The 196,523-nt window shown below is 41.0% G+C and carries 181 protein-coding genes, 5 tRNA genes and 1 pseudogene; 120 read left to right on the forward strand and 67 right to left on the reverse strand.

Annotated elements, in window-relative coordinates; all coding sequences use genetic code 11:
- Window positions 1-99 precede the first annotated feature (99 nt).
- The 6 genes from AAEZ18_RS02785 to AAEZ18_RS02810 form a co-directional block, all read right to left on the reverse strand.
- Window positions 100-1,455, reverse strand: a complete 1,356-nt coding sequence (locus AAEZ18_RS02785) for a sodium-dependent transporter (RefSeq protein WP_011327552.1) — start codon at window positions 1,453-1,455, stop codon at window positions 100-102.
- A gap of 199 nt (window positions 1,456-1,654) precedes the next feature.
- On the reverse strand, window positions 1,655-2,953 hold the full coding sequence (locus tag AAEZ18_RS02790) for an ATP-binding protein (RefSeq protein ID WP_350593873.1): 1,299 nt from the start codon (window positions 2,951-2,953) through the stop codon (window positions 1,655-1,657).
- Between the two features lie 6 nt (window positions 2,954-2,959).
- Window positions 2,960-3,664, reverse strand: coding sequence for a response regulator (locus AAEZ18_RS02795; RefSeq protein WP_350593870.1), 705 nt, complete (start codon window positions 3,662-3,664; stop codon window positions 2,960-2,962).
- A gap of 12 nt (window positions 3,665-3,676) precedes the next feature.
- Complete coding sequence (locus tag AAEZ18_RS02800; RefSeq protein ID WP_041454364.1) at window positions 3,677-4,063, reverse strand: DUF3019 domain-containing protein; 387 nt, start codon at window positions 4,061-4,063, stop codon at window positions 3,677-3,679.
- Window positions 4,053-4,910, reverse strand: coding sequence for a MipA/OmpV family protein (locus tag AAEZ18_RS02805; RefSeq protein WP_086993499.1), 858 nt, complete (start codon window positions 4,908-4,910; stop codon window positions 4,053-4,055). Before AAEZ18_RS02805 ends, AAEZ18_RS02800 begins: the two co-directional genes overlap by 11 nt.
- Before the next feature lie 91 nt (window positions 4,911-5,001).
- A complete protein-coding gene (locus tag AAEZ18_RS02810; protein WP_011327557.1) occupies window positions 5,002-5,820 on the reverse strand; it encodes a hypothetical protein in 819 nt (272 codons plus the stop codon).
- A 114-nt stretch (window positions 5,821-5,934) separates the two neighbouring features.
- Here AAEZ18_RS02810 and AAEZ18_RS02815 point away from each other — a divergent pair, with 114 nt between their 5' ends.
- Together AAEZ18_RS02815 and AAEZ18_RS02820 are read left to right on the forward strand one after the other, a co-directional pair.
- Window positions 5,935-7,080 (forward strand): serine hydrolase domain-containing protein, encoded by a 1,146-nt coding sequence (locus AAEZ18_RS02815; RefSeq protein ID WP_350550241.1) that lies wholly within the window; start codon window positions 5,935-5,937, stop codon window positions 7,078-7,080.
- Window positions 7,081-7,085: 5 nt separating this feature from the next.
- Window positions 7,086-7,607, forward strand: coding sequence for a SixA phosphatase family protein (locus AAEZ18_RS02820; protein ID WP_350593868.1), 522 nt, complete (start codon window positions 7,086-7,088; stop codon window positions 7,605-7,607).
- Window positions 7,608-7,683: 76 nt separating this feature from the next.
- On the opposite strand, the gene yhbY is transcribed toward AAEZ18_RS02820, so the two are convergent.
- On the reverse strand, window positions 7,684-7,980 hold the full coding sequence (gene yhbY / locus AAEZ18_RS02825) for a ribosome assembly RNA-binding protein YhbY (protein ID WP_011327561.1): 297 nt from the start codon (window positions 7,978-7,980) through the stop codon (window positions 7,684-7,686).
- Between the two features lie 88 nt (window positions 7,981-8,068).
- On the opposite strand from yhbY, the gene rlmE reads away from it, so the two are divergent.
- From rlmE to AAEZ18_RS02865, 8 genes are all read left to right on the forward strand, one after another.
- Entirely contained in the window at window positions 8,069-8,698 is a 630-nt protein-coding gene (gene rlmE / locus AAEZ18_RS02830) for a 23S rRNA (uridine(2552)-2'-O)-methyltransferase RlmE (protein WP_011327562.1), read from the forward strand.
- A gap of 57 nt (window positions 8,699-8,755) precedes the next feature.
- Window positions 8,756-10,702, forward strand: coding sequence for an ATP-dependent zinc metalloprotease FtsH (gene ftsH, locus AAEZ18_RS02835; RefSeq protein ID WP_172459236.1), 1,947 nt, complete (start codon window positions 8,756-8,758; stop codon window positions 10,700-10,702).
- Between the two features lie 97 nt (window positions 10,703-10,799).
- Window positions 10,800-11,645: a dihydropteroate synthase gene (folP, locus tag AAEZ18_RS02840; protein ID WP_089367902.1), complete on the forward strand. Its 846-nt coding sequence runs from the start codon at window positions 10,800-10,802 to the stop codon at window positions 11,643-11,645.
- Window positions 11,646-12,995, forward strand: coding sequence for a phosphoglucosamine mutase (glmM, locus tag AAEZ18_RS02845; protein WP_011327565.1), 1,350 nt, complete (start codon window positions 11,646-11,648; stop codon window positions 12,993-12,995).
- A 72-nt stretch (window positions 12,996-13,067) separates the two neighbouring features.
- Window positions 13,068-13,817, forward strand: a complete 750-nt coding sequence (gene tpiA / locus AAEZ18_RS02850; protein ID WP_011327566.1) for a triose-phosphate isomerase — start codon at window positions 13,068-13,070, stop codon at window positions 13,815-13,817.
- Complete coding sequence (gene secG, locus AAEZ18_RS02855) at window positions 13,818-14,171, forward strand: preprotein translocase subunit SecG (protein WP_011327567.1); 354 nt, start codon at window positions 13,818-13,820, stop codon at window positions 14,169-14,171.
- An 85-nt stretch (window positions 14,172-14,256) separates the two neighbouring features.
- Window positions 14,257-14,341 (forward strand) — tRNA-Leu (locus tag AAEZ18_RS02860).
- Between the two features lie 245 nt (window positions 14,342-14,586).
- Window positions 14,587-15,384 carry an SDR family NAD(P)-dependent oxidoreductase gene (locus tag AAEZ18_RS02865; protein ID WP_350593865.1) on the forward strand — a complete coding sequence of 266 codons (798 nt, stop codon included), beginning with the start codon at window positions 14,587-14,589 and terminating at the stop codon, window positions 15,382-15,384.
- Window positions 15,385-15,614: 230 nt separating this feature from the next.
- On the opposite strand, the gene AAEZ18_RS02870 is transcribed toward AAEZ18_RS02865, so the two are convergent.
- Together AAEZ18_RS02870 and AAEZ18_RS02875 are read right to left on the reverse strand one after the other, a co-directional pair.
- The gene (locus tag AAEZ18_RS02870) at window positions 15,615-17,672 is read right to left on the reverse strand and encodes a TonB-dependent receptor (RefSeq protein ID WP_350593863.1); all 2,058 of its coding nucleotides are present in this window, start codon (window positions 17,670-17,672) and stop codon (window positions 15,615-15,617) included.
- On the reverse strand, window positions 17,618-17,959 hold the full coding sequence (locus AAEZ18_RS02875) for a hypothetical protein (RefSeq protein WP_350593862.1): 342 nt from the start codon (window positions 17,957-17,959) through the stop codon (window positions 17,618-17,620). Before AAEZ18_RS02875 ends, AAEZ18_RS02870 begins: the two co-directional genes overlap by 55 nt.
- Before the next feature lie 528 nt (window positions 17,960-18,487).
- On the opposite strand from AAEZ18_RS02875, the gene AAEZ18_RS02880 reads away from it, so the two are divergent.
- From AAEZ18_RS02880 to AAEZ18_RS02900, 5 genes are all read left to right on the forward strand, one after another.
- Complete coding sequence (locus tag AAEZ18_RS02880) at window positions 18,488-19,708, forward strand: acyl-CoA dehydrogenase family protein (RefSeq protein WP_011327570.1); 1,221 nt, start codon at window positions 18,488-18,490, stop codon at window positions 19,706-19,708.
- Window positions 19,709-19,722: 14 nt separating this feature from the next.
- Window positions 19,723-20,793, forward strand: coding sequence for a ferredoxin--NADP reductase (locus AAEZ18_RS02885; protein WP_089367905.1), 1,071 nt, complete (start codon window positions 19,723-19,725; stop codon window positions 20,791-20,793).
- Between the two features lie 90 nt (window positions 20,794-20,883).
- Window positions 20,884-21,654 (forward strand): SDR family NAD(P)-dependent oxidoreductase, encoded by a 771-nt coding sequence (locus tag AAEZ18_RS02890; protein WP_352254943.1) that lies wholly within the window; start codon window positions 20,884-20,886, stop codon window positions 21,652-21,654.
- A 9-nt stretch (window positions 21,655-21,663) separates the two neighbouring features.
- Window positions 21,664-22,731, forward strand: coding sequence for an alkene reductase (locus tag AAEZ18_RS02895; RefSeq protein WP_350593857.1), 1,068 nt, complete (start codon window positions 21,664-21,666; stop codon window positions 22,729-22,731).
- A 287-nt stretch (window positions 22,732-23,018) separates the two neighbouring features.
- Window positions 23,019-24,179 (forward strand): helix-turn-helix transcriptional regulator, encoded by a 1,161-nt coding sequence (locus tag AAEZ18_RS02900; protein WP_011327574.1) that lies wholly within the window; start codon window positions 23,019-23,021, stop codon window positions 24,177-24,179.
- A 126-nt stretch (window positions 24,180-24,305) separates the two neighbouring features.
- On the opposite strand, the gene AAEZ18_RS02905 is transcribed toward AAEZ18_RS02900, so the two are convergent.
- Window positions 24,306-25,091 carry an enoyl-CoA hydratase gene (locus tag AAEZ18_RS02905; protein WP_011327575.1) on the reverse strand — a complete coding sequence of 262 codons (786 nt, stop codon included), beginning with the start codon at window positions 25,089-25,091 and terminating at the stop codon, window positions 24,306-24,308.
- 161 nt (window positions 25,092-25,252) lie between these two features.
- On the opposite strand from AAEZ18_RS02905, the gene AAEZ18_RS02910 reads away from it, so the two are divergent.
- The 8 genes from AAEZ18_RS02910 to AAEZ18_RS02945 are packed head-to-tail and all read left to right on the forward strand — an operon-like array spanning window position 25,253 to window position 33,299.
- Window positions 25,253-26,035, forward strand: a complete 783-nt coding sequence (locus AAEZ18_RS02910; RefSeq protein ID WP_011327576.1) for an SDR family oxidoreductase — start codon at window positions 25,253-25,255, stop codon at window positions 26,033-26,035.
- Window positions 26,036-26,090: 55 nt separating this feature from the next.
- On the forward strand, window positions 26,091-27,077 hold the full coding sequence (locus tag AAEZ18_RS02915; RefSeq protein WP_041454365.1) for an OB-fold domain-containing protein: 987 nt from the start codon (window positions 26,091-26,093) through the stop codon (window positions 27,075-27,077).
- Window positions 27,077-28,210: an acyl-CoA dehydrogenase family protein gene (locus AAEZ18_RS02920; RefSeq protein ID WP_350593855.1), complete on the forward strand. Its 1,134-nt coding sequence runs from the start codon at window positions 27,077-27,079 to the stop codon at window positions 28,208-28,210. The genes AAEZ18_RS02915 and AAEZ18_RS02920 overlap by 1 nt, the downstream gene beginning before the upstream one ends.
- Entirely contained in the window at window positions 28,191-28,601 is a 411-nt protein-coding gene (locus tag AAEZ18_RS02925; RefSeq protein WP_231617931.1) for a MaoC family dehydratase, read from the forward strand. Before AAEZ18_RS02920 ends, AAEZ18_RS02925 begins: the two co-directional genes overlap by 20 nt.
- A 17-nt stretch (window positions 28,602-28,618) precedes the next feature.
- A complete protein-coding gene (locus AAEZ18_RS02930) occupies window positions 28,619-29,794 on the forward strand; it encodes a lipid-transfer protein (protein WP_011327580.1) in 1,176 nt (391 codons plus the stop codon).
- Window positions 29,795-29,803: 9 nt separating this feature from the next.
- Window positions 29,804-30,973 carry an acyl-CoA dehydrogenase family protein gene (locus AAEZ18_RS02935; RefSeq protein WP_350593853.1) on the forward strand — a complete coding sequence of 390 codons (1,170 nt, stop codon included), beginning with the start codon at window positions 29,804-29,806 and terminating at the stop codon, window positions 30,971-30,973.
- Between the two features lie 14 nt (window positions 30,974-30,987).
- Window positions 30,988-32,187, forward strand: a complete 1,200-nt coding sequence (locus AAEZ18_RS02940) for an acyl-CoA dehydrogenase family protein (protein ID WP_350593851.1) — start codon at window positions 30,988-30,990, stop codon at window positions 32,185-32,187.
- Window positions 32,187-33,299 carry an acyl-CoA dehydrogenase family protein gene (locus AAEZ18_RS02945; RefSeq protein WP_197107685.1) on the forward strand — a complete coding sequence of 371 codons (1,113 nt, stop codon included), beginning with the start codon at window positions 32,187-32,189 and terminating at the stop codon, window positions 33,297-33,299. The genes AAEZ18_RS02940 and AAEZ18_RS02945 overlap by 1 nt, the downstream gene beginning before the upstream one ends.
- Window positions 33,300-33,403: 104 nt before the next feature.
- Here the strand turns inward: AAEZ18_RS02945 and AAEZ18_RS02950 are convergent, their stop codons facing one another.
- The 3 genes from AAEZ18_RS02950 to AAEZ18_RS02960 all read right to left on the reverse strand — a co-directional run bounded on the left by AAEZ18_RS02950 (window position 33,404) and on the right by AAEZ18_RS02960 (window position 37,351).
- Window positions 33,404-34,192, reverse strand: coding sequence for an SDR family NAD(P)-dependent oxidoreductase (locus AAEZ18_RS02950; protein ID WP_011327584.1), 789 nt, complete (start codon window positions 34,190-34,192; stop codon window positions 33,404-33,406).
- 141 nt (window positions 34,193-34,333) lie between these two features.
- Complete coding sequence (locus tag AAEZ18_RS02955; protein WP_350593848.1) at window positions 34,334-36,454, reverse strand: NAD(P)/FAD-dependent oxidoreductase; 2,121 nt, start codon at window positions 36,452-36,454, stop codon at window positions 34,334-34,336.
- A 42-nt stretch (window positions 36,455-36,496) separates the two neighbouring features.
- A complete protein-coding gene (locus AAEZ18_RS02960) occupies window positions 36,497-37,351 on the reverse strand; it encodes an alpha/beta fold hydrolase (RefSeq protein WP_041454366.1) in 855 nt (284 codons plus the stop codon).
- Between the two features lie 270 nt (window positions 37,352-37,621).
- Between AAEZ18_RS02960 and AAEZ18_RS02965 the strand changes: the two genes are divergently transcribed.
- The 16 genes from AAEZ18_RS02965 (at window position 37,622) to AAEZ18_RS03040 (ending at window position 54,437) form a co-directional block, all read left to right on the forward strand.
- The gene (locus AAEZ18_RS02965; RefSeq protein ID WP_011327587.1) at window positions 37,622-38,365 is read left to right on the forward strand and encodes an SDR family NAD(P)-dependent oxidoreductase; all 744 of its coding nucleotides are present in this window, start codon (window positions 37,622-37,624) and stop codon (window positions 38,363-38,365) included.
- 8 nt (window positions 38,366-38,373) lie between these two features.
- Window positions 38,374-39,009, forward strand: coding sequence for a nuclear transport factor 2 family protein (locus AAEZ18_RS02970; protein WP_011327588.1), 636 nt, complete (start codon window positions 38,374-38,376; stop codon window positions 39,007-39,009).
- Between the two features lie 20 nt (window positions 39,010-39,029).
- Window positions 39,030-40,898, forward strand: coding sequence for a long-chain-acyl-CoA synthetase (locus AAEZ18_RS02975; protein ID WP_309216948.1), 1,869 nt, complete (start codon window positions 39,030-39,032; stop codon window positions 40,896-40,898).
- On the forward strand, window positions 40,898-42,109 hold the full coding sequence (locus AAEZ18_RS02980; protein ID WP_011327590.1) for a thiolase family protein: 1,212 nt from the start codon (window positions 40,898-40,900) through the stop codon (window positions 42,107-42,109). The genes AAEZ18_RS02975 and AAEZ18_RS02980 overlap by 1 nt, the downstream gene beginning before the upstream one ends.
- A 1-nt stretch (window position 42,110) precedes the next feature.
- A complete protein-coding gene (locus tag AAEZ18_RS02985; RefSeq protein WP_011327591.1) occupies window positions 42,111-43,046 on the forward strand; it encodes a bifunctional OB-fold nucleic acid binding domain-containing protein/MaoC family dehydratase in 936 nt (311 codons plus the stop codon).
- A gap of 192 nt (window positions 43,047-43,238) precedes the next feature.
- Window positions 43,239-44,129, forward strand: coding sequence for a VOC family protein (locus AAEZ18_RS02990; protein ID WP_011327592.1), 891 nt, complete (start codon window positions 43,239-43,241; stop codon window positions 44,127-44,129).
- On the forward strand, window positions 44,129-45,004 hold the full coding sequence (locus AAEZ18_RS02995; RefSeq protein ID WP_011327593.1) for a CoA transferase subunit A: 876 nt from the start codon (window positions 44,129-44,131) through the stop codon (window positions 45,002-45,004). Before AAEZ18_RS02990 ends, AAEZ18_RS02995 begins: the two co-directional genes overlap by 1 nt.
- Window positions 45,005-45,018: 14 nt before the next feature.
- Window positions 45,019-45,825 (forward strand): CoA-transferase subunit beta, encoded by an 807-nt coding sequence (locus AAEZ18_RS03000; RefSeq protein ID WP_011327594.1) that lies wholly within the window; start codon window positions 45,019-45,021, stop codon window positions 45,823-45,825.
- Window positions 45,825-46,694, forward strand: coding sequence for an enoyl-CoA hydratase (locus tag AAEZ18_RS03005; RefSeq protein ID WP_011327595.1), 870 nt, complete (start codon window positions 45,825-45,827; stop codon window positions 46,692-46,694). Before AAEZ18_RS03000 ends, AAEZ18_RS03005 begins: the two co-directional genes overlap by 1 nt.
- Before the next feature lie 2 nt (window positions 46,695-46,696).
- Complete coding sequence (locus tag AAEZ18_RS03010) at window positions 46,697-47,812, forward strand: NAD(P)H-dependent flavin oxidoreductase (protein ID WP_350593845.1); 1,116 nt, start codon at window positions 46,697-46,699, stop codon at window positions 47,810-47,812.
- 3 nt (window positions 47,813-47,815) lie between these two features.
- On the forward strand, window positions 47,816-48,568 hold the full coding sequence (locus AAEZ18_RS03015; protein WP_089367916.1) for an enoyl-CoA hydratase family protein: 753 nt from the start codon (window positions 47,816-47,818) through the stop codon (window positions 48,566-48,568).
- Between the two features lie 8 nt (window positions 48,569-48,576).
- The gene (locus tag AAEZ18_RS03020) at window positions 48,577-49,740 is read left to right on the forward strand and encodes an acyl-CoA dehydrogenase family protein (RefSeq protein WP_011327598.1); all 1,164 of its coding nucleotides are present in this window, start codon (window positions 48,577-48,579) and stop codon (window positions 49,738-49,740) included.
- 11 nt (window positions 49,741-49,751) lie between these two features.
- Window positions 49,752-50,816: an acyl-CoA dehydrogenase family protein gene (locus AAEZ18_RS03025; RefSeq protein WP_350593842.1), complete on the forward strand. Its 1,065-nt coding sequence runs from the start codon at window positions 49,752-49,754 to the stop codon at window positions 50,814-50,816.
- The gene (locus AAEZ18_RS03030) at window positions 50,813-51,964 is read left to right on the forward strand and encodes an acetyl-CoA C-acetyltransferase (RefSeq protein WP_306287362.1); all 1,152 of its coding nucleotides are present in this window, start codon (window positions 50,813-50,815) and stop codon (window positions 51,962-51,964) included. Before AAEZ18_RS03025 ends, AAEZ18_RS03030 begins: the two co-directional genes overlap by 4 nt.
- A gap of 14 nt (window positions 51,965-51,978) precedes the next feature.
- Window positions 51,979-52,860 (forward strand): SDR family oxidoreductase, encoded by an 882-nt coding sequence (locus AAEZ18_RS03035; protein WP_350544301.1) that lies wholly within the window; start codon window positions 51,979-51,981, stop codon window positions 52,858-52,860.
- Window positions 52,860-54,437 (forward strand): amidase, encoded by a 1,578-nt coding sequence (locus AAEZ18_RS03040; protein ID WP_306287360.1) that lies wholly within the window; start codon window positions 52,860-52,862, stop codon window positions 54,435-54,437. The genes AAEZ18_RS03035 and AAEZ18_RS03040 overlap by 1 nt, the downstream gene beginning before the upstream one ends.
- A 202-nt stretch (window positions 54,438-54,639) precedes the next feature.
- Here the strand turns inward: AAEZ18_RS03040 and AAEZ18_RS03045 are convergent, their stop codons facing one another.
- Both AAEZ18_RS03045 and AAEZ18_RS03050 read right to left on the reverse strand, forming a co-directional pair.
- Window positions 54,640-54,885: a hypothetical protein gene (locus AAEZ18_RS03045; RefSeq protein ID WP_350593840.1), complete on the reverse strand. Its 246-nt coding sequence runs from the start codon at window positions 54,883-54,885 to the stop codon at window positions 54,640-54,642.
- A 106-nt stretch (window positions 54,886-54,991) separates the two neighbouring features.
- Window positions 54,992-55,435: a hypothetical protein gene (locus AAEZ18_RS03050; protein WP_182683967.1), complete on the reverse strand. Its 444-nt coding sequence runs from the start codon at window positions 55,433-55,435 to the stop codon at window positions 54,992-54,994.
- 104 nt (window positions 55,436-55,539) lie between these two features.
- On the opposite strand from AAEZ18_RS03050, the gene AAEZ18_RS03055 reads away from it, so the two are divergent.
- Window positions 55,540-55,923: a response regulator gene (locus AAEZ18_RS03055; RefSeq protein WP_350593838.1), complete on the forward strand. Its 384-nt coding sequence runs from the start codon at window positions 55,540-55,542 to the stop codon at window positions 55,921-55,923.
- A gap of 174 nt (window positions 55,924-56,097) precedes the next feature.
- On the opposite strand, the gene rpsT is transcribed toward AAEZ18_RS03055, so the two are convergent.
- Window positions 56,098-56,358 carry a 30S ribosomal protein S20 gene (gene rpsT, locus AAEZ18_RS03060; RefSeq protein ID WP_002958225.1) on the reverse strand — a complete coding sequence of 87 codons (261 nt, stop codon included), beginning with the start codon at window positions 56,356-56,358 and terminating at the stop codon, window positions 56,098-56,100.
- A 295-nt stretch (window positions 56,359-56,653) separates the two neighbouring features.
- Here rpsT and murJ point away from each other — a divergent pair, with 295 nt between their 5' ends.
- The 13 genes from murJ (at window position 56,654) to AAEZ18_RS03125 (ending at window position 71,773) form a co-directional block, all read left to right on the forward strand.
- The gene (gene murJ / locus AAEZ18_RS03065; protein WP_011327606.1) at window positions 56,654-58,192 is read left to right on the forward strand and encodes a murein biosynthesis integral membrane protein MurJ; all 1,539 of its coding nucleotides are present in this window, start codon (window positions 56,654-56,656) and stop codon (window positions 58,190-58,192) included.
- Between the two features lie 85 nt (window positions 58,193-58,277).
- Complete coding sequence (gene ribF, locus AAEZ18_RS03070) at window positions 58,278-59,204, forward strand: bifunctional riboflavin kinase/FAD synthetase (RefSeq protein WP_350593834.1); 927 nt, start codon at window positions 58,278-58,280, stop codon at window positions 59,202-59,204.
- 29 nt (window positions 59,205-59,233) lie between these two features.
- Window positions 59,234-62,062 carry an isoleucine--tRNA ligase gene (ileS, locus tag AAEZ18_RS03075; RefSeq protein ID WP_089367921.1) on the forward strand — a complete coding sequence of 943 codons (2,829 nt, stop codon included), beginning with the start codon at window positions 59,234-59,236 and terminating at the stop codon, window positions 62,060-62,062.
- A gap of 10 nt (window positions 62,063-62,072) precedes the next feature.
- A complete protein-coding gene (gene lspA / locus AAEZ18_RS03080; protein ID WP_011327609.1) occupies window positions 62,073-62,573 on the forward strand; it encodes a signal peptidase II in 501 nt (166 codons plus the stop codon).
- A complete protein-coding gene (gene fkpB, locus AAEZ18_RS03085) occupies window positions 62,570-63,010 on the forward strand; it encodes an FKBP-type peptidyl-prolyl cis-trans isomerase (RefSeq protein WP_011327610.1) in 441 nt (146 codons plus the stop codon). The genes lspA and fkpB overlap by 4 nt, the downstream gene beginning before the upstream one ends.
- On the forward strand, window positions 63,010-63,939 hold the full coding sequence (ispH, locus tag AAEZ18_RS03090) for a 4-hydroxy-3-methylbut-2-enyl diphosphate reductase (protein WP_182678540.1): 930 nt from the start codon (window positions 63,010-63,012) through the stop codon (window positions 63,937-63,939). The genes fkpB and ispH overlap by 1 nt, the downstream gene beginning before the upstream one ends.
- A 47-nt stretch (window positions 63,940-63,986) precedes the next feature.
- Complete coding sequence (locus tag AAEZ18_RS03095) at window positions 63,987-65,021, forward strand: sensor histidine kinase (protein ID WP_350593831.1); 1,035 nt, start codon at window positions 63,987-63,989, stop codon at window positions 65,019-65,021.
- Complete coding sequence (locus AAEZ18_RS03100) at window positions 65,018-65,719, forward strand: LytR/AlgR family response regulator transcription factor (protein WP_182678537.1); 702 nt, start codon at window positions 65,018-65,020, stop codon at window positions 65,717-65,719. The genes AAEZ18_RS03095 and AAEZ18_RS03100 overlap by 4 nt, the downstream gene beginning before the upstream one ends.
- 142 nt (window positions 65,720-65,861) lie before the next feature.
- Window positions 65,862-66,446: a type IV pilus modification protein PilV gene (gene pilV, locus AAEZ18_RS03105; RefSeq protein WP_350593830.1), complete on the forward strand. Its 585-nt coding sequence runs from the start codon at window positions 65,862-65,864 to the stop codon at window positions 66,444-66,446.
- 1 nt (window position 66,447) lies between these two features.
- Entirely contained in the window at window positions 66,448-67,461 is a 1,014-nt protein-coding gene (locus AAEZ18_RS03110; RefSeq protein ID WP_350593829.1) for a PilW family protein, read from the forward strand.
- Window positions 67,449-68,000, forward strand: coding sequence for a pilus assembly PilX family protein (locus tag AAEZ18_RS03115; protein WP_350593826.1), 552 nt, complete (start codon window positions 67,449-67,451; stop codon window positions 67,998-68,000). Before AAEZ18_RS03110 ends, AAEZ18_RS03115 begins: the two co-directional genes overlap by 13 nt.
- Before the next feature lies 1 nt (window position 68,001).
- Window positions 68,002-71,334, forward strand: coding sequence for a pilin biogenesis protein (locus tag AAEZ18_RS03120; RefSeq protein WP_350593824.1), 3,333 nt, complete (start codon window positions 68,002-68,004; stop codon window positions 71,332-71,334).
- Between the two features lie 19 nt (window positions 71,335-71,353).
- Window positions 71,354-71,773, forward strand: a complete 420-nt coding sequence (locus AAEZ18_RS03125; protein ID WP_350593822.1) for a type IV pilin protein — start codon at window positions 71,354-71,356, stop codon at window positions 71,771-71,773.
- Here the strand turns inward: AAEZ18_RS03125 and AAEZ18_RS03130 are convergent.
- Window positions 71,755-72,292: pseudogene (locus AAEZ18_RS03130) on the reverse strand (GspH/FimT family pseudopilin). The gene AAEZ18_RS03125 and the pseudogene AAEZ18_RS03130 overlap by 19 nt on opposite strands.
- A gap of 68 nt (window positions 72,293-72,360) precedes the next feature.
- Window positions 72,361-72,924 (reverse strand): GspH/FimT family pseudopilin, encoded by a 564-nt coding sequence (locus AAEZ18_RS03135; RefSeq protein WP_208834228.1) that lies wholly within the window; start codon window positions 72,922-72,924, stop codon window positions 72,361-72,363.
- Between the two features lie 160 nt (window positions 72,925-73,084).
- On the opposite strand from AAEZ18_RS03135, the gene glnB reads away from it, so the two are divergent.
- Complete coding sequence (gene glnB, locus AAEZ18_RS03140; RefSeq protein ID WP_011327621.1) at window positions 73,085-73,423, forward strand: nitrogen regulatory protein P-II; 339 nt, start codon at window positions 73,085-73,087, stop codon at window positions 73,421-73,423.
- A 64-nt stretch (window positions 73,424-73,487) separates the two neighbouring features.
- On the opposite strand, the gene AAEZ18_RS03145 is transcribed toward glnB, so the two are convergent.
- Window positions 73,488-74,252 (reverse strand): outer membrane protein assembly factor BamD, encoded by a 765-nt coding sequence (locus tag AAEZ18_RS03145; RefSeq protein ID WP_350593820.1) that lies wholly within the window; start codon window positions 74,250-74,252, stop codon window positions 73,488-73,490.
- Window positions 74,253-74,393: 141 nt separating this feature from the next.
- Here AAEZ18_RS03145 and rluD point away from each other — a divergent pair, with 141 nt between their 5' ends.
- The 3 genes from rluD to clpB all read left to right on the forward strand — a co-directional run bounded on the left by rluD (window position 74,394) and on the right by clpB (window position 78,779).
- Complete coding sequence (gene rluD / locus AAEZ18_RS03150; protein ID WP_350593818.1) at window positions 74,394-75,371, forward strand: 23S rRNA pseudouridine(1911/1915/1917) synthase RluD; 978 nt, start codon at window positions 74,394-74,396, stop codon at window positions 75,369-75,371.
- Window positions 75,371-76,105 carry a peptidoglycan editing factor PgeF gene (gene pgeF / locus AAEZ18_RS03155; RefSeq protein ID WP_350593816.1) on the forward strand — a complete coding sequence of 245 codons (735 nt, stop codon included), beginning with the start codon at window positions 75,371-75,373 and terminating at the stop codon, window positions 76,103-76,105. The genes rluD and pgeF overlap by 1 nt, the downstream gene beginning before the upstream one ends.
- A gap of 97 nt (window positions 76,106-76,202) precedes the next feature.
- The gene (gene clpB / locus AAEZ18_RS03160; RefSeq protein WP_182678524.1) at window positions 76,203-78,779 is read left to right on the forward strand and encodes an ATP-dependent chaperone ClpB; all 2,577 of its coding nucleotides are present in this window, start codon (window positions 76,203-76,205) and stop codon (window positions 78,777-78,779) included.
- A gap of 61 nt (window positions 78,780-78,840) precedes the next feature.
- Here clpB and AAEZ18_RS03165 read toward each other — a convergent pair whose 3' ends face one another.
- Window positions 78,841-80,388, reverse strand: a complete 1,548-nt coding sequence (locus tag AAEZ18_RS03165) for a methyl-accepting chemotaxis protein (protein ID WP_350593814.1) — start codon at window positions 80,386-80,388, stop codon at window positions 78,841-78,843.
- Window positions 80,389-80,815: 427 nt separating this feature from the next.
- Between AAEZ18_RS03165 and gshA the strand changes: the two genes are divergently transcribed.
- A complete protein-coding gene (gshA, locus tag AAEZ18_RS03170) occupies window positions 80,816-82,393 on the forward strand; it encodes a glutamate--cysteine ligase (protein ID WP_350593812.1) in 1,578 nt (525 codons plus the stop codon).
- A 133-nt stretch (window positions 82,394-82,526) separates the two neighbouring features.
- Window positions 82,527-83,138 carry a transglycosylase SLT domain-containing protein gene (locus AAEZ18_RS03175; RefSeq protein ID WP_058372888.1) on the forward strand — a complete coding sequence of 204 codons (612 nt, stop codon included), beginning with the start codon at window positions 82,527-82,529 and terminating at the stop codon, window positions 83,136-83,138.
- A gap of 59 nt (window positions 83,139-83,197) precedes the next feature.
- Here the strand turns inward: AAEZ18_RS03175 and AAEZ18_RS03180 are convergent, their stop codons facing one another.
- Window positions 83,198-84,466, reverse strand: coding sequence for an HlyC/CorC family transporter (locus tag AAEZ18_RS03180; protein WP_140391177.1), 1,269 nt, complete (start codon window positions 84,464-84,466; stop codon window positions 83,198-83,200).
- Between the two features lie 61 nt (window positions 84,467-84,527).
- Window positions 84,528-85,334, reverse strand: a complete 807-nt coding sequence (locus AAEZ18_RS03185; RefSeq protein WP_011327630.1) for a cytochrome C assembly family protein — start codon at window positions 85,332-85,334, stop codon at window positions 84,528-84,530.
- Between the two features lie 252 nt (window positions 85,335-85,586).
- Here AAEZ18_RS03185 and ffh point away from each other — a divergent pair, with 252 nt between their 5' ends.
- The 5 genes from ffh (at window position 85,587) to rplS (ending at window position 89,190) form a co-directional block, all read left to right on the forward strand.
- On the forward strand, window positions 85,587-86,966 hold the full coding sequence (gene ffh / locus AAEZ18_RS03190) for a signal recognition particle protein (RefSeq protein ID WP_011327632.1): 1,380 nt from the start codon (window positions 85,587-85,589) through the stop codon (window positions 86,964-86,966).
- Window positions 86,967-87,227: 261 nt separating this feature from the next.
- Window positions 87,228-87,476 carry a 30S ribosomal protein S16 gene (rpsP, locus tag AAEZ18_RS03195; protein WP_011327633.1) on the forward strand — a complete coding sequence of 83 codons (249 nt, stop codon included), beginning with the start codon at window positions 87,228-87,230 and terminating at the stop codon, window positions 87,474-87,476.
- 17 nt (window positions 87,477-87,493) lie between these two features.
- Window positions 87,494-88,030 (forward strand): ribosome maturation factor RimM, encoded by a 537-nt coding sequence (gene rimM / locus AAEZ18_RS03200; RefSeq protein WP_011327634.1) that lies wholly within the window; start codon window positions 87,494-87,496, stop codon window positions 88,028-88,030.
- Window positions 88,030-88,797 carry a tRNA (guanosine(37)-N1)-methyltransferase TrmD gene (gene trmD / locus AAEZ18_RS03205; protein WP_011327635.1) on the forward strand — a complete coding sequence of 256 codons (768 nt, stop codon included), beginning with the start codon at window positions 88,030-88,032 and terminating at the stop codon, window positions 88,795-88,797. The genes rimM and trmD overlap by 1 nt, the downstream gene beginning before the upstream one ends.
- A 33-nt stretch (window positions 88,798-88,830) precedes the next feature.
- A complete protein-coding gene (gene rplS / locus AAEZ18_RS03210; protein ID WP_011327636.1) occupies window positions 88,831-89,190 on the forward strand; it encodes a 50S ribosomal protein L19 in 360 nt (119 codons plus the stop codon).
- Window positions 89,191-89,738: 548 nt separating this feature from the next.
- Here rplS and AAEZ18_RS03215 read toward each other — a convergent pair.
- Window positions 89,739-90,572 (reverse strand): mechanosensitive ion channel family protein, encoded by an 834-nt coding sequence (locus AAEZ18_RS03215; RefSeq protein ID WP_086995304.1) that lies wholly within the window; start codon window positions 90,570-90,572, stop codon window positions 89,739-89,741.
- Window positions 90,573-90,878: 306 nt separating this feature from the next.
- Here AAEZ18_RS03215 and tyrA point away from each other — a divergent pair, with 306 nt between their 5' ends.
- A complete protein-coding gene (tyrA, locus tag AAEZ18_RS03220; protein ID WP_089368941.1) occupies window positions 90,879-92,012 on the forward strand; it encodes a bifunctional chorismate mutase/prephenate dehydrogenase in 1,134 nt (377 codons plus the stop codon).
- Window positions 92,013-92,067: 55 nt separating this feature from the next.
- Here the strand turns inward: tyrA and AAEZ18_RS03225 are convergent, their stop codons facing one another.
- Complete coding sequence (locus AAEZ18_RS03225; protein WP_086997942.1) at window positions 92,068-93,228, reverse strand: chorismate mutase; 1,161 nt, start codon at window positions 93,226-93,228, stop codon at window positions 92,068-92,070.
- A 439-nt stretch (window positions 93,229-93,667) separates the two neighbouring features.
- Between AAEZ18_RS03225 and AAEZ18_RS03230 the strand changes: the two genes are divergently transcribed.
- The gene (locus tag AAEZ18_RS03230; RefSeq protein WP_089367933.1) at window positions 93,668-96,676 is read left to right on the forward strand and encodes a bifunctional diguanylate cyclase/phosphodiesterase; all 3,009 of its coding nucleotides are present in this window, start codon (window positions 93,668-93,670) and stop codon (window positions 96,674-96,676) included.
- 15 nt (window positions 96,677-96,691) lie between these two features.
- On the opposite strand, the gene AAEZ18_RS03235 is transcribed toward AAEZ18_RS03230, so the two are convergent.
- Window positions 96,692-97,021: an SUI1 family translation initiation factor gene (locus tag AAEZ18_RS03235; protein WP_089367934.1), complete on the reverse strand. Its 330-nt coding sequence runs from the start codon at window positions 97,019-97,021 to the stop codon at window positions 96,692-96,694.
- A 130-nt stretch (window positions 97,022-97,151) separates the two neighbouring features.
- Between AAEZ18_RS03235 and AAEZ18_RS03240 the strand changes: the two genes are divergently transcribed.
- From AAEZ18_RS03240 to AAEZ18_RS03255, 4 genes are all read left to right on the forward strand, one after another.
- The gene (locus AAEZ18_RS03240) at window positions 97,152-97,457 is read left to right on the forward strand and encodes an STAS domain-containing protein (protein ID WP_011327642.1); all 306 of its coding nucleotides are present in this window, start codon (window positions 97,152-97,154) and stop codon (window positions 97,455-97,457) included.
- Window positions 97,458-97,721: 264 nt separating this feature from the next.
- Window positions 97,722-99,371, forward strand: a complete 1,650-nt coding sequence (locus tag AAEZ18_RS03245) for a fused response regulator/phosphatase (protein ID WP_089367936.1) — start codon at window positions 97,722-97,724, stop codon at window positions 99,369-99,371.
- A gap of 55 nt (window positions 99,372-99,426) precedes the next feature.
- Window positions 99,427-100,086, forward strand: a complete 660-nt coding sequence (locus AAEZ18_RS03250; RefSeq protein ID WP_089368942.1) for a GAF domain-containing protein — start codon at window positions 99,427-99,429, stop codon at window positions 100,084-100,086.
- A 189-nt stretch (window positions 100,087-100,275) separates the two neighbouring features.
- Window positions 100,276-101,469 carry an amino acid aminotransferase gene (locus AAEZ18_RS03255; protein ID WP_011327645.1) on the forward strand — a complete coding sequence of 398 codons (1,194 nt, stop codon included), beginning with the start codon at window positions 100,276-100,278 and terminating at the stop codon, window positions 101,467-101,469.
- Between the two features lie 272 nt (window positions 101,470-101,741).
- Here AAEZ18_RS03255 and AAEZ18_RS03260 read toward each other — a convergent pair whose 3' ends face one another.
- The 9 genes from AAEZ18_RS03260 to AAEZ18_RS03300 form a co-directional block, all read right to left on the reverse strand.
- Complete coding sequence (locus AAEZ18_RS03260; protein ID WP_089367937.1) at window positions 101,742-102,593, reverse strand: Tim44 domain-containing protein; 852 nt, start codon at window positions 102,591-102,593, stop codon at window positions 101,742-101,744.
- 159 nt (window positions 102,594-102,752) lie between these two features.
- Window positions 102,753-103,508: a DUF3379 domain-containing protein gene (locus AAEZ18_RS03265; protein WP_011327647.1), complete on the reverse strand. Its 756-nt coding sequence runs from the start codon at window positions 103,506-103,508 to the stop codon at window positions 102,753-102,755.
- Window positions 103,508-104,023, reverse strand: coding sequence for a sigma-70 family RNA polymerase sigma factor (locus AAEZ18_RS03270; protein ID WP_231613562.1), 516 nt, complete (start codon window positions 104,021-104,023; stop codon window positions 103,508-103,510). Before AAEZ18_RS03270 ends, AAEZ18_RS03265 begins: the two co-directional genes overlap by 1 nt.
- Window positions 104,024-104,124: 101 nt before the next feature.
- The gene (locus AAEZ18_RS03275) at window positions 104,125-105,771 is read right to left on the reverse strand and encodes a BatD family protein (RefSeq protein WP_192532361.1); all 1,647 of its coding nucleotides are present in this window, start codon (window positions 105,769-105,771) and stop codon (window positions 104,125-104,127) included.
- Window positions 105,765-107,642, reverse strand: a complete 1,878-nt coding sequence (locus tag AAEZ18_RS03280) for a vWA domain-containing protein (protein WP_182684495.1) — start codon at window positions 107,640-107,642, stop codon at window positions 105,765-105,767. The genes AAEZ18_RS03275 and AAEZ18_RS03280 overlap by 7 nt, the downstream gene beginning before the upstream one ends.
- On the reverse strand, window positions 107,642-108,628 hold the full coding sequence (locus AAEZ18_RS03285; protein WP_011327651.1) for a vWA domain-containing protein: 987 nt from the start codon (window positions 108,626-108,628) through the stop codon (window positions 107,642-107,644). The genes AAEZ18_RS03280 and AAEZ18_RS03285 overlap by 1 nt, the downstream gene beginning before the upstream one ends.
- On the reverse strand, window positions 108,621-109,055 hold the full coding sequence (locus AAEZ18_RS03290) for a DUF4381 domain-containing protein (protein WP_011327652.1): 435 nt from the start codon (window positions 109,053-109,055) through the stop codon (window positions 108,621-108,623). Before AAEZ18_RS03290 ends, AAEZ18_RS03285 begins: the two co-directional genes overlap by 8 nt.
- Window positions 109,056-109,057: 2 nt before the next feature.
- Complete coding sequence (locus tag AAEZ18_RS03295; protein ID WP_086998270.1) at window positions 109,058-110,002, reverse strand: DUF58 domain-containing protein; 945 nt, start codon at window positions 110,000-110,002, stop codon at window positions 109,058-109,060.
- A 3-nt stretch (window positions 110,003-110,005) separates the two neighbouring features.
- A complete protein-coding gene (locus tag AAEZ18_RS03300) occupies window positions 110,006-110,962 on the reverse strand; it encodes an AAA family ATPase (protein ID WP_089367942.1) in 957 nt (318 codons plus the stop codon).
- A 328-nt stretch (window positions 110,963-111,290) separates the two neighbouring features.
- Here AAEZ18_RS03300 and fadI point away from each other — a divergent pair, with 328 nt between their 5' ends.
- Both fadI and fadJ read left to right on the forward strand, forming a co-directional pair.
- A complete protein-coding gene (gene fadI / locus AAEZ18_RS03305) occupies window positions 111,291-112,601 on the forward strand; it encodes an acetyl-CoA C-acyltransferase FadI (protein ID WP_339685624.1) in 1,311 nt (436 codons plus the stop codon).
- Window positions 112,601-114,790, forward strand: a complete 2,190-nt coding sequence (fadJ, locus tag AAEZ18_RS03310) for a fatty acid oxidation complex subunit alpha FadJ (protein ID WP_339685623.1) — start codon at window positions 112,601-112,603, stop codon at window positions 114,788-114,790. The genes fadI and fadJ overlap by 1 nt, the downstream gene beginning before the upstream one ends.
- Before the next feature lie 343 nt (window positions 114,791-115,133).
- Here fadJ and AAEZ18_RS03315 read toward each other — a convergent pair whose 3' ends face one another.
- Window positions 115,134-115,520 carry an MmcQ/YjbR family DNA-binding protein gene (locus AAEZ18_RS03315; RefSeq protein ID WP_011327657.1) on the reverse strand — a complete coding sequence of 129 codons (387 nt, stop codon included), beginning with the start codon at window positions 115,518-115,520 and terminating at the stop codon, window positions 115,134-115,136.
- A gap of 192 nt (window positions 115,521-115,712) precedes the next feature.
- Between AAEZ18_RS03315 and efpL the strand changes: the two genes are divergently transcribed.
- The gene (gene efpL / locus AAEZ18_RS03320) at window positions 115,713-116,285 is read left to right on the forward strand and encodes an elongation factor P-like protein EfpL (protein ID WP_011327658.1); all 573 of its coding nucleotides are present in this window, start codon (window positions 115,713-115,715) and stop codon (window positions 116,283-116,285) included.
- A 139-nt stretch (window positions 116,286-116,424) separates the two neighbouring features.
- Window positions 116,425-116,619 (forward strand): hypothetical protein, encoded by a 195-nt coding sequence (locus AAEZ18_RS03325; RefSeq protein ID WP_011327659.1) that lies wholly within the window; start codon window positions 116,425-116,427, stop codon window positions 116,617-116,619.
- Window positions 116,620-116,642: 23 nt separating this feature from the next.
- Here the strand turns inward: AAEZ18_RS03325 and AAEZ18_RS03330 are convergent, their stop codons facing one another.
- Window positions 116,643-118,898 carry a sensor domain-containing protein gene (locus AAEZ18_RS03330; protein ID WP_089367946.1) on the reverse strand — a complete coding sequence of 752 codons (2,256 nt, stop codon included), beginning with the start codon at window positions 118,896-118,898 and terminating at the stop codon, window positions 116,643-116,645.
- A 64-nt stretch (window positions 118,899-118,962) separates the two neighbouring features.
- Complete coding sequence (locus AAEZ18_RS03335; RefSeq protein WP_339685618.1) at window positions 118,963-121,686, reverse strand: insulinase family protein; 2,724 nt, start codon at window positions 121,684-121,686, stop codon at window positions 118,963-118,965.
- A gap of 192 nt (window positions 121,687-121,878) precedes the next feature.
- Between AAEZ18_RS03335 and sixA the strand changes: the two genes are divergently transcribed.
- Entirely contained in the window at window positions 121,879-122,349 is a 471-nt protein-coding gene (sixA, locus tag AAEZ18_RS03340; RefSeq protein WP_086998294.1) for a phosphohistidine phosphatase SixA, read from the forward strand.
- Between the two features lie 33 nt (window positions 122,350-122,382).
- Here sixA and AAEZ18_RS03345 read toward each other — a convergent pair whose 3' ends face one another.
- Window positions 122,383-123,306 (reverse strand): AEC family transporter, encoded by a 924-nt coding sequence (locus tag AAEZ18_RS03345; RefSeq protein ID WP_339685615.1) that lies wholly within the window; start codon window positions 123,304-123,306, stop codon window positions 122,383-122,385.
- A gap of 41 nt (window positions 123,307-123,347) precedes the next feature.
- Window positions 123,348-123,905 carry an endonuclease SmrB gene (smrB, locus tag AAEZ18_RS03350; RefSeq protein WP_041454372.1) on the reverse strand — a complete coding sequence of 186 codons (558 nt, stop codon included), beginning with the start codon at window positions 123,903-123,905 and terminating at the stop codon, window positions 123,348-123,350.
- 123 nt (window positions 123,906-124,028) lie between these two features.
- Between smrB and prmB the strand changes: the two genes are divergently transcribed.
- From prmB to AAEZ18_RS03365, 3 genes are all read left to right on the forward strand, one after another.
- The gene (gene prmB, locus AAEZ18_RS03355) at window positions 124,029-124,964 is read left to right on the forward strand and encodes a 50S ribosomal protein L3 N(5)-glutamine methyltransferase (protein WP_011327671.1); all 936 of its coding nucleotides are present in this window, start codon (window positions 124,029-124,031) and stop codon (window positions 124,962-124,964) included.
- Window positions 124,965-125,069: 105 nt separating this feature from the next.
- Window positions 125,070-126,167, forward strand: coding sequence for a chorismate synthase (gene aroC, locus AAEZ18_RS03360; RefSeq protein ID WP_086998304.1), 1,098 nt, complete (start codon window positions 125,070-125,072; stop codon window positions 126,165-126,167).
- Window positions 126,168-126,292: 125 nt separating this feature from the next.
- Window positions 126,293-126,652, forward strand: a complete 360-nt coding sequence (locus AAEZ18_RS03365; protein WP_182679218.1) for a DUF4112 domain-containing protein — start codon at window positions 126,293-126,295, stop codon at window positions 126,650-126,652.
- A gap of 9 nt (window positions 126,653-126,661) precedes the next feature.
- On the opposite strand, the gene AAEZ18_RS03370 is transcribed toward AAEZ18_RS03365, so the two are convergent.
- A complete protein-coding gene (locus tag AAEZ18_RS03370) occupies window positions 126,662-127,354 on the reverse strand; it encodes a 2'-5' RNA ligase family protein (RefSeq protein WP_350593806.1) in 693 nt (230 codons plus the stop codon).
- A 303-nt stretch (window positions 127,355-127,657) separates the two neighbouring features.
- Between AAEZ18_RS03370 and AAEZ18_RS03375 the strand changes: the two genes are divergently transcribed.
- The 4 genes from AAEZ18_RS03375 (at window position 127,658) to AAEZ18_RS03390 (ending at window position 131,341) form a co-directional block, all read left to right on the forward strand.
- Window positions 127,658-128,212: an elongation factor P hydroxylase gene (locus AAEZ18_RS03375; protein ID WP_309216975.1), complete on the forward strand. Its 555-nt coding sequence runs from the start codon at window positions 127,658-127,660 to the stop codon at window positions 128,210-128,212.
- Window positions 128,202-129,317 carry an ATP-NAD kinase family protein gene (locus AAEZ18_RS03380; protein ID WP_182684501.1) on the forward strand — a complete coding sequence of 372 codons (1,116 nt, stop codon included), beginning with the start codon at window positions 128,202-128,204 and terminating at the stop codon, window positions 129,315-129,317. The genes AAEZ18_RS03375 and AAEZ18_RS03380 overlap by 11 nt, the downstream gene beginning before the upstream one ends.
- 30 nt (window positions 129,318-129,347) lie before the next feature.
- Window positions 129,348-129,623: a YfcL family protein gene (locus AAEZ18_RS03385; RefSeq protein ID WP_011327677.1), complete on the forward strand. Its 276-nt coding sequence runs from the start codon at window positions 129,348-129,350 to the stop codon at window positions 129,621-129,623.
- 161 nt (window positions 129,624-129,784) lie between these two features.
- Window positions 129,785-131,341, forward strand: coding sequence for an AbgT family transporter (locus AAEZ18_RS03390; RefSeq protein WP_011327678.1), 1,557 nt, complete (start codon window positions 129,785-129,787; stop codon window positions 131,339-131,341).
- Between the two features lie 460 nt (window positions 131,342-131,801).
- On the opposite strand, the gene AAEZ18_RS03395 is transcribed toward AAEZ18_RS03390, so the two are convergent.
- Both AAEZ18_RS03395 and AAEZ18_RS03400 read right to left on the reverse strand, forming a co-directional pair.
- On the reverse strand, window positions 131,802-133,652 hold the full coding sequence (locus AAEZ18_RS03395) for a DEAD/DEAH box helicase (RefSeq protein ID WP_011327679.1): 1,851 nt from the start codon (window positions 133,650-133,652) through the stop codon (window positions 131,802-131,804).
- 160 nt (window positions 133,653-133,812) lie between these two features.
- Window positions 133,813-134,076, reverse strand: a complete 264-nt coding sequence (locus AAEZ18_RS03400; protein WP_011327680.1) for a GrxA family glutaredoxin — start codon at window positions 134,074-134,076, stop codon at window positions 133,813-133,815.
- A gap of 349 nt (window positions 134,077-134,425) precedes the next feature.
- Between AAEZ18_RS03400 and AAEZ18_RS03405 the strand changes: the two genes are divergently transcribed.
- The 3 genes from AAEZ18_RS03405 to AAEZ18_RS03415 all read left to right on the forward strand — a co-directional run bounded on the left by AAEZ18_RS03405 (window position 134,426) and on the right by AAEZ18_RS03415 (window position 136,346).
- The gene (locus AAEZ18_RS03405; protein ID WP_011327681.1) at window positions 134,426-134,872 is read left to right on the forward strand and encodes an Hsp20 family protein; all 447 of its coding nucleotides are present in this window, start codon (window positions 134,426-134,428) and stop codon (window positions 134,870-134,872) included.
- 290 nt (window positions 134,873-135,162) lie between these two features.
- Entirely contained in the window at window positions 135,163-135,609 is a 447-nt protein-coding gene (locus AAEZ18_RS03410) for an Hsp20 family protein (RefSeq protein WP_350593803.1), read from the forward strand.
- Window positions 135,610-135,899: 290 nt separating this feature from the next.
- Window positions 135,900-136,346, forward strand: coding sequence for an Hsp20 family protein (locus AAEZ18_RS03415; RefSeq protein WP_011327682.1), 447 nt, complete (start codon window positions 135,900-135,902; stop codon window positions 136,344-136,346).
- Window positions 136,347-136,426: 80 nt separating this feature from the next.
- On the opposite strand, the gene AAEZ18_RS03420 is transcribed toward AAEZ18_RS03415, so the two are convergent.
- A complete protein-coding gene (locus AAEZ18_RS03420) occupies window positions 136,427-137,980 on the reverse strand; it encodes a cryptochrome/photolyase family protein (RefSeq protein WP_192532699.1) in 1,554 nt (517 codons plus the stop codon).
- 290 nt (window positions 137,981-138,270) lie between these two features.
- Between AAEZ18_RS03420 and AAEZ18_RS03425 the strand changes: the two genes are divergently transcribed.
- The 23 genes from AAEZ18_RS03425 (at window position 138,271) to AAEZ18_RS03535 (ending at window position 161,077) form a co-directional block, all read left to right on the forward strand.
- Window positions 138,271-138,347, forward strand: a tRNA-Met gene (locus AAEZ18_RS03425).
- Window positions 138,348-138,626: 279 nt separating this feature from the next.
- Window positions 138,627-139,082 carry a ribosome maturation factor RimP gene (rimP, locus tag AAEZ18_RS03430; RefSeq protein ID WP_041454374.1) on the forward strand — a complete coding sequence of 152 codons (456 nt, stop codon included), beginning with the start codon at window positions 138,627-138,629 and terminating at the stop codon, window positions 139,080-139,082.
- A 38-nt stretch (window positions 139,083-139,120) separates the two neighbouring features.
- Window positions 139,121-140,620 (forward strand): transcription termination factor NusA, encoded by a 1,500-nt coding sequence (gene nusA / locus AAEZ18_RS03435; RefSeq protein ID WP_011327685.1) that lies wholly within the window; start codon window positions 139,121-139,123, stop codon window positions 140,618-140,620.
- 25 nt (window positions 140,621-140,645) lie between these two features.
- Window positions 140,646-143,306 (forward strand): translation initiation factor IF-2, encoded by a 2,661-nt coding sequence (infB, locus tag AAEZ18_RS03440; RefSeq protein ID WP_011327686.1) that lies wholly within the window; start codon window positions 140,646-140,648, stop codon window positions 143,304-143,306.
- 109 nt (window positions 143,307-143,415) lie between these two features.
- A complete protein-coding gene (gene rbfA / locus AAEZ18_RS03445) occupies window positions 143,416-143,916 on the forward strand; it encodes a 30S ribosome-binding factor RbfA (RefSeq protein WP_011327687.1) in 501 nt (166 codons plus the stop codon).
- Window positions 143,900-144,859, forward strand: a complete 960-nt coding sequence (gene truB / locus AAEZ18_RS03450; protein ID WP_350550975.1) for a tRNA pseudouridine(55) synthase TruB — start codon at window positions 143,900-143,902, stop codon at window positions 144,857-144,859. The genes rbfA and truB overlap by 17 nt, the downstream gene beginning before the upstream one ends.
- A 154-nt stretch (window positions 144,860-145,013) precedes the next feature.
- Window positions 145,014-145,283 carry a 30S ribosomal protein S15 gene (gene rpsO / locus AAEZ18_RS03455; protein WP_011327689.1) on the forward strand — a complete coding sequence of 90 codons (270 nt, stop codon included), beginning with the start codon at window positions 145,014-145,016 and terminating at the stop codon, window positions 145,281-145,283.
- A 350-nt stretch (window positions 145,284-145,633) separates the two neighbouring features.
- Window positions 145,634-147,760: a polyribonucleotide nucleotidyltransferase gene (gene pnp / locus AAEZ18_RS03460; protein WP_011327690.1), complete on the forward strand. Its 2,127-nt coding sequence runs from the start codon at window positions 145,634-145,636 to the stop codon at window positions 147,758-147,760.
- A 254-nt stretch (window positions 147,761-148,014) separates the two neighbouring features.
- Window positions 148,015-148,893: a lipoprotein NlpI gene (gene nlpI / locus AAEZ18_RS03465; RefSeq protein WP_011327691.1), complete on the forward strand. Its 879-nt coding sequence runs from the start codon at window positions 148,015-148,017 to the stop codon at window positions 148,891-148,893.
- On the forward strand, window positions 148,877-150,052 hold the full coding sequence (locus AAEZ18_RS03470) for a hypothetical protein (protein ID WP_192532066.1): 1,176 nt from the start codon (window positions 148,877-148,879) through the stop codon (window positions 150,050-150,052). The genes nlpI and AAEZ18_RS03470 overlap by 17 nt, the downstream gene beginning before the upstream one ends.
- A gap of 256 nt (window positions 150,053-150,308) precedes the next feature.
- Window positions 150,309-153,101, forward strand: coding sequence for a monovalent cation/H+ antiporter subunit A (locus tag AAEZ18_RS03475; protein WP_011327693.1), 2,793 nt, complete (start codon window positions 150,309-150,311; stop codon window positions 153,099-153,101).
- Complete coding sequence (locus AAEZ18_RS03480; RefSeq protein WP_011327694.1) at window positions 153,101-153,448, forward strand: Na+/H+ antiporter subunit C; 348 nt, start codon at window positions 153,101-153,103, stop codon at window positions 153,446-153,448. The genes AAEZ18_RS03475 and AAEZ18_RS03480 overlap by 1 nt, the downstream gene beginning before the upstream one ends.
- Window positions 153,445-154,962 (forward strand): monovalent cation/H+ antiporter subunit D, encoded by a 1,518-nt coding sequence (locus tag AAEZ18_RS03485; protein WP_011327695.1) that lies wholly within the window; start codon window positions 153,445-153,447, stop codon window positions 154,960-154,962. Before AAEZ18_RS03480 ends, AAEZ18_RS03485 begins: the two co-directional genes overlap by 4 nt.
- The gene (locus AAEZ18_RS03490; protein WP_011327696.1) at window positions 154,962-155,498 is read left to right on the forward strand and encodes a Na+/H+ antiporter subunit E; all 537 of its coding nucleotides are present in this window, start codon (window positions 154,962-154,964) and stop codon (window positions 155,496-155,498) included. The genes AAEZ18_RS03485 and AAEZ18_RS03490 overlap by 1 nt, the downstream gene beginning before the upstream one ends.
- Window positions 155,492-155,761 carry a K+/H+ antiporter subunit F gene (locus tag AAEZ18_RS03495; RefSeq protein WP_011327697.1) on the forward strand — a complete coding sequence of 90 codons (270 nt, stop codon included), beginning with the start codon at window positions 155,492-155,494 and terminating at the stop codon, window positions 155,759-155,761. The genes AAEZ18_RS03490 and AAEZ18_RS03495 overlap by 7 nt, the downstream gene beginning before the upstream one ends.
- A gap of 9 nt (window positions 155,762-155,770) precedes the next feature.
- A complete protein-coding gene (locus tag AAEZ18_RS03500) occupies window positions 155,771-156,100 on the forward strand; it encodes a Na+/H+ antiporter subunit G (protein ID WP_011327698.1) in 330 nt (109 codons plus the stop codon).
- A gap of 184 nt (window positions 156,101-156,284) precedes the next feature.
- Entirely contained in the window at window positions 156,285-156,719 is a 435-nt protein-coding gene (locus AAEZ18_RS03505) for a MerR family transcriptional regulator (protein ID WP_179808057.1), read from the forward strand.
- Window positions 156,719-158,965, forward strand: coding sequence for a heavy metal translocating P-type ATPase (locus tag AAEZ18_RS03510; RefSeq protein WP_086998339.1), 2,247 nt, complete (start codon window positions 156,719-156,721; stop codon window positions 158,963-158,965). Before AAEZ18_RS03505 ends, AAEZ18_RS03510 begins: the two co-directional genes overlap by 1 nt.
- 30 nt (window positions 158,966-158,995) lie before the next feature.
- Window positions 158,996-159,349 carry a cupredoxin domain-containing protein gene (locus AAEZ18_RS03515; protein ID WP_011327701.1) on the forward strand — a complete coding sequence of 118 codons (354 nt, stop codon included), beginning with the start codon at window positions 158,996-158,998 and terminating at the stop codon, window positions 159,347-159,349.
- A 72-nt stretch (window positions 159,350-159,421) separates the two neighbouring features.
- On the forward strand, window positions 159,422-159,637 hold the full coding sequence (locus AAEZ18_RS03520) for a TIGR02450 family Trp-rich protein (protein ID WP_011327702.1): 216 nt from the start codon (window positions 159,422-159,424) through the stop codon (window positions 159,635-159,637).
- 554 nt (window positions 159,638-160,191) lie between these two features.
- Window positions 160,192-160,404, forward strand: coding sequence for an EF-hand domain-containing protein (locus AAEZ18_RS03525; protein WP_011327703.1), 213 nt, complete (start codon window positions 160,192-160,194; stop codon window positions 160,402-160,404).
- A 149-nt stretch (window positions 160,405-160,553) separates the two neighbouring features.
- The gene (locus AAEZ18_RS03530) at window positions 160,554-160,766 is read left to right on the forward strand and encodes an EF-hand domain-containing protein (protein ID WP_011327704.1); all 213 of its coding nucleotides are present in this window, start codon (window positions 160,554-160,556) and stop codon (window positions 160,764-160,766) included.
- A gap of 95 nt (window positions 160,767-160,861) precedes the next feature.
- Window positions 160,862-161,077 carry an EF-hand domain-containing protein gene (locus tag AAEZ18_RS03535; protein WP_011327705.1) on the forward strand — a complete coding sequence of 72 codons (216 nt, stop codon included), beginning with the start codon at window positions 160,862-160,864 and terminating at the stop codon, window positions 161,075-161,077.
- A gap of 87 nt (window positions 161,078-161,164) precedes the next feature.
- Here AAEZ18_RS03535 and AAEZ18_RS03540 read toward each other — a convergent pair whose 3' ends face one another.
- Window positions 161,165-162,778: a M28 family metallopeptidase gene (locus tag AAEZ18_RS03540; RefSeq protein ID WP_350593800.1), complete on the reverse strand. Its 1,614-nt coding sequence runs from the start codon at window positions 162,776-162,778 to the stop codon at window positions 161,165-161,167.
- A 291-nt stretch (window positions 162,779-163,069) separates the two neighbouring features.
- Window positions 163,070-163,309: an RNA recognition motif domain-containing protein gene (locus tag AAEZ18_RS03545; protein WP_011327707.1), complete on the reverse strand. Its 240-nt coding sequence runs from the start codon at window positions 163,307-163,309 to the stop codon at window positions 163,070-163,072.
- A gap of 267 nt (window positions 163,310-163,576) precedes the next feature.
- Here AAEZ18_RS03545 and AAEZ18_RS03550 point away from each other — a divergent pair, with 267 nt between their 5' ends.
- Both AAEZ18_RS03550 and AAEZ18_RS03555 read left to right on the forward strand, forming a co-directional pair.
- On the forward strand, window positions 163,577-163,888 hold the full coding sequence (locus tag AAEZ18_RS03550) for a YdcF family protein (protein WP_157696001.1): 312 nt from the start codon (window positions 163,577-163,579) through the stop codon (window positions 163,886-163,888).
- 134 nt (window positions 163,889-164,022) lie between these two features.
- Complete coding sequence (locus AAEZ18_RS03555) at window positions 164,023-164,742, forward strand: hypothetical protein (RefSeq protein WP_086998357.1); 720 nt, start codon at window positions 164,023-164,025, stop codon at window positions 164,740-164,742.
- A 101-nt stretch (window positions 164,743-164,843) separates the two neighbouring features.
- Here AAEZ18_RS03555 and lipA read toward each other — a convergent pair whose 3' ends face one another.
- The 13 genes from lipA to leuS form a co-directional block, all read right to left on the reverse strand.
- Window positions 164,844-165,809, reverse strand: coding sequence for a lipoyl synthase (gene lipA / locus AAEZ18_RS03560; protein ID WP_011327708.1), 966 nt, complete (start codon window positions 165,807-165,809; stop codon window positions 164,844-164,846).
- A complete protein-coding gene (gene lipB, locus AAEZ18_RS03565; protein ID WP_011327709.1) occupies window positions 165,806-166,459 on the reverse strand; it encodes a lipoyl(octanoyl) transferase LipB in 654 nt (217 codons plus the stop codon). The genes lipA and lipB overlap by 4 nt, the downstream gene beginning before the upstream one ends.
- Before the next feature lie 19 nt (window positions 166,460-166,478).
- Window positions 166,479-166,757 carry a DUF493 family protein YbeD gene (ybeD, locus tag AAEZ18_RS03570; RefSeq protein WP_011327710.1) on the reverse strand — a complete coding sequence of 93 codons (279 nt, stop codon included), beginning with the start codon at window positions 166,755-166,757 and terminating at the stop codon, window positions 166,479-166,481.
- A gap of 218 nt (window positions 166,758-166,975) precedes the next feature.
- Entirely contained in the window at window positions 166,976-168,139 is a 1,164-nt protein-coding gene (locus tag AAEZ18_RS03575) for a serine hydrolase (protein WP_011327711.1), read from the reverse strand.
- A 314-nt stretch (window positions 168,140-168,453) separates the two neighbouring features.
- Window positions 168,454-169,227 carry a septal ring lytic transglycosylase RlpA family protein gene (locus AAEZ18_RS03580; RefSeq protein ID WP_041454376.1) on the reverse strand — a complete coding sequence of 258 codons (774 nt, stop codon included), beginning with the start codon at window positions 169,225-169,227 and terminating at the stop codon, window positions 168,454-168,456.
- A complete protein-coding gene (gene rodA, locus AAEZ18_RS03585; RefSeq protein ID WP_011327713.1) occupies window positions 169,227-170,333 on the reverse strand; it encodes a rod shape-determining protein RodA in 1,107 nt (368 codons plus the stop codon). Before rodA ends, AAEZ18_RS03580 begins: the two co-directional genes overlap by 1 nt.
- Window positions 170,330-172,198 carry a penicillin-binding protein 2 gene (gene mrdA / locus AAEZ18_RS03590; RefSeq protein WP_011327714.1) on the reverse strand — a complete coding sequence of 623 codons (1,869 nt, stop codon included), beginning with the start codon at window positions 172,196-172,198 and terminating at the stop codon, window positions 170,330-170,332. The genes rodA and mrdA overlap by 4 nt, the downstream gene beginning before the upstream one ends.
- An 8-nt stretch (window positions 172,199-172,206) precedes the next feature.
- The gene (gene rlmH, locus AAEZ18_RS03595) at window positions 172,207-172,677 is read right to left on the reverse strand and encodes a 23S rRNA (pseudouridine(1915)-N(3))-methyltransferase RlmH (protein ID WP_058372938.1); all 471 of its coding nucleotides are present in this window, start codon (window positions 172,675-172,677) and stop codon (window positions 172,207-172,209) included.
- Between the two features lie 42 nt (window positions 172,678-172,719).
- A complete protein-coding gene (gene rsfS / locus AAEZ18_RS03600; RefSeq protein ID WP_011327716.1) occupies window positions 172,720-173,037 on the reverse strand; it encodes a ribosome silencing factor in 318 nt (105 codons plus the stop codon).
- Between the two features lie 92 nt (window positions 173,038-173,129).
- Complete coding sequence (gene nadD / locus AAEZ18_RS03605) at window positions 173,130-173,774, reverse strand: nicotinate-nucleotide adenylyltransferase (RefSeq protein WP_041454377.1); 645 nt, start codon at window positions 173,772-173,774, stop codon at window positions 173,130-173,132.
- A gap of 15 nt (window positions 173,775-173,789) precedes the next feature.
- Entirely contained in the window at window positions 173,790-174,827 is a 1,038-nt protein-coding gene (gene holA / locus AAEZ18_RS03610) for a DNA polymerase III subunit delta (RefSeq protein ID WP_011327718.1), read from the reverse strand.
- A complete protein-coding gene (locus AAEZ18_RS03615) occupies window positions 174,827-175,318 on the reverse strand; it encodes an LPS-assembly lipoprotein LptE (protein ID WP_011327719.1) in 492 nt (163 codons plus the stop codon). The genes holA and AAEZ18_RS03615 overlap by 1 nt, the downstream gene beginning before the upstream one ends.
- A 1-nt stretch (window position 175,319) precedes the next feature.
- Window positions 175,320-177,908, reverse strand: coding sequence for a leucine--tRNA ligase (leuS, locus tag AAEZ18_RS03620; protein WP_179808053.1), 2,589 nt, complete (start codon window positions 177,906-177,908; stop codon window positions 175,320-175,322).
- A 232-nt stretch (window positions 177,909-178,140) separates the two neighbouring features.
- Here leuS and AAEZ18_RS03625 point away from each other — a divergent pair, with 232 nt between their 5' ends.
- The 5 genes from AAEZ18_RS03625 (at window position 178,141) to AAEZ18_RS03645 (ending at window position 183,167) form a co-directional block, all read left to right on the forward strand.
- Complete coding sequence (locus tag AAEZ18_RS03625; protein ID WP_179808054.1) at window positions 178,141-178,599, forward strand: zinc ribbon-containing protein; 459 nt, start codon at window positions 178,141-178,143, stop codon at window positions 178,597-178,599.
- 76 nt (window positions 178,600-178,675) lie between these two features.
- On the forward strand, window positions 178,676-181,099 hold the full coding sequence (locus AAEZ18_RS03630) for a Lon protease family protein (RefSeq protein ID WP_011327722.1): 2,424 nt from the start codon (window positions 178,676-178,678) through the stop codon (window positions 181,097-181,099).
- 2 nt (window positions 181,100-181,101) lie between these two features.
- On the forward strand, window positions 181,102-181,578 hold the full coding sequence (gene bamJ, locus AAEZ18_RS03635) for a BamJ family beta-barrel-assembly machinery protein (protein WP_011327723.1): 477 nt from the start codon (window positions 181,102-181,104) through the stop codon (window positions 181,576-181,578).
- A 143-nt stretch (window positions 181,579-181,721) separates the two neighbouring features.
- Complete coding sequence (locus AAEZ18_RS03640; protein ID WP_089367971.1) at window positions 181,722-182,237, forward strand: hypothetical protein; 516 nt, start codon at window positions 181,722-181,724, stop codon at window positions 182,235-182,237.
- 141 nt (window positions 182,238-182,378) lie between these two features.
- The gene (locus tag AAEZ18_RS03645; protein WP_011327725.1) at window positions 182,379-183,167 is read left to right on the forward strand and encodes a bestrophin-like domain; all 789 of its coding nucleotides are present in this window, start codon (window positions 182,379-182,381) and stop codon (window positions 183,165-183,167) included.
- 113 nt (window positions 183,168-183,280) lie between these two features.
- Here AAEZ18_RS03645 and AAEZ18_RS03650 read toward each other — a convergent pair whose 3' ends face one another.
- Complete coding sequence (locus tag AAEZ18_RS03650) at window positions 183,281-183,877, reverse strand: hypothetical protein (RefSeq protein WP_011327726.1); 597 nt, start codon at window positions 183,875-183,877, stop codon at window positions 183,281-183,283.
- A gap of 398 nt (window positions 183,878-184,275) precedes the next feature.
- On the opposite strand from AAEZ18_RS03650, the gene AAEZ18_RS03655 reads away from it, so the two are divergent.
- From AAEZ18_RS03655 to AAEZ18_RS03670, 4 genes are all read left to right on the forward strand, one after another.
- On the forward strand, window positions 184,276-187,458 hold the full coding sequence (locus AAEZ18_RS03655; RefSeq protein WP_370446744.1) for a S41 family peptidase: 3,183 nt from the start codon (window positions 184,276-184,278) through the stop codon (window positions 187,456-187,458).
- A 126-nt stretch (window positions 187,459-187,584) separates the two neighbouring features.
- Window positions 187,585-187,896, forward strand: coding sequence for a monooxygenase (locus tag AAEZ18_RS03660; RefSeq protein ID WP_011327728.1), 312 nt, complete (start codon window positions 187,585-187,587; stop codon window positions 187,894-187,896).
- A gap of 457 nt (window positions 187,897-188,353) precedes the next feature.
- Window positions 188,354-188,635, forward strand: a complete 282-nt coding sequence (locus tag AAEZ18_RS03665; RefSeq protein WP_011327729.1) for a type II toxin-antitoxin system Phd/YefM family antitoxin — start codon at window positions 188,354-188,356, stop codon at window positions 188,633-188,635.
- Complete coding sequence (locus AAEZ18_RS03670) at window positions 188,632-188,922, forward strand: type II toxin-antitoxin system RelE/ParE family toxin (protein WP_089367973.1); 291 nt, start codon at window positions 188,632-188,634, stop codon at window positions 188,920-188,922. Before AAEZ18_RS03665 ends, AAEZ18_RS03670 begins: the two co-directional genes overlap by 4 nt.
- A gap of 86 nt (window positions 188,923-189,008) precedes the next feature.
- On the opposite strand, the gene lnt is transcribed toward AAEZ18_RS03670, so the two are convergent.
- The 5 genes from lnt to miaB are packed head-to-tail and all read right to left on the reverse strand — an operon-like array spanning window position 189,009 to window position 194,467.
- On the reverse strand, window positions 189,009-190,559 hold the full coding sequence (lnt, locus tag AAEZ18_RS03675) for an apolipoprotein N-acyltransferase (protein ID WP_172459234.1): 1,551 nt from the start codon (window positions 190,557-190,559) through the stop codon (window positions 189,009-189,011).
- Entirely contained in the window at window positions 190,540-191,424 is an 885-nt protein-coding gene (gene corC / locus AAEZ18_RS03680; RefSeq protein WP_011327732.1) for a CNNM family magnesium/cobalt transport protein CorC, read from the reverse strand. Before corC ends, lnt begins: the two co-directional genes overlap by 20 nt.
- 22 nt (window positions 191,425-191,446) lie before the next feature.
- Window positions 191,447-191,905, reverse strand: coding sequence for an rRNA maturation RNase YbeY (ybeY, locus tag AAEZ18_RS03685; RefSeq protein ID WP_011327733.1), 459 nt, complete (start codon window positions 191,903-191,905; stop codon window positions 191,447-191,449).
- Between the two features lie 4 nt (window positions 191,906-191,909).
- Window positions 191,910-192,968 carry a PhoH family protein gene (locus AAEZ18_RS03690; protein ID WP_011327734.1) on the reverse strand — a complete coding sequence of 353 codons (1,059 nt, stop codon included), beginning with the start codon at window positions 192,966-192,968 and terminating at the stop codon, window positions 191,910-191,912.
- A 50-nt stretch (window positions 192,969-193,018) separates the two neighbouring features.
- Window positions 193,019-194,467, reverse strand: a complete 1,449-nt coding sequence (miaB, locus tag AAEZ18_RS03695; RefSeq protein WP_086994706.1) for a tRNA (N6-isopentenyl adenosine(37)-C2)-methylthiotransferase MiaB — start codon at window positions 194,465-194,467, stop codon at window positions 193,019-193,021.
- 264 nt (window positions 194,468-194,731) lie between these two features.
- Between miaB and AAEZ18_RS03700 the strand changes: the two genes are divergently transcribed.
- On the forward strand, window positions 194,732-195,901 hold the full coding sequence (locus AAEZ18_RS03700) for an FAD-dependent monooxygenase (RefSeq protein WP_089367975.1): 1,170 nt from the start codon (window positions 194,732-194,734) through the stop codon (window positions 195,899-195,901).
- 273 nt (window positions 195,902-196,174) lie between these two features.
- Here AAEZ18_RS03700 and AAEZ18_RS03705 read toward each other — a convergent pair.
- The 3 genes from AAEZ18_RS03705 to AAEZ18_RS03715 form a co-directional block, all read right to left on the reverse strand.
- Window positions 196,175-196,249, reverse strand: a tRNA-Gln gene (locus AAEZ18_RS03705).
- 39 nt (window positions 196,250-196,288) lie between these two features.
- Window positions 196,289-196,373, reverse strand: a tRNA-Leu gene (locus AAEZ18_RS03710).
- A 70-nt stretch (window positions 196,374-196,443) separates the two neighbouring features.
- Window positions 196,444-196,518 (reverse strand) — tRNA-Gln (locus AAEZ18_RS03715).
- Window positions 196,519-196,523: the final 5 nt, after the last annotated feature.

Below are 196,523 nucleotides of genomic sequence, written 5' to 3' on the forward strand. Positions count from 1 at the left end.
GGTACAGGAGCCGTATACGAGGTCCGTACGTACGGTTCTGTGAGAGGGATGAGGCATAAGCCTCACCCTACTCGATGTTGTTAAGAGCAGAAACTAACTTTAGCTTAATAATGAATGTAAAAATACCAGGCCTATCGCCAGTGGGCATACAAACTTAGTGTACCAAGGCCATACTTTCCAAAATAAGGTATTGTGTACTTCAGGGTTACCTTCTTGAATGGCCTTTAGTAATGAGCCTCTTGACCAAATCCAGCCTACGTATATACAACACATAAGACCTAATAATGGCTGTGCCACTTTAGTGGTTAAGGTGATCACTAAGCCAAACAGTAACTCTAAGTTACACACTATCGTGATGCTCACTAGAGTGATTAATGCACCAATTACCCAAGTGGCCTGTAAGCGAGACATTGCAAAGCGTTCTACCGTATAAGATACCGGCGCTTCGAGCATTGAAATAGAGGAGGTGAGTGCTGCAATGCTCATTAGCGCAAAAAACGCAAAGCCAACAAATAACCCCATACCACCCATACCATCAAAAAGTGCAGGTAATACTTGAAATACTAATGTATCTTCAGAGAGGAGCTTTCCGGTAGTCGGTGAGAAAATCTCAATCCCTTGTGCTTGTGCTACATACATAGCAGGAATGATTAATAACCCTGCGACAAAAGCAATAAATACATCAATAAGCGTGACATAAGCACCTAACGAAACTAAGTTCTCTTTTTTACTAATATACGAGCCATAAATAATCATCACACTGGTACCTAGTGATAATGAAAAGAATGCTTGCCCTAGTGCACTAACTAACAAGTTAGCATCAAAAATAGATGAGAAATCAGGTACTAAATACGCCTTTAAGCCTTCAATAGCGCCATCTTGGGTCATTACATAAATAATTAACGCAAATAAAATGCTGAGCAAAGCAGGCATTAAACGTTTTGACCATTTTTCGATTCCGTTTTCAACGCCACGACTAATAATAGCAACGGTTAGTACAATAAAGATCATAGTGAAAATGATGTTTCTGCTAAGTGACTGTTCACCTAGCCAAGCAGATGCGGAGTTTGCGCCCACTAATGTTGTAATAGGTTCTACTGTTGCACTTAGCATCCAACCAGCAACAATGGCATAAAAGCTTAAAATAAAGCCAGCACATAAAATACCGCCAAAACCAACCGCAAAAGAAAAATGTTTTTGCCAAGGTTTATTAGATATTTTTCTAAGTGAAGAAACCGCATTTGCTTGGCCATGACGACCAATCATTAGCTCCGCCATTAAAGCAGGATAAGCCAAAAAGAATGCCAGTACTAAATACGCAATTAAAAATGCGGCACCACCATTACTTGCGGTTTGTGTAGGGAAACCCCAAATGTTACCTAAACCTACAGCAGATCCTGCGGCGGCCATTATAAAACCAAAGCGAGAGCTAAACTCGCCTCTTACTGCACTCATATTATTGTACTTCTCTATTTTGTGACGGCGCAGACAATCTACTGGAAATGTAAAAAAATAAAAAGTGCTAATTTGCTGATCTAGCACAATTACTTTATTAAACTCTGTGTTATGAACATAGATTTTAGTTTAGTAACTTAAAACTAAAAATTAACAGCTTGATATTGTTTAATAATTGTTAATTTACAGTGTGTAGCCTTTACTTTACACTAGGGTGTTGTTGAGCTATTTTCAGGGTAAAACAAGCTCCACCTAACTGCTTACTTTTGCCTGCATAAACACGGCCGTGATGCCAGTCAGCTACTTTTTCAACAATTGCTAATCCGAGGCCATAACTTTTATCAGCTCGATTGCGGTGATTGTTTTCGCGAAAAAAAGGGCTAAATACTTTGCTAAAGTTTTCAGCTGCTATGCCTGGGCCATCGTCCTCTACGGTAATAATAATATGTTGCTCATTGACAGTGGCACTTACATAAATATGTTGCAGGGCAAAGTCGCAGGCATTATTAATTAAATTAGTAACGGCTCTGGCAAGCCAATGTAAGTCGGCATAAATAACATCGTTACTGCTATTAAGATGCACACTGAGTTTGTGGGAGTCTAATTTAGGCGATAGCTGCGCTAAAATATCTTCAAAGTAGCTGCGCATATGGGTTGCAGAGTAGGTTAAGCGGTTGGCATTTTGTTCTAGCGTGGCAAAGGCTAGGTAGCTTTTTAGCATAGACTCCATATGGTCTAAGTCATTTTCCATGCGGGTTAAATATTGCTTCACTTTTGGCATGTCATTGCTATCTATTGCAGCATCTAAACCAAATCGCAGGCAAGCTATGGGGGTGCGAATGTCATGGGATAAACTCGAAGCCATTAGCTTATTTTCAGCAACCAGCTTTTCTATTTGACTCGCCATACGGTTAAAGGTGAGCTCTACATCTTTTATATACGTGAAATGAGAGACTTTGATACGAGTTTTAACATCACCCGATGCAAATTTTTTAGCTGCTTCATTTAACACGCTCAAGCGTTTGGCTAAGGGATAAATAATAAAGCCCATAAATACACACAGCCCAGCGTAAAATAATAAGGTTAGAATATTATCGTCGCGTTGCTCTGCTTCAAATGAGTTATCGAGGCGCATAGATAAATGATAAGGGCTTAATGCTTGGTTACTATAAAGCATATGAAAACCCTGTTCGCCCTCTAAAATTAACCCACCATGGGTTTGCATTTGCATAAGTAAGGCAGGGCTAAGCGCTAAAGTGTCGTTTAGCTTATAGGTAAGCGGCAGGCTAAAGTCGTTGGCTAACTTTGTAACATAATTACTGCGCTGTGCAGGGGGGAGAGTAGCAAGCTGTTTGCTAAACCCTGCAATCATTTTACTTTGCATGCTAAATTCGTCTAAAGGGGCGTGTGTATTTTGACTAAAAGCGTCAATAAGCCAGCCTAAAACAATAATCGAAAGCAGTGCGCTGCTAAGCAGTGCAATATAAAACTTTTTCATTTGTAGCTACCAAGCAGTGGCAACGAGTAAATAACCTCGTCCCCAAATTGTTTTAATTTTTTCAGGGTTTTGCGGATCGTCATTAAACTTTTTACGTAGCGCAGAAATAAGCACATCAACACTTCTATCAAGGCCGTCGTACTCGCGTCCTTTGGTTGCTTTAAACACCGCATCGCGTGATACAACTTGCCCTGCGTTACTGGCTAAGTAATGCAGCAATAAATACTCAGCGCTAGATATATTTATATCGATATCGTTAAGTTTAACGCTTCGCGACTCACTATTAATGCTCAAAGCCCCTACATTAATAATACTATGCTGTTTATGAGATTGGCTGCTTTGGGTGGTGAGCCTAAGGGCTGACTTTATTCTTGCTAGTAATGCACGAGGGCGTACCGGTTTCATTATGTAGTCACTGGCACCTACCTCTAAGCCAATCACTTCATCCATTTCGTCATCACGAGCTGTTAGCATAATAATAGGAGCTTGATAAAAGCTACGTAGCTCGCGACAAATGCTTATGCCGTCTAACCCAGGAAGCATAATATCAAGTAGTATTAACTGCGGTTTCAAGGTTTTAACTTGGCCAACAACTTCATCACCGCGATGACAAACATGTACACAATAGCCTTGTTCTGTTAAATATTCAGCCACCCATTGTGCCAAAGAAATATCATCTTCAACGAGTAAAATAGTACCGTAATTATCCATGAGACTTCCTTATTAAAACAATCGCCAACGGCGTTTTTTCTGCCTGTTTTGATAAACCCACTGTAACTTTACTTCAGTGGTGGCTATGACTTTTGCAGTATTACTATCAAATAATTCAAATGATAAGCTCTGCTCAGAGTCAAATGCATAATTAAAAACGCCGTGTTGCTGCTTAAGCCAACATTGCATAATATATTTTGAGGTAGCGTCTCGTAAGCAGTAGTTACCTATTGTGGGCTGCTGCCATGATAAAACCACTTCAGTATAACAGTGGCGGCCTTCACGTAGTGCCACGCAGGTATTAGGTATTGCACTAAGTGCGGTTACCTCTTGGGGCACCTCGGCGAGTAAACTGCCAGGGTAAGCTAATAGTAAATAACACCAGCGTCTAAAATACATAACGCACGCCTAGCTTGGCTTTGTGTTGGTACCCTTGAGAAATAATAGGGCTGTCGTCAATTTCTTTAGAAAATAAAGTCGTTAACCAGCCGGCTAAAAACACCCAGTCTTGGTTAAGCGGGTACTCAGCATGAAACTCAAGCATAATGCTGCTGCTGGCATTGGTTTTATAGGCAGGACGCAGCAAGGTAACTTCACTTTGCTCAATACCAAAATAATAGTTAGTAAAGTCAGCAGAGTAGGCACTAAAGCCTATGCCTGAGCGAAACTCCCAGTTACGCCAAGGTTGTATTTTGCTAAAAAAAGAATTAAATACCCAGCCATTGTGGGCGTTAGAAATGTCATGCAAAAATTCAATAGAAACCTGTGAGCCATCAAATCTGTGGGTAAATCTAAGGCCTGTATTAAAGTCATACTTACGCTTTTTAATGCCGCGTAATTCCTCAACCACACCATTGTTATAAAACCCCAAGCCTTTTTGACCAAACCCAGCTTGGGCGTTAGCACCGATTATATCGAGCTCCCAATTATATTTGTTAATTAGACTGTAGCCTATAACAAGGCCGCCGCTGAGTTGGTTATGGTCATAATCGAGATAAAAATTATCAAAAGAAACCGCAAGGCTGAGATCTAATTCAATACCATCGTCATAGGAGTCCATGCCGATAAGGTAAGAGTCTTCAATATAATAACCAGTACCGGCGCTCCAGTCCCATGCAAAGCCTTGAATAGGCTCTAAGGTGTTATCAGCATAATAGCGGTTACTGGCAGTACTATGGGCACTAAATACACAGGCAAATAATAAGCAGGTGTAACATAAAAAATAGCTAAGTATTGAGTGCTTCATCCTTGGAACCTAAATAAGTAATTGTTATAAAGCGTAGTATATTGTTAAACGTTCCTTTAAACCTGTAAAAAATGTAGTGTTTAACTTACGCTTATATCACTTTAATTTTGTCGATTAATATACTGCTTAAATAAAACTGCATCATTGGTGCTAAAGCACTTATTTCTGTGCGAGTACACGGGCCTTGCACTTTAGTCAGTGTGCTAAGCTTGCTCATTGTATTATATTTAGGAATAGTTACCTTTGTATTTGCTTCGGCGCGTGCTAAACGTGCTTGTTCGGTATTTTGCTGGTGGACAAAGGCGACTACTTCAAGTTCATTAGTGATTTTTTGCTCTTCGGTAAAGCTATAGATCAGTGATTCACGATGAAAGCTAGTGCTATCTAAAGATGATTTTGCAAACCAAACAACATCACCAGAGGCTTTATGCGTTAAGCGCATGCTAACTTGCGCTAAAATAGTTGCACACTGCTGGGTTGGAAATTGCTGTGCAACTTTAGAGTATAGAGCATAAGGTTGTTTGGGCTGATTTAACGTGTATTTACTATCATCGGTAAACGACAGATCAACTTGATGAATAGCAAGTGTGTAATCACTATCGTTTTTAGTAGTTACTTTTAGTTGTTTGTCATTGAGCGCTTGGCTTATTTGCGCCAGTAAAGTGTCGGTTACACTTACTCTGTCGGTAACAATTTTAACCGTTTGGTTTTTCATTACTTTATGAGCTGGTAATTGCACTGACTTTACTTTAGGCGAGGTGTGTTGTGCCTCATACTCCAGTTGGTATGTCTGACTTTTTAACATTGGCTTTAAGGGCATTGCCAATGGCTCAGCAGGCTGATTTGTTGTTGTGGTTATAGCGCAACCCGATGAAAATAATATAAAAAGTGGTACAACTAAAAAACGCATAAATACTTCACACTCAGTAAAAGGCCAATAATCAACATATTGTACGTTAGTCTTGACAAAAGTTCATGATATTATATGCATAGAAGCAATTAAAAAAAGAAAAAACAGCCACCGATGAAGTACCTTAATTACTCGATTTATTACCTGCTCGCCTTTTGTATTTTAATAACCCACTCAGAGGTTGCTGCAAATGTAGATCCAGATTGGCCTGCATTTGTAAAAAAATATGGGCGTTACGCACAAAAAAAGCTTAAACGAAAAGGTATACCTGGCGCGGCTTTATCGATTGTTAATATGCAGTCGAGTGATTATATCCATACCATGGGCTTTACCAAAGTGGGTAGCTCTCAAAGGGTTAATCAACATACACGTTTTAGATTAGCATCGGTGTCTAAAACCTTTGCAGGATCGTTAGCTGCTAAGCTTGCAAGTGAAGGGGAGATAGATTTATACCAGCCTATTAGCGACTATATTCCTGAATTTGCTAACACCGACTACAAAGATAATTTAAAGGTTTATCATATTTTAAGTCACTCTAGTGGCCTAGTTCCCAACGCCTACGATAACCTAATTGAATCACGAATGAGTTATCCAGATATTATTGAAAAGCTACTTACGGTAGCGCCCATATGCGATCCTGGGCAGTGTTATGGCTATCAAAATGTGATGTTTAGTTTAATTGACGATGTAATTTTAAGGAGTACTCATAAAAGTTACTCTCAGTGGCTAAATGACGCTATTTTTACGCCCTTAAAAATGCATGACACTAGTTTAGGCTACGACGCTATGGTGCAAGATAAAAACTACGCATTTCCACATGTAAGAGGGAAAAAACGTTGGTATAGCGCTAAGCTGAAAAAAAATTATTATAAAGTAGCCCCCGCTGCAGGCATAAATGCCAGTGCTGCCGATATGGCAATATGGTTAAAGGCGCAATTAGGTCAGTACCCAAATGTATTATCGCTCGATGCATTAGCGGTACAAACACGTCCCTATACGCATACCAAAAAAGAGCAATACCGACGAGTATGGAAAGGTCATCTTAGTGAGGCTTTTTATGGGCTAGGTTGGCGAGTATATAACTACGATGATGAAACCCTTTATTACCATAGTGGTTGGGTGCAAGGCTATCGCACCGATTTAGTGGTTTTTCCTCATTTAAATGTGGGTTTTAGCTTAATAATAAATGCCGAAACTGGGGTGATAAATGAACTTACAACAGAGTTTATAAATAGAGTGCTTAAATATAAGCGAGGCTAAAAATCATGATTAAAGATAAAAGGCTTTTAATCTTGGCGCTACTGGTTATGGTGTTTAATAGCCAATTTGTATTTGCCGCCCCAGATAAGATTTATTTATTTCGCCACAGTGAAAAACAAGCCGGTAAAAACCCGTCGCTTACAGTGCTTGGCGCACAACGTGCACAGTATTTGGTACAGTTAATAAAACAACATAAAAACGTGCAGCTATTTAGCAGCAATTATAAGCGTACATTACAAACAGCAGCGCCAATGGCTGCTTACTTAAGCACTACAGTAAAAATGTATGATGCAGCTGATTTAGCTTCACTTGAAAGTAAACTACTAAAATTACAGGGTGTTGTAACTGTTGTAGGACACAGTAATACCACGCCTGAACTTACGGCACTGCTTTCAAAAGGTACGGTGAGTGCTATGTCTGAAGATGAGTTTTCGCGCTATTACATACTAGATAAAATACGCGATAAAGCCCCAAAAGATGCACCACAATATAGGGTCAGTGAACTCACTATGGATTTTAATCATTAATTTAAAAGTGACAGATAATAAAAAACCAGCGGGTGCTGGTTTTTTTATATTACCGGGTAAATCCTACAAGTAGTGTTTAGCCACGCGGTAATTTAATTTTTTTCTCTTCACTTTGGCGGTAAAGCACAATAGTGTGACCAATTGATTGTAATTTAGTTGCACCAGTTTCACGCACAATTGCTTCAAAAATGAGCGCTTTAGTTTCGCGATCATCAGTTGGAACCTTCACTTTAATTAATTCGTGAATTTCTAATGCGCTTTGAATTTCTACTACTACGCCTTCGGTTAAACCGTTAGAACCTAGTAAAACTACAGGCTTGAGGCTATGTGCCTGACCTTTTAAAAACTGCTTTTGTTTGTTTGATAATGTCATGTTTATACAAATTTTGCTGAATATGGCTTGAATTAAGGGTATTCTACCGCCATCTAAAGAATATTACTAATTAGTTGCGTGTTAATTTATGACAAATAAAAAACAGTCAGCCAGTTCACAGCGATGGCTGAAAGAACATTTTGATGATAAATATGTTCAAGAGGCGCAAAAAAAAGGTTGGCGTTCTCGAGCTGTTTTTAAATTAGATGAGGTCCAAAGTAGAGACAAGTTACTCCGCCCAGCAATGACTGTTGTTGATTTAGGGGCTGCACCGGGTAGTTGGTCACAATACTTGGCAGAAAAAGTAGGAGATAAAGGACAAGTTATAGCGTGCGATATCCTCCCTATGGATTCATTAGCGGGTGTTGACTTTTTACAAGGCGACTTTCGTGAAGAAGCAGTGTTAAGTGCATTGTTAAAACGTATTGATGGCAAAAATGTTGATGTGGTACTCTCTGACATGGCACCAAATATGAGTGGTAACAATTCAGTTGATCAAGCTGGTAGCATGTATTTGGTCGAGCTTGCACTGGATATGTGTAATCAAGTATTAAAGAAAAATGGTGCATTTATTGTTAAAGTATTCCAAGGTGAAGGCTTTGATCAGTTCTTGCAAGATGTACGTAATAGTTTTAAAACAGTGAAGATACGTAAACCAGATGCCTCGCGCGCCCGTTCACGGGAAGTATATATAGTAGCGACTGGATATAAACTGTAGTACAGTTGTTGGGCGTTTAGTTGAATTTAAATTAATTGGATACAAGAGGTTAACCCCTTGAGCGATATGGCAAAAAATCTAATACTCTGGCTGGTTATTGCAGTTGTGCTGATGTCAGTATTTCAGAGCTTTAATGGCGGCGATCAAGTAGATCGTCAAACAAGTTATAGTCAATTTGTTAAAGATGCCCGCAGTGGCTCTATACAAGAAGTGGCAATTGAAAGTACCAGTGGCACAATTACAGGTACTAAAACCAGTGGCGAACGTTTTCAAACGATTATGCCTATTTACGACAAAGACATTTTAAATGATTTGTTAAAAAGTAACGTCAATGTGAAAGGGGTTAAACCTGAAGAGCAGTCATTTTTAGCAAGTATATTTATTTCTTGGTTCCCAATGATACTGCTTATTGGTGTGTGGATATTTTTCATGCGTCAAATGCAAGGCGGTGGCGGTAAAGGCGCAATGTCGTTTGGTAAGAGCAAAGCGCGCTTAATGAGCGAAGATCAAATTAAAACCACTTTCGCCGATGTTGCTGGCTGTGATGAAGCAAAAGAAGATGTATCAGAATTGGTAGATTTTTTACGCGACCCATCAAAATTCCAAAAATTAGGTGGCAGCATTCCTAAAGGCGTGTTGATGGTTGGTCCTCCTGGTACAGGTAAAACGTTACTTGCTAAAGCCGTTGCTGGTGAAGCAAAAGTGCCGTTCTTTACTATTTCTGGTTCGGACTTTGTTGAAATGTTTGTTGGTGTGGGCGCATCTCGCGTACGAGATATGTTCGAGCAAGCTAAAAAAGCATCACCCTGTATTATCTTTATTGATGAAATAGATGCTGTAGGTCGTAAACGTGGTGCTGGTATGGGCGGCGGTAACGACGAACGTGAGCAAACGCTAAACCAAATGCTAGTAGAAATGGATGGTTTTGGTGGTAACGAAGGTATTATCGTTATTGCTGCAACTAACCGCCCAGACGTATTAGATCCAGCCTTACTTCGTCCGGGTCGTTTTGACCGCCAAGTTGAAGTTGGCTTACCTGATATTCGTGGTCGTGAGCAAATACTTAAAGTACATATGCGTAAAGTGCCATTAGGCGACAACGTTGAAGCAGCTTTAATTGCACGCGGTACACCGGGTTTTTCAGGTGCTGATTTAGCAAACCTAGTAAACGAAGCTGCACTCTATGCGGCACGCGGTAATAAACGTGTTGTTAGTATGGCTGAGTTTGACGCTGCTAAAGATAAAATCATGATGGGCGCTGAGCGCAAAACCATGGTGATGAGCGAGCAAGAAAAAGCCATGACAGCGTACCACGAAGCTGGCCATGCTATTGTTGGTCGTATGGTGCCAGAGCATGATCCTGTTTATAAAGTATCTATAATTCCACGTGGCCGTGCGCTAGGTGTAACTATGTACTTGCCTGAACAAGACCGTGTAAGCCATTCGAAAGAATTGCTAGAGTCGATGATCTCAAGCCTGTATGGCGGACGTATCGCAGAAGCACTTATTTATGGTGCAGATAAAGTAACCACAGGTGCTAGTAACGATATTGAACGTGCGAGTGATATTGCCCGTAAAATGGTAACGCACTGGGGTTTAAGTGAAAAACTTGGACCACTACTTTACGCAGAAGATCAAAACGATATGTACATGGGCGGTGGCCGCTCTATGAGTATATCGGACGAAACAGCTAAAATTATCGATAGCGAAGTACGCTTATTATCAGATCGTAACTATCAGCGAGCAGAAGCGATATTAAAAGAAAATATCGATATTCTACACGCAATGAAAGATGCGCTGATGAAGTACGAAACGATTGATGCTAAGCAAATTGATGATTTAATGGCGCGCCAAGAAGTTCGTGAACCACGCGATGCGCATGACCGCCATGAAAAAAAGCCAGTTAAAGAAGATGTTTCAGCAGAAAAATTAGTTGATGAAGATCAAAAACCAACTGATGAAGCTAAAAAAGATGAAACAAACCTTGATGACAAAGCTGAATAATCGTTAAAATAGCTAAACTAAAAGCCCCGAACCTCGGGGCTTTTTTGTATCAAACGTATAAAATAAACTTCAGCTAATTCAAACAAAAAAGGTCATCATGAATAATTTACTAAACTTGCCTCGCAAACGTACACTAAGTTTGGCAAATCCAGTAATTATGGGAATACTTAATGTTACTCCCGATTCATTTTCAGATGGCGGGAAGTTTATAGACCCTGATATTGCGCTGCAGCGTGCGCTGCAATTGTTAGACGACGGGGCGCAAATTATAGATATTGGCGGAGAGTCGACTCGCCCAGGTGCTCCTGATGTGAGCCTTGAGGATGAATTAGCACGTGTAATACCAGCGATTAAAGCAATTCGTGAAAACAGTGATTGCGTTATATCTATTGATACCAGCAAAGCACAAGTAATGCACCAAGCTATTTTAGCTGGGGCCGATATTGTTAATGACGTACGTGCATTACAAGAAAGCGATGCACTGAACGTAGTGGCGCAGTTTCCTGATGTTGCGGTGTGTTTAATGCATATGCAAGGCCAACCTCGCAGCATGCAGGCAGCGCCGCACTATGATGATTTATTTGCAGATATAAAACAGTTTTTTAGTCAGCGTATTGCTGCGTGTAAAACAGCGGGGATTAAGCAAACACAACTTATTCTTGATCCTGGCTTTGGTTTTGGTAAAACACTCAGTCACAATTACCAACTACTGGCGCAGTTTAATGACTTTAATCAGTTTGGTTTACCGTTGTTAGCGGGATTATCGCGTAAGTCGATGATTGGCAACTTATTAAATAGAAATACAAATGAGCGATTGGCCGGCAGTTTAGCGGGCGCATTAATCGCAGCACAAAATGGTGCGCATATTATTCGTGTACACGACGTAAAAGAAACCGCAGATGTACTTAACGTACTACAAGCCTGCAAACAAGGAGTACTTTAAATGAAAGAAAGAAAATATTTTGGCACCGATGGTGTACGCGGGCTCGTGGGTGAGCATCCTATAAATCCTGAGTTTGCAATGAAACTAGGTTGGGCTGCGGGCCGTGTCCTATCAGAAAACGGCACTAAAAAAGTGATGATAGGTAAAGATACCCGCATTTCAGGCTATATGTTAGAAACCGCATTACAAGCAGGGTTAATTGCAGCAGGAATTGATGTTGTATTACTGGGCCCTATGCCAACCCCTGCGATTGCTTATTTAGCACAAACATTTAGAGCCGAAGCCGGCATAGTGATTAGTGCATCGCACAACCCGTATTACGATAACGGCATAAAGTTTTTTAACTGTCGCGGTTTAAAGCTTGATGACAAAGTAGAGCTTGAAATTGAAGCCATGCTTGATGAACCAATGACTTGTGTTGAGTCTGATAAACTAGGTAAAGCGAGTCGCTTAACTAGCGCTGATGGTCGTTATATCGAATTTTGTAAAAGCCAATTTCCACAAAGCTTGTCGCTTGAAGGATTAAAAATTGTACTCGATTGTGCCAATGGCGCAACTTACCATATTGCACCATCAGTTATGCGCGAACTAGGTGCAAATATAATCACGCATGCGTGTGAGCCCAATGGTGTAAATATTAACCATGAATGCGGCGCTACTCACGTAGATACCCTAAAACGTAAAGTGCTTGAACATAATGCAGATGTGGGCATTGCCTATGATGGCGATGGCGACCGTGTAATGATGGTTGATCATAATGGTCGTGTGTTTGATGGTGATGACTTAGTGTATATTATTGCCTGCCAAGCAGCGCAAGATGATAATTTAGGTGGTGGTGTTGTTGGCACTGTTATGTCAAACATGGGCCTTGAAAATGCATTGAAAGCCAAAGGTATTGAATTTGCACGCAGTAAAGTAGGCGACCGTTATGTAATGGAATTGCTACAACAAAAAGGCTGGACTATTGGCGGCGAAAGCTCGGGCCATGTATTAAACCTTGATTTAATTAGCACCGGCGATGGCATTATTTCAAGCTTGCAAGTACTAGCTGCTATGGTTGCGCAAAATAAAACATTACAAGACTTAGGTACTGGTTTTACTAAGTACCCAATGAAAATGATTAACGTACGTTACACCCCAGGTACAGATCCGACAAAAGCGCCTGCAGTATTAGCTGCAGTAGCAGAGGTTGAGCAAACTTTAGGTGAAAAGGGGCGTGTGTTACTACGTAAATCAGGCACTGAACCTGTTGTACGTGTTATGGTTGAGGCCGAACAAGAGAAGTTAGTAATCGACAGCGCAGAAAAAATAGCCGCGGTTGTTGAATCTATGAGCAAACAAACTGATTGATAACAATAACCTCTTGTAACTTTGGGCGAGTCGAGTTAATATCTCGACCGCTTTCTCATGTGGAGTGGAAAAATGGCAGCACGCAAGGCGATGGTCGCAGGCAATTGGAAAATGAATGGCTCTTTAGAGCTGGTTAAACAAATGTCTGATGCTATTAACAATGTTAAATCAAACGAGATAGACATTGTTTTATTTCCTCCGTTTCCGTTAGTGTCAGCAATGATAGCCAGCGGTGTTTCAACGGGAACTCAAACTGTGTCAGAAAATACCCCCGGTGCATTTACCGGTGAAGTTGATGCACAACTTATTAAAGAGTTGGGCGCCCAATATGTATTAGTAGGTCACTCAGAGCGCCGTAGTATATACAAAGAAAGCAATGATGTCGTAGCTGCAAAATTTGCTCGCGCACAACAAGTTGGTTTAACGCCAATTTTATGTGTTGGAGAGAGCGAAAGTGAGCAAGAAAACGGTAAAACAGAACAAATAGTTGCTGCACAAATTGATGCAGTAATTGAAAAATTAGGTGTAGCAGCACTCAAAGATTCTGTGATAGCATATGAACCCGTTTGGGCCATAGGCACAGGTAAGACTGCATCGCCAGAACAGGCACAAAGCGTTCATAAATTTATCCGTGACAAAATCGCTTCATTAAACAGCGATTTAGCACAAGGGCTAACCATCTTATATGGTGGTAGCGTTAACGAAAAAAATAGCGAATTATTATTTGCACAAACAGATATAGACGGCGGCCTAATTGGTGGCGCAAGTTTAAAAGCAGATTCATTTACTGCTATCTGCAACAGTGCAAAAGGGACCGTATAAATGTACGAAATTTTACTAGTAGTTTATTTAGTTGTAGCTTTAGCGCTTGTTGGAATGGTTTTAATCCAGCAAGGTAAAGGTGCCGATATGGGTTCTTCATTTGGCGCGGGTGCTTCGTCAACTGTTTTCGGATCATCAGGTGCAGGTAACTTTATGACTAAAACAACGACAGTTTTAGCTTCTGTGTTTTTTATATTAAGCATAGTACTGGGCAACCTTACTGCAAGTCATATTAAAAAGACTGATGAATGGGAAAACCTTGAAGCAGCACCAGCTTTAGAAACAGTTATTCCTGTTGAAGAAGATGTGCCAGTTACATCTTCGAAAGAGCAACGCTCTGACGTACCAAATTAATTTAGCGTAAAAGCTAAAACGTTAAACGATTTATACTCCTCAAATAAATCATAAAGTTTAACACCTAAGCGCAAGCTTAAAAAATGCGGATGTGGTGGAATTGGTAGACACGCCACCTTGAGGGGGTGGTGCTTTAGGGCATGGGGGTTCAAGTCCCCCCATCCGCACCAAATTTAAAACCCAGTAACTAACGTTGCTGGGTTTTTTGCTTTTAGCTAACGTTAACCTTTATTACCACAAAATCTCCTCACAAAATCACTTATTTAATCTAACAACAGATGCTTTTAGAACACACATTATTACTTGTGTAATCAGTTATGTAGCATTTTCATATAACAATAAAATCCTTGGTCCATTTAAACTATGCCGCAATGCTAAATTGATGCTAAGTTAAATAAAAAATAGGAGATAATTTGTGTCAAAAGTAGCGTTTATTTCAGGTGCAAGTAGAGGTATTGGTCGTGCAACAGCCATCGCATTTGCAAAAGCAGGCTATCGAGTAGCAATAACAGCTCGTGAATTAGATAGCGAGGTAGCACAGCAAAGTACGCAAGGGAGTTTAAAACAAACAGCCCAAATGATGGATCAATTAGGTTGTGAGGTCATTGCGCTAAAAATGGATTTACTTGATTTTAACTCCGTTGCTAGTGCTCTAAAGCAGGTGTTTGAACACTTTGGTAAAATTGACGTGGTTGTTAATAATGCTATTTATCAGGGGGCTGGCCTTAATGCTTCTTTACTAGATATAACGCAGCAAACGCTTGAAAAAGTTGCTAGAGGTTACATAGGCGCGCCAGTGCAAATAGCACAAGCTGTTTTACCAAGTATGTTAGCGCAACAAAGCGGTTGTATAATAAATATAACCTCGGGAGCGGGTGAAAAAGATCCGCCTATTCCTGCATCTAAAGGGGGCTGGGGTTATGCATACGGTGCAGGTAAGGCTGCAGTGTCGCGACTGTCGGGTATTATTTGCCGTGAACATGGTCATCAAGGTATTCGCGCTTTTACAGTAAACCCAGGAGTTGTTAACACTGAAACGCTAAGAGCGACTATTGGCGATCAGGGTATTAAAGGCTTGCAGCAGGCTGTAGCCGAACCGGATGAAATAGGTAATGTATTGTTATGGATTGCAGATAACTCTGCAGCAGATGAGCTGCAGTACAGTACCATCTCCGCACAAAAGTTAGCGCGCGAGTTAAACCTACCTAAATAATCGAACCTCATATAATCTTGCTGCTTTGTGCTAGGTCAATTAAGCGCAATTACAGCAAGGTTATAATTAATATAACTTTATATCCTACCTACCAAATTATGCGTATTAACCCTATCTCAACGATCATTACTGTGCAAATACAGCTGTATTCGTAGCAACAATAGCAGCACAAATAAAAAGGCCTTAATAAATATTAAGGCCCTTTTTCACTATAATAATTATTTAATTCACTAAAAGATAAATGTCATATCAACGCCATAGCTAGCAGGAGCACCGTAGGTTTGAGTATCAAAGAAGTTCATATTTGTGCCATGCAACAAATAATCTTCATCAGTAATATTTCGACCAAAGGCAGATATTTTAATACTGGAATTATCGCCCACTTTAATATCAGATAAAGTTAAACGTGCGTTAAGTAAACTGTAAGAATCTGCAACTAAACGTGGGTCAATAAGCGTGTACTGAAATTCATCATTCATAGTGTAATCTGCATGCAGGCTTAAGTTACCAAAATTAAACTCTGCTAGAGTCCAACTCATTGCTAATGAGGCTGTATAGCGATTGAGATCAGAAAAGTCCTCATCTGTATATTCAGTATCTCTATATCCATAGCTTGCAGAAAATAGTAAGTTATCAGTTGCAGAAAATTTAGCATCAAATTCCACGCCTAGACTTTTAGATTCACCTGAATTTAGCGAGCGACGTATGCCGTTTACATAAGATGTTACCTGTAAATTTGTATTATCATTATAAAAGACAGCAGTATTAAGCATAATTCTATCATCTAAGAACATTGCTTTTGCACCCACTTCATAAGCTAGGGTATCTTCAGGATCTGCTGGGGTTAATACACCTTCAAAATTTGCTTGTCCTGTACTTAAATAAGCAAAACGGTCAACAGCTCCTGGATTATATGTTCCCGCTGCGTAGCCTTGGGCTAATTTACCATAAACGGTTAGATTTTGATCAACTACATAATTCACAATTAGCGAGCCAACTGTTTTGCTCCACTCTTTTGTCGCAGATAAGTCTTTACTTAGCATGGCGTCATGTTCAGCCACATTCGTTATCGATTTTTTATCTTTAGTATGACGCAACCCTAAAGTCACATTGAGTGAGTCGGTTACATGGTAATTAACTTGTGAAAATAAAGCTTGTGCTTCAGATTCAATATTATAGAACACGCCAAATGGTAATGCGCCAGTAAATAGTGCATTTAACCTCCCACCCGTTGGTGTTGGAATTTGTATCGTCATATCCCAAGGGTTATACTCATCACCTTCTTCTGTAAAGTAATAATACCCTGCTACATACTCAAGTTTTCCATCCATGAAGTCGCCAAGAAACTGAAATTCTTGAGAACTTTGATCTTGGCTTTTGTAGTTAGTAAAGTGAAAAGCGGGTGTTGAAACCATGTTTCCTGTTGGTTGGAACGTAGCATCAAGTTCTGCACCAAAGTATGCGCCACCATCTAAATCAGATTCTGCTAAATTAGAAGAGTAGTCACGATACGATGTAATAGATTTAAAACTGTGGCGGTCTGCATAATCCCATTCAAATGATAGGTTGTGACCAGATATCTCGACATACTCTCTGCCATGGTTGTCTAATTCAAACTCTGTTTGTCGGCCCCCTTTAAATTCGTTAGCGGCCATTTGAGCATATACGTTACCCGCATAAAATGTACCGGTCGCCATATTCATAGTAGGGATACTTGGGTCGATGATATTTGGTCGTACGTTACTAATTTGTACCGGTATTGCTACTGAGCTGCCATCTGTTTTGTCGTAGCTGTAATCCACAGAGAAATCGCTACCTATATACCGTAATGCAATTCGATAAGCTTCTATATCTTTAGCACCTAAATTTTTTTCTTTAGCACCGACATAGGTATTTTTAGCCCAACCGTCTTCTTCGCTAGTCATATACGTTAATTTAGCGGTAAAGTCATTAAATGAGCCAGTATCGACAGAAGTAGTAGAGCTGAATAAACCGTCAGAACCAAATGTCAGCTTTTGCTTGAATTCAAAGTCATCTGATGGCTTTTTGGTGACCATGTTAATAGCGCCGCCTGTGGTATTTTTACCCCATAAAGTACCTTGTGGGCCACGTAATACTTCCATTCGCTCTAAATCAACAATACTAAAGATAGCCCCTGAGTTACGCGCTAAATAAACGCCATCAAGATAAATCCCAACTTTTGGATCTACCGCTAATGAAGGTTCATTAGTACCTAAGCCACGAATATTAACACCCACATTAAAAGGGCTGCCAATAGGAACGACCACATGGTATTTGGTACCATACTACTGATATCGCTAATATCTTCTATGCCTTGGTTTTCTAATGCTTCAGCATTAAATGCAGTAATTGCAATAGGTGTTTCTTGTAATGTGCTAATGCGTTTTTGGGCAGTAACTGATATACGCTCAATGCCTTTGCCCTTTGCCGTTGTATTGTCTACTTCGGTTTGTTCTTGCGCTGCAAATACCTGACCAGATACAGCGCATGCAATAGCAAACGCTAACGGTTTTATAGTGAGATTTGATGCAAACCTATTGTCATTTAAATTCATTACACTTCCTCGATGATTTTTTATATTTATTTCAGCGATAGGCATTCACTAACTACTGCAACCCTCATTGAGTAAAGCTTATCAAAGAGGAAATGCCTAACCGCTATTTTGTTGTACTTTTTTTACACTGCGGTTTGAAAGTAGCGATAAGTGATCTGTTGAGCATCACGCATTTGGACTATGTGTAAATAAGAGGTAAACAAACTGCTGCTTTGGTGTTGTTTTATAAGCGTTATATAAGTTAGTGCCCGTTGCCGTATTTGTTCACTTCAGTTTTACACCCATATTTCAACCCCCCTCCTTTGGTTAAGTCATTGAATTTAAAGTGATATCACTGAGTTGGGAAATATTGTTCTTTATTATGTGAGTTGCTTAATAGCGCTGTTAATTATTGCATGGAATGAGAAGTTTTTTTGCTTAGTCCATATTGACGATGAGAGATAGTGGCTAGTGTGAAAATCTGGTGTTAAGCAAGTTGGTGAGTTTAACCAGTGCAATTGCGCGCTAATTCTATGAAGGATAACAACCATGAGTGTTCCATATAAAATTGATATTACAGGTATCTCAGATGATTTTCTTACACCAGAAGCTAATCGTCTCATCGCAGCGGCAGAGAAGTTGGTTCCTAACTTACTTGAGCGCGCCCAAGCTGCAGAAACTGCTGGTAAAGTACCTGATGAAACAATAAAAGAAATGATTGCAGCAGGTTTGTTCCGTGTTTTACAACCTAAACGCTGGGGCGGATATGAGCTTGACCCTAGAGTATTTTATATTATTCAAATGACGCTAGCGCAAGGTTGTATGTCTACCGCTTGGATTTATGGTGTTATTGGCGTACATAACTGGCAAATTGGCTTGTTTGATGAAAGGGCACAAATAGAAGTACTTGCTGAAAACCCAGAGATATTGATTGCTTCTACTTATATGCCAGTGGGCAAAGTAGAAAAAGTGGAAGGTGGTTTTAACTTTTCAGGCCGTTGGGGTTTTTCAAGCGGTGTAGAGCACTGTGAATGGATATTTTTAGGTGGCTTAGTGCCTAAATCACCAGGCAGTAAAGAGCTTGAACATAGAACATTCTTATTACCTAAATCTGATTTTAAAGTGGTAAAAAACTGGGATGTACTTGGACTACGCGCTTCTGGTAGTCACGATATTGTGGTTGAAGGGGCATTTGTTCCTGAGTATCGCACCCACCAAACTAATGACTACAGCGACGCAGCTTGTAAAGGGCGCGCGATTAATGATAACTGGTTATACCGTATCCCATTTGTGCAGATATTTCAGCGTGCTGTATCTACCGCGTGTATTGGTGCACTGGATGGTGCTGTTACTGAATTTCGTCATCGCTGCGCTGAACATGTGGGTAAACACGGTGGTAAAACTGCAGAAGACGTGAATGCGCAAATGGCAGTAACCGAAGCAATAATGACCAGCGATCAGTTGAAGTTGGTGTTGTTTCGTAATTTTGCAGAAGTGGTAAAGCATACTCAAAATGGCGAAATGATGCCAGTTAATGACCGTTTACTACAGCGCGCGCAATCAGCAGCTGTGCCTAAACAGTGTAGTGAAAGAATTAACGAGATTATGCGCGCTTGTGCAGCGTCGGGAACTTATAAAGGTAATCCGATTGAGCGAATTTTTCGCGATATAAATCAGTCTCGTGGTCATATTGCTAACAATACAGATACTTACATGCGTGCACATGGCACTGTAATGCTAGGTTTACCTAACTCAGATCCTTTTGTATAAGCTAGGGAGTCGCTATGTCTCGTTATCATAATTTAACTATTGCTGAAGTAATACAAGAAACCGCTGATGCGAACTCTATTGTATTTGACGTACCAGCATCGTTAACCGAGCAATTTGACTATCAGCCGGGTCAATTTTTGACCCTTAAACTCCCTTATGAAGGGGCGTTTTTGATGCGTTGTTACTCTATGTCGAGCACGCCAAGCCAAGATACAGGATTACGTGTCACGGTTAAGCGTGTAGCAGACGGGCGAGGTTCAAACTGGATTTGCGATAATCTTAAAGCGGGTAGCAACATAGAAGTGATGCAACCTGCTGGGCTGTTTGTGCCAAAAGATTTAGCGGAAGATCATTTGTTATGTGCAGGGGGCAGTGGTGTTACTCCTGTGCTGTCTATTTTGCGACATGTGTTAATTAATGGCACCGGAAAGGTGCGGGTTATATACGCTAATCGCGATGAAGCCTCGGTTATATTTCAGCAAACATTTAAGGCATTATCGGCGCAGTACCCAGAGCGTCTTGAAGTGATTCATTTATTAGATTCGTTACAAGGCATTCCTTCATTATCACTGTTAACTTCGTTAGCCGATGGTATGCAACAAGGACGTGCTTTTATTTGTGGCCCTGGGCCATTTATGGATGCAATGGAATTGGCCGTTAAAGCCGCTAAATTTCCTGCTAGTCGTATCCATATTGAACGCTTTTCTAGTGCAGTGCCAAAAATCACAACAAAACCGGTACCAGCCAATTCATTAAAAACACCGATTCAAGACAATATCGCAGAACTTGTTGTTGATGAAGCAAATATGCCAGCGGCAACAATACAGCTTGAACTTGATGGCGAACATTATGTTATTGCTTGTGAGAGCGGACAAACCGTGCTTGATGCAGCTGAAAAAATAGGTATTGAATTACCCTACTCTTGTCGCGAGGGCATGTGTGCCTCGTGTATGTGTGAAGTGGTGTCAGGGCAAGTAAAACTTAATAATAATGATGTGCTCGATGAAAAAGATTTAGCAAACAACTTAACGCTAAGTTGCCAAGCAGTGCCTTTAACCAGTGAGCTTAAGCTCAAATATACCTAACACTTAATATTAATATCAGTAACGCAACGCGTTATCACTCATTCACTCAGTGCAACATTGTTTGCACGTTTCCGATATAAGGAATTTCTCATGCAATCTCGTTTTAAAGATAAAGTCGCTTTCGTAACAGGTGGTGGCAGCGGAATTGGTGCAGCTACTGCACAGCGACTTGCACAAGAGGGCGCCACAGTAATTATTTGTGGTCGCAATAAAGCACCATTAGACGAAGTAGTAGCGACTATTCGCCAGCAAGGCGGTAACGCTCATGCAGTACAAGCCGATGTAAGCAACGAGCAAGCATTTGTTACAGCACTTGAGCAAACGGCGGAGCAATATGGCAGCCTCGATATTTTAGTTAATAATGCCATGGCCTTTACGTATGGGGCAATTGAAGATATGAGCACCGAACAGTGGCATAGCAACTTTACAACCTCGGTCGATGGTACATTTTGGGGCACCCGAACGGCAATGCAATTAATGAAAGAAAAAGGCGGTGCTATTGTTAATATTTCATCTATTTGTGGTGAATTAGGTACGCCGATGATGGCCGGATATAGCGCCTCTAAAGCGGCGGTAGTTAATTTTTCACGTGCGGCTGCGGCAGAAGGTGCAGCGCATAACATTCGCGTTAATGTGGTAGTACCCGCAGTAGTAGAAACCCCGGCTACGGCAGGTATGTTAAGTGACGAGGGTATGCTAAATAATACCAACAGGCTTATTCCTATGGGTCGTGTTGGCCGCGCCGATGAGTTAGCCAGTGCAATTGTCTTTTTAGCCAGCGATGACGCATCTTATATAACAGGGGCTTCTTTACCTGTTGATGGTGGCCGCGCAGCAGTATTGGTAACCGCTTTAGATTAAGGACATTGTATGACCACAAATAACCCACTATTAACCCCATGCAAATTGGGTGATATAGAAATAGCAAACCGAGTAATAATGGCGCCAATGACGCGTAATCGCGCTGATGCAGATGGTACACCTAATAGCATAATGCGTGACTATTATACACAGCGAGCAAGTGCTGGGCTGATTGTAGCTGAAGGCTCGTGGCCTGTTGTTACAGGGCAAGCGTACAATCGCCAACCGGGAATAGAAACGCCAAAGCAAATTCAAGCATGGCGCGAGGTAACCGATGCAGTACATCAGGCGGGCGGTAAAATAGTGCTGCAAATTATGCATGCAGGGCGTATTGGCTCGCACCATATTAAAGGTAGTGATGTAGCTACTGTTGCTCCTTCAGCGATAAAAGCTCGTGGCGAAGTGTATACCGACAGTGCGGGTATGCAGCCATTTGATATGCCTGAGGCCTTAACTACAGAGCAAGTGTGGCAAGTAATAGATGAGCATCGCCAAGCTGCCGAAAATGCAAAAGAAGCTGGTTTTGATGGTGTTGAACTGCATTGCACCAGTGGCTACTTACCTATGCAATTTTTGTGTTCTGATTCAAACCAACGCAACGACGAGTTTGGTGGTAGCGCTCAAGCACGCGCTAAATTTGCTAGTGAATGTATACGAGCTATGGCGACGGTATTTGGCGCAGGGCGAGTTGGTTTGCGGATGAATCCGGGAAACCGCTTTAACGATACCAAAGATGAAAACCCAGCAGAAAGTCATTTGGCCTTGCTGCATGCGGTGGCCGATTTAGATCTTGCTTATTTGCATATTATGCGTGCGCCGACAGCCGATATCGACGCCTTTAAAATGGGCAGAGAAGCATTTAAAGGCGCTCTGATCATTAATGATGGCTTTGATGGCGAGTCTGCTGCTGAGGCGGTTACTTCAAACCAAGCAGAAGCGGTTTCATTTGCTCGTCACTATGTTGCTAACCCTGATTTAGTAACTCGTTTTGCAGCGCAATTACCGCTGGCAAAGTTTAAACGTGAAACACTTTATACCCCAGGTGCGGCAGGCTACACCGATTATCCAAACGCATAATAAAGTACTGTTATTGAGTGTTGCAACATAATATGTGCTGCAACACTCAATAGCTTCATTTCATCATTTGTCATAGTTTTCATACAATAAACTTAATCGTTAAAATAGATTAATATTACTTTAATTAGACTAAATGATAATCAAAGAGTCACTTGCAAACCTTGCTAATAACGGTGATAGTGGAGTAAGTGAAATATTAAATAGCAGTATAAATTAATAATATAGCATGCTTATTTTTTTGTTTTATTTTCAAGTTTTAATCAAAAAAAATAACTATAGGTTGAAAAATGGCACAATTAGATATAAGTCTCGATGCATATAATGAATTAATAAATGCATTATACGAAGCGTCGGCAGATACCAGTTCTTCAAGTTGGAATATCCCTCTTAAGCTAATCCAAAGCATACTTCAAGCAAACTATGTCACCTTAATATTAAAAGTTCCCGAGGAAGACGATTTAGGATTAATGATCGCAGTAGGTGAAGGTTTAGAAGAAGGGGACACCGTTCAGCATTTACCCTATCAATATAAATTAACCCCTTTTGCTGATCAACCACTTGATACAGTGTTAACTGTTGCGGATTTTATGGATGAAAACGAATGGAAAAATTCATCATATAGAGAACACTGGTGCGAAAAAAATAACATTTACCATGTACTCACTGCCGATATTAGTACTCCTAATGTTGGTCATTTAAGGTTTAGGGTTACGCGAACCGATGCACAAGAAGATTTTTCTCAAGCTGATAAAGCGTTTGTAGAGTTACTTATCCCGCATTTTAGACGCGCAATTACTACCTTTTTACAACTCAATAGTAGTGCCTCTTTAGGCTCGTTATATTCTCGTGCTATTGGTCGTTTGTCTATTGCTACTATTACTATTGATGAGCATGGCAAAGTACTCGATAAAAACGTATTTGCTAGCCATATACTCGACGCCGAAGACGGGCTTAAAATAATTGGTGGTAAACTAACCGCGCAAGATAACAGTGATAATCGCGAGTTGAAACGCTTAATTAAAGCAACGTTTGCTAATGCTGATGGCAAGCAAACTATGCCAGAGGCAATGTCGATTACTCGTCCATCAGGCGAAATAGCTCTTGGTGTAGTAATTGAAGTTATTCCCTCATTAGGTTGGGCTGAAGGTAAAGGGCAAAACAAGGCCGTAATTTACATTCGCGATGCGGTAGGTAAATCGACCACCAGTATTGAAATATCGAAAAAGCTATTTGGTTTAACGCCGGCAGAAACTGCGCTATCACTGCAGTTAACTAATGGTTTATCGTTAGAAGAAGCTGCTGAAGAGCTAAATATTCGCCGTAACACAGCGCGTGCTCACTTACGTTCTATATTTTCTAAAACCGGTGTACGCAGGCAAACAGAGTTAGTTAGATTGTTTTTAAATAGTGTCGCTGCGCTGGGCTACGACGACAGAAATAGCTTGTAAACTTTATTACAAACGATTCCTGTCTTAACTTAAAGTAAAAACGAGTCGGCAAAAAAAAGCCAGCTAAATGCTGGCTAAAATTAACAAAGGGGAGTGTTAATTAATTTAAATTAATGACTATTACCCTTACTTTCCGCTAAATACAGGATGGCGTTTTTGTAAAAACGCCTCCATACCTTCACGTTGATCTTTTGATGCAAATAATAACGCATTTGCTTTGCGCTCCAGCGCCATAGCACTGGCAAGTGGAGCGTCCATTCCTGCTAAAATAACTTCTTTTATTTGCTCTGCCGCTAGCGGAGGCATACGTGCTATGCGACGACAATTTGCTAGTGCCTGTTTATATACATCGTCATCTTCGCACAGCTCACTTACCAGTCCGCCTACCCAAGCATCGTAAGCACTAATAGGCTTGCCTGTAAGCGCCATTTGCATTGCTTTAGCTTTACCTACTGCACGTACTAAACGCTGCGTGCCACCAATACCTGGCATAATGCCAATGGCTATTTCGGGCTGACAAAAACTTGCGCCTTTACCGGCAATAATAATGTCGGCCAACATGGCCAGTTCACAGCCACCGCCATACGCGTAGCCATTTACTGCAGCAACTACAGGAATTGGGCATTGCTCAATAGGTGCCCATAGGCGTTCTGTATGGCGCTGGTAAATCTCAATTGGGTCTGCATCTATTAAGCTAGTAATGTCGCCGCCTGCAGCAAATACTTTGTCGCCACCGGTTAATAAAATACAGCGAATGTCTTTATTGTTTGCCAGCTCAGTAAAGTACTTAGATAGTAATGTTTGCAGCTCTAAGCTTAATGCATTGGTGGCACTGGGTCGGTTTAACGTTAACTCGGCCACGCCAGGCTCAGGGAAACTTAGTAAAACGCTAGGCTCGTTTGTATCTGTCATTCATTACTCCAAAACATTGCTAGGCAACGCACAGTAAAATTTCTATGTTGTTATTGTCACTTGTTGTCGCTAAACACAGCATCGTCCATTTAGACGAAGCTGGTTATCTAATACTGCCTGTACACTGTTTTTATGGAATTATTTTATGACAAGGCTTAATTATGCATGCGAGTAAAAACTATAAAGATAAAGTGGTACTCATAACCGGCGGTACTAAAGGCATTGGCCTTGGTATAGCACAAGGTTTCTTGTCGGCAGGCGCTAAAGTAGTAGTGTGTGGTCGTGAACAAGTAGAGCAGCTACCACAGGTAATCCTTGATGGAAAAACTCGTCAGGCACACTTTATTCAAGCAGATGTGAAAGATATTGATAGTACTGCAGCCATGTTTAGCACCATAGTAAAAGAATATGGCACGCTTGATGTACTCATTAATAATGCGGGCGGCAGTCCATTTGCTTTGGCCGATAAAGCATCTCCTCGTTTTCATGAGGCTATTCTTAAGCTTAATTTAATTGCACCGTTAAACGTAGCACAGCAAGCAAACGAAATAATGCAAGCAAATAACAGTGGCTGCATTATTTTTATAGGCAGTATTAGTGCCATGCGAGCTTCACCAGGTACGGCGGCTTATGGCGCTGCTAAAGCGGGTATTTTATCTTTAGTAAAATCACTTGCAGTAGAGTGGGCACCTAAAGTGCGTGTTGTGGCGGTAAGCCCAGGGTTAGTACATACCGAAAACTCACACCTACATTACGGTGATGAGGCCGGAATTGCCGCAGTAAGCGCAACAATTCCAGCAGGGCGTATGGCGCAACCAGATGATATTGCTAACGCTTGTTTGTTTTTAGCTTCAGCAGAAGCAAGTTATGCAAGTGGCTGTAATTTACTGCTAAATGGCGGCGGTGAAATGCCCGCTTTTCTTAGTGCTAGCGAAACTAACTAAATAATTAATAATTTTAATTTTTAGAATTTATCTTGATAAATGCAGGAGACGAACATTGGCTAAATATGAATGGTTTGCAGAAATAGAAGCGATGATAGGGCGACAATATGGTCGTATCTATGCGTGGGACAAGGTTAATGAAGCTATGGTACGTCAGTGGTGTGAAATTATGGGGGTAGAAAACCCACTTTACACCGATGCAGACTACGCGGCAACAACCGAGTATGGGCAACTAGTAGCACCACCAGCAATGTTACAAAGTTGGTGTTTAGCGGGCTTTGGTGACAAAATTTTAGCACCAGGTTCAACTACCGAAAACCCGTATGGCGTACTCGAAATACTTGAAAAAAATGGCTACCCAGCGGTCGTGGCAGTTAATTCTAACCTAACGTTTGACCGCTACATTACTATGGGTGAAAAGCTTTATTACACCACAGTACTCGATAGCATCAGTGAAGAAAAAACCACCGCACTGGGCACCGGCTTTTTTGTTACCTTAAAAATGACTTATTTCTCAGAAAAAACCAATGGTGAAGCCGACGAAAAAGTAGGCGACATGATGTTTAGAGTCATTAAGTTTAAACCAGCGCAAAGGCCTGAGCAAACAGCGCCCGCTAAAGAAGCACCAGCTAGAAAGCGTCCTAAGCCTGGGATCAGCGACGATAATCGCTTCTTTTGGGAAGGATTTGGCGAGCAAGAGCTGCGTATTCAACATTGTATAAGCTGCGACAAATTACAACACCCACCAGCACCTGTGTGCATGCATTGCCATTCGTTTGAACTTGATTACCAAGTAGCTAGTGGTAAGGGGGAGCTGTATTCATTTGTGATAATGCACTACCCACATGTAGCCCCATTTGATAGCCCAAATCCTATTGGTTTGATTGAGCTTGAAGAAGGTGTACGTATTCCAGCAGGCTTAATCGGAGTTGAAGAAGGTGTAGCTCCTAAAATTGGCCAAAAAGTGCAAGTCGAATATCACACATTTGATGGTGAGCTGACCTTGCCACAATTTAGACTTGTTCCAACTAAGGAGTCGTAATGGATTTTAATTTAAGCGAAGAGCAATCAGCCATTGCAGAAATGGCCAATAGCTTATTTACCGATACCTGTACCGATGACTTTCTGCGTGACTATGACGAAGCAGGCCAAGGTACCATGACACAGTTATGGTACTCGTGTATAGAAACCGGGCTGCACGGGGTAATTATTCCCGAAGCAATAGGCGGGATTGATTTAGGTATGACCGAACTGAGCTTAGTATTACAGGCGCAAGGCGGGGCGTTAGGGCAAGTTCCTTTGTGGCGGCATCAGCTGGTGGCTACTGCCATTGCAAAGTTTGCGGGTGCAGAGCTGCAAACAGTTGCACAAGCTGCGGCTGAGGGCACAAACCTATTAACGCTGGCATTTAACTTAGTAAATACCCACAGCGAAGCGACGCTCAACGTAGAAAAAACGAATGACGGCTTAAGCATTAATGGCTTAGTGCAGTCGGTGGCAGTTGCAGGACTCGCTGACTTTGTTTTACTACCACTAACCCTTGATGAGCAAATACGCTGGGCACTAGTGGCAACAACAGCGCCAGGTTTAACCCTAGTTAAAGGGCAGATGACCCAAGGCGAAGAAGTTGCAGACTTACAACTAAATAACCTGCTTGTAAGTAATGCAGCGTTACTCGATAGCAAAGCTAATGACTGGTTAGTACCAAGAATATTCGCCTCTTTGGCATCATTACAGTTAGGTGTTAGTGAAGCGCAAATTAAAAAAACCGTTGAATATATTAGTGAACGCCAACAGTTTGGTCGCGCTATAGGCACCTTTCAAGCAGTACAAATGACCATGGCCGATACCAAAATTGCCCTTGAGGCATTACGCAGTAATGTATGGCAGTTGTGTTATCGCCTTGATAATAACTTAGGCTGCGATCACGAAGCGTTAGCAACAGCGTGGCATGCCTGCGAAGCGGGTCATTCTATTGGTCACAAAGCGCAACATGTGCATGGCGGTTTTGGTGTAGATGTTAGTTACGTTATCTACCGATACCTCTATTGGAGCCGGGCTATTAGCCTAAACTTGGGCGGGAGTCCCGCATTATTGGCAAAACTTGGCGATGCCTTAACCGAAAATAATAAGCTGGGGTGGAAATATGACCTTGATGAAAACAATGCAATTTAACGACATAAACGTAGGTGACAAGCTACCTGAAAAAGCGATTCCAATTACTGTGGCACTTATCTCTAATGGGGCTTTAGCAACGCGTGATTTTTTTCCAGGCCATCACGATAAAGATGCCGCTATTGCGCTGGGCTCACCACATATTTTTATGAATATTTTAACCACTAATGGCTTAGTGCAAAGCTATGTAGAAGGCTGGAGCGGCCCACAAAGTCGCTTAAAAAATATTGATATTAAATTAGGTATGCCTAATTACCCAGGCGATGTTATGACCTTTATGGGCGAAGTAACCGCAACCGATGCCACAACCCGCACTGTGGATGTAGGTTTAGCCGGCAAAAATAAATACGGCATGCATGTTACAGGTACCGTGCAATTGGTATTGCCATAAAATTTAGGAGAGACAAGATGAGTGAGTCAATTAGTGGTAAAGCTGCCATTGTAGGTCTGGGGGCCACAGAGTTTTCTAAAAATTCAGGGCGTACTGAATTACGTTTAGCCATGGAGGCAACATTAGCAGCTTTAAAAGATGCGGGAATTGATCCCAGTGAAGTGGATGGCTTTAGTAGTTATTCAGTTGATAAAGTACCAGAGTACGAAATTGCGCGTTTATTAGGCTGTAAAGAAGTTAAGTTTTTTTCACAAATACCTCATGGCGGCGGCGCAGCGTGTGCACCTATAGTGCATGCGGCAATGGCTGTGGCCAGTGGTGTGGCTAAAACCGTAGTGGTGTATCGGGCGATGAACGAGCGTTCTTGGTATCGTTTTGGTACTGGCGATTATGGCTTTTCATCAACCCCTATTTTTGAAAATGTGAATTACGGTTATTACATGCCCCATGGTTTTCATACACCTGCAAGTTGGGTGGGTATGTTTGCACAGCGTTATATGCATGAGTATGGCGCTACATCAGAAGATTTTGGTCTTGTTGCGGTTGCCGCACGTGACTTCGCAGCAACTAACCCTGCGGCATTCTTTTACGAAAAACCAATTACTTTGGCCGATCACCAAGCGTCTAAGTGGATTTGTGAACCGCTACATTTACTTGATTGTTGTCAAGAATCTGATGGTGCGGTGGCAATGATAATTACCAGTGTTGAGCGTGCAAAAACGCTAAAAAATAAACCTGTAGTAATTAAAGCCGGTTCGCAAGGTATTGCCGAAGGTCAGCAAAGTATGACCTCGTATTATCGCGACGACATTACCGGTTTACCCGAAATGGGCATAGTAGCAAAAGAGCTTTATGCACAATCGGGCCTAGGGCCAGATGATTTTCAAACTGCGATTATTTACGATCACTTTACCCCTTTTGTATTGCCACAACTTGAAGAGTTTGGGTTTGTGGAACGTGGTAAAGCAAAAGAGTTTATTCGCGCAGGTCATCATCAACGTGGTGGTAAGTTACCTATTAATACCCACGGAGGACAATTAGGTGAAGCCTATATCCATGGTATGAATGGTGTGGCCGAAGCAGTACGACAAGTGCGTGGTACAGCAGTAAACCAAGTTGATAATGTTGAAAATGTACTCGTTACAGCAGGCACTGGTGTACCCACCAGCGGCTTAATTTTAGGCGCAGAGTAGGAGTGCAAAATGTTCATTGATTTAACACCAGAACAACGGGCGTTACGCCTAGAAGTACGTGATTACTTTTCGCAATTAATGACACCCGAACTGCGTCAAAAGCTAAGAGGCAGTGAAGGCGGCGAAGACTTCCGTAAGGTTGTACGTCAAATGGGTAAAGACGGCTGGTTAGCTGTTGGTTGGCCAAAAGAGCACGGCGGCCAAGGTTATCAAGCCACCGAGCAGCTAATCTTTTTTGAAGAAGCCAATATTGCAGGCGCGCCCCTACCATTTGTTACTATTAGCACAGTAGGTCCTGCGTTAATGGAATACGGTACTGAGTTACAAAAAGAAAAGTTTTTGCCTGGTATTGCTAATGGTGAAATTCATTTTGCCATTGGTTATTCAGAGCCAAATGCGGGCTCTGATCTAGCCACTTTAAAAACCAAAGCCAGCCTAGAGGGCGACAACTTTATTGTTAATGGCAATAAGCTATGGACCTCAGGCGCTGAGTCGGCCGACTATATTTGGTTAGCAGCACGAACCGATCAAGAGCTGGCGCGTCACAAGGGGATTTCTATTATGATTTTAGATACCCAAAGTGATGGCTTTAGCAGCACAGTTATTCCAACGTGTTCAAACCCAACTGCGGCTACTTATTACGACAACGTAAAAGTACCTCAAGAAATGCTGGTGGGTGAATTAAATGGTGGTTGGCGTTTAATTACTTCGCAACTTAACCATGAACGTTTAGGTTTAGGTTCGTGGTCTGATAAAGTGGTTGGCTTATTTCGCCGAGTGTATTTGTGGGCTAACACCGCGGATGAGCAAGGCAAGTCTGCTGCTAATAATCCGTGGGTGCGCGCAGCGTTAGCTGAATGTTACGCTAAGTTAGAAGCCATGCGTTTAATTAACTTTCGCATCGCCGCCGATTTAGAAAAAGGCCATATGGATATTGCTCTGGCGTCAATTACTAAAGTATATGGCTCAGAATGCTCAATTGAAATACTGCGTAAGCTGATTGATATTGTGGGAGTGAATGGCATGGTTCGCGATGATTCTGCCGCGTCATTTTTAATGGGTGAGCTGGAATACGAAGTACGTGCCTCGGTTACCTTAACCTTTGGTGGTGGTGCTAATGAGTTACAACGAGAATTAATAGCCCAATTTGGTATTGGTATGCCACGCGCAGTGCGCTAACAGGAGATAACAGCATGAATGAGTTAACTGAATTTCGCCAGCAGGTTCGCACTTGGCTAGAGGCAAATTGCCCTATGTCGCTGCGTACACCAACGCCTGATGGCGAGCTCATTTGGGGCGGGAGTGAGGTTAACTTCACTTTTGATGATCAACGCCAGTGGTTTAATAGCATGCGCGACAAACATTGGTTTTGTCCTAGTTGGCCAACGCAGTACGGTGGTGGTGGTTTAACTGCGCAGCAAAACAGCGTATTAGAAAGTGAAATGCGCCGTTTAAAGTGTCGCCCGCCACAAATTAATTTAGGTATTTGGATGTTAGGTCCTGTGCTGTTAGAGCACGGAACTGAGCTGCAAAAACAACAGTTTTTAACACCAATGACTCGTGGTGAAGTACGTTGGTGCCAAGGGTTTAGTGAGCCAAACGCCGGCTCTGATTTGGCCAGTATTCGTACCAGCGCAGTTGATCAAGGCGATCATTACTTAGTTAATGGTAGTAAAATTTGGACTTCTTACGGTGACAAATCCGATTGGATGTACGCATTAGTACGCACCGATGCTAAAGCCCCTAAACACCAAGGCATTAGTTTATTACTCCTCGATATGCACAGCCAAGGTGTGCAAGCCAAACCTATTGATTTAATTAGCGGTAAATCTTCTTTTTGTGAAGTGTTTTTCGATAATGTAGTCGTACCCAAAGAAAATCTTGTAGGTGAGCTCAATGGCGGCTGGAAATTGGCTAAAGAATTGCTGCAACACGAACGCAGCGCAATGTCTAAGTTTGGTGAGTTTCAATTACCCACGCACTTTGACTTAATGTCACTAATGAGCGATTACATGCCAGCGCCACACAGCGCAAGTGAAGCCGCGCTTCTAAATAAGGCGGTTGCAGCCAATATGGAAGAGCAGGCATACAACTTAACGGTGCAACGCTTAGGTGCAGAAATGCAAGCGGGGCAAAGCTGTTTTGGTTTAATGTCGATTATGAAGTTAGTGCATACCGAACAAGAAAAAATTAAATTTGAATTATTACTCGATGCAATGGGTTACCGAGGTTTAGGTTGGGAAGATGATAGCTTTAGCGAGCAAGAGCAAGCAATTACTCGCGCTTGGCTAAATAGTTTTTCGCAAACCATAGCTGGCGGATCCTCAGAAGTTCAGCTGAACGTGATAGCAAAGCGTGTATTGCAATTACCTGAAAATAAAGGAGTAAGCTGATGAGTATGGTATATAGCGAAGACGATCGCATGTTGGCAGATACCGCAGAAGAGTTTTTAAGTGCGCAAAGCCCTGTCGCAGCGCAGCGCGCATTACGCGATAAGCCAACCGCAGTTAATTTTGATGAAAAAATTTGGCAACAAATGCTGGAACTAGGTTGGGGAGCAATTACTTTTCCCGAAGAGCTGGGTGGCCTAGATTTTGGTTATAAAGGAATGGGCGCAATATTTGAAGCTATGGGTAAACACCTGAGTGCTTCGCCAATGTTATCGTCGGTAACCCTGTGTGGTTCATTATTACAACAACTAGCCAACGCAGAACAGCAAACCTGGTTAACAGCAATAATGAGTGGTGAAAAACGCTTAGCCTTAGCGGTTGACGAACACGCAAGGCACGATCCCGACAGCATGCAAACAACGGCAACAACAGCGGTAGATGGCTTTGTGTTAAATGGTAAAAAAACCATGGTTATTGATGGTGTCAGCCCCGATGGCTGGATAGTTGCGGCGCAGCATAACGCTGGCTGTAGTGTGTTTATTGTGCCATTTAGTGAGCAAGTAAAGGTTAAGCGCCTTAACCTTATCGATGCACGCAATTACGCCGAGCTTACTTTTAATGACTTAAAACTACCCGCAGAAGCCTTATTAGGCGATGCTGGCAATAGCTTAAAAGCACTGCAACAAGCACTCGATTTAGGTCGTTTATGTTTAAGTGCTGAAATGCTTGGTGCTATTAAAGCGCTGTTTAATATGACTATAGAATACTTAAAGGTACGTGAACAATTTGGTGTAAAAATTGGTACTTTTCAGGCATTACAACATCGTGCGGCACGCTGTTATGTAGAATTAGAATTAGCTCAATCTTGTGTTATAGCCGCACTTTCGGATGCAGATAAGGCTGACGCAAATTTAGCCTCAAGCGCTAGTTTAGCTAAATGGAAACTATCAAAAGTAGCCGATTTAATCAGCGGTGAAGCGGTGCAAATGCATGGCGGCATTGGGGTTACTGATGAGCTAGACATTGGTCTTTACCTAAAGCGCATTCGCGTAGCACAAATGTGCCTTGGTGATGCCGATTACCATCAAGCGCGGTTTGCAGCTTTAGCGCCTTAAAACTCATCTTGAGTTAAACATAAAAAAACCAGCCAACAGTTATTCACTGCTGGCTGGTTTTTTTTACATGCGCTGAGAGCCTTAATGCGCGTTGAAGGTCGCTATTACTGTGCTGGCGCGCCAGGTACACCATAATAATATTGACCAGCCGTTAGGCCGCCATCTACCACCATTTCGGTGCCATTACAGTAAGATGCCTGATCCGAGACTAAAAAGTTAACCATATTGGCTACTTCTTCAGGCTGACAACCACGTTGCTGTGGAATAAATTTATAGCGTGGGTTCAGCTCTTCGCTACTTAGCCCCTGTGGGTTAGTCATGGGGGTATTTACAGCACCAGGATGCACACTATTTACACGTATACCAAACGGGCCTAGCTCAAGCGCTGCGGTGCGAGTTAACCCTCTTACTGCATATTTACTTGCAGCATACGCACCTGTGCCATTGTTAGGTAAAATAGACGAGGCTGATGAAATATTAACAATAGCGCCACTGCCGGCTTTTTTCATGCAGGGGATCACGCTATGTAAGCCTAAAAAGGTGCCGGTAATATTAATATCGATTAATTTACGAAACTGCTGCGGCTCTGTGGTTTCGAGCGTTGCGAACAGTAAAATCCCCGCATTATTAACTAAAATATCTATTTTTTGGTGCTTTTCTAAAGTTGCTGATACGATCGACTGCCATTGTAGCTCATCGGTTACATCGTGTGTCATTGGCGTAACCTTGTCGCCAAGCTCTTGCGCCATTTGGTTAAGCTCTTCAGTTAAAATATCAGTGGCTATAACAGTGGCTCCAGAGTCAACCAGTGCTTGGCATATTGCTCTACCGATACCCCGTGCGGCACCGGTAACTAAGGCGACTTTATTGGTTAAATGTGTAGCGTTTTTCATTGTTAGTTTCTCGCTTTAAAATAGTTGTAAGTATTATTGCTGAGCCATAAAAAGGCAGCAGCTTTAATTATGGTAATAAAATAGGGGCGAGTGCCCCTATGTTAAAAGTGTTAGTAGTTAGTAGTTAGTAATTAGTGGCTATTAGCAGCTTAAGCCAGCTTTATAACCGGCACTAATTGCACCCTCTATATAGGCAACGTTATTACAATCACCAATGTCTTTTACTGTATGGCCAGCTGCAATTAAGCTGTTTGTTAAGCTATTATCAGTGGTAATACCCGTTGCCATTACTACGGTATCGGCAAGGCAGCTGCGGGGTTGCTCGTCCACTTTATAGTGCACAGCGTGGGTATCGATGGCGGTAACGTCTGCCTGAGTAATTAAAGTAACGCCTAATTGCCTAACATGATCAAGTACCCGCCAGCGCCTAACAATACTCAGCTCGATGCCTAAGTTACGTCCGGCTTCTATAACGGTAATTTCGCGGCCACGCTCAGCTAAAAACTCGGCCAGCTCTAAGCCCACTAAGCCACCGCCAACAATAGTGACGCGCTTGCCAAGTGGCATCCATAAATGCGATAAACGTTGTAATTTATCTACGTGTTTTGTTAAGCCAAGGGTGTTGCCCGCTCCTAACATTAAGCGCTGTAGCGCGGTTAGCTTATTGCTAGTGTTAGTACTTACTTCGCCGGTAAGTAACTGTCTAAGTTGTTCGCCAGACCAAACGTGGCTTAACTCACAACCCTGTATGTCGGGCATGCCACGGCTGGCGCCGGTTGCTACAAACACTTCATCGGCATTTAGTGTGCTAATTAATTTCGGAGTCGCTGTGGTATTCAGTTTTACTGTAACCTTAGATTGGGCTAGTTGCCTTAAATGGTAGTCGAGTAACTTGCCATTTTCGGGATAGGCCAGCGCTGCAAAAAATAATGTGCCGCCTAAGCGTTTACTGCGCTCTAACAAGGTTACTTTATGGCCTCGTTCACTGGCGGTTACAGCAGCTTCTATGCCAGCAGGCCCGCCACCAATTACCACAATATGTTTGGGCTTATCGGTCATTATTACTTTTAGTTCAAATTCTTTACCAGTCGCGGCATTAACAGCACATTTAACGCGCTGATTAATAAATACTTGGCTTACGCATACATAGCAATAAATACAGGGACGAATGTCGGCTTCACTATCTGCGGTGAGTTTATTTGGTAGTTCGGGATCGGCTAATAATTTACGTCCCATTGCAATAAAATCACACTTACCGCTGGCAATAGCAGCATCGGCAATATCGGGCTCTAAGCGGCCAACGGCAATTACCGGTATAGACACTTCTTTCTTCACTGCCGCAGCCCAATCTAAAAAGCCTGCTGGTTTATGCACTAGCGGCGCGGCGGTAAATGCAGAGCCTGTGGTTAAGGTGGCATAAGCAGAAATACTAACGGCATTTACACCCGCTTGTTCAACCATTTTGCTCACTGCAATACAGTCCTCAAGGGTAATACCGCCAGGGGTGTTGAGTTCGTGCGCATCTAGGCGTACCCACAATGGAAAATCTTGGCCTACGCGTTCGCGTATTGCCGCTATTACCTCTAGCAGTAAACGTGCGCGGTTTTCAATACTGCCGCCATATTCATCATCACGTTTATTATAATAGCTCGATAAAAAGCCAGCCAAAATATACGAGTGCGCGCTGTGCAGCTCAATAGCATCAAAACCCGCTTGCTGAGCACGTTTTGCCGCTGCGGCAAACCATTCCACCATTTGGACAATATCGTCTTTTTCCATTACTTTTATGGTAATGGGTTTATCTGCTGGAGGTCTAACAAAGGTACTTAATTCTGTTGGTGTTACCGCTTGCATAATATCGCTTTGTGGTGGCGCAGGGGGCAGTGAAGGCACCCAAAGCTCGCGGCCTTCGGCTAAATCGCGTACTGCCGTTTTACCAGCATGCTGTAATTGCACCGCAATTTTTGCACCATGCTTATGCACCCGCTCGGTAAGTGCTTTTAATCCAGGAATAAACTCATCTTTAGAAATACCCACCTGATAAGGTTCGGCAGTTCCTGCGGGAAACGCAATAGCAATAGATCCCATAGTAATAAGGCCCACACCGCCTTTTGCTCTGGCTTCATAAAAAGCTTGAATACGCTCACTACAATGGCCATCAGGGTCAGCATAATTAGAGCCCATTGGCGCCATCATAATGCGGTTACGCAGCGTTAGTCCGCCTACTTTCCCAGGTTTAAGCAAGTGCTGATAATGTGACATAGATTATTACCTCTTATTATTTATGTTTTTTGAGGTGCTGTATTAGCCGTGTTGTAAAAAATCAATACAGCTGCTGTTAAACAGGCGTTGATGTTCTACTTGTACCCAATGACCACAACGATTAAGCATAATAAAGCGCGCTGTTGGTACGTTATCCAAAATTTTATGCATGCCTTGATGTGGATTAAATTTATCGTTAGTGCCCCAAAAGCCAAGCACTGGGCAGTTAAGCTCGCCAAGGCGTTCGGTCATGTTTGGCACCATCATAGTGCTAAATAAATTAGCCGGTTGAGTAACCGCCACTGCAGCGCGCTCTGCTAATATATCATCAGAAAGTACAGCTGAATCAAAAAGTTGTAACGACATCACTTCGCGCATTTGGTTAACACCCATAGGGCCACGGCTGTATACTTCTACCATACGCACTATACCTTCCATTTGAAAATACGTTTCGCGCTCTTCAACACCACCCGGAGCCATTAAAATTAGGCGCTCTACCGTATCGGGATAATCGAGAGCTTGCCCCAGCGCAATAGCACCGCCTAAAGAATTGCCTAATAAAGTCACCTTAGGTAAATCAAGGGCGTTTATAAAACCATTAAGTGCTGTGACAAAAAAAGCTAAATCGTAATTAACGTCATCGGGTTTATCTGAGCGACCAAAACCAGGTAAGTCGAGCACAATATTACGATAGCCCGCATCAGCAAATTCAGGATAATTGCCTTTAAAGTTACTAAAACCACTGGCACCTGGGCCACTACCATGAAGCCAAATAACAATAGGGCCTTGGCCTTGCTCTAAATAATGTAATTTAAGGCCGTTTTCTAGGGTAACAAAGTGTCCCAGTGGTAACGGTAAATCCTGTGCTTTCTCTGGATTAGTTGTTTGCTGATTCAAAACTCTTACTCCTAATTTTGCCTTGCTAACAAGGTAATGAACGCTCACCACCTCTGCTTATTTATATAATTTTCCTACTCAATACTGCGTTGCTCGTTTGCTTAAAACATCGTCCATTTAGACCAGTGTTTTGTTTGTGTTGGTTAGTCTTATTGGACGATGCTGGTTTTTATTACATATCCCAGTATGAATTGGAAAATTAATATTGGTGCGACTGCAAATGTTGCTCTATATACGCCAAATTGGCTTGAGAAAAGCAAGGGGATAAAAATGAAACATCAGGATCAAGTTGTGCTAGTAACAGGTGCAGGGCAAGGCATAGGCCAATCAATAGTAAGTTATTTTGCTACTGCAGGCGCTAATGTCGCCGCGGTAGATATTAACGCCGACACATTAAATGCCAGCGTTAATGAATTAAATGCAAACGTTGCCGGCAATATTGTGGCTATTACTGCCAACATAGCAAAAAGCGACTCAGTACGTGATGCCATTGCCGCTGTAGTGGAAAAATTTGGCCGACTCGATGCCATTATTAATGTGGCTGGTGTGGGCTCTATTGATGCATTTGTTGATACCCCAGATGAGCATTGGGACAAAGTGATTGCAGTTAACTTAACCGGTACTTTTTTATGTTGTCGTGAGGCGGCGAAAGTTATGCAAGCCCAAGGATCGGGTTGCATTATTAATGTTTCCAGCACGGCGGCATTAACCGGCGAAGGCCCAAGTCATTATTGCGCATCAAAAGCGGGTGTTATGGGGCTTACGCGTAGTATGGCACGCGAACTAGCGCCAGTGGGTATTCGGGTAAATACCATAGTACCAGGGCCAACCAATACACCCATGATGGCTGATATTCCAGAGGAGTGGACGCAGCAAATGATCGCGGCTATTCCATTAGCGCGCATGGGCGAAGGTGAAGACATTGCCAAAGTAGCGAGCTTTTTAGCGTGTGATGATTCTGGCTTTATTACCGGCCAAAATATCGCAGTAAATGGCGGCATGGCCTTTATTTAGGAGTGAATATGAGTGACTTAAGTTCAAGCCTTGAACAACGAATTGACCGCTTAGAGTCTATTGAGTCAATTCGTCAGCTCGCGGGTAAATACTCGTTGTCATTAGATATGCGTGACATTGACGCACATGTAGGCTTATTTGCTCCCGATGTACGTGTCGGGGGTGGGAAAAGCGGCCGAGCTCATTTAAAAGCCTGGGTTGACTCAACCTTGCGCGATCAATTCACCGGCACGTCGCATCATTTAGGGCAGCACATTATTGAGTTTGTTGATGAGAACAATGCCATTGGTGTTGTGTACTCTAAAAATGAGCATGAAACCGGGCGTGAATGGGTACTGATGCAAATGCTGTATTGGGATGACTACCAACGCATTGATGGGGTGTGGTACTTCCGCCGTCGTTTGCCATGTTATTGGTACGCCAGCGATATAAATTCAGCGCCAATTGGCGATATGAAAATGCGCTGGCCGGGTCGCGAACCTTACACCGGCACCTTTCATGATTTATTCCCATCATGGCAGTCGTTTTGGCAGCATCGACCTAATTCAGATGAGTTACCCGAAGTGGCAACTCCTGCGCCACTTGAACAGTTTTTACGCACCATGCGGGGTGATACCCCAGCACCTAAAATCCGCGTTCGTTGATTAACACCAAAGGAGATAATATGTTGGACAATAATAAAATTCCTTATGCTGGAAGTCTCGACAACGCGCCAGTATCTAGAGCCGCCACACAACAAAAAATGGATAAGCGCGCACTAGCAGTACGCTCGGTTAGTCCGTCGCAAAAGTACAGCATTGCCGACCGCCTAGAAGCGCAAGCAGTAGCACATGGCGATGCGCCATTTTTGATTTATCAAGGTAAAAGCTACAGCTACAGCGAAGTAGATGCCCAAGCAAGTAAATTTGCTAAAGCGATACAGGCCCGTGGTTTAATGGAAGGTGATGTGTGTGCTATTGCGATTGAAAATCGCCCTGAGTTTTTCTTTGCGTGGTTTGGCTTAACCAAGCTGGGCGTAGTGGTCGCTTTTATTAACACTCAAGTACAAGGCAGCGTGCTTGAACATGCAATTAACACCACAGATGCCAATGTAGTTATTGTTGGTGAAGAATGTGTACAGCGTTTTATTGACACACCAGAGCTGGCAAATAAGTCAATTTGGCTGGTAGGCGATGATGAGGTAGTTGATAAACCGGTACTTCCTCAGTGGATTGATAGCAGCTTTGATAGCGATGTGGCTGCGCGCAGTGGCACAAGTTGTAAGCAGGCACGTGGCTCAACGGTGGGCGAAACCCCAACTTTACTTATTTTTACCTCAGGCACTACCGGGTTACCTAAAGCGGCGATTTACAGCCATATGCGTTGGTTAACCTCGGGTGATGTGATGGTTGAAACCATTGATGCCACACCAAATGACGTATTTTATTGTTGTTTACCTTTATACCACGGCGCTGCAGCCACTTCAGTGACTTCAACTGCGCTAGCGGCGGGGTCAAGCATAGTGGTTAGGCGTAAATTTAGTGTTAGGCAATTTTGGGATGATATTCAAACGCATAACATTACCGTTTGCCAATACATAGGTGAGATTTGCCGCTACCTGCTTAACTACGCCGAGGCCACGGGAATTAAGCCAAAAGATCATCAACTGCGCTGCATGTTAGGCGCCGGTTTAACCGAAACTAGTTGGCATCGTTGGCTTGAGTACTTTGGCGAAATGGACGTGCTAGAAGGGTGGGGATCTACCGAAGCGAATACTAACTTACTTAATTTAGATAACTATATTGGTTCGTGTGGTCGCGTGCCGCGCTGGGATCGCACCAATTTTAGGTTAGTTAAATTTGATACCGAAACCGAAACTCATGTTAAAGATGCTAACGGGCATTATGTTTTATGCCAACCTGGCGAAGTAGGGGAAGGGCTGGGAATGATAATTAACATGCCTGATTTTGGTGGCGGGCGCTTTGAGGGCTATACCTCAAAACAAGGCACTGAGCAGAAAATTTTACGCAATGTGTTTCAGCAAGGTGACGCCTATTGGCGCTCGGGCGATTTACTGCGCTACGATGACAACGGTTATTTTTATTTTGTAGATCGCATTGGTGATACCTATCGCTGGAAAAGTGAAAATGTATCATCGCAAGAAGTGGCTACCGCTTTGGCTGAATACGATGGCGCCGAGCTGGTTAATATTTATGGCGTACAGGTTCCTGAAAATGAGGGACGAGCAGGTATGGCGGCCATTGTTATGCAACCAGGGCGGCAGTTTGATCCACAAGTGTTTTATGCTTTAACCATAGAAAAAGTGCCTAATTACGCCGCCCCTCAGTTTATTAGGGTAAGCAAAGCCGCCGACATGACATCAACCTATAAACTGCGTAAAGTCGACTTACAAAAACAAGGTTATGACCCAGTAGCGTGTAATGAGCCAATTTACATACGTAACGATAAGTTAGGCTGCTACCAGCCATACTGTGAAAGTGCGTTGCAAGCGGCAGGATTTTTACCGTTCTGTAGCAATCAGGAGGAAAAATAATGGGCTTAGCAGGAAACGCCGCGATTGTTGGTGCGGCGCAATATAAACCAGAGAAATACCAAACCGCGCCGCAAATGTTTCATTTAGAACAAGTGGCCGACTTAGCCAATCAAGCATTATTAGATGCTGGGCTACAAAAAAGTGATTTAGATGGTTTGGTTATTAATGGCCCACATTTTCACGAGGCCTCAGTATTTGTGCCGGCAATGGCCGCAGAATATTTAGGAATAGAAGTAAACTTTGCCGAAGTAGTTGATTTAGGCGGCTGTACCGCAGTTGCACAAATTTGGCGTGCAGCGGCAGCGATTGAGCTGGGGTTATGCCAAGCGGTACTGTGTGTTATTCCCGCTCGCATGGCACCAATGGCACCAAATGAAGACCCAGCTTGGATGGCGCAAGCTATGCGTTATGGCGGCCACAGTACGGCATTTGGCGCACCAGAAGCAGAGTTTGATTTGCCCTATGGTCACATGGGGCAAAACACCGGTTATGCAATGATTGCACAGCGTTACGCAGCGCAATATGGCTACGATCAAGCGGCTATGGCTAAAATAGCAGTCGATCAGCGCTTTAATGCGCAATACCACAAAGACGCTATTTTTAAAGGCAAAGAGCTAACTATTGCACAAGTATTAGCTTCTAAAATGGTAGCCGACCCACTGCATGTACTAGAAATAGTCATGCCGGTATCGGGTGGCGCGGCGGTTATTGTGGCCTCTAAAGAAGTGGCTGCAAGAGCGAAAAAACGCCCTGCATTTATTACCGGTTTTGGTGAGCGTTTATCATTTAAATCGCCATCGTATGCGCAAGATATGACAGTGACGCCAGTTGCCGAAGCCGCAAAGCGTGCGTTTACTATGGCCGGGCTGTCGCCTAAAGATATACATGCAGCGCAAATTTATGATTGTTACACCATTACTGTGTTGTTATCACTTGAAGATGCAGGCTTTTGTCCTAAAGGGGAAGGCATGCGCTTTATTAAAGAGCATAACCTCACCTTTAAAGGCGACTTTCCGATGAACACCCACGGCGGGCAACTTAGTTTTGGTCAAGCTGCAGCAGCGGGCGGTTATTCTCAAGTTATTGAGGCTTTCCATCAAATTTCAAACTCTGCCGATCAACGACAGCTAAAAAGGTGTGACAATGTATTTGTTAGTGGCACCGGTGGCGTGATGAGTGAGCAGGGCGCATTGATATTACAAGGAGGCTAGTATGGCAACGTTAAAACCTATGCCAGTCGCAACAAAAATTTCTGCACCATTTTGGCAGGCGCTAAAAGAAAATCAGTTAAAAATTCAGCAATGTAAGCAGTGCGAAGGGTGGGTGTTTTTTCCACGTAATCATTGTAGTCATTGTTTAGCGCACGAGCTGCAGTGGCAACAAGTGAGCGGTGAGGGCACCTTATATTCATACACCCTTACACGTATTCCAACTATGCCAGAATTTAGTGACGAAATGCCGCAAGCATTAGCCGTGGTCGAACTAGCTCAAGGCGTTCGTATCAATACCACGTTAATAGATGTGGCAGAGCAAGACATTAAAATAGGCATGCCTGTTAAAGCGGTGTTTGATAAAGTGAGTAGCGATGGCGATACCTTGCTACGTTTTACCTCTATTAATAATGCCGGTGGTGTGCGTGAATATATTAATCCGCTCAATGGGCTTGAGCGCAACGACAAAGGGCAAGTACAAGTACCGCTAAGTAACCTTGCTGCGCTTTATGCACTGGCCGATAATAAATATACTGACTGGAGTAATGTGGTTGTTGTTGATCAAGACCTGATTAACGCTTTTGCCGATTTATCGGGGGATGATTACTGGTTGCATACCGATCCTGAGCGCGCAAAAACAGATAGCCCGTTTAAAACCACCATTGCCCATGGCTCGTTAGTACAAGTGCTGCAGTCGCGTTTAACGATTGCACTACCATTTGAAATTATCGGCTTTAACAACATGGTTAACTATGGCTCAAACCGTTTACGTTTTCCTGCGCCAGTGCCTGCGGGCGCAACTATTTATGGCCGTAGTAAGGTAAAAGACATTAGCGTGTCGCACAAAGGGGTGCAGTTAACCCTAGAAATGAACATTCATGTGGTTGGCAATGATAAACCAAGTGTGATCAACGATTTGGTGATCCTTTACCGTTAAACACAGTAAATAATTTGGTAAATATAAAGCCGCTGAGCAACTTTATTGCTCAGCGGCTTTTTGTTTTTTTAGTTTTAAGCTTATGACTCTTAATGCTTTTTTTTCGTTTTTTTGGTTAGTCTCAATGGACGATGAAGCATTAGTAATTTGCCCTAATAATGAACCTAATCACAATTTTGTAAGAGAGGGTTCATGGATATTCGCGCATTAGGTTATTTCGTAGCACAGACTGACGCTCCACAAGAGTGGCAACACTACGCAGAGCAAGTATTAGGGATGATGACGGCGCCAACTGACGACGGTGGATTCTACATCAAAATGGATGAGCGCCCATACCGCATGTTGGTTATACCCGGCGCAGACAAGCGCTATTTTGCTTCTGGTTGGGAACTAACAGGTGCAAAAGCTTACAACAACGCTAAACAAACATTACTTGATAAAGGCATTGCCTTTGAAGAGGCTAATAAAGCCTTATGTGAGCAGCGCCGCGTACAAAATATACTCATAGTTAATGACCCAGCTGGTAATCGTCACGAACTGTATTGGGGTCATGTTTCAGACTGCCAACCGTTTACTTCTCCTCAAGGTGTACCCGCTTTTATTACCGGCGATATGGGCCTTGGCCACACCGTACTACCTGCGCCAAATTTTGATGAAACCTTTGCGTTTTTAACCGACGTATTAGGGTTTGAATTATCAGATTTATTTAATTTTAAACCTGCACCAGAGGCCGATCCAATTCGCATTTACTTTATGCATTGTGGCAACGCACGTCACCACAGTTTAGCTATTTGTGAATTTCCGGTACCAAGCGGTTGCGTGCATGCCATGGTCGAAGTTGAAAACATGACAGAAGTAGGCCGCGCTCACGACAGACAACAACAACATCAAGTACAACTGTCGGCCACTTTAGGTCAGCACCTTAACGACAAAATGACCTCATTCTATATGAAAACACCATCAGGCTTCGATTTAGAGTATGGCTTTGGTGGTTTACAAGTTGAAAACTGGGAAGAGCATTGCGCTTTTGAATTTAGCCGAGTGAGCCTGTGGGGCCACGATTTCTCAGTAGGAGAAAAATAATGAATAAAGTAAAAACAACAGCGCAAATGGTGGCTGAGCTAAGTGATGGCATGACAATTGGCATAGGTGGTTGGGGCCCGCGCCGTAAACCTATGGCGCTTATTCGCGAAATTATAAAATCGGATCTTAAAGATCTTACTATTGTGGCGTATGGCGGCGCCGATGTGGGTATGTTATGCGCAGCCGGCAAAGTAAAAAAATTAATCTTTGCGTTTGTATCGCTAGACTTTATTCCACTAGAACCTTTTTTTCGTAAAGCCCGTGAACATGGCGAGCTTGAGCTAATGGAAATTGACGAAGGTATGTTGTTACTTGGCCTTCGTGCTGCGGCGTGGGGCTGTCCTTATATTCCAACTCAAGTTGGTTTAGGCACAGATGTACTTACCCACAACCCAGATATTCAAGTGATTGATAGCCCCTATGACGATAAAGAATGGGTGGCAATGCCAGCGCTTAAACTCGACGCTGCACTGGTACATGTTGATCATGCTGATGAGCGTGGTGTGTGCCAGATTTCAGGTCCAGATCATTACCTAGACGATTGGTTTGTACGCGCAGCAAATAAAAGCTATGTCACCTGCGACAAGCTGGTTAGCAGCGATCATTTTTATGATCGCACAGCGGCAGATAAAGTATTTTGGGAACGCAGCTTAACAACGGCCGTAAGTGAAGTACCTGGGGGCGCGCATCCAAGCAGTTGTCCGCCATTTTACGGCATTGATAATAAACATTTGCTGCAATATAACAAATACGCAAAAGAAGGCGGCTTTAGTGCTTACTTTGATGAGTTTATTAATAATAAATCAGAGCAAGAGTACCAAGCTAAATTAGGCGGCATCGATGCGATCCGTCAAATCCCTAACACAAGTTACTAAGGCAGGACATTAAAATGACAGCAACTCAATACAGCTTGGCAGAATTAATGATTTGTGCCGCAGCAACCGCATTTGATAACGATGGTGAAGTGCTTGCCACCGGCATTGGGGTTATTCCGCGTTTAGCGGCGAGTATTTCTATGAGTACTAACAACCCAGATTTAATGATGACAGACTCAGAAGCCTACTTACTGAGTGAGCCAAATCCGATTGGCGCACGTGGCGATGATTTTGTACAGCGTAACGAAACATGGATGGGTTTTTCACGCATTTTTGACAATGTGTGGAGCCGTAAACGCCACGCCATGATAGGGCCAACGCAAATTGATAAGTACGGGCAAAGTAATATTTCAGCCCTAGGGGGCGACTACGATAAACCTAAAATACAAATGTTAGGCGTACGTGGTTTACCGGGTAACTCAATTAGCCATGCTAACTCGTTTTTTGTGCCAAGCCACAGTAAACGCGTATTTGTAGAGCAAGAATGTGATGTGGTGTGCTCAATTGGTTACAACCCAGCACGTTTGCCAAAAGGTTATCAGCTATCGGATGTCGATATTCGTTTAGTGATCACCGATATTTGTGTGATGGATTGGCAAGGTCCAGAGCATCAATTGCGCTTAGTGAGCGTTCACCCTGGTGTGAGTGTACAAGAAGTAATTGAAAAAACAGGCTTTGAAATTCACGTTGAGGCAAACACTCCAACCACACCAGCGCCTACAGCTGAGCAGTTAGCATTAATTGCTAAATTGGATCCTCACAATATTAGAGCTAAACAGCTAAAAGACAACCCACCGGGTGTACGCCCAGAGGAGTCGTAATGAGTGAAGTTCAAACAATAGATGACGTAGTGTTATACGAAGTGCGCGCTCAAGTGGCGGTTATTACCATGGATCGTCCTGAATATAACAACGCGCAAAACTCGCAAATGACCTACGCGCTAGATAAGGCTTTTCAGCTTGCGTGTAACGACGACGAAGTAAAAGTAATTGTACTTGCCGGTAACGGCAAGCACTTTTCTGCTGGTCATGACATTGGAACCCCTGGGCGCGATGTTGATAAAAGCTTTGATCGTACTAACCTTTTTTACGATCACGCTAATAAGCCCGGCGGTGAGTTTTTATATGCTCGCGAGCACGAAGTGTATTTAGGAATGTGCCGTCGCTGGCGCGATTTGCCTAAGCCAACGATTGCTATGGTACAAGGTGCCTGTGTGGCTGGTGGCTTAATGCTGGCGTGGGTATGTGATTTAATTATTGCCGATGACAAAGCATTTTTCTCTGATCCGGTCGTGCGCATGGGTATTCCTGGGGTTGAGTATTTTGCGCATGTGCACGAGCTTAATCCACGTATTGCCAAAGAGTTTTTATTTACCGGCGATCGTATGTCGGCAGACCGTGCTTATCAAATGGGCATGGTGAATCGCGTAGTGCCAAGGGATAATTTAGAAGAGACGACCTTTACTTTAGCTAATCAGATTGCACAAATGCCACGACTGGGTTTGCAATTAACTAAGCAAGTAATTAATAACGCCGAAGATTTAATGGGTAAACGTTCAACCATGGATATGGCGTTTGGTTTGCATCATTTTGCGCATGCGCATAACGAAACAATATCGGGTGACCGCTTAGGTGGCTTTGACGCGAAAGCGATGGCTCAAGCCAATAAATCAGCAGCCAAGGAAAAATAAATATGAGCACAGAGCACAATAATGCCGATGGCCGCTGGAATACGCCGTTAACAGAGGCACTGGGCTGTCGTTATCCGATTATTCAAACGGCGATGGGCTGGGTCTCTGATGCAAACTTAGTAATAGCAACAACGCGTGCGGGCGGTTTTGGTTTTTTAGCTGGCGCGACGATGAACACTGAAGAAGTGGAAAGTGCCATAAAAAAAGTAATTGCTGCCACAGGGACCAGTAATTTTGGTCTTAATTTTCATATGTTTCAAGAAAACGCGCAGCAATGTCTTGATTTAGCTATTAGTTACAAATTGCGTGCGGTGAGCTACGGACGCGGCCCCGATAAAGCCACTATTGAGCGACTCAAAGCGGCAGGTGTGCTGTGCATTCCCACCGTAGGCGCAGTAAAGCATGCAGTAAAAGCGGTTGCCATGGGCGCCGATATGATCACCATTCAAGGCAGTGAAGGGGGTGGTCATACTGGCAGCGTACCGAGCACTATTTTGTTACCGCAAGTGTTAAATGCGGTGTCGGTACCAGTAATTGCCGCAGGGGGCTTTTCGTGCGGGCGTGGTTTGGCCTCAGTATTAGGCGCAGGCGCTGCAGGTATGGCAATGGGCACGCGCTTTTTGCTGACCTGCGATGCACCCACGCCAAAAGTCACCCAGCAGCGTTATCTTGATACCCAAGACAGTGCTGACATTCGCATTTCTACCGCGGTAGATGGCCTGCGTCACCGGATGATCAACACGCCATTTATTGATGATTTAGAGCGCTCGGGTGGTGTTAAGCGCTTATGGTTGGCACTAAAAAGTGCCCGTCATTGGCAAAAAGAAACCGGCATGACATCGCTGCATATGCTCAAAGTGTTTTTTAATGGCCTGCGTGAAGATCCCAAAGCTGCAGCAACATTGGTAATGTCGGCTAATCAACCGGTGTTAATTCAAAAATCTATGGTTGAAGGTAAACCCGACGAAGGTATTTTACCCAGCGGCCAAGTGGCGGCGGTAATAAATAACTTACCTAGCGTTGAGACACTAATAAACGAAATTATCGCCGAGGCAGACACCTGTCTTGAGCAATTGTTAATCCGCCGGACTAACCGGTCAGTCGAAGAAGAGGCCTAAGCTATGAACCCAGCATTTAAAAGCCATATCGAAAACGGTATCGCCGAAATAATTATAAATAAAGCACCGGTAAATGCACTCGACAGTGCTGAATGGCAAGCGCTCGCCGATCTGATCAACAGTATTGGCCAAAATTTGGCTGCTCGGGTATTAATTATTCGCTCAGAAGGGCGTGGTTTTTGTGCCGGTGTTGATATTAAAGAGTTAGATAAATACCCAGAGCGTATTGTTAGCGTTAACGCCGGTAATTACGAAACGTTTAAAGCGGTACATTTGTGTCCAATACCAGTAATAGTTGCGCTGCATGGTTATGTGCTGGGTGGCGGTATTGGTATTACTGGTGCGGCCGATATTGTGGTGGCGTCAGAATGTACCACTTTTGCGCTACCAGAAGTAGATCGTGGCGCTATGGGCGGCGGCGCGCATTTACAGCGCTTATTTCCGGTGCAAAAAGTACGTTACTTGTTTTTTACTGGCGAAACTATTTCGGTACAAGATGCCGATAGATACGGCTTTATTGAACGCATTGTACCTAAAGAGCAATTACGCGATACCGCGCTGGAAATTGCCAGCAAAATTGCCGCAAAAAGCTCCGATATGATCCGCATTGCTAAAGAAAGCCTAAATGGTATTGAAGACGGTGACCTAGAAGCTAAATACCGTTGGGAGCAAGGGTTTACGCTGCAAGCTTATACCAGCCCAGATTCTGCTGAAACCCGCCGCGCGTTTGTAGACAAACGCGAAGCGAATTTTTGAGGCCGACTATGAAACTAACTTATACAACAGAGCAACAAAATTTCCGTATGGAAGTGCGTCAGTGGCTTGCAGAAAATGTACCTGCAGAAAAGCTGCCCACTTACGACACCAAAGCAGGCTTTGAGCTGCACCGCCAATGGGAGCGCAAGCTACATAAAGCGGGTTTTTCAATGGTTATGTGGCCTAAAGAATATGGCGGCCGCGGGTGTAACTTAATTGACTGGCTTATTTTTGAAGAAGAATACTACGGCGCAGGTGCACCAGGGCGAGTAAATCAAAATGGCCAGCTATTACTTGGCTCTACTTTACTTGAATTTGGTACGGAGCAGCAAAAATCGCATTTTTTACCGCGTATGGCATCAAGTGAAGACATGTGGGCGCAAGCCTGGTCTGAACCTAATGCCGGCTCAGATATGGCCAACATTAGTAGTAAAGCAATTCGCAATGGCGACCATTACATTGTGAATGGCCAAAAAACCTGGTCTACCCGTGCTACTTATGCCGATTGGGCATTTGGCTTGTTTCGCTCAGAAGCGGGTTCGCAGCGCCACCATGGTTTGTCTTTTTTAATGGTACCGCTGGATGCACAGGGCGTAACTATTCGCCCAATTAAAGCGCTGGATGGCGAAGATGCCTTTGCAGAAATATTCTTTGATAACGTCAAAGTACCGGTTGAACACCGCATAGGCGAAGAAGGCAAAGGCTGGCATGTGGCAATGGCAACGGCAGGTTTTGAGCGGGGTTTGTTGCTGCGCTCACCGGCGCGTTTTCAGCAACCTGTGCGCAAACTAGTACAACTGTACCGGGATAACAAAGCGGCTGCCGATCGCGACCCAGCCATTGGTGCTGCGGTGGCTAAATGTTGGGCTGATGCAGAAGCCTATGCGTTGTCTGCTTACAACACTGTAGGACGTATTAGTCATGGCGATAAAATTGGCGCTGAATCGAGCCTAAATAAAGTGTTTTGGTCAGAGCTAGATTTGCTCATTCATCAAACGGCGATGGATATTTTGGGTACTTGTGGTGAGTTACTCTCATCGGCAGCACTTGCCGAGGAGCATGGTTATTGGTTAAACGGCTTTTTATTCTCTCAAGCTGGGCCAATTTATGCGGGTGCCAATGAAATTCAACGAAATATTGTTGCTGAGCGTATGCTTGGCCTACCTAGATAGCGAGTGAAACTATGGATTTTACCTTTACTGAAGACCAATTAATGTTTCGTGAAGCTATCAGCCGCTTTTTAATGACTGAAGCAGCACCAGAAACACTACGCGAAATATGGGAAACCGACGCGGGTCGCTCTCCCGAATTAAGAAATAAAATGGCAGAGCAAGGGTTTACTGCGCTATCGGTGCCAGAGCAGTTTGGTGGTTTGGGAATGGGCGATATAGCGTGGTCATTAATGACCCAAGAGCTAGGTTATTACGCTATTCCTGATTCGCTTGCCGATACGGCTTATGTAGGCAGTGGCGTATTTTCAGCCCTTGATGATAGCGTGGTTTGTAAAGCTGATTACTTAGCTAAAATTTGTGATGGCGAGCTGCGCTTAGCTATTGGCCATCAATGCAGTGAGCTGGTATCGGATGCACATTTAGCGCAAGTACTACTTATGCAACACGCTGATGAAGTGCATTTAGTACCGTGTGAGCAAGTGGATAACGTCGTTAATTTAAGTATTGATTCGTCGCGCCGCTTATCGCAAGTAACTTGGCAGCCAACAGCCGAAACCTGTATTGCACAGGGCGAGGCGGGCAAAAAAATATGGAATGACACGCTTAATCGCGGGGCGCTCTCGGTTGCAGGGCAATTACTCGGCTTAGCGCAGCGCATGCTCGATTTAACCGTTGATTATAGTGTACAGCGTAAACAGTTTGGCAAAGCAATTGGTAGCTTTCAGGCTGTTAAGCACCATTTGGCCGATGTAGCAGGAAAAATTGAAATTGCAAAACCAGTACTGTATCGCGCGGCGTGTTCACTAGAAAATAACCACCCTTTAACTGACGTGCATGTTTCACAAGCGCGTAATTTTTGCAGCGAAGCAGCCGCACTTGCAGCGCGCCACGGGATTCAAATCCACGGTGCTATGGGTTATACCTGGGAAGTAGACCTGCAAATGTTTATGAAACGCAGTTGGGCATTAAACAACACCTGGGGTGACAGTGTTTTTCATCGTGCACGAGTGCAAGATTATGTACTTAACTCTGATGTCGATTTGGCTCCTTCTAAAACTTTTGAGGCGATACTATGACCCATGCATATATTGTAGACGCACTGCGTACACCTACAGGCAGACGCAAAGGGGGCCTTGCCCATGTGCATGCCATAGACTTAGGTGCAGCAGTATTAAAACCTTTGGTTGAGCGCAATAACATACCAGCAGAAGATTACGATGATGTGATTTTTGGCTGTGTAGACACGATAGGCTCGCAAGCAGGAAACATTGCCCGCACCAGTTGGTTAGCGGCGGGACTAGCAATGAATGTACCGGGTACAACGGTTGATAGACAATGTGGCTCATCGCAACAAGCCGTGCATTTTGCTGCGCAAGCGATTATGAGCGGCACGCAAGATGTGATAGCGGTAGGGGGCGTGCAAACAATGACGCAAATTCCTATTTCGTCAGCAATGCTTGCCGGGCAACCACTTGGCTTTAGTACGCCATTTGCAGAGAGTAAATTGTGGCATGCCCGCTTTGGCGATGCGCCGGTAAATCAGTTTTATGCCGCTCAGCGCATTGCTGATCATTGGGGTATAAGCCGCGCCGATATGGAAGTGTTTGCGCTAGAAAGTCATCGCCGTGCATTAGCAGCCGCAGCAGAGGGACGCTTTGATCGCGAAATAGTGGCGATTGAAGGATTAACATTTGATGAAACACCTAGAGAAAGTAGTTTGGCTAAAATGGCAGAACTTGAGCCGGTTGACCCTACTTACCCAAGTATTACCGCAGCGGTTTCGAGCTCAGTGTGCGATGCATCAGCAGCAATGCTTATTGTGTCTGAGCGCGCATTAAAAAAATATAACCTGACCCCAAGAGCGCGTATTCATCATGTTAGTGTGCTGGGAGATGATCCTATTTGGCACCTTAGAGCACCTATTCCAGCTACTATCGCGGCATTAAAAAAAGCGAATCTTACGCTTGATGATATTGATTTAGTAGAAATTAATGAAGCGTTTGCCTCTGTAGTAATGGCATGGCTAAAAGAAACCGGTTACAGCCATGAAAAAACTAATGTTAATGGTGGTGCCATTGCACTGGGCCACCCCCTTGGCGCTACCGGCGTGCGCTTAATGACCGGATTATTACATGAATTAGAGCGTACAGGCGGGCGTTATGGCCTACAAACAATGTGCGAAGGCGGCGGTTTAGCCAATGTCACTATCATTGAACGATTATAATTAAGGAGAAAGGTATGGGTATTTGCCAACAGCGTACAGTTATTATTACCGGAAGTGGCGGTGGATTAGGCCGTGCTTATGCACTTGCCTTTGCCGCAGAAGGCGCCAATGTGGTAGTGAACGACATTCGTCTTGATGCTGCAAAAGCAGTGGTTGATGAAATTATTACTGCCGGCGGTAAAGCAATTGCTAATAGCAGCGATATTACTACCACGGCTACGGCGCAGCAGATAGTAGATGATGCCATTGCCGCTTTTGGCGAAGTGCATGTGCTAGTTAACAATGCCGGCGTACTGCGCGATGGTATGTTTGTTAATTCAGATGAAGACGCCTGGGATATGGTAATGCGGGTGCACCTTAAAGGGCACTTTTGTTTAGCCAATATTTTAAGCCGTCGCTGGCGCGATCAGTCAAAAGCAGGTAACCCAGTAGCTGCACGTATTATAAACACCAGCTCGGGCGCAGGCTTACAAGGCTCGGTAGGGCAAGCAAACTATTCTGCGGCAAAAGGCGGTGTTGCTACGCTTACTTTAGTACAAGCGTCGGAATTGGCGCGTTACGGTATTACTGCTAATGCATTGGCACCGGCAGCACGCACCGCAATGACCGAATCAGCAATGCCTGATCTAGTGAAAAAGCCAGAAGATGATAGCTTTGATGCTTGGGCACCGGAAAATGTAGCGCCGCTGGTTGTTTGGTTAGGCAGTGAGGCATCATCTACCGTAACAGGGCAAATATTTGAAACGCAAGGCGGGCGTATCTCATTATGTGATGGCTGGCGCACTGGGCCTACTATTGATAAAGGCGTACGCTTAAATGTAAATGAAATTGCCGGCGTGATTGATCAATTAAATGCCCAAGCTGTGGCACCACAAAAGGTATGGGGTAGTAAATAATGACTAAGATAGATTTAGATAGACGACGACTTATACAGGCGTGCGGCGCAATTGGTGGTGCGTCTATGCTAGGTTTATCACTTGCAAGCCAAGCATCGGCGGCTGCAACAGTAAACACTCCTAAACAGCCGCTTGGTGACTACGACAGTTGGGATATGTCGACCATGGCGGATTTATTACGCCAAGGCGATATTAGCCCATTAGAATTAACCGACAGTGCAATTGCAAGGTTTGAAACAAATGCTGCGCTTAATATGATAGCCGTTAATCATTTTGAGCAAGCGCGTGAGCAAGCACAAAAGTTAAACCAATTAAGCACTGCACAGCGAACAGCTAAAATGGCCAGCGCGCCGCTGTTGGGAGTGCCGTTTGCGCTTAAAGATTTAGGCGTAACTATGGCCGGTACTATTACCACTAATGGTTGTCGTTTTTTTAAAGATAACCGTGTGGCTGAAAATTCAACCTTAGTTAATCGCTATCAAGCTGCGGGACTAAATATTATGGCTAAGCTTACCAGTCCTGAGTTTGGTCAAACGCCTACAGGTGAGTCGAGCTTACATGGCGACACGCTTAACCCGTGGGATACCCGCTATAGCAGTGGTGGCTCCTCGGCAGGCTCTGCAGTGGCGGTTGCCGCGAGAATTTTACCCGCAGCTCATGGTAGCGATGGTGGCGGCTCTATTCGTATACCTGCATCGCATTGTGGACTATTTGGGCTCAAACCAAGCCGTGGCCGGGTGGCATCTGGCCCCACTAACTTAGAAAGCTCAATGGGGTTATCGGTTCATCATGCGCTTACCCGCAGTGTGCGCGACAGTGCATTGCTGCTGCAGCTAACACAAGGGGCAGAGCCAGGGTCGCGTGTTACCCTGCCCAACGATAATATGTTAGCTGCGGTTAACGCCAAACCAAAGCCTCTTAAAATAGCATTAATGCAAAGCCATCCGTTTGGTTACCCTGTGCATCAAGATTGTAGCGACGCCTTAGATAAAACCGTTAAATTACTGACTAGTTTAGGCCATATTGTTGAAGTAGCACAGCCAACCTTGCCACTTGAGCAAATGTTTAACGGCATGGGCATAGCCACTTCAAGCGGTATGCTTAATGCGGTACAAGCTAGAGAATTAAAACTAGGGCGTGCAGCACGCGAAAACGAATTTGAAGCCATTGTTTGGGGACACCTGCAGCGGGCTAAAGAATTTACAGCTCAGCAAATGCTAGCCGCCCGCAGTGCCTTTGATCAAGGCGGGCAAGCTTTTGACGTGTTTTTTAACGACTACGACTTTATTTTGACGCCAGTGACCACAGCGCCACCACCAAAAATTGGTGAACTTAGTTTAAATCAACCCTACGACTCATTTGTGCAACAGGTATTAAAAGCATCACCCATTGCAGCGTTATTTAATATGACAGGTTTACCAGCAATGTCGGTGCCACTGCATTGGAATAAGAATGGCTTGCCAATTGGTGTGCAGTTTGCCGGTGCGTATGGCAGTGAGGCGCAGTTGCTTACGCTGGCCGCGCAATTAGAGCAAGCCGCTCCGTGGGCAGATAAAAGGCCGCCTATATTAAGCTAAGGCACAAAATATAGAGATGCTAAGCAGCAAAAGAGCCAACTAGGCTCTTTTTTAGTTGTAAAGTAGTAACTATACGGCGTTAATTCAGTTGCAGTTAACTATCGTAATGAGTTAGCAGTAGCTGCAATCAGCTTGGTTGTTAAATATTAGGCAAAAAAAAGCCCAGCTAAGCTGGGCTATAAAATATTCTAAGGAGAAGTGCTTAATTTTGGGTTACAGTAAATTGCCCAAAAGTATAAACTTTAAACAAATAAAATGTATTGATTAACACCAAACTCATATTCGAAACAATACTCGACGACATAAGATCTAAGCTAAATGATAAAAATAGCAAACCACAGGCACTAACCGCGGCAATACGCAGTAATGTGACTTGGTTAATAAAGAATGCACCTAAACCTAGTGCAAGTAATATCGTGTTTAAAAGCCAATCTAGCTCGTTCAGCATGGTAGTTTCAATAGTTCATTTGTTGAAAAAAGGAGCGCCATTATGTTGATCTTTTGCACACCTTTCAACCAAGTAATTTTAAATTTTCAGATTAGTTTTTTTAATGCTAAAAGTAAGCTTTTATTGCCGCAATAATTCCATTATCGGCAATTACTTTATATTTTTGACAGCTTTTTGAGTTAACCGTATCAGTACATAAATAAAGTGCCTTACGCTTACTGTCTAGCTGTGGCTGTAAGTTTGAATCGAGGAGCGTTGCGCCGTAACCAAATACCCCAGGCCAATAAATGCTATTACTCACCATACCTAATTTATGATAACTAAGCAGTGTAGGCTTAGGGATTATAATTATTATAAATAGTAATAGTCCAAGCGTGGCCAGCAAGCTGCTTTTAGACTTTTGCGCTGCTTTATTGTTAGCGCTTGTATTAGCACTTTGTTTAATATTATTAGGCTTTGTAGCCGTACTGCGGTTTTGCTTGTTTTTTGTTGTTTTTGTACTTCTAGGTGCTTTACCTAGTAATGATTGTTTTTTTGTATTTGTAGACATAAAGCAAATCTGGCCTTTTTGGTGTAGTTCTCTATAATAAATAACTGTATTTAAAGCAAATGATAGCATTTGCAAACATTGCTTTTAGCCTATAAGGATCAAATATGAACACACAGCTTGCAATTTTAATCGTTGATGACGTTAGTACTGTGCGCAGCTTTTTAAGCCAAACATTGATGCATTTAGGCATAGAAAACGTAAAAGAAGCATCAACTGCCGCACAATGTATTAATGAGTGTCGTGCTGCAAATTATAACATGATTTTTTTAGATATAGAGTTACCTGATGGCGATGGTAAAGAGTTAATTGAGCAAATTAATCAACTGAACCCAGAAACAAACGTGGTTATGGTGTCGGCGCACTCAGGGGTTGAAAATATAAAAGATGCAATTGATAAAGGGGCTAAAGGTTTTGTGGTAAAGCCTTTCTCTCCTAAAAAAATAGCAGCTATGCTGAAAAAGTTTTATCCTGAGCTAGAAGGGGTTTAATAACTTACGCGCCATTTTATTAAAAGCGCTTATTTAAGCGCAACTGCCCTAAATAAGAATATGTGATGATGGTGCTGTGTGAATTGGCTACATACCTGTTTAATGCTGTAAATATTAAATATAAAGCAAAAAAAAACCGGCCAAGGCCGGTTTTTATATTCTTGCAAAAACAAATTATAGTGCTTTAATTTTAGCAGCTATGCGGCTCTTATGACGAGCAGCTTTGTTTTTGTGAATTAGACCCTTAGTTGCGTAACGGTCTAGGATAGGTGTAGCAACAGAAAAAGCTTGCTGTGCAGCTTCTTTATCACCAGCTTCAATAGCTACGATTACTTTTTTGAAGTAAGTACGCATCATTGAACGACGACTTGCGTTGTGCTGACGGTTTTTTTCGCTTGTAATAGCGCGTTTTTTTGCAGACTTGATGTTAGCCAAGGTTTGCTCCTAACAATCTTAAATAAAGCTTAAATTAAAGGCCGTGGAATATGCCTGTTTTTATCATGAATGTCAATTTAATTTTGACAATCCAAGAAAAACTGCTCCTTATAACGAACATCAATTTGCCGCTCTAGCAGTTAATATCGACATTGTAACAAAGCATGAGGATTCAGCCTAGTGCTTTAAAGCGATTTATAAAAAAGACTATGGCATAATTACTTATCTTAATAATTTTTAGTGTGGGTTTGCGGTGTCAAAAGGTTTATTTCGCTCCGGTATGATTGTTACTTGTATGACAATGATATCGCGTATTTTAGGGTTAGTTCGCGATGCGGTTGTTGCAAACCTCCTGGGAGCCGGTGCTGCGGCCGATGTTTTTTTGTTTGCTAATCGAATTCCTAACTTTTTACGTCGTTTATTTGCAGAAGGTGCGTTTGCTCAAGCATTTGTACCTGTATTAAGCGAAATAAAAGAGCAGCAAGGCGACGACAAGGTTAAACTTTTTGTTGCGCAAGCAGCAGGAACCTTAGGCACTATTTTATTAATAGTGACAATTGTAGGTGTGGTTGCATCTCCGGTTATTGCTGCACTATTTGGCACAGGTTGGTTTATAGATTGGTGGCAAGGTGGCCCTGATGGCGAAAAGTTTGAACTTGCCAGTGCATTATTAAAGCTGACATTTCCGTATTTGTTTTTTGTAAGCCTTGTGGCGCTAAGTGGGGCGGTTATGAATGTATATAACCGCTTTGCTGTGGCTGCGTTTACCCCAGTGTTATTAAATATATCTATTATTTTGTGTGCTATTTTTTTACATGACCAATTTTCGGTAGGTGCTTATGCATTAGCTATCGGTGTATTTATTGGTGGTGTGGTGCAGTTACTGTTTCAGTTACCTTTTTTATATCGGGCAAAAATGTTGGCGCGCCCGCGCTGGGCTTGGCAAGACGAAAATGTAAAAAAAGTACGTAAATTAATGCTGCCTGCTTTGTTTGGGGTCTCTATTAGCCAAATAAACTTATTGCTCGATACCGTTATTGCTTCATTACTCATGACCGGCTCAATTGCTTGGTTGTATTACTCAGACCGTTTAATAGAGTTTCCGCTGGGATTATTTGGTATTGGTATAGCAACGGTTATTTTACCGGCACTGTCAAAATTACACAGTAGTAAAAAAAGCAGTGATTTTCAGCATACCTTAGATTGGGGGGTGCGTTTTGTAATATTTTTGGGCCTGCCTGCTATGATAGGGTTAATGATTATTAGCCCACTTATTATTACTGTGTTGTTTGATCATGGTGCATTTAAAGAAGCGGGGATTGATCATGTTAAAGCGGTGAGCTTAGGGGTAATGGCTTATTCGGTTGGTTTAGTCAGCTTTATGCTAATAAAGGTATTAGCCCCTGGATTTTACGCCCGCCAAGATACTAAAACCCCAGTGCGCATTGGTATTATTACCTTGGTACTTAATATGGTGTTTAATATAATGCTTGCGCCTTTTATTGGCTATTTAGGATTGGCATTAGCTACTTCAATGTCGGCAAGTTGTAATGCATTTTTGCTTTACAGGCAGCTTAAAAAAGAAAATGTGTATCAGTTTTCGTCAATGAGCTTATATTTTACCCTTAAATGCTTTGTTGCAAGTATTGTTATGGGGTTACTGGTTTGGTTTACCAGCGAGCAGTATAGTTGGACGACTTGGCACTTTAGCGAACAGGTTATTTTACTCCTAGTGTTGCTAGCAATTGCAGGGTTAAGTTACTTTACGCTGTTATTTTTGATGGGTGTGCGACTAAATACGATAAAAAGTGTAGCAATTACTGAATCGAACTAAAAAAAAGATTATAATCGGCAACTCTGCAACTTCATTCAATTTTGAGTTGTGAATTAATAACTCGCTTAAAAAGGCATTGGGTGGCATGGAGTTAATTAGAGGTATACACAATATTCGCTCACAACATTTTGGTTGTGTGCTTACTATTGGTAATTTTGATGGTGTTCACTTAGGTCATGCTGAAGTATTAAAAGGCTTACTTATTGATGCTAAAGCAAATAATTTACCTAGTACGGTAATGTTGTTTGAGCCTCAACCACAAGAGTTTTTTGCTAAAAGTAATGCGCCAGCGCGTTTAACTCGCTTACGAGATAAACTGCTACTGCTCAGCGAGTTAGGTATTGAACGAGTTATTTGTATTAGCTTTAATCAGCAATTTGCAAATATGCATGCAGAGCAATTTGTTAGTGATATTTTAATTAAAAAGCTAGGCGTTAAAGCATTAACGGTTGGTGATGATTTTAGATTTGGCAAGCAGCGACAGGGTAATTTTGACTTACTAGTAAGTATGGGCAAACAAGCGAGCATGGATGTTAAAAGCACCGCGAGTTTTCGCCAATTAAATGCTAGAGTAAGCAGTACTTTAATTCGTGAAGCGCTTGCCGCTGGTGATTTAAGCACTGCAAAGGTAATGCTTGGTCACAACTATGCCATTTCGGGGCGTGTTATACATGGTTGGAAACGTGGCCGAGAGCTGGGTTTTAGAACCGCAAATATAGCGCTTAAACGTCAAGTTTGCCCGGTAAATGGGGTGTTTGCTGTGCAAGCAACCGTAGCAGGGAAACAAGTTTATGGGGTTGCCAATATAGGCAATAAGCCCACTTTTAATGGAACTCGTGCCTTATTAGAAGTTCATCTTTTTGATTTTGCACAAGACATTTATGGACAATTTATGCATGTGGAGTTGATTAAAAAACTCCGCGATGAGAAAAAATTCGAGACATTAACACAATTAACGGCGCAAATAGCAACTGACGTTGCCGCCGCTAAACAGTGTTTTGGTTTAAATTAGGTAGCCGATAGATACGGAATGTAGGATTAATGAGCGACTATAAACATACTTTGAACTTACCGGAAACACCGTTTCCAATGCGTGGCAATTTGGCACAACGTGAACCAAAAATGCTAAAAGCATGGTATGAAGACGACCTATATGGTCAAATTCGCAGTGCTAAAAAAGGTAAAAAAACCTTTATTTTGCATGATGGACCTCCGTATGCAAACGGCGATATCCATTTAGGCCATTCAGTAAATAAAATATTAAAAGATATTATTGTTAAGTCTAAAACCTTATCTGACTTTGACTCGCCATTAGTACCTGGTTGGGATTGCCATGGTTTACCAATAGAGTTAATGGTTGAGAAAAAAGTTGGCAAGCCAGGCGTTAAAGTAACCGCGAGCGAGTTTCGCGAAAAGTGCCGTGCATACGCTAAAAAGCAAGTTGAAGGTCAAAAGGTCGACTTTAAACGTTTAGGTGTATTTGCCGATTGGGACAAGCCTTACTTAACCATGAACTTTGATTTTGAAGCGAATGCTATTCGTGTACTTGGTCGTATTATTGAAAAAGGCCATTTACATAAAGGTGCTAAGCCTGTGCATTGGTGTACAGATTGTGGTTCTGCTTTAGCCGAAGCCGAAGTTGAATACCAAGATAAGCAATCACCAGCAATAGACGTACGCTTTATTTTTAACGACCAAGACGCAGTAGTAAGTGCGTTTGATTTAGCCGATGGTCATAAAGGTACAGGTAAAGTTGGTACTGTTATTTGGACTACCACCCCGTGGACGCTGCCTGCTAACCGAGCAGTAGCAGTACATGCAGAATTAGAATATGCACTAGTACAAGTTGAAGATGAAGGTAAGCAGCAACGCTTAATTTTAGGCTCTGAGCTCGTTAAAGATGCAATGGACCGTTTTGGTTTTAATAACTTTCATGTATTAGGTTATGTTAAAGGTGCGGCGCTTGAAAATTTACAAGTAGCACACCCTTTTTATGACTTTAGTGTTCCTGTAATTGTAGCTGAACATGTTACGACCGACTCAGGTACGGGTGTTGTACATACGGCTCCAGGGCATGGTCAAGAAGATTTCGTGGCTGGACTTGAATACAAACTAGAAGTGGCTAACCCGGTTGGCGCAAATGGTGTGTACTTACCAGACACTGAGTTATTTGCCGGTCAGCATGTGTTTAAAGCTAACGCGAGCATTGTTGAAGTGCTTAAAGAGCATGGCGCATTAATGCATCACCATGCTATTACGCATAGTTATCCACATTGCTGGCGTCATAAAACGCCAATTATTTTCCGTGCTACACCACAGTGGTTTATTAGTATGGATCAGGCTAATTTGCGTCAAGATTCATTAAACGAAATTAAAAACACGCAGTGGTTACCAGAGTGGGGCGAAAGCCGCATTGCAAACATGGTTGAGGGCCGTCCAGATTGGTGTATATCACGCCAACGTACTTGGGGTGTACCAATTGCATTGTTTGCTGATAAAGACACCGGTGCTATTCATCCAAATACGCAAGAGTTAATTGAACAAGCAGCACAATTGGTTGAAAAGTCAGGTATTCAAGCATGGTACGATTTAGACCCAGCGACACTGTTAGGTGAAGAAGATGCTAAGCAATACATGAAAGTGCAAGACACTCTCGATGTATGGTTTGACTCGGGCGTATCGCATGCGTGTGTTGTTGATGCGCGTGAAGACTTAACTGGTCCTGCCGATTTATACCTTGAAGGTTCTGATCAGCATCGGGGTTGGTTTATGTCGTCTATGATGACATCGGTCGCTATTAACGGCCATGCACCGTACCGCCAAGTACTTACTCATGGTTTTACCGTTGATGAAAACGGTCGTAAAATGTCTAAGTCGTTAGGTAATGTTATTTCACCACAAAATGTGATGAATAAACTAGGCGCCGATATTTTACGCTTGTGGGTTGCCTCTACCGATTACACTGCAGAAATGACGGTATCGGATGAAATATTTAACCGCTCAGCAGATCGTTATCGCCGAATTCGTAACACTAGTCGTTACTTATTAGCTAACCTAAATGGCTTTGATCCAAAAACAGATCAAGTAGCTGTTAATGATATGGTTGAGCTTGATAAGTGGATTGTTGGCCGTGCAGCACAATTACAAACAGAAATTTTAGCTGCCTACGATAGCTACCAAATGCTGTTAGTAACGCAAAAGCTAATGAACTTTTGTACCGGTGAGCTTGGCTCGTTCTATTTAGACGTAATTAAAGACCGCCAATACACAGCTAAGAGTGACAGCCACGCACGTCGTTCTTGTCAAACAGCGCTGTACCATATTGCTGAAGCAATGACGCGTTGGATGGCACCAATTATGAGCTTTACTGCTCAAGAAATTTGGGAAGCATTACCGGGTGAGCGTAGTGACTACGTATTTACATCAACCTGGTACGAAGGCTTACAAGCTCCTACTAACAGCCAATTTAGTAACGATGATTGGTTAGAAATTCTAACAGTGCGCGATGAAGTAAACCGCCTATTAGAAGCTGCACGTAAAGAAGAAGTGATTGGTGCAACGCTCCAAGCAACTGTTAATTTATATACAGGCAAAGCGCTCGCAGCTAAATTATTAGCACTTGGCGACGAGCTGCGTTTTGTATTTTTAACATCTGCAGTAAACGTAACCGAAGTTGATAGCCAGCCGGCAGATACACAAACTACCGAAATTGATGGTCTTTATATTAGTGTTGCTGCAACCGACGCACAAAAGTGTGAGCGTTGTTGGCATTATAGCGCTGATGTAGGTGTTGAGCCTGCTCACCCTGAAATTTGTGGACGTTGTGTAAGCAATGTTGACGGTGAAGGCGAGCAACGTCAATTCGCTTAGGAGTTAATTAGTGAGCAAACTAGCCCAAAAAAGTGGTTTAGTGTGGCTATGGTTAAGTCTACTGCTGTTAGTAGTAGACTTTGCTAGTAAAACACTTGTTGTAAGTAGTATGGCTTATCAAGAGTCGATTAATTTACTGCCTGTTTTTAGTATTACTTATGTACATAATTACGGTGCAGCTTATAGTTTTTTAAGTGATGCAGGTGGTTGGCAACGTTGGTTTTTAAGTGCTATTGCAATTGCTATTAGTGGATTGCTGGTGTGGTGGTTAAAACGCCTGCCAGCAACTAATAAAGTATTATGCGCTGCCTATTCATTGGTACTTGCCGGTGCAATTGGTAACTTATACGACCGTATTGCATACGGTTATGTAATTGACTTTATACACGTATTTTATAAAAACTCACATTTTCCGGTATTTAATGTTGCAGATTGCGCTATTTGTATTGGTGCAGCATTATTATTATTTGACGCCTTTACAGGCGAAAGTCCGAAGGAGCATAAAGCATGAGCCAAGCTGTAATTGGTGAAAACTCACAGGTTATTTTTCATTTTTCTATTAAGTTAGAAGATGGCTCTGCTGCCGACTCAACTAAAGTGCATAACAAGCCTGCTAAATTAACTATGGGCGATGGTAGCTTAACAGCTAACTTTGAAAAGTGCTTATTAGGCTTAAACGCAGGTGAGAGCAAAACCTTTGAGCTAGAACCAGAAGATGCATTTGGTCAGCCAAATCCAGATAACATTTACTATGTTGATCGCAGTAAATTTGGCCCAGAAACCCCAGCTAAAGTAGGCGCTATAATAGCGTTTACTCAGCCTGATGGTACCGAGCTTCCGGGTTTAGTACGCGAAGTGCAAGGCGAGTCGGTAACGATTGATTTTAATCATCCGTTAGCGGGTCAGCGTTTAACCTTTGAAGTAGATATTATTGAGGTGCAAGGTTAATGGAAATATTACTAGCCAACCCACGAGGCTTTTGCGCAGGGGTTGATCGCGCTATTAGTATTGTTGAGCGCGCTTTAGATATTTTTGAAAAGCCAATTTACGTACGCCACGAAGTGGTGCATAACCGCTATGTGGTTGACGGCTTAAAAAGCCGCGGTGCGGTATTTGTCGAAGAGCTTGATCAGATACCTGACGACAGCATAGTTATATTTAGTGCGCATGGCGTATCGCAAGCGGTACGCACCGAAGCAAAGCGTCGTGACTTAAAAATATTTGATGCGACCTGCCCACTGGTTACTAAAGTACATATGGAAGTAACCCGTGCGAGCCGCAAAGGCATAGAGTGTATTTTAATTGGCCACCAAGGACACCCAGAAGTTGAGGGCACCATGGGGCAGTATGGCAATGACGACGGCGGTATTTACCTGGTAGAAACCGTAGAAGACGTAGCTAAGTTGAATGTAAAAAATGCTGACAACTTATTTTACTGCAGTCAAACAACCCTCTCGGTAGATGATACTGCTGATGTAATTGATGCGCTGCGCGCTAAGTTCCCTGCTATTGATGGGCCGCGCAAAGATGATATTTGTTATGCAACGCAAAATCGTCAAGACGCCGTTCGCGACTTAGCCGACAAAGTAGACGTGTTGTTAGTGGTTGGCGCTAAAAACAGCTCTAACTCAAATCGTTTGCGTGAACTTGCCGATAAAATGGGCACTAAAGCTTATTTAATTGACGATGCCACAAACGTGCAAGAGTCATGGTTTACTGGTATTAATGCTGTTGGGGTAACCGCAGGAGCATCTGCACCTGAAGTGTTAGTGCAACAGGTTATAACCCGCTTAAAAGAACTAGGTGGCAATCAAGTTACTGAAAATCCTGGCGAAGAAGAGAACATTGTATTTGCTGTTCCTATTGAGCTGCGCTAATCTAAATTAAATATATATTTAATTAATTAGCTTAAAAGGGAGCCGTTATGAGCAAATCGCCACAAGTGGATGGGTTGCTTTTTTCGGCTCTTTTTAATGAGCGAGGCGTACTTGCCTCGTTAGTTGTATCGCAAGTTGTTGCTATTGTTCTGGCTTTTGCACCCAATGTAGAAGGTGATATTTGGCTTCGCCTTGGAATAATAAGCTTATTTTTACACTTAATAGTGTTAGTCAGTACCTCTTCTTTATACTTCTGTAGATTTTTCTTACAAAAACGTACTCAAACTTTTCAGTTAAGTTTGTTTTTTGTCTTTTTTTTATTATCTACATGCATTTTTAGTATTTTATTCTCTCATTTTGCTTTTGATATAGATGATACAAATAGCCTAATTTATTTCATACTTCGTAATTGTATTATAGTGGCTTTACTGACTGCTTTATTCGTCCAGTTTTTATTAATTTATTTTGAAAAAGAGCAGCAAACTAAAGCGCTTGCCCGCGCAGAGCTTGATGCATTACAAGCACGTATTCGCCCACACTTTTTATATAACAGTTTAAATACCGCTGCAGAGCTTACCCATCATGATGCAACCGCAGCTGAGCAGGCTATTTTAGCCTTAGCCGCCTTATCGCAAGCGGCAATGCGCTCAGGGCAAAGTGTGCCATTAGAGGACGAAATAACCCTTAGCAAGCAATATGTTGCACTAGAAGCATGGCGTTTTGGTAACCGCTTAAAGCTTGATTGGCAAATACCCAATGAGCTTCCCGCGCTTAATATTCCCTGTTTAACTTTGCAGCCTTTAATTGAAAATGCCGTGTGCCATGGCGTAGAGCCTAGCGAAACAGGCGCTGTCATTAAAGTTGAGCTGCATGTTACAAGTGGCTATTTAACTATTATAGTCACTAACCCAATAGCCGTGGCAACCACTAATATTCGGCCAAGTAACGGCATGGCGCTGGAAAATATTCGCCAACGACTTAATATTTATTACAAGGGTAAAGCGCAGCTCACTATTGCTAATAAAAATGGCGTATTTAGAGTGAAAGTAGTGATCCCTAAACATATTGAGAGTCAATTATGAATGTAATTATTGTTGATGATGAACCCTTAGCTAGAGCGCGTTTAGTACGTTTATTGGCGGCTCAAAATATAGTTGTACAAAATGAAGCGAGCAATGGCACAGAAGCACTTGCGTTAAGTAAAGTAAACCAGCCTGACTTAGTGTTTTTAGATGTTGATATGCCGGGTATTAATGGCTTGGAGGTAGCAAGTGAGCTTAACAAACTTGCAGTTCCACCCGCCATAGTATTTATTACCGCCCACCCTGAGCACGCGCTAGACGCATTGCAATTAAATGCGGCGGGTTATTTGGTAAAGCCTGTATCGGCGCAATCATTACAAAAAGTAGTTGAACAACTTGGGCGCTTAAATAAAGTACATATACAAAAACAACAAACAACAAAAATTACGTATCAGCTCGCGGGCACATTAAAAAGTATAGAAATGGAGTGTATTTATTATTTTGCTGCTGAAGAAAAATATACAAAAATGGTATTTAAAGGGGGCAGTGCGCTTATAGAGCAAAGTTTAAAACAATTAGAAACCCTTTATCCCACACATGTTTTAAGAGTACACCGCAATACGTTAGTAAATAAAAATAAGGTGGTTGCTCTGCACTCATTAAGTAGCGGTAGCCATGCTATTGAACTACAAAATTGCCAAGAGCTGTTAGCGGTTAGTCGCCGCGAGCTAAAAACAGTTAAATCTACCTTGTGTTAACTCATTTACTATAAAGCTATTTTGGCAAAAACAGTGTTTATTAACCGTCTATCAACAAAATCAACCGTTAGTCTTAGTAGTTCTTGAATCTATATTTTATTTGCATACACTTATAATCAGATAATATTTATTTGGTTTTATTATGCATTCACACCCAATTAAGCGACGCAAAGGCTTCACTTTAATAGAAGTACTTATTGCTTTTATCATCCTCAGCTTTGGTTTGTTAGGCGCCGTTGCACTGCAAGCAAAAGCCAAACAAGCCAGTTTTGACTCTATGCAGCGCGCCGCCGCTGTGGCGTTAGGTAACGACATTATTCAGCGTATTCGAGCAAACGATACCATTGCATCAATTAAGCTTTATGGCTCTTATAACGATGAAGATAGAAAATCAATAAAAAGTGATTCTAAACTGTCTATATCATCAGCTTGTTTTAATAGTAGCTGTGGCTCCGAAGGTATAGTGGGTTTGGATGTCGTGCAATGGAAGCGCGCTATTAGCGCACGTAATAATACAGGCTCTTTAGATGATGCCACCATATGTATAAAGTCTACCTCAGAAGATCGCACTGGCGGGAAAGGATTCAATATTGAGGTAATTATATCATGGCAAGGGCGGCAAGAATTTACAGCAAACACAGATACAGGAAAAGTTACCTGTGGTGATGACCCTAACAATAAACGTCGATTAGTGGTATTAACTAGCTATATTTATGTGAGGAGCTAGCATGAAACAAACAGGTTTTACGCTCATAGAAGTAATGATTTCACTATTTATTGGTGGCTTGATCCTCGGCGGTGTTATGTTTACTTTTATTAGTATGAAAGTAACCACAAAAGACACTATGACAATTGGTGAGCTTCAAGAGTCAGGACGTTTAGCAATTAATATAATGCAGCGCGATATTGAGCAAATTGGTTTTTGGGGTACATTTTATGATGACTCGTTCACTGCAGCAAATACAACCGTTTCTGCAACGACTACAGGTGATTGCTCTGAGGGGGCTAATAACGGCAGTTTCCCAGATTTAACCAGTAGTAGCAATTTTAGAACTATATATGCTAAAAAAGCAGAGGGCACTAAAGATCCTAAAGATCCTAAAGAGCTTAAATGCATTGAAGATGCAATTAAAAATACCGATATTTTACAGCTAAAATTTTTACAAGGAAATCAGCTTACGGTAGAGGCAGGGACTAATGAAACACAAATAAATCAAAACTATTTTATTGCCGAACAAGAGCAAGCACAATTTGTACGCGGAGTTGTTGATCAAAGTACATTAAATATAAATACGACAGTGTGGCCCTATAGTCATCATGTATATTACATATCTGAGCAAGAATATGTTGTCAACAATAAAAAATTTAAAGTACCCATTCTAAAACGACAACGTTTGTTGGGTGATAGCATGGAGGAAGAAATAATTATGGAGGGTGTTGAAAACATGCGCTTTGTATTTGGCTTAGACACTACCAATGATAGCCGAGTAGATACTTACCGCAGCATTAAAGACATGAACCCTACTGATTGGGAAAATCGAAAAGGTATTTTAACAGTACAGCTATTTTTATTGATTAGAGCGTTGCAACCCGATCCTGGAGTTAAAATTAAAAATCAAACATATATACTGGGTGAAGGTAGCGATAAACGAGAGCTAACATTTACCGATAACTACAGGCGTACGGTATTTACTACCACTATTCGTTTAAATAATGTGGGGGCTAACTTATGGCGCATTTAAAAAATATACCGAATAAACAGCAGGGCGTGGTGCTTATAACAGCATTAATTATGGTAATAGCCGTAACTGGTATTGCGGTTACCCTCATGAGCAGTAGTACAATTGATATTAAAATTACCAATGCAGCGCAAGAGCGAGAAGTTGCTGAAAATGAGTTAATTGGCGAAGTGCAGCGGATGATTTCGGGCGAAGCAAATAAGGGAGCAGGCAATCAGTTTTTTTTATCGCCAGACGAAGTAACCAGCATTGCATCAGGCGATGAGAGTGGCATGCTAATAGCTAACCATAATGGCATGAAAAGTAAAATGATTAACTTAAATAAAGGGGCGCTCAATTTAGAATGCCCGCGCCGATTTAATTTTACCGCAGGAGTATCCTGCAATATGGTGCAAGTAGCTACCACTATAGACTATGGCCCCAAGATTAAAAATTCATCGGCTAATGAGACGAAAAATTCATCGGCTAATGAGACGAAATATTCACTGACGATTGTTACAGGTATAGCTCAAGAAATGGCTAGCACAGGTAAGGGAATTTAAGATGAAACTTAAACTTTATATAGCACTAGTTTTATTTTTTACATCAGTAATTAATATGCAGGCATACGCTGAGGATATTGAGATTTATGTAAATAAAAACACAGAAATTGACGAAAAACCACGTGTTCTTTTTATTTTCGATACGTCAGGGAGTATGGATACAGAGATTATTTCGTCAAACGAGGGTGTAAGTTGTTTCAAAAAAGTACGAAGGTGGAGTTGGAGGTATGGGTATTATGACGACTACGAACGTCTAGGAGAGTGCTATGCAAGTAAAAGCACTTACAATGAATATTATCAACAATGCTACATAAATGTAGGCAGTAATTCTAACAATAATTATCAACCCAAATGTGTTAATGAGGTTGAAAATGAGACAAGACTTGAAGTTGCGAAAAGTGCTGTAAAAAGTTTAATTGAGGGTAATGAAGATATTGATTTCGGCTTGATGCGTTTTAATTATAACGCAGATGATGAGCCTGGTGGCGGCTACGTACTTGCGAGAGTAGGCACTGATAAAAAGACTTTATTAAATAAAGTTGATGAGCTACCTGCATATGGTTCAACCCCTTTAACTGAAACCTTATGGGAGGCTTATTTATACATTACAGGGAGCAATGTTAAATTTGCACGCAAGGTTAAAGATAGAGATACAAAAGCGGATATAAAGAAAGTTTATAAATCGCCATTTATATCTGATGATAGTGAAAAACTGCGCTGTGACAACTCTATTAACATTATTTTAATGACAGATGGTGAGCCTCAAAATGATGAGGAAGCAGATAATAGCATAGAAAAAACTTATAAAGGTATATTTAAAAGTGAAGCTAGCTCTTTTGGGAGCTATAAAAGTTACTTGGTAGCATTAGCAAAAATATTACATGGTACTGATAATACTTCAGTGGATTTATTTTCGGAGACGCCCGATGTAATTGATACTGCTAGGCTATTTACTATTGGCTTCGGAGGGGGGATGGGTGAAAATGCCCTTAAGCTTTTAGAGGAAGCAGCTGAAGTTGGTGGAGGAGATTATTTCGAAGCAAAAACAGCTGCGACTCTTTCCTCTGCACTTAAAAATACTATTTCACAAATTAGAGAAGAAAACAGTACTTTTATTTCGCCGTCTTTTGCAAGTAATAATGTTGACCAAACTCGTAGCCGAGATTCTATATATTTAGCTATGTTTTATCCCGATAGCAGCACGCGGTGGCGGGGTAATTTAAAAAAGTTGAAAGTGTCTGGTAACGATATTATTGATTCATCATTAAAGCTAGCGCTTAATAGTGATGGGGTGATTTTGAATGATGCAAAAACATTCTGGTCAGTTGATAACTCAGCAGATGGGAGTTCGGTTAAAAGTGGTGGTGTAAATGGCATGCTAGCCGATATGTCTAAAGATAATATTGATGACCGTCAAATATTTACTGATATGGGATATTTTATTCACGATTGCGACGATAGCGACGATAGCGACGATAGCCTTGCATGTCGGTTAGGTATAAAAAAATTGGACGAGGGTGATGATGTACCTTACTTTTCTGATGAAATCAGCAAAGTTGAGGTAGGTGAGTTCGAAGAGCTTATAAATTGGGCTCGTGGTGTAGACGTTGGTAATAGTAATTCACCCTCATCTGTTCGTAACGATATTTTTGGAGACCCATTACATTCAAAACCTGTCGCAATTGATTATGGTAACAACGACATTCGTATTTTAATTGGCACAAACGCTGGTTTTTTACATATGTTTAAAGATGATGATGTGAACAATGAAGTTAAAGAAAGTTGGGCATTTATACCCTCTGCACTTTTTAATATTCTTAAACCACTTCGAGAAAAAGACTCGGGTAAAAAGTACGGCATGGACGGACCAATAAGTGTGTACTCTAAAAATGAAAGCCTAGTTAGCGATGATGGCGATAGTGGAACTGGAATTATTGATGCTAGGAAGAAAGAGAAAGTGTGGGCGTTTGCTGGCATGCGACGTGGTGGTAGAAACTATTACGGCTTTAATATCACTGACCCAGATAATCCTAAACTAAAATGGACGATACAAGGTGGTGAGGGAAAGTTTACTAAGCTTGGCCAAACGTGGTCTAAGCCACAAGTGGCATTTATTAAAGCGTTTGGCGATAAACCAGTATTAGTTTTTGGAGGCGGGTATGATGAAAATAAAGACGCAAGCTCTGGGCCAGATTCTGTTGGTAATAATGTGTATATTGTTGATGCAAATGCTCCAAATGCTCCAAATGCTCCAAATGCTCCAAATGCTCCAAATAATGCAGAAGATAAGAATTTTTGGTCACTATTAGATGACGATGATTTTAAAGGTAAGCATAGTATTGCAGCAGATGTTACGTTATTGGATTCTGATTATGATGGCTATATTGATAGAATATATGCAGCAGATACAGGAGGGAATGTTTGGCGCATTGATATGCCTAGTGATGATATAAATGAATTTAGCCACCATAAAGTGGCTGAGCTAGGAGAGGGAGCAGATAGACGTTTTTTTTACAAGCCAGTAGTAGCCCGAACTATGTTTAGCAAAGTTACAATAAAAGGAGGAGTTACCACTCGTTTAGACTCTCCATATGATGCAGTTGTCATCGGTAGTGGTAAAAGAACAAACCCCAATGACGCTGAAACAGCAGATCAGTTGTTTATGATAAGAGACGAGAATACAGTTACACAATCTTTTACAGATAAAGAGCCTACACCTATAAACCCCGAAAACTTAATGGTGATGAATGATAATAAATTTAGTAGTTCTCTAAATAATGTCGACGGTTTTATTAAATTAGAAGCTGATTTGGCCTTAAAAAAAGGTTGGCGATATGAACTAGCTATAGGGGAAAAGTCATTAGCAGCTGCTACAGTTGTGGGTGGGGTTGCTTATTTTACCTCATTTACACCCGCTTCAGACTCCTCTACAAAAAACCAGTGCTCACTTAGTGGTGGTGGCGGTTCACTCTATGCTTTTCATCTTCATTATGGAACTAAGGTATATGATAAACTTAAGTTTGATACAAGTAATGAAGTACCTGATACTCCACAATTATACTTTGGTTCATCGTGCGCAGATAGTGATGGTAATGGAGTGTGTGATGATAACCCTGAAGAGGAAGTGAAAAGTCAGTTTTATTTAATTGGCCCGGGTATTAAAGGTGAGGATGCAGAAAACCCGCTGCAACCACTTGAAATAACAGGGCCAGGATTAAAAGTTGTTAACGGGAAAATACAACTCGTAAAAGATAAGGCGCTAGGCTTTGGTTTTAAAACCCAGCAAACTTACATTTATAAGCGCGAAGAAAACGACGAAATCAAATCTAATTAAGATGATTAAGGGGGTTTAAATGAATAAAAAGCAACATGGATTTACCTTAATTGAGCTGATGATAGCAGTTGCTATCGTCGGTATACTTGCAGCAATTGCATTGCCTAATTATACAGAGTATGTGAAGCGTGCTTCGCGTGCAGAGGCAGTTGCTGCATTATTAGATGCAGCTAATAAGCAAGAGCAGTACTTTGTAGATAACAGAGAGTATACAGAATTAGCGAGTGATTTAGGGATTCAAAGTAAAACAGAGAATGGGCATTTTGAATTAACGATTAAAGTAGTTGATAAAAGTACTTTTACAATCACAGCAAAACCTATTGCAGGGCCGGTAAAAGGAGATGGTGACTGTACTGAAATGTCCATTACCGACATAGGTTTAAAAGGCGCTAAGGGGACTAAAGGCGGCTCAGATAATGATTATTGCTGGGGTAGGTAAGCGGCTTGTTTTTGCTGGCATTTGTCAGTTGATTTAATGCGTATTCTACCCGTTTGACTTACCGATAAAGCAAGCCCTTCGAGGTTTGCTTTATCGCTATTAGGGCAATAAATAAAGGTGCCGTTTTGAAAACCGTTTAATGAGCCATCGGGCCTAAAGGTAATTGCATCTCGTGGGTACTCTAAGCTATCAAACTCATGGGTGTGTTCAAAGGTGCTTAGCATTAGCTCATCGTTATCGATAAATAACGATATTTGCTCCTCCCAATCACCTTTTTGACATTCATTGTTTTTTAACGCGCATAAAGTAACGTATGTACCGTTTTCTATGGCGTAAAGGCGAGCATAGTTTATATTGCGATGTAATAAGTTAACCTGGTTGTCTGCACGGTTTATCGCTAAAAAAATCAGGAAAAAACCACATAGAAAACTGACTAGTAATAGCCACAATAGCAATTGTTACCATTAGCTCAAGTAAGGTTATACCATTATGCTTAGTTGAATATGCGATTAACTTCATCCCTGAAGCCTTAAATGGAGAGGCGATTATTTTGGTTAGTAAACAATCAAAAAATAACAATGTAAGGTTTATTTTAAAAGGCATTCATGCGTACCATCACCATCACCAAGATAAAAAGCGGTGCCAGATTGCGATACGGTAAGTACTTTATTATTTTTGTTATCGCTATTAGGGCAATATATAAAATCCCCAGGGCTTGTGGTAATGCGGCCACTAGTGTTAAAACTTAGGTTATTGATGTTGCCGGTATAGTTTAACGTGTCATTTGCAGGAATTGCAGCCATCACTCGTAACAGATTATCGGGAAGTTTGCCGTATTCACCGTCGTTATCGATATCTACGAATAAGATAATCATATTAGTGGACCCCCAGTCACTTTGGCATGCTAATTTGTCGTTACTGGTTTTAACTTCGTTATTTGGGGCAGGACATACAACAACTATTTCATCGTTAGTAGCTGCTTGCGAGCGGGCATAACTAATATTACGTTTTAGTTCTAATAGAAAGTTCTCGGCGCGGTTTTCCTCTAGCATGTCGCTACTGTTCCACAATGCAATGGTGGCAATAATGCCTACAATAGCCACAGTCACCATCAGCTCTAGTAAAGTGAATCCGTATTGTATTTTTTTCATATTGATCCCGTAGGTTACTTATTGTTTTAGTATAGCTATTTTTATTAGCATAATCATAGCATGACAGATTGTTTTATCACCGTAATACAGTCACTTTGTTTGCTATGAGCCTTGTGATTGTCTAAAATCGAGGCAACTGTAGCTTTAAAAAGTAATTAATATGAAAAAAATAGAAGCAATCATTAAACCTTTTAAGCTTGATGATGTGCGTGAAGCCCTATCAGAAGTAGGCATTACAGGTATGACAGTAACTGAAGTTAAAGGGTTTGGGCGTCAAAAAGGCCATACCGAGTTGTATCGTGGTGCGGAATACATGGTTGATTTTTTACCTAAAGTTAAATTAGATATTGTACTGGGCGATGATGATGTTGACCGTGCAATTGAGGTAATAATTAAAACGGCACAAACAGGAAAAATTGGTGATGGTAAAATATTTGTCACTGAAGTTGAGCGTGTTGTGCGTATTCGTACCGCTGAGGAAGATGAAGAAGCGATTTAAGCTTTATTACAACAAGTACGCTAAAAAGGCGCTTACTCAAGTTAGTAAGCGCCTTTTTAATTAATTAATTATTTCTGCTGTTAAAAATTCGTGTTTGTTTAGCGTCTTCGCTAAGCTCACTTAAGCCTAGCTTATCGTAGCTTTTTTCCATCATTTCAAGTGCAGAGTTTAAGTAGCTGCTTTGCGAGTAATGTTCTACTACAAACTTACCGCGGTTAGCAGCTGCTAAGTAGGCTTCACGTTCATAATAGTAATTGGCCACTTTTAGCTCATACCTTGCCATACGGTTTAACAACCACACTAAACGACGTTTTGCCTCTGGGGCGTAGTCACTTTGTGGGAAACGCTTAACCAAGGTTGATAAATCGGTAAAGGCCACACGTGTACGGTTAGCATCGCGGTCAGCTCTATCAACACCAAAATATTCTTGGAATGCGTTTTTATCGGCTTTAATGTTAACTAATCCACGCATGTAATACATGTAGTCTAAATCTTTATGATTTGGGTTTAAGCGAATAAAACGGTCGATTGTTGCTAGTGCTTGCTCGGTATTACCCGATTGGTAATGCGCATAGACTAAATCCATTTGTACTTGTTTAGAAAATGGGCCAAACGGGTAGCGAGAGTCAATAGCACTTAAAAGTTCAATTGCGCGTGCATATAAACCAGAATCTAAAGTTTGCTTGGCATCTTCATACAAAGCGTGAGCCGATTTATTAGGTACACGTTGAATGTCTTCTTGGTCAGGAGCCGACGAACAAGCACCTAAACTAAGCACTGAAACTGAAAAAACAATGGCGAATGCACGTTTCCCTATTTTATTTATCATTTTATTTGTTACCTTCGTTGTCTACGGCTAGGCCAAGTCGGTAAAACCGAGTAAACTATGCGTATTATATTATGCTTTTATTAAAAGCGATTCTAACCCAGTCGAGCAAAGCTTGCACTGGTAAATTGGGTAAAATTACTAATGTCAGAGCAAATTTCTCTTCAAGCCGACGTTCCAACCGATTTAGGTGGTAAACGTCTAGACCAAGTATTAGCACAATTGTTCCCTGATTATTCACGATCAAGGATAAAAACGTGGATTTTGGATGATAAAATCACCGTTGATGGCGAAATATTCAACACACCGCGCACTAAACTGCTTGGTGGTGAAGTACTTAATGTTGAAACAACCATTGAAGCACCTCGTGAATACATAGCGCAAGATATCAAATTAGACATTGTTTATGAAGATGATGATATTTTGGTAATTAATAAACCTATGGGCTTGGTAGTTCATCCTGGTGCAGGTAATCCAGATGGCACAGTGCTAAATGCATTGCTACATTACCACCCAGAAATTATTAATGTACCTCGCGCGGGCATTGTACACCGATTAGATAAAGACACTACTGGCCTTATGGTGGTAGCTAAAACTATTCCGGCACAAACGCATTTAGTAACCGCACTGCAAAAACGTGAAAATTTCACGCGAGAATACGAAGCGCTTTGCAATGGCACAATGACCGCTGGTGGCATGGTTGAAAAGCCTATTGGCCGCCATGCAACGCAACGTACGCATATGGATGTACATGAACAGGGTAAGCCAGCCATTACGCATTACCGTGTTGCTGAAAAGTTTCGTGCTCATACACGTTTACGTTTACGCCTTGAAACCGGTCGTACTCACCAAATACGTGTGCATATGGCTTATTTAAATCATCCGCTTATTGGCGATCAGTCTTATGGCGGCCGTCCGCGTCCACCTAAAGGGGCAACGCCTGAGTTATTTGAATTGCTGCGTAGTTTTAAACGCCAAGCATTACATGCGGTTAAATTAAGTATTGCGCACCCAATTACGGGTGAAATGATGACATGGCAAGCACCTATTCCAGATGACATGGTTGCTATGACACTGGCACTGCGTGAAGACACAAAAGCTAATCCTGACATAGTTAGATAATGCAGTTTTTATCAGCAGCATGGCAAGTCCCTATAACAGGTGTGAGTACATTAAGTACCACACGTGTAGGCGGTGTTTCAGAAGCGCCGTTTAAGAGTTTAAATTTAGGGCTGCATGTTGGTGATAATAAACAACAGGTATTAAAAAATCGTGCTTTGTTGGATAAGCATTTGCCAAATAGTGCTGTATGGATAGATCAAGTTCATAGTAGCGATGTACTCATTGTTGATGGGCAATTTAAATTTAACGCTCACCATCAAGGAGATGCACTATATACACAACTCGTTGCTCAGCCTTTGGCAATAATGACCGCCGATTGCTTGCCCATTTTACTTGCCAGTAACGATGGAAAAGAAGTAGCTGCCATACATGCTGGTTGGCGTGGATTAGAGCAAGGTGTAATTAAAAATACGCTAAACTGCTTTAATGCCAAAAAAAGTGAAATAAGTGCCTGGTTAGGTCCCGCAATAGGGGCTGATAAATTTGAGGTAGGTAGCGAGGTGTTTGCATTGTTTAATGCCCAAAACCCTTTGTTTGCCAAAGCGTTTAAAGCGTGTGCAAACCAAAAGTACCTTGCCGATATTTATCACCTTGCACGTATTCAATTGCGTCAATTAGGGATTATAAATATTACCGGTGGTGAGCACTGTACGGTTTCTCAAACTGAACAGTTTTTTTCGTACCGACGCGACGGCCAAACCGGACGCATGGCAAGTTTGATCTGGCGCAACTAATTTATCAATATAATGATTATATTTTCTGCAACACCTTGAACAACCCCCCTAACATACCCATTATTTAAGCAATGAGTTTTATTAATAGGTAACCCCAATGCGTTTAGATAGATTTACCAGTAAATTTCAGTCTGCGCTTTCTGATGCGCAATCTTTAGCCCTTGGCCGCGATCATCAATTTATTGAGCCGGTACACTTAATGTATGCTTTGTTAAAGCAAAGCGGCTCAAGCGTGCGCGCGTTATTAGCACAAGCAGGTGTTAGTGCTGACGAGCTTAATACTAAGCTTTCCCAAGAAATAGAAAAACTATTTAAAGTGGAAGGCGTAGGCGGCGATGTGCAGCTATCGAACAACACTATATCCTTGATCAACTTATGCGATAAGTATGCGCAAAAGCGTAAAGATAAATATATTTCTAGCGAACTGTTTGTATTAGCTGCTTGCGACGATAAAGGCCCGCTGGGTAATATTTTTAAAACCTTAAATATCACCTCCGACAAAATAGAAACGGCCATTAATGCAGTGCGTGGTGGGCAAAAGGTTGATGATCCAAATGCCGAAGAAACACGCCAAGCACTTGAAAAATACACCATAGATTTAACCGAACGTGCAGAGCAAGGTAAGCTTGATCCGGTTATTGGTCGAGATGATGAAATTCGCCGAACAATTCAAGTTTTACAACGCCGAACTAAAAACAACCCAGTATTAATAGGTGAACCCGGTGTAGGTAAAACTGCGATTGCCGAAGGTTTAGCACAGCGTATTATTAATGGTGAAGTACCAGAGGGATTAAAAAACAAGCGGGTACTTTCGCTTGATTTAGGCGCGCTGGTGGCCGGTGCTAAATACCGCGGCGAATTTGAAGAGCGATTAAAATCAGTATTAAATGAACTGGCTAAAGAAGAAGGCCAAGTGATTTTATTTATTGATGAAATACACACAATTGTAGGCGCAGGTAAAAGTGATGGCGCAATGGATGCAGGCAATATGCTAAAACCGGCGCTTGCCCGTGGCGAATTACATTGCGTAGGTGCAACCACTCTTGATGAATATCGTAAATACATTGAAAAAGACGCCGCCCTTGAGCGTCGCTTTCAAAAAGTATTGGTAGAGGAGCCTTCGGTTGAGGATACTATTGCTATATTACGTGGCCTAAAAGAGCGCTATGAGCTGCATCACTCTGTTGAAATTACCGATCCTGCTATCGTTGCTGCTGCGCAATTATCGCATCGTTATATTAGTGACCGTCAATTACCCGATAAAGCAATTGACCTAATAGATGAAGCGGGCTCTTCTATTCGTTTACAAATAGATTCAAAACCAGAGTCATTAGATAAGTTAGAGCGCCGTATTATTCAATTAAAACTTGAAGATAACGCACTCGCCAAAGAAAAAGACGAAGCAAGTTTAAAACGCCGTACTGAAATGCAAGAGCTGATCACCGAGCTTGAAGGAGAGTACAATGAGCTTGATGAGATATGGACTGCCGAAAAAGCATCTTTACAAGGTACTCAAGTTATTAAAGCTGAGCTAGAACAAGCACGACTTGATTTAGATGTAGCTCGAAGAGCCAGCGATTTACAGCGTATGTCGGAGCTACAATATGGCCGCATACCAGAGCTTGAGCGTAAACTTGATTTAGCATCGCAAGCAGAAATGCAAGAAATGACCTTGCTAAAAAACCAAGTGGGCGAAGATGAAATAGCCGAAATACTCTCTCGTTGGACCGGTATTCCAGTATCGCGGATGCTACAAGGTGAGCGAGAAAAACTATTGCAGATGGAAGAAAAGCTACATGAAAAAGTAATCGGACAAGATGAAGCCGTTGTAGCGGTAGCTAATGCTATTCGCCGCTCACGTGCAGGGCTTGCCGATCCTAATCGCCCGATTGGCTCGTTTTTGTTTTTAGGCCCAACCGGGGTCGGTAAAACAGAATTAACCAAAGCACTCGCCGGCTATATGTTCGACACCGAAAGTGCCATGGTGCGTATTGATATGTCTGAGTTTATGGAAAAACATTCAGTAGCACGTTTAGTTGGTGCGCCTCCTGGGTATGTTGGCTACGAAGAGGGCGGGTATTTAACCGAAGCCGTGCGTCGTAAACCTTACTCAGTTATTTTATTGGACGAAATAGAAAAAGCACACCCAGATGTGTTTAATATTTTGCTACAGGTTTTAGATGATGGACGTTTAACCGACGGTCAAGGACGCACGGTTGATTTTAAAAATACCGTTATCATCATGACCTCAAACTTAGGCTCAGATATAATTCAAGAGCAAGCGGGTAATAACGATTACGTTACTTTGAAAGAAAAAGTAATGAATGTATTAATCAATGAGTTTAGACCTGAGTTTATTAACCGTATTGATGAAACCGTTGTTTTCCACCCACTGGCTAACGAGCACATTAAAGAGATTGCTGATATTCAGTTAAGTAAATTACGTGAGCGTTTAACGCAAATGGGTTATTTACTCGAGATAAGCGACGCTGCTTTAGATCGTATTGCCGCAAGTGGTTTTGATCCGGTTTATGGTGCGCGTCCGTTAAAACGAGCTATTCAACAAACGATTGAAAATCCATTAGCACAAAAATTACTCAATGGTGATTATATGCCAGGCAGTGTTGTTGTAATTGATGCAAATGACGACGGTTTAGTGTTTTCAAGCCGTTAAGCGTTATAAAGTAAAAACGAAAAAGCCGCTAACATAGCGGCTTTTTTATTTGTGCTGACAATTAAATTTTAAAAGTAAGCAGTAAGTCGTTGATCTTTCTTGAGCCTTCAACTAACTCAGCAGCGCCCCTGGCAACATTAAAACTTAAGTTTAAATTATCATCACCTAAGTTTTTAATCTGCTCTACATTAGTACCTATGTCGTGGCTCACTACTTGTTGTTCTTCTGCAGCAGCCGAAATACCAGTAGCGAGTTGCGCTATTTCGCTAATTTGAGTGAAAATGCTATCAAGCTCTTGCTGTGTTTGCGTTGTAGTATTTACACAACTGTCGGCTTGTTGCTTCGTGTTTTGCATTATTTTTGACCAGCTAAACAAGGTGTCTTGAATTTCCTTTATTGAGCTGTGAATTTGCGCAGTGGCATTTTGTGTTCTTGATGAAAGCGCTCTTACTTCATCGGCAACTACAGCAAAACCACGGCCATGCTCACCTGCTCTTGCAGCTTCTATGGCAGCATTTAGCGCAAGTAAGTTAGTTTGCTCGGCAATACCTTCAATTTCACTCATTACTTGGCCAATTTTATCGGCTTCTGAAGCTAGGCTGTTAGCGGTTGTTGCTGCTTGCTCTACCTGAACGGCTAAATCAGAAACCATGGCATTATTATCGGCAATGTGTACTTTTATATCGGAGCAACTTTGATAAGTAACACTTACTTTATCGGCAGTGGTGCAGGTGTTACTTGATATTTCACCTATAGTCGAACTCATTTGCGCCATTGCAGATGCTATTTGCTCAAGCTGCGAGCCTTGCGATGAAATGCCTTGCTCTGTGAGCGTTGACTGTTGATCTAAATTTAAAGCAATATCATTAAAGCTTAAGGTAGAGTCTTTCATACGCCCCAGTACAGTGCGTAATTTAGCGCTTAGCATTTGCTCTCTGTAATCACTAATACTGTGAGGGTGTCGGCCACTATAAATATAACGAGATATAGAATCGGCCTGTTGTTTTTGCTGATTCAATATTCTTGGCGTTGTTATTAGCTCATCATAATTTAAAGCAAGTATAACTAAGCAAACCACTAAGCTAATTAGTGCAATAGCAAATGAAGCCCATACAGCAGTTGCAACTAACCAACATAATAAAGCAAATACACTTAAGCTTTGTCTTAAACTTGTGCGTTCGCGCCAATTAAAGAATGACTTTTTAGCATTTACTTTACTGTAAAATAGTTCTGCACGGCGTTTTAACTGTGGGCTTAATTTGGTTCTTACAGATTGATAACCAATTAACTGGCTGTGCTCAAAAATAGGAGTTACAAATGCATCAACCCAGTAATAGCGGCCATCTTTACAACGGTTTTTAACTGCGCCGCGCCAAGAGTGGCCTTGCTTTAATGTTTCCCACATTTCTTTAAATGCAGCTTTTGGCATGTCGGGGTGGCGCACTATATTATGGTTCTTACCCATAAGTTCTGCTATATCATACCCGGCTATAGTACAAAATGCTTGATTAGCGTAAGTGATCACTCCGCGCAAATCAGTTGTTGATACCAGTTCTTGTTGTTCTTCGAAGGTCACTTCTTCATTTATTAAGCTTTGATTACGACGCATATTATTCTTTAATCATCCTTTGTAATACTTACTATTATACTTGCTTATATAAAGCGGTAGTAGGGTAATCCCATTATGAAGGTCACTCAGTTTATTTATTGCCTGTATTTATGATCTTAATCAAGATTAAAGTTATATAAGCTATATATAACATACCAGTATGGGACTAATACGGCTAATAGTTAGCTAATTATTTACTTTAATACGGTTAGTTTTTGTTTTGATAAGATAAATAATAGTGCAAAGCAATTGTATATTTTGTATAGCAATGGCAAGATTATCGTTTATGGCGTTAAATAAAGCGTGTTTAAAGCAAAGCAGATACAATAGAACTATAAATAGTATTTTTTCTTAGTATTTATCTTGAGTATAGGTAATTAGACCCCATAACCTTATGATTAAGCCACTTGGCTCGAGGAAGTATTTTTTGGCAACACATGATCTAACAAACGCGCTTGACGCTCTTTCAGTAACGCAGCATAAACATGCAATTAACGGAATAAAACGTGGTATTGAGCGTGAGTCACTAAGAATTAAAAGTGATGGCGTTATCTCTGCACAAAAACACCCAGAAGGGGTGGGCAGTGCGCTTACCAATGGCCAAATTACGACCGATTTTTCAGAGTCGTTACTTGAATTTATTACCCCAGTTAGTGAATCGTCCACACAAACGCTGCAGCAATTAAAAGACTTACAAAAGTTTACCCTAGAAAAAATGGGTGACGAATTACTTTGGCCTATTAGTATGCCGTGCTTTATTGAACATCAAGACGACATAGTTATTGCGCAATTTGGTAGTTCAAATGTAGGGCAAATGAAAACACTTTACCGTGAAGGGTTAAAAAACCGTTACGGCAGTATGATGCAAGCTATTGCTGGTGTGCATTTTAATATTTCGTTTCCAGATTCATTGTGGCAGTCATTACATACGCTAAAAAATAGCGACCTTAGTTTAGAGAATTTTATATCTGATGGTTACTTAGCGCTTATTCGTAATTTTAAACGTGAATTATGGCTGATCAGTTATTTATTTGGTGCATCACCTGCGTTATGTAGTTCGTTTTTACAGGGTAGAAAAACCGATTTACCATTTAAAAAACTAGGTAAAGGCACCCTGTATTTAGAAGTAGGCACTGCGCTGCGCTTAGGTAACTTAGGTTACACCAATAGCGCACAATCATCACTGCGTGTAATGTATAACTCGTTAGATGAATATGTAGCTGGTTTGAAAAAATCAATTAACACACCTTCAGATATTTACGGCAACCTTGACGATTACACCAGCGAAAATCCAAAACAGTTAAATAAGAATATTCTGCAAATAGAAAACGAATTTTATTCGCCAATTCGCCCTAAACGTAATGCTAAAAACGGTGAAACACCAACAGATGCACTACTTAGAGCCGGTATTGAATATGTCGAAATTCGCGCATTAGATGTTAATCCATTTAGTGAAGTGGGCATAGATATAGAGCAGTTCCACTTTTTAGATGTGTTTTTAACTTATTGTTTATTAAAAAGCTCACCGGCAATGGATTGGGAAGAGCAAACACGCAGCACAGAAAATCTTGATACAGTAGTAAATAAAGGGCGAGAAAAAGGCCTTGAACTTAATTACTTTAATCAACCGCGTACCCTTCAATCTTGGGGTGAAGATATATTTTCGCAATTAAGTGAAGTGGCAAAATACATGGATACTGCCTACGGCGTTAGTTATTATTCAAGTACTATTGAGCGCATGGCAACTTGGATTAATAACCCAGGACTTACATATTCTGGGCGTTATGTAGCTGAGTTAGAAGCTTCAGGGCTAGATAACGGCCATTATGCGCTAGCAATTGCTGAAAAGTATAAGCAAAGCCATCAAGCTGCAGACTATCAAGTGTTTTCAAAGCAATGGTTAGAGGAGCAAGTTACACGCTCTAACGACGCTCAGCGTGCTATTGAGCAAAGTGACTCAGTATCATTTACCGCATTTTTAAATGCTTATTTTGATCCTAAATAAATAGTTAGTTTTAAGCAAAAAAAACGCAGCTCAAGGTAGCTGCGTAATTATTTTAGGGAAGAAACAATGCTGCTCTGCTGCATTGTTAAAATCAGACTACTGATTTTTGCAAAAGTTCAGCGAGATAAACCAAATGAAAAAAAATGTAGTTGTTTTATCATTAGCGCTTAGTTTAGCCGGTTGTGCCACAGCTCCACCAAAGCAGCCTGATGATATTTGTAAAATTTTTGAAGAAAAAAGAAGTTGGTACTTTGGTGCCAAAGATGCTCAAGAAAAATGGGGCGCTCCCAAGCACGTACTTATGAGCATGATGTACCAAGAAAGCTCGTTTAAACATGACGCAGCTCCACCAATGCAGTATTTCTTATGGATTATTCCTACCGGTAGAGCAAGCTCTGCTTATGGCTACTCACAAGCAAAAACGATGACCTGGTCTGATTATATTCGTGAAAGTAAGAATAGTGGCGCCGATAGAGACGACTTTGATGATGCTATCGACTTTATGGGCTGGTTTGCTTATAAAACCCATAAAATAAACGGTGTATCTAAATGGGATGCCTACGGTCAGTATCTTAATTATCACGAAGGGTGGGGCGGTTACAAACGCGGTACTTACAAAAAGAAAAAATGGTTAATGGGTGTGGCTAATAAAGTAAAACACCGTGCGAGCCGTTATGGTGCGCAGTTAAAGCGTTGTGAAGCAGATTTAAATAAAGGGTGGTTAGAGCGTTTGTTTTTTGGCTAATAACATCTGTTGTATTTATTTAGCCTACAAAAAAGGAGCCAATTGGCTCCTTTTTTAGTTTATTTTTTACGTTTTTTCGGCTGTATTTTAACCAGCTTTATCATGTTTTCTTTTACTTCAAGTACTTCAATAGGGTAGCCGGCAATACGCAAACTTAAATTGGCATCAGGAATGTTTTCTAAATACTCAACTATTAAGCCGCTGAGTGTTTTAGGCCCGTCGAGTGGAAACTCCCAGCCCATTTCTTTATTTAAGTCGCGCACGTTAGCACCGCCATCTACAATGCACGAGCCATCGGTTTGTGTGGTTACTTCTTCGCTTGGCGTACGAGTTTGGGTGGTGGTAAAATCGCCTACCACTTCCTCAAGTATATCCTCTAGAGTAACTAAACCTTGAATGTCGCCATACTCATCTACCACCAAGCCAATACGCTCTTTAGATTGCTGAAACTTTAATAGCTGCGTATTTAGTGATGTGCCTTCAGGTATGAAATAAATTTCACGTACAGCGCGTAGCAACGATGGTTTATCAAATTGCTCTTTTGTAAGTAACCTAAGCGCATCACGCGAATGAATAAACCCCACCGCGTCATCTATGTTATCTCTATATAACAATACACGCGTATGTTGTGCATGAGTCAGTTGGCGGCTAATAAGTTTCCATTCATCGTTAATATCTATGGCCACAATTTCGTTACGTGGGATCATAATATCTTCAACGGTTACTTGTTCTAAATCTAAAATTGAGGTCAACATGCTTTGGTGACGCGCAGGAATAAGTGCACCAGACTCATTAAGTACTGATTTTAGCTCTTCTTTACTCATGCTGTGCTCATCTATTTGTGCCGCACTAATACCAAATAACCGCAATATACCGTTGGTTAGCCAGTTAATAACAACGACAAATGGGAAAAGGATTTTTAGTAATCCTTTAAGCACAACAGAACTTGGGAAGGCAACTTTTTCAGGGTAGAGAGCAGCAAGTGTTTTTGGGGTTATTTCTGCAAAAATAAGCACTACTAAGGTTAACGCACCTGTTGCCACAGCAATACCTAAATCACCGTATAAACGAATACCAATAATAGTAGCAACTTGTGCAGCGGCAATATTAACTAAATTATTGCCGATTAAAATTAAACCAATGAGCCTATCCGGACGACTAAGTAATTTACTGACACGTTTAGCAGCGCGATGATTCTCTTTGGTGAGATGTCGCAGGCGTATACGATTGATTGACATAATTCCGGTTTCTGAGCCAGAAAAATAAGCAGAAAAAAGTACCAAAAAACCTAAAATGATAAACAAGGTACTGGTCGATATGGCGTCCAACGATGGATCCTTTTATTATAAACTAGCGTGTATTAGGCTAGAGTGAGTTAGTAGAGTCAAGTTAAAATTTATTTAGAATAACTTCTTGTATAAAACGACTGCCAAAATAAGCCAGTGTAAGAATAAAAGCAGCAACCATAATAGCAATAACCACAGGTTTACCACGCCAGCCTTTTTTCATATGGCCAAGCGCAATCACAGCAAAAATACACCATGCAACAAGCGATAATATCGTTTTATGGATAAATTGAGTAGCGAACATACCATCGAGAAATACAAATCCCGACAATAGTGCCAAAGTGAGTAATATAGTACCTAAGTTAACCAATTGATACAGTTGGCGTTCAACCACCATTAGTGGTGGTAAATGGCTGTGTACAATAGCTAAATCTTTACGCTTTAAGCGCTTATCAATAAAGTAAAATTGTACGCCATATAAAGTAGCAATAATTAAAATACAGTAAGCGAGTAATGATAACGAAATATGGGTTACTAAGCCCACATCAACATCAATACTTTGCAGTAAAATATGGTGTGGTATAAACAAGCTTGCCATAGTTAATAGTGCAGCAAAACCGTACACGACCGGCAATAGTAAGGTAGCCGGAAACTTTAACGATACCGTAGTGACAGAAATCACAATAACCCAGCAAGTTAAAAGCGCCACATTGACAATACTTAAATCTTGTCCGTCTGCTCTAAAAACCGAATTTACTAACAACAGCATGTGCGCCAAAATGGCCACAGTACTCAATATAATAGTTAGCTTTTGGCTAGGGCCTTGTTGATGAAACAACCGTGAGAGCACGTAAGACGTTGCTAACACATAAAATAAACTGGCAATAATAGTTAAGCTAATAATCAGCATTGTGCTTGGGCCACTTAATTTGAGTCAAATAATTAATGATTGTTATATAGCCATTGTATTTTATAGCAAAGCAAATGCATAGACCTTAAAAAAAGAAACTCAACAAGCTGCACTTGAACACTGTATTGTAAGGCACCATTTACGGTATACTGCTTTTAATTGAAATTTAATAATATTAATTCTATTAATATAGCGCACAGAGTTAAAGGCGCTTTAATTGGGTTGGTATAAACGTCTTATCGGAACCGTAATATGTTTGAGAATCTCCAAGAACGATTAGGTAAAACCTTAAAAAACATTAGTGGCCGTGGCCGCCTAACAGAAGAGAATATTAAAGACACTCTTCGTGAAGTGCGCATGGCATTTTTAGAAGCCGATGTGGCGTTGCCCGTTGTTCGCGATTTTGTAAAACAAGTTAAAGAGCGTGCGGTAGGTGTTGAAGTTACAAAAAGCTTAAGTCCAGGCCAAGTATTTGTAAAAATAGTACGTGAAGAACTCGAAAAAGCCATGGGTGAAGCCAACGAAGAGCTAAGCCTAAATGCACAACCCCCTGCTGTTGTTATGATGGCGGGTCTGCAAGGTGCTGGTAAAACCACCAGTGTTGCTAAACTGGCTAAGTTTTTAAAAGAGCGCAAGAAAAAATCAGTACTTGTAGTAAGTGCCGACGTATACCGCCCTGCAGCAATTAAGCAACTAGAAACGCTCGCTGCTGAAGTGGGTGTTGATTTTTTCCCAAGTGATATTTCGCAAAAGCCGGTTGATATAGCAACCGCAGCTATTTCTCATGCGAAAAAGAAATTTATTGATGTGGTATTAGTCGATACTGCAGGTCGATTGCATGTTGATAGCGACATGATGGATGAGATTAAAAATCTTCACAAAGCAATTAACCCAATCGAAACCTTGTTTGTTGTAGATGCAATGACAGGTCAAGATGCGGCAAATACAGCTAAAGCATTTGACGAAGCCCTGCCACTAACTGGTGTTATATTAACTAAAACTGATGGTGATGCACGCGGTGGTGCTGCTTTATCTATTCGTCATATTACCGGTAAGCCAATTAAATTTATGGGTGTGGGTGAGCGCATTGATGCACTTGAGCCTTTCCACCCTGACCGCATAGCGTCACGTATTCTAGGCATGGGTGATGTACTTTCATTGATCGAAGAAGTCGAAATGAAAGTAGATAAAGAGCAAGCTGCCAGAGTCGCTGAAAAAGTATTTAAAGGCGCTGGTTTTACCCTTGATGACTTTGCGGATCAACTTAAGCAAATGAAAAACATGGGCGGCATGATGTCGATGCTAGATAAATTGCCAGGTATGTCTAACTTACCCGATGCTGTTAAAGGCCAAATGGGCGATAAAACCTTCATTCAAATGGAAGCCATTATTAGCTCAATGACAAAAAAAGAGCGCGCCCGTCCAGAAATCATTAAAGGGTCACGTAAAAAACGTATTGCAGCAGGTTCTGGTACGCAAGTACAAGAAATTAATAAACTACTAAAACAGTTTACCCAAATGCAAAAAATGATGAAAAAAATGAAAGGCAAAGGTGGCATGACCAAAATGATGCGCGGCATGAAAGGTATGTTACCGCCGGGAATGATGGGTGGCGGTGGCCCTAAATTTTAAAGTTGAGTTTAACGTTAGCTTAAATGTAACGATATAAAATATATGAAAAGGAGCAAATGGCTCCTTTTTTGTTGAATAAATTATGCGTGCTAAACGCTATTAACGCTAATTTAAAGTTGGGATCACGCTTTAACCTACTAAACTGGCTTTTAGCATCACTTCTTACTTGCATTGTTGCTAAAAACTCGTACAATTCCCCAGCTCCCCATTCTGGGGAGTAAATCTTATTAATGAAAACAGTCAATCTTTATAGAGGACGGTATGGTAACTATTCGTTTGCAACGTGGTGGCGCTAAAAAACGCCCTTTCTATCAAATTGTGGTTGCGGATAGCCGTTTCTCGCGTGACGGTCGCTTCATCGAGAAAGTAGGCTTTTTTAACCCAATTGCTGCAGGTCAAGAAGAAAAAATTCGTTTAGATTTACCACGTGTTGAACACTGGGTAGGTCAGGGCGCGTCTCTTTCAGATCGCGTAGCTAAGTTAGTAAAAGACGCTCGTAAAGCGGCTTAATAGGCGTAAGTGTAACCATGAGTCAAGAGAACACCTCATCAATAATTGTCGTAGGAAAGCTCGGTGCCCCGTATGGTATAAAGGGCTGGCTTAAGGTACATTCATTTACTGATGATCCCGCAGGGATCTTCGATTTCAGCCCGTGGTTGATAGGGCAGCAAGGTAAATGGCAGACCTTAGAAGTGGTCGACTGGCGTCGCCACAACAAAGGCTTTATCGCTAAATTTGCGCAAGTAAACGATCGAGACGAAGCAGTGGCTTATACCCACGCAGAAATCTCAATGGATTCAGCGCAATTACCAGAACTCCCGCAAGGTGAGTTCTATTGGCGAGATCTCATTGGCATGTCGGTTGTAACTGATAAAGGTTACGATTTAGGCATTGTTGATGACCTAATGGAGACAGGGTCAAATGACGTACTGGTTGTTAAAGCAAACAGTAAAGACGCATTTGGTCAAGCAGAGCGTTTAATTCCGTTTTTAACTGATACAGTTATTATCGAAGTTAAACACGACGCAAGAGAAATTACCGTAGACTGGGATCCAGGGTTTTAATGACGCAAACGAGTTCATTATGGGTAGGGGTGATAAGCCTTTTTCCTGACATGTTTGACGCTATTACAGACCAGGGTGTTACCGGTCGCGCAGTAAAAAGTGGCTTAATTGATTTTAACTGCTGGAATCCGCGAGACTACGCTTTAGATAAGCATAGAACCGTGGACGATCGTCCTTACGGGGGCGGACCAGGTATGTTAATGATGGTTGAGCCATTAAAAAAAGCGATTGCCGAGGCTAAAAAAGCTGCAGGTGATGGTGCTAAAGTAATTTATATGTCCCCACAAGGGCGCAAACTAGATCAGCAAGGAGCTAGCGAACTCGCAAGCTCTAAAAAACTGATTTTGATTGCCGGTCGCTATGAAGGTATAGATGAGAGAATAATAGAGTCATACGTTGACGAAGAATGGTCAATTGGTGATTTTATTTTGAGTGGTGGTGAACTACCAGCCATGACATTAATTGACGCAGTAGCGCGATTAGTGCCTGGCGTATTAGGTCATAACCAATCAGCAGAACAAGACTCATTTTCGGATGGCTTGTTAGATTGTCCTCACTATACACGGCCAGAAACATTGGACGACAAACAGGTGCCTGCTGTATTGCTCAGCGGAAACCACCAAGAGATAGCAAAATGGCGGCTTATGCAGTCATTAGGCAGAACTTGGCTACGCCGTCCTGACTTGTTGCATAACCTAGCTCTGACTGAGGAGCAAGCGGTATTACTCGCGAAATTTCAGCAAGAGTACCAAAAAGCTTGTGGCTAGAAGACAGTTACACCTAGGAAAGTGAGAAACATAATGGCAAAAGTAAACCAAAATATTATTAAAGCGCTTGAAGATGAGCAGCTTAAAACAGACGTACCTGCATTCGGCGCTGGTGATACAGTAGTTGTACAGGTAAAAGTAAAAGAAGGTGCTAAAGAGCGTCTACAGGCCTTTGAAGGTGTTGTAATCGCTAAGCGTAATCGTGGTCTTCACTCAGCATTCACAGTTCGTAAAATTTCGAACGGTGAAGGCGTTGAGCGTGTATTCCAAACGCACAGCCCTCTTATTGATAGCGTAACAGTTAAGCGTCGCGGTGCAGTTCGTCGTGCTAAGCTTTACTATCTACGTGAGCGTTCTGGTAAATCTGCACGTATTAGAGAAAAACTTAACTAATACGCGCTGTTTATCAACGCAAAAAAACGGGTTGCATCCTTCGGGTTGCAACCCGTTTTGGTTTCTATAACATAAAATTTCAGGCTAAATACTAAAGCTTAAACCACAGCTGTCGGACTAGGAGTCGCACTGTCGTAATATTCACCAGTATAGTTAGGCTTCCTTTATTGCTAAACACAAAGTGCACCTCGATAAATTTTTATCAATATGTGTTTTAAACACCTTTTCAACTTACCCGCAGAATACGTAATAACCCAATTAACGCCAGTATGAGCATAACTTTGCTCAAGCAAAACTTAAGCTAAATATACCTAAGCCAAATAAAGCACAGAAAATAAAAATTTGGCAGATGAATTATAGTATTTAACCTTGAACTCTGGTTATTTAAGGAAGTAGGGTGATGAAAATAGCTCAAAAAGTGGAGCCAAGTGTAACTAGGTATAACTTGAAGGGGTATTGGATGGGCAGTAAGGATTGCGGTAAGGGCGCTTTATACGACCTTACCGCGACTAAGTTATTAGGCTAGTTGAACCTATGCACAATACAAATTACTTAACGTTATGAACATGTACATCGCGTTGTGGGAAAGGAATAGAAATACCTTCTTTATCAAACGCTTTTTTCACTTTTTCTTGCATATCCCAGTAGTAAGGCCATAAGTCACCTGTTGCAACCCAAGCCCGAAACATTAAATTAACTGAGTTATCGCCAAGGCTGGCAACACAAATACGTGGTGCCGGATCTGTTAAAGAGCGCTCGTCTTCTTCAAACAGGCGTTTTAAGATAGCTTTTGCCGTATCTATGTCGTCGTTATACGAAATTCCAAAGGTCATATCACAGCGGCGTTTGTCATAAATACTTACGTTCACTAGTGTCGCATTCGATAGGCTACCGTTTGGAATAACAATGCGGCGGTTATCGAAGGTATCTACTACCGTGTATAAAATTTGAATTTCGACGACTGCGCCCATAAAGCCCTGTGCTTCGATAGTATCGCCAACCTTGAACGGTTTAAAAATTAGCAACAGCACACCGCCAGCAAAATTAGCTAGACTGCCTTGCAGTGCAAGACCTATTGCCAGGCCTGCAGCACCAATCACCGCGATGAATGAGGTGGTTTCGATACCTACCATAGAGGCCACCGAAATAAGCAGCATAATTTTCACTACAGCGCTAATTAAGCCACATAAAAACTTGTTTAGTGTTGGATCTTTTTTGCCTAGTCGATTATCTAAAACCTTAACAAAGCGGTTGATCAGCCATAGGCCAACCAGTAAAGTAATAATAGCGAGCACAAATTTTGGTGCGTAAGTCATAACGAGTGATATGGCTTGGTCTATTAATTGTGAAGCGTCTACATCTGTTCCTAAAACTTCTTCCATTTTATGGATCCTGTTTATTTTAATTACTATATGAATAATATAAGAATAAACGTGATAACTCTACTATGCAACAAATGCAGGCTTTTTAGCTTGCTAATTTACTTTTATTGACTGCGGCTTTTAGGGTAAATAATTAATATTTACTTTAAAGGTATTCGTTGCTTCTCAAAGTATTGTTTTTCAATTTAACCTTTTACTTATTTAGTCTTTTATCAGGCTATTGATCCTGTTAGTATTTATCGTATTGATTAGTTTACTTTAATGTAAACTTAAGTTGGCGTTTTTGCTTTTTAAGGTGGTATGCAAGTGGCGGATATAAATGATTTAGCCCAGTTAAGAGTGGGTATTGATGAGTGTGATACACAGTTGGTGGCACTGCTGGCAAGGCGTAATTCGCTTACTCAAAAAATTGGCGCAATAAAGCAGCAAACTGGTGCGCCACTTCATGCACCCGATCGTGAAGCTGATTTATTAGCTGCAAGGCGCCAAGAAGCAATTAATCAGGGAGTAAGCCCAGAGTTAGTTGAAGATATTCTTAGGCGTATGATGCGCGAAGCGTATCAGAATCAGCAAGCTAAACTTGCATGTGCTGCACCGCATTTATCACCCATTGTTATTGTGGGTGGGCAAGGTGCTATGGGGCAATTATTTGCTAAGCAATTTCAGCGCTCTGGTTACGAAGTAAAAACCCTTGATAAGCAAGATCAAGCAAACGCTGCAGCAATTTTAAAAGGCGCTAAATTAGTACTATTAAGCGTACCTATTAATGCGTTAGAAACTGTAGTTGCTGAACTACCTAAGTTAGATGAAGGCTGTTTATTGGTAGATATAACATCGGTTAAGCAAGCGCCAATTAAAGCACTAAAAGCAGCGCATAGCGGCCCAGTTGTAGGTCTGCATCCTATGTTTGGCCCAGATATTTCGCACTGGGTTAAGCAAACAGTGGTGGTGTGTGAAGGGCGTGACCACGATGTTGCACAGGGCTTGTTAGCACAGTTGCAAGTGTGGGGTTGCCAGCTAGTTGAACTTGATGCGAAAAAACATGACGAAGCAATGCAAATAATTCAGGTAATGCGCCATTTAACCACCTTTGTATATGGGCAGTTTTTAGCAAAACAAAGCCATACATTAGCGGAGTTACGCAGCTGTTCATCACCTATTTATCAATTAGAGTTAATGATGGTTGGGCGCTTATTTGCGCAATCGCCAGAGTTATATTCAGATATTATGTTAGCGCAATTTGATAACGTAGAGAGCTTACTGGCGCAGTATCAACAGACTTTTGCAGACACACTTAAAAAGTTAAAAGCAGGAGATAAGCCCGCGCTTATTGATGCCTTTGCTGATGCAAAAGCTTATTTTTCAGATTCGACAGCGCACTTTTTAACCCAAAGTCGCAGCCTGTTAAATAAAGCGAATGACGCAAAAGTGCTAGATTAAAACAGAAAAACAAAAAAGGGCTTAATTAAGCCCTTTTTACATTATAAGCTGCGCGTTATTGCGTATTTACACTCACAGCTTGGAGCGTTTCGCTTTGATAGCAGCCTAAAATACGTACATACTGAGTGTATTCTTTTAGCTCCTCTAATGCATTTTTTACTTGGCTGTCGGCAAGGTTTGCTTCTAAGTCGACGTAAAATACTTCTTCCCATGGGTTACCCGGCATAGGGCGAGACTCTAACTTAACCAAATTAATTTTATGTTGTTTAAAAATCATTAATGCATCGGCAAGTGAACCAGCCTGCTGTTTAGTGGCCATAATTAAACTGGTTTTAGTGGGTATTTGCTTTGATACCTGTAATGGCTTACGCGCTACAACAATAAAGCGGCTGTGGTTTTCGCTTTGGTTTGCTAAGTTAGATTTAATCACTTCTAGGCCTACATTTTTACCTGCTTGGGCAGAGCCAATAGCGGCACTATTTGGCGTATTTAGTGCTGATTGCAGGGCACTTGAAGTTGAGTCGCAGGTTTCGTGTTGCAGCTCACCAAGGCCTTGTAAAAAGCGGCTACATTGAGCAAACGGTTGCGGGTGAGCAAATATTTTTGTAAGTTGGCTAAGCTCAGTATCTGGGTTGGCAAGTAAACAATGTTCAACACTGTGCGTTACTTCACCAACAATAGACACTTGTGCATGTTGTAGTAAATCAAATACTTCGTTGATACTGCCTGAACTGGTGTTTTCAATAGGCAGCAAACCAAAATCGGCTTGGCCGTTTTCTACTTTACCGGTAATTTCGTCAAATGAGCTACAGCCTATTTCAACTAACTTACCTGGGCGACGGCTAAAGTATTTATGACAGGCCAACTGGCTGTATGAGCCTTGCCCACCTAAATACGTAACACGATGGGTTTCGCTTAACGCATCCGGGTTAAGGTTTTTTTGCAGCATAGCTTGTTGATGCAATACAGAGTCTTCTAAAATAGTTTGAAAAACATTATTTACGTAATAGGCGTCTAACCCTAACGATTTCCCATAACCTATCAGCTTTTCTAGAAGTGCTAATTCACGAGCTTCATCACGAATCGGTTTATTGTTCGCTATTTTATATTCCACCACACCATGGCTAATACGACGTCGTTTGGCTAGTAAAACCAGTAAATCAGAATCTATCTCATTTATATCGTGTCGAAGTGTATTTAGTACATCATTGCTCATTTGGCTTTCCTCATTCCAAAAGTATGCTGTTCATACAGCAAAAACAAAAAAGCCTCCCGGTTGGGAGGCTTTGCTATTCGATTGATTTTATCTCACAAACAGTTCAGCCTCTTCTATATAAAGAAGCTAAAAAACGAAAAAAAAGTAACTGCGTAAGTAATGTTCATGCTGATAATGTATGGAGAGTTACTGTTAATGTCAACAGCGCTTTTGTTAAATAACTTAAGCTCTGAAAAATAAATCTATCACTAGTGGCTATTTTCAAGGTTAACTGTGTTGGATTTACTTGTAATAGGCCGTGATTGTTGCATAAATTTGTCTTGTTCCCTTTGTTTTTTTTATATAGTTTACAAATAATTTATAAATATGATCTTGGATCTGGTATATTTCAATTACTGGTTCAAATAATAATAATTATTAATAATAAAAAGGTTAGCCTGTGGTGTATCGACGCCCCCCATCTCGTTTCGGGATAAACTCACTTAGCGTCAAGTTGTCATTGTTGATTTCTGCAATATGTTTAATTGCTGGAGTGTGTGCGGCCGCGTTAATGCTCAAATCTGAAGAAAAACAACTGGTTTTTGAAGAGCATGAAGTATTAAAAGAATCTAACGAATTACTTATAAAACAATTCAAAAACTTACTAAACACTAAAATTAAAGTTGCTCAGCAAGCAAATATAGTCGTGGGTGAGCAGCTATTTAGTGATCAGTCATCGTTAATAAGTAATAAAGTAAATACACTGCAATTAAATAATGACGGTACGATACGCAGTGCCTCTACTGATGGGCTTTCGGCTGCATTTATCCCACAAACTAGCTATACACCTTTTTATAAACAATTAATATCAGACTCTGAAACGCTCTGGAAAATTATATCGCCACCACTAACTCAAGATTTTTTTAATTTTTACCTTATTACTAAAGATAACTTTATTCGCATAGCGCCGCCTAACGAGGCTTTAAATGCGCCAGCTAATTATACATTTACACAAAGTACGCGCTTTAATTACGCTAAGGCGCTTACTAATCCTCAACATAGGCCTGTTTGGTCTAAAGTTTATTACGATACTATATGGCATAAATGGGCTATTAGCTTAACGGTTCCTATTTATAAAGAGGGTGAGTTTTTAGGTGTTACTGGCAGTGACATCGCGCTAAAAACATTAATATCGCAATTGCCAATTGGCGGAAAAGAAAAACAGTTAGTGGTATTTGACAGCCAAGGGCAGTTATTAGCGCACCCCAATTTAACCCAATCAAGTTATGCACAATATGGTAAAGCAGGTAAAAAACTACTCCCTGAGGACTTTATTGATCCCACATTACAAGTAATTGTAGATGATGCGATTAAAATGCAACGGTCTGAATATGCCGACTCATTCAAATTAAATAATGAAGCGTATATTATTAATATTCATAAAATAGATGGCTTAGATTGGTATGTAGGGGTATATAAAAAACGTTCTTCAACATTCTCAGCATTAGCAGATTTAAAGATGAAGTTTTTTGGGCTATTTATACTCTATGCCATTTTAGTCGCCTTACTCTTACATCAAGCACTTTATCAGCTAGTACTTAGGCGTATACATTCTTTGGTTTATGCCGTTACAAACTTTGGTCAAGGCCAGTTACAAATAGAATTTCCAAAAGAAAACAAAGATGAAATAGGCACTCTCAACGGCTCATTTAAAGACATGACCATTGAAATTAGAAAGCTAATAGATGGGCTTAACCAGCGTATTATTGAAAAAGAAATTGCAGAAAAAGCAGCCAGGCGACTATCCAAAGCCGTGGCGTTTTCTGGTACTGGTGTGGTGATCACCGATAAAAACTTTGTCATTGAATACGTAAACCCTAAAATGCTTGAAATGACCAGCTTTTCAGAGGAACATTTTAATCGAGCGCCTTTATTAAGCATTATTGCAAGCGAAATGGCTATATTAATTGATGATATAGATGTTGATTTACGCAGTCGTAATTGTTGGCGTGGCGACACCTTAATTGAAAGCAATAATAAAGCGCCTATTTGGGTTTCTTTAAGTATTTCACCTATTCGCGAAGATGACGGAACAATTACCAGTTACGTAGCCTCTGCGCAGGATATTTCGTTTGTTAAAGAAAGCCAGCGTAAAATGGAACAGCTTGCTTATTTTGATACTTTAACAGGACTTGCTAATCGAACATTTTTTAGAATGCAGCTGCGTAAATCGATGGCGCTCGCTGAACGCGGGCATTATGCCTTTGCATTGTTTTATTTTGATTTAGATGAATTTAAACGTATTAATGATACCTTAGGCCATAATGCAGGCGATCAATTACTCGTTGAAGTTGCAAATAGATTAAAGCAACGCCTAAGAGCCGAAGATACTATTGCGCGTTTAGGCGGTGATGAGTTTGCTATATTACTCAGTGGCATTGAGCATCAAGAGCATGCAACTCAAGTGGCAAATACGATTCAAAAAACCCTTAATGAGCCTATTCAACTTGGCAGTAACGAAGTTATTATTAGTGCCAGTATAGGCATTACTATGGCCCCATACGACAGCCAAGAAGAAGACCAACTGTTAAAGCATGCCGACTTAGCCATGTATGAAGCAAAAGCAAAAGGGCGTAACACCTTTCATTTTTATAGCCAAGAGCTCAATACTGCTGCAAATGAACGCTTGTTTATTGAAAACGAGCTACGCCAAGCTATAAAAGATAAACAACTCACGGTTTATTATCAGCCGCAGATTGATAGCCGCACTCAGCTTATAGTGGGTTACGAAGCATTGTTACGCTGGTTTCATCCAACAGAAGGGGCGATTGCACCCACTAAATTTATACCTATTGCAGAAGCTACCGGTTTAATTGTTGAACTGGGAGAGTGGGTATTACACCAAGCATGTAATTTTGCAGTTAAGTTAGAGCGCCAAGGTAGAGCGAGTAATATTGCGATTAACTTATCGGCCAGACAGTTTAAAGATGCCAGCTTATTACCTACACTGAAAAAAATAATAGCCAGTACACAGGTGTCGGCTAAAAGCCTACATTTAGAATTAACCGAAAGTATGCTGATGGGCAATGTAGAAGCTGCTATAGCACAACTACATGAATTAAAGGGACTCGGGGTTTCTATTTCTATAGATGACTTTGGTACTGGTTACTCTTCATTAAGTTACTTGAAACGTTTTCCGGTGGATATTCTTAAAATTGATCGCTCATTTATAAAAGATATTCCAGATGATAATAATGATATGGCAATAACAGCGGCAATTATAGCCATGGCGCAAAAGCTAAAACTCGATGTGGTTGCCGAAGGGGTAGAAACCGTTGAGCAAGTAGAGTTTTTGAAAAATAACAATTGCTTTATAGTACAAGGGTATTACTTTAGCCCGCCAATTGCAGAGCGCGATTTACCCACGCTTTTTGAACGATTGGAGCAAATGGCGAAGGACGAAAAATAAAATTAAAATGCGGGTTTAACCACCCGCAATTTTTACTTTAAAGGTTAAGCTTTCTAAAATAGCTTTTAGTTTATCGCGATCATCACCTTGTACTTCAATAAGACCGTCTTTTACTGCGCCGCCTTGGCCCATTTTACTTTTAAGTGCTTTAGCTAATTTTTTTAAATCATGCTCTTTAGGATCGACTCCAACTACCAGCATAACGCCTTTGCCTTTGCGTCCTTTTGTTTGGCGCTCAATACGCACAAACCCGTCTTTAAATAGTTTACCTGCAACTTCTTTCTCTGGTTTTGGTTGCTCTATTCGCCCCGTTTGTGTTGAATATACTAAGTGACTATCGCTCATCATTACCCTATACAAAAATTGAATCAAACAATGGCGTAAATAATAGCAAATTTGTGTATTGATGTTTTTATTTTTGCTAATTAGTTTTAAACAGTTATATTTGATTCAAAGAATATTAATAGGACATAATATGAGTTTAACTAAAAGTATATCGGCCGATGCAGCTACGTTAACAATACATATAAAGGGTAAGTTTGACTTTAATTTAGTGCAATCTTTTCGCCAAGCGTATGCGCAAATAGATAAAAGCATTACTAAAGTAATTATCGACCTAAGGGAAACCGATTACATGGACAGCTCAGCATTAGGTATGCTGCTAAATATGCAAAAAAGCATAGATACACAGGTCAATAAATTTGAGATCAGCAACTGCCAACCACAATTAAAAAAAATATTACAAATATCTCGGTTTGATAAGAAGTTTGATATTAACTAGGGCCTGTTGACCTTTCAGGATTAAAATTTGTTCAATCTAGGGGCGATTAAATCGCGGCGCGAGGTTTGTAACCTAGTGGGCTAAGTAAAAACCGAACAACAAAGAGTTAATCGTCCCTAGAAAGAACCCAAAGGGCAGCGCATGTTTGGCATTTATGCTGCGTTATCGCCTATTTATGGGGAATAACCACACTACATAGGCTCTGCTTTGCCTAAATACCAAACATACTGCTGCAAATTTAACCTCGAAAGATAAACAGGCCCTATGATGCATATTTTAGTTGTTGATGATCAAGCCCTTAACCGAATATTACTGCAAAGGCTATTAACACAAGAAGGCTATACAGTTTCTTTGGCGTATAATGGTGTTGCCGCTCTAAAGATACTCGCGCAAACCCCAATTGATATTGTGCTACTTGATGTAGTAATGCCTATTATGGATGGCTTTGAAACGGCAAAAATAATAAAACAACGCTTTAACGATATTCATTTACCTATTATTTTTATTACGGCACTGGATGATCACGCCAGCTTTGAGCGTTGTTTAGCGGTTGGCGGTGATGACTTTATTCAAAAGCCGTTCGAAAAAGTAATTTTACACGCCAAAATTAAAGCCCACTGCAGAACCCGTGAATTAAGTAAAAAGGCTAACCAGCAAAAAATATTACTTGAGGAGCATCAAAATCAGCGTGAGCGAGAGTATGAAATTATTGAGCATATTTTTAATAACTCCCTCGAAAATCAAGATCAATTTAAAACCCACCTCGATTTTAATTTATCGCCTGCCACCATGTTTAACGGCGATATGTTTTTAGTCGCGCAAAGTCCTATAGGTAATTTATATTGCATGTTAGGTGATTTTACCGGTCATGGTTTAGCGGCGGCAATAGGCGCTTTACCTGCATCGCGTGTGTTTTACACTATGGTTAAAAAAGGTATGGCGTTACACGACATTGCCCGCGAATTAAACTTATTATTATACAATTTACTGCCCGGACATATGTTTTGCGCTGCAACTATTATAGAGCTAAGTGTATCTGGTAAAAGTATATCGGCATGGCTAGGCGGACTTCCCGATACTTACTTAATAGATAAGCAAGGTAACCTTAAAAAAACGCTCGAATCGCAACATATGGCATTGGGTATATTAAACAATCAAGAGTTTGAACATGAGGTTATTCACTTTGAAGTAAATGAGCAAACACGGCTTGTACTTGCAACCGATGGCATAATTGAAACAACGAATAAACAAGGTGTTTTTTTTAGTGAACTACGCTTTATCGAAACCTTAAAAATGAACCCGATGATCAGCAGCGAAAACATCGTTAATAGCGTAAGTCAGTTTGCTGATGGTACTAAACAACAAGACGATATAAGCATAGTGTTACTCAATTGTTTACCACTAAGTGTAAAGCCGGAACCCAGAGAGGCATTTTCTAAATTAGCGTTTAATATGTCATTGAGTTTAGATTCGAAGCAAATAAAAAACACCGATCCGGTTTATGATTTAGTAAATATGCTCAGCAGTATTAGTGGCTTAAAAGCACATAGAGCGAATATATTTTTACTCCTATCGGAGGCATACAATAATGCGCTTGATCATGGTGTACTTAAATTAGACTCACAATTAAAAACTCAAGATGATGGCTTTTTTAAATATTATGAATTGCGCGCAAAAAAACTTGCAGAACTTAGTAATGCAAAACTCTCTATAGATGTAAGTTACTGCCCTGATAGCTTGAACTTATACTTTATTATTTGCGACAGCGGCTGCGGGTACACTCACCAGCAAGATACCCTGTTTAATGACGCAGCTGAGTTTGGTCGCGGGCTGTCACTGCTTGACGAAATAGCACAGAGAGTGACTTATAACAGCAGTGGGAACCAAGTTGAAATGTGTTATAAGTTGAGCTAGCACTGTAAAAAAATCCATGCTAATATTTGCACACTATAGAAGTATGGATGGCCAAATGATTAGTTCCTATTTACAACAAGCACAACTCAGTGCTGACACCCGTTTAATTTCAGCAGAGCTAACAGCGCTTGAGCAAGCACTTGCAAGCACTAGCTTGCCTGAAGTTCGCTGGCATTATCAAATTCCACAGTTAGGTGAGGGCGGAGCATGTAGTTTATTTGGTTATCTGCAAGATGAACCGTTTAAGTTAACTACTTACGTAACTAACAATGAGCAAACGCACACTAAGCTTGCTAACTTACAGGCTATTGTAAACTACATACAGCAGCAAACTGGGGTTGATTGGTATGGTATTTATCAAACTCACGATACTGCACAGGGTAAACAGCTTTTAAAGTTAGCTTATCATGGCGCGCCAAGTAGGCCGCTTTTTCCGCTTACAGCCGATTTTGCCGCGGGCAGTAACAACGTGCAAGTTGCGCTCTCTAAAACGGGCCGTATTATTAATAATGTTGAGCAATACTTAAGCCAAGGAGGGGAGTATTATACTTGCGACCCAAAGGTTAAGTCTGAGGTGTGCTTACCTTTATTTAATAGGAGTGGTGAATGCGTAGGAATTATTGATGCTGAGGCGTTTCATAATGATTTTTTTGATGAAAAAGTACTCGCAGTCCTAATTGCATGCTGTATTAAAATTCCTCAATTTTTAGTTTAAATAACAAAAATAGACTATGTTGAGGTTTTTAATAATGATTTTTTGCATGCACAAGGTATTAACTGTATTAATGGCATGCTGTATTAAAATTCCTCACTTTTTTGTACCAATAACACTAGTCAACCTAGCGTGTTTTTATGATAAGCTTAAGCTCACACCAACCCCCTAAATAATGATAAGAGATAGTCAATGTTCTCAGTATTAAAACCATTACCCACAGATCCTATTCTTGGCCTTATGGCGGCCTATAAGCAAGATACTAACCCTAATAAAATTGATTTAGGTGTGGGTGTCTATAAAGATGAGCTAGGCAATACACCGGTACTTAAAGCGGTAAAAAAAGCAGAAGCGTTTCGTTTAGAAAATGAAACCAGCAAATCTTATATTGGTTTAGCGGGTAATTTAGATTACTGCCAAAAAATGGAAAGCTTACTATTAGGTGAGCACAAAACATTACTAGCTAACCGTGTACGTACGGCGCAAGCGCCAGGTGGTACTGGGGCATTACGTGTTGCTGCTGAATTTATTATGCGTTGTAATCCAAAAGCAACAGTGTGGGTAACTACGCCAACATGGGCTAATCATATTAGCTTATTTGAAGCAGCGGGCTTAACAGTAAAAGAATACCCTTATTACGATTACGAAAATAAAGACTTATTATTTGATGAGATGATCAACACACTTAAGCAAGTGCCTAAAGGCGATGTGGTTTTACTACATGCGTGTTGTCATAACCCAAGTGGTATGGATTTAAACGAAGCACAGTGGAAGGTAGTTGCTGAGCTTGCAAAAGAAGTGGGCTTTACGCCGCTTGTTGATATTGCATACCAAGGTTTTGGCTCTTCACTAGAAGAAGATGCACGTGGTTTACGTATTTTAGCTGACGCAGTTGAAGAGTTAATTATTTGTTCTTCATGTTCTAAAAACTTTGGTCTTTACCGCGAACGTATTGGTGCGTGTTCACTAATTGCAAAAGACAGCGCAACTGCTGATATTTCAAACTCAGTATTACTTAGTGTTGTACGTAGTATTTATTCAATGCCGCCAGCGCATGGTGCTGACATTGTAAATACAATTTTAAGCAGCACTGAGCTTACGCAAATGTGGCATCAAGAGCTTGATGAAATGCGTAGCCGTATAAATGGTTTACGTACACAAATTAAAGAAACACTAGCGACTAAAGACATAGCGCAAGACTTCTCGTTTATTGAGCGTCAGCACGGTATGTTTTCTTTCTTAGGAATTAATAAAGAGCAAATTACTCGCCTACAAAAAGAGTACGGCATTTATATTGTTGGCTCAAGTCGTGTAAACGTAGCGGGCGTGAGTGATGCAAATATTGAATACTTTGCAAATGCAGTTGCCGACGTATGTAAATCATAATAGTTAACCTGAACTCTGGTTAAGAGATTTACTAACATATTGAATCATCGTTATATTTAATTTTATTTTCTCTAGCCAGAGGTTTTCAGTGAAAACAAGGCGAATTTACGCGTCAATAGCTGGCCTATTGCAAGTAAATTCAACGCAGTTAGCGCTGAAAACAGCTGCTTGAGATAAGTTTATTATCCGGAGCTCAGGTTAGTTAAATTATTTAACTAAAAAACCGCACAACCTTAGGTTAGTGCGGTTTATTTTTGCCTCGTATTTAGAGCCTATGCGTCTATTAAATCTTCAACGCCAACAATCAGCCAAGGTGCATCAGTAAGCGTTAAACGCTCTAAATGCCAAATTTCTAAAATAGGTTGTTCTTGTTTATCTGCTAAATCGCGATACTTACCTTTAAAGCGTACGCTTACTTGCCACTTGTCAGTCAGCGTATCTGCGCGTACTAGTTCTGCATCTATAAACATCACTTCAGTAGCTACGCTTGTAATTGCTTCGCGCTCTGCTTTAAATTCGGCCACTAATTCAGGGCTTAAATACTCAGCCATAGTGTGATAATCAGCTTCGTTCCACGCATTTTGTAGTGTGTGGTAATGCTCACGAGCACCTTGTAAAAAGCCGTTTGTATCAAAGCCAGGCGGTAAGTTAAAAGGCACATCGTCGCCGTGCGCAGTACTATTAGCAAATCCTGTACTTGTTGTTTGTTCATGCTCAATAGGTGCTTGTTTAAATGCATTTTGTGACATGCCAGCACTGGCCAGTTGAGGCGACTGCCTTGCGCGCATAAAGCCACGAACAAGTTTAAATATTATAAAGGCTGCACCCGCAAGTAAAATCATCTCTAGCAGCTGAAACCCTTCAAAATCACCACCTAACATAGCAGCAATTAAGCCACCAGCAAGCAGTCCACCAAATACACCCGCCATAATGCCTTTTTTATTAGATGCTGGCTTTGCCGCAGGCGCAACTGCCTTGGTATCTGTTTGTTGCTTTTGTGCGGTTTGTTGCGTAGCTGGAGTTTTACCACGTTTGCTACTACCAAACTTTTTACGTGCTTGTGCATCAAAGCTTGCAGTCATTAGCAAGGCCAACAAAGATAAAATAACGACAAAATTCTTCATGAAAATCCTTAAATAAAATAAAGTGTCGATTATACCTATAGAAATATTATTTACTTTAAAAATCAGTTGGCTGGTTGGTAATATTTAAGGGGCAGGAGTAAATTACTAAACATTAAGCGCACCGCTTAGCTGGTCTAAGCGGTGCGAGAAGCTACAAGGTTACAGCCAGCGAATAGCGCCAGAAACACGTTCATTATACATATTCACCGGCGCACCTAAGCTGGCAATTAATACGGTATCGGCTTGTTGGCCTCTATTAATATGGCCTTCAAATCTGTCATCATGAAAGTCATCAGAGCCCATTTCAAACACTTTATTTTTAGTTGGCACAATAAATACCGTCATAGGGCCAAAGTCAGATTCAAACACTAAATGTATGCCTTTCTCCCCTTTAAAGTCACAAAACATAGCGTAAGTAATTTTACCGGGTAGCTCACTTAATTGTCCGCCAAGTAAGGCGAGCTTTTCATTCACGCTTTGCAGGCTAATTGCTTGTGTTTTATCGAGAGAATTTATTTCGTGATAAACGTGGGCTAAAGCATGCTCACCTGCGCCATAGGTATTTTGCTCAGAACTAAAAAAGAATGCACTTATAGTAACAACAAACGAAGCGGCTAGGGCTAAATGTACTCGGTCAAACTTAAAGCGCGATCGCGATGCAATAACGTTTTTATTAGCCGGTATTTGCGCTTGTTGCTGTGCTTTTTCTTTTAAAGAGGTGTTTAAAAGAATTCGCTCGGCTAGGTTTTCAGGTACCGGAACGTCATTAGCTGCACTTTGTAAATATTTATCGAAATCTTTCATGTCGTTAATAAACCGTTGTCGCTCTGAGTTGTCTTTAGCAAACTCGGTAAGCTCATTGTCAATATCGTTTGGCTGCGCAATAGTGCGGCGACGAAACTCAAGCTCATCCATTATTTTGATGCCCCTTTAAGTTGCTCATCATCACGGCTTAAAGCCTCTTTAAGTTGGTTTCTAGCACGGTATAGACGTGTCATTACCGTGTTTTTATTTAAATCGAGTATATTTGCAATTTCTTCGCCTGAGCAGCCCATTACTACTTGCAGTAATAACGGCTCTTTGTATTCATCAGGCAAGAGTGCAATTTGGCGCTGAATAACAGTTTGCTCCATTTCATCGTCTAAAGAGTGGCTGCTTTCATCAACCAATAATTCATCTTCTATATCGCTATAATCAAATTGTTTGCGCTCAAATCGTCGCGCGTTTTCGCGACGTAAAATCGTAAGTAACCACGACTTTGCTGCTTTTTGATCCAGTAAAGAGTCGAGCGAGCGCCAGGCACGCAAAAATGTTTCTTGTACTAAGTCATCGGCAATGTGTGGATCACGGCATAACCAATAGGCAAAGCGGTAAAGCTCTTTATGGTAAACATGAACCAAGGCTTCGTAGCGCTTTTGCTTTTGTGCCATATCAATTAAGACCTGATTATTCGATTTTTTATTTCCAAACATAAGTTCTTTTTTTAGTTAAATATTATTTAATGTAATAAAAGGCCTATACGCATTAAAATTTAATGGTAAAGGTCTTTTAATACAGCTTGTTGCGACTTTAATGTTTGAGCCTGATACTTTTTAAGTAATTTAACTATAGCTGTAAGATCGCTGGTTGTTTTTTTATTACTGTATAATTGTGTTTGTAACTGCATCACGTTATTAGTTAGTTCTGCATCATTAATAGCACGGCATAAAGTATCAATAGCGCCCATATTTTGCTTAGTTACTGTTTTTGCATATATATTTAATGCGCTATAAAACATTTTTGCATCGTTTTTATTTGCTGCATGTAATAAGTTTTTCAAACTAGGCAGCGCGGGTGTTTTGTCAGTTGTAGTTGCTACATGCGCATTATGAGTAGAACGGCTTAACCAATAAAAAATTGCAGTCACAATCCATAATAAATAGCCCAGTACAGCAACAATTATTAACCATAATGGTGTTGAGCTTTGTACTTGCAGCGGATTAGTTGCATCTATACTATTTTGTCCTGCTGCTTGGTTATTGGTATTTTGCGAATCATTTATAACCACAGGATTAGCAGCATTGCTACTAGGGATCACAGTAATAGTGCGCTCTGGTAAAGTAGCAAAGCTAATACGATTTATTTTAGTGTTATACCAAGGCAGTTTTATTTCGGGCAGCGTATAGGTGCCGGGTGTTTGTGGTAATAAAGCATAAGAGGCAATTTGCTGCGATACTACACGGCCATTACGCACCGCATTGTTATTTTCTTTTTGATCTGGGTAGCTACGGATCCCTGTAATGTCGGGCATTGATATTTCGGGGAGTTGCTCTTTGGTTACACCAAGTGCCGTTAAGGTAATTGTGCGTGTGATAGGAGTGCCTACCTCAACAGTATTATCCTCTGGTTGCCATTGCTCATCTAAACTTACTAACTCACTAGGCAGCCAAGCGCCATTGTAATTACTTGGAATAGGCTTTATTTCTATTTGCTGATCATTGCCAAGTGCCGATACTTCTAACTGGCGGTAATTTTGTTGCACACGGCCTTGAAAAGCTGGGCCGGCAATAGTGTAGTCACCACTTTTTTGCGGCTGAATTAAATACTCTCGAGTAATGACTAAGTAACGTTTACCGTCAACCAGTTCATAATCTTCCGTTTGTTTACCTAGTTGGCTAAGTTGTGCATTTTCCATGCTAGGCGTGCCTAAACTGCCGTCGAGTAGCTCTTTGGCTAAATAAAGTTTAAGCGTATAAACACCGGCTTCTTGTACAAACAAAGATTTACTTGAGAGCGATGTTTTTAAAAATATATCGTTATTTTTATCGGCATCAGCTGCGCGCTTGGCTACTTTTAAAGTAATAGGCTGCGAGCTAAGCCCTGCAACAGTAAACGACGGTATAGTGTATTCACCTTCACGGCGGGTCATTAGTTTAACTGACCAGGTAGTTTGCTTGTTCATACTGCCATTTATAATATTGGTGCGAGTACTTAAGCTAGTAGGGCCAACCACAAAGCTTTTTAACAGCATTGAGGTATCGGGTTGTTCATCTTTAATTGTGTCGTCTACTGTAATATTAAGAATAAAAAACTCACCCGCTAACACCGGGTTTTTATTTACACTGGCTTCGAGTTTGGTGGCAGCCATCAATGGCATCGCACTTAATAGCAATAAACAGCAAAATAATCGCATTACCATGACTTTTCTACTCCTGTGGGGCGACGTTGATATTGTCTTTTTTGGGCTTCTAATTGCATTTTGTTCCGTAATAAAATAGCGGGATCGTCGGGCACTTTTCGCAGTAACTGATTAAGCTGCTGTGCTTGTTCTTTTTCTTCGTTAGTCAGCTCACTGGCTTGTACTGCTTGCGCTTGTTGCTCGGCAGTTTGTTGTTGCTCGTCGGGCACAGGTTCGTTTGCAGCCTGTGGCTCACTTTGTTGCTCAGCGTTATCATTTGGCTGTTCGGCTGGTTGATTTTCACTTTGCTCGTTTTGCGGCTCAGCTTGCATGTCAGGTTTATTTTGTTGATCAGCTTGCTCTTGTGCTTGCTCAGAGTCTTTATCCGATTTATCGTCACTGTTTTTTTCACTGTCGCTTTGCGCTTCGCCTTGCTCATCATTTTGTTGCTGATCTTGCTTGGCTTCATCAGAATTTTGCTGTTGGTTTTGCTCATCACTTTTTTGCCCGTCTTGTGATTCGTCACCGCCTTGGTTTTGTTGCTCTTGCTGCTGATTCAGTAATTGCTCAACCAGTGCTTGGTTGTCTGCGGCTTGTGTAAAGTTAGGGTGTAATGCTTGAGCTTGTTGATAAGCATTAATTGCTTCCTCTAGCTTGCCCGCTTTAGCAAGTGCGTTACCAAAGTTATAAAAACCGGTTGCCGATTTATCATCACTAAATTGATTAACCGCGGCCTCAAAGTTCCCTTGCTGATAAAGCGCAGCGCCTTTTAATTGGCTCGATTGGGCTGTTATTGCTTGCTCATAATCTTTATTGTTATAAGCATCAAGCGCTCGCTGATCGGTGTTTTTTAAAACTGTGGGCAGCTCTACGGCATACGCATTTTGCTGTGGTAAAAAGCTAAACACTAAAAACACACTCAGCAAAGCCGCACGTCTAAATAAATAAAGGCTTAAAGGTAGTAGCAGTAATAAGCCATAAATACCGGCGTCTATACGCCAAAGCGCATGGTTTTGTTTTTCATCTTTTAACAACTCACCATTAGCGCTAGGTGCAAAAACAGCAATGTCGGCGCTACTTGGCTGATAACTAGCAAATTTACCGCCGCTGTTTGTAGCTAAACTTTTTAGCTGGCTGGTATTAATAGTCGGCACTACAATTTGCCCGTAGTGGTCTTTTAAAAATCCGCCTTCGGGTAGTTTAATTGGCGCACCTTGGGCGGTGCCTACACCGTAGATATTTAATCGGTATTGGGTGTTTTTAGTAAAGGTGCTCACCTCACTTTGCTCTTGCTGATCAATGCCGTCGGTTATTAAAATAATATCGCCGTCTAGGTAACCGGCTTGTCCTAATAGCTCTTTTGCTATATCAAGGCCAGCTAAAACATTAGAGCCTTTGTCGGGCATTATTTCTGGGCTTAAGCTAGGTATTAGGTTTTCAAGTGTAGTGGCGTCGTTGGTTAGCGGTGAAATGGTATAAGCACTGCCTGCATAGGCTACTAGCGCTGTGTCGCCTTCTTTAAATAAATCAATCATATCGAGGGCTTTAAAACGCGCCTGCATTAATCTATTTGGCAAAATATCTGTGCTGTACATAGAGTACGACATGTCCATAACAATAACGCGAGCATTTTTGCTTTGAAACACAGGTACTTGTTTTTCTTCAAAGCTGGGGCCGGCACTAAATATAATCCCTAAGCTACAAAATAGCGCTAGTAACCAAAGTGGCTGGTTAGTTTTAGTGCTTGCGTCGCTCATAATAAACTGTGCTAAATGCGGTGCAATTAGCTGCTCATTGCTGGCTTTTTTGCGCTTAATTAAGGCAACAAAAAATAACCCAGCTGCGGGTATAAGTAACCATAAAATAGCAGGGCGAATAAATTCAAAATCCATTAGTTAGGCTCCTTTATTGCGCGCAGGGTTGTTAACATTACTTTTAAGCTAATTAGCAAAATAGCGATTAATAACGGCAAGTAAAATAATGAGCTTTGCGGGCGAAAGGTTTGCTCATCTACACTAATGGGCTCTAATTTGTCTAGTTCGGCATAAATTTGCTGTAAACCGGCTACATCTTTAGCTCTAAAGTACAAGCCGCCAGTTTGCTCGGCTATGCGTTTTAATAACCCTTCATCTATTGTGTCGCCGCTCATACCGCCCATATTAAATAAACTAAACCCACGAGGATTATCTGAGCCAACGCCAATGGTATACACTTTTATACCAGCATCGCGGGCAAGCAGTAGGGCTTCTTCGGGTTTTAAATTACCCGCAGTGTTTTGCCCGTCGGTTAGCAGCACCACAATACGATTGCTTTTATCTTTGTTTGCAAAACGTTTTACCGACAACCCTAAAGCATCGCCAATGGCAGTGGCGCGGCCAACTAAACCAATTTGTGCCTCAGAAAGCATTTTACTTACGGTTTTTACATCACGCGTAAGGGGGGTTTGTAAAAAGGCGGTGTCGCCAAATAAAATAAGGCCGAGCCTGTCGCCTTGGCGCTGCTCTATAAAATCAGTTAATACCGCTTTAACCATAGTTAAGCGGTCAACATATTGGCCATTGTAAGCCATGTCTTGCTCGGTCATAGAGCCTGATAAATCAACCGCCAGCATTATATCGCGGCCTTCGTTTGGCATTGAAATAGGATCATCTAACCAAGTAGGGTTTGCCGCAGCTATTACCAGTAATAGCCATATAACCCACTCGAACGGAGTTAAGCGCCGTGCATGAGCTTCAACGCTTTGGCTGGTTAAGTTATGTTTGGCAAAGCTTGGGATCCGCAGTCGAGTGTGCGCATTGTTTACAGCCGGTTTTAGTAATAATAGTAATAAAGGCAGGGGGAGTAATATAAACAGCCATGGCCAGCTAAATTCAAACATTAACCACTTCCTTTAACTTAAATTGCTTAATTGCTTGGCGAAACTTATTTTCTAGCGCGCTATTGTTTTGCTCAAGATTATAAACACTGAGAATTTCTTGTTCACTAAAACTTAATCCGGTTAGTGTATTAAGCGTATTACACCACTGCTTGGTAGATTGCGTAGCAAGGCGTTTATCGTAATAGGCGATGACTAAGCGTTTTAAAATAATATGTAATTGCTGAGGATCAGTGTGCTGTTGGCTTAAATTAACCGCGAAGCGTTTTGGTTGTTTAAATTTATAACGCTTATAAGCCATATAAATTGCGGCGCTTAGCAGCAATAACAAAACGGCAATAATAACCCACCAAGCAGGGGCAAGTGGCCACCAATTTACTTGGCTTGGCGCTATTATGTCGTGTAGGCCATCAAGTGGAGACGTTTGCATGGTTATTTTCTCACTAATTGCAGCTCAAGCGGTGTGGCTGCATTGAATGATATTAAATTAAGACCCGATTTAGTTAAGCGATTAAAGCGTGTGCTAAATGCCTGTTCGGCATTTTTAGCAAAGCGAGCTCTAAAACTACTATCCATAAGTGGTAGGGCAAAGTCTTGGCCATTGGCGCTTACTGTAACGGCTTGTTTAAATGCCGGTAACTGATGCTCAAATGGATCGCTTATGTGGCAACCAATTAGCTCGCAGTGACGGCTTAGTATTTCGAGCTGTTTAAAGCTGGCGTCGTCTAGGGCATTAAAGTCAGAAATTAAATACACTAAACTACCGGGTTTAGCCAAATGGTTAAGGCGCTTTAAGTTATCGCTAAAGTTGTTAGTGGCTTGCTCGTCAATTGCGTTAAGGGCTTGCTGGTGGCTATCACACAAATTATGACACAGCTTTAATACCGCTTTTTCACGGGCGCTGGGCTTGAGTTCTAAATGAGAGTGCTGATTAAATACAATGCCACCAATACGGTCACCACGTTGGCAGGCCGACCAAGCAACTAATGCGCTAATGTGCGCGGCTTGCACCGATTTTAATAACAACTGCGAGCCAAATAGCATCGAGTTTGAAAAATCAGTAAAAATAAACACCGGGCGCTCTTTCTCTTCTTGAAAAAGCTTAGTGTGTGTTTCGCCAGTGCGCGCAGTTACACGCCAATCAATAGAGCGAATATCGTCGCCTTGTTGATAGTGGCGTACTTCGGCAAACTCCATACCACGGCCTTTATGCGGCGCAAGGTATTGCCCGGTTAAGGTGTTTTTAATTTTTACTTTAGGAGCCAGCTCTAGCAATTGCGCTTTGGCTTTGTAATACATCAGCTCTTTAAGCGCTAAATTAACACCGTGGCTATGGCTTTGTGCAAGCCATGCTTGGGGATCTAATGGTGTTTGCATAAGTTACGGTACGGCTACAAGTTCAACAATACGGCTAATTACCTGATCTTTAGTAATGCCATCGGCTTGGGCTTCGTAACTTAAAATAATACGATGGCGCAATACATTATGTACTACTGCCTGAATATCGTCGGGCGCTACAAAATCGCGGCCTTGCAACCAAGCATGCGCACGGGCACATTTATCAAGAGCAATAGTGGCACGTGGGCTGGCACCAAACTCAATCCAGCTACCTAGTTGTGCATCTAACTTAGCGCCTTCACGGGTAGCTATAATAAGCTGTACTAAATACTGCTCAAGTGGTGGTGCTAAATAAAGGCCTAAAATAGCTTTACGAGCGGCAAATAAATCGCTTTGACTAATTTTTTGCATTACTGCTGGTTGCTCGTTTAATGCTTCGCCTCGGGTTAAACGCAGTATGTCTAATTCGTGCTCTGCGCCGGGGTAACCTATACTCAAATGCAGTAAAAAACGGTCAAGCTGCGCTTCAGGTAGCGGGTAAGTGCCTTCTTGCTCCAGCGGGTTTTGTGTGGCCATTACTAAAAATAAGTCACTTAGCGGATAAGTATTTTTACCCACAGTTACTTGGCGCTCTGCCATGGCTTCTAATAAGGCTGATTGTACTTTAGCTGGGGCACGGTTTATTTCATCAGCTAAAATAAGATTATGAAACAGTGGGCCTTTTTCAAATACAAACTCACTGGTTTGCTGACGATAAATATCAGTACCAGTAATATCGGCAGGGAGCAAGTCGGGCGTAAATTGCACCCGCTGAAACGAGCCTTCAATGCCTTTAGCTAAGGCGTTTACGGCGCGCGTTTTTGCAAGGCCAGGAGGGCCTTCTACTAATAAGTGGCCGTCAGCTAAAATGGTAATAAGTAGCGCTTGAGTAAGCTCTGGCTGGCCAATAATTTGTGTATCTAAGTACGTTTTTAATTGTGAAAATGCGTTAGCTGCCATAATAAATAGACTGTCCTCGTCAGCTGGAATAATACCAAAGTTATTTGGGTACGAAATACTGACCTAGTTATAAGGTTTAAAATTGGATAACTCAAGAGTTAGACTGTATTTTTAAAAATAGTTCGTTATTTATTAACGACTTTTAGCCTATCACAAAACTTTGTAAATGCGTCTAAAAAAGCCTATTGTAGTACTTATATAGTAGGTCTTAGAGAATTTTATTTGCCTACTAATCGATAAATTTCAGTTTATCTATTGGCTTTAGTACACGGGTTGTTTAGAATCGAGTAAAACAAACAGGTCAGACCTGTCAGCGGGAGCATAATTAATGTCTGAGCAAAACATACTTAAAACACAAAAAGGCGATCGTATAGCCATAGTTAGCGGCCTACGTACACCTTTTGCCAAGCAAGCAACAGCGTTCCACCATGTACCTGCACTTGATATGGGTAAACTTGTGGTTAACGAAATGCTTGAGCGATTAAATTTCAACAAGTCAGAAATTGATCAACTTGTATTTGGTCAGGTAGTACAAATGCCAGAAGCACCAAATATAGCACGCGAAATTGTATTAGGTACTGGCATGCCGGTATCGGTTGATGCGTATTCAGTATCACGTGCCTGTGCGACTAGTTTTCAGGCTATTGCCAACGTTGCTGAGTCTATTATGGCCGGCTCTGTTACTGTAGGTATTGCTGGTGGCGCCGATTCTTCATCGGTACTACCCATTGGCGTGAGCAAAAAATTAGCTGGCAGTTTAGTTGATTTAAATAAAGCGCGTACCTTAGGTCAGCGCTTAAAAATATTTTCAAAGTTGCGTTTAAAAGATCTATTGCCAGTGCCTCCTGCAGTTGCAGAGTACTCAACAGGCCTTTCAATGGGGCAAACTGCTGAGCAAATGGCTAAAACACATAACATTAGCCGTGAAGATCAAGATGCATTAGCGCATCGCTCGCATTCATTAGCAACCCAAGCATGGGCAGATGGAAAATTAAAAGATGAAGTAATGACGGCGCACTTACCGCCATATAAAAGCTTTATTGAAGAAGATAACAACATTCGTAAAAACTCAACGGTTGAAGGCTACGCTAAGCTTAAGCCAGTATTTGACCGCCAACACGGTACAGTAACTGCAGCAAACGCCACCCCTTTAACCGACGGTGCAGCTGCGGTATTAATGATGAGCGAAAGCAAAGCAAAAGCACTGGGTTACGAAATCCTTGGTTATGTACGCAGTTTTGCGTTTTCAGCCATTGGTGTTGAAAAAGATATGCTTATGGGTCCAGCTCATGCCACGCCTATCGCACTAGATAGAGCGGGTATTACCCTTGCCGACCTAGACTTAATAGAAATGCACGAAGCGTTTGCATCGCAAACACTCGCTAACATGAAAATGTTTGCCTCAGATAAGTTTGCGCAAGAGCACTTAGGTCGCAGCAAAGCGATTGGCGAAATTAACATGGATAAGTTTAACGTATTAGGTGGATCGCTTGCTTATGGACATCCATTTGCAGCAACCGGTGCTCGCTTAATTACGCAAAGCTTATACGAGCTTAAGCGTCGTGGTGGCGGTTTAGCATTAACAACAGCCTGTGCTGCAGGTGGTTTAGGTGCAGCTTTTGTATTGGAGAGTGCGTAATGTCAGATTCAGTATTTAATTTAACGGTTGATGAAAATAAAATCGCCGTAGTAACTATAGATGTGCAGGGCGAAAAAATGAATACCCTGCGCAGTAGTTTTGCCGATGATTTAAAAGCCTTACTAGCCGAAGCTAAACAGCAGTCTGTAAAAGGCATGGTATTTATTAGTGGTAAAAGTGATAACTTTATTGCTGGCGCTGACGTTAAAATGCTTGATAGTGTGCAAAAGCGTGAAGATGCTTTAGCTATTAGCGAGTTATGTCACCATGCATTTTTTGACATGGAAAACCTACCTTTCACTACGGTTAGTGCTATTCATGGCGCTGCTTTAGGTGGTGGATTAGAGTTTGCACTAGCCTGTGATTATCGCGTAGGCACCGACAGTGGTATTACCATAATTGGTTTGCCAGAAGTGCAATTAGGTTTATTACCTGGCGGTGGCGGTACTCAGCGTTTAACTAAAATAATTGGCATTCAAAAAGGCTTAGAATGGATGCTAACTGGTAAGCAAATTCGTGCAAAGCAAGCTAAAAAAGCCGGTGTATTAGATGATTGCGTACCACATAGCGTGCTATTAAAAGTAGCGAAAGAATTTGCCGCTAAAGGCAAAGCACCAGCTAAAGAGCCAAAACTCGACACCGTGAGCAAGCTGCTAGAATCAAATCCGTTTGGCCGTAACTTTATCTTTAAAAAAGCAAAAGAAAACGTCATTAAACAAACGGGCGGACATTACCCTGCGCCACTTTTAATTATTAAAGCAGTACGTGCAAGCGTAGAGCTCGATAAGCTAAAAGCGTATAAAACCGAAGCGGAAAGCTTTGCAACGCTGGTAATGAGCGACGAATCAAAAGCGCTGCGCAGTGTGTTTTTTGCAACCACAGAAATGAAAAAAGACTGGCGCAACGGCGACGCACCAGCAATTAACAAAACCGCAGTGTTAGGTGGCGGACTAATGGGCGCAGGTATTGCGCACGTAAGTGCCGTTAAAGCTAAAGTACCGGTACGTATTAAAGATGTAGCAGAGCAGGGCATTAGTAATGCAATGAGCTACACCTATAAAATTTTAGATAAGCGCATAAAGCGCCGTATTATGTCTAAAGCCGATATGCAGCTAACAATGAGCCGTATTACAGGCGCTACCGATTACAGCGGTTTTAAAAATATAGATTTAGTAATTGAAGCGGTATTTGAAGATCTTGAGCTTAAACAAGGCATGGTTGCTGATATAGAGCGTGAATGCCAAGAAAATACTATTTTTGCAAGTAATACCTCGTCATTACCTATTTCGCAAATTGCAGCTCAAGCTCAGCGCCCTGAAAACGTGATTGGTTTACATTATTTTTCACCAGTAGAAAAAATGCCACTGGTAGAAATTATTCCACACGCAGGCACCTCAAAAGAGACCATTACTCGTGTGGTAAATTTTGCGCGCAAGCAAGGTAAAACACCTATTGTAGTAAAAGATACCGCCGGCTTTTATGTAAACCGTATTTTAGCGCCTTACTTAAACGAAGCGGCTAACTTAATGCTAGCAGGCGAGCCAATTGAAAAAATTGATGCAGCCTTAGTTGAGTTTGGTTTTCCGGTAGGTCCACTGGCATTACTTGATGAAGTGGGTATTGATATTGGTTCTAAAATTGCGCCAATTTTAGAAAAAGAGCTAGGCGAGCGTTTTAAAGCACCCGATGCATTTACTCGTATGATAGAGTCAAAACGCCTTGGTCGTAAAACTGGTCGTGGCTTTTATGAGTACGATAAAAAAGGCAAAAAGGTTGATGAGTCAGTTTACGAACTACTAAACGTTACCCCAGCTCCACGTTTAAATAAAAGCGAAATTGCCAAACGTTGTATCGCACAAATGCTAAATGAAGCGGTTCGTTGTTTAGACGAAGGCATTATTGCCAGCCCGCGTGATGGTGATATTGGTGCTATTTTTGGTATTGGTTTTCCACCGTTCTTCGGCGGACCATTTAGCTATATGGATAAACTAGGCGCAAGTAAGATAAGCTCAGATATGTCTACATTAGGCAGTAGCAATGCAATTTTCACCCCTTGCGACACCCTTGTAGCAATGGCAGAGTCAGGTGCTAAGTTTTATGCCGCTCAGCCAAGCACAGAGCCAACAGTTGAGTCAGAGCCTGCAGAGCAAGCCACTGACGATGCTGCAGCGCCAAGTGCTAAAGAATAAGTAAATAAGCATTTACTAATAAAAACCGCATTTTATATGCGGTTTTTTTATGGCTAAATTATTTAAGCGAAAGCCTATTAAAAAGTTTACTAACCACTCAAATTATTAAACTCACTAAATATCACTTGAATAAGTAATAAACCATACCCTTAGAGAGTATTGTCTACTGCTTGAAAGTGGGTTTTTGTACTTGCTGATATTTAAAGGTAAACGCTGTGTGTTGAAAAGTGTTTTGGCATCGAGGTATATAACAGGAAGTTTGAATTTAGCTTTAGGGGGGGCTAAATATTGGTAATAAATACGCTTGAAGTACTTCAAGCGTATTTAAAATAAAATGGGGTATTTAAAGATGGGCGGCGATAATTTTTTTATCTTTTTCAGGCATGTTATCTACCACTAAATCAAATGAATTATCAATCATTCGCTTAATCTCATTTTGCGGGATTGTGCCATCTAGTATTATGGTATTCCATAGGCGTTTATTCATATGATAGCCAGGGATCACTGCAGTAAACATATCTCTTAATGCTAGTGCTTCGTCGGGGTCACATTTTAAATTTAACCACCAAATAGGCTCGCCATTGGCGTCGTTATTATCATCATTACCCAGTGCAAGGGTGGCAAACATTTTATGGTTTACCTTGTAAACATCAACTTCTTTAGAAAAAGGTTGGGTTACTTTAACTAGTGGTTTGTTAACTAAATACTCATGTACAGTTTGTTGGTCCATGATCCATTCCTTGAAGTCATACTCGATGAAACTACCATAACAGTTTTTTTAATGTTTGATTATATGTATTTTTGTAAAAATCATAATTTTATGAGTTAATCCAAGGTATAGCGGGGTTTTGAAGCAGTTTTAGTTGAACAAAATCTAGTTCGTGGTATGTTTCTCAGAGTCAAAAATAATAGGAATATATTCATGCCAAAGGCGAGTGAAGTTAAAAAAGGGACAGCCATTGATTTTAATGGTCGCGTTTTAGTTGTAAAAGATATAGTACGCTCAGTTCCACAAGGTCGTGCTGGTGGTAGTTTGTACCGTATGCGTTTATACGACGTAGTAACGGGCAGCAAAGTGGATGAAACATTTAAAGACAGTGATATGTTAACACTTGCTGATTTAACTCGTCGTGAAGCTATGCTTTCGTACATTGATGGTGACGAGTATGTGTTTATGGATAACGAAGATTACACGCCATATAATCTAAGTAAAGATGCGATTAGCGAAGAGATTTTGTTCGTAAATGAAGAAACTCAAGGCGTGCACGTTATTGTAATAGATGGCGCACCGGTTGGCCTAGATTTGCCATCAAGTGTTGAACTGGTTGTGGAAGAAACCGACCCATCTATTAAGGGTGCTTCGGCGAGTGCACGCTCAAAGCCGGCGCGTATGTCTACAGGGTTAAATATTTCAGTTCCTGAGCATATTTCTACAGGCGATCGTATTCGTATCAATACTGCAGAGCATAAATTTATGGGCCGTGCTGAAAAGTAAGCGCCTAATTATTTATATTAAAAAGCCGACTTGTTCGGCTTTTTTTATTGCTTAGATTCAAATAGTAAGTGCATAGCTTTAAAAACAGTCATTTTATGGTTAAAATACGCGGCTTGTTTTTACAGGTTTAGGTATTGCTTTGATTTTTGTTTTATTAAGCGCAGTGTTTATAGCGATTATGTATTTAGAGGCGATTAAAAAGGGCATGCCGGTTAAGCGTTGGCTGTTGTTAGCGGGTTTACTTGGGCCGGTTGCATGGTGTTTGTTTAATTTACATTATCGCCGTGCGTTACTGCGAAGTGTAGGCATTAACCCTTGCATATGGCGTCCTTAATTTTTTATTTCTGTTTTTTAACTTTAATTAGTGACAGCTACTTTTTTAATCTGGCTAATTAAACTAGGTACAGACTTGCTGTGCTGGAGTTTTAAAAATTCGGTAAACTCATCTTTTGATAGCGGCTTAGAGTAATAGTAGCCTTGTACTGTTTCACAGTTTAATTGTTTGAGTATTTCTATTTGCGACGCTTGCTCTACGCCCTCTGCAACCACATGTAGGTCAAGGTTATGGGCAATAGTAACAATTGAGTCGACCATATTGCGGCCGCGCTCGTTTTTCATGTCATCAATAAAGGCTTTATCAACTTTAAGCGTATTAAGCGGAAACTGCTTTAAATAGGCCAGCGAAGAGTAGCCGGTACCAAAGTCGTCCATTGCTAAATGAATACCTCGGGCGCTGAGTGAGCACATTATTGCGATAGCATCTTTAGGATCGTCCATTACCGTGCCTTCGGTAATTTCTAGCTCTAAAAAGTAAGAGGGCAATGCATTTTTTTGTAAAATCACATCAATACGTGTTGTTAGGTCGGGTAAACTAAATTGCTTTGCCGATAAATTCACAGCAACTCTGCCATTAAATAAGCCCGCATCAAGCCACTCTTTTACATCGCGACAGGCTTTATTTAAAACCACTTCACCAATTTCTATTATTTGCCCTGTTTCTTCTGCTATTGGGATAAAAACACCCGGGCTAATAATGCCTTTTTTAGGCGTGATAAAGCGTACTAATGCCTCCATTCCCACAAGTTTACCGGTGTGAATATTCATTTTTGGTTGGTAATACACGGCAAAATGATTTTCTTTTAAACCAAAGCGCATTAGGTTTTCTATTTGCAGGCGCTTTACGGCTTCACGGTTCATGGTGTCATTAAAAAACAGATAACTATTACCTTTCTTTTTAGCGTGGTACATAGCTGTGTCGGCATTTTTTAATAGTAGCTCTGGGGTATTACCATCTTCAGGGAACAACACAATGCCAACGCTTGAGGTAATGGCAAGCTCATGTCCGGCCATTTTAAAAGGCGTAGCAATAGCCGCTAAAAACTGTTTAGCGGTGCGGGTAATCGTATATATGTCGTTAGTATCAGACATTACCAGTGCAAACTCATCGCCGCCTAAACGATAAAACACGTCATTTTCGCGAGTGAGCTTATTTAGCCGCATAGCGAGTTTAGCTAATAAGCTGTCACCTAGTTGGTGCCCTAAAGAGTCATTTATTTTTTTAAAGTTATCTAAGTCGAAAACTAACAAAGCATGGTGCGAGTTTAGTTGCCCTAATTTTTGTAAGTCGGTAAAAAACAAATTACGGTTAGGCAGGTTGGTGGTGCGGTCTCTATTGGAGAGGTTATGCAGTTGCGATTCGGCTTTTTTACGCTCGGTTAAATCAGAGTATACAACGACATAGTTAGTTATTTGGTTTTGATCATTTCTAATTTCATCAATCGAAATTTCTATGGGCAATAAAACATGTGCACTATTGCGTAATTTAACTTCTTGTTGCAGGCTATCTCGCTGGTATACGGTTTTTTTAATGGTGTTAATGTAACTTTTATCGTAGCCGGGCAAATTAAAATCTTTTTTAAGATACTGCTCGCGCACGCCACCAAATAAGGTTAAAAAGCTGGGGTTAATATCCACTAACTTAAAGTTTTTATCGTAAATAGCCAGGGCATCGGTTAGCGATTCAACGCATTTTGCAAAAAGGTTTAAACGCTCTTCGGTTAGCTTTAATTGTGAAATGTCGCGCACTGTGCCTGTCATGCGTAAGGGACTAAGGTTGGTGTCTTTTTCTATTATTTTGCCGCGATCGAGTACCCAGAGCCAGCCGCCAAAATGATCTTTAATCCGATAAGTCGCTTCAAAAAAAGGAGTTTGCTGAGCAAAGTGTTTTTTAAGTAAATATTCTACTTGGGTAATGTCGCTTGGGTGAATAAGGCTTTTATTAGGTGGAAACTCTGTTGATAATATTGAATCCATTAAGTACTTATCGTTAATACGAAGTACTTTACCGGTTTTTATATTCCAATCCCAAAGGGTATCGCCACTGCCTTCAACAGTGCTTTTTAAGCGTTGTTCAGAAAGCATAAGTTGATAGCGCGAGCGCTTAAGTTTATATATAACCGTTAGCATGTAGCATAAAACAAGCACAATTATTGCGCTTGCCGTAACTGCAACGGTATTTAAATTTAAGTTAAAAGTTGCCTCTAAGGCATATAGGCTATGCGAGGCAACTAATAGGGCTAATAGTAAGCTTATTTTTATTATTATTGTGATCATTATTTTTATTGTTTTTATAACATTTAATTTTCAAACGACAATCTAAATCAAGCGTTACTCACTGTCAAAGAGAATGCGAGTAAAGGACCTGATTATGCGCTTTATTAGGCTTTGCAGAGCTTAAAAATTCATACCTAGGTCTATTTTCATTAAAAAGGCTTAGCGCGTATGCTTTTATATCTGCAAGGGTTAATGCATTTAATGCATCAAGCAAGCGTTGTTGCATATGAAACTTGTGATCACGATTACCAATAGCTAACCATAATCGTTGCGAGCGCAGTCGCAGGTTTTTATCTGCTTCGGCTATATGCGTGGTTAGGCCGTGCTTTTGTTGTAACCAATCTTGCGGGGTTAAATTATCGATATTGGTTAAATAGTCATGAATAAAGTTATTATGGCGCTGCAGTATTGTTTTGGCTTCAAACTTGGGTGATTGCACATAAAAAACAATGCCTGCGCGGGTATTAAAAGGCGCGTAACCGGCACCAACCAAATAGCCTAACTGTTGCGTGGTGCGCAGTTCGTTAAAGTAGTCTTGATTGATTAGATGATTTAGCGCCATCATTTTTACTTTTTCACTTACACAGTCGGTTTGCGCTTGATAATAAATAAGCATAGCGTGATCACTACAAGGCAGCGTTAACTCAAAGCGCGTTACTTTTTTAATTTCAAATAATGGTCGTGTTAAATCGGCTATTACAGCGGCGCTTTTTAAATGCGCGGCTACTTTTTTCTGAAAGCTAATAGCATCAGCTTGTTGCCAGTTACCATGTAAAAATGACTCTACATGCAGGGCTTTAAAAAAGTCTTGTCTAAATTCATTAAACTGCTGAAAACACGTGTTTTTTAATGCGTCAGCCAACTCGTCTGGCTGTGGATTCCACGGCATTATTTTTGCGCCTAACATGCTAAACAGCTCACCTACGGGCTTATTTTGATTACTGTTACGCCAATGCCTTACTAATTGCTTTTTATACTCGGCAAAACGTTTAGAGCAAATTTCTACGTTAAATAAAGCATCAATGAGTTCATCAACCAGCTCTAACTGGCTTGATGAGAGCCCCGCTGTATGTAGTGTTAACCCACCTTGATGAGACGTTAAGTGATAACTAAGTCCTGCAAGTTCGGCAGGGTAAAATTGCTCGCTAACGCTATCCATAAATAAATCAGAAAAGAGGCGGGTGAGTGCCATGTGCTTTACATCTTTTATTGCAAAGTCTGAGTCCATTGCCAAGTAAAAATGACCTTTGGCAACGCGAAAGGTGTTGTCTTGTTTAAACCAAAAATCAAAACCAGGCTCTGTGACTATTAGCTCAGGTTTTGTTTGTGGCTCAATTATATCAAACAGCTCAACGTCTTTGGTTAAATAAGGATTAACAACAGGTAAGCGCATTTCATTGAGTGGTTTATTAATGTTACTTAGTGCATCGAGCCAACTAGTCGAAATTTTTTCAACCTTGTAAGGTGTATTATACCAAGCTGCTTTATGTTGAGGCTCAACCCCGGGGTGAATAAGTACCAAGCGCATATTGTGTGGCTTTAACCATTGCATGGCCATTTCATGGGTGGCGTGTTTAAAGCCTTCCATTAAATAGTCGCCTTGTAAGTAGTTAGGCTGATCGTAATGTTGCATATTAATGCTTAAGTTACTTACCCAGTCTATTAAGCGCGATTGTTCTTGGTTATCGAAGGCAATTTGCAATAGCTTCTTTTTATCTTGGTATAAGCGCGGTAGCTGTTCAATATTGTTATTAATAAGGCAAATATACTCAAAGATCATTTCAATAATATCTTCAAAGTATTCAATACCTTCATCCGTTAGTGCCATACTAATATTAAAGTCTTTAAAATTACTGCCATTAATGCCACCCCCGGCAGAAAGTGCATTTATCCAGCCTTGCTGTTTTAAAATAGAGTATAAGGAGCCCGCACCTTCATAACCGAGTAAGTGTGCAATAAAGCTCACTGTTTTGTGACGATAAAAGTCATCAATATTAGGCATTGCAAAGCTCACTATAAGCTTTTGCATATGCTTATGAGGTTCAATGTGCAGCAGTTTTCCTAGGTCTTGCGCTCGGTATAGCGGCGCACTAATTGCGGGTTTTGGTTGCTTGGCGTTACCACAAACCGCAGTAAAGTATTGTTTTGTCCATGCTTGGAGAGTGTCGAGCTCCTCATTAGCGCATATGACCAAAGTCATGTATTGAGCTTGATAAAACTGCTTAAAAAAGTCTCTTAGCTCGTCGCTAATGCAGCGCTCTCTGTCGGCTAATGTTTGTAAATTACCTACCGAAAATTTAGCAAAAGGGTGAGCCGGATTAACCGTTTCTTTATGTACTTGGTATATACGACGGCCGTCGTCTTTAATTTTTAATTTAAATTCTGCTTCTATCGCGTTACGTTCTTTTTCTGTTTCTGCAGCATTTAATAATGGCGCAATAAAAAACCGGCTAAATTGCTTTAGCGCATGTTCAAATTCTTGATTATTAATGTCAAAAAAGTAGCAAGTGTGCTCAGTTCCGGTCCAGGCATTGGTATTGCCGCCCGCTTGTGATACAAAATTATTAAAGCTACCTGAGTCAGGAAATTGATCTGTGCCTAAAAATAGCATGTGCTCTAAAAAGTGTGCTAAGCCTTGCCTATCAACAGGGTCGTCAAAATGTCCAGCATTAACAGCCATAGACGCAGCGGCTTTTGTTGCATCTTTATCTTGCACTAAGAGTACTTTTAGACCATTGTCCAGTGTTAGAGCGCGGTAGGCTCTGTTATCATTGCGACTGATATTCAAATGATGCTCCTGAAACTAAATGTTTACTTGTTAACAACAGATGATAACTTCAGGACAGAGAAATACAGCGATAAGATTTACCTGAATACCATGACAGAACTATTTAAGAAATAAATAGTGTTACCTTGTTAATATAGCGGAAGAACGGGCAAATTGGCTACTGTTTTATATTCTTTAATTGGTTGATTTATTATGAAAACAATCTTAATAATGCGCCACGGCGAAGCAACGCCAATGCAGGCCGATGATGCAGCGAGACAGTTAACCCAAAAGGGTCATATTGAAGCTGAAAAAATGGGGCTGTGGCTGGCAAAAAACTATGCACCCGATGCGCTGTTAGTTAGTCCTTACATTAGAGCTCAACAAACAGCAAAAGGGGTTGCTAAAAATAACACGTTTAAATTTAGCGAAACCTGCAAAGACATTATACCTGAAGGTAAACCGCAAATTGCAGCCGATTACATCGAAACGTTAATAGCGGCGCATCCTGCGTGTAATACTTGGCTAGTAGTGGCGCACATGCCCATAGTAAGTTATTTGGTTGATCAGTTATGTGTGGGCCATATGCCTATTTTTAATACCGGTGCAGTTGCCGTAATTAATTATAATGAGCAAACCCAGCGCAGCGAATACCTTAGCATTCATGCTCCGGGTAACGTGTAATGCAATGAGTTAGCTGATTAGCTAATCAAGGCTCTATAATAAAAATGCCAGCCAAAGCGTAAAGCTTATACCACTTAAAACGGTCGACATAACCACAGTGCTGGCAAGCGTTGCTTGGTGTTGTTTTATTTGATTAGCAATAAGGTAGGCATTAACACCTAAAGGCGATGCACTTAATAATATAAGTACGTTGAGTAGTTGCGCCTCTAGCATAAACACAAATCGGCCTAACAATAATACTAAGCAGGGTAGCAATACTAGCTTTAATAATGTGGCGATTAGCGCGGGTTGCCAGTTTTGGCTTATTTTATAAAATGCTAAATTAGCTCCCAACACAAATAGTGCGCAGCCAATAGCGGGTTGTGAGAGTAAATCTAAGCCATTAATAATATCCAGTGGCAATGTAAGGCCTAAAACATTAGCCAATAACCCTAGGCTAATGCTAAGTACCACAGGGTTTAACAGCATGTTTTTGGCAAATTGTTGCCACGAAAACGCACTTTTTTCGCTTTTGGCACTCACTAAAAAGGTGAGAGTAAATAACAATGCACTATGAAAAGTGATAATCATAAATACTATACCAACCATTTCACGGCCAATTGCTGCAATAATTATTGGTAAGCCAACCAGTACGGTATTTGAATAGCTACTACCAAGAGCAAATACGCTATGGCGTTGATAATCACTGTGCTTAGTAATTAAAAATCGGTCTATTAAAGCGCCAATTATAAAAACACCCACAACCGCAATATAAAAACTTAAAAAGCCATTTAAGCTCACACTATTGTGTAAGTTAGCTTGCGCCATATTTAAAAATAAAAAAGCGGGGATACTAATATAAAAGGTAAATTTACTAATACCAGTTATATGTTGTTGTTCTAAAAATTGTGACTTAGTGCTAATAAAACCAGCAGTAACAATAAATACCAGCGGAAATATAATTGAAAAAATAGACACTAATATCGCCTTAAATAGTATTTAACCAGAGCTGTGGTTATTTAACGCCTAAACTCATCACTTTGCGGTAAATTAATTAAAATAAGTACAGCGCCTTTACCACCATATTCAAGCGGTGCTTGGTGCATTGCAATTACGTCAGGGTGTTGTACTAAATACTGCGGTACTTTGTGCCTGAGTATATGCCCACCAATGCCATGAATTATGCATGCACAATAGTAATGTTTCTTTTTGCATTCGTGGATCAAACCAGCTAGCTCATCTTTTGCAGACTCTTTATTTAAGCCATGCAAATCTAGGGTTAAATCTGGAACAAAGTCACCACGGCGTAGTTGCTTAGCTAAAAAGCGGTCTTGGCCATCTTGTACATAATTAACCGTACCATTGGTATCAATATCAGGTATATATTCATCCGAAAAGAAGAATTCTGACTGTTGTTGCTTTTTTTGCTGGGCAAACTGCTTTGCTTGTGACACTTTAGGCTTATTAGTAAAGCGGTGAGTGTCTTGTTTAAAAACGCGCGCACCAGTGATACTTTGACGAAACATGTCAATGTCATCATTGCTAATTGGGCTGTTTGAATAAGGATCTTTTTTCATAGCGGCAGTCTAAACAAAAAAAGGGTAAAAATCGAGATAAAAGGCGTTACAATAGGGCAATCGGGAGGCGATTGTGGCCTCGATTGAATTAATAATTTTGAAAGTAGCAGGCAGGCAATACACATGAGTGAATTACAAATAGAAGAAGCAACGCTAGAAGAAGCTGTAGCAGAACTTTCAACCTTACACGACTGGTTACGTTGGACTACAAGCCAATTTGCCAGCAGTGGTATTTTTTTTGGTCACGGTACTGATAATGCGTGGGACGAAGCGGTAAATTTATTATTACCCGCATTAAGCTTACCAATAGATGCGCCGAAAGAATTAATGCATGCGCGTTTAACGAGTACAGAAAAAAACAGCTTAGCGGGCTTAATTGCTGAGCGTATTAACGATTTTACCCCAGTGCCGTATTTAACCAACATTGCTTGGTTTGCGAATATGCCATTTTATGTAGACGAGCGCGTGCTTATTCCACGTTCGCCATTTGCAGAGTTAATTAATAACCGCTTTACCCCTTGGCTTGAAGAGCCTGAGTCGGTTAAGCGTATTTTAGATTTATGTACGGGTTCTGGTTGTATCGCGATTGCACTTGCACAAGCGTTTGAAAATGCGCAGGTAGATGCGGTTGATATTTCTTATGAAGCTCTAGAAGTAGCCGACATAAATATTACAGACTACCAGTTAAGTGAACGAGTATTGCCAATTCAGTCAGATGTGTTTAGTGGTGTACCAGGGCAAACATACGACCTGATCATAGCTAACCCGCCGTACGTTGATGCTGAGGACATGGCCGACTTACCGCGTGAGTTTCATCATGAACCAGAACTTGGTTTGGCTTCAGGCCACGACGGCCTAGACGTAACCCGCACTATATTAAGCGAAGCAAGTAAGCACCTTACTGCAAACGGCTTATTGTTTGTAGAGGTAGGTAACTCTATGGTACATATGGATGCATTGTATCCGGGTGCGCCATTTGAATGGGTTGAGTTTGAACAAGGTGGTTTAGGTGTGTTTGTTATTAGCAAACAGCAACTTGATGAGTATTTTGCACAATAAAAATCAATATCATTTATAGAATATGTATTTGAATATAAATTGATATAAGTAAATAGCCGAGTGTAAAGCTCGGCTATTGGTAGTCATTAGGAATGAGGAAAAGTAATGGCAGGTAATAGCATTGGACAGTTATTTAAAGTGTCTACTTTTGGTGAGAGCCACGGCGTTGCATTAGGCGGCGTTGTTGATGGTACACCAGCAGGTCTTGAAATCACCGAGGCCGACCTACAAATAGATTTAGACCGTCGTAAACCGGGGCAAAGTCGTTATACCACGCAGCGCCGTGAAGACGATCAGATAAAAATTCTTTCAGGCGTATTTGAAGGTAAAACCACAGGTACTAGCATAGGTTTACTTATTGAAAACACCGATCAACGCTCAAAAGATTACGGCAAAATTAAAGATGTGTTTCGCCCAGGTCATGGCGATTACACCTATTGGCATAAATACGGCCTGCGCGATTATCGCGGTGGTGGTCGCTCATCAGCGCGCGAAACGGCAATTCGTGTTGCTGCGGGCTCTATTGCTAAAAAATATTTAAAACAATTTCATGGTATCGAAATAAAAGCCTGCTTAAGTCAGTTAGGGCCAATTAAAGCAGACGTTTTTGATTGGAACGAAGTTGAAAACAACTTATTCTTTTTTCCTGATGTGAGCAAGTTAGAAGCGCTTGATGAATATATGCGCGGCCTTAAAAAGCAAGGTGACTCAGTAGGCGCAAAAGTAAAAGTAGTGGCAAGTAATGTACCTGTAGGCCTTGGTGAGCCAGTATTTGACCGCCTTGACGCCGAACTTGCGCATTCGTTAATGAGCATTAACGCGGTTAAAGGTGTTGAAATTGGCGACGGCTTTGATGTAATTGAGCAAAAAGGCTCAGAGCACCGCGATGAACTAACACCACAAGGGTTTACCTCTAACCATGCGGGCGGCGTATTAGCCGGTATTTCTACGGGGCAAGATATTATTGCTTCTATTGCGCTAAAACCTACCTCAAGCATTACCATACCGGGTAACAGTATAAATACTGAAAACGAAGCGGTTGAGATGATCACCAAAGGTCGTCACGATCCGTGTGTAGGTATTCGTGCTGTACCAATTGCTGAGGCGATGATGGCCATTACTTTAATGGATCATTTGCTACGTCAACGTGGACAAAACCCACATGTACACCACGAGCATGGGCCGATACCCGGTTCGGTATAATTGCAGTTACATTAAGTAGATAATAAAAACGCGGGCGATCCGCGTTTTTTGTATTTGTTTATCAGTGCAAGTTCAACTTTTTAACTAAAGTTAATTAAACAGGTTTGAGGGAGCTAAATGTGACAATGACAAATAACGTAAAGGCTCAGCAACAAGCTGTACTGAAAAGGCTGGAGCGTTTTAGCTTCATTACCGACAGCAGTTTAAAAATTCCTTTTACTAACTTTAAAGTTGGTGCCGATGCGATTATTGGTTTATTGCCCGTTGCCGGTGATATGGCCGGTTTTATTTTATCTGCTTATGTATTAATTGAAGCGCAGCGCTTAGGTGTTAGCTGGACTATAAAACTACGTATATTAGCTAATATGCTTATCGACTTTGTGGGCGGTTTACTACCCATAGTAGGCGATATTTTTGATGCTTACTTTAAAGCAAACACCCGAAATACCCAGCTACTAAAAAAATACTTAGCGCAGCAAAAGTAATAAAGCAATTTAGCTTTTACCCTTGTTAAAAAAGTACTCTGCAATAACCTGCTTTTGTTGACCAAACTGATCTGAAATCCCTATACCTACACCTATTATTTGCCCCTGTGCTTTAGGTGGGTTATCCTGTATTTGTTTATTTATAACAGCCAGTTGAGGGCTTTTCTCGTTAGCTAATAATGTTAAATGTGGCTGAAAGTTTTGAAAAACATTAGGGCTGCCGTAGCGCTTAAATGCAGTTAACTTGTTGGGGTAGTTTTTAACCCAAGTAGGCACAGTAACATTTCGCTCGCGCAGCGGTTCAATAGCAAGTGTTATCTCGTCAGATAGTCTTTGTAATTGGCGCGACGGCTGTAAATTAATAAAAGCCCAATTACTTTTAGTTACGCTAAAGCCTTCAGCGGTTATGGGAAATGGTTGCTGTTGCGCTACGATGTTTTTTACCGCAAGTTTAATTGCCTCCTCTGTACCGGGCGCAAAGTCAGTTAAATATAAAGTAGCGTGTACCGGCATGCCTTTATCGTAAAAGCTAACCATACCCGCTTGTTTTAATACATCACTGGTTTGCGCCATTAAAGTAATGATTGGTTGCGAAGGAATAGCAAACACATTAATACTGATGTTTTTTGCAACAGCAGGCAGTGATACACCCATAAGCCCAAGCAGGGCAATAAATAAAAATTTAACCTTTTTTATACTCATTAGTTTAAACATAATTTTAGTATTTCATTAAGCAGCTCTGTCGTTATAGTGATGGTAAGGGTTATTGCTCAAGCAGTAAATACGCCAAACAGTATAAATACCAGCTATTTGACAGCACCTTATATAGCTATTATTAGCAAGCCCCACGGGCTTTATAAAACGCCGTTACATGGAAGTATTAACCCGCTATCCAATTTTTTACATTCGCTGCGAAAGCCCGTACAATTCACCTCGTTTTTAGCGCGCACATTTTTAATATAATGAGCAGTAAGCCCTATATTCAGAGTAAGTAATTAAACTTTTATGCATAAAATTGCTGATTTAATTTCTATTTTTGCAGCCACTTTTGACCAAAGCTATAATACGCGGCTGGTTAAAGGCGAGCACGAACCTATTTATATTCCTAGCTGTGATAAAACGCCGTATCACCAAATTGTGTTTGCTCATGGCTTTTACGCCAGTGCCCTGCACGAAATAGCACATTGGCTGGTGGCGGGAGATAAGCGCCGTTTACTTGAAGATTACGGCTATTGGTATTGCCCCGACGGCCGCGATAAGCAAAAACAAGCCGAATTTGAAAATGTAGAAATAAAACCGCAAGCCATTGAGTGGCTATTGAGTACCGCCGCAGGTTTTGAATTTAATGTGTCGGTAGATAATTTAAATGGCGAGCAAACGTGTCGTTTTGATTTTCAGCAGCGAGTACACCAACAAGTTTTAACACTTATTAATAACGGTTTTAACTCCCGTACCGAGGCATTGCTAAAAGCACTAAGCCATTTTTATAATACGCCATGGCCAATGAGTGCACAGCAATTTAATTGGCAACATCCCAAGGAGCCCAAGGATGCAGTTTAAGTTAGGTTTAATTATAAACCCGCTAGCGGGTTTAGGCGGCACTGTAGCGTTAAAAGGTAGCGATGGCGCAGCAACTGCAGCAAAAGCGCTAGCACTTGGCGCTCAGCCTAAAGCTAATAGTCGTACAAAAGCCGCACTTGAAGTATTACTGCCTTATAAAAACCAATTAACTATTTATACAGTAAATGGCGATATGGGCGAGCACTGTGCTAAAGCACTCGGCTTTAAGGTGCAAGTAATATATAACAGCAATGCTATAACCACAGCCAACGACACAGAGCAGGCTGTAAAAGCACTTAAAGAGCTAGGTGTAGATTTAGTTTTATTTGCTGGAGGCGACGGCACAGCGCGTAATATTTGCCATGCTGTTGAGGACACAATACCCGTACTGGGTATTCCTGCTGGCTGCAAAATACATTCAGGGGTATATGCAATCACGCCAAAAGCAGCAGGGCGTGTAGTCGAAATGCTGGTAAAAGGCGATTTAGTTACCTTAGGTGACGCCGATGTAATGGACATTGACGAAGAGGCATTTAGACAAGGCACAGTTAAAGCTAAACGTTATGGCGAAATGCAAGTACCAAGCGAAGTGCGTTACATGCAAGCGGTTAAAAATGGCGGTAAAGAAACCGACGAGTTAGTGCTTGTAGATATTGCCGCCTATGTGGTGAGTGAAATGGATGAGGACACTTTTTACATTATGGGCAGTGGCTCAACCGTTGCTGCAGTAATGGAAGAAATGGGGTTAGAAAATACACTCTTAGGTGTCGATTTAGTTAAAGATCAAACCCTTATAGCGCAAGACCTAACCGCAGCGCAATTACTTGAGCATACGCAAGGTCAAAAAACTAAATTAGTGATCACCTTAATTGGCGGCCAAGGACATATTTTTGGTCGTGGTAATCAACAGCTTAGCCCCGCGCTTATTCGCGCTATTGGCACTAATAACATTATAGTAATAGCTACAAAAACAAAATTGCAGGCTTTAAATGGCCGCCCACTTATTTGTGACACCGGCGATAGCAGTTTAGATGATGAACTAACCGGTTATATTAAAGTTACATGCGGATTTAACGACCACATTATGTATGCAGTAGGGTATTAATACCCATTGCAAAACCAGGAGACAGAATAAATGAGTTTAGTAAACTATATTGATGCAGCCCAACACTATTTTGATGATTTAGTGATTAAAGCCACCGATGATGAATTATTTGCAGGAGGCTATTTGCGAGGTCACTTTGACTTAGCAGTAGGGTATGCGCAAGTAGAAAAGCTAACTATTAGCACAGATGAACTTAACGAAACCGTAGAGCAAAGCTTAGTGAAAGCTTATCATAATGGTGAACTTAATGAAGATGACAAAACCCTTGTTGCTCGTTTGTGGGAAGAAGTAAAAGCATTGGCCTGAGTAAACCTAGGCTAAAACTAATTTAAACGCGATACGCTACTGGCTTATCGCGTTTTTTTTGTTTAAAAGTATTGATATGAGGGAGTTAGCCTCAGGTTAATTTACTGTTGTGTAAAGATAGGATATGGTTATTGAAAATATGATTTAGAGAGCTTTAAAGAATGAATAATAACCAAAGTGCAGTGCCAACTGGTTTAATTGCACGATTTTTAAATTTTGTTGAACGGGTAGGTAATAAGCTTCCTGATCCGGCCATTATATTTTTGTTTGCCATGTTACTAATTTGGTTTTTGTCGTGGTGGTTTTCAGGCGTAAGCTTTGATGCAATAGATCCACGTACCGGCGAAGCCATTATTATCAATAATATGCTAGCAAGTGATTCGCTCGCCACCTTTTTATCCTCTATGGTAAAAACCTTTACCGGCTTTGCACCCTTAGGCGTAGTGTTAGTGGCTATGTTAGGTGTGGGGGTTGCAGAGCATTCGGGCTTTATTAATACCGGCCTTAAGTTAATGCTTAAAGTGACGCCTAAAAAGTTATTAACGCCTTCAATTATTTTAGTGGCCATTGTAAGCCATACCGCAACTGATGCAGGTTATGTATTAGTTATTCCACTAGCTGGGGTTATATTTTATGCTGCAGGGCGCCATCCGCTTGCGGGTATTGCTGCTGCATTTGCGGGTGTGAGTGGTGGTTTTGGGGCTAACTTTATTCCATCGGGTATCGACCCATTGCTACAAAGTTTTACCCAAAGTGCGGCGCAAATAATTAATCCTGCAATGACAATTAACCCGTTAAATAACTGGGCATTTGCTTCAGCATCTAGCTTATTTATAGTGGCATTAGGCTGGTATATTACCGATAAAATTATAGAACCACGTTTACAAAAAACCGCGGTAGATGGCGCTAAAGAAGATTTACCCGTATTTGAAGATGCCCGCAGTGATGAAAAACGTGCATTTATAATTGCCAGTTCAGTTATGGTTGCAGGCCTTGCGTTACTTGCTTATGTATCGGCAGATAGTAACTCGGCAATGCGCAGCAGCGATGGCTCGTTAACTAATTTTAGCTCGCCATTAATGCAATCTATCGTACCGTTAATCTTTTTATTATTTTGGATACCCGGCGCGGTTTACGGCTTTACCGTAGGCACCTTTAAAACCTCTAAAGACATGATAGATGCCATGAGTAAAGCGATGAGCGGCATGGCATATTATATTGTAATGGCATTTTTCTGTTCGTTATTTATTGCCGCATTTAGTAAATCAAACTTAGGTGCATTGCTAGCAATCGAAGGCGCGCAGTTATTAAAAGCAATGCAGTTGCCAAGCGCAGTAACGGTTGTGGGAATTATCTTTTTAACCGGCTTTGTTAACTTATTTGTAGGTTCAAGTTCAGCAAAATGGGCATTACTTGGCCCCATATTTGTACCTATGCTAATGCAACTTGGTATTTCGCCAGACTTAACTCAAGCGGCTTATCGTGTTGGTGACTCAAGCTCTAATATTATTACACCGTTAATGCCCTATTTCCCATTAGTGGTGGTGTACTGTCAAAAGTATGTGAAAGGCACCGGCATAGGCACTTTAATTGCTATTATGCTACCGTACTCAATCGCCTTTATGATTGGCTGGAGTATCTTTTTATTAGGTTACTGGGCACTTGGTATCCCACTAGGGCTTGATGCCAGCTACGTTTACCCAGCGCTAGCGCCTTAACGTAAAACAAATAGATAATATAAAAGTAAAAGCCTCATCATGAAATTGGTGGGGCTTTTTTGTGTTAAGAGATCAGATTTAACCGTAGGGCAAACACTGTACCCCGAATAAAGTAACCTTAATAAAAGTAATGCTAAAAGTTACTATGGCATTGCCTTCCTCATTTACTGCTGATTGTCTGCTCTTTGTTTAAATGCTTTTAAGTGAGTTATTCACCAAGAGGATAGGAGACACTGCGCTTTAGAGAAGTAATAGAGCAGTGCAGATAAGAAAGGGGTGTGCAGGCGAGAATTTAGCTGTGAGGTAGAAATAAAATATCGGGTTTATTTTCTCAGGGGAATATTATTTTTTGCCTAGAGCCTAGAGCCTAGAGCCTAGAGCCTAGAGCCTAGAGCTTTATTTTAGGCACAAAAAAACCTTGCTCACTTACGTGGCAAGGTTTTTATTAAAGAGTCGTTGCTTATTTCGGCGTTGTAAAGCTTACTGGGCGACGTTCTTTACGAGGACCGCTGCGCTTATCACCGCGTGCGCTGTCATCTTTATTAAAGCTGCGTTTTTCGCCGCCAGCTGGACGCTCAGAGCGTTCGCCACGTGGCTCAGCAGGACCTTGATCAGCAGTGATTGTTAAGCCCATAGGACGTTTACAAATAAACACTTTTTGGAAATGATCAAGTACATCTTTAGGCATGTTTTTCGGTAATTGAACCGTGCTGTGATTATCGTGTAGACGAATATCACCAATAAACTTGCTTGAAATGTCAGCTTCGTTAGCAATAGCGCCAACAATGTTCTTAACCTGAACACCATGTTCACGACCTACTTCGATACGGTATGTATCCATAGGACCTGCATCACGGCTGTTACGCTCACGAGGTTTACGTTCAGCGCGCTCGCCACCACGTTCACCGCCACGTTCGTTACGACGACCACGATCACCACGGTCATTGCTACGTGGGTTACGATCATTGCGCTCGTTACGTTCGCGAGGTTGAATTTTAACTTCTTCAACCTTAATTGGTGATTGTTGCTGTGCTAAACACAGTAACGCACCAGCAAGGTCTTCAGCAGAAAGTTCAAGCTTTTGAGCCATGTTTGCTGCTACTTCATTAAAGAAAGTAATATCTTTGTTTTCAAGAGCAAGTGTTAACTTGGCTTGTAACGCTTCGATACGTTTTTCTTCAACAATTTTAGCTGTTGGTAATTCAACTTGTGCAATATCTGAATTCGTATGACGAATGATATTTTTAAGTAAATAACGTTCGTTATGTTTTACGAATAAGATTGCTTTACCAGTACGACCAGCACGACCTGTACGGCCGATACGGTGAACGTAGGCTTCAGAATCTTGTGGAATATCGTAGTTGATAACTAAACTTAAACGGTCAACATCTAGACCACGTGCCGCTACGTCTGTTGCAATAACAACATTTAGCATGCCGCTTTTTAAGCGCTCTACTGTGCGTTCACGTGCTTGCTGGTTCATGTCACCGTTAAGTGGAGCGGCAGAGAAACCTTCGCGCTCTAATAATTCAGCAAGTTGTACTGTATCGTTACGCGTACGTACGAAAACAATAGCGCCTTCATATTGCTCAGCTTCTAAAAAGCGAACAATGGCTTTATTCTTATGAATGCTTGCATTCCAAAACACTTGCTCTACTGATGATACAGTTGAGTTACGCGCAGAGATATGAACCTGTTCAGGATTGTTCATATACTTGCTGCTGATGTTTTGAATTTGCTTAGGCATGGTCGCAGAGAAAAGACATGTTTGCTTTTCGCGCGGTGTTTTTTCCATGATGCTTTCTACATCATCGATAAAGCCCATACGTAACATTTCATCGGCTTCATCAAGTACAAGTGCTTGTAGAGCATCAAACTTGATAGTGCCACGGTTAATATGATCGATTAAGCGACCTGGAGTAGCTACGATAACTTGCGCGCCACGACGAAGTGCACTTAGTTGGATACTGTAGCTTTGGCCACCATAAAGTGCCAATACTTCAATACCACGAACATGTTTAGCATATTGTTCAAATGCCTCAGCAACTTGGATCGCAAGCTCACGGGTTGGTGTGAGTACAAGGATCTGTGGCTGTTTCACAGACGGGTCAATATTATTTAATAGTGGTAGTGCAAATGCTGCGGTTTTACCTGTACCCGTTTGAGCTAGTCCCAGTACGTCCTTTCTTTCTAGCAATAACGGTATACATTGAGCTTGGATTTCAGATGGTGTCTTGTAACCCAACTCTTCAACTGCCTTCAAAATTGCAGGAGAAAGATTTAGAGATTCAAACGTGACTGGTTCTGACATTAATACGCCTCAACGAATTTAAAGAGGCGCGCATTATAAAGGATAAATGCGGTAAATGCTTGTAGAAATTACAACTAATTTATAGGTGATTGATGTTGGTCGAAATTTAACCAGCTAAGTAACTAGATTACTTAACTGGTTAACATATTTGATACAGAACTTATTGATAAAGTCCAAGATTCTCTTTGGCGTAGGCCTCAAACTCTGTAAAACCACCAATGTGTTTTTGGTCTACAAAGATTTGCGGCACTGTTGGGCAAGGTTTGCCGGCAGACTTTTCAAGATCTTCTTTACTTATGCCTTCTTTAATAATGTCGATATAGCGAAATTTAAAATCATCACGCTCATTTGATAGTTGTTCTGCTACGTCTTTAGCACGAACACAAAATGGGCAGCCTTCACGACCAAAAATTACAGTTAACATAGTGAACTCCTCAATTAAATTGCTACTAGTGTAACCAATTGAGTTAAATATTAAAGAGCAAACAAGCGATTAAGCTGTTCGCTTTTATTGATATGCCTTAGGGATCAGCGTTTTTAAATAATCGCTACTGTTATTGGGCGCTTAATGTGGTGTTAAAAGTAAAATAAATAATTTTTTGAAAAATCATCTTGAAAACACTTTTGCAGTCCATATATAGATAAGTAGAGGACGCCTGATGGGTCCTTGTTAAACAGAAGTAATTGAAATTTATATTATTAATTAAACTTCATTTGTGTTTGTTCATTAGAAAAGCACAACTGAAATATCGCTTAAATATGAGGATATTATTATGCGTACAGTAGATTTATCACCCCTTTATCGTTCATTCATCGGTTTCGATCATTTAGCGTCTTTAATGGATGCGGCAGCAAGTTCAGATAAGCAGCCAAGCTTTCCTCCTTACAATATCGAAGCGCTCGATAAAGACAAATACCGAATTACTATGGCAGTTGCTGGTTTTAGCAATAGCGAACTGACAATCGAGTCAGAAAATAACACCCTAAAAGTTAGCGGGGTTAAACAAAGTAAAGACGATAGTAAAGAGCGTAAATTTATTCACCAAGGCATTGCAGATCGCAATTTTGAGCGTAAGTTTCAGTTAGGAGATCATGTAAGAGTTATCGCTGCTGACTTAGCCCATGGTTTACTCAGCATAGATTTACAACGTGAAATACCTGAAGCGTTAAAACCGCGCAAAATAGCAATAGGTGGCAATGATTTGCTCGAAGATAAGTAATTCACTTTAAATATTTTCCACTGTTTTAGCCGCCTCGCTTGAGGCGGTATTTTTACCATTGTAATTTATGTTTAACGACCTTGTTGTGTATTTTAAAAGAGCGAATTTAAAAAATTATTTGTTATTTGCTTGAAAACAATTTTAACGTCCATATATAGATAAGTAGAGGACGCCTGATGGGTCCTTGTTAAACAGAAGTAATTGAAATTTATATTATTAATTAAACTTCATTTGTGTTTGTTCATTAGAAAAGCACAACTGAAATATCGCTTAAATATGAGGATATTATTATGCGTACAGTAGATTTATCACCCCTTTATCGTTCATTCATCGGTTTCGATCATTTAGCGTCTTTAATGGATGCGGCAGCGAGTTCAGATAAGCAGCCAAGCTTTCCTCCTTACAATATCGAAGCGCTCGATAAAGACAAATACCGAATTACTATGGCAGTTGCTGGTTTTAGCAATGGCGAACTGACAATCGAGTCAGAAAATAACACCCTAAAAGTTAGCGGGGTTAAACAAAGTAAAGACGATAGTAAAGAGCGTAAATTTATTCACCAAGGCATTGCAGATCGCAATTTTGAGCGTAAGTTTCAGTTAGGAGATCACGTCAGAGTTATCGCTGCTGATTTAGCCCATGGTTTACTCAGCATAGATTTACAACGTGAAATACCTGAAGCGTTAAAACCGCGCAAAATAGCAATCGGTGGCAATGATTTGCTCGAAGATAAGTAATTCACTTTAAATATTTTCCACTGTTTTAGCCGCCTCGCTTGAGGCGGTATTTTTACCATTGTAATTTATGTTTAACGACCTTGTTGTGTATTTTAAAAGAGTAAATTTAAAAAATTATTTGTTATTTGCTTGAAAACAATTTTAACGTCCATATATAGATAAGTAGAGGACGCCTGATGGGTCCTTGTTAAACAGAAGTAATTGAAATTTATATTATTAATTAAACTTCATTTGTGTTTGTTCATTAGAAAAGCACAACTGAAATATCGCTTAAATATGAGGATATTATTATGCGTACAGTAGATTTATCACCCCTTTATCGTTCATTCATCGGTTTCGATCATTTAGCGTCTTTAATGGATGCGGCAGCAAGTTCAGATAAGCAGCCAAGCTTTCCTCCTTACAATATCGAAGCGCTCGATAAAGACAAATACCGAATTACTATGGCAGTTGCTGGTTTTAGCGAAAGCGAGCTGAGCATAGAGTCAGAAAACAACACGCTAGTTGTTGCGGGTATTAAAACGGGTAAAGAGCAAGCCAGTGAGCGTAAATTTATTCATCAAGGTATTGCAGAGCGCAACTTTGAGCGTAAATTTCAGCTGGGGGATCACGTAAAAGTACTTGGTGCCGATTTAGCAAATGGCTTATTGAGCATTAACCTTGAACGCGAAATACCAGAAGCACTTAAGCCACGCAAAATTGAAATAGGCAGTGGTAGCCTTATAGAAGGCAAGTAATTTAAATAAGCTTAGTTTTTGATTATCCCCGTAAAGCCGCTTTTTAGCGGCTTTTTGCTGTCCTGATAAGAAGTTAAAAGTTACAGGCTTGCTAGATTGTTCAAATAGTAAGTGGCTTGCTGTAATGTACTTTGCTGTAACGTATTCTCTTGTTTATCCCAGTTTTTATACACCATGCCAATACGTGGGTTTTTTTCTAACTTTGCTCTGTGCGTGTGCATAAAATGCCAGTAAAGGCTATTAAACGGGCAGGCGTCATCGCCCACTTTTTGTTTTACTTTATAGTGACAATTTTTGCAGTAGTCGCTCATTTTATTAATATAGTTACCGCTTGCCGCATAGGGTTTGGTGGCAATAATTCCGTCATCGGCAAATTGGCTCATACCCCGAGTATTGGGCATTTCTACCCATTCAATAGCATCTATATAAACGCCCAAATACCAAGCATCAACGTCATCTGGGTTTATAGCCGTTAATAAACAAAAATTACCAATAACCATGAGGCGCTGAATATGATGGGCGTATGCAGTAGTTAAGCTTTCACAGAGCGCATGGTGCATGCAGTTCATTTTAGTTTTAGCATGCCAAAAATACGGCGGTAATGTATTTTTGGCTTTAAGCTGATTTTTAGTTGCGTAATCTGGCATGTTAATCCAGTAAATTGCGCGTACGTACTCTCTCCAGCCCAATATTTGCCTAACAAATCCCTCTACTTGAGCAATAGAAATATCATTAGGACGTTGTTCGTACTGGGCTATTACGCGCTTTATTACATACAGTGGGTGTATTAACTTTGCATTTAAAGCAAACGATAAGCGGCTATGGTACAGGCTACTGTTATGTTTACTTTGCTCTGTCATTGCATCTTGAAACTGGCCAAAATGAGGCAGTAAATACAAACAAAAATAATCTAAGCAGCTAATGGCTTGTTTTCGGGTTGTGGGCCAAGGAAGTTGCTCTGCGGCTTTACCAAAGTAGCTAACATTATGTTTATTTAAACGCGCAATTATAGCGCTTACATCGTTATTAAATAATTTAGGTGGCGGGATTTGTGCTAAGTCGGCGGCTGAAAGTTTATTTCTGTTATTACTATCAAAGTTCCACTTTCCACCGTGTGGTTTGTTGCTATCCATTAATATATTAAATTGTTTGCGCATTGCGCGATAAAAATGCTCCATTGTTATGTGTTTATCTTTTATAAAGCGGTGTTTTATTTCCTCAAAGGGCAGTAAAAAATGCTCGCTGTCAACACTGCTAACCGTTAATGGGCTGGTGTTTGCAAAGTGGGCTAACTGGTTTTTTAATCTATATTCGTCTGGGTATTGGTACTCAATAGTATTGCATTGATGTTGCGCTGCTATACGGGTAAGCAATGCGGGTAAATCTTCATCATTACAGGTTTCGTTTAATGTTAAATGCAGTACATTAAATCCGGCTTGGTTTAATGCTGTTGCAAAGTTTTCCATAGCGCAAAAAAATGCACAGATTTTTTGAATATGGTGCTTAACATAGCTGGTTTCTTGTTTTAGCTCTGCAATAACATACAAGGTATTGGTTTTTTTATCTTTATACCATGAGTGAGCAGGGTTGAGCTGATCGCCCAAAATGAGTCTAAGAGTATTAAAGTGTGTCATGCCTAAGCCAAATAAATTTAATACGCAAAATTATTACATCAAGATCGCTTACTTTATAAAAACATAGATTTAAAAATTCCTAAATTTGGATAATAAGTGCAAAAATTAACAAAATTAAATAATTACGCGTTAAATTATAAACACGCTATTTGGTGTCACTTTTTTTATAAACTTATTACTTATTATGGTTGCTAATTACGGCGTACATACTTATAATACCCGCCATTGTTTAGTATGTTGAAAGATATTACTAACAGCGATATTAAATTATTAAGTTTAGTATCTATTGGCGCGGGATGGAGCAGTCTGGTAGCTCGTCGGGCTCATAACCCGAAGGTCGTCGGTTCAAATCCGGCTCCCGCAACCAATCATAATAGTGGGTTTAATCTTACTAATTTATATCGCGCATTCTAAGTAATGCGCGTTTTGCGTTTAAGCTACTGTAGTTTAATTTAGTCAGATTTTTGACTCGCAACCAAGCTTGGCCCTAGGCCACACAGTTTTGTGCTTTTTGGTGTGACGCCCCGCTTGGTTCGGGGCGTTGTTGTATCTGCACTGTTTGATTTGTGACATGGTGATCAAATCAAAGTTTAAACTCAATATTTTAGGGCTATAAGCCCTTTTTTTGTTTGTATGGAGGATTTTCGTGACAAAACTTGAACAAGATTTAGTAGCTATGTTAACGCCAGCGGTAGAAATGTTAGGTTTTGAATTACATGGTCTTGAGTTTGTACAAGCGGGTCGCCATTCTACCTTAAGAGTTTATATTACTCATGAGGCTGGGATCTCAGTTGATAATTGTGCAGATGCGAGTCGCCAAATAAGTGCGATTTTAGATGTCGAAGACCCAATTACAAATGAATATGATTTGGAAGTATCGTCTCCTGGTGTTGATCGTCTATTATTCAAACAAGATCACTACGAGCAGGCGCAAGGAGAGGAAGTACAATTACGTACTAAACTTCCACAAGACGGTCGTCGTAATTTTAAAGGCGATTTAATAGCAGTTACTAGCGATATGATTACACTATCTAGTGATGGTACAGAGCATTTAATTATGCTTAGCAACATTGAGCGTGCGAACATAATTGCAAAGTTTTAATTCGAGCGCAAAGGAATAGGGCAAGCGAGGCATAACCCATGGCAAAAGAGATATTATTGGTTGCTGAAGCCGTCTCCAATGAGAAAGCGGTTCCAAAAGAAAAGATTTTTGAAGCTTTAGAGTTCGCTCTAGCAACAGCAACAAAGAAAAAGCACGGTGGTGACATCGACGTACGTGTAGCAATTGACCGTAAAACAGGTGACTACGATACTTACCGTCGCTGGCAGATTGCTGCAGTATTAGAAGATGGGTCTTTAGAGAACCCATACAGCGAAATTACCCTAGAAGCAGCGCAAGTTGAAGAACCTGACTTGCAAATGGGTGACTTCGTTGAAGAGCAAATTGATTCAATTAAATTTGACCGTATTACAACCCAAATGGCTAAGCAAGTTATCGTACAAAAAGTACGTGAAGCTGAGCGTGCTTTAGTTGTAGAAGAATACAAAAGTAAAGAAGGTGAGTTAGTAACGGGTGTGGTTAAAAAAGCCACTCGTGACGCGATCGTTCTTGATTTAGGTAATAATGCTGAAGCGGTAATTTACCGTGACGACATGCTACCGCGTGAAAACTTCCGCCCAGGCGATCGTATTCGCGGTCTTCTATACGAAGTTAAGCCAGAAGCACGTGGCGCACAATTATTTGTAACGCGTTCTAAGCCTGAAATGCTAATGGAATTGTTCCGCATTGAGGTGCCAGAAATCGGCGAAGAAATGATTGAATTACGTGCCGCTGCACGTGATCCAGGTTCGCGCGCTAAAATTGCGGTTAAGTCTAACGACAAACGTATTGACCCAATTGGTGCTTGTGTAGGTATGCGTGGCGCACGTGTTCAAGCTGTATCGTCAGAACTTGGCGGTGAGCGTGTTGATATCGTACTTTACGATGATAACCCAGCACAATTTGTTATTAACGCAATGGCACCTGCAGAAGTAGCTTCAATCGTAATGGATGAAGATACGCACTCAATGGATATCGCTGTAGAAGCTGATAACCTAGCACAAGCTATTGGTCGTAATGGTCAAAACGTTCGTTTAGCTAGCCAATTAACTGGCTGGGAACTAAACGTAATGACTGTTGAAGACATGCGTAGCAAAAACGAAGCTGAGTCAGATAAGTTACTTAACTTATTTACTGAAAATTTAGAAATTGATGATGAATTTGCTTCATTATTAATTAACGAAGGTTTCTCGTCACTTGAAGAAGTTGCGTATGTACCGGCATCTGAATTTTTAGAAATTGATGGCTTAGATGAAGAAACGGTTGATCTATTGCGCTCACGTGCAAAAGACGCATTAACCACTAAAGCACTTAAAACGGAAGAAAGCTTAGATGGCGCAGAGCCAGCTGAAGACTTACTTGCGCTTGAAGGCTTAGAACGTCATTTAGCATTTGTTATGGCAAGCAAGGGTGTAATTACACTTGAAGACTTAGCTGAGCAAGGTATTGATGAATTAGTGGATATTACAGAACTATCACCTGAAAAAGCAGGTGAACTGATTATGGCTGCACGTAACATTTGTTGGTTTGCAGACGAGTAATTTATTAACGGAGGTATTAGAGACTATGGCAGAAGTAAATGTTGAAAAACTAGCCGGTGATATAGGTACAACTGTTGATAAATTGCTACAGCAGTTTTCACAAGCCGGTATTACCAAGCAAGCAGGCGAAAGCGTAACCGAAGCTGAAAAAGCGACGTTACTTGATCACTTAAGCAAGCAGCATGGCGGCACAGGTTCAGATGGCCCAGCGCGTATGACATTGCAACGTAAGAGCAAAAGCACATTAAGTGTGACTGGCTCAACGGGCAAAGCAAAGTCTGTTCAAGTTGAAGTTCGCAAAACACGTACCTACGTGAAGAAAAGCGCAATGGAGCAAGAGCAAGAAGAGCTACGCCTAGCCGCTGAAGAAAAACTGCGCCTTGAAGAGCAGCAAAAAGCTGCACAAGAAGCCGCAGAATTGAAAGCGAAACAAGAGGCAGAACGTAAAGCGAAAGAAGACGCTGATCGTAAAGCTAAAGAAGAAGCTAAACGCAAAGCTGATGCAGAGCGTAAAGCGAAACAAAAGCAGATGACCCCAGAGCAAAGTGCTAAGTCTGAGAAAGATCGCATCGAAGCTGAGCGTCTGCAAAAAGAAGCAGAAGAGGCCGCATTGAAGAAAGCTGAAGAAGAAGCGAAACGTCAAGCAGAAGAAGCAAGAAAGCTAGCTGAAGAGAACTCAGCACGCTGGAAGAAAGAAGAAGAAGAGCGTAAGAAGCGTGAAGAAACATCTGATCACCACCTTACAACTTCTACTTACGCACGTGAAGCAGAAGATGTTGCTGATGCTCGTGATGAGCAAGGCACACGCCGTGCGAAGAAAAAGAAAAAAGCGCCAGCAAAAGATAAATTTGCAGCGTCTAAAGGCCGTAATAAAGGCAAGTTAAAAGCACCTACATCGCTACAGCATGGTTTTACAAAACCAACTGCTGATGTTAAAAATGAAGTGCGTATTAGCGAAACAATTACAGTTGCAGAGCTTGCGTCACGCATGGCTGTTAAAGGCGCTGAAGTTGTAAAAACAATGATGAAAATGGGCGACATGGTTACTATTAACCAAGTGATTGACCAAGAAGCTGCACAACTTGTTGCAGAAGAAATGGGCCACAAAGTTATCATTGTTAAAGAAAACGAATTAGAGCAAAAAGTACTAAACGATCGCCATGAAGATGGTAAGTCTGAGCCACGTGCACCAGTTGTAACTGTTATGGGTCACGTTGACCATGGTAAAACATCTACACTTGATTACATTCGTTCAGCTAAAGTAGCCTCAGGCGAAGCCGGTGGTATTACACAGCACATTGGTGCATACCATGTTGATGTTAATGGCAACATGATCACTTTCTTAGATACTCCGGGTCACGCCGCATTTACTTCAATGCGTGCTCGTGGTGCTCAAGCGACTGATATCGTAATCTTAGTGGTTGCAGCAGATGATGGTGTTATGCCACAAACTAAAGAAGCGGTACAGCATGCACGTGCTGCTGGCGTTCCTTTAATCATTGCTGTAAACAAAATGGATAAAGAAGGCGTAGACCCAGATCGCGTTAAGAACGAGCTAGCTCAGCTTGACGTTATTCCTGAAGAATGGGGCGGCGATACGCAGTACGTTCATATCTCTGCAAAAACAGGTTTAGGTATTGATGAGCTTTTAGAAGCGGTATTAAACCAATCTGAACTACTAGAACTTACGGCTCCAACTGTTGGTATGGCTGCAGGTGTTGTTATTGAATCACGCTTAGATAAAGGCCGTGGTCCAGTTGCATCGATACTTGTTCAATCGGGTACGCTTAACCAAGGTGACATTGTATTATGTGGTCTTGAGTATGGTCGTATTCGTGCAATGCGCGATGAAAACGGAAAAGACATTAAGTCTGCGGGTCCTTCTATTCCTGTAGAAATTTTAGGTCTTTCTGGTATTCCGGCTGCAGGCGACGAAGCAACTGTAGTTAAAGATGAGCGTAAAGCGCGTGAAGTTGCTTTATATCGTCAAGGTAAATTCCGTGATGTTAAACTAGCGCGTCAACAAAAAGCTAAGCTTGAAAACATGTTTAGTCATATGACTGAAGGCGATGTGTCTGAAGTTAACGTGGTACTTAAAGCTGACGTTCAAGGTTCAATCGAAGCAATTTCTGATTCACTAACTAAACTCTCTACTGATGAAGTGAAAGTGAAGATAGTAGGTTCAGGTGTTGGTGGTATTACCGAAACTGATGCAACACTTGCAGCAGCGTCTAACGCTATTGTGGTTGGCTTTAACGTTCGTGCTGATGCTTCTGCTCGTAAAGTAATTGAGTCTGAAAACTTAGACTTGCGTTACTACAGCGTAATCTACAGCTTGATTGACGAAGTTAAACAAGCAATGTCGGGTATGTTGGCACCAGAATTTAAGCAAGAGATTATTGGTCTTGCTCAGGTTCGTGACGTGTTTAAGTCTCCAAAAATTGGCGCAATTGCTGGTTGTATGGTTACTGAAGGTGTTATTAAACGTAGCGCTCCAATTCGTGTACTTCGTGATAACGTGGTTATCTACGAAGGTGAACTTGAGTCACTTCGTCGCTTTAAAGACGATGTTGCTGATGTTCGTAACGGCATGGAATGTGGTATCGGCGTTAAGAACTACAATGACGTTCGTGTTGGCGACCAAATTGAAGTATTTGAAACAGTTGAAATACAACGTACTCTTTAATTGTTAGCTAGCTAGACTAATAAATGGGGGCTTAGCCCCCATTTGTGTATCCATTATTTAATTAACTTATTATTATATTCCAATAGGTTATGATTTTAGGACAAATGCAATGAGAGAATTTTCTCGTACAGATCGTGTTGCTCAGCAAATTCAAAAAGAAATTGCGGTAATTTTACAACGCGAAATAAAAGATCCACGCTTAGGTATGGTGACAGTGTCAGCGGTAGAAGTATCGCGCGATTTATCTTATGCGAAAATATTCATTACGGTATTTAATACGCAAGATGATAATGCAGCGAAGCAAAGTGCAAACGTACTTAACGAAGCGACCGGTTATATCCGCTCGTTACTAGGTAAGCGTATTCGTGCACGTATTATGCCTGAGTTAAAGTTTTTAGTTGATAACTCACTAATGGAAGGTATGCGTATATCTAACTTAGTTGATTCCATTATTCGCGAAGACAACGCTAAACATGTTGCAGATGAAACAGATGTTGAAGACAGCACTGATCATGAAGATGACGTAACTAACAGCGAAGATGAGACTAAGCACGTAGATATTGATACAGATAGCGAAGAAGGCACTAATACAGATGGCAAAGCGCAGTAAAGGCCGTCCAGTTGACGGTATTTTGTTGTTAAACAAACCAATTGGCATTTCATCAAATAAAGCACTACAGCAAACAAAAGGTGTGTACTTTGCACAAAAGGCGGGGCACACAGGTGCGCTAGATCCATTGGCAACCGGTATGCTGCCTATTTGCTTTGGTGAGGCAACCAAGTTTACACAGTTTTTACTCGATACAGACAAAACCTATGTGGTACGCGCTAAATTAGGCGAGAGAACAACGACATCAGATTCTGATGGTGAAATTGTTAGCACTAAAGATGTAAATGTAACGCGTGAACAACTGATTAAAGAAATTGCCGCTTTTGTTGGTGAGTCAGATCAGTACCCGTCAATGTACTCGGCGCTTAAGTATCAAGGTAGGCCTTTATATAAGTATGCACGCGAGGGTATTGAAGTACCACGTAAATGCAGAAAAATAAACGTGTTTAGCTTAACGTTTGACGAATTTGATGAAGTGAATAACGTAATACAAATGACGGCGCATGTATCTAAAGGCACCTACATTCGTACTATTGTTGACGACTTAGGTGAAAAGCTAGGTTGTGGCGCACACGTTGTTATGCTGCACCGCACTGCGGTTGGTCAATATCCTGCAGAAAAAATGGTGTCGCTAGATGAAATTGAAGCGTTATTAGCAAAAGCTAAAGACGAAGAAGTTGCACCTTCTACTTATTTAGACGCGTTGTTATTGCCACTCGATACAGCTTTAGTTGATTTACCGGTTGTTGAGATAAGTAAAGAGCAGGGCAGTATTTTTAGTCACGGCCAAGCAATAGACCTTGATATAGATTTGCCTGAAGGCGTAATTAAGGTTGTAGCTGACGGTATTTTTATTGGTACAGGCGAGCGTAATGCCAGCGGCCATTTAAAAGTTAAACGTGGCTTGGCCAGCCAACAAGATGATTATGTAAAACCCGAATAAATAGTTGCTTTAAATATTTTCAGCAGCTTATTTATATTGATGGGATAATTAACTTGTAGTTATTTGTACAATTGGTAGAATACGCCCGCTTAATCGTTTTGGCTGAATTAGTGATCGGCTAAAGCACCTTTTAAATTTAATTTTTGGAGTTATTATGTCACTAAGCAATCAAGAAAAAATCGATATCATTGCTAAATTCGCACGTGCTGAAGGCGACACTGGTTCACCTGAAGTACAAGTAGCATTACTTACTTTTGATATCAACAAGCTTCAAGGTCACTTTGCTGATCACAAGCATGACTTCCATTCACGTCGTGGTCTGCTTCGCAAAGTTAGCCAACGTCGTAAATTGCTTGATTACCTTAAAGGTAAAGACATCACGCGTTATACTGCGTTAATCAAAGAACTTGGCCTACGTCGCTAAGCACTTGATTATCAAAAAAGGAGCTTTTTAGCTCCTTTTTTTGTGCCTAAAATTCAGCACGACGTTTTATAAACACCTTGAATTATAAAATAAAACCTCCATTTAATAGGTAAGCAAAGGTCGTCATTTTTAGCCTTCATAAGGCTTAGCTTTTATCTAATAGCTAGACTCGCATTCTAACGGCGCTTTGGTATATACTATGCGCGTAGCTAAAAAGGTTTAGTTACGTTTATTTACGTCATCGCCAATTGTAGTACTTAATTGATTTTAAAATAAATACAATTATGTACTGTAATTGGTACTTAGATGACAACTTAAAAACATTTTAAAACATTTAAGGAATATTTTAAGTGCAAGCAATTATTAAAGAATTTCAACTAGGTCAACACACAGTGACACTAGAAACTGGTGCAATCGCTCGTCAAGCAGACGGCGCTGTACTTGCAAGCATTGGCGACACTTCAGTACTTGTTACTGTTGTTGGTAAACGTGAAGCGCAACCAGGCCAAGACTTTTTCCCACTAACAGTTAACTACCAAGAGCGTATGTACGCTGCTGGTCGTATCCCTGGTGGTTTCTTAAAGCGCGAAGGTCGTCCTAACGATGGCGAAACACTTATTGCACGTCTTATTGACCGTCCAATTCGTCCACTTTTCCCAAGTGGTTTTGTAAACGAAGTACAAGTTATTGCTACTGTTGTTTCTGTTAACCCTGAAATTCAACCTGATATGGTTGCGTTAATTGGTACTTCAGCTGCACTTGCTATCTCTGGTATTCCGTTCAGTGGTCCAATTGGTGCTACTCGCGTTGGTTACATCGACGGCGAATACGTACTAAACCCAACACTAAAAGAGCTAGAAGAAAGCAAGCTAGACTTAGTTGTTGCTGGTACTGATAACGCAGTATTAATGGTTGAGTCAGAAGCAGACGTACTTGCAGAAGACATTATGCTAGGTGCGGTTGTTTATGGCCATGAGCAAGCTCAAGCGATCATTACAGCAATTAAAGAATTTAAAGCAGAAGCAGGCAAGCCTACTTGGGATTGGACTGCACCAGCTAAAAACGTATCACTTGAAGAAAAAGTAGCGTCTATTGCTGCTGATAAAGTGGGCGAAGCTTACCGCATTACAGATAAAGTAGCGCGTAAAGAAGCACTTGGCGTAGCTAAAGATGAAGTTGTTGCTGTATTAACAAGCGAACTTGCTGAAGGCGAGTCTTTAGATAAGCAAGAAATTGGTAAAATCTTCGGTTCACTTGAGAAGAAAATCGTTCGTGGCCGTATCGCTGCTGGCGAAAAGCGTATCGATGGTCGTGAACCAGATATGATTCGTGCACTTGACGTAATGACTGGCGTATTACCGCGTACTCACGGTTCTGCTATCTTTACTCGTGGCGAAACTCAAGCACTTGTAACAGCTACACTTGGTACAGAGCGTGATTCACAGTTAATCGACGATTTAACTGGCACGCATAAAAACCACTTTATGCTTAACTACAACTTCCCTCCTTTTTGTGTAGGCGAAACTGGTTTTGTTGGTTCTCCTAAGCGTCGTGAAATCGGCCATGGTAACCTTGCTAAGCGTGGTATTGCAGCAGTAATGCCAACATTGACTGAATTCCCATATTCAATCCGTGTAGTATCTGAAATCACTGAATCAAACGGTTCATCTTCAATGGCTTCTGTGTGTGGTACTTCACTTGCACTTATGAATGCTGGTGTACCAATTAAAGCGTCTGTTGCGGGTATCGCAATGGGTCTAGTTAAAGAAGACGATAAGTTTGTTGTTCTTTCTGACATCTTAGGTGATGAAGATCACTTAGGCGACATGGACTTTAAAGTTGCGGGTACTGCTGGCGGTATTACAGCACTACAAATGGACATTAAGATTGAAGGTATCACTCAAGAAATCATGCAAATTGCGCTTAAACAAGCAAAAGCTGCACGTTTACATATCTTAGAAGTGATGGACAAAGCAATTTCTGCACCGTCTGAAGAGCTTTCTCAGTTTGCTCCACGTATTTATACTATGAAGATCCCACAGAAGAAAATCGCTGAAGTTATTGGTAAAGGTGGCGCAACAATTCGTCAACTTACTGAAGAAACTGGCACAACGATTGAAATTGGTGATGATGGCACAATCAAAATTGCAGCAACAGACGGCGAAAGTGCAGCAAATGCAATTAGCCGCATTGAACAATTAACTGCTGAGCTTGAAGTAGGTACTATTTACGAAGGTAAAGTTGTACGTATTGTTGATTTTGGTGCGTTTGTAAATATTCTTCCTGGTAAAGATGGTCTAGTACATATTTCGCAAATTAGTACTGAGCGTGTTAATAACGTGACTGATCACCTTTCTGAAGGTCAAGAAGTTAAAGTTAAAGTACTAGAAGTAGACCGCCAAGGCCGTGTACGTCTAAGTATTAAAGAAGCAATGGAATCTGCAGCACCTGCAGCTGATGCGCCAACTGACGCATAATTGCTAATACTTAATCCGGTTATATTTACTGGATAACATAAAAAGGGGCTGTTTAGCCCCTTTTTTTATGCTTTAATGAAACTAACTGCTTATAGCAATTGAATTTAAAGTTAATTATTTTAAGCGCTTAAGTTGAACGGATATCATTATTTTAAAGCGTTAAATAATTTATTAGCTAAACGCAGTTAATATGAACCTTACTAGACATCGCATGTCTTATTTATTTGCTACTTACCTTGGTATTAAGGATTTTAATGACACTCAAACATTTAGCCTTGGCATCTTTTACTATTTTGTCTTTAAGCGCGTGCCAAAGCACTTCAAAAGCTGAGTCAATGCCGATTGTTAATGTGCCTTTTACTGCGCCTCTCGCCTCTGATTTTAGAAGTGAAATTGCAATTGCACGTTATTCAGAGCTACTAAATAGAGTAGATCTAAGCCCTGAGCAACAAGCAAAACTTTATTATGATCGGGGTGTATTATTTGACAGTTTAGGCATGACCACGTTGTCGCGAATTGACTTTAATCGTGCTGTTAAATTAAAACCAGATTTAGCCGAGGTGTATAATTTTTTAGGTATTCAACATACCTTAATGCAGCAGTATGAAAAAGCCTATGAGCTTTTTGATTCAGCCCTTGAGCTTAACGAAGAACATGAATATGCGTATTTAAATCGTGGTATTGCACTGTACTATGGCGACAGAGCAGAGCTTGCACAAAACGATTTTAATGAGTTTTTAGCGCGCTCTCCAAACGATCCTTACCGTGTGTTATGGCTTTTTTTAGCGCAAGCACAGGATGATAAAGTTAAAGCACTTAGTGTGCTTAAAACCAATGCTAAAGCACTTGATGAATCGCAATGGGCGTATCAGTTAATTGCGCTTTACCTGGGCGATATTAGCGAACATGATTTTTTATCTGTTATTAGTGATGGGGTTAAATCAGAGCAAGAATACGCACAGCGATTATGCGAGGCTTACTTTTATTTGGCAAAATCGCATCAAGCAGCAGGTAATATTAATTTAGCCGCTGATTATTTTAAGCTGGCACTGGCTACCAACGTGCATGAGTTTATTGAATATAAATATGCGCGATTAGAACTTGAGTTGATGACAGGTGTTGACGAAAGCTAAGCGTTATAAACTAGCGGTAGTATTACTGTGTAGCCTATTAATTCGTGGCTCGAGTAATCATGCTAACAGTATTGGCTTTTGGCAGGTTTTAAATGCCAAGGCCAATATAATACAAAGTTATTGGCTATTTCCTGATTATTTTTCTCTGCATTTACAGCAACTCCCTGATATTGCGCTCGCTTCATTAGCGCGAAATAAAATACCTGCCGCGCAATATAGATATTCACTTAAATTATTAAAAAATAACCATACCGATACTGCAAAGTTATTTTGGCAAAAAAACACCCATACTATGAGTGAGTCAAAACGCCAAGCATTAGCGATGGAGTTATTAGCTCAATCTCAATGGGGCGATCTTAAATTATTGGCAAAGCAGGGGTTATTGCCTGAGGGAGATGCATTAAATCATCTTAAACTGCAAACAACTCAGCCTTATAGCAGCCTGCCCACAGCGTTTATGCAGCGCCTTGGTTTTTTATCATTGAGTTCAGAGGTTAAAGCGGATGAACAATGTTTGTTTAACGTGTTAATGATGAGCGATCACCGTAGCGGGTTATATAAGCTCGCTAAACTTATAAAGCAATACAATAAGCGCCCTGAGCCCAGTGCTGGGGTTTTTTGTTTATCACAACCGATTTATGTTGGCGGTGCTATTAATTGTAGTAGTGCAGCAAATAAAATGGCGCAGTGCGATTGGCAAACCGCTAGGCTAAAAAAACAGCTTCCTACTGATTTTGACTTTATAGTAATGATGCCCAAGCAGGGAAGTGCAAATGTGCGCAGTGGCATTATGCAATTAAATTCAAAAGCAGGTTACCAGGTGTTTTTACATGAGTTAATGCACTTTAATGGTTTTGAGGATGAATACGCGCTACCAAAAACGAAGCAAGCTTGGCTGTGTGCACAAAGTGGTTTTGTGGCACCTAATTTGTTTTTAGCAAATAGCGAAGCTACCCCACCAGTAGGTTGGTATAAAAGCCAGAGCTGCCAGCAAGGGGCCGTGGCTTATAAGCCCAGTGAAGCTTGGTCTATTATGCAATATCAGCAGTTGGCTCTCTCGGCGCAATACAGAGCGTTGTGGCAAGCACACATAAATACCCATTTTACAGTGTTTCCTCGTTTTAACTCCTTCATGGAACGCTCAATAACGCCACGCTAAATTTTAAAGTCTTTACTCTAAGGCGTATGAAAAGCGAACATAGTTGATATTGTTGCATTAATTTATATATAAATTTGCTTGATAATTATGCAGCTAGAGGCGCTTTCTATAGACAAAAACGGCGTTTATCAGTATAACTATACGTATTAATGCTGTTAAAAAAGCAGACCACAAAAGCTAATGCCCAAGTCACTTTGGTAATTAACTATAACGAATAGCGTATTGATAAATTTATGATTTTAAAAGGTCCTTTACTATGACTTTGCTCTGGATACCCCTGCTATCCTTAATTGGCAGTGTTATTTCTGCATTTACAGGCAAACTAACGCGAAACCAAGCGACAAGCTTAACTATGCTTGCACCATTAATCGCACTTTGCATAACTCTATATCATGCGCCTGCGGTACTTGCCGGTGAAACTATTCGTTTTAGTGCTGCTTGGATCCCAAGTTTAGGGCTCGATTTCTCCCTGCGCTTAGACGGTCTAAGTTTACTGTTTATATTTATGATTTTGGGCATAGGCTTATTGGTTATTTTATATTCTCGTTATTATTTAAGTAATAACGACTCAATGGCAAAGCTATATAGCTACTTAATGTTATTTATGACCGCAATGCTTGGCATTGTTATGTCTAATAATGTTATTCAGCTATGGGTGTTTTGGGAATTAACCAGTATAAGTTCGTTTTTATTAATTAGTTATTGGTGGCATAAGTCAGAGGCGCGCAAGGGCGCACGTATGGCGCTTACAGTTACCGGAGCCGGTGGTTTAGCGCTGCTTGGTGGGTTACTGATAATTGGCGACATTGTTGGCAGTTATAACCTAGATATAATTTTAGCCAGCAGAGCAATTATTCAATCGCACGATCTATATGAGCTTGCACTGGTTTTAGTGTTATTAGGTGCATTTACTAAATCGGCCCAATTTCCGTTTCATTTTTGGCTACCTCATGCCATGGCAGCGCCAACACCTGTGAGCGCCTATTTACATTCGGCGACCATGGTTAAAGCGGGTATCTTTTTGTTAGCGCGTTTTTATCCGGCCTTAGCGGGCACCGAAATGTGGTTTATATTAGTTGCCTTAACAGGTTTAATTACTTTGTTATTTGGCGCATACGTGGCTTTATTTAAGCATGATTTAAAAGGTTTATTAGCGTATTCAACGATAAGTCATTTAGGTTTAATTACGCTATTGCTTGGCCTAGATACCGAACTTGCTACTGTTGCCGCTATTTTTCATATTATTAATCACGCCACCTTTAAAGCGTCACTGTTTATGGCCACTGGTATTATTGACCATGAAACAGGTACGCGCGATATGCGTAAACTCAATGGTATGTGGCGCTTTATGCCCTACACAGCAACGCTTGCTATGGTTGCCGCTGCAGCAATGGCGGGTGTCCCTTTGCTTAATGGCTTTATTTCAAAAGAAATGTTTTTTGCCGAAACACTGCATCAGCAAGTACTTGGCTCTATGTCGTGGTTAATCCCAGTTTTAGCAACCATTGCGGGGGCATTTGCCGTGGCTTATTCGGCGCGCTTTATCCACGATGTGTTTTTTAATGGCGACCCAATAGATTTACCGCGTACGCCACACGAGCCGCCTCGTTATATGCGCGTACCCATCGAAATATTAGTGGTGTTGTGTTTACTTGTTGGCATGTTTCCGCACTTTGTAGTTGATGGTATTTTATCGGCAGCCTCATTAGCAGTACTGGGCAAAGCAATGCCAGAGTATCAGCTGAGCATTTGGCATGGCTTTAATTTACCGTTATTAATGAGTGCCATGGCAGTTGCTGGCGGCTTATTTATTTATGTTAACCGTAAACACCTGTTTCAATTTCAAGCGTCTTTACCGCCGCTAAACGCTAAAAAAATGTTTGATCATTTAGTACAATGCGTTATTGATTGGAGCCAAGATAAAATAAACAAAACAGAAAATGGCTCACTGCAACGTTATGTATTTATTATGTTGGGCGTTATTTTATTAGCTGCTGGTTGGCCGTTATTCGAAATGCAAAAATTAGCGGGAAGTGTGCCAAATACACCGGTTGATTTACACAACGGCATAGGTGCTAGCTTGTTAATTGTAGGTGCCATTGCCACAGTGATAAGCCATAGATCGCGTATGGTCGCTTTGTTAATGGTATCTATTGTGGGATTAATGGTAGCTGTGGTGTTTACCCGCTTTTCGGCACCAGACTTAGCCTTAACGCAATTAACGGTAGAAGTGGCAACAATAATACTACTTATGTTGGCATTGTTTTTCTTACCGCAAAGCACCCCAAGAGAATCAAGCTCATTGCGTATATTACGTGATTTAAGTATTGCCTCGACAGTGGGCGTTGTTATAGCCAGTATTTGTTACGCTTTGCTTACTCGTCCGCTTGATTCTATTTCTGACTTTTTTATTGCCAATGCCAAAACCGGTGGTGGCGGTACCAATGTAGTTAACGTTATTTTAGTTGATTTTAGGGGCTTTGATACGCTGGGCGAAATTACCGTATTAGGTATTGCAGCACTAGGGATTTTTAAGCTTTTATCGCGAATTCCATTGTTTATGCCTGCAACCGACAGTGATGGCCGTTCATGGGCACGCGAGCGCCACCCTATTTTATTAGCCAGTATTTCGCAAAGCTTACTCCCGCTTGCACTGTTAGTGTCGGCTTATATTTTCTTACGTGGTCATAATTTGCCGGGCGGCGGCTTCATTGCCGGGCTTGTTACTTCTATTGCCTTTATTTTGCAGTATATGGCACATGGCTCTACTTGGATCAGTGAGCGCTTTGATGTTAATTACCGAAAAATTATTGCCTCGGGTATCGCTATTGCTATGTTCACGGGTGTGGGTAGCTGGTTTTTTGATAAGCCATTTTTAACCACGTGGTTTGACTATTTTGACATTCCATTTATTGGTAAAACAGAGTTAGCAAGTGCCATTGTATTTGACCTTGGTGTGTACTTAACCGTAGTGGGTGCCACATTGATGATATTAGCAAGCTTAGGTGATATGACCACAAGTGCAGAGCAAAAAGAAGGTGATGTTTAATGGAGTTATTATACGCGTCGTGCGTGGGTGTATTAATTAGTTGCGGTGTGTTTTTACTGCTAAGAGCACGTACTTTTCCAGTTGTGCTTGGTCTAACTATGATTTCTTACGCAGTTAACTTGTTTTTATTTTCATCGGGTCGACTAACCACAAATAAAGCTGTTGTATTAGGTACAGGTGCAGATTACGCCGATCCACTGCCGCAAGCTTTAGTGTTAACAGCCATTGTAATTGGTTTTGCAATGACCGCCTTTGTGGTTATATTAGCAATACGTGGCCGTGCAGATTTAGGTAATGACCATGTTGATGGTCACCTTGTTAAAAGTAAGTACAAGGTGAAAAAATGATTCAGCATTTAACATCGCTTCCTGTATTGCTGCCTATGCTAGCAGCTATTATTTTACTATTACCACCGTGTGGTAAAAACTTATTTGCCCGTCGTTTGGCTTCAGGCGTAATGGCCATTATTACATTTGTAGTGAGTGTTTTATTACTGATAACCGTACACAACGAAGGTATTAACGTATACGCAATAGGTAACTGGTCAGCACCATTTGGTATTGTACTTGTTGCAGATATGCTCTCTAGCTTGTTGGTAACACTTACTTCATTTTTAGGCGTAATGGTTGTGCTGTACGGATGTGCAGGCGATGATGAACACGGCAGTTTTTTTCATCCACTAATTCACTTTTTAATTTTAGGTGTAAATGGTGCATTTTTAACTGGCGATTTATTTAACGTATTTGTATTTTTTGAAGTGCTGCTTATTGCCTCTTATGCCTTGCTTATGCACGGTGGTGGCAAGCAAAAAACTAAAGCTGCATTGCACTATGTTATTTTAAACTTAGTAGGTTCGAGTGCGTTTTTAATTGGTTTAGGTATTTTATACGGTGTACTAGGCACGCTAAATATTGCCGATATGGCGCAAAAAATATCTTTACTTACTGGCGACGATGTTTATTTAGCTAAAGCCGGTGGACTATTGTTATTAGTAGTATTTGCTTTAAAAAGTGCGTTGTTGCCACTACATTTATGGTTACCAAATACCTATTCAAGTGCCGCCCCAGTTGTTGCTGCGCTATTTGCGATTATGACCAAAGTTGGTGTGTACGCCATGCTACGCGTTTATACCGTTATGTTTGGTGAGCAAGCTGGCGAACTTGAACACATGGCGCAAACTTGGTTATGGGGCTTAGCAATTGCAACGATAGTTGTAGGGGCCATAGGGGTATTAGCCGCTCAGGATTTACGTAAGATCACTGCCAATTTAGTACTGGTGTCGGTGGGTACTTTGGTGGCTTTAGTGTCGTTACAAAACATAAACGCTACGGCGGCCTTGCTATATTATTTAGTACACTCAACTTTGGTATGTGCTGCTTTATTTTTACTCGCCGATATAATTTCTATTCAACGCGGTAAAGTTGGCGACAGATTGGTAGCAGGTAGAGTGGTAAAACAGCCGTTTTTATTAGGTACGTTATTTATTATTGCAGCATTAACTGTAATAGGCATGCCGCCATTTTCAGGCTTTGTAGGCAAAATTTGGATTTTAAAAACAACACTCAATAGTGAAAATGCACTTGTATTTTGGCCTGCTTACTTAATTACCAGTTTAGTGTTAATTATTGCACTAGCACGCGCCGGAACTAGTTTGTTTTGGGAAGGTAAGTACACAGGTAGTGAGCCAAATGACGCACCAAACGCGCATCCATTGCAAGTAATTGCTATTGTGGGGTTACTTATTTGCTCAGTAATGCTAGTTGTTTTTGGTGGTGCTATTAGTGAGTACACCATAAAGGCCGCAACCCAATTACACGACATAAGTGGTGGTATTAATGCCGTGCTTAAAGGAGGTGTTTAATGCGACTAAAAGCACGTTTTAGATTGTTACCTACGCCATTTCGTAGTGTATTTTTATTTATAGTATGGCTGTTATTAAATAATAGTGTGTCTGCAGGGCACTTGGTATTAGCGGCTATATTTGCGATTGTTATTCCGTTATTTACTATATCGTTTCGCGATCCTCAGCCATTAATTTTAAGGCCCGGATTAGCCTTTAAACAAGTTTTTATTGTACTGTACGATATAATAGTGGCCAACTTACAAGTGGCTGTATTAATACTTGGGCCAAGTAAAAACATGCGCCCAGCATTTGTTAAAGTACCCGTAGATTTAACCCATGAAATGCCGATTACTATTTTGGCAAGCTGCGTGTCACTCACACCTGGCACTGTGAGCGCTGAGGTATATCCTATTTTAGAATCACTTAATAAAGGTGAGCAACCAAAACAGCGTTATTTGCTTATTCATGTACTTGATCTTAAAGACGAGCAAGCACTTATTAAACAAATAAAAGAGCGTTATGAGGCTCCCTTAAAGGAGATATTTCAATGTTAGAAACCGTATTATTAATTGTATTTAGCATGATTGGATTAGCGCTACTATTAAATTTATGGCGTTTGGTAATTGGTCCATCGGTTCCCGATCGTATTTTAGCGCTCGATACTATGTATATAAACGTGATTGCGCTGATTATTTTATACAGTATAAGTATGAGCACGGGGTTGTACTTTGAAGCGGCTTTATTAATTGCAATGCTTGGCTTTATAAGCACAGTAGCATTATGTAAGTATTTACTTCGCGGCGATATAATCGAATAAGGTATAGCAATGATCAGTGAATGGATAGTATCAATATTATTATTACTAGGTGGCGTGTTTATTTTAATTGGCTCAATAGGCTTAGTTAAACTGCCTGATTTTTTTATGCGCTTACATGGCCCAACTAAAGCAACTACCCTAGGTATGGCGAACATTTTAACTGCCGCTATGGTGTACTTTGCAAATACCGAACATGGCGTGAGTGTTAAAGAAGTACTTATTACTATATTTTTATTAATTACCGCACCGATTAGTGGGTATATGTTAATTAAAGCAGCCATTCATCATAAGCTCAAACCAAAAGATGGCACCAAAGGGCTTGATAATATTGAAGATTAATATTATTTATAAATGCATTTAGCGTGTAACTACCCTAGATATATTTAACTACAATAAAGCCGGATAAAGTTAATTTATTCGGCTTTGTTGTTTTTAAAGTATTTAAGTTGACCTATGTGTGACACATAGGTTTACACTACAGGTATGAATTTAGCTTTAAACTATGAATTATCACGGAGGAGCTATGTACGTTAAACAACTTGCCAATAAAATGAGCGTTACACCCGACACTATTCGCCATTACACGCGAATGCAGTTGCTCAAACCAGTCCGTAGTGTAAGTAACGGTTATCAAGAATATACAAAAACTGATCAACAGCGTTTAAAGTTTATAATCAATGCTCGTCAGTTGGGCTTTTCTGTTAAAGATATTCAGCACATTATTACTGAGTCGGAGCAAGGAAACTGCCCATGCCCATTAACACGAAAACTAATAGTTAAACGCTTAGCCGAAACCGAAGCTCTTTTTCAAGAAACGCTTAAGCTGCGCACACGAATGCAAGCGGCAGTTAAGCAGTGGCAAAGTTCTCCCGATGGCGCAACTAGCGCTGATATATGTAGTTTAATAGAGTCATTTGTTGACCCCATTAGCACTGAAGAAAATAACCCGGAGGCGTAATGAGTAATAATATTAACAGCAGCTCACAAAACTTTATTATTGAAGGGGCTAATTGTGGCAGCTGCGTAGCAAAAATAGAAAAAGCGCTAAAAACAGTATCGGGTGCACAGCGAGTAGAAATGAACTTTGCACAACGCACCGTACAAGTGGAAGGGCAAGCGGATGAAGCGGCGCTTATTGCAGCGGTAGAAAACATTGGCTATAAAGCAAAGCCCATGAGTAATGACTCAGAGCAAGATGCGCTCGATGAAAAAGCCAAAGCCGATGACGCGCATTATAAAAAATTAATGCGCAATATGATATTAGCGTTAGGCGTAGGTGCACCATTAATGCTTTATGGGCTTATTTTCGATATGAACGTAATAACCACGACTCAACGTATAGCTTGGTTTATTGTGGGTTTAGCCACGTTGGCAGTGATGGCCGTAGCCGGTAAGCAATTTTACAATGGCGCATGGCAAGCATTTAAAAACCATGCCGCCAATATGGATACGCTTATAGCGCTGGGAACCGGTACTGCTTGGTTATATTCTATGGTAGTCGTTATTACCCCTAACCTACTACCAGAGGTGGCAAGGCATGTGTACTTTGAAGCCTCAGCAATGATCATTGGTTTAATAAGCTTAGGCCTAGCATTAGAAGTAAAAGCACGCGGGCGCACCTCTGAGGCTATAAAGCGTTTAATAGGGCTGCAACCAAAAACAGCACGTGTTATTCGCGACGGGCAAGAGCGCGATATTGATATTAGCGACGTAGTAAAAAGTGATCAGGTACGAGTGCGCCCGGGCGAAAAAATATCAGTAGATGGCGAAGTGCTTGAAGGCAGTAGTAGTGTTGACGAATCAATGCTAACGGGTGAGCCTATGCCGGTTACTAAACAAATAGGCGATACGGTAGTCGCTGGTAGTATTAATAAAACCGGAACATTATTATTCAAAGCGACCCATATAGGCAGCGAAACAACACTCGCCAATATTATTAATATGGTAAAGCGGGCACAAAACTCAAAGCCGTCAATTGGTCGTTTAGCAGATGTTATTTCGGGTATTTTTGTTCCCACGGTAATGATAATAGCAATACTTGCTGGGCTTGCCTGGTTAAACTTTGGCCCTGAGCCAGCAATTGCTTATGCGGTAGTTGCTGTCACTACAGTGCTTATTATTGCTTGTCCGTGTGCGCTTGGTTTAGCAACGCCAATGTCGGTAATGGTGGGCATAGGTAAAGCTGCTGAGTCGGGAATACTGATCCGCAACGGTGAGGCACTACAAGTAACTTCTAAAATTACCACCATGATTTTAGATAAAACTGGCACCATTACCCAAGGATCGCCAACGGTAACCGATGTTATTACCTTTAATAACAGCGATGAAAACACAGTAATGCAGCACGTTGCTAGCCTAGAGAGTAGTTCAGAGCATCCATTAGCCGAGGCCATAATAAGTTATGCTAAAGCGCTAAACTTAACGCTGAGTAAAGTAACTGACTTTGATGCACTTACCGGTAAAGGAGTAATAGGGACACTTGATGGACAAACGCTGTTGTTTGGTAATAAGGCCTTAATGGATAAATACCATGTTGCAATTGACGATGCGTACGAGCAGGCACAAACATTGGCAAGTGAAGCAAAAACCCCAATGTATTTTGCAGTTAATCAACAGCTACAGGCTATTATTGCTGTAGCAGATCCTATTAAAGCAGACTCAGCTGCAGCAATTAAGCGGTTGCAAAATAAAGGCATTCACTTAGTCATGCTCACAGGTGATAACCAAGCAACAGCGCAAGCAGTTGCTAAAAAAGTAGGAATAAAGGACTTTATTGCAGAAGTACTCCCTGACGACAAAGTAAATGAAGTTATAAAACGCCAAGCAAAGGGCGAAATAGTGGGTATGACGGGCGATGGCATTAACGATGCACCGGCACTAGCACAAGCCGATGTTGGCTTTGCGATTGGCACAGGCACTGATATAGCCATAGAAAGTGGCGACATAACCCTAATGCGCGGATCGTTACACGGCCTTGCAGATGCAATTGCAGTAAGTAGCGCGACCATTTTAAATATTAAGCAAAATCTATTTGGTGCCTTTATTTATAATGTGGCGGGTATTCCAATTGCTGCTGGGTTGTTATATCCATTTTTTGGATTATTGCTTAACCCAGTAGTAGCAGGGGCTGCTATGGCACTATCATCGCTAACGGTTGTTAGTAACGCCAATAGATTACGCTTTTTTAAACCAGCAAAATCATAAGCCAAAGCCTTTAATTTAGGAGTAATAATTATGTTGATGATTAATATATTAGGCGCATTACTCATAATTGCGATTGTGTACTGGTTTTGGCTTTTTAAGCCAAAGCAAGTGCAAAGTAACGACAATAAGGTAGTTATAGTGGTTGATAACGGTATATACCAGCCGGCGCAAATTAAAGTTGTTGCAGGTAAAGAGTTAACACTTAACTTCGATCGCCAAGATAGTGCACCATGTAGCGAAACAGTCATATTTCCACAGCTTGATATAAGTAAAACCCTCGTAATGGGCGATGCTAATACCTTAAAAATACCCGAGCTTAAAGTAGGTGAGTACGACTTTCACTGCCAAATGCAAATGTATAAAGGTAAGCTAATAGTGCAGTAATAGTTGAGCTAAACGTATTGTTAGCGCGTATTGGCTTATCATATTTACAGCTTGGTTGGACTTTGCAATTTTATGAATAAACTAAACCCTAAAAAGCTACTTAATAGTAAGTGGACTGCAGTACCTGCAATCAATAAAGAAAAACACTTTATTATTATAGAGGTTGAGTACGATGAGGATAGCAACGTGATTGCGTGCGTTACTGAGGCAATAATTTCAAAAAGCCAATACCCAATTAGTTGGCGAGATTTAAAAAACGCACAAAATTGGTTACAAGGCTGGAAATAACAACTAATTCCACTTCTCGTAAAAATAATAAAGCCGCTGCATTAAGATTATGTAGCGGTTTTTTGTTTCAATTCACTGTTAATCACATCCTAATGTGCACTGCATTCGCCAAATGGCGACAAAAAGTATCATTTACTTTAAAACACTTCATAAATGCTGAATTAATAAAATCAATTATAAAAAGCTATTAAATTTCAATGCCTTATTGTTTGTTTTTTATTTAATAATTTATAAAAAGTAAATTGTTCATGGTGGGTTTATTACAAAATCAACTTAAAGCAGCCAGTAGTGGCTTATTTGCGCTGTGTTGTGTCTTTTTTATTAAAGTTAACCTTATGATTTTTAAGCTTTAATTATTTAACATCAAACAGCTGTTGCTAAAAAGCAACAAAAAATCATTATAAAACACCCTCAAACGGCTTAAATAAGTATAAGTAACTGTTTTTATTGTGATTTAAAAACATGGCACCGAAGTTGTAATACCTAAGCTGTATTGAGCAAAACAAGATTAAAGTTAAACAGCTTAAATCATAACCCAATGAAGGAATTACATTATGAAAACATTTAAATCAACACTGGTACTAATGGCTTTAGCTTCTTCATCAGCGGCTTTTGCAGCAACAGATTTTGACACACTCGATGTAGATGGTAATGGTGCAATTAGCCAAGCAGAAGCGTCGGTAGATGCAGAGCTTATGAGTAAATTTACTGAGCTTGATACTGACCAAAATGGTGAGTTATCTAAAGAAGAATTTTCTAAGGCATAAGCCTCAAGCCCTACAACACAATTAATATTCTGAGTTGCCAAAGACAACCTAAATAGGCAAGGGAGCCTTTGATAAAGAATAATAAGGAAATTCAAGTGTTCACGGGAAAGTTAATACATTTATATTACATAGACTTGAAGGATTAAATTATGAAAAAGTTACAATCAACACTGGTTTTAATGGCATTAGCGTCTTCATCTGCAGTATTTGCAGGCACCGACTTTGAAACACTTGATGTAGATAGCAGTGGCACAATTAGCCAAGCCGAAGCGTCGGTTGCTGCTGAGTTAATGGAGCAATTTGCAGAGCTTGACGTTGATGGCAACGGTGAGCTTTCTAAAGAAGAATTTGCTGAGTATTAATTTTCAGCACATTAATTTACAGAATATGGATTTTTGAAAAGGATTTTCACTTTATTATTTTTTATTAAACAGGCTTTAAGCTTAAGGATAACACAATGAAAACATTACATAAGACATTAGCACTAATCGCACTAGCATCATCTTCAGCGGCATTTGCAGCAGTAGACTTCGACTCATTTGATACAGATGGCGACGGCGTTATTAGCCAAACAGAAGCGCAGGCAAACCCGCAGCTTGCACAAATATTTGATGAATTAGATGCAGATGGTAATGGTGAACTTTCTAAAGAAGAGTTTGCAGCAGTTCAATAATGCTACCCATTTCTAACTAAATAATGATAATACGTACTAAAAAGCAGCCAATTGGCTGCTTTTTTATGTGTGTTTAAAACGCAATTGCTAGCGCTTATCTTGCTCACGTTTTGTTTTAAAGTCAGACTCTGCTTTCCACTTTGGCCAATCGTTGCTGTTAGCCAGCTGTGTGGCTATATTAATGATCAGTTGGCTATCTTGCTCTACACCACCAAGCGACCAGTCGGTAGAGTAATCATCGGCTTCTTTGTGGTACTTATGAGTAATGTAATCAGGGTCGGTATCACCAAGGCTCATAAATAATAAACTGGGCACACCTTGCTTAGAAAGCGAAAAGTGATCAGAGCGAAAAAATAAACCATTTTGCGGGCGAGGATCCATTTTTACCGTTCGACCTTGTGCCTTAGCGGCCTTGGCTAAGTAATCTTCCATTTCAGAAAGCCCTTTACCATACTGTAAAACATAGTCAGTAGCGTCAAGTACGTTCATGCCATCAATATTTAATAAGCCAACCATTTGTTTAGTTGGGATCACCGCACCAGATGCAAATTCTTCTGAGCCAATTAGGCCAGTTTCTTCTGCGGTAAAATTGGCAAAAATGATCGAGCGTTTAAATGGCGTTTGTTGATGCATTTTACTCATTACTCTGGCAATTTCGAGCGTGGCGGCTGTACCTGATGCGTTATCTACCGCACCATTATAAATTTTAGGCCCGCTATCTGTTTGTTTAGTGCCAAAGTGATCCCAATGCGCACTAATTACAACGTATTCGTCTGGCAGTTCGCTACCGGTAAGTTGTGCTACTACGTTATGCGATTTTGCATGCGATACTTCATTTTTAAAAGCCAGGTTGGCTTTTACATTAAGCGGCAGCGCTTTAAAGTCAGCATTTAAAGCCTGTTGTTTTAATTGCTGATAGTTAAGGTTTGCAGCATTAAATAAGCGCTCGGTAGCCTCAAGGTGTAACCATCCCATAACGGGAAGTTTTGAGGTGTTGTTGGTGTCATCAATTAGCGTATATTTAGTACCCGTATTTGAGCTCTCTACCACGCTCCACGGGTAAGCTGCTGGTGCAGTTTCGTGCACTATAAGAACGGCAGCAGCACCTTGACGAGCCGCTTCTTCGTACTTGTAAGTCCAACGACCGTAGTAGGTCATAGCATTACCGGTAAACAGGCTGTCGTCTTGAGTTGCAAAGCCAGGATCGTTAACTAACACCACCACGGTTTTGCCTGTTACATCAAGATTTTTATAATCGTTCCAGTTATATTCTGGTGCATTAATACCATAGCCTACATATACCACGTCAGAATTACGCACTTCAATAACGCTTTGTAGCTGCTCGGTACGGGCAGTAAAGTCTTTACCTGCACTAAAAGTGAGCTCACCAATAGTTAATTGCATATTTTGATCAGCAGTTACTTTTGCCATTTTCACCGGTTGTAAGTACTTATCGTTATAAGCACCGCTTAAACCAAACGCTTGGTATTGCTTAGTTAAATAACCAATCGTTTTTACTTCACCGGCTGTAAGGGGGCCACGACCTTCAAATTCGTCTGAGGCGAGTGTTTTAATGTGCTGCTTAATATTATTAATACTAAGTTCTTGGGAATTCTCAAGTTTAGTTGTGTCTGCAGCTTGCTCTGAGCAACCTATGAGCGTTAGAAATAAAAAAAGGCTGGTTGTTTTTATAATTGTCATAATAACTGAGGGTAGGTAATACATAGCTCGACTATATACAGCGAACTTTAAAGTGTCTATACAGGATATAATTTTATAGACTTAAGTTTTAGCTGTTGCACAATATTGAACTTTGAACTTTGAACTTTGAACTTTGAACTTAGAACTTAGAACTTAGAACTTAGGAGGGGGAGCAAGGAGCAAAAATTAGTTGTGGCAGTGTTATAAATGTAGGCTAAATTAATACTGCCCTAATAATAAAACACATCTGTGTTTATAATATTAAGGGCAATAATAGCCGCGGCTAACTAATTAAGCATCTGCCAATTTAACGCGGATTTTGCTTTTATCAACAGTTGCTTGGTTAAGGGCTTTAATTGCACCTTTAACTTCTATGTCGTTTGGCATTTCAACAAAGGCAAAACCTTTAGATTGGCCAGTTTCTTTATCAAGTACTAAGTTACAGGTAGTCACTTTACCGTGCTCTGCAAATAAAGTACGAAGGTCATGCTCAGAAGTAGCACGAGATAAGTTGCGAACTAATAGTTTCATAATGAACCATGTTTTAAAAATAACTACCGCGATTGTCTCAAGTAAAAGCCGATTGACCTAACGATAAATTGCGATCAGTAAAAATAGTTTAAACTTAATAGCTTCGTTTTGTGGTGAAGGACGACTAAATGAATGCGGTAATTATAGTTTTAGGTGCGGCCAACAGTAGTGACAGCCGTTTATCAGTAATAGCGAAAATCCGATGCGCTCAGTCATATCAAGCATATTTGCATAATCCCAAGGCTAAAATATTATGCACAGGAGGTTTTGGCGTGCATTTTAATACCACTGATTGCGCGCATGAACGATACACTAAATAATTATTTTATTGAGCTTGGAATACCTACAGTTGTATTTTTAGATATTCCATTAAGCCGCTTTACCTTTGAGAATGCTCTACTGGCTAAACCTATTTTAGCGAGTGCTAATATCAGCCATGCAATTTTGTTCAGCTCGGAGTTTCATATGCAGCGTGCGCATTATATATTTAACCATGTTCTACCAACATTAAATCTAACTTTAGTCAGTACTAAGGCACCATTACCAGGTATTAAATTATCGCAGTTGTATGGCCATTAATATGTAGTAATGATTAGAGAGGAGGAAAATATTCGGCAGTTTATTTTACCTAAGTTACCAACACTGGCCATACAAGCAACTAAAGCAAGATAGTAACCTGCCGATAGCTAGTAATAACGAACAAGGAAAATGATATGAAAGTTAATTCAAATGATACTAATTTAGCATCGCAGTTTATATCGAACGGTTCAGAAGTAAAAGTTAATAAACCTGCAAATGGTAAAGAGCAATTAAATAGTGAAATGGAGCGACTAGCTAAGGATATATATCATAAAGATCAGCCTAAAGAGCCAGAGCCGACTTATAATAAGTCAATGAAAATAATAACAAATAATGTTGTATCAACAAGGGAAGCAGAAGAAAAAGCGTTAAATAATATTCGAATAGCTACTGTTAATCTTTATATGCCGGGTGGTGAAGTTTCTAACTCGGTTGAAAAAATGTTTACTCAGTATGACAATATTATGACTGAAATAGCGGCTGGACAACCATCATTAGCGAATAAAGATTGGGGTATATCAATCAGTCAATTAGGTGAGCTAGAAGTTACAGGTTCAATTAGTGATAAAGAGAAAAGTCTTATATCTGAAAAATTAAATGGCAACGGGGATTTTGTGGCCGCAGCTAACGAGTTTAAATCGAGCTTTCTAGGGCATATTGACTTGGGAGTTAGGGGGTGGTCAAGTTACGACGTAAACGAAGATAATTTCTCCAAAATATTTGACTTAAAAGAAATCCTGGATAATTCGCAAGGCGGAGAAAGCTTTAAGCAGGCTTGGAATAAGGACTTTAGTTGGCTCGAGTTAAACGATAATATTTCATTTCAGCTTAGAAGAAAAGCAATTAAAAATTAAAATAATTCAATTATCCTTATTACTTATGGGTAATAAACTGCAACAAAAAAGCCGTTAATGACTATTGATCACTAACGGCTTGCTTAATTTATAAAAACGACTTATTTTACTTCTTTACCAGCCGCTTGTTGGTCAGCATGGTAGCTAGAGCGCACAAATGGGCCAGAGGCTGCATGAGTAAAGCCAATTTCATCAGCGTAGGCTTTTAGTGCATCAAACTCAGCAGGTGGCACGTAACGTTTTACTGGTAAGTGGTGCTTAGAAGGCTGTAAGTATTGGCCTACTGTAAGCATATCAACGTTATGGGCACGTAAGTCGCGAAGTACTTCTTCTATTTCGCTAATTTCTTCACCTAAACCAACCATTAAACCAGACTTAGTTTTAATCTCTGGGTGCGCTTCTTTAAAGCGACGCAGTAGCTCAAGTGACCATTTGTAATCAGCCCCTGGACGCGCAAGCTTATATAAACGCGGCGCAGTTTCTAGGTTATGGTTAAACACATCTGGTGGGGTTTCGATTAGTATTTCGAGTGCGCGGTCCATACGGCCACGAAAATCGGGTACTAAAATCTCAATAGTAATATTTGGGCTGTGCTTGCGAATTTCGCGAATACAATCGGCAAAATGCTGCGCGCCGCCATCACGTAAATCATCACGATCTACCGAGGTAATAACCACATAGCTTAGCTTCATGTCTTTAATTGTAAGCGCTAGTTTTTCAGGCTCAGTTGCATCAGGTGTTAATGGACGACCATGGGCAACATCACAAAATGGGCAACGACGAGTACAAATTGCACCTAAAATCATAAAGGTAGCTGTACCGTGGTTAAAGCATTCAGATAGGTTAGGGCACGAAGCCTCTTCGCATACCGAGTGCAGCCCATGCTTACGCATCGCCTGTTTAATGCCCTCAATACGCTCTGTTGATTTAGGTAAGCGAATTTTTAGCCACTCTGGCTTGCGTAACATTTCGTTTTTTTCTGTTGGTAAAACTTTTACGGGGATCAACGCCATTTTTGCTGCGTCGCGTAGTTTTACACCTGGTTCCATCTTGACTGGTTTATTCATTCGTTTTCAAACCCTTCAGTATGCTTAACCTGTGTTGCATTAAGCTTTTTAATCATGTGTTTTACCAGTCCTGCACCTGCTGTTTCTAGGTTTTGAGGACCCTTTAATTCTTTAGTTTGCACCATATTCATGCCTGCATAACCACATGGGTTAATGCGTAAAAATGGACTTAGGTCCATGTTAACATTTAATGCTAAGCCATGAAACGAGCAACCACGACGAACGCGTAAACCCAAAGAGGCTATTTTACTGTCGTTAACGTAAACACCGGGCGCATCGGCTTTGGCGTATGCTTGAATGTCGTACTCGGCGAGGGATTCAATAATACACTCCTCTAGCCAAGTAACTAATTCGCGTACACCAATTTTTAAACGACGTAAGTTAAATAGTACATACATCATTTGCTGGCCGGGGCCGTGGTAGGTTACTTGCCCACCGCGATCAACTTTAATCACTTCTATATCGCCGGGTGCGAGTAAGTGCTCGTCTTTACCTGCTTGGCCTTGAGTAAATACACTTTCGTGCTCTACTAACCAAATTTCATCCGCGCTATCGTCGTCGCGGGTATCGGTGAAGTCTTGCATTTTCTGCCAAATTGGCAAGTAACGCTGTCGGCCAAGTTGGCGCACGATTAAGGTGTTTTCTTTCACAACAAATCTCAATTATGGCTTAAAGCATGTGGCGTACGTCATCTAGATTACTGATCACGTTATAAATTTCTTCAATATGAGCGCCACTAGTAACGGTTGCAACAAGCGAAACTGATTCGTAATTACCTTTGCTACTTGGTTTTACTTTTGGGGCATAGTCGCCAGGTGCAATAACTTGTAACTTAGCTAAAATTTGATCCGTTAAGTTTACATTGGCTAAACCCATTATTTTAAATGTAAACGGGCAAGGGAACTCTAAATACTCATCAAATTTAGTATCTTTAACTGGTTGAACCACGACAGTGACTCCTCATACAAAAAAGTGTTGGCTTAATTTTGCTAAGTGGCAAACCCTAAGCTTAATACTATTGGGCTAATGGCAATCTGAGTTAAGCTTGTTTGGCTGTGCCAAAAAAGTTACAACTCAACATAATTGACTTATATGGGGCGCATTCTAGCATTTTTCAAGCAAAAAAAAACGCCTCATAGCAGAGGCGTTAATATTGTTTTATGCGGCTATTGCATAATCTGTAAACGTAAGTAGTCATAAATTTTACTAAAGAAGCTACCTTCTTCCACTTCTTCAAGTGTAACTAGCGGATATTGTGCAATATCTTCGCCTTCTAGTTGTAAAAATAAAGTACCTACTTTAGTGCCTTTAGCTAATGGCGCTTCAAGCGTGTTATCTAATTTAAAGTTCGCTTTTAAATTTTTATGCTGACCACGTGGAATAGTAATAGGGGTATCTTCTAAAATACCTAAAGAAACATTTTCTTTATTACCCATCCAAATACGTTGCTCTGCAAAGCTATCGCCTGCTTTGTACGGTGTAATTGTTTCATAAAAGCGAAAGCCATAGTTAAGTAACTTTTTGCTTTCTTCTTTACGTGCGCGCTCGCTTGAAGTACCCATAACAACGGCAATTAAACGCATATCGTTTTTAGTTGCAGAGGTTACTAAGCTGTAGCCTGCATCTGATGTATGGCCGGTTTTAATACCGTCTACGTCTAGGCTTTCATCCCATAATAATGAGTTGCGGTTGTATTGTTTAATGCCGTTATAAGTAAATGACTTTTTCTTATAAAGTGCGTACTCATCGGGTACATCGCGAATAAGTGCGCCGCCAAGTGTTGCCATATCACGCGGTGTTGTATAGTGCGCGTCGGTATCAAGGCCGTGGCTATTAATAAAGTGAGTGTTGCTCATGCCTAATTTTGCAGCGTGGGCGTTCATTAAATCAGCAAAAGCGCTTTCGCTACCGGCAATGTGCTCTGCCATAGCAACGCAGGCATCGTTACCTGATTGAATAATTATTCCGTGGTTTAGGTCATCAACGCTAATTTGTTTACCTACTTCAATAAACATTTTAGATGATTCTGGAAAGTTTTTAGCCCATGCTTTTTCGCTAACCGTAACCATGTCGGTAGGTGCAATATTACCGGCTTTAACTTCTGTGCCTATAACATAACTGGTCATCATTTTAGTTAAACTAGCAGGTGCTAACTTTGTATCAGCTTCACCTTGGGCAATAACTTTACCAGTTGTAAAGTCTACTAAAAAATAACCTTTAGCATTAACTTGAGGAGGTGCTGGAATAATTTGTGCGGTGGCTGAAAATACGGCGGCAGAACAAACTAGGCCGCATACCCCGTTGAGAATTTTATGTTTAATAGATTTCATCATACTCATTAATGGTTAAAGTTAAAGATTTGCGTTAGCCCATTCACATACCCAAACTACCCCTAGATGCGGGCGTCGTTGGAATTAAAAACGATTTAGGCAAGGCATTGATTACAAATAATAGTCACTCTATTGTTCAAATCAATAACGCAGTATAAATCGTTTTTAAACCAACCTCCAGGGCGTTTCACTGGAGCTTACTCTCTGTGTTGTTACTTTTTAAAAGGGATTACCATTTCAGCAAAGTAACGCCTAGATATTAAGTCCCAGTGCAACGCTGAATTCTGCATCTTGGGGTGGTTTGGGTATTAGTCTTACTGAGTGTAAAGCAAGAACGCGTTTTTAAATTGGTTTTGTTTTAATTGTGTTAATACTTGCTGTGCATGCTGGGCGTCTTTAATTGGCCCTAAATGCAACCTGAAAATATCGTCTTTTTGCACGATATTAGTGGGTAATTTATAATCGAGGCGTAAACGACTAGCCAGTGCTTCAATATTTGCTAGTGTACTACCTGCTGCTACCTGAATATAGGTTAAATGCGCAGTCGAATTGTCAAGCGTAACTGCTTCAAGCTTAACCTTGGCTGTACCATGGGTGTAATAACCTAGTTTGTATGCGGCTGCGTAGGATAAATCAATCACTCTATCTTCATGAAATGGGCCACGGTCATTTACGCGCACAATGACAGATTTATTATTACTGGTATTTGTTACTTTTACAAAGCTAGGTAAGGGCAGTGTTTTATGAGCGGCGGTCATGGCAAACATATCGTATATTTCGCCATTTGAAGTATGATAACCATGAAATTTACGGCCGTACCACGATGCAATGCCTTCCTCTGCATAACCAGTCTCGTCAAGCATAGGCGTATAACTTTTACCTAATACGGTATAAGGCCGGCTTGCGCTGGCACTTTTAGTAACTTTAACCACTACAGCGTCTTGCATTTCTAATGTGGTAGGCGCACGTAATGGTGCAGCATCATGGCGCATGCTGTAGCGACTGCTTGGGGTGTTATTTGAGCTACTACAAGCACTTAAAAGTATTAGGACAAAGCTGATAGTAAAAAATCGAGTATAAAATTGCATTATTTTAAAAGCATCCTTTTATCAGTTGCAATAGACATAATAATGCCAAAACTGGCCATCAGCGTCACCATAGACGTACCACCATAACTTATTAGTGGAAGCGGTACACCTACAACGGGTAATAAACCCGATACCATGCCTATATTTACAAACACATAAACAAAAAATGTCAGTGTAAGTGAGCCAGCTAATAACTTGCCAAAGGCATCTTGTGCATTAACGGCAATGTATAAACCGCGGCCAATAATAAATAAATATAAACTGAGTAAAATACACACCCCAAATAAGCCAAATTCCTCACTTAACACCGAAAATATAAAGTCTGTATGGCGCTCTGGTAAAAATTCAAGTTGCGATTGCGTACCCTGTAACCAACCTTTACCTTCAATGCCACCAGAGCCAATCGCAATTTTAGACTGAATAATATGATAGCCAGAGCCAAGCGGGTCGCTTTCAGGATCTAAAAAAGTAAGTACTCGTTGCTTTTGATAATCGTGCATACCATAGTGCCAAAAAGGCCATGCAGCGAGTGCTACGATAGAGCTTAAAAAACCAATTAAACGCCAGCTCAAACCCGATAAAAACAATACAAAAACACCTGAGCTGGCAATTAATATAGAAGTGCCTAAGTCGGGCTGCTCTTTAATTAGTAGCGTCGGTAGCATCATAATTACAAAACCAATAATTAAATGCAGTGGGCGAGGGGGTAAGTGATTACGTCCTATATACCAAGCAACCATCATGGGGACTGCAAGCTTCATTAATTCAGATGGTTGAAAGCGAGTGATACCTAAGTCTAGCCAGCGCTGAGCACCTTTAGAACTCACTCCAAATAATAACACTCCAACCAGCATTAATAGCCCTAAGCAATAAAGCGGTATAACTAAGCGCTTTAAAGTAGCAGGAGATAGCTGCGCTAATACGAACATAGCTACAATTGCACCGCCCATACGCGTAATATGGCGGATCATCATGGCGTTGTCTTGGCCACTGGCGCTGTACACAATAGTGATACTACCGACCATCATTATTAGCAGCGCAATAAATAAGGGTAAGTCTATATGTAGGCGCATCCAAATTGAGCGTTTATCGTGCAAAGCGGTCATGGGATGTTATTCCTTGCAAGATTAACGGGGTTGGCTGCAAAGTAGTAATCCATAAGTTGCCGGGCAATTTGCACACCACCATGGTTATTTTCTAATATTACAGACACTACAATTTTGGGATCGTTATACGGTGCAAAACCAATATAAATAGTGTTGTCGCGTTGTCGCTCTTTTAACGCATCAGCATCGTAGCGTTCGCCTTGAGCAATACTTACTATTTGTGCTGTGCCCGTTTTACCAGCAGAGTCATAATTAGTCCCTTTAAATGCTTTATGCGCAGTACCCGATACTTTTTTTACTGTGTTGTGCATTGCATCTAAAGCAATTTGCCAATGATGAGGGTTTTTTAATATTACAGGGGGCTTTTCTTCATTATTGATTTGTATAATGTCGTTATCTTTTTTAACGACTTGCACTAAATGTGGCGGATGGTTAATACCACGGTTTACTAAAATGTTTGTCGCATTTGCAATCTGAATTGGAGTGGCGGTCCAATAGCCTTGGCCTATGCCTACAGAAATAGTGTCACCACGCCACCATGACTCTTTAAAGCGATTTTCTTTCCACTCTTTTGAGGGCAGTATTGCCGTAGTTTCTTCATGAATATCAATACCAGAGAGTTCACCAAAGCCAAAACGCGACATAAAGTTACTTATTTTAGTAATACCTAAGCGATAAGCTGCATCGTAAAAATAGGTATCGCACGACTCTTCAATTGCTTTGTATACATCAACATGACCATGACCCCAACGTTTCCAGTCGCGCCATTTATGCTCTACATTTGGAATTTGAAAAAAACCAGGATCCCACATAGAAGTACTTTCGCTGACTATATTCTCTTCTAGGGCTAAAATAGCCATATGTGGTTTTACAGTAGAGGCAGGTGCATAACGACCTTGAGTTGCACGATTAATTAACGGGCGGTCTGGGTTTAGTAAGGCTTTATAGTTTTTGCTGCTTATGCCGTGCACAAATAAATTAGGGTCGTAACTAGGGTTAGAATAAAGCGCAAGTACACCGCCATCTTTAGCGTCCATAACGACAATAGCACCACGCATATCTTTAAGCGCATGTTGGGCAATTTGCTGTAAACCAATATCGAGTGTGAGTACTAAGTCGCTCCCTGGTTGCGGGGGGAGCATGCTTAAAGTGCGAATTATTCTACCGCGATTATTAACTTCAACATGCTGCGAGCCCACTTGGCCATGCAAGAGTTCTTCGTAATACTTTTCGATGCCGAGTTTGCCAATGTCGTGAGTGGCGCGATAATTTGTAGCTTGATCTTCTTGAGTTAATTTATTTAGCTCTTTTCTGTTTAATTTAGCCACATAGCCCAGTGCATGGGTAAGGGTATCGCCAAACGGATAATAGCGGGCGAGGCGAGCTTCAATACTAAAGCCCGGAAATTTATGTTGGTTTACTGAAAATTTAGCAACTTCTGTTTCATCTAAACGTGCTTTTAGTACTTGGCTTTTAAAACGCCGCGTATGTTTTATATCGTCTAAAAAGTCGGTTTTTTCTTGCTCGCTTATGGTTATTATTTTACTTACTTGTTCAAGCGATAGCGGCAGGTCTGCAACATCTTCAGGAATAACCTCAAGATTATAAACGGGTTTGTTTTCGGCAAGTAATACGCCATTGCGGTCGTAAATTAAACCTCGGTTAGGCGCAATTGGAATAACTTTAATACGGTTGTCGTTGGAGCGAGTTTGGTAGTTTTGATGATCATCTACCTGAATTTTATATAAATTCGAGAGTAAAATAGCAATTAGAGCTAATATAAAAATAAAACCCACAAACGCACGCCGTGCAAATAAGTTTGCCTCTGCTGAATGGTCGCGAATAGTGGGTCTTTGTTTTAACATGGCAAGGATTACTCGCGATGATAAGGATGGTTGTTATTTAAGCTCCAGCCTCTGTATAGGCTTTCAGCAACAATAATACGCACCAAAGGGTGCGGTAAAGTTAAGTTAGATAACGACCATTTTTGCTCAGAGGCAGCAATACACTCTGGTGCAAGTCCTTCAGGACCGCCAATAAGTAAACTTACATCGCGGCCATCGAGTTGCCATTTTTCCATGTTTTTAGCAAGTTCGTGGGTATCAAGTGGTTTACCTGTTACTTCTAGAGTAACAATACGGTTGCCTTTAGGAATAGCTGCTAAGGTTTTTTCACCTTCAATATGTAAAATGCGTTTTATATCTGCATTTTTACCACGTTTTCCGGCTGGGATTTCAATCAGTTCAAGTGCCATATCTTTAGCAAAACGACGTTGATACTCTGTAAATCCGGTTTCTACCCAAGCTGGCATTTTTGTACCAACGGCAATCATTTGTATTTTCACGTGTTACTTCCAAGCCTGTCTAAAATAAGTGGGTGTTTATTACTAGCCCCACAGTTTTTCTAGATCGTAATAGCTACGTGCTTCGTTTTGCATCACGTGTACAACCACATCACCTAAATCAACCAATGCCCATTCACCGTCGCTTTGGCCTTCATAACCTAAAGGTTCTTCACCTGCGTGGCGAGCCTCTTTTGCTAAATTATCAGCAATTGACAGAACATGACGTTTAGATGTGCCAGAGCATACAACCATGTAGTCTGTAATGTCTGATGTTGCTGTTACGTCAATATGAATCACATCGCGTGCTTTCATATCTTCAATTTTATCTATTGCAAAAGCGAGTAGTTGTTTCGAATCCAAGGTTTTGTCTCAATTTTAAATTTAATAGCGTGCATTTTAACATGCTAGGGGTTTTATACCAATGACTCTTGCAGAGTATTCACTTGTCAAGGTTAATTAGTATTATCATCATTTTGGTAAAGCGCATGGCGCTCTATATACAGACTCACTGCATCGGGTAATAGTTCATTCTTTTTATTAGTATTTTTAAGTTGTTGGCGAATATTACTCGATGCTGCATCGAGCATTTCACCGGGTAAAAAATAAAGTTTACCGGCAACCGTATGTGAAAGGGTTTTTGCATTATTAACTTGCGCTTGTTGCATATAATGCTGTAAATGGCCACTAACAGCACATTGCTGCCCAGGGCGTTGATACACCACAATATGGCAAAGTTGCGTGATTGCTTGCCACTGATACCATTTATCGAGGTTATTAAACGAGTCCATGCCAATTAAAAACACAATTGGCGTGTTTGGATGCTGTGCTCTTAATTCTTGTAAACTCAATAAAGAATAAGAAGGCCCAGTGCGGTGCAACTCTCTTAAATCGAGTTGAAAAAAAGGGTAAGGCGCAATTGCTGCATTGAGCATAGCTACTCGGTGCTCGGTGCTAATGCCAGGAGCCATTTTGTGGGCGGGCAGTGCGCAAGGCATAAAGTACAACGTATTTAAGTTAAGTGCATTTACGCATTGCTTTGCCATATTAATGTGCCCCAAATGAACGGGGTCGAAAGTGCCACCAAAAATTGCGATCATGTTAAATTCTGCATTTTAATTAACAGGATGACATGGCAGCGAAATATTCAGCGGTTGGCAAAACTTAATACAAATATGCGCGAGTGCTTGATAGGGCGCAATTAAGTTACCTTGTTTGTAGCTGGCGTCAAATATTGCAAGCTCAGAGCTAATTTGCTCAAGGGTATGAATACTTAACCTGTTTATAGCACTTTGTACTGGCGCTTGTTGGTTTTTCCATATTGCTTTTTGCTTAAATAAATTAGCAATGGGCTCGCCATTAAGTAAACCAATTTGCACATCAATTAAGGTGTTAAGCTCCTTGGTTATTGCCCATAAAATACTCACCACTTCGGTGTTATCGCTGGCCAGTTTATTCAGCACTTTTATTGCTTGTTTAGCTTGGCCGTTTAATAGTGCGTCGCTTAAATCAAAAATATCAAACTTGGCTTGATTTAATAGCCCTTGCATTACTAATTGTTGTGTAATGAGCGCATTGGCGTGTAGTAATGAGAGTTTTTCGAGTTCTTGAAAACACGCCAGTAAATTACCTTCAGTGGCGCTAATTAAACTCAGCTTTGCCTCATTTTGCATATTAAGAGATAAACGCTGGCATTGCTCATCTAACCAACGCTTTACATGCGTACCGGTAAGCGGATAGCAAGGTACAAATAAACCGTGTTTATCAAGCGCTTTAAACCAAGCACTGCGTTGTACGTCTTGGCTGGCTTTAGCGCCTTTAATAATTAAAATGGTATCGGGGTTTATTAGCTCAATAATTTTTTTAAACGTGTTGCTGCCAATAATTCCTGGCTTTTGCTGGTTTAAATCAAGCTCAATAATAGTGCGGGCGCTAAACAGCGACATACTTTGATATTGAGCTATAATTTCTTGCCAATCAAAACCTTGCATTAAAGTAAATTTAATTACTTCATCAAAGCCTTGCTCTTTAGCAATTGCGCGAATTTGTTGTACACATTGCGCTTCTTGAAAAGGCTCTTCACCAAACACTAAGTAAAAGGGTTTTAAGCCTTTTTTTAGTTCACTCGGTAATTGATTAGCGTAACAGCGCATTATAGTTGCGACAACTCTCTAAGAATACGACGACTAGCTTGTTGGCGTATTTCGCTAATAAGGAGTGCAAGCTCTTTTGCTTTGGCTAATGCATTGTCAGGATCGTCTTGATAATTACGATATAACTCAAAGCGCTTTTCTATTGGCTCAGCATTAGGACGATTGATCACAAACGCAACACTGTAAGTAAGTTCGTATTCTGCTACTTGGCCATTTTGAAACAACGACAAGGTTTGACGTTCAAGCTGATCTTTAAATAAATAAAGCTGTGCCGACTTTTTACTAGCCGCAACTAGTTTAACGTCACTGGCAATAAGCTCACTTTTTAAGGCGCTAAATAACGCTGACTTTTCATCGTCGCCAATGAGGGTTATTTGTTTTAGATCGTCTGGCAAGCTAGAGGCTTTTTTTAAATGAAAGCCACAGCTAGTTAATAAAAAACAGACTAGCACTAAGGCTAGTCCGTTTTTAATGGCGTTAAAAGCGGCCATATTAATTAGCTACCACATTAAGCAGTTTACCCGGTACGTAAATAACTTTACGAACGGTAACGCCGTCAGTGTATTTAGTTACGCTTGCTTGTTCAAAAGCGAGTGCTTCTACTTGCTCTTTTGTGGCATCGGCTGCAACGGTTAGTTTAGCGCGTAGTTTTCCGTTAACTTGAATAATAATTAACTTTTCATCTTCAACCAAAGCCGACTGATCAACCTCTGGCCATGAAGCGTTAACTATATCGCCTTCTTTACCTAGCTCTTGCCATAATTGGTGCGACAAATGCGGCGTAATAGGTGCAAGCATAATAAGCATTGCTTCAAGCGCTTCGTTAGCTATCGCTACATCTTGCTTACTATTTAACGGTGCTTTTAATAGTTTATTAGACAGCTCCATAATTGCCGCAATAGCAGTATTAAAGGTTTGACGACGTTCAACATCATCACTCACTTTAGCAATTGCTTTGTGTAAATCGCGACGCAGTACTTTTTGCTCGTTATTTAATGCTGTTTTATTGAGTGGTTGAAAACCAACTGTTTTAACATCAACCGCGTATTTCCACACACGTTTTAAGAAGCGATGTGCCCCTTCAACACCCGCGTCAGACCATTCTAGCGTTTGCTCTGGTGGTGCTGTAAACATCATAAATAAACGTACAGTGTCGGCGCCGTATTGTGCAATAACATGCTGTGGGTCAATACCGTTATTTTTCGATTTTGACATTTTGCTCATGCCAGATGAAAACACCGGGTTACCATCAACTTTATGCCATGCTTTAGTTACGCGGCCTTTGTCGTCTGTTTCGGTATTTACGTCGCTTGGCGAAATCCAAATATCAGCCCCTTTTTCATCTTTACGATAAAACGTTTCGGCTAATACCATACCTTGACAAAGTAAGCGGTCAAATGGCTCGTCTGAATCAACTAAACCAAAGTCGCGTAATAGTTTATGGAAAAAGCGCGAGTACAATAAATGTAAAATAGCGTGTTCAATACCGCCTATGTATTGGTTTACTGGTAACCAATAGTTAGCCGCTGTTGGGTCTAGCATGCCTTCGTCATGACGTGGGCTACAGTAACGAGCGTAATACCAAGACGATTCCATAAAGGTGTCAAAGGTATCGGTTTCATGAAACGCTGGTGCGCCATTCATGGTGGTTTTTGCCCAGTTAGGATCAGCTTTGATTGGCGATGTAACGCCATTCATTACTACGTCCTCTGGTAAGCGTACTGGCAGCATCTCGTCGGTTGCAGCAAGTTCGTTACCGTCTTCGTCGCTAAGCATTGGAATTGGTGAACCCCAGTAACGTTGGCGGCTTACGCCCCAATCACGCAGGCGGAAGTTTACTTTACGCTCGCCCACACCCAAGGCTTCTAACTTATCGGCAATGGCATTAAATGCCGCGTCAAAATCAAGGCCGTCAAATTCACCCGAGTTAACCAATACACCTTTATCGGTAAACGCTTCTTTGTTTAGGTTTACTTCAAGGTCAGAGCCCGTAACTGGCGCAATCACTTGTTTAATATCAAGGCCGTAGGCTGTTGCAAATTCAAAGTCACGTTGGTCGTGTGCAGGCACTGCCATTACCGCGCCTGAGCCGTAATGCATTAGTACAAAGTTAGCGATCCAAATTGGTACTTGCTCACCAGTAAGTGGGTGAGTAGCAAAAAAGCCAGTTGCTATGCCTTTTTTCTCCATGGTTGCCATGTCGGCTTCACTTACTTTGTTGTTTTTACATTCTTCAACAAACAGTGCCACAGAATCGCTATTTTTAGCCGCTTCTTTAGCAATTGGGTGGCCTGCAGCAACCGCTACATAAGTCACACCCATAAAGGTATCTGGACGCGTGGTATAAACGCTAAATGTTTCGTTGTTATCAGTGCGTTTAAATTCAATATCACACCCTTCAGAGCGACCAATCCAGTTGCGCTGCATGGTTTTAACTTGTTCAGGCCAATCTTCTAACTTGTCTAAATCGTCAAGTAGTTCTTGTGCGTAGTCGGTAATTTTAATAAACCACTGTGGAATTTCTTTTTGCTCAACCACAGCGCCCGAACGCCAACCGCGACCGTCAATAACTTGCTCGTTAGCTAATACAGTTTGATCTACCGGATCCCAGTTAACCGTCGACATTTTTTTGTACACTAAGCCTTTTTCGTACAACTTAGTGAAAAACCATTGTTCCCATTTATAGTATTCTGGATGACAGGTGGCAATTTCGCGATCCCAGTCATAACCAAAACCTAACTGCTTAAGTTGGGTACGCATGTAGTCAATATTCTCGTAGGTCCATTTTGCAGGGGCTGTTTTGTTTTTAATAGCCGCGTTTTCTGCAGGTAAACCAAACGCATCCCAACCCATAGGTTGCATTACGTTTTTGCCTTTTAAGCGCTGAAAGCGAGATACAACGTCACCAATAGTGTAGTTACGCACGTGACCCATATGGAGTCGACCGCTCGGGTAGGGGAACATAGAAAGGCAGTAATACTTTTCTTTGCTCTCATCTTCCGTAACTTTAAATACTTTGTTTTCTTCCCAGTAACGTTGGATTTTTGACTCTATTTTTTGAGGGTTATATTGCTCTTGCATCTACGGTTCCAGACTTCTTACGACTAATAAAAAATTAGCTCTAGGATAACCCAAATAAACCGCTATTTATAGCGCCATAAACACGCTTTTATTAAATTATAACTTTCAGTGCAGGTTAACCTATACTTTTGTAAGCTAGTTGCTGAAAAGCATAGGTTAAAGGTTGATTTAACAGCCCTAATAGGTTCAACCTACAAATCTAAATATGCCCTAAATTTGCAGGAGTAAGAAAATGGCTGACTACAAAACATGGCTAAACGATTTAACGCTTTGGTTAAAAGATGTAAAAGATCATGAATTAAAAGAGGCGGTAAAACGATTTGTTGAATCTGAGCAGGCACTTAAAAATTTAGGAGAAGAAAAGTATCAACTTTATCGTAACTACTTAATGCGCGATTTAGAACACTTGCAAGAGCACGAAACCCACTATAATTCGCTTGCATGGCAAGAGCTTAAAGAATCATTATGGTATGAGCTTTCGCACATAGAAGACAAAACACAGCTAGAGTGGAACTCACTTAGCCAAGATTTTAAGCACAATGGCATATATCACGTAGGCGAATGGATAGCCATGGGCACATTAGTATGTAAGAATTGTAACCATAGTTACGATGTTTATCATGCTACGCAAATAACACCTTGTTTAGAGTGTGATGGAATCTATTTTAGCCGTAAGGCTTTGCAACCCTAAATATAAGTATTAAGTGGCTGCAGGCCACTTAATACGCCAAAAGCCAGTGAATACGCTGGTAAACAAAGAAGTTAGAATGACGAAAAAATTACTGCCACTACCTGTATCAAAGCTTGCGCCGAGCATTTCTACTAGCCACGTGCATACTTGCATGAGCAACCCATACCCAGAGCATTTTACTTTTATAGGCCAACAACGGGCGCAAAGTGCATTAGACTTTTCACTCGGTATGGATTTACCTGGCTATAACGTATACGTAATGGGCGAAGCTGCACATGGACGTTTTACCCTAGTAAAAGACAAACTAAAAGAGCATGCCAAAGGCAGAGTAACGCCTAATGAGTGGTTGTATGTAAATAATTACGACGACCACCGCGAGCCTATCGCACTGTTTATGCAAGCTGGGCAAAGTAAAAAGCTTGCCGATGACATTGATGCTTTTATTGACGAAGTGCTCGACACCTTTCCTGCCGCATTTGACAACCCTGCGTACCAGCGCAAAAAGAAATCCATAGACCGTGAATTTAACGACGCCTATGACGGTGCTATTACCGCGGTAGAAATTGCGGCGCTTGAACAAAGTGTGGCGCTTATTGAAGAAAAAGGCGTAGTAGGCTTTGCTCCATTAATAGGTGGCAAGCAGCTAAGCGATAATGAATTTTCGCACCTTGAAGATGAGCTACGTGAAACCTTTTTTGAAAGAATTGAAAAACTCGAAGACACATTAATAGAAGCACTTATTGAGCTGCCGCGCTGGAAACGTGAATCTACCGAAAAGCTACGTAACCTTAAAAAGTCGACTGCCGAGCAAGCAACTAAGCCCTTATTAAAAGACTTAGAGCATAAATATGCCAGCCATATTGGCGTGCTGCGTTATTTAAAAGACATTCGCGTAGAAATTATTGACGCTGTGCTTGAGTGGTTAGACGATGAAGGCGAAAGCGAAGAAAACAAAGAAGACTTTGATCGCAAAGGCATGCTTACTGACTTTTTTGCGCCCAATATTTTAGTTGAGTTTAAAGAAGGCGACGCCGCTCCTGTGGTTTACGAGCCTAACCCAACGTTTGGCAACATATTTGGCAAGGTTGAGTACGCTACCTCACAAGGCTCGCTTATAACTAGCTATCGCTCAATTCAGGCCGGCGCATTGCATCGTGCTAACGGTGGCTATTTAATGATGGACGCCGAAAAAGTAATGGCTAACCCACAAGTGTGGGATGGTTTAAAACTATCGCTTAAAACCCATCAAATTAAAAATGACTTACCGTATCAAGATAGCGTTGTAGGCAGCAGTTTTACGTTGCGCCCGCAGTTAATTCCGCTAGATGTAAAAATAATATTATTAGGCTCGCGCGAGCTGTACTACACCATAGGTGAGTACGACGAAGAATTTGCTGAGCTGTTTAGAATACTAGCCGACTTTGACTACTACTTACCGAGTAGCGATAAATTACAGTACCAATTTATTACCAAAGTAACTGACTATTGCGAGCACGTTTTAAAATGCACCACTACAGAAGCCGCAATGGTGCGCTTGCTCAAATTTAGTTATCGCCAAGCCGAGCATCATAATAAACTCTCTGCCCGCTTTGCCGATGTGTTAGAGCTGGTAGCCGAAGCAAGTTATTATGCCAAACAAGACAAGCTAACGGTTATAGACGCTCATCATATTGACGAAGCCATTGAAGGTAAACAGTATCGTACTGGGCAAATTAGCGAAAACATGCTCAGTGATATTAAAGAAGGGCACACCCTTATTGCCACGCAAGGCCAAGCCATAGGCAAAGTAAATGGTTTAACTGTACTGCATATTGGCGATACCTCATTTGGTACACCTGCGCGTATTACGGCAACAGTTTATGCCGGTGCCGATGGCGTTTTAGATGTAGAGCGCGAAGCCGAGCTAGGTAAAGCAATTCACTCTAAAGGGGTAATGCTACTTACCGGCTATTTAGGCAATAAATACGCGCAGCACTTTAGCTTAACGCTCAGTGCAAATATTGCAATTGAACAAAGTTATGGCTACATAGATGGCGATAGCGCGTCACTTGCCGAGTTATGCGCGTTAATTTCGGCTATTACTAGTTTACCACTGAGTCAATCAATTGCGCTTACAGGCTCAATTAACCAACATGGCGATGTACAAGCTATTGGTGGCGTAAACGAAAAAATAGAAGGCTTTTTTAAACTGTGTAAAATGCGCGGTTTAACTGGCGAAGAGGGCGTGATCATTCCTAAATCTAACCAAGTTAACTTAGTGTTAGATGAGGAAATACTTAATGCAGTTGAACTTGGTAAATTTAATATTTACGCAGTAGAGACGGTAGATCAGGCACTTAACTTACTGATGGATTTAGAAGCTGGCGATTTAGTTGACGGGCACTATCCTGAAAACTCAGTAAACGGCCTAGCCTTAGCACGACTTAAAGATATTGCAGACATTGTAAACGGCGATAGCGAAGATGAAAAAGACGCAGAACCAGAAGAGGAAAAAAATTAACTATGCTTAATATAATATTAGCGGTAATTATCGCCATATTTTGCTTTTTAATATTTAAAAACAGCAAAAAAGCCAAACAACAAGTGGGTATTAACGCGCAAATAGAAGCTGATTTTTTGGCAGCTAATGCAAAAGTAGATGGCGTACAAGAGACCGCTTCAGGCTTGCAGTACAAAGTATTGCACCAAGGGCAAAGCGATGACAAGCCTAACCCCAAAAGCATGGTTAATGTGCATTACCACGGTACGTTAATAGACGGCACAGTATTTGACAGCTCAGTTGAGCGTAAAGCCCCTATTAGCTTTGGTTTACATCAAGTTATTAAAGGGTGGACCGAAGGTCTGCAACTTATGAGCCCCGGCGATAAATACCTACTTTATGTACCGCATCAACTGGCTTACGGTGAAAAACGTGTGGGCAGCATTCCACCGGCATCACTGCTTATATTTGAAGTTGAGTTATTGGCTATTGAGTCGTAATATTATTTTAAGTAATAATTACTTAAGCCCTGCTTTCATAAAGTGGGGCTTTTTGCTTTTAGCCAGCCTGTAAACGTTACTCAAGAATTTTAATGTTAGGTCGATACCTATAATAGTGACAAAGCTATTTTAGGGATAAAGTAATGAAGATTTCACCAGCGCCCCCTTTACACCATGCATACAGCCTTAATACTCAGCCTTTAACACAACCAGATAAGCAACTTGCTGAAGGTGAGACAGAGGCTGAGCCAAAATATGTTTTATCAAAGTTCTTAGACACTAAAGCACAAAAGTACAGGGAAGATAACGCAACGTTTGGCGATCAATATAAAAACCTAGAAAAAGTGTATAAGCACTTTTTAGGGCGGGTTATTGCATTGCAAGAGCAAATTAACAAACTCAAACAAAGTCCAATTCAAAGCAGTTTAACCATAAATAGCACCGCAAATGAGCCAAATAAAAGTGATGCTAGTTTAGCTATTGATGTTGAGCATTTAGGGTCTAAAAAATATAAAAACTCACAACAACAAGAGCAAATAGATATACTAGAGCGGCAATTAGGGGAGTTAAAATCAGAGCAAGCAGCAATAAAACAACAAATGGTTGAGCTGGTTATGAGTGAAATGAAAAGACGAGGCGATCACGACTATAATGTTTAGCGTTAAGGCAGGTTGGTGAATCAGCCCTTAACTTAATTTTACTTACTTCCAGTTTAAATTTACCGTATCTTTAAAGTATAACTTTGTTGAGTACGCTTTAAAAAGTACACCCAAATAATGGCCAGTGGAATTTACTAAATTATGTTCGAAGATGAATTACTTTATGGATACAGCAGTGTATTAATTGCAGTTACATTGTTTATTGCGATCGTTATTTTTAACGAAATAGGCTTTAGAGCAGGGCGGTTTATTCAAGGCAGAACCGACAGTGAGGTTAAGACGCTAACGGGTTCTATTCAGGGCAGTATATTAGGTTTGTTAGCATTACTACTGGGTTTTACATTTAGCATGTCGATGCAACGGTATGATAACCGCAGCATGGCGTTAATAGATGAAGCAAACACAATCGGCACAGCCATATTACGGGTTGAATTACTGCCACAAGAATACAAAAAACAAGCCAATGAATTATTTAAAGAGTATGTAGACTTACGAGTTGCTATAGGCCAATTAGATTTAACCAAACACGCGCAGCGTAACGACTACAATAATAAAATAGCCAACCTACAGCGTCAGTTATGGTCATTGGCTATCGCAGCCACAAATGTTGACCCAAGGCCTGTAACTACAGGAGCGTTTGTAAAATCGCTTAATGATGTAATAGACAGCCAAGGAAAGCGAAATGCTTTATTGCAAATGCATGTACCTGAGGTGGTATTAATACTGCTCTTTATTGTTTTTATTTCGTCTGGCGGCATTATGGGTTATTCCGCAGGACTAAGTGGTAAGCGAATGATTGTGCCCATAGTATTGGTTTCTTTGTTAATTACTTTAATCGTATTTATTATTATAGATTTAGACCGGCCAAAGCGCGGGCTTATACAAGTAGATCAAACGGTAATGATTGAGGTTTCAGAAAATATTAAATAGTAATAAAGAAGGGGTTTTAATTTAAGCGCGTAAATAACAGTTATATTGTTTGCTGCTTTGGCGAACTAAATACTTATTTAGTTCGCCAATAAAAATGTTCGCGTAGTTTAAAATTACAGTAACGCTTTAACCTCAGGATCTGCAAACGCTAATTCAAAGCGCTCTTTATAAAGCATTTGTAAGTCGTTGGTATGCATACTTGGAATGTCTTGCTCGCCAGTAAAGTTTTTATTTATAAGCGTAGCACCAGTGCGATCCTTAATTATTAGATCAAAGTTATACCATGAGTTATCAGTAAAAGCGTGGTGATCATACTTCCATTCGTTAAGTACGATTATAATAGTCGCAGTATCGCTATCTGCTTTAATGTCATTAATATCGACCTGTGGTGTGGTAGCTATTAGCTTAGCGTTAATACCAGAGCGAATAAAACCAGCAGCAAGGCGTTTACCTAAGTGTTGTGGCATAGTTTCGCCAGTAATGATGTTTTGTGTATAAGGTATACCAAAGCCAGAGCGACTTAATCCTTCAAAACCAGAGAGTTTGTCACCATTTACAACATATGGGCGATGATCTACCACTGCAATTTGTATTTCATCAACTTGGGGCTTATTTAACGTAGGAGCTGCTTGTTCTGCAGTCATAATGGCCGTACAGCCGGTAGTTAAAAGTAGGGTAACAGCGATAAAGATTGAAGCTATTTTGTTCACATTATATTCCTTTTATGTGTATTTATGATTAAATAAAACCAAATTACAGATCGTTAGGTAATACCATGAAAGTAATGGATTTTATTGGGCAAGATAGTATTAACAAAAGCTGAATAAATCAAGGCAGTATTAACTTTTATTTTTTTAATGGGCTTAAAGTACTGCTTTTAGCTAGAGTAGGTGTTTAAAATATTAAAATGTGAGTGAAATATATTACCAATTATTAAGCTTTTACAATGACTGTATTTACACCTTGTTACAGTAATTTGTCGCACAAAGCTGCAAACTGTCTTTTTATTGTTATTATGAAATGAAATAACATTGTAAGGACGATAACCTTGAAACTACGCACTTTATTAACAGCAATAGCAGTAGCGGTTGCACCGGCAATATCGCCGATGGTTGCGGCTTATCAAACACAAGATACCCGCTTATTACGCTTTCCCGATATTCATAAAGAATCAGTAACCTTTGTTTATGCGGGCGATATTTATATAGCAAACACTAAAACAGGTAAAAGCACGCGCTTAACTGATCATATTGGTTTTGAAACCTTTCCTAAATTTTCGCCAGATGGCAGCCAAATCGCTTTTTCTGCCCAATATAATGGCAGCCGCCAAGTGTATGTAATGAACCGCGATGGCTCCGACTTAAAACAACTGACTTATTATAACGACGTAGGTGTAATGCCGCCGCGCGGTGGTTTTGATTATCGTGTACTTGATTGGACCCCAGACGGTAAGCATATTGTGTTTAGAGCTAACCGTACCCCTTATGGTCAGCGTGTTGGCCGACCTTATATAGTGCCTGCTGCGGGTGGCCTAGAGCAACCATTAGCCATACCAGAAACTGGCGGTGGCATGTTATCGCCCGATGGCAAACAGTATGTGTATACACCCATTGATCGCGAATTTCGTACTTGGAAACGCACCCGTGGCGGGCGCGCACAAGATGTATGGGTTTACGATTTAGAAAATAACAAATCAAAGCAATTAACAACCAACAGAGCAACCGACCAACAGCCTACTTGGGTTAACAATAACATTTACTACGTGTCGGACAGAGAATACACGCTAAATTTATACAAACATCAAGATGGCAAAAATCCGATAAAAGTAACTAACCACAGCGACTTTGATGTGCTTTGGCCCTCGGCTGGGCCCAACGCCATAGTGTATGAAAATGGTGGTTATTTGTATCGCTTTGATGACGCCACGCAGCAATCTGAAAAGCTGAGCATAAATGTTCAAGGTAACCGTGAACATACAATGGCCTACAGTAAAAATGTTAGTGACTTTATTGATTCAATGGACGTATCGCACGATGGAAAAAGAGTACTATTTACAGCACGCGGCGAACTGTTTTCTGTGCCGGTTAAAAATGGCCCAACCCGAAACTTAAGCCATACGCCAAAAGGGCGTGAAATATCGGCTACATGGTCGCCCAATGGACGCTATATTGCTTACATGAGTGATGAAACAGGCGAGTACGAAATTTACCTAAAAGACAGAGCTAACAATAACCAAGTTAAGCAACTGACCAGTAATGGCAGTATTTGGCGTTTTGAGCCAGTTTGGTCACCAGATAATAAAAAGTTATTGTTTAGCGATCAGAATCACACCCTGTGGTGGCTCGATATTAAAACCGGTAAGCAGCGTAAAATTGATACCGCAAAATATAATGAAGATGGTTTAACTAGCTATATTTGGTCGCCTAATAGCGAGGATATAGTGTTTGTTAAAAATAACGAAAATCGCTACGCCTCATTATGGCATTACAATTTAAAAGACAAGCGCGTTACTCGCTTAACTGATGACATGAGCAGTGAGACAAACCCAGCGTTTTCTCCCGACGGGCAGCAATTGTATTTCACATCAGAGCGCGACTTTAATTTAACTTTTAGTAGCTACGAGTTTGACTACATGTTTAACAATGCAACCCGACTGTATTCGGTTGCAGTAAATAGTAAAATCAAGCCACTTAATACACCGCTGAGTGACGAAATAAGCATTGTTGACTCAAAAGCAGATAAAGACGATAAAAAGTCAGCTAAAGCACCCAGCAATTATATAGAAAGTAACGGCTTTATGAGCCGTGTTGTGGCGCTAAATGTACCTGCAGGAAACTACGGCGCACTAAGCGGCGTAAAAGACGGCGTATTAACACTATCGGCAGGAGAGCTTAAGTTAGTGCCTAATGCCGTTGATGGTGAAGTTGCCACAATAGCAGCAGGAGTGAGTAATTATAAAGTGTCGGCTAATGCTGAGCATATTATTGCTCGTGCAGGAAAAAACATTAGCGTAATAAAGCCAGAAGCTAAACAAGACTTAAAAGCTACGCAACTTAACTTGCAAGACATGGTATTAAAAATTGACCCGCAAACCGAGTGGGCACAAATGTATCGTGAAGGCTGGCGCACTCTGCGCGACTGGTTTTATGACGAAAACCATCATGGCCAAGACTGGGATGCTATTTTAGCGCGTTACCAACCTATGGCAGACGCTATTGCACATCGAGCCGACCTAGATTATGTATTAAGTGAAATAGCAGGCGAAATAAACTCAGGGCATATTTATGTTAACTCGGGCGATATGCCAACATCTCCTCGTTTACAGCATGGCTTATTGGGCGCAGAAATTAGCGCGCATAAATCAGGCTTTGTAAAAATAGAGACTATTTTTAAAGGCGAAAACTGGCACGAAAACTTTCGCTCACCGCTAAACGAAACCGGCATTAACGCCAATGTAGGCGATTACATAATTGCAGTAAATGGCCGCTCAGTAAAAAGCGTAGTCAACTTTTACGAACTACTAGAAAACACCCAAGGTAAATCGGTTGAATTACTACTCAGTAAATCACCAAGCCTAAAAAACAGCTGGAAAGTAATGGTAACGCCTATTGCCAGCGAAACTGGATTGCGTTACTTACAGTGGGCACAATCGCGCGCTGAGTATGTTAATAAGCTTTCAGATGGGCGTATTGGCTACGTGCATTTACCTAACACCCATTACGAAGGTAACCGTTCGTTATTTAAAAACTTTTTACCGCAAACTAATAAAGAAGCGATGATCATAGACGATCGTTACAATGGCGGCGGTTTTATACCTGAACATATGATCACTTGGTTAGCGCGTAAACCGCTTAACTACTGGAAACGCCGTGGTGTAGAGCCAACTAAAACCCCGCAGTTTGCACACGATGGCCCTAAAGCTATGCTGATCAATGGCTACTCTAGTTCAGGCGGCGACGCACTACCGTATTACTTTCGCCAAGCAGGTTTAGGCAAATTAATTGGTACGCGTACCTGGGGCGGTTTAATTGGTATTTCGGGCAACCCTGGGCTTGTAGATGGTGGCTCAGTTATTGCCGCTACTTTTAGAATTTTAGATAACGAAGGTAACTGGATCATTGAAAATGAAGGCGTAAGCCCAGACATAGAAGTGATTGATCGCCCAGAGCTTATTCAAGCCGGACAAGATCCGTCGATTGAACGCGCTGTAAAAGAGTTATTAAAAGAGCTTAAAGCAAATCCGAAAAAACCATTGGTAGTGCCAGCACCACCGAGTGAATTTGGTCGCTAATTGCAATAAATTAAGCTGCTAAGTTACGCAGCCTGTTAGCTACTTTGCGTGTGCTTGGTAGCTAACTAATTTATTAGAGTATTATTAAAAGCGTGATACCGCGCTTTAGTTAAAAGAGAGCTTATAGTGAAAAAATTATTACAGGTAGACTTTGATTTTGCAGGCCCGTTTGGGGAGCAAATGTCAGCAGCATTAAAAGATTTAGCCGAATCAATTAACCATGAACCCGGTATTATTTGGAAAATTTGGACCGAAAACCAACAAGGTCAACTTGCTGGTGGTATTTACCTATTTGAAGATGAAGCATCAGCTAATGCGTATTTAACTATGCACACAGCACGCTTAAAGGCTATGGGGGTTGCCCAAGTTCGTGGCCAATTATTCGATGTAAACCTGCCATTATCAGCGATTAATAACGCACCGCTTACCGTTAAATAGATTAGTTAAATAGTTAGTTAAATAGTTAAGCAGCCAAATAATAAGACGGGTTAAAAAATCATTTAAATTAAAGGCTGCCTAGTGCAGCCTTTTTTCAAAGCCCACAAATTAAATAACGTATTTTATATAGAGGAGTTACGCAAGAGCGGAGCGAAACCGAACAAGAGAATTAATAATACTCTATTCATCTCAGAGTGTTTAGATATGCTTTGCTACACAGAACATCCATGCTTTAGTTTTTAACAACATTCACAAAACATAAGTCGCTAAAGAAGGTGTCATATAAGCTTATTTAGCATCATTTTGATACTTAATAAGCTTGTTTACCTTAGAGTTAGTATAATTGGATTTATATACTTCGCTCGATATTGTTATTGAGCTTAAGTATAAAGTATTGTATTTAACATTTATTTTAACTATAGTTTGTACCATATAAAGTACAACTAAAGGTACGATCATGAGTAGGCTTCATTTAGATCAAGATATTCAGCCGCTTTCAGATTTTAGAGCTGGAGCTGCATCATTTATACGCCAAGTTAATGAAACCAGAAGGCCAATTGTAATAACTCAAAGGGGTAAAGGCGTTGCTGTGGTTTTAGATGTTGCTGAATATGAATCTATGCAGGAAAAAATAGAGTTATTAGAGGAAATACAAAAAGCTGAAGATCAACTCTCTATGGGGCTGGGTATTTCAAACTCAGATGCTCGTGCGCAAGTTTTAAAGAGTATTAAAGATTGAAAGTAGTTTGGTCGCCTTTAGCATTAGAAAAATTAGTCACTATGGCTAAATTTATTGCTTTTGATAAACCATCGGCGGCTGACAAATGGGTTAATGATATTTTTGATCGAACAGATTTACTTGGTACTCAACCTGAACTAGGTCGGGAAGTGCCAGAATTATTAGGCTCAAGATATCGTGAATTAATATTTGGTAGCTATCGAATTATTTATAAAGTTGAACATGAAATTAAAATACTCACATTACGCAATAGGCGTCAATTGCTTAGCTTGAGCGATGTAGAGTAATAATTAACCAGAAAAGTTAATTGTTAAGCCCAAAGACTGCGCTGGGCTTAATCTATTGCTAATTCTCTAAGTTTAGAATTTTTCATTTATCTCTTAAACCTAATCCCAAACCCGCCAACACCCAGCAACAACACAAATCCCCATACAAACATGTTGCCGTATTGGCTGTACACGCTGTCGCCTTGTATTAACTTAACGTCGGCTTTCATGGTGGTTGCTTCAAACTGTGGCATGCTTTGTTGCGTGTGGCTTATTGGGTCGTATACGCCGCTTACGCCGTTGTTAGTAACACGTATTAGTGGCCGCTGTAGCTCTAGAGCGCGCATGCGAGCGATTTGCATATGCTGGTGGGGGCCAATGGAGTCGCCAAACCAAGCATCGTTACTTACGGTAAAGAGTAAATCTGAGCTGTGCTGATAATTACCACGCACTAGGTCGGCAAATACTATTTCGTAGCATATAGCGGGTAGTATATTAAAGCCGTTAGCACGTAGGTTGTTTTGTACTTTGTCGCCACGGGTAAACGACGACATAGGTAAATCAAACAACGGTGCGATAGGGCGCAGTAAATCTTCAAATGGTACAAATTCGCCAATAGGGAGTAATTGGTGTTTTTGATAGCGGTTTTTATCTAGGTAGCGGTAGTGGCCGTGTTCATCATCTTTATTTTTATTACCCACTACTATAAGGGTATTAAAAATAGTTTTAGTGTCGAGTTGGTAGTCAACAACACCGGTAATTAGCGCGGTTTTATTAAATGAAGCGGCGCTGTCTAAGCCTGCTAGGTATGAGTCGGCAAGCGCTTCTATTTCGGGTACTGCGGCTTCGGGCCATACTATTAAGTCGGCGTCCCAGTGTGTGCGGGTTAGGTCTTGGTATTTACTCATGGTGGTCCAAAACTGGCTGGGATCAAAGCGCAGATTTTGTTTTATATTACCTTGTACAAGTAATGTCGACATGCTTTTTCCAGAGTACTGTGCTGTACCTGTGGTGTATGCACCGGCAAAAAGTAGTGCTAAAGCACTGCTGGTTATGGCCAATGTTTTAAAATCTTTTTGGCTTAGGCGATACAATGCAAAACCAATGGCAATACATACTAAGGTTAAACCAAATTCGCCAATATAAGGGGCAAGCAGTCTAAGTGGGCTGTCGGTTTGCGTATAACCAAAACTTAACCATGGAAAGCCTGTTAGTAAGTGTGCGCGTAAGTATTCGCTTATGGCAAAACTTACAATTAATAATGCGCCATAACTTTTAGGGCCGCTGGCAAAGCGAGTTGTTGCCCAAAAGGCAAGTGCAGGAAATAACGCTAAGTATGAACACAATAAGGCCATAAGCGCTAAAGAAGCGATTAATGGCATGCCGCCAAAAGTGGCTATAGATACATGTACCCAGCTAATACCAGCACCAAACCAACCTAAACCAAATATAAAGCCATATTTAGCGGCTGTTTTTGCGTGTGTTTTACCGGTGTTTTTTGGATTAATACAAAAAATGATGGCAGCAAGGCTAAAAAATGCAATGGGCCAAATTTCAAAGGGGGCATAGGCAAAAGTTAAAATAAGGCCCGCAATTAATGCGAGCCATGCTTTTTTATCTTTTGCTAATAAGGTGAACTTAGTTAGCAGAATCTTCACTGTAGTTATCATCAACCTTAGGAACGGTGACTTGCAGTTGCAAGATGCGGCGATTGTCAGAGTTGGTTACTTTAAATTGGTAACCTTCTATATCAATGGTTTCGCCACGGCTTGGCATGTGGCCAAAGGCATGTAATACAGTGCCACCAATAGTATCGGCGTCATCTGTGCTGTAACCTGTTTTAAAATGCTCGTTAAAGTCATCAACAGGGGTTAGCGCTTGTACTACGTAAACATGCTTAGCAAGTTGGCGAATATCTTGTTGCTCTTCTTCTTCGTCGTGCTCGTCTTCTATTTCGCCCACGATTATTTCAAGAATATCTTCAATAGTGACTAAGCCCGATACACCGCCGTATTCATCAATAACAATAGCCATATGGTAGCGTTGCTGACGAAATTCGTTAAGCAGGGTATCGACACGTTTACTTTCGGGTACTACCATTGCTGGGCGTAAATAATCGCGCAGTGAGGGCAGTAAGTCGTCTTTGTTTAAGATTAGGGGTAATAAATCTTTAGCGAGTAAAATCCCTTCTACATGGTCTTTGTCCTCACACACCACCGGAAAGCGTGAGTGCGTAGAGTGAACCATCATAGGTATGAGCTCTTCAAGCGGGCTGTCGATCTCAAGGGTGATCATTTGTGAGCGCGGCACCATAATGTCTCGCACTTTAAGCTTAGACACGCCAAGCACACCTTCAATCATCTCTTTGGTTTCTGGATCGATTACATCCCGCTCTTGCGCATCGGCAATTACTTCAACCAGCTCTTCTCTGTTCTGGGGTTCCCCTTGAAACTTTTGGGCTATTCGGCCCAGCCAGCTTTTTCCAGAAGAACCCTGGCTAGAATGCGAGTTACCGTCGCTCATTATATCTGATTACTCCGTTTATTTAAATTTCGTCCCGATATGGGTCTGCTATGTTTAGCTCAGCAAGTAATTGCTTTTCTATACTTTCCATCTCAAAAGCATCTTCACTCTTTATATGGTCAAATCCAAGCAAATGCAAGCATCCATGAATAACCATATGAGCAAAGTGGTCATGAAATGACTTTTCTTGCTCAATTGCTTCAGCCAATACAATAGCTGGGCAAATAACTAAATCACCTACTAAAGGAATATCTATTCCCGGTGGTGCTTCAAACTCAAACGACAGTACATTGGTAGGCTTGTTTTTACCACGGTAGTCGTTGTTGAGTTGTTGCGACTGCGCTTCGTCACTAATTACAATAGTGAGTTCAGATTCGTCGCGGTATTGGCTAAGGGCTTTGTCGGCCCAAAGCGCAAATTGTGCCTCGCTTGGTAAGTTGTCAAACTCACAGGCTATTTGTAAATCAAGTTCAGTGTTCACGGTATTACTCTTTAGTAGCAGGCGGTTGTTGAGCGGCAAGTTGCTCTCGGGCTTTTTGCTTTTCTAGGCGCATAAGTCGCTCGCTTTCATCGTTGCGCTCGTAGGCTTCAACAATACGCGCAACCACAGGATGGCGAACTATGTCTTGGGCTTTAAAGTGGTTAAAGCTTATTTCGTCTACGCCATCGAGTACTTCCATTGCATGGCGTAAGCCTGAGCGCACACCACGTGGTAAATCTACTTGCGTTATGTCGCCAGTAATAACCGCTTTTGAGTTAAACCCAATACGGGTTAAAAACATTTTCATTTGCTCTGCGGTGGTATTTTGGCTTTCATCTAAAATAATAAAGGCATCATTAAGCGTACGCCCACGCATATAAGCAAGTGGGGCAATTTCAATAACGTTTTTTTCGATTAGTTTTTCTACTTTTTCAAAGCCAAGCATTTCAAATAGCGCATCGTAAAGCGGGCGCAAGTATGGGTCGACCTTTTGGCTTAAATCGCCCGGTAAAAAACCGAGCTTTTCACCTGCTTCTACCGCTGGGCGGGTAAGCAATATACGGCGAATTTCTTGGCGCTCTAGGGCATCAACTGCAGTTGCCACAGCTAAGTATGTTTTGCCTGTACCAGCAGGGCCAATGCCAAAGGTAATATCGTGATGCAAAATATTAGAAACGTATATACCTTGGTTTTCGTTACGCGGCTTTATAACACCACGGCGCGTTTTAATCACCATTTCTTTGGTGTAAGTGCTGGTTGTGGCGTCTTGTTCAAGGGCGTTTGATTCGGTAATGGCTAAGTGCACGTTGTCGGGTTCTATTTCGCCAATTTCGCCGCGCACAGGTTGAGTATCAATATAAAGGTTTTTTAAAATTTCTACAGCGCTGGCGCTACTGTAAGTTTTGCCTGTGACTTTAAAAAAGTTATCGCGGTGGATAATTTCAACACCGAGTCGGCGTTCAATTTGTTTGATGTTTTCGTCAAACGGGCCACATAAAGAAGAAAGGCGTTTGTTATCGGCAGGTTCTAAATAAATCTCTAATGTTTTTAACTGATTACTCAAAATTACTTCCTATAGCATGGCGCCAGTGTTAACTGGCGCTAAAATTTCCACTAAGGGACGAAAGTAGCAACGCCAATTTCGTTTATAGTGTCAGGTTTAGGCTCAAGGCTTGCAGCTTTGGTTAAAATAGCTGAAGGAGCGATTTCACGACGTAAGTTCATTTCTGATTCTGTACGAATTAAGTCACCACGTAAAGAATTTGGTAGTGCCTCGGTAATACGTACGTCAACAAACTGACCGATCACTGTATGTGGGCCAACAAAGTTAACTACACGGTTGTTTTCGGTACGGCCACGTAATTCCATTGGGTTCTTTTTAGAAGGGCCTTCAACGAGTATACGCTGCTCTGTATCGAACATTTGACGGCTAATTTGTTGCGCCATTTGTGTAATACGATTTTGCAGTAAGTATAAACGCTCTTTTTTCTCTTGCTCGGTTACGTCATCTGGCAAGTCGGCCGCTGGTGTACCTGGGCGTGCACTGTAAATAAAGCTAAAGCTCATATCAAAACCAACGTCGCTAATTAGCTTCATGGTTGCTTCAAAGTCATCTTGGGTTTCACCCGGAAAACCAATAATAAAATCTGACGACATGCTTAAGTTAGGACGAATTTTGCGTAACTTACGAATTGTCGACTTATATTCAATTGCCGTATGGCCGCGTTTCATTAGGTTTAAAATACGGTCTGAACCACTTTGTACTGGTAGATGTAAATGATCTACAAGCTCTGGTACATCGGCGTATACGTCAACTATATCTTGGGTAAACTCTACTGGATGCGATGTGGTGTAACGAATACGGTCAATACCATCAATGGCAGCAATAAGACGAATTAAATCCGAAAAATAACAAATTTCGCCATCGTGTGTGTCGCCGCGGTACGCGTTTACGTTTTGGCCAAGTAGGTTTACTTCACGTACGTTTTGCTCAGCAAGCTGGGCAATTTCTAATAGTACGTCATCTACTGGGCGGCTAACTTCTTCGCCGCGAGTGTATGGTACAACACAAAAAGTACAGTACTTAGAGCAGCCTTCCATAATAGATACAAACGCAGATGGGCCATCGGCTTTTGGCTCTGGTAAACGGTCAAATTTTTCAATCTCTGGGAATGAAATATCAACAACCGATGAGCCTTTATCGCCTTGCACTTGTTTAATCATTTCTGGTAAACGGTGCAGCGTTTGTGGGCCAAAAATAACGTCTACAAATGGCGCACGCTGGCGAATAGAGTCACCTTCTTGTGAGGCAACACAACCACCTACGCCAATAATTAAGTCTGGCTTGTCGTCTTTTAACAACTTCCAACGACCTAACTGGTGGAACACTTTTTCTTGTGCTTTTTCACGAATTGAACAGGTGTTAAGTAAAATTACGTCGGCATCTGTTGCATCATCAGTTAGCTGGTAGCCATTGGTGGCATCTAAAAGTTCAGCCATTTTCTGAGAGTCGTATTCGTTCATCTGACAACCCCAGGTTTTAATATGCAGCTTTTTGCTCATTGAAATATTGCCTCGTGTTCAATTCGATAGTGGCACAAAAATGTGCTAGAAACAGGATTAAGTGAAATGCATTACTGCGCTATACCCACTTAAAGGACGCGTATTTTAGCTGGATACACACGTAAATCCAAGTATAGTTTTCATGTTTGTGATTTCAAATCAATGCAGCTTTAGTTTTATCCACAGTTGAGCGTATCCTTTGGCACATAACAAGCTAATTACGATACAATTAAAATAGTTTTAAGAAATTAAAAAGATGAGAACATGACAAAAAATAAAGTAATTGTTGTGGGTGCTGGCATGGTGGGTGCTGCTATGGCAATTAAACTTGCTCAGCAAGGTAAAGCAGTGCGCATAATAGAAAAAAAACTAATAAATCCACAGCAAGTTTTAAGCAGTGATCAGGTTGATATTCGCGTATCGGCAATAAATCGTTTTTCAGAAAAGCTGCTAGACGAATTGGGCGCAATGCCACTTTTAAAACAAAGCAGGTTAGCACCGTATCAACAATTAGAAGCATTTGAGCGCGGTGGCGATAATTTATTATTTGATTGCGCCGATATAAACACCACGCATTTAGGCCACTTAATTGAAAATAACCTAATTCAAGCCAGTTTATGGCAGCAATTTGAGCAATACAACATTGGAGTTATTGAGCAAGCAGCGCCTATTACGAGTATTGAGCAAACCTCAGATGCAATTACGCTAGTGTATGGTGAGCAAACGTATACCGCTGATTTAGTTATTGCAGCCGACGGCGGGCAATCGCAATTACGCGCTAAAGCCAACATAGGTATAACCGGTTGGCAGTATCAGCAGCACTGCATGGGCGTACTTATAAAACTTGATGCGCCGCAACAAGTAAAAACGTGGCAGCAATTTACTCCCACCGGCCCTTTGGCCTTTTTACCTATGCAGGCTCCTTACGCTAATTTAATTTGGTATGACGATGCCAATACACTGCAAAGCTTTAAAGGTTTAAACCCGCTGCAACTTAAAACACATATTGTTAAAAAATTTCCTGAGCTTGCCGGTGATTTTACCGTGTTAAAGCACGCGGTGTTTCCACTGGCTCGCCAGCACGCAAACAAATATTCGCAAGGGCGACTAGTGCTTGTAGGTGACGCTGCACATACTATTAACCCATTAGCCGGGCAGGGCGTAAATTTAGGCTTTCAAGACGTTGTAGCGCTTGCACAGGTGCTATTAAGTGCTGATGACATAGGTTGCCCATTAAAATTAAATGAGTATGAAAAATCGCGCCGCAAAGCAAACTTATTAATGATGAGTATGATGGATGCCTGCTACTTTGGCTTTTCTAATCAAATTGCGCCATTAAAATGGGCGCGTAGCCAATTTTTAAAAATAGCTAACAATACCGGACCGGTAAAAAACTGGGTTTTAAAATACGCTATTAGCGGCGAGTTAAATTAATACTAATTGCTATAACATTTGCGAACTATTGAAAAGGCTCATTTATGGGTCTTTTTTTATGCTTATTTATTGATTAAAAGTGCGGTAGCAGAGGGTTTGCTAATAAAATATAGCCACTAAAATACGGCTATTTAAATACAGTTATTAAAATAAGATTTTATAGATAGATTAAAAATACAGAAGTTTAAAATAAATAGATTTAAAATGAGTAGTTATGAGTACTTATGAGTAATACAAAAGGAAGAGTAATTTAAGTAGGAAGTATAAACAAATTGGCTGGGATACCAGGATTTGAACCTGGGAATGCCAGGATCAAAACCTGGTGCCTTACCGCTTGGCGATATCCCAACTATAAATTTGTACAAGTTTTCGTTCTAGTTAAGAACATGGTGCGGAAGGAGAGACTTGAACTCTCACATCCTAAGATACTGGAACCTAAATCCAGCGCGTCTACCAATTCCGCCACTCCCGCATCACTAATTTGCTAATTTAAACTCTAAGCTAGAGCTATTCTTTAAACAACTTTCCTTGGTAGAAGAAGTTGGCTGGGATACCAGGATTTGAACCTGGGAATGCCAGGATCAAAACCTGGTGCCTTACCGCTTGGCGATATCCCAACAAA

The organism is Pseudoalteromonas sp. 19-MNA-CIBAN-0066 (assembly GCF_040308705.1).
GTDB lineage: Bacteria > Pseudomonadota > Gammaproteobacteria > Enterobacterales > Alteromonadaceae > Pseudoalteromonas > Pseudoalteromonas nigrifaciens.

Coding starts and splice junctions, on each gene's coding strand:
- AAEZ18_RS02785 (WP_011327552.1), bottom strand. CDS start 1,455: ATGAGTGCAGTAAGAGGCGAGTTTAGCTCTCGCTTTGGTTTTATAATG.
- AAEZ18_RS02790 (WP_350593873.1), bottom strand. CDS start 2,953: ATGAAAAAGTTTTATATTGCACTGCTTAGCAGCGCACTGCTTTCGATT.
- AAEZ18_RS02795 (WP_350593870.1), bottom strand. CDS start 3,664: ATGGATAATTACGGTACTATTTTACTCGTTGAAGATGATATTTCTTTG.
- AAEZ18_RS02800 (WP_041454364.1), bottom strand. CDS start 4,063: ATGTATTTTAGACGCTGGTGTTATTTACTATTAGCTTACCCTGGCAGT.
- AAEZ18_RS02805 (WP_086993499.1), bottom strand. CDS start 4,910: ATGAAGCACTCAATACTTAGCTATTTTTTATGTTACACCTGCTTATTA.
- AAEZ18_RS02810 (WP_011327557.1), bottom strand. CDS start 5,820: ATGCGTTTTTTAGTTGTACCACTTTTTATATTATTTTCATCGGGTTGC.
- AAEZ18_RS02815 (WP_350550241.1), top strand. CDS start 5,935: ATGAAGTACCTTAATTACTCGATTTATTACCTGCTCGCCTTTTGTATT.
- AAEZ18_RS02820 (WP_350593868.1), top strand. CDS start 7,086: ATGATTAAAGATAAAAGGCTTTTAATCTTGGCGCTACTGGTTATGGTG.
- yhbY (WP_011327561.1), bottom strand. CDS start 7,980: ATGACATTATCAAACAAACAAAAGCAGTTTTTAAAAGGTCAGGCACAT.
- rlmE (WP_011327562.1), top strand. CDS start 8,069: ATGACAAATAAAAAACAGTCAGCCAGTTCACAGCGATGGCTGAAAGAA.
- folP (WP_089367902.1), top strand. CDS start 10,800: ATGAATAATTTACTAAACTTGCCTCGCAAACGTACACTAAGTTTGGCA.
- glmM (WP_011327565.1), top strand. CDS start 11,646: ATGAAAGAAAGAAAATATTTTGGCACCGATGGTGTACGCGGGCTCGTG.
- tpiA (WP_011327566.1), top strand. CDS start 13,068: ATGGCAGCACGCAAGGCGATGGTCGCAGGCAATTGGAAAATGAATGGC.
- secG (WP_011327567.1), top strand. CDS start 13,818: ATGTACGAAATTTTACTAGTAGTTTATTTAGTTGTAGCTTTAGCGCTT.
- AAEZ18_RS02875 (WP_350593862.1), bottom strand. CDS start 17,959: ATGAATTTAAATGACAATAGGTTTGCATCAAATCTCACTATAAAACCG.
- AAEZ18_RS02880 (WP_011327570.1), top strand. CDS start 18,488: ATGAGTGTTCCATATAAAATTGATATTACAGGTATCTCAGATGATTTT.
- AAEZ18_RS02885 (WP_089367905.1), top strand. CDS start 19,723: ATGTCTCGTTATCATAATTTAACTATTGCTGAAGTAATACAAGAAACC.
- AAEZ18_RS02890 (WP_352254943.1), top strand. CDS start 20,884: ATGCAATCTCGTTTTAAAGATAAAGTCGCTTTCGTAACAGGTGGTGGC.
- AAEZ18_RS02895 (WP_350593857.1), top strand. CDS start 21,664: ATGACCACAAATAACCCACTATTAACCCCATGCAAATTGGGTGATATA.
- AAEZ18_RS02900 (WP_011327574.1), top strand. CDS start 23,019: ATGGCACAATTAGATATAAGTCTCGATGCATATAATGAATTAATAAAT.
- AAEZ18_RS02905 (WP_011327575.1), bottom strand. CDS start 25,091: ATGACAGATACAAACGAGCCTAGCGTTTTACTAAGTTTCCCTGAGCCT.
- AAEZ18_RS02910 (WP_011327576.1), top strand. CDS start 25,253: ATGCATGCGAGTAAAAACTATAAAGATAAAGTGGTACTCATAACCGGC.
- AAEZ18_RS02920 (WP_350593855.1), top strand. CDS start 27,077: ATGGATTTTAATTTAAGCGAAGAGCAATCAGCCATTGCAGAAATGGCC.
- AAEZ18_RS02925 (WP_231617931.1), top strand. CDS start 28,191: ATGAAAACAATGCAATTTAACGACATAAACGTAGGTGACAAGCTACCT.
- AAEZ18_RS02930 (WP_011327580.1), top strand. CDS start 28,619: ATGAGTGAGTCAATTAGTGGTAAAGCTGCCATTGTAGGTCTGGGGGCC.
- AAEZ18_RS02935 (WP_350593853.1), top strand. CDS start 29,804: ATGTTCATTGATTTAACACCAGAACAACGGGCGTTACGCCTAGAAGTA.
- AAEZ18_RS02940 (WP_350593851.1), top strand. CDS start 30,988: ATGAATGAGTTAACTGAATTTCGCCAGCAGGTTCGCACTTGGCTAGAG.
- AAEZ18_RS02945 (WP_197107685.1), top strand. CDS start 32,187: ATGAGTATGGTATATAGCGAAGACGATCGCATGTTGGCAGATACCGCA.
- AAEZ18_RS02950 (WP_011327584.1), bottom strand. CDS start 34,192: ATGAAAAACGCTACACATTTAACCAATAAAGTCGCCTTAGTTACCGGT.
- AAEZ18_RS02955 (WP_350593848.1), bottom strand. CDS start 36,454: ATGTCACATTATCAGCACTTGCTTAAACCTGGGAAAGTAGGCGGACTA.
- AAEZ18_RS02965 (WP_011327587.1), top strand. CDS start 37,622: ATGAAACATCAGGATCAAGTTGTGCTAGTAACAGGTGCAGGGCAAGGC.
- AAEZ18_RS02970 (WP_011327588.1), top strand. CDS start 38,374: ATGAGTGACTTAAGTTCAAGCCTTGAACAACGAATTGACCGCTTAGAG.
- AAEZ18_RS02975 (WP_309216948.1), top strand. CDS start 39,030: ATGTTGGACAATAATAAAATTCCTTATGCTGGAAGTCTCGACAACGCG.
- AAEZ18_RS02980 (WP_011327590.1), top strand. CDS start 40,898: ATGGGCTTAGCAGGAAACGCCGCGATTGTTGGTGCGGCGCAATATAAA.
- AAEZ18_RS02985 (WP_011327591.1), top strand. CDS start 42,111: ATGGCAACGTTAAAACCTATGCCAGTCGCAACAAAAATTTCTGCACCA.
- AAEZ18_RS02990 (WP_011327592.1), top strand. CDS start 43,239: ATGGATATTCGCGCATTAGGTTATTTCGTAGCACAGACTGACGCTCCA.
- AAEZ18_RS02995 (WP_011327593.1), top strand. CDS start 44,129: ATGAATAAAGTAAAAACAACAGCGCAAATGGTGGCTGAGCTAAGTGAT.
- AAEZ18_RS03000 (WP_011327594.1), top strand. CDS start 45,019: ATGACAGCAACTCAATACAGCTTGGCAGAATTAATGATTTGTGCCGCA.
- AAEZ18_RS03005 (WP_011327595.1), top strand. CDS start 45,825: ATGAGTGAAGTTCAAACAATAGATGACGTAGTGTTATACGAAGTGCGC.
- AAEZ18_RS03010 (WP_350593845.1), top strand. CDS start 46,697: ATGAGCACAGAGCACAATAATGCCGATGGCCGCTGGAATACGCCGTTA.
- AAEZ18_RS03015 (WP_089367916.1), top strand. CDS start 47,816: ATGAACCCAGCATTTAAAAGCCATATCGAAAACGGTATCGCCGAAATA.
- AAEZ18_RS03020 (WP_011327598.1), top strand. CDS start 48,577: ATGAAACTAACTTATACAACAGAGCAACAAAATTTCCGTATGGAAGTG.
- AAEZ18_RS03025 (WP_350593842.1), top strand. CDS start 49,752: ATGGATTTTACCTTTACTGAAGACCAATTAATGTTTCGTGAAGCTATC.
- AAEZ18_RS03030 (WP_306287362.1), top strand. CDS start 50,813: ATGACCCATGCATATATTGTAGACGCACTGCGTACACCTACAGGCAGA.
- AAEZ18_RS03035 (WP_350544301.1), top strand. CDS start 51,979: ATGGGTATTTGCCAACAGCGTACAGTTATTATTACCGGAAGTGGCGGT.
- AAEZ18_RS03040 (WP_306287360.1), top strand. CDS start 52,860: ATGACTAAGATAGATTTAGATAGACGACGACTTATACAGGCGTGCGGC.
- AAEZ18_RS03045 (WP_350593840.1), bottom strand. CDS start 54,885: ATGCTGAACGAGCTAGATTGGCTTTTAAACACGATATTACTTGCACTA.
- AAEZ18_RS03050 (WP_182683967.1), bottom strand. CDS start 55,435: ATGTCTACAAATACAAAAAAACAATCATTACTAGGTAAAGCACCTAGA.
- AAEZ18_RS03055 (WP_350593838.1), top strand. CDS start 55,540: ATGAACACACAGCTTGCAATTTTAATCGTTGATGACGTTAGTACTGTG.
- murJ (WP_011327606.1), top strand. CDS start 56,654: ATGACAATGATATCGCGTATTTTAGGGTTAGTTCGCGATGCGGTTGTT.
- ribF (WP_350593834.1), top strand. CDS start 58,278: ATGGAGTTAATTAGAGGTATACACAATATTCGCTCACAACATTTTGGT.
- ileS (WP_089367921.1), top strand. CDS start 59,234: ATGAGCGACTATAAACATACTTTGAACTTACCGGAAACACCGTTTCCA.
- fkpB (WP_011327610.1), top strand. CDS start 62,570: ATGAGCCAAGCTGTAATTGGTGAAAACTCACAGGTTATTTTTCATTTT.
- ispH (WP_182678540.1), top strand. CDS start 63,010: ATGGAAATATTACTAGCCAACCCACGAGGCTTTTGCGCAGGGGTTGAT.
- AAEZ18_RS03095 (WP_350593831.1), top strand. CDS start 63,987: ATGAGCAAATCGCCACAAGTGGATGGGTTGCTTTTTTCGGCTCTTTTT.
- AAEZ18_RS03100 (WP_182678537.1), top strand. CDS start 65,018: ATGAATGTAATTATTGTTGATGATGAACCCTTAGCTAGAGCGCGTTTA.
- pilV (WP_350593830.1), top strand. CDS start 65,862: ATGCATTCACACCCAATTAAGCGACGCAAAGGCTTCACTTTAATAGAA.
- AAEZ18_RS03110 (WP_350593829.1), top strand. CDS start 66,448: ATGAAACAAACAGGTTTTACGCTCATAGAAGTAATGATTTCACTATTT.
- AAEZ18_RS03115 (WP_350593826.1), top strand. CDS start 67,449: ATGGCGCATTTAAAAAATATACCGAATAAACAGCAGGGCGTGGTGCTT.
- AAEZ18_RS03120 (WP_350593824.1), top strand. CDS start 68,002: ATGAAACTTAAACTTTATATAGCACTAGTTTTATTTTTTACATCAGTA.
- AAEZ18_RS03125 (WP_350593822.1), top strand. CDS start 71,354: ATGAATAAAAAGCAACATGGATTTACCTTAATTGAGCTGATGATAGCA.
- AAEZ18_RS03135 (WP_208834228.1), bottom strand. CDS start 72,924: ATGAAAAAAATACAATACGGATTCACTTTACTAGAGCTGATGGTGACT.
- glnB (WP_011327621.1), top strand. CDS start 73,085: ATGAAAAAAATAGAAGCAATCATTAAACCTTTTAAGCTTGATGATGTG.
- AAEZ18_RS03145 (WP_350593820.1), bottom strand. CDS start 74,252: ATGATAAATAAAATAGGGAAACGTGCATTCGCCATTGTTTTTTCAGTT.
- rluD (WP_350593818.1), top strand. CDS start 74,394: ATGTCAGAGCAAATTTCTCTTCAAGCCGACGTTCCAACCGATTTAGGT.
- pgeF (WP_350593816.1), top strand. CDS start 75,371: ATGCAGTTTTTATCAGCAGCATGGCAAGTCCCTATAACAGGTGTGAGT.
- clpB (WP_182678524.1), top strand. CDS start 76,203: ATGCGTTTAGATAGATTTACCAGTAAATTTCAGTCTGCGCTTTCTGAT.
- AAEZ18_RS03165 (WP_350593814.1), bottom strand. CDS start 80,388: ATGCGTCGTAATCAAAGCTTAATAAATGAAGAAGTGACCTTCGAAGAA.
- AAEZ18_RS03175 (WP_058372888.1), top strand. CDS start 82,527: ATGAAAAAAAATGTAGTTGTTTTATCATTAGCGCTTAGTTTAGCCGGT.
- AAEZ18_RS03185 (WP_011327630.1), bottom strand. CDS start 85,334: ATGCTGATTATTAGCTTAACTATTATTGCCAGTTTATTTTATGTGTTA.
- ffh (WP_011327632.1), top strand. CDS start 85,587: ATGTTTGAGAATCTCCAAGAACGATTAGGTAAAACCTTAAAAAACATT.
- rpsP (WP_011327633.1), top strand. CDS start 87,228: ATGGTAACTATTCGTTTGCAACGTGGTGGCGCTAAAAAACGCCCTTTC.
- rimM (WP_011327634.1), top strand. CDS start 87,494: ATGAGTCAAGAGAACACCTCATCAATAATTGTCGTAGGAAAGCTCGGT.
- trmD (WP_011327635.1), top strand. CDS start 88,030: ATGACGCAAACGAGTTCATTATGGGTAGGGGTGATAAGCCTTTTTCCT.
- rplS (WP_011327636.1), top strand. CDS start 88,831: ATGGCAAAAGTAAACCAAAATATTATTAAAGCGCTTGAAGATGAGCAG.
- AAEZ18_RS03215 (WP_086995304.1), bottom strand. CDS start 90,572: ATGGAAGAAGTTTTAGGAACAGATGTAGACGCTTCACAATTAATAGAC.
- AAEZ18_RS03225 (WP_086997942.1), bottom strand. CDS start 93,228: ATGAGCAATGATGTACTAAATACACTTCGACACGATATAAATGAGATA.
- AAEZ18_RS03235 (WP_089367934.1), bottom strand. CDS start 97,021: ATGAGCGATAGTCACTTAGTATATTCAACACAAACGGGGCGAATAGAG.
- AAEZ18_RS03240 (WP_011327642.1), top strand. CDS start 97,152: ATGAGTTTAACTAAAAGTATATCGGCCGATGCAGCTACGTTAACAATA.
- AAEZ18_RS03245 (WP_089367936.1), top strand. CDS start 97,722: ATGATGCATATTTTAGTTGTTGATGATCAAGCCCTTAACCGAATATTA.
- AAEZ18_RS03250 (WP_089368942.1), top strand. CDS start 99,427: ATGATTAGTTCCTATTTACAACAAGCACAACTCAGTGCTGACACCCGT.
- AAEZ18_RS03255 (WP_011327645.1), top strand. CDS start 100,276: ATGTTCTCAGTATTAAAACCATTACCCACAGATCCTATTCTTGGCCTT.
- AAEZ18_RS03260 (WP_089367937.1), bottom strand. CDS start 102,593: ATGAAGAATTTTGTCGTTATTTTATCTTTGTTGGCCTTGCTAATGACT.
- AAEZ18_RS03265 (WP_011327647.1), bottom strand. CDS start 103,508: ATGGATGAGCTTGAGTTTCGTCGCCGCACTATTGCGCAGCCAAACGAT.
- AAEZ18_RS03270 (WP_231613562.1), bottom strand. CDS start 104,023: ATGGCACAAAAGCAAAAGCGCTACGAAGCCTTGGTTCATGTTTACCAT.
- AAEZ18_RS03275 (WP_192532361.1), bottom strand. CDS start 105,771: ATGGTAATGCGATTATTTTGCTGTTTATTGCTATTAAGTGCGATGCCA.
- AAEZ18_RS03280 (WP_182684495.1), bottom strand. CDS start 107,642: ATGGATTTTGAATTTATTCGCCCTGCTATTTTATGGTTACTTATACCC.
- AAEZ18_RS03285 (WP_011327651.1), bottom strand. CDS start 108,628: ATGTTTGAATTTAGCTGGCCATGGCTGTTTATATTACTCCCCCTGCCT.
- AAEZ18_RS03290 (WP_011327652.1), bottom strand. CDS start 109,055: ATGCAAACGTCTCCACTTGATGGCCTACACGACATAATAGCGCCAAGC.
- AAEZ18_RS03295 (WP_086998270.1), bottom strand. CDS start 110,002: ATGCAAACACCATTAGATCCCCAAGCATGGCTTGCACAAAGCCATAGC.
- AAEZ18_RS03300 (WP_089367942.1), bottom strand. CDS start 110,962: ATGGCAGCTAACGCATTTTCACAATTAAAAACGTACTTAGATACACAA.
- fadI (WP_339685624.1), top strand. CDS start 111,291: ATGTCTGAGCAAAACATACTTAAAACACAAAAAGGCGATCGTATAGCC.
- fadJ (WP_339685623.1), top strand. CDS start 112,601: ATGTCAGATTCAGTATTTAATTTAACGGTTGATGAAAATAAAATCGCC.
- AAEZ18_RS03315 (WP_011327657.1), bottom strand. CDS start 115,520: ATGGACCAACAAACTGTACATGAGTATTTAGTTAACAAACCACTAGTT.
- efpL (WP_011327658.1), top strand. CDS start 115,713: ATGCCAAAGGCGAGTGAAGTTAAAAAAGGGACAGCCATTGATTTTAAT.
- AAEZ18_RS03330 (WP_089367946.1), bottom strand. CDS start 118,898: ATGATCACAATAATAATAAAAATAAGCTTACTATTAGCCCTATTAGTT.
- sixA (WP_086998294.1), top strand. CDS start 121,879: ATGAAAACAATCTTAATAATGCGCCACGGCGAAGCAACGCCAATGCAG.
- smrB (WP_041454372.1), bottom strand. CDS start 123,905: ATGAAAAAAGATCCTTATTCAAACAGCCCAATTAGCAATGATGACATT.
- prmB (WP_011327671.1), top strand. CDS start 124,029: ATGAGTGAATTACAAATAGAAGAAGCAACGCTAGAAGAAGCTGTAGCA.
- aroC (WP_086998304.1), top strand. CDS start 125,070: ATGGCAGGTAATAGCATTGGACAGTTATTTAAAGTGTCTACTTTTGGT.
- AAEZ18_RS03365 (WP_182679218.1), top strand. CDS start 126,293: ATGACAAATAACGTAAAGGCTCAGCAACAAGCTGTACTGAAAAGGCTG.
- AAEZ18_RS03370 (WP_350593806.1), bottom strand. CDS start 127,354: ATGAGTATAAAAAAGGTTAAATTTTTATTTATTGCCCTGCTTGGGCTT.
- AAEZ18_RS03375 (WP_309216975.1), top strand. CDS start 127,658: ATGCATAAAATTGCTGATTTAATTTCTATTTTTGCAGCCACTTTTGAC.
- AAEZ18_RS03380 (WP_182684501.1), top strand. CDS start 128,202: ATGCAGTTTAAGTTAGGTTTAATTATAAACCCGCTAGCGGGTTTAGGC.
- AAEZ18_RS03385 (WP_011327677.1), top strand. CDS start 129,348: ATGAGTTTAGTAAACTATATTGATGCAGCCCAACACTATTTTGATGAT.
- AAEZ18_RS03390 (WP_011327678.1), top strand. CDS start 129,785: ATGAATAATAACCAAAGTGCAGTGCCAACTGGTTTAATTGCACGATTT.
- AAEZ18_RS03395 (WP_011327679.1), bottom strand. CDS start 133,652: ATGTCAGAACCAGTCACGTTTGAATCTCTAAATCTTTCTCCTGCAATT.
- AAEZ18_RS03400 (WP_011327680.1), bottom strand. CDS start 134,076: ATGTTAACTGTAATTTTTGGTCGTGAAGGCTGCCCATTTTGTGTTCGT.
- AAEZ18_RS03405 (WP_011327681.1), top strand. CDS start 134,426: ATGCGTACAGTAGATTTATCACCCCTTTATCGTTCATTCATCGGTTTC.
- AAEZ18_RS03410 (WP_350593803.1), top strand. CDS start 135,163: ATGCGTACAGTAGATTTATCACCCCTTTATCGTTCATTCATCGGTTTC.
- AAEZ18_RS03415 (WP_011327682.1), top strand. CDS start 135,900: ATGCGTACAGTAGATTTATCACCCCTTTATCGTTCATTCATCGGTTTC.
- AAEZ18_RS03420 (WP_192532699.1), bottom strand. CDS start 137,980: ATGACACACTTTAATACTCTTAGACTCATTTTGGGCGATCAGCTCAAC.
- nusA (WP_011327685.1), top strand. CDS start 139,121: ATGGCAAAAGAGATATTATTGGTTGCTGAAGCCGTCTCCAATGAGAAA.
- infB (WP_011327686.1), top strand. CDS start 140,646: ATGGCAGAAGTAAATGTTGAAAAACTAGCCGGTGATATAGGTACAACT.
- rbfA (WP_011327687.1), top strand. CDS start 143,416: ATGAGAGAATTTTCTCGTACAGATCGTGTTGCTCAGCAAATTCAAAAA.
- truB (WP_350550975.1), top strand. CDS start 143,900: ATGGCAAAGCGCAGTAAAGGCCGTCCAGTTGACGGTATTTTGTTGTTA.
- rpsO (WP_011327689.1), top strand. CDS start 145,014: ATGTCACTAAGCAATCAAGAAAAAATCGATATCATTGCTAAATTCGCA.
- nlpI (WP_011327691.1), top strand. CDS start 148,015: ATGACACTCAAACATTTAGCCTTGGCATCTTTTACTATTTTGTCTTTA.
- AAEZ18_RS03475 (WP_011327693.1), top strand. CDS start 150,309: ATGACTTTGCTCTGGATACCCCTGCTATCCTTAATTGGCAGTGTTATT.
- AAEZ18_RS03480 (WP_011327694.1), top strand. CDS start 153,101: ATGGAGTTATTATACGCGTCGTGCGTGGGTGTATTAATTAGTTGCGGT.
- AAEZ18_RS03485 (WP_011327695.1), top strand. CDS start 153,445: ATGATTCAGCATTTAACATCGCTTCCTGTATTGCTGCCTATGCTAGCA.
- AAEZ18_RS03490 (WP_011327696.1), top strand. CDS start 154,962: ATGCGACTAAAAGCACGTTTTAGATTGTTACCTACGCCATTTCGTAGT.
- AAEZ18_RS03495 (WP_011327697.1), top strand. CDS start 155,492: ATGTTAGAAACCGTATTATTAATTGTATTTAGCATGATTGGATTAGCG.
- AAEZ18_RS03500 (WP_011327698.1), top strand. CDS start 155,771: ATGATCAGTGAATGGATAGTATCAATATTATTATTACTAGGTGGCGTG.
- AAEZ18_RS03505 (WP_179808057.1), top strand. CDS start 156,285: ATGTACGTTAAACAACTTGCCAATAAAATGAGCGTTACACCCGACACT.
- AAEZ18_RS03510 (WP_086998339.1), top strand. CDS start 156,719: ATGAGTAATAATATTAACAGCAGCTCACAAAACTTTATTATTGAAGGG.
- AAEZ18_RS03515 (WP_011327701.1), top strand. CDS start 158,996: ATGTTGATGATTAATATATTAGGCGCATTACTCATAATTGCGATTGTG.
- AAEZ18_RS03520 (WP_011327702.1), top strand. CDS start 159,422: ATGAATAAACTAAACCCTAAAAAGCTACTTAATAGTAAGTGGACTGCA.
- AAEZ18_RS03525 (WP_011327703.1), top strand. CDS start 160,192: ATGAAAACATTTAAATCAACACTGGTACTAATGGCTTTAGCTTCTTCA.
- AAEZ18_RS03530 (WP_011327704.1), top strand. CDS start 160,554: ATGAAAAAGTTACAATCAACACTGGTTTTAATGGCATTAGCGTCTTCA.
- AAEZ18_RS03535 (WP_011327705.1), top strand. CDS start 160,862: ATGAAAACATTACATAAGACATTAGCACTAATCGCACTAGCATCATCT.
- AAEZ18_RS03540 (WP_350593800.1), bottom strand. CDS start 162,778: ATGACAATTATAAAAACAACCAGCCTTTTTTTATTTCTAACGCTCATA.
- AAEZ18_RS03545 (WP_011327707.1), bottom strand. CDS start 163,309: ATGAAACTATTAGTTCGCAACTTATCTCGTGCTACTTCTGAGCATGAC.
- AAEZ18_RS03555 (WP_086998357.1), top strand. CDS start 164,023: ATGAAAGTTAATTCAAATGATACTAATTTAGCATCGCAGTTTATATCG.
- lipA (WP_011327708.1), bottom strand. CDS start 165,809: ATGAATAAACCAGTCAAGATGGAACCAGGTGTAAAACTACGCGACGCA.
- AAEZ18_RS03575 (WP_011327711.1), bottom strand. CDS start 168,139: ATGAAATCTATTAAACATAAAATTCTCAACGGGGTATGCGGCCTAGTT.
- AAEZ18_RS03580 (WP_041454376.1), bottom strand. CDS start 169,227: ATGCAATTTTATACTCGATTTTTTACTATCAGCTTTGTCCTAATACTT.
- rodA (WP_011327713.1), bottom strand. CDS start 170,333: ATGACCGCTTTGCACGATAAACGCTCAATTTGGATGCGCCTACATATA.
- mrdA (WP_011327714.1), bottom strand. CDS start 172,198: ATGTTAAAACAAAGACCCACTATTCGCGACCATTCAGCAGAGGCAAAC.
- nadD (WP_041454377.1), bottom strand. CDS start 173,774: ATGATCGCAATTTTTGGTGGCACTTTCGACCCCGTTCATTTGGGGCAC.
- holA (WP_011327718.1), bottom strand. CDS start 174,827: ATGCGCTGTTACGCTAATCAATTACCGAGTGAACTAAAAAAAGGCTTA.
- AAEZ18_RS03615 (WP_011327719.1), bottom strand. CDS start 175,318: ATGGCCGCTTTTAACGCCATTAAAAACGGACTAGCCTTAGTGCTAGTC.
- leuS (WP_179808053.1), bottom strand. CDS start 177,908: ATGCAAGAGCAATATAACCCTCAAAAAATAGAGTCAAAAATCCAACGT.
- AAEZ18_RS03625 (WP_179808054.1), top strand. CDS start 178,141: ATGGCTGACTACAAAACATGGCTAAACGATTTAACGCTTTGGTTAAAA.
- AAEZ18_RS03630 (WP_011327722.1), top strand. CDS start 178,676: ATGACGAAAAAATTACTGCCACTACCTGTATCAAAGCTTGCGCCGAGC.
- bamJ (WP_011327723.1), top strand. CDS start 181,102: ATGCTTAATATAATATTAGCGGTAATTATCGCCATATTTTGCTTTTTA.
- AAEZ18_RS03640 (WP_089367971.1), top strand. CDS start 181,722: ATGAAGATTTCACCAGCGCCCCCTTTACACCATGCATACAGCCTTAAT.
- AAEZ18_RS03645 (WP_011327725.1), top strand. CDS start 182,379: ATGTTCGAAGATGAATTACTTTATGGATACAGCAGTGTATTAATTGCA.
- AAEZ18_RS03655 (WP_370446744.1), top strand. CDS start 184,276: ATGGTTGCGGCTTATCAAACACAAGATACCCGCTTATTACGCTTTCCC.
- AAEZ18_RS03665 (WP_011327729.1), top strand. CDS start 188,354: ATGAGTAGGCTTCATTTAGATCAAGATATTCAGCCGCTTTCAGATTTT.
- corC (WP_011327732.1), bottom strand. CDS start 191,424: ATGAGCGACGGTAACTCGCATTCTAGCCAGGGTTCTTCTGGAAAAAGC.
- miaB (WP_086994706.1), bottom strand. CDS start 194,467: ATGAGCAAAAAGCTGCATATTAAAACCTGGGGTTGTCAGATGAACGAA.
- AAEZ18_RS03700 (WP_089367975.1), top strand. CDS start 194,732: ATGACAAAAAATAAAGTAATTGTTGTGGGTGCTGGCATGGTGGGTGCT.